This window comes from Stappia sp. TSB10GB4 (genome assembly GCF_900185745.1).
Lineage (GTDB): Bacteria > Pseudomonadota > Alphaproteobacteria > Rhizobiales > Stappiaceae > Stappia.
Genome location: NZ_FYAV01000054.1, coordinates 53,916 through 262,060, shown reverse-complemented (window position 1 = coordinate 262,060; position 208,145 = coordinate 53,916). Strand labels below are relative to the sequence as shown.

212 protein-coding genes and 6 tRNA genes (1 of these 218 only partly in view) are annotated in these 208,145 nt (G+C 66.9%); 88 read left to right on the top strand and 130 right to left on the bottom strand.

The features are described 5' to 3' along the window. Positions 1-550: 550 nt before the first annotated feature. The gene (locus TSB10GB4_RS14960; protein WP_186396346.1) at positions 551-1,885 is read right to left on the bottom strand and encodes an SDR family oxidoreductase; all 1,335 of its coding nucleotides are present in this window, start codon (positions 1,883-1,885) and stop codon (positions 551-553) included. A gap of 3 nt (positions 1,886-1,888) precedes the next feature. Then, positions 1,889-2,356: a DUF2269 domain-containing protein gene (locus TSB10GB4_RS14955; RefSeq protein WP_186396345.1), complete on the bottom strand. Its 468-nt coding sequence runs from the start codon at positions 2,354-2,356 to the stop codon at positions 1,889-1,891. Between the two features lie 222 nt (positions 2,357-2,578). On the opposite strand from TSB10GB4_RS14955, the gene TSB10GB4_RS14950 reads away from it, so the two are divergent. From TSB10GB4_RS14950 to TSB10GB4_RS14940, 3 genes are all read left to right on the top strand, one after another. After that, entirely contained in the window at positions 2,579-2,839 is a 261-nt protein-coding gene (locus TSB10GB4_RS14950) for a type II toxin-antitoxin system ParD family antitoxin (protein ID WP_186390140.1), read from the top strand. Then, complete coding sequence (locus TSB10GB4_RS14945) at positions 2,832-3,119, top strand: type II toxin-antitoxin system RelE/ParE family toxin (protein ID WP_186396344.1); 288 nt, start codon at positions 2,832-2,834, stop codon at positions 3,117-3,119. Before TSB10GB4_RS14950 ends, TSB10GB4_RS14945 begins: the two co-directional genes overlap by 8 nt. A 125-nt stretch (positions 3,120-3,244) precedes the next feature. Then, positions 3,245-4,459: an MFS transporter gene (locus TSB10GB4_RS14940; RefSeq protein ID WP_186396343.1), complete on the top strand. Its 1,215-nt coding sequence runs from the start codon at positions 3,245-3,247 to the stop codon at positions 4,457-4,459. Between the two features lie 5 nt (positions 4,460-4,464). Here the strand turns inward: TSB10GB4_RS14940 and queF are convergent, their stop codons facing one another. The 8 genes from queF to TSB10GB4_RS14900 all read right to left on the bottom strand — a co-directional run bounded on the left by queF (position 4,465) and on the right by TSB10GB4_RS14900 (position 10,381). Further along, complete coding sequence (gene queF, locus TSB10GB4_RS14935) at positions 4,465-4,932, bottom strand: preQ(1) synthase (protein WP_186390143.1); 468 nt, start codon at positions 4,930-4,932, stop codon at positions 4,465-4,467. Between the two features lie 80 nt (positions 4,933-5,012). Further along, a complete protein-coding gene (locus TSB10GB4_RS14930) occupies positions 5,013-5,429 on the bottom strand; it encodes a type II toxin-antitoxin system death-on-curing family toxin (protein WP_186396342.1) in 417 nt (138 codons plus the stop codon). Between the two features lies 1 nt (position 5,430). Beyond that, positions 5,431-5,622, bottom strand: coding sequence for a hypothetical protein (locus tag TSB10GB4_RS14925; RefSeq protein WP_186396341.1), 192 nt, complete (start codon positions 5,620-5,622; stop codon positions 5,431-5,433). A gap of 105 nt (positions 5,623-5,727) precedes the next feature. Beyond that, positions 5,728-6,642, bottom strand: a complete 915-nt coding sequence (locus TSB10GB4_RS14920) for a LysR family transcriptional regulator (RefSeq protein ID WP_186396340.1) — start codon at positions 6,640-6,642, stop codon at positions 5,728-5,730. 181 nt (positions 6,643-6,823) lie between these two features. Continuing rightward, complete coding sequence (locus TSB10GB4_RS14915) at positions 6,824-7,636, bottom strand: class II aldolase/adducin family protein (RefSeq protein WP_186396339.1); 813 nt, start codon at positions 7,634-7,636, stop codon at positions 6,824-6,826. 138 nt (positions 7,637-7,774) lie between these two features. Then, a complete protein-coding gene (locus tag TSB10GB4_RS14910) occupies positions 7,775-8,176 on the bottom strand; it encodes a hypothetical protein (protein ID WP_208984817.1) in 402 nt (133 codons plus the stop codon). Between the two features lie 68 nt (positions 8,177-8,244). Next, a complete protein-coding gene (locus TSB10GB4_RS14905) occupies positions 8,245-10,104 on the bottom strand; it encodes a sodium:solute symporter family protein (RefSeq protein ID WP_186396338.1) in 1,860 nt (619 codons plus the stop codon). Between the two features lie 10 nt (positions 10,105-10,114). Then, complete coding sequence (locus TSB10GB4_RS14900) at positions 10,115-10,381, bottom strand: DUF4212 domain-containing protein (protein WP_244570919.1); 267 nt, start codon at positions 10,379-10,381, stop codon at positions 10,115-10,117. A gap of 250 nt (positions 10,382-10,631) precedes the next feature. Here TSB10GB4_RS14900 and TSB10GB4_RS14895 point away from each other — a divergent pair, with 250 nt between their 5' ends. Then, positions 10,632-11,258: an esterase gene (locus TSB10GB4_RS14895; protein ID WP_186396336.1), complete on the top strand. Its 627-nt coding sequence runs from the start codon at positions 10,632-10,634 to the stop codon at positions 11,256-11,258. Continuing rightward, on the top strand, positions 11,255-13,429 hold the full coding sequence (locus tag TSB10GB4_RS14890) for a DUF294 nucleotidyltransferase-like domain-containing protein (protein WP_186396335.1): 2,175 nt from the start codon (positions 11,255-11,257) through the stop codon (positions 13,427-13,429). Before TSB10GB4_RS14895 ends, TSB10GB4_RS14890 begins: the two co-directional genes overlap by 4 nt. 5 nt (positions 13,430-13,434) lie before the next feature. Here the strand turns inward: TSB10GB4_RS14890 and TSB10GB4_RS14885 are convergent, their stop codons facing one another. The 4 genes from TSB10GB4_RS14885 to uvrA form a co-directional block, all read right to left on the bottom strand. Continuing rightward, positions 13,435-14,535, bottom strand: coding sequence for an FAD-binding oxidoreductase (locus TSB10GB4_RS14885; protein WP_186396334.1), 1,101 nt, complete (start codon positions 14,533-14,535; stop codon positions 13,435-13,437). Positions 14,536-14,620: 85 nt separating this feature from the next. Beyond that, positions 14,621-15,514, bottom strand: a complete 894-nt coding sequence (locus TSB10GB4_RS14880; RefSeq protein ID WP_186396333.1) for a LysR family transcriptional regulator — start codon at positions 15,512-15,514, stop codon at positions 14,621-14,623. Positions 15,515-15,530: 16 nt separating this feature from the next. Continuing rightward, positions 15,531-16,490, bottom strand: a complete 960-nt coding sequence (locus tag TSB10GB4_RS14875; protein WP_208984815.1) for a YeiH family protein — start codon at positions 16,488-16,490, stop codon at positions 15,531-15,533. A 2,199-nt stretch (positions 16,491-18,689) separates the two neighbouring features. Then, complete coding sequence (uvrA, locus tag TSB10GB4_RS14870; RefSeq protein WP_186396357.1) at positions 18,690-21,626, bottom strand: excinuclease ABC subunit UvrA; 2,937 nt, start codon at positions 21,624-21,626, stop codon at positions 18,690-18,692. Positions 21,627-22,475: 849 nt separating this feature from the next. Between uvrA and TSB10GB4_RS14865 the strand changes: the two genes are divergently transcribed. Further along, the gene (locus TSB10GB4_RS14865) at positions 22,476-23,051 is read left to right on the top strand and encodes a single-stranded DNA-binding protein (protein ID WP_186396331.1); all 576 of its coding nucleotides are present in this window, start codon (positions 22,476-22,478) and stop codon (positions 23,049-23,051) included. A 1,635-nt stretch (positions 23,052-24,686) separates the two neighbouring features. Here TSB10GB4_RS14865 and TSB10GB4_RS14860 read toward each other — a convergent pair. After that, entirely contained in the window at positions 24,687-24,842 is a 156-nt protein-coding gene (locus TSB10GB4_RS14860; RefSeq protein ID WP_186386509.1) for a hypothetical protein, read from the bottom strand. 315 nt (positions 24,843-25,157) lie between these two features. Here TSB10GB4_RS14860 and TSB10GB4_RS14855 point away from each other — a divergent pair, with 315 nt between their 5' ends. After that, entirely contained in the window at positions 25,158-26,144 is a 987-nt protein-coding gene (locus TSB10GB4_RS14855; protein ID WP_186396330.1) for an ornithine cyclodeaminase family protein, read from the top strand. A 109-nt stretch (positions 26,145-26,253) separates the two neighbouring features. Here the strand turns inward: TSB10GB4_RS14855 and TSB10GB4_RS14850 are convergent, their stop codons facing one another. From TSB10GB4_RS14850 to TSB10GB4_RS14840, 3 genes are all read right to left on the bottom strand, one after another. Beyond that, positions 26,254-27,084 (bottom strand): ATP-binding cassette domain-containing protein, encoded by an 831-nt coding sequence (locus tag TSB10GB4_RS14850; protein ID WP_186396329.1) that lies wholly within the window; start codon positions 27,082-27,084, stop codon positions 26,254-26,256. 2 nt (positions 27,085-27,086) lie between these two features. Continuing rightward, positions 27,087-28,208, bottom strand: a complete 1,122-nt coding sequence (locus TSB10GB4_RS14845; protein WP_186396328.1) for an ABC transporter permease — start codon at positions 28,206-28,208, stop codon at positions 27,087-27,089. Positions 28,209-28,333: 125 nt separating this feature from the next. After that, positions 28,334-29,284, bottom strand: coding sequence for a sugar ABC transporter substrate-binding protein (locus TSB10GB4_RS14840; RefSeq protein ID WP_186396327.1), 951 nt, complete (start codon positions 29,282-29,284; stop codon positions 28,334-28,336). 306 nt (positions 29,285-29,590) lie between these two features. On the opposite strand from TSB10GB4_RS14840, the gene TSB10GB4_RS14835 reads away from it, so the two are divergent. Then, positions 29,591-30,457, top strand: coding sequence for a MurR/RpiR family transcriptional regulator (locus TSB10GB4_RS14835; RefSeq protein ID WP_186396326.1), 867 nt, complete (start codon positions 29,591-29,593; stop codon positions 30,455-30,457). 24 nt (positions 30,458-30,481) lie between these two features. Here the strand turns inward: TSB10GB4_RS14835 and TSB10GB4_RS14830 are convergent, their stop codons facing one another. The 6 genes from TSB10GB4_RS14830 to TSB10GB4_RS14805 form a co-directional block, all read right to left on the bottom strand. Continuing rightward, a complete protein-coding gene (locus tag TSB10GB4_RS14830) occupies positions 30,482-30,946 on the bottom strand; it encodes an Lrp/AsnC family transcriptional regulator (RefSeq protein WP_186396325.1) in 465 nt (154 codons plus the stop codon). A gap of 687 nt (positions 30,947-31,633) precedes the next feature. After that, on the bottom strand, positions 31,634-32,809 hold the full coding sequence (locus TSB10GB4_RS14825) for an isovaleryl-CoA dehydrogenase (RefSeq protein WP_186396324.1): 1,176 nt from the start codon (positions 32,807-32,809) through the stop codon (positions 31,634-31,636). Positions 32,810-32,848: 39 nt separating this feature from the next. Next, positions 32,849-33,322, bottom strand: coding sequence for a GNAT family N-acetyltransferase (locus tag TSB10GB4_RS14820; protein WP_186386501.1), 474 nt, complete (start codon positions 33,320-33,322; stop codon positions 32,849-32,851). After that, on the bottom strand, positions 33,315-33,785 hold the full coding sequence (locus TSB10GB4_RS14815; RefSeq protein WP_208984813.1) for a PaaI family thioesterase: 471 nt from the start codon (positions 33,783-33,785) through the stop codon (positions 33,315-33,317). The genes TSB10GB4_RS14820 and TSB10GB4_RS14815 overlap by 8 nt, the downstream gene beginning before the upstream one ends. A 61-nt stretch (positions 33,786-33,846) precedes the next feature. After that, entirely contained in the window at positions 33,847-34,275 is a 429-nt protein-coding gene (locus TSB10GB4_RS14810; RefSeq protein ID WP_186386500.1) for a MerR family DNA-binding transcriptional regulator, read from the bottom strand. Between the two features lie 136 nt (positions 34,276-34,411). Further along, the gene (locus TSB10GB4_RS14805; RefSeq protein ID WP_186396323.1) at positions 34,412-35,860 is read right to left on the bottom strand and encodes a short-chain fatty acyl-CoA regulator family protein; all 1,449 of its coding nucleotides are present in this window, start codon (positions 35,858-35,860) and stop codon (positions 34,412-34,414) included. A 251-nt stretch (positions 35,861-36,111) separates the two neighbouring features. Between TSB10GB4_RS14805 and TSB10GB4_RS14800 the strand changes: the two genes are divergently transcribed. The 6 genes from TSB10GB4_RS14800 to scpA all read left to right on the top strand — a co-directional run bounded on the left by TSB10GB4_RS14800 (position 36,112) and on the right by scpA (position 43,093). Then, the gene (locus tag TSB10GB4_RS14800; protein WP_186396322.1) at positions 36,112-36,675 is read left to right on the top strand and encodes a biotin transporter BioY; all 564 of its coding nucleotides are present in this window, start codon (positions 36,112-36,114) and stop codon (positions 36,673-36,675) included. A gap of 42 nt (positions 36,676-36,717) precedes the next feature. After that, on the top strand, positions 36,718-38,250 hold the full coding sequence (locus tag TSB10GB4_RS14795) for an acyl-CoA carboxylase subunit beta (protein WP_186386497.1): 1,533 nt from the start codon (positions 36,718-36,720) through the stop codon (positions 38,248-38,250). 51 nt (positions 38,251-38,301) lie between these two features. Further along, positions 38,302-38,538 carry a DUF4160 domain-containing protein gene (locus TSB10GB4_RS14790; protein WP_186386496.1) on the top strand — a complete coding sequence of 79 codons (237 nt, stop codon included), beginning with the start codon at positions 38,302-38,304 and terminating at the stop codon, positions 38,536-38,538. Beyond that, positions 38,519-38,803 carry a DUF2442 domain-containing protein gene (locus tag TSB10GB4_RS14785; RefSeq protein WP_186386495.1) on the top strand — a complete coding sequence of 95 codons (285 nt, stop codon included), beginning with the start codon at positions 38,519-38,521 and terminating at the stop codon, positions 38,801-38,803. The genes TSB10GB4_RS14790 and TSB10GB4_RS14785 overlap by 20 nt, the downstream gene beginning before the upstream one ends. 102 nt (positions 38,804-38,905) lie before the next feature. Continuing rightward, a complete protein-coding gene (locus TSB10GB4_RS14780) occupies positions 38,906-40,936 on the top strand; it encodes an acetyl/propionyl/methylcrotonyl-CoA carboxylase subunit alpha (RefSeq protein WP_186396321.1) in 2,031 nt (676 codons plus the stop codon). Positions 40,937-40,945: 9 nt separating this feature from the next. Continuing rightward, positions 40,946-43,093, top strand: coding sequence for a methylmalonyl-CoA mutase (scpA, locus tag TSB10GB4_RS14775; protein WP_186396320.1), 2,148 nt, complete (start codon positions 40,946-40,948; stop codon positions 43,091-43,093). 580 nt (positions 43,094-43,673) lie between these two features. On the opposite strand, the gene TSB10GB4_RS14770 is transcribed toward scpA, so the two are convergent. Then, entirely contained in the window at positions 43,674-44,384 is a 711-nt protein-coding gene (locus TSB10GB4_RS14770) for a DNA helicase (protein ID WP_186396319.1), read from the bottom strand. A 316-nt stretch (positions 44,385-44,700) separates the two neighbouring features. On the opposite strand from TSB10GB4_RS14770, the gene TSB10GB4_RS14765 reads away from it, so the two are divergent. The 3 genes from TSB10GB4_RS14765 (at position 44,701) to TSB10GB4_RS14755 (ending at position 46,777) form a co-directional block, all read left to right on the top strand. Next, entirely contained in the window at positions 44,701-45,318 is a 618-nt protein-coding gene (locus tag TSB10GB4_RS14765) for an ATP-dependent Clp protease proteolytic subunit (protein WP_186396318.1), read from the top strand. A 171-nt stretch (positions 45,319-45,489) separates the two neighbouring features. After that, positions 45,490-46,317, top strand: coding sequence for an aldo/keto reductase (locus TSB10GB4_RS14760; RefSeq protein ID WP_186396317.1), 828 nt, complete (start codon positions 45,490-45,492; stop codon positions 46,315-46,317). 121 nt (positions 46,318-46,438) lie between these two features. Beyond that, complete coding sequence (locus TSB10GB4_RS14755) at positions 46,439-46,777, top strand: hypothetical protein (protein WP_244570918.1); 339 nt, start codon at positions 46,439-46,441, stop codon at positions 46,775-46,777. Here the strand turns inward: TSB10GB4_RS14755 and TSB10GB4_RS14750 are convergent, their stop codons facing one another. Next, complete coding sequence (locus tag TSB10GB4_RS14750) at positions 46,778-47,455, bottom strand: YafY family protein (RefSeq protein WP_186396315.1); 678 nt, start codon at positions 47,453-47,455, stop codon at positions 46,778-46,780. A gap of 89 nt (positions 47,456-47,544) precedes the next feature. On the opposite strand from TSB10GB4_RS14750, the gene TSB10GB4_RS14745 reads away from it, so the two are divergent. The 5 genes from TSB10GB4_RS14745 to TSB10GB4_RS14725 all read left to right on the top strand — a co-directional run bounded on the left by TSB10GB4_RS14745 (position 47,545) and on the right by TSB10GB4_RS14725 (position 52,562). After that, a complete protein-coding gene (locus TSB10GB4_RS14745) occupies positions 47,545-48,141 on the top strand; it encodes a hypothetical protein (protein ID WP_186396314.1) in 597 nt (198 codons plus the stop codon). A 296-nt stretch (positions 48,142-48,437) separates the two neighbouring features. After that, entirely contained in the window at positions 48,438-49,859 is a 1,422-nt protein-coding gene (locus tag TSB10GB4_RS14740) for a circularly permuted type 2 ATP-grasp protein (protein ID WP_186396313.1), read from the top strand. 6 nt (positions 49,860-49,865) lie between these two features. Then, positions 49,866-50,813 carry an alpha-E domain-containing protein gene (locus TSB10GB4_RS14735; protein ID WP_186396312.1) on the top strand — a complete coding sequence of 316 codons (948 nt, stop codon included), beginning with the start codon at positions 49,866-49,868 and terminating at the stop codon, positions 50,811-50,813. Positions 50,814-50,888: 75 nt separating this feature from the next. After that, the gene (locus TSB10GB4_RS14730) at positions 50,889-51,710 is read left to right on the top strand and encodes a transglutaminase family protein (RefSeq protein ID WP_186396311.1); all 822 of its coding nucleotides are present in this window, start codon (positions 50,889-50,891) and stop codon (positions 51,708-51,710) included. Between the two features lie 120 nt (positions 51,711-51,830). Next, positions 51,831-52,562 carry a proteasome-type protease gene (locus TSB10GB4_RS14725; protein WP_186396310.1) on the top strand — a complete coding sequence of 244 codons (732 nt, stop codon included), beginning with the start codon at positions 51,831-51,833 and terminating at the stop codon, positions 52,560-52,562. 11 nt (positions 52,563-52,573) lie between these two features. On the opposite strand, the gene TSB10GB4_RS14720 is transcribed toward TSB10GB4_RS14725, so the two are convergent. From TSB10GB4_RS14720 to TSB10GB4_RS14710, 3 genes are read right to left on the bottom strand one after another with little or no spacing between them, the layout of a single operon-like run. After that, positions 52,574-53,272, bottom strand: a complete 699-nt coding sequence (locus TSB10GB4_RS14720; protein WP_186396309.1) for an ATP-binding cassette domain-containing protein — start codon at positions 53,270-53,272, stop codon at positions 52,574-52,576. A 2-nt stretch (positions 53,273-53,274) separates the two neighbouring features. Then, complete coding sequence (devC, locus tag TSB10GB4_RS14715) at positions 53,275-54,462, bottom strand: ABC transporter permease DevC (RefSeq protein WP_208984811.1); 1,188 nt, start codon at positions 54,460-54,462, stop codon at positions 53,275-53,277. Continuing rightward, positions 54,459-55,706: an HlyD family efflux transporter periplasmic adaptor subunit gene (locus TSB10GB4_RS14710; RefSeq protein WP_186396308.1), complete on the bottom strand. Its 1,248-nt coding sequence runs from the start codon at positions 55,704-55,706 to the stop codon at positions 54,459-54,461. Before TSB10GB4_RS14710 ends, devC begins: the two co-directional genes overlap by 4 nt. Positions 55,707-55,767: 61 nt before the next feature. Here TSB10GB4_RS14710 and TSB10GB4_RS14705 point away from each other — a divergent pair, with 61 nt between their 5' ends. Next, complete coding sequence (locus TSB10GB4_RS14705) at positions 55,768-56,424, top strand: TetR/AcrR family transcriptional regulator (protein ID WP_186386480.1); 657 nt, start codon at positions 55,768-55,770, stop codon at positions 56,422-56,424. A gap of 12 nt (positions 56,425-56,436) precedes the next feature. Here TSB10GB4_RS14705 and TSB10GB4_RS14700 read toward each other — a convergent pair whose 3' ends face one another. After that, positions 56,437-57,354 (bottom strand): endonuclease/exonuclease/phosphatase family protein, encoded by a 918-nt coding sequence (locus tag TSB10GB4_RS14700; protein WP_186396307.1) that lies wholly within the window; start codon positions 57,352-57,354, stop codon positions 56,437-56,439. Between the two features lie 252 nt (positions 57,355-57,606). Between TSB10GB4_RS14700 and TSB10GB4_RS14695 the strand changes: the two genes are divergently transcribed. Both TSB10GB4_RS14695 and TSB10GB4_RS14690 read left to right on the top strand, forming a co-directional pair. Next, positions 57,607-58,431: a hypothetical protein gene (locus TSB10GB4_RS14695; RefSeq protein WP_186386478.1), complete on the top strand. Its 825-nt coding sequence runs from the start codon at positions 57,607-57,609 to the stop codon at positions 58,429-58,431. Positions 58,432-58,504: 73 nt separating this feature from the next. Next, entirely contained in the window at positions 58,505-58,900 is a 396-nt protein-coding gene (locus TSB10GB4_RS14690) for a hypothetical protein (protein WP_186386477.1), read from the top strand. A gap of 90 nt (positions 58,901-58,990) precedes the next feature. On the opposite strand, the gene TSB10GB4_RS14685 is transcribed toward TSB10GB4_RS14690, so the two are convergent. From TSB10GB4_RS14685 to TSB10GB4_RS14670, 4 genes are all read right to left on the bottom strand, one after another. Further along, positions 58,991-59,785 (bottom strand): ATP12 family chaperone protein, encoded by a 795-nt coding sequence (locus tag TSB10GB4_RS14685; RefSeq protein ID WP_186396306.1) that lies wholly within the window; start codon positions 59,783-59,785, stop codon positions 58,991-58,993. Beyond that, positions 59,785-60,480, bottom strand: a complete 696-nt coding sequence (locus TSB10GB4_RS14680; RefSeq protein WP_186396355.1) for an HAD-IA family hydrolase — start codon at positions 60,478-60,480, stop codon at positions 59,785-59,787. The genes TSB10GB4_RS14685 and TSB10GB4_RS14680 overlap by 1 nt, the downstream gene beginning before the upstream one ends. Positions 60,481-60,483: 3 nt before the next feature. After that, on the bottom strand, positions 60,484-61,494 hold the full coding sequence (locus tag TSB10GB4_RS14675) for an RluA family pseudouridine synthase (protein WP_186396305.1): 1,011 nt from the start codon (positions 61,492-61,494) through the stop codon (positions 60,484-60,486). A gap of 123 nt (positions 61,495-61,617) precedes the next feature. Then, a complete protein-coding gene (locus TSB10GB4_RS14670; protein ID WP_186396304.1) occupies positions 61,618-62,220 on the bottom strand; it encodes a TetR/AcrR family transcriptional regulator in 603 nt (200 codons plus the stop codon). Positions 62,221-62,368: 148 nt separating this feature from the next. On the opposite strand from TSB10GB4_RS14670, the gene TSB10GB4_RS14665 reads away from it, so the two are divergent. Next, the gene (locus TSB10GB4_RS14665) at positions 62,369-62,770 is read left to right on the top strand and encodes a RidA family protein (RefSeq protein WP_186396303.1); all 402 of its coding nucleotides are present in this window, start codon (positions 62,369-62,371) and stop codon (positions 62,768-62,770) included. Between the two features lie 64 nt (positions 62,771-62,834). On the opposite strand, the gene crcB is transcribed toward TSB10GB4_RS14665, so the two are convergent. The 5 genes from crcB to TSB10GB4_RS14640 all read right to left on the bottom strand — a co-directional run bounded on the left by crcB (position 62,835) and on the right by TSB10GB4_RS14640 (position 65,826). Beyond that, on the bottom strand, positions 62,835-63,221 hold the full coding sequence (gene crcB, locus TSB10GB4_RS14660) for a fluoride efflux transporter CrcB (RefSeq protein ID WP_186396302.1): 387 nt from the start codon (positions 63,219-63,221) through the stop codon (positions 62,835-62,837). A 2-nt stretch (positions 63,222-63,223) separates the two neighbouring features. After that, positions 63,224-63,652 carry a VOC family protein gene (locus TSB10GB4_RS14655; protein WP_186396301.1) on the bottom strand — a complete coding sequence of 143 codons (429 nt, stop codon included), beginning with the start codon at positions 63,650-63,652 and terminating at the stop codon, positions 63,224-63,226. A 38-nt stretch (positions 63,653-63,690) separates the two neighbouring features. After that, positions 63,691-65,103: a magnesium transporter gene (mgtE, locus tag TSB10GB4_RS14650; RefSeq protein WP_186396300.1), complete on the bottom strand. Its 1,413-nt coding sequence runs from the start codon at positions 65,101-65,103 to the stop codon at positions 63,691-63,693. Positions 65,104-65,347: 244 nt separating this feature from the next. Continuing rightward, positions 65,348-65,434 (bottom strand) — tRNA-Leu (locus tag TSB10GB4_RS14645). A gap of 125 nt (positions 65,435-65,559) precedes the next feature. Further along, entirely contained in the window at positions 65,560-65,826 is a 267-nt protein-coding gene (locus tag TSB10GB4_RS14640; RefSeq protein ID WP_186386471.1) for a FliM/FliN family flagellar motor switch protein, read from the bottom strand. Positions 65,827-65,950: 124 nt separating this feature from the next. On the opposite strand from TSB10GB4_RS14640, the gene lipB reads away from it, so the two are divergent. After that, complete coding sequence (lipB, locus tag TSB10GB4_RS14635; RefSeq protein ID WP_186396299.1) at positions 65,951-66,661, top strand: lipoyl(octanoyl) transferase LipB; 711 nt, start codon at positions 65,951-65,953, stop codon at positions 66,659-66,661. 154 nt (positions 66,662-66,815) lie between these two features. Further along, a complete protein-coding gene (gene folB / locus TSB10GB4_RS14630) occupies positions 66,816-67,184 on the top strand; it encodes a dihydroneopterin aldolase (RefSeq protein WP_186396298.1) in 369 nt (122 codons plus the stop codon). On the opposite strand, the gene TSB10GB4_RS14625 is transcribed toward folB, so the two are convergent. The 46 genes from TSB10GB4_RS14625 to TSB10GB4_RS14400 form a co-directional block, all read right to left on the bottom strand. Continuing rightward, complete coding sequence (locus tag TSB10GB4_RS14625) at positions 67,159-69,636, bottom strand: patatin-like protein (protein WP_186396297.1); 2,478 nt, start codon at positions 69,634-69,636, stop codon at positions 67,159-67,161. The two genes, folB and TSB10GB4_RS14625, sit on opposite strands and share 26 nt — an antisense overlap. 65 nt (positions 69,637-69,701) lie before the next feature. Further along, positions 69,702-71,015 carry a replication-associated recombination protein A gene (locus tag TSB10GB4_RS14620; RefSeq protein ID WP_186396296.1) on the bottom strand — a complete coding sequence of 438 codons (1,314 nt, stop codon included), beginning with the start codon at positions 71,013-71,015 and terminating at the stop codon, positions 69,702-69,704. 43 nt (positions 71,016-71,058) lie between these two features. Beyond that, positions 71,059-72,495, bottom strand: a complete 1,437-nt coding sequence (locus tag TSB10GB4_RS14615) for a DegQ family serine endoprotease (RefSeq protein ID WP_186396295.1) — start codon at positions 72,493-72,495, stop codon at positions 71,059-71,061. 148 nt (positions 72,496-72,643) lie between these two features. After that, positions 72,644-73,069 carry a 50S ribosomal protein L17 gene (gene rplQ, locus TSB10GB4_RS14610; protein ID WP_067216462.1) on the bottom strand — a complete coding sequence of 142 codons (426 nt, stop codon included), beginning with the start codon at positions 73,067-73,069 and terminating at the stop codon, positions 72,644-72,646. A 78-nt stretch (positions 73,070-73,147) separates the two neighbouring features. Next, the gene (locus tag TSB10GB4_RS14605) at positions 73,148-74,170 is read right to left on the bottom strand and encodes a DNA-directed RNA polymerase subunit alpha (RefSeq protein WP_186386464.1); all 1,023 of its coding nucleotides are present in this window, start codon (positions 74,168-74,170) and stop codon (positions 73,148-73,150) included. A 79-nt stretch (positions 74,171-74,249) separates the two neighbouring features. Next, a complete protein-coding gene (gene rpsK, locus TSB10GB4_RS14600; protein WP_067216467.1) occupies positions 74,250-74,639 on the bottom strand; it encodes a 30S ribosomal protein S11 in 390 nt (129 codons plus the stop codon). A gap of 71 nt (positions 74,640-74,710) precedes the next feature. Next, positions 74,711-75,079 (bottom strand): 30S ribosomal protein S13, encoded by a 369-nt coding sequence (rpsM, locus tag TSB10GB4_RS14595; RefSeq protein ID WP_186386463.1) that lies wholly within the window; start codon positions 75,077-75,079, stop codon positions 74,711-74,713. Between the two features lie 158 nt (positions 75,080-75,237). After that, a complete protein-coding gene (locus TSB10GB4_RS14590) occupies positions 75,238-75,834 on the bottom strand; it encodes an adenylate kinase (RefSeq protein WP_186396294.1) in 597 nt (198 codons plus the stop codon). Next, a complete protein-coding gene (gene secY / locus TSB10GB4_RS14585) occupies positions 75,831-77,165 on the bottom strand; it encodes a preprotein translocase subunit SecY (RefSeq protein ID WP_186386461.1) in 1,335 nt (444 codons plus the stop codon). Before secY ends, TSB10GB4_RS14590 begins: the two co-directional genes overlap by 4 nt. 49 nt (positions 77,166-77,214) lie before the next feature. Further along, positions 77,215-77,685, bottom strand: coding sequence for a 50S ribosomal protein L15 (gene rplO / locus TSB10GB4_RS14580; RefSeq protein WP_186396293.1), 471 nt, complete (start codon positions 77,683-77,685; stop codon positions 77,215-77,217). A gap of 20 nt (positions 77,686-77,705) precedes the next feature. Next, positions 77,706-77,897, bottom strand: coding sequence for a 50S ribosomal protein L30 (rpmD, locus tag TSB10GB4_RS14575; RefSeq protein WP_067216479.1), 192 nt, complete (start codon positions 77,895-77,897; stop codon positions 77,706-77,708). Positions 77,898-77,939: 42 nt separating this feature from the next. Continuing rightward, on the bottom strand, positions 77,940-78,512 hold the full coding sequence (rpsE, locus tag TSB10GB4_RS14570; RefSeq protein ID WP_067216481.1) for a 30S ribosomal protein S5: 573 nt from the start codon (positions 78,510-78,512) through the stop codon (positions 77,940-77,942). 40 nt (positions 78,513-78,552) lie between these two features. Next, on the bottom strand, positions 78,553-78,915 hold the full coding sequence (rplR, locus tag TSB10GB4_RS14565) for a 50S ribosomal protein L18 (RefSeq protein WP_186386459.1): 363 nt from the start codon (positions 78,913-78,915) through the stop codon (positions 78,553-78,555). Positions 78,916-78,926: 11 nt separating this feature from the next. After that, on the bottom strand, positions 78,927-79,460 hold the full coding sequence (gene rplF, locus TSB10GB4_RS14560; protein WP_186386458.1) for a 50S ribosomal protein L6: 534 nt from the start codon (positions 79,458-79,460) through the stop codon (positions 78,927-78,929). Positions 79,461-79,504: 44 nt separating this feature from the next. Beyond that, positions 79,505-79,903, bottom strand: a complete 399-nt coding sequence (gene rpsH, locus TSB10GB4_RS14555) for a 30S ribosomal protein S8 (RefSeq protein ID WP_186386457.1) — start codon at positions 79,901-79,903, stop codon at positions 79,505-79,507. Between the two features lie 12 nt (positions 79,904-79,915). After that, positions 79,916-80,221 (bottom strand): 30S ribosomal protein S14, encoded by a 306-nt coding sequence (gene rpsN / locus TSB10GB4_RS14550; RefSeq protein WP_186386456.1) that lies wholly within the window; start codon positions 80,219-80,221, stop codon positions 79,916-79,918. Positions 80,222-80,244: 23 nt separating this feature from the next. Beyond that, a complete protein-coding gene (gene rplE, locus TSB10GB4_RS14545) occupies positions 80,245-80,802 on the bottom strand; it encodes a 50S ribosomal protein L5 (protein WP_186386455.1) in 558 nt (185 codons plus the stop codon). Next, complete coding sequence (gene rplX, locus TSB10GB4_RS14540; RefSeq protein WP_067216494.1) at positions 80,795-81,112, bottom strand: 50S ribosomal protein L24; 318 nt, start codon at positions 81,110-81,112, stop codon at positions 80,795-80,797. Before rplX ends, rplE begins: the two co-directional genes overlap by 8 nt. Beyond that, positions 81,112-81,480, bottom strand: coding sequence for a 50S ribosomal protein L14 (gene rplN / locus TSB10GB4_RS14535; RefSeq protein WP_067216497.1), 369 nt, complete (start codon positions 81,478-81,480; stop codon positions 81,112-81,114). The genes rplX and rplN overlap by 1 nt, the downstream gene beginning before the upstream one ends. Positions 81,481-81,536: 56 nt before the next feature. Next, positions 81,537-81,779 (bottom strand): 30S ribosomal protein S17, encoded by a 243-nt coding sequence (gene rpsQ / locus TSB10GB4_RS14530; RefSeq protein ID WP_067216498.1) that lies wholly within the window; start codon positions 81,777-81,779, stop codon positions 81,537-81,539. Between the two features lie 10 nt (positions 81,780-81,789). Next, positions 81,790-81,990, bottom strand: a complete 201-nt coding sequence (rpmC, locus tag TSB10GB4_RS14525) for a 50S ribosomal protein L29 (RefSeq protein WP_067216501.1) — start codon at positions 81,988-81,990, stop codon at positions 81,790-81,792. A 23-nt stretch (positions 81,991-82,013) separates the two neighbouring features. After that, positions 82,014-82,427: a 50S ribosomal protein L16 gene (gene rplP / locus TSB10GB4_RS14520; protein ID WP_067216503.1), complete on the bottom strand. Its 414-nt coding sequence runs from the start codon at positions 82,425-82,427 to the stop codon at positions 82,014-82,016. Between the two features lie 45 nt (positions 82,428-82,472). Then, positions 82,473-83,195, bottom strand: a complete 723-nt coding sequence (gene rpsC / locus TSB10GB4_RS14515; RefSeq protein ID WP_186386454.1) for a 30S ribosomal protein S3 — start codon at positions 83,193-83,195, stop codon at positions 82,473-82,475. After that, complete coding sequence (rplV, locus tag TSB10GB4_RS14510) at positions 83,195-83,575, bottom strand: 50S ribosomal protein L22 (RefSeq protein WP_186386453.1); 381 nt, start codon at positions 83,573-83,575, stop codon at positions 83,195-83,197. The genes rpsC and rplV overlap by 1 nt, the downstream gene beginning before the upstream one ends. A 2-nt stretch (positions 83,576-83,577) precedes the next feature. After that, on the bottom strand, positions 83,578-83,856 hold the full coding sequence (gene rpsS, locus TSB10GB4_RS14505; protein WP_067216510.1) for a 30S ribosomal protein S19: 279 nt from the start codon (positions 83,854-83,856) through the stop codon (positions 83,578-83,580). Between the two features lie 12 nt (positions 83,857-83,868). Further along, positions 83,869-84,702, bottom strand: a complete 834-nt coding sequence (rplB, locus tag TSB10GB4_RS14500; protein WP_186386452.1) for a 50S ribosomal protein L2 — start codon at positions 84,700-84,702, stop codon at positions 83,869-83,871. Between the two features lie 16 nt (positions 84,703-84,718). Next, a complete protein-coding gene (locus TSB10GB4_RS14495; RefSeq protein ID WP_186386451.1) occupies positions 84,719-85,012 on the bottom strand; it encodes a 50S ribosomal protein L23 in 294 nt (97 codons plus the stop codon). Further along, complete coding sequence (gene rplD / locus TSB10GB4_RS14490; protein WP_186386450.1) at positions 85,009-85,629, bottom strand: 50S ribosomal protein L4; 621 nt, start codon at positions 85,627-85,629, stop codon at positions 85,009-85,011. Before rplD ends, TSB10GB4_RS14495 begins: the two co-directional genes overlap by 4 nt. Beyond that, a complete protein-coding gene (gene rplC, locus TSB10GB4_RS14485; RefSeq protein WP_186396292.1) occupies positions 85,629-86,342 on the bottom strand; it encodes a 50S ribosomal protein L3 in 714 nt (237 codons plus the stop codon). The genes rplD and rplC overlap by 1 nt, the downstream gene beginning before the upstream one ends. Positions 86,343-86,365: 23 nt before the next feature. Next, positions 86,366-86,674 (bottom strand): 30S ribosomal protein S10, encoded by a 309-nt coding sequence (gene rpsJ, locus TSB10GB4_RS14480; RefSeq protein WP_067216522.1) that lies wholly within the window; start codon positions 86,672-86,674, stop codon positions 86,366-86,368. A 53-nt stretch (positions 86,675-86,727) separates the two neighbouring features. Continuing rightward, positions 86,728-87,903 (bottom strand): elongation factor Tu, encoded by a 1,176-nt coding sequence (gene tuf, locus TSB10GB4_RS14475; RefSeq protein WP_186386438.1) that lies wholly within the window; start codon positions 87,901-87,903, stop codon positions 86,728-86,730. A gap of 49 nt (positions 87,904-87,952) precedes the next feature. After that, positions 87,953-90,028, bottom strand: a complete 2,076-nt coding sequence (gene fusA, locus TSB10GB4_RS14470; RefSeq protein WP_186396291.1) for an elongation factor G — start codon at positions 90,026-90,028, stop codon at positions 87,953-87,955. A 23-nt stretch (positions 90,029-90,051) separates the two neighbouring features. Then, the gene (gene rpsG, locus TSB10GB4_RS14465; protein WP_186386447.1) at positions 90,052-90,522 is read right to left on the bottom strand and encodes a 30S ribosomal protein S7; all 471 of its coding nucleotides are present in this window, start codon (positions 90,520-90,522) and stop codon (positions 90,052-90,054) included. Between the two features lie 741 nt (positions 90,523-91,263). Next, positions 91,264-91,563, bottom strand: a complete 300-nt coding sequence (locus TSB10GB4_RS14460; protein WP_186386446.1) for a regulator — start codon at positions 91,561-91,563, stop codon at positions 91,264-91,266. Between the two features lie 119 nt (positions 91,564-91,682). Continuing rightward, a complete protein-coding gene (rpoC, locus tag TSB10GB4_RS14455; RefSeq protein ID WP_186396290.1) occupies positions 91,683-95,882 on the bottom strand; it encodes a DNA-directed RNA polymerase subunit beta' in 4,200 nt (1,399 codons plus the stop codon). A 104-nt stretch (positions 95,883-95,986) separates the two neighbouring features. Then, the gene (gene rpoB, locus TSB10GB4_RS14450; RefSeq protein WP_186396289.1) at positions 95,987-100,129 is read right to left on the bottom strand and encodes a DNA-directed RNA polymerase subunit beta; all 4,143 of its coding nucleotides are present in this window, start codon (positions 100,127-100,129) and stop codon (positions 95,987-95,989) included. 203 nt (positions 100,130-100,332) lie between these two features. Beyond that, positions 100,333-100,710: a 50S ribosomal protein L7/L12 gene (rplL, locus tag TSB10GB4_RS14445; protein WP_186386443.1), complete on the bottom strand. Its 378-nt coding sequence runs from the start codon at positions 100,708-100,710 to the stop codon at positions 100,333-100,335. Between the two features lie 60 nt (positions 100,711-100,770). Next, positions 100,771-101,289 carry a 50S ribosomal protein L10 gene (rplJ, locus tag TSB10GB4_RS14440; RefSeq protein ID WP_186386442.1) on the bottom strand — a complete coding sequence of 173 codons (519 nt, stop codon included), beginning with the start codon at positions 101,287-101,289 and terminating at the stop codon, positions 100,771-100,773. A gap of 338 nt (positions 101,290-101,627) precedes the next feature. Continuing rightward, positions 101,628-102,323: a 50S ribosomal protein L1 gene (gene rplA, locus TSB10GB4_RS14435; protein ID WP_186386441.1), complete on the bottom strand. Its 696-nt coding sequence runs from the start codon at positions 102,321-102,323 to the stop codon at positions 101,628-101,630. 4 nt (positions 102,324-102,327) lie between these two features. Then, positions 102,328-102,759, bottom strand: coding sequence for a 50S ribosomal protein L11 (gene rplK / locus TSB10GB4_RS14430; RefSeq protein WP_186386440.1), 432 nt, complete (start codon positions 102,757-102,759; stop codon positions 102,328-102,330). 237 nt (positions 102,760-102,996) lie between these two features. After that, positions 102,997-103,527, bottom strand: coding sequence for a transcription termination/antitermination protein NusG (nusG, locus tag TSB10GB4_RS14425; RefSeq protein WP_186386439.1), 531 nt, complete (start codon positions 103,525-103,527; stop codon positions 102,997-102,999). A 32-nt stretch (positions 103,528-103,559) separates the two neighbouring features. Beyond that, on the bottom strand, positions 103,560-103,757 hold the full coding sequence (gene secE / locus TSB10GB4_RS14420; protein ID WP_067216551.1) for a preprotein translocase subunit SecE: 198 nt from the start codon (positions 103,755-103,757) through the stop codon (positions 103,560-103,562). Positions 103,758-103,861: 104 nt separating this feature from the next. Then, positions 103,862-103,937: transfer RNA gene (locus TSB10GB4_RS14415), tRNA-Trp, on the bottom strand. Between the two features lie 199 nt (positions 103,938-104,136). Next, entirely contained in the window at positions 104,137-105,312 is a 1,176-nt protein-coding gene (gene tuf, locus TSB10GB4_RS14410; RefSeq protein WP_186386438.1) for an elongation factor Tu, read from the bottom strand. A 137-nt stretch (positions 105,313-105,449) separates the two neighbouring features. Beyond that, positions 105,450-105,523 (bottom strand) — tRNA-Gly (locus tag TSB10GB4_RS14405). 18 nt (positions 105,524-105,541) lie between these two features. Continuing rightward, positions 105,542-105,626 (bottom strand) — tRNA-Tyr (locus TSB10GB4_RS14400). Positions 105,627-105,834: 208 nt separating this feature from the next. Here TSB10GB4_RS14400 and TSB10GB4_RS14395 point away from each other — a divergent pair. The 3 genes from TSB10GB4_RS14395 (at position 105,835) to TSB10GB4_RS14385 (ending at position 107,858) form a co-directional block, all read left to right on the top strand. Further along, on the top strand, positions 105,835-106,863 hold the full coding sequence (locus tag TSB10GB4_RS14395; protein ID WP_186396288.1) for an RNA methyltransferase: 1,029 nt from the start codon (positions 105,835-105,837) through the stop codon (positions 106,861-106,863). A gap of 91 nt (positions 106,864-106,954) precedes the next feature. Then, a tRNA-Thr gene (locus TSB10GB4_RS14390) sits at positions 106,955-107,030 on the top strand. 102 nt (positions 107,031-107,132) lie between these two features. Next, the gene (locus TSB10GB4_RS14385) at positions 107,133-107,858 is read left to right on the top strand and encodes an orotate phosphoribosyltransferase (RefSeq protein WP_371328910.1); all 726 of its coding nucleotides are present in this window, start codon (positions 107,133-107,135) and stop codon (positions 107,856-107,858) included. A 29-nt stretch (positions 107,859-107,887) separates the two neighbouring features. Here the strand turns inward: TSB10GB4_RS14385 and TSB10GB4_RS14380 are convergent, their stop codons facing one another. Further along, complete coding sequence (locus tag TSB10GB4_RS14380) at positions 107,888-108,955, bottom strand: fatty acid desaturase (protein WP_186396287.1); 1,068 nt, start codon at positions 108,953-108,955, stop codon at positions 107,888-107,890. A 154-nt stretch (positions 108,956-109,109) separates the two neighbouring features. On the opposite strand from TSB10GB4_RS14380, the gene TSB10GB4_RS14375 reads away from it, so the two are divergent. The 3 genes from TSB10GB4_RS14375 (at position 109,110) to TSB10GB4_RS14365 (ending at position 111,551) form a co-directional block, all read left to right on the top strand. Continuing rightward, positions 109,110-109,958, top strand: coding sequence for a transcriptional regulator (locus TSB10GB4_RS14375; RefSeq protein WP_186386435.1), 849 nt, complete (start codon positions 109,110-109,112; stop codon positions 109,956-109,958). 127 nt (positions 109,959-110,085) lie between these two features. Next, positions 110,086-110,529, top strand: a complete 444-nt coding sequence (locus tag TSB10GB4_RS14370; protein WP_186386434.1) for a cytochrome c — start codon at positions 110,086-110,088, stop codon at positions 110,527-110,529. A gap of 107 nt (positions 110,530-110,636) precedes the next feature. Continuing rightward, on the top strand, positions 110,637-111,551 hold the full coding sequence (locus TSB10GB4_RS14365) for a cytochrome c (RefSeq protein ID WP_186386433.1): 915 nt from the start codon (positions 110,637-110,639) through the stop codon (positions 111,549-111,551). A gap of 18 nt (positions 111,552-111,569) precedes the next feature. Here the strand turns inward: TSB10GB4_RS14365 and cutA are convergent, their stop codons facing one another. After that, positions 111,570-111,893: a divalent-cation tolerance protein CutA gene (gene cutA, locus TSB10GB4_RS14360; RefSeq protein ID WP_244292942.1), complete on the bottom strand. Its 324-nt coding sequence runs from the start codon at positions 111,891-111,893 to the stop codon at positions 111,570-111,572. Between the two features lie 70 nt (positions 111,894-111,963). Between cutA and TSB10GB4_RS14355 the strand changes: the two genes are divergently transcribed. The 3 genes from TSB10GB4_RS14355 (at position 111,964) to TSB10GB4_RS14345 (ending at position 114,033) form a co-directional block, all read left to right on the top strand. Then, the gene (locus tag TSB10GB4_RS14355; protein WP_186386431.1) at positions 111,964-112,746 is read left to right on the top strand and encodes an NAD kinase; all 783 of its coding nucleotides are present in this window, start codon (positions 111,964-111,966) and stop codon (positions 112,744-112,746) included. A 96-nt stretch (positions 112,747-112,842) separates the two neighbouring features. After that, positions 112,843-113,421 carry a response regulator gene (locus TSB10GB4_RS14350; protein ID WP_244292940.1) on the top strand — a complete coding sequence of 193 codons (579 nt, stop codon included), beginning with the start codon at positions 112,843-112,845 and terminating at the stop codon, positions 113,419-113,421. 84 nt (positions 113,422-113,505) lie between these two features. Further along, on the top strand, positions 113,506-114,033 hold the full coding sequence (locus tag TSB10GB4_RS14345) for an Hpt domain-containing protein (RefSeq protein WP_186386430.1): 528 nt from the start codon (positions 113,506-113,508) through the stop codon (positions 114,031-114,033). 38 nt (positions 114,034-114,071) lie between these two features. Here TSB10GB4_RS14345 and TSB10GB4_RS14340 read toward each other — a convergent pair whose 3' ends face one another. After that, positions 114,072-115,127 carry a DUF2336 domain-containing protein gene (locus TSB10GB4_RS14340; RefSeq protein WP_186396286.1) on the bottom strand — a complete coding sequence of 352 codons (1,056 nt, stop codon included), beginning with the start codon at positions 115,125-115,127 and terminating at the stop codon, positions 114,072-114,074. A gap of 283 nt (positions 115,128-115,410) precedes the next feature. Then, positions 115,411-116,496: a lytic transglycosylase domain-containing protein gene (locus TSB10GB4_RS14335; protein ID WP_186396285.1), complete on the bottom strand. Its 1,086-nt coding sequence runs from the start codon at positions 116,494-116,496 to the stop codon at positions 115,411-115,413. A 187-nt stretch (positions 116,497-116,683) separates the two neighbouring features. Between TSB10GB4_RS14335 and TSB10GB4_RS14330 the strand changes: the two genes are divergently transcribed. Together TSB10GB4_RS14330 and TSB10GB4_RS14325 are read left to right on the top strand one after the other, a co-directional pair. Continuing rightward, positions 116,684-117,136, top strand: a complete 453-nt coding sequence (locus TSB10GB4_RS14330) for a MaoC family dehydratase (protein ID WP_186386427.1) — start codon at positions 116,684-116,686, stop codon at positions 117,134-117,136. A gap of 4 nt (positions 117,137-117,140) precedes the next feature. Next, complete coding sequence (locus tag TSB10GB4_RS14325; RefSeq protein WP_186396284.1) at positions 117,141-118,022, top strand: CoA ester lyase; 882 nt, start codon at positions 117,141-117,143, stop codon at positions 118,020-118,022. A 65-nt stretch (positions 118,023-118,087) separates the two neighbouring features. On the opposite strand, the gene TSB10GB4_RS14320 is transcribed toward TSB10GB4_RS14325, so the two are convergent. Both TSB10GB4_RS14320 and TSB10GB4_RS14315 read right to left on the bottom strand, forming a co-directional pair. Beyond that, a complete protein-coding gene (locus TSB10GB4_RS14320; RefSeq protein WP_186386521.1) occupies positions 118,088-118,690 on the bottom strand; it encodes a flavin reductase family protein in 603 nt (200 codons plus the stop codon). Between the two features lie 2 nt (positions 118,691-118,692). Continuing rightward, the gene (locus tag TSB10GB4_RS14315) at positions 118,693-119,277 is read right to left on the bottom strand and encodes a nitroreductase (RefSeq protein ID WP_186396283.1); all 585 of its coding nucleotides are present in this window, start codon (positions 119,275-119,277) and stop codon (positions 118,693-118,695) included. 222 nt (positions 119,278-119,499) lie between these two features. Between TSB10GB4_RS14315 and TSB10GB4_RS14310 the strand changes: the two genes are divergently transcribed. Then, complete coding sequence (locus TSB10GB4_RS14310) at positions 119,500-120,519, top strand: hypothetical protein (protein WP_208984807.1); 1,020 nt, start codon at positions 119,500-119,502, stop codon at positions 120,517-120,519. Here the strand turns inward: TSB10GB4_RS14310 and TSB10GB4_RS14305 are convergent. The 6 genes from TSB10GB4_RS14305 to TSB10GB4_RS14280 all read right to left on the bottom strand — a co-directional run bounded on the left by TSB10GB4_RS14305 (position 120,509) and on the right by TSB10GB4_RS14280 (position 127,294). Beyond that, positions 120,509-121,378, bottom strand: a complete 870-nt coding sequence (locus TSB10GB4_RS14305) for a lysophospholipid acyltransferase family protein (RefSeq protein ID WP_186386423.1) — start codon at positions 121,376-121,378, stop codon at positions 120,509-120,511. The two genes, TSB10GB4_RS14310 and TSB10GB4_RS14305, sit on opposite strands and share 11 nt — an antisense overlap. 151 nt (positions 121,379-121,529) lie before the next feature. Beyond that, positions 121,530-123,485, bottom strand: a complete 1,956-nt coding sequence (thrS, locus tag TSB10GB4_RS14300; RefSeq protein ID WP_186396281.1) for a threonine--tRNA ligase — start codon at positions 123,483-123,485, stop codon at positions 121,530-121,532. A 139-nt stretch (positions 123,486-123,624) separates the two neighbouring features. Next, entirely contained in the window at positions 123,625-125,079 is a 1,455-nt protein-coding gene (locus tag TSB10GB4_RS14295) for a RimK family protein (RefSeq protein WP_186396280.1), read from the bottom strand. A 5-nt stretch (positions 125,080-125,084) separates the two neighbouring features. After that, on the bottom strand, positions 125,085-126,236 hold the full coding sequence (locus TSB10GB4_RS14290; RefSeq protein WP_244570917.1) for a GNAT family N-acetyltransferase/peptidase C39 family protein: 1,152 nt from the start codon (positions 126,234-126,236) through the stop codon (positions 125,085-125,087). A gap of 204 nt (positions 126,237-126,440) precedes the next feature. After that, positions 126,441-126,752, bottom strand: a complete 312-nt coding sequence (yidD, locus tag TSB10GB4_RS14285) for a membrane protein insertion efficiency factor YidD (protein WP_244292938.1) — start codon at positions 126,750-126,752, stop codon at positions 126,441-126,443. Between the two features lie 104 nt (positions 126,753-126,856). Then, positions 126,857-127,294 carry an iron-sulfur cluster assembly scaffold protein gene (locus tag TSB10GB4_RS14280; RefSeq protein WP_186386418.1) on the bottom strand — a complete coding sequence of 146 codons (438 nt, stop codon included), beginning with the start codon at positions 127,292-127,294 and terminating at the stop codon, positions 126,857-126,859. A gap of 271 nt (positions 127,295-127,565) precedes the next feature. Here TSB10GB4_RS14280 and folE point away from each other — a divergent pair, with 271 nt between their 5' ends. Further along, positions 127,566-128,201: a GTP cyclohydrolase I FolE gene (gene folE, locus TSB10GB4_RS14275; RefSeq protein WP_186386417.1), complete on the top strand. Its 636-nt coding sequence runs from the start codon at positions 127,566-127,568 to the stop codon at positions 128,199-128,201. Between the two features lie 37 nt (positions 128,202-128,238). Then, positions 128,239-128,691 carry a phosphoribosyl-AMP cyclohydrolase gene (gene hisI / locus TSB10GB4_RS14270; RefSeq protein ID WP_186386416.1) on the top strand — a complete coding sequence of 151 codons (453 nt, stop codon included), beginning with the start codon at positions 128,239-128,241 and terminating at the stop codon, positions 128,689-128,691. Positions 128,692-128,728: 37 nt separating this feature from the next. Here the strand turns inward: hisI and TSB10GB4_RS14265 are convergent, their stop codons facing one another. The 4 genes from TSB10GB4_RS14265 to TSB10GB4_RS14250 form a co-directional block, all read right to left on the bottom strand. Continuing rightward, entirely contained in the window at positions 128,729-129,130 is a 402-nt protein-coding gene (locus TSB10GB4_RS14265; protein WP_186396277.1) for a DUF2000 domain-containing protein, read from the bottom strand. 70 nt (positions 129,131-129,200) lie between these two features. After that, on the bottom strand, positions 129,201-129,959 hold the full coding sequence (locus TSB10GB4_RS14260) for an AraC family transcriptional regulator (RefSeq protein ID WP_244570922.1): 759 nt from the start codon (positions 129,957-129,959) through the stop codon (positions 129,201-129,203). Between the two features lie 129 nt (positions 129,960-130,088). After that, positions 130,089-130,520, bottom strand: a complete 432-nt coding sequence (locus tag TSB10GB4_RS14255; RefSeq protein ID WP_186386413.1) for a CBS domain-containing protein — start codon at positions 130,518-130,520, stop codon at positions 130,089-130,091. A 120-nt stretch (positions 130,521-130,640) separates the two neighbouring features. After that, on the bottom strand, positions 130,641-131,543 hold the full coding sequence (locus TSB10GB4_RS14250) for a rhomboid family intramembrane serine protease (RefSeq protein WP_244570916.1): 903 nt from the start codon (positions 131,541-131,543) through the stop codon (positions 130,641-130,643). A 387-nt stretch (positions 131,544-131,930) separates the two neighbouring features. On the opposite strand from TSB10GB4_RS14250, the gene TSB10GB4_RS14245 reads away from it, so the two are divergent. The 3 genes from TSB10GB4_RS14245 (at position 131,931) to TSB10GB4_RS14235 (ending at position 134,278) form a co-directional block, all read left to right on the top strand. Beyond that, entirely contained in the window at positions 131,931-132,584 is a 654-nt protein-coding gene (locus TSB10GB4_RS14245) for a PAS domain-containing protein (protein WP_186396276.1), read from the top strand. Between the two features lie 153 nt (positions 132,585-132,737). Continuing rightward, positions 132,738-133,358, top strand: a complete 621-nt coding sequence (locus tag TSB10GB4_RS14240) for a PilZ domain-containing protein (RefSeq protein WP_186386410.1) — start codon at positions 132,738-132,740, stop codon at positions 133,356-133,358. Positions 133,359-133,660: 302 nt separating this feature from the next. Beyond that, positions 133,661-134,278, top strand: a complete 618-nt coding sequence (locus TSB10GB4_RS14235; RefSeq protein WP_208984803.1) for a transglutaminase-like cysteine peptidase — start codon at positions 133,661-133,663, stop codon at positions 134,276-134,278. 157 nt (positions 134,279-134,435) lie between these two features. On the opposite strand, the gene TSB10GB4_RS14230 is transcribed toward TSB10GB4_RS14235, so the two are convergent. Continuing rightward, positions 134,436-134,972 (bottom strand): gamma carbonic anhydrase family protein, encoded by a 537-nt coding sequence (locus TSB10GB4_RS14230; RefSeq protein WP_186396275.1) that lies wholly within the window; start codon positions 134,970-134,972, stop codon positions 134,436-134,438. Between the two features lie 76 nt (positions 134,973-135,048). After that, complete coding sequence (locus tag TSB10GB4_RS14225; protein ID WP_186386408.1) at positions 135,049-135,366, bottom strand: hypothetical protein; 318 nt, start codon at positions 135,364-135,366, stop codon at positions 135,049-135,051. A gap of 240 nt (positions 135,367-135,606) precedes the next feature. On the opposite strand from TSB10GB4_RS14225, the gene TSB10GB4_RS14220 reads away from it, so the two are divergent. Then, entirely contained in the window at positions 135,607-136,332 is a 726-nt protein-coding gene (locus tag TSB10GB4_RS14220) for a hypothetical protein (RefSeq protein ID WP_186396274.1), read from the top strand. A gap of 114 nt (positions 136,333-136,446) precedes the next feature. On the opposite strand, the gene TSB10GB4_RS14215 is transcribed toward TSB10GB4_RS14220, so the two are convergent. Together TSB10GB4_RS14215 and cysE are read right to left on the bottom strand one after the other, a co-directional pair. After that, a complete protein-coding gene (locus TSB10GB4_RS14215; RefSeq protein WP_186386406.1) occupies positions 136,447-136,662 on the bottom strand; it encodes a DUF3126 family protein in 216 nt (71 codons plus the stop codon). A gap of 172 nt (positions 136,663-136,834) precedes the next feature. Beyond that, positions 136,835-137,668 (bottom strand): serine O-acetyltransferase, encoded by an 834-nt coding sequence (cysE, locus tag TSB10GB4_RS14210; RefSeq protein WP_186386405.1) that lies wholly within the window; start codon positions 137,666-137,668, stop codon positions 136,835-136,837. A 247-nt stretch (positions 137,669-137,915) separates the two neighbouring features. On the opposite strand from cysE, the gene TSB10GB4_RS14205 reads away from it, so the two are divergent. After that, a complete protein-coding gene (locus tag TSB10GB4_RS14205; RefSeq protein WP_186396273.1) occupies positions 137,916-138,725 on the top strand; it encodes an enoyl-CoA hydratase in 810 nt (269 codons plus the stop codon). 584 nt (positions 138,726-139,309) lie between these two features. Here the strand turns inward: TSB10GB4_RS14205 and TSB10GB4_RS14200 are convergent. After that, the gene (locus TSB10GB4_RS14200; RefSeq protein WP_186396272.1) at positions 139,310-140,194 is read right to left on the bottom strand and encodes an alpha/beta fold hydrolase; all 885 of its coding nucleotides are present in this window, start codon (positions 140,192-140,194) and stop codon (positions 139,310-139,312) included. Next, entirely contained in the window at positions 140,191-140,958 is a 768-nt protein-coding gene (locus tag TSB10GB4_RS14195) for an alpha/beta fold hydrolase (RefSeq protein ID WP_186396271.1), read from the bottom strand. Before TSB10GB4_RS14195 ends, TSB10GB4_RS14200 begins: the two co-directional genes overlap by 4 nt. 230 nt (positions 140,959-141,188) lie before the next feature. Between TSB10GB4_RS14195 and TSB10GB4_RS14190 the strand changes: the two genes are divergently transcribed. From TSB10GB4_RS14190 to TSB10GB4_RS14170, 5 genes are all read left to right on the top strand, one after another. Continuing rightward, positions 141,189-141,434: a zinc-finger domain-containing protein gene (locus TSB10GB4_RS14190; protein ID WP_186386401.1), complete on the top strand. Its 246-nt coding sequence runs from the start codon at positions 141,189-141,191 to the stop codon at positions 141,432-141,434. Positions 141,435-141,458: 24 nt separating this feature from the next. After that, positions 141,459-142,682 carry an FAD-dependent monooxygenase gene (locus TSB10GB4_RS14185; protein ID WP_186396270.1) on the top strand — a complete coding sequence of 408 codons (1,224 nt, stop codon included), beginning with the start codon at positions 141,459-141,461 and terminating at the stop codon, positions 142,680-142,682. 60 nt (positions 142,683-142,742) lie between these two features. After that, positions 142,743-143,480: a molybdopterin-binding protein gene (locus tag TSB10GB4_RS14180; RefSeq protein WP_186386399.1), complete on the top strand. Its 738-nt coding sequence runs from the start codon at positions 142,743-142,745 to the stop codon at positions 143,478-143,480. Between the two features lie 40 nt (positions 143,481-143,520). Further along, positions 143,521-144,030 carry a xanthine phosphoribosyltransferase gene (gene gpt / locus TSB10GB4_RS14175; RefSeq protein WP_186386398.1) on the top strand — a complete coding sequence of 170 codons (510 nt, stop codon included), beginning with the start codon at positions 143,521-143,523 and terminating at the stop codon, positions 144,028-144,030. Between the two features lie 175 nt (positions 144,031-144,205). Next, positions 144,206-144,886, top strand: coding sequence for a L,D-transpeptidase (locus TSB10GB4_RS14170; protein ID WP_186386519.1), 681 nt, complete (start codon positions 144,206-144,208; stop codon positions 144,884-144,886). A gap of 37 nt (positions 144,887-144,923) precedes the next feature. On the opposite strand, the gene sfsA is transcribed toward TSB10GB4_RS14170, so the two are convergent. The 3 genes from sfsA to TSB10GB4_RS14155 all read right to left on the bottom strand — a co-directional run bounded on the left by sfsA (position 144,924) and on the right by TSB10GB4_RS14155 (position 147,262). After that, a complete protein-coding gene (gene sfsA, locus TSB10GB4_RS14165) occupies positions 144,924-145,625 on the bottom strand; it encodes a DNA/RNA nuclease SfsA (RefSeq protein ID WP_186386397.1) in 702 nt (233 codons plus the stop codon). Positions 145,626-145,652: 27 nt separating this feature from the next. Then, a complete protein-coding gene (locus TSB10GB4_RS14160; protein WP_244292936.1) occupies positions 145,653-147,098 on the bottom strand; it encodes a TrkH family potassium uptake protein in 1,446 nt (481 codons plus the stop codon). 79 nt (positions 147,099-147,177) lie between these two features. Then, positions 147,178-147,262: transfer RNA gene (locus tag TSB10GB4_RS14155), tRNA-Leu, on the bottom strand. Between the two features lie 268 nt (positions 147,263-147,530). Here TSB10GB4_RS14155 and map point away from each other — a divergent pair. The 8 genes from map (at position 147,531) to TSB10GB4_RS14115 (ending at position 154,738) form a co-directional block, all read left to right on the top strand. After that, positions 147,531-148,364, top strand: a complete 834-nt coding sequence (gene map, locus TSB10GB4_RS14150) for a type I methionyl aminopeptidase (RefSeq protein WP_186386396.1) — start codon at positions 147,531-147,533, stop codon at positions 148,362-148,364. A 24-nt stretch (positions 148,365-148,388) separates the two neighbouring features. Continuing rightward, positions 148,389-149,099 carry a DNA repair protein RadC gene (gene radC, locus TSB10GB4_RS14145; RefSeq protein ID WP_186386395.1) on the top strand — a complete coding sequence of 237 codons (711 nt, stop codon included), beginning with the start codon at positions 148,389-148,391 and terminating at the stop codon, positions 149,097-149,099. Between the two features lie 187 nt (positions 149,100-149,286). Further along, positions 149,287-150,198: a LysR family transcriptional regulator gene (locus tag TSB10GB4_RS14140; RefSeq protein WP_186386394.1), complete on the top strand. Its 912-nt coding sequence runs from the start codon at positions 149,287-149,289 to the stop codon at positions 150,196-150,198. A 187-nt stretch (positions 150,199-150,385) separates the two neighbouring features. Next, on the top strand, positions 150,386-151,186 hold the full coding sequence (locus TSB10GB4_RS14135) for a carbon-nitrogen hydrolase family protein (protein ID WP_186396269.1): 801 nt from the start codon (positions 150,386-150,388) through the stop codon (positions 151,184-151,186). A 13-nt stretch (positions 151,187-151,199) separates the two neighbouring features. Then, on the top strand, positions 151,200-151,865 hold the full coding sequence (locus TSB10GB4_RS14130) for an RraA family protein (RefSeq protein ID WP_186386392.1): 666 nt from the start codon (positions 151,200-151,202) through the stop codon (positions 151,863-151,865). 61 nt (positions 151,866-151,926) lie between these two features. Beyond that, positions 151,927-152,937, top strand: coding sequence for a TRAP transporter substrate-binding protein (locus TSB10GB4_RS14125; protein WP_186386391.1), 1,011 nt, complete (start codon positions 151,927-151,929; stop codon positions 152,935-152,937). Beyond that, positions 152,937-153,455, top strand: a complete 519-nt coding sequence (locus TSB10GB4_RS14120; protein ID WP_186386390.1) for a TRAP transporter small permease — start codon at positions 152,937-152,939, stop codon at positions 153,453-153,455. The genes TSB10GB4_RS14125 and TSB10GB4_RS14120 overlap by 1 nt, the downstream gene beginning before the upstream one ends. Beyond that, on the top strand, positions 153,452-154,738 hold the full coding sequence (locus tag TSB10GB4_RS14115) for a TRAP transporter large permease (protein WP_186396268.1): 1,287 nt from the start codon (positions 153,452-153,454) through the stop codon (positions 154,736-154,738). The genes TSB10GB4_RS14120 and TSB10GB4_RS14115 overlap by 4 nt, the downstream gene beginning before the upstream one ends. 29 nt (positions 154,739-154,767) lie before the next feature. Here the strand turns inward: TSB10GB4_RS14115 and TSB10GB4_RS14110 are convergent, their stop codons facing one another. From TSB10GB4_RS14110 to TSB10GB4_RS14100, 3 genes are read right to left on the bottom strand one after another with little or no spacing between them, the layout of a single operon-like run. After that, positions 154,768-155,799: a DMT family transporter gene (locus TSB10GB4_RS14110; RefSeq protein ID WP_244570915.1), complete on the bottom strand. Its 1,032-nt coding sequence runs from the start codon at positions 155,797-155,799 to the stop codon at positions 154,768-154,770. Further along, positions 155,742-157,163: an amidase gene (locus TSB10GB4_RS14105; protein WP_186396267.1), complete on the bottom strand. Its 1,422-nt coding sequence runs from the start codon at positions 157,161-157,163 to the stop codon at positions 155,742-155,744. The genes TSB10GB4_RS14110 and TSB10GB4_RS14105 overlap by 58 nt, the downstream gene beginning before the upstream one ends. A gap of 44 nt (positions 157,164-157,207) precedes the next feature. Then, entirely contained in the window at positions 157,208-157,408 is a 201-nt protein-coding gene (locus tag TSB10GB4_RS14100) for a hypothetical protein (RefSeq protein WP_186386386.1), read from the bottom strand. Between the two features lie 606 nt (positions 157,409-158,014). Here TSB10GB4_RS14100 and TSB10GB4_RS14095 point away from each other — a divergent pair. The 13 genes from TSB10GB4_RS14095 to TSB10GB4_RS14035 all read left to right on the top strand — a co-directional run bounded on the left by TSB10GB4_RS14095 (position 158,015) and on the right by TSB10GB4_RS14035 (position 172,054). Beyond that, positions 158,015-159,523 (top strand): ABC transporter substrate-binding protein, encoded by a 1,509-nt coding sequence (locus tag TSB10GB4_RS14095; protein WP_244570914.1) that lies wholly within the window; start codon positions 158,015-158,017, stop codon positions 159,521-159,523. 153 nt (positions 159,524-159,676) lie between these two features. Further along, on the top strand, positions 159,677-160,630 hold the full coding sequence (locus TSB10GB4_RS14090; protein ID WP_186386385.1) for an ABC transporter permease: 954 nt from the start codon (positions 159,677-159,679) through the stop codon (positions 160,628-160,630). Positions 160,631-160,655: 25 nt separating this feature from the next. After that, the gene (locus TSB10GB4_RS14085; protein ID WP_186396266.1) at positions 160,656-161,564 is read left to right on the top strand and encodes an ABC transporter permease; all 909 of its coding nucleotides are present in this window, start codon (positions 160,656-160,658) and stop codon (positions 161,562-161,564) included. 9 nt (positions 161,565-161,573) lie between these two features. Continuing rightward, on the top strand, positions 161,574-162,644 hold the full coding sequence (locus TSB10GB4_RS14080) for an ABC transporter ATP-binding protein (protein WP_186396265.1): 1,071 nt from the start codon (positions 161,574-161,576) through the stop codon (positions 162,642-162,644). Between the two features lie 34 nt (positions 162,645-162,678). After that, a complete protein-coding gene (locus TSB10GB4_RS14075) occupies positions 162,679-163,809 on the top strand; it encodes an ABC transporter ATP-binding protein (RefSeq protein ID WP_186396264.1) in 1,131 nt (376 codons plus the stop codon). After that, positions 163,784-164,974 (top strand): AbrB family transcriptional regulator, encoded by a 1,191-nt coding sequence (locus TSB10GB4_RS14070; RefSeq protein ID WP_186396263.1) that lies wholly within the window; start codon positions 163,784-163,786, stop codon positions 164,972-164,974. Before TSB10GB4_RS14075 ends, TSB10GB4_RS14070 begins: the two co-directional genes overlap by 26 nt. Then, entirely contained in the window at positions 164,971-166,380 is a 1,410-nt protein-coding gene (locus tag TSB10GB4_RS14065) for an amidase (protein WP_186396262.1), read from the top strand. The genes TSB10GB4_RS14070 and TSB10GB4_RS14065 overlap by 4 nt, the downstream gene beginning before the upstream one ends. Beyond that, on the top strand, positions 166,377-167,807 hold the full coding sequence (locus TSB10GB4_RS14060; RefSeq protein WP_186396261.1) for an amidase: 1,431 nt from the start codon (positions 166,377-166,379) through the stop codon (positions 167,805-167,807). Before TSB10GB4_RS14065 ends, TSB10GB4_RS14060 begins: the two co-directional genes overlap by 4 nt. Before the next feature lie 25 nt (positions 167,808-167,832). Next, positions 167,833-168,030 (top strand): hypothetical protein, encoded by a 198-nt coding sequence (locus TSB10GB4_RS14055; RefSeq protein ID WP_186386378.1) that lies wholly within the window; start codon positions 167,833-167,835, stop codon positions 168,028-168,030. Positions 168,031-168,072: 42 nt separating this feature from the next. Next, positions 168,073-169,383: an amidase gene (locus TSB10GB4_RS14050; RefSeq protein ID WP_186396260.1), complete on the top strand. Its 1,311-nt coding sequence runs from the start codon at positions 168,073-168,075 to the stop codon at positions 169,381-169,383. A 110-nt stretch (positions 169,384-169,493) separates the two neighbouring features. Continuing rightward, complete coding sequence (locus tag TSB10GB4_RS14045) at positions 169,494-170,210, top strand: GntR family transcriptional regulator (protein WP_186396259.1); 717 nt, start codon at positions 169,494-169,496, stop codon at positions 170,208-170,210. Between the two features lie 310 nt (positions 170,211-170,520). Next, complete coding sequence (locus TSB10GB4_RS14040) at positions 170,521-171,408, top strand: DMT family transporter (RefSeq protein ID WP_208984799.1); 888 nt, start codon at positions 170,521-170,523, stop codon at positions 171,406-171,408. 247 nt (positions 171,409-171,655) lie between these two features. Beyond that, the gene (locus TSB10GB4_RS14035; RefSeq protein WP_186386374.1) at positions 171,656-172,054 is read left to right on the top strand and encodes a hypothetical protein; all 399 of its coding nucleotides are present in this window, start codon (positions 171,656-171,658) and stop codon (positions 172,052-172,054) included. An 18-nt stretch (positions 172,055-172,072) separates the two neighbouring features. On the opposite strand, the gene TSB10GB4_RS14030 is transcribed toward TSB10GB4_RS14035, so the two are convergent. After that, on the bottom strand, positions 172,073-173,263 hold the full coding sequence (locus tag TSB10GB4_RS14030; RefSeq protein ID WP_186396257.1) for an acetate/propionate family kinase: 1,191 nt from the start codon (positions 173,261-173,263) through the stop codon (positions 172,073-172,075). Then, a complete protein-coding gene (locus TSB10GB4_RS14025; RefSeq protein ID WP_244570913.1) occupies positions 173,260-174,672 on the bottom strand; it encodes a bifunctional enoyl-CoA hydratase/phosphate acetyltransferase in 1,413 nt (470 codons plus the stop codon). Before TSB10GB4_RS14025 ends, TSB10GB4_RS14030 begins: the two co-directional genes overlap by 4 nt. Positions 174,673-174,980: 308 nt before the next feature. On the opposite strand from TSB10GB4_RS14025, the gene TSB10GB4_RS14020 reads away from it, so the two are divergent. Then, positions 174,981-177,230, top strand: a complete 2,250-nt coding sequence (locus tag TSB10GB4_RS14020) for a bifunctional diguanylate cyclase/phosphodiesterase (RefSeq protein WP_186396256.1) — start codon at positions 174,981-174,983, stop codon at positions 177,228-177,230. On the opposite strand, the gene TSB10GB4_RS14015 is transcribed toward TSB10GB4_RS14020, so the two are convergent. Then, entirely contained in the window at positions 177,220-178,164 is a 945-nt protein-coding gene (locus TSB10GB4_RS14015) for an ArgK/MeaB family GTPase (protein WP_186396255.1), read from the bottom strand. The two genes, TSB10GB4_RS14020 and TSB10GB4_RS14015, sit on opposite strands and share 11 nt — an antisense overlap. Before the next feature lie 4 nt (positions 178,165-178,168). Continuing rightward, entirely contained in the window at positions 178,169-180,841 is a 2,673-nt protein-coding gene (gene ppdK, locus TSB10GB4_RS14010; RefSeq protein WP_186396254.1) for a pyruvate, phosphate dikinase, read from the bottom strand. 439 nt (positions 180,842-181,280) lie between these two features. Here ppdK and TSB10GB4_RS14005 point away from each other — a divergent pair, with 439 nt between their 5' ends. From TSB10GB4_RS14005 to purU, 3 genes are all read left to right on the top strand, one after another. Beyond that, positions 181,281-183,065, top strand: a complete 1,785-nt coding sequence (locus TSB10GB4_RS14005) for a tetratricopeptide repeat protein (protein ID WP_186396253.1) — start codon at positions 181,281-181,283, stop codon at positions 183,063-183,065. Positions 183,066-183,072: 7 nt separating this feature from the next. Further along, the gene (locus tag TSB10GB4_RS14000) at positions 183,073-184,059 is read left to right on the top strand and encodes a 4-(cytidine 5'-diphospho)-2-C-methyl-D-erythritol kinase (protein ID WP_186396252.1); all 987 of its coding nucleotides are present in this window, start codon (positions 183,073-183,075) and stop codon (positions 184,057-184,059) included. Between the two features lie 153 nt (positions 184,060-184,212). Beyond that, positions 184,213-185,097, top strand: coding sequence for a formyltetrahydrofolate deformylase (gene purU, locus TSB10GB4_RS13995; protein ID WP_186396251.1), 885 nt, complete (start codon positions 184,213-184,215; stop codon positions 185,095-185,097). A gap of 130 nt (positions 185,098-185,227) precedes the next feature. On the opposite strand, the gene TSB10GB4_RS13990 is transcribed toward purU, so the two are convergent. Next, entirely contained in the window at positions 185,228-186,244 is a 1,017-nt protein-coding gene (locus TSB10GB4_RS13990; RefSeq protein WP_186396250.1) for a polyprenyl synthetase family protein, read from the bottom strand. 196 nt (positions 186,245-186,440) lie between these two features. Here TSB10GB4_RS13990 and TSB10GB4_RS13985 point away from each other — a divergent pair, with 196 nt between their 5' ends. Continuing rightward, positions 186,441-186,707 carry a DUF2007 domain-containing protein gene (locus TSB10GB4_RS13985; protein ID WP_186386365.1) on the top strand — a complete coding sequence of 89 codons (267 nt, stop codon included), beginning with the start codon at positions 186,441-186,443 and terminating at the stop codon, positions 186,705-186,707. After that, positions 186,704-187,576, top strand: a complete 873-nt coding sequence (locus TSB10GB4_RS13980; RefSeq protein WP_208984797.1) for a methyltransferase — start codon at positions 186,704-186,706, stop codon at positions 187,574-187,576. The genes TSB10GB4_RS13985 and TSB10GB4_RS13980 overlap by 4 nt, the downstream gene beginning before the upstream one ends. 28 nt (positions 187,577-187,604) lie before the next feature. Here the strand turns inward: TSB10GB4_RS13980 and TSB10GB4_RS13975 are convergent, their stop codons facing one another. Continuing rightward, positions 187,605-187,874 carry an usg protein gene (locus TSB10GB4_RS13975; RefSeq protein ID WP_186386364.1) on the bottom strand — a complete coding sequence of 90 codons (270 nt, stop codon included), beginning with the start codon at positions 187,872-187,874 and terminating at the stop codon, positions 187,605-187,607. Positions 187,875-188,070: 196 nt separating this feature from the next. On the opposite strand from TSB10GB4_RS13975, the gene TSB10GB4_RS13970 reads away from it, so the two are divergent. Both TSB10GB4_RS13970 and TSB10GB4_RS13965 read left to right on the top strand, forming a co-directional pair. Continuing rightward, on the top strand, positions 188,071-189,006 hold the full coding sequence (locus tag TSB10GB4_RS13970) for a MoxR family ATPase (RefSeq protein ID WP_186396249.1): 936 nt from the start codon (positions 188,071-188,073) through the stop codon (positions 189,004-189,006). Between the two features lie 4 nt (positions 189,007-189,010). After that, entirely contained in the window at positions 189,011-190,288 is a 1,278-nt protein-coding gene (locus tag TSB10GB4_RS13965; protein ID WP_186396248.1) for a VWA domain-containing protein, read from the top strand. A gap of 34 nt (positions 190,289-190,322) precedes the next feature. Here the strand turns inward: TSB10GB4_RS13965 and TSB10GB4_RS13960 are convergent, their stop codons facing one another. Both TSB10GB4_RS13960 and TSB10GB4_RS13955 read right to left on the bottom strand, forming a co-directional pair. Next, positions 190,323-191,045 (bottom strand): LrgB family protein, encoded by a 723-nt coding sequence (locus TSB10GB4_RS13960; RefSeq protein ID WP_067216807.1) that lies wholly within the window; start codon positions 191,043-191,045, stop codon positions 190,323-190,325. Continuing rightward, positions 191,042-191,416 (bottom strand): CidA/LrgA family protein, encoded by a 375-nt coding sequence (locus TSB10GB4_RS13955; RefSeq protein WP_186386360.1) that lies wholly within the window; start codon positions 191,414-191,416, stop codon positions 191,042-191,044. Before TSB10GB4_RS13955 ends, TSB10GB4_RS13960 begins: the two co-directional genes overlap by 4 nt. A 274-nt stretch (positions 191,417-191,690) precedes the next feature. On the opposite strand from TSB10GB4_RS13955, the gene TSB10GB4_RS13950 reads away from it, so the two are divergent. Further along, positions 191,691-191,879 carry a hypothetical protein gene (locus tag TSB10GB4_RS13950; RefSeq protein WP_186396247.1) on the top strand — a complete coding sequence of 63 codons (189 nt, stop codon included), beginning with the start codon at positions 191,691-191,693 and terminating at the stop codon, positions 191,877-191,879. Positions 191,880-191,901: 22 nt separating this feature from the next. Here TSB10GB4_RS13950 and TSB10GB4_RS13945 read toward each other — a convergent pair whose 3' ends face one another. The 7 genes from TSB10GB4_RS13945 to TSB10GB4_RS13915 form a co-directional block, all read right to left on the bottom strand. Continuing rightward, positions 191,902-192,384, bottom strand: coding sequence for a L,D-transpeptidase (locus TSB10GB4_RS13945; RefSeq protein ID WP_244570920.1), 483 nt, complete (start codon positions 192,382-192,384; stop codon positions 191,902-191,904). Between the two features lie 234 nt (positions 192,385-192,618). Beyond that, entirely contained in the window at positions 192,619-193,722 is a 1,104-nt protein-coding gene (locus TSB10GB4_RS13940; RefSeq protein ID WP_186396245.1) for a branched-chain amino acid ABC transporter substrate-binding protein, read from the bottom strand. Between the two features lie 214 nt (positions 193,723-193,936). Next, positions 193,937-194,299: a DUF6867 family protein gene (locus TSB10GB4_RS13935; protein ID WP_186396244.1), complete on the bottom strand. Its 363-nt coding sequence runs from the start codon at positions 194,297-194,299 to the stop codon at positions 193,937-193,939. A 105-nt stretch (positions 194,300-194,404) separates the two neighbouring features. Next, on the bottom strand, positions 194,405-195,136 hold the full coding sequence (locus TSB10GB4_RS13930; RefSeq protein WP_186396243.1) for an ABC transporter ATP-binding protein: 732 nt from the start codon (positions 195,134-195,136) through the stop codon (positions 194,405-194,407). Beyond that, the gene (locus TSB10GB4_RS13925; protein WP_186396242.1) at positions 195,133-195,978 is read right to left on the bottom strand and encodes an ABC transporter ATP-binding protein; all 846 of its coding nucleotides are present in this window, start codon (positions 195,976-195,978) and stop codon (positions 195,133-195,135) included. The genes TSB10GB4_RS13930 and TSB10GB4_RS13925 overlap by 4 nt, the downstream gene beginning before the upstream one ends. Next, positions 195,975-197,300: a high-affinity branched-chain amino acid ABC transporter permease LivM gene (livM, locus tag TSB10GB4_RS13920; protein WP_186386353.1), complete on the bottom strand. Its 1,326-nt coding sequence runs from the start codon at positions 197,298-197,300 to the stop codon at positions 195,975-195,977. Before livM ends, TSB10GB4_RS13925 begins: the two co-directional genes overlap by 4 nt. A gap of 4 nt (positions 197,301-197,304) precedes the next feature. Next, on the bottom strand, positions 197,305-198,240 hold the full coding sequence (locus TSB10GB4_RS13915; protein WP_186386352.1) for a branched-chain amino acid ABC transporter permease LivH: 936 nt from the start codon (positions 198,238-198,240) through the stop codon (positions 197,305-197,307). Between the two features lie 404 nt (positions 198,241-198,644). On the opposite strand from TSB10GB4_RS13915, the gene TSB10GB4_RS13910 reads away from it, so the two are divergent. The 3 genes from TSB10GB4_RS13910 (at position 198,645) to TSB10GB4_RS13900 (ending at position 201,258) form a co-directional block, all read left to right on the top strand. After that, on the top strand, positions 198,645-199,580 hold the full coding sequence (locus TSB10GB4_RS13910; protein ID WP_186396241.1) for a LysR substrate-binding domain-containing protein: 936 nt from the start codon (positions 198,645-198,647) through the stop codon (positions 199,578-199,580). Positions 199,581-199,697: 117 nt separating this feature from the next. Further along, a complete protein-coding gene (locus TSB10GB4_RS13905; RefSeq protein ID WP_208984795.1) occupies positions 199,698-200,231 on the top strand; it encodes a flavin reductase in 534 nt (177 codons plus the stop codon). Between the two features lie 25 nt (positions 200,232-200,256). Further along, on the top strand, positions 200,257-201,258 hold the full coding sequence (locus TSB10GB4_RS13900; RefSeq protein WP_186396240.1) for a P1 family peptidase: 1,002 nt from the start codon (positions 200,257-200,259) through the stop codon (positions 201,256-201,258). A 4-nt stretch (positions 201,259-201,262) separates the two neighbouring features. Here the strand turns inward: TSB10GB4_RS13900 and TSB10GB4_RS13895 are convergent, their stop codons facing one another. Then, positions 201,263-204,757, bottom strand: a complete 3,495-nt coding sequence (locus TSB10GB4_RS13895; protein ID WP_186396239.1) for an indolepyruvate ferredoxin oxidoreductase family protein — start codon at positions 204,755-204,757, stop codon at positions 201,263-201,265. A 165-nt stretch (positions 204,758-204,922) separates the two neighbouring features. Here TSB10GB4_RS13895 and TSB10GB4_RS13890 point away from each other — a divergent pair, with 165 nt between their 5' ends. Continuing rightward, positions 204,923-205,402, top strand: coding sequence for an Lrp/AsnC family transcriptional regulator (locus TSB10GB4_RS13890; protein WP_186396238.1), 480 nt, complete (start codon positions 204,923-204,925; stop codon positions 205,400-205,402). 710 nt (positions 205,403-206,112) lie between these two features. Further along, positions 206,113-206,568 (top strand): GFA family protein, encoded by a 456-nt coding sequence (locus tag TSB10GB4_RS13885; RefSeq protein ID WP_186396348.1) that lies wholly within the window; start codon positions 206,113-206,115, stop codon positions 206,566-206,568. 20 nt (positions 206,569-206,588) lie between these two features. On the opposite strand, the gene TSB10GB4_RS13880 is transcribed toward TSB10GB4_RS13885, so the two are convergent. Then, positions 206,589-207,854, bottom strand: coding sequence for an FAD-binding oxidoreductase (locus tag TSB10GB4_RS13880; RefSeq protein WP_186396237.1), 1,266 nt, complete (start codon positions 207,852-207,854; stop codon positions 206,589-206,591). Between the two features lie 130 nt (positions 207,855-207,984). Here TSB10GB4_RS13880 and TSB10GB4_RS13875 point away from each other — a divergent pair, with 130 nt between their 5' ends. After that, positions 207,985-208,145 carry the 5' portion of a sodium:proton symporter gene (locus TSB10GB4_RS13875; RefSeq protein WP_186396236.1) on the top strand. 838 nt of this gene lie beyond the right edge of the window, so 161 of the gene's 999 nt are visible here — the first part of the coding sequence; it begins with the start codon at positions 207,985-207,987; its stop codon lies beyond the right edge, outside the window.

Here is a 208,145-nt window from a genome sequence, read left to right as displayed (position 1 = left end):
CCCGTCTTCCACAGGCTGATCGCAAACGGAAAGAAGCCAATCGTCGCCCTCACAGCCCTCATGCGAAAGATCGTCGTCATCCTCAACGCCAGAACGAGAGACCACCTCAACGATATGAGTTGATGACCTCCGAGGAGGGGGCACGGCCTCGCGCTCATCGGCCGTCACCCCGGCCAAGCGCAGCGCGCGCCGGGGCCCATTCGTTCCCAGAGCGGCGACGAGGACACCGGAACCAAGCCACCACCGCCGTGGCTCGCCGGTTCCGGATCTTCGGCCTTCGGCCTCGTCCGGAATGACGAAAGGAGAGGCTGGCGCGAAGACCCGCACGCCGGCGGATGCTGGATACCTGCCTTCGCAGGTATGACAAGTGAGAGGGGGGTGAACGCCTTCCGCCACATGCCCGCTAAGGGCGCCAATGGGTCCCGGCTCTTCGGCCTTCGGCCTCGTCCGGGACGACACCTGAGAGGGGGAACGGCCTTGCGCTGCTCCGCTGCTCTGGGCGGGTGCTTGGGACGGGTGCGCGCTGCGCGCCCGCCCCGCGCCTGCCGCGCTAGCGGTCTTCGAAGATCGCCAGCGCCACGAGCATCAACACGATGGCCGGGCCGGTCTTGACCAGCGCGCCGAGCGGCTCGACCCACATCTCCGGCGTGAGCACGGCCGCGCCCGCCATGTAGAAGAGCGACAGGACGATGCCGGCGAGAAGCCCGGCGCGGCACCAGCGCCGAACCGCGATGGCGGCGCCGATGGCCATGTCGGCAAGGCTGGTGACCACGGTGACCGCTTTCGCCAGCAGCGGCGGGAAGGCATGCGCCGTCAGGATCGCCACCGCCGCGTCGAAGGCCACCGTGAGCGCGATCAGCCCCGAGACGACCCAGAAGACGACGAGAATGCCGAGGATCGCCGGCTTGAGCATGTAGAGGCGGGCGGACCAGAGCTCCTGCACGCCGGCGGGATAACGGGCGAGCGCCGCCTCCAGCGAGCGCGGCTCAAGACGTGTCGCCGCTACCCAAGAGCCGGGATCGCCGGCAACGCCGCGCCGCATCTCGGCGAGCGCCGTGCTGCGCACGGGCGGTGCCCAGCCGAGACGGGCAGCAAGATCCCCCGCCCGCGCCCCCAGCGACAGGAGCGCACGCGGCAGCCGCCAGCGCGGCGCCGGCCCGCCGATGCGGGCGCGGAACGCCTCGACCACCTCGCCGACGGTGTGCGGGCGGCGCTCCATCACCTCCCAGGTCTCGCGCCAGTCGCGCCGCCCCTGCCCCCACCCATCGGCGAGGAAAGCGACTGTGCGGGAAATGTCCGCGACATCGGTCGCGGCGAAGGGGCGCGAGGCTTCCTCCTGCGGCAGGCGCAGGGGCAGCGCGGCAAGGGCGCGGATCAGCGCGCTGCCGCCATAGGCAACGGGTGCGACGACGAAGCCGGGACGCAGGATGGCGAAGGAAACGGTGCTGCCGGAAATCAGCCGCTCGGCCTCGCGCTTGGTGGCGGAAAAGGCGGTGCGGTCGCTCTCGGGCGCACCGGGGATCGACAGATGCACCAGGAGCTGCGGCCGCGCGCCCTGCTGCCCCATCGCGGACAAAAGCCGCGAGACGAAGCCGCCATGCGCGTCGCTTGCCGTGCCCTTGCCCGGCATGTCCTGCAGCACGCCGATGCAGTTGACGAGGATATCGACCTTGCGCCCGGCCAACAGGCTGGCGAGGCTGCGCGCATCGAGATCGACCAGCGGCGCCTCGACGGCAGCAGCGCCGAGCGCGGCCTTCTGTGCGCCGGTGAAGCGGCGGGCGAGCGCGACCACGGGAAAACCCCGGCGCAGGAGATCCAGCGCCACGGCCTGGCCGATCAGGCCGGAGGCGCCGAGAACGGCGATGGTGGGAGCGTCGGCGGCCATCGGTCAGAGCTCCGGTCTTGCGATCATCAGCCAGAGGATCGCCGCGACCGAGCCGAAGCCGGGAAAGCCGAAGACGAACCAGATGCGAAACAGGCGGTGATAGGCGGCGGGAAGCGGCGCGCCCTCAGTGGCGGCACCGCGCGCGAGATCGCGCATGCGCGCCTGGATCCACACCACCGGCAGCCAGAACGCGCCAGCGACGAGGTAGAGCCCCAGCGACAGGGCGATCCAGCCGTCGGTGAAGGCGTATCCGCTCTCGCGCATCAAGAGGGTGCCGGTGACCGGCTGCACCGCGACGGCAGTGGCGGTGAACAGCTTGTCGGCCAGCACGACGACCGCCGAGGTCTGCGCGATGAAGGCGGCGCTGCCGGAGCGATGCGCCATCAGCATGAAGAAGGCGATGCCGCTGCCCGTGCCGAGAATGACGATGGCGCCAAGGACGTGGAGATACTTGAGCAGCAGATAGGTCACGGCAGGCGGCCCCACGGGAACAGGCTTTTGTCTTCGCATCCGCAGCAGGCGGGATCAAGCGGTTGCGGGAGACCGCCCGCTCGCAAATCGCTGGCCGCATCGATCCCATGACCTCGGCCTCGGCATTCCCGAAGCGGCGGAGCCGGCGGGCTGCAGCCATCACTAATAATTCTTGTTAGGAATTGTGAGGAATGCCATACTACCGGCATGAAAACGGCACCGATGAAAACACTCACCGTCTCCCTGTCTGCGCAGCAGGTGGCGCAGCTAAAGAGCGCGGTGGAATCCGGCTCCTATGCCTCGAACAGCGAGGTGGTTCGCGATGCGCTGCGCCTGTGGGAGCAGCGCCAGGAACTACGCAAGCTGGAGATGGCACGTTTGAAACACGCCTATAATGAAGGCATGGCCAGCGGCGAAGGCCGGTCGGTCGACGCCGACACCTTGTTGGCAGAGCTGAAGGCGGAAGCCGGGTCGCGTGGCTGACTACGTTCTAAGCCCTCGCGCCGAGCGGGATATTCGCGGCATATGGCACGATATTGCGCCGGACAACGAAGCGGCGGCGGATGCCTTGCTGCGGCGATTGCTGGACAAGGCCGAGCTGGCGGCAGGTCAGCCTGAGATGGGCGCTCCCCGCCCGGAGCTAAGTCCTACCGCTCGCATCCTCGTCGAGGGCAGCTACATCATCATCTATGAGCCGATGCCGTACGGGATTTTCGTGGTTGCCGTGGTGTATGGCGGCCGGAATCCTGAAAACTGGCTTTGAATAGAAAGAGAGCTTCCAGCAGGCCGGATCAAGCGGTTGCGGGAGACCGCCCGCTCGCAAATCGGGTCGAGGCGGCCGGCCGGCCCTCGTTAAGCTCGCGCGCGTCACCGCCAGCGGAGCCTCAAATGCGCGCCCTCGACAGACTTGTCGCCTCGTCCTACGGACTGAACATCGCCGACCAGATCGCGCTGGTCGCCGTCCCCATCGTCGCCGCCACCGTCTTCGGGGCGAGCGCCAGCACCATCGGCCTGCTGGTCGCCTGCCAGTCGATGGCGCATCTGGTCGGCAGCCTGCCCTTCGGCGTGCTGGTCGACCGCACAGAGCCGCGCAGCGCGATCCTTGCCTCGGCGCTGCTGTCGCTCGGTGGCTTTGCGGCGGCGGCGCTCGCCATCGGAGCCGGGGCGATCCTGCCCTTTGCCGGGGCGATCGCGCTCGCCGGCCTCGGCATCGTGCTTTACGGGCTGGCGAGCCTGTCGATGCTGCCGCGGATCGTGGCGCAGGCCGATCTTGCCCGTGCCAATGCGGCGATCTCCCTGCCCCGCTCGGTCGCCTCGCTGGCCGTGCCGCTCGCCCTCGGGTTGATGCTGGACGTAACGGGGGCCGCCGCCGTGTTCTGGGCGGCGGCGGCCTGCGCGCTCGCCGCGCTCATGCTGACCGCGCCGCTGCCGAAATCGGTGTCACGCCCGCAGCAGCGCGAGGCGCTGATCCGGCGGCTGGCGAAGGGGGCCGGCTTCGTGCTGCGCCACCCGATGCTGCTGCCGATCACCTTTTGCGCGGTGTTCTGGAACTTCGCCTTCGCGATGCTGGTGGTGCTGGCCGTGCCGGTGATCACGCAGGACCATGGCGGCGAGGCGACGCTCTTTGCCGGCGCGATGGCCGCCTTCGGCCTCGCCTCGGTCGCCGGCACCTATGTGGCGGGACGGATCGCAGGCCGCATTGCCCCGCGCCTGGTGCTGATGTTCGGCCCCGGAAGCTCGGTCGTTGCCGCCGCAATGCTCCTGGCGCTGCCGCAAGGCAATCCCGGCCCCTTGCTGATGGCGGCGTTCTTCGTGCTCGGCTTCGGCCCGTCGATGTGGCTGGTGACGCAGAACACCGTGCGCCAGTTGGTGACGCCGGCGCAGATGCTGGGGCGGGTCAACGCGGTGATCCAGACGGCGATCTACGGCACGCGGCCGCTCGGCGCGCTGGCGGGCGGCGCCATCGCCACCGCCGTCACCCCGCAGGCCGGGCTCGCCGTGGTGGCGGCCCTCTTCGCCCTCTCCTTCGCCGTGGTGCTGGCGAGCCGGCTGACGACGGTCGCCGATTATGGCGCGCTGGCGATCGCGCAGGAGAGTGTGTGAGACGCTCAGCCCCGGCCGCGATAGGGCGGCACGCCCTGGTCGGGGATCCAGACGTCCGTGGGCGCCGGGCCGGTCTGGTAGAAGACGTCGATGGGCATGCCGCCGCGCGGATACCAGTAGCCGCCGATGCGCAGCCACTCCGGCGCCAGCAGGCCGACGAGCCGGCGGCCGATGCTGACCGTGCAGTCCTCGTGGAAGGCGCCGTGGTTGCGGAACGAGGTGAGGTAGAGCTTCAGCGACTTGCTCTCCACCAGCCAGCCGGCCGGCAGGTAGTCGATGACCAGATGCGCGAAATCGGGCTGGCCGGTCATCGGGCAGAGCGAGGTGAATTCCGGCGCGGTGAAGCGCACCGCATAGCGCACGTCCGGCTGCGGATTGGGCACCCGCTCCAGCACCGCCGCTTCCGGGCTCGCCGGAATCTGCGTCGCGCTGCCGAGCTGGGTCAGGCCGGAATAGATGTCCTTGTCGCTCATCGCGCACCGTCCGTTGCTAGAATGCCGCAAGGCGCCCCCTGTAGCACCGCACGGAGGATGCGGCAAACGGGGCGGTGAGGTCAGTGTTCGTCGTCGTCGATCCACGCCACATTGTCGGCGAAAAGCGCTGCGAGCTGGGCGGTCTCGATCTCGTTCGCCATCAGGTCCTTGATCGGCTGGGCGAAGAAACCCGCCTCCGGCTCGGTCAGGCGAAGCTGGTTGAGCTCCAGAAACACCCGGGCGGCAAGAAAGCAGATCCGTTTGTTGCCGTCCGCGAAGGCATGCGCCTTGCCGATGCCATAGGCATACTCGGCGGCCAGCGCCGTCAGATCGCGCTGCTCGTTATAGTCGTATCTGTTCCTGGCGCGATAAGTGGCCGCCTCGAGGTCGTTGCGCTTGTGAGGATAGCACTCGACGAAATGGCCGGGGAACGCGTCACTGACCATGCGGGCCAGCTCGTCAATGTCCTCGACCGTGAGCCAGATCGGCTCCACCATGCTATTCGCCAAGCCTCTTCAGCGTCTCCGCATGCTGGACGATGGCGCCTTCGGCAATCTCCCGTACGGATCGAGGCTGCCGGCCGGCCTGCCGGCGGCGCGCCGCTTCCTCCGTGCTGAACTTCGGCGCGGGGCGGCCCTCGCCGTCGCGGGTCTCGCCCGGACGTTCCTCGACCTTGGGATCGTGAGCCATCGTCGCACCTCGCTGCCCGGCGGACGCCGTGCCCGCTCGGCCATCTTACGCCCGCCCTTGAGCCAACCGCAAGAACGCGGCCGTCTCACGACATATGGGACGGGATCAGGGCACCGACCAGGGCGGAACGCGGAAGGTCTCGACCAGATAGTCGATGAAGAGGCGCGCGCGCGGCAGAAGCTGGCGCTCGGGCAGATAGACCGCGTGAAAGGCGGTGTCGTCGCGCACCTGATAGTCGGCGAGCAGCGGCACCAACTCGCCGCGCGCGATGGCCGGATTGGCGAGATGCTCGGCCATGCGCATGATGCCGTGGCCGGCAAGGCAGAGCTGCACCAGCGACAGACCGTTGGCGCTGCGGAAATCCCCGGTCGCCGTCACGGTCTCGACCGCACCGCCGACGAGAAACGGCCAGCGGTTGAGATGGCCGCGCCGCCCCTCCCACAGCAGGCAATTGGCGCGGGCAAGGTCGCGCGGATGGGCGATAGGCCCGTGCGCGGCGAGATAGGCGGGCGCGGCGACGACGATCCGCTGCAGGTCGCAGAGCTTGCGGCTCATCAGCGAGGATCCCTCCAGCCGTCCCATGCGCACGGCGACGTCGATATTCTCCTCGATCAGGTTGGCGAAGCGGTCGGTCAGCGACAGGGCGAGGGTCAGCCCCGGATGCCGCTTCAGGAAGTCGGGAATGCGCGGCACGATCTGGTCGGTGCCGAAGGCGATGGGCGCGCTGACGCGCAGCTCGCCGGCGGCCGCCCGCGTGGCGGCGGAGACCTCCCCTTCCGCCGCCTCCACCATGTCGACGGCGCGCACGCAGGCCTCGAAATAGGCCCGGCCCTCGTCGGTCAGCCGATGCCCCCTCGTCGAGCGGTGCAGCAGCTTGACGCCCAGCCGCTTTTCCAGCCCCGAAACGCTCTGGCTGACAAAGGGCTGGCTGACGCGCAGCCGGTCGGCGGCATGGCGGAAGCCCCCCGCCTCGACGACCGCGCGGAACACCCGCATTTCCAGCAAGCGATTGTCCTTCATGCCCCGTCCATGCCCCGTCCATCTCCCCCTCGCCGCCTCCCTCGGGCAGCGGGACAGACTAGCAAGGCGGGCGGACGGCGTCAGCCGGGGGAGGAAAGGAGACGACCGGCGCGGGGACCGCACCGGCCGCCGGAGGCAGGCCAGACAATCGTCAGTCGAACATGCCTCAGTCGAACATGTATCAGTCGAACATGTCGGGGCAGTCCTCGCGGAGCTGCTCCCAGATCGGCTGGAAATGCAGCCAGCCGATATATTCGCTGCCGACATGCTCGCGGCTGTAGCGGGCCCGGTCCTCGCGGATATAGACCGGCGGGATGCCGGCGGCGGCGATGGCGAGCTGCTGCTGGCAGCAGCGCTCCAGCGCGATGAACCAGAAGGCCGCCGCCTCGATGCTGTGGCGGCTCGCCGTCAGCAGGCCGTGGTTCTGGTGGATCGCCGCCTTGACGCCCTTGAAGGCCGCCGCGACGTTGGAGCCGGCATGGTTCTCGACCGCGACCGCACCGGCCTCGTCGCCGATGATGACATGGTCCTCGAAGAAGGCGCAGGCATCCTGGGTGATCGGCTCGATCGGCCGGCAAAGCGCGGCATAGGCGGTGCCGTAGACCGTGTGCGCATGGCACATGGCGATGATGTCGGGATGCGCCTCGTGCACATTGGCATGCAGCACGAAGCCGGCGCGGTTCACCGCGTAATCGCCCTCGATCACCGTGCCGGCATGGTCGACCAGGATCAGGTTCGACATCTTCACCTTGTCGAAATGCACCGCCATCGGGTTGGTCCAGTAAAGCTCCGGCCGCTCCGGATCGCGCACGGTGAGATGGCCGGCGAAACCGTAGTCGAAGCCCTGTCGGGCGAAGGCGCGGCAGGCGGCGACAAGGCGCTCCTTGCGGTGGCGGCGCTCCTCCTCGACGCTCTGGAAGGACGGCTCATACGGGAAGATCAGGCCTTCCTGCTCCGGCTGGTAGATCGACACCCGTCCCTTGAGATCCAGCATTGCAACTCCCTCCTGAAGATCGGCCCCCTCGCCTCTCTTCTGGGTCGCATGCGCACCGGAACGGGTCAATTCCGCGCCCGCTATAACTGTTATCGCCCCGCGCCGGGGCGATAACAGTTATAGCGGGCGCGCCGGCCGTCAGAACGCCGAGGCCACCACCAGATAGAGCAGGATGAACAGCGGCGGCACGCCGAGGAAGGCATCGCCGAACAGGAACAGCTTCAGCAGGAAGAACAGGAAAGCACCGTAGAGCGACACTGCGAAGGGCAGCAGGAACGCCGGAGTCAGCGGCGCAACCAGCGCCAGCAGCGGGTCGGTCAGCTTTCGCAGCACCACGAAGAAGGTGATGTTGCGGTCGGAGCCGACGACGAGTTCGAGGACCCCTCGGGAAAACAGGAAGGCGGCGAGCGCGGTCAGCGCGTAGGTGCCACCGAGATAGACGGCGACCTCGGTCGGCGCGCCGCCAAGGACAAAGGTCCCGAAGGCGAGCAGATAGGTCGCGACGAGGAGAAGGATGCCACTGAGGGCGGAAGCCTGCATGATTTCGTCCATCCTGACATGAAAACGCAGGGCCCATGGGCCCTGCGTTCAGTCTTGTAGCCGGTTCGTCAGTGCGTTTGAACCATCATGTTGCCGCCCTTCGGCAATCGCAGACGGTCGACGAAGTCCTGCATTTCCTCGCTCGGCGCCGGGGTCACCAGCGACACGACATAGGTCACGACGAACGCCACCGGGACACCGAAGATGCCGGCGGAGATCGACGCCACGCCGAACCACGAGATCTCGTCGCCCGTGCCTTTGACGAGGTCAAAGCCGTAGACGTTGCCGATCAGGTAGTACATCGTCGTGCCGAAGCCCGCGGCCATGCCGAGGATCGCGCCGATGTTCGTCGTCCGCTTCCACCACACGCCCATGACGAGCGGGGCGAAGAGGCCGGCAGCCGCGATCGAGAACGCCCACGCCACCATCGACAGAATGTCGGACGGCTTGGTGCGCGCCAGGAAGGCGGCGGCGAGCGCGACGACCACCAGCAGGACCTTCGCCACCATCAGACGACGCTTGGAGTCGGCCTTGGGGTCGATCATCTTGTAGTAGACGTCGTGCGACAGGGCATTGGCGATGGCCAGCAGCAGGCCGTCGGCGGTCGAGAGCGCCGCGGCGAAGCCGCCCGCACCGACGAGACCCACGACCCAGATCGGCATGCCGGCGATCGACGGGGTCGACAGCACGATCATGTCGTTGTTGAGCCGCAGTTCGGTGTAGGGGAAGCCTTCCGCGAAGCCCTTGGCCTCGCAAGCCGCCTGGATCGCCGCGACGGTCTCGGCCTTGACGCCGCAGATCGTCACAAGCTGGTGGCCGGCGATCGACCCCCACTGGATCATCCACTGCGGAATCGCGTTGAAGGCGAGCTGATAGCTCGATTCAGCGCCCGCCGCCACGAAGAGACCCATCAGGTTGAACTTCGAGAAGGCGGCATAGGCCGGAGCCGTGAAGTACAGCAGGAAGATGAAGAACAGCGACCAGCCGACCGACTTACGCGCCTCACGAACCGTCGGGGTCGTGAAGAAGCGCATCAGGATGTGCGGCAGCGACGCGGTGCCGACCATCAGGCAGAAGATCAGGAAGAAGTAGTCGCGCGGGCTGTAGCTCTGGAACGGAGCCACATGGGTCCGCGTGACCTCCAGGATCCGCTCGTACTCGGCGATCTGCGTCAGGGCGCCGCCATAGGTCAACTGCGGGATCGGAATGCCGAACTGCACGGTCGACATCCACACCGCCGGAAGCAGATAGGCGACGATCAGCACGATGTACTGCGCCACCTGCGTCCAGGTCACCGCCTTCATGCCGCCCAGCATCGAGCAGACGAGAATGCCGGCAAGACCGGCGAACACCGCCCATTCGAAGTCGATGTTGAGGAACTGCGAGGCGATGATGCCCGAGGCATAGACCTGCGCGGTGATATAGGTGAACGAGCACGAGAACAGCACGACGATGCCGACGAGGCGCGCGGTGTTGCCGCCGTAGCGGGTGCCGAGGAAGTCGGGCACGGTGTAGGCGCCGAACTTGCGCAGATACGGCGCGAGCAGCACCGCGACCAGCACATAGCCGCCGGTCCAGCCGAGCACGAAGGCAAGGCCGTCATAGCCCAGCACGAACAGCGTGCCGGCCATACCGACGAAGGACGCGCCGGACATCCAGTCCGCGCCCGTTGCCATGCCGTTGTAGACGGCGGGCACCGAGCGGCCGGCGACATAGTATTCCGAGACCTGCGCCGTTCGCGACATGATGCCGATGAACGCATAGATGCCGATCGTCATCGCCATGTAGGACCACAGGATGAAACGGTCCGGCACGCCAAGCGTGGCCGCGATCGCCATCAGGACGACGAAGGCGGCGAAGCCGCCGACATAGATCCCGTAGATCTTGCCCAGGTTGTCGGTGAAATCACCCTTCATGGAAAGTGCCATTGGATCCCCCTCAGTCTTCGGCGACGCCGAATTCCTCGTCGATGGCGTTCTGCCGGTTCGCGAACCAGAAGATCAACACGACGAAGACGATCAGCGATCCCTGCGCGGCCATGTAGAAGCCGAGCGGAAAGCCAAGGAAGACGATGTTGTTCATCGCCGTTACGAAGAAGTGGATGAAGAAGCTGAAGATCGCCCAGACCGCCAGCGTCACCCACATCAGGTTCCGCGTCTTGGTCCAGTGCGCCTCCGCCACTTCCGGTGGCAGTTTCTCGGTCAAAACAAATCCTCCCACTGAATGCACCCGGTCGGCTGATCGACCTCCGTCAGCCCCACCGTCCCCGCTGCAATAATCACAAAGTCGAATATCGGTCCTCCCCGACTTCTTCGCACCAGCAGCATGCGATATATTGCAATGCAGGGACACTTGCGCCGTCAGGTTATTCTCTTCAATGTAGAAAAGGAAAGTTATCCGAAAGACTAATCACGGCGCCGGAGCCAACCGGCCGGCCACCAGGGAGACGCACCAAGTGCTTGATTTGATTGGGTCCATTCTGCCCCAACGGCAAAAAACCGACTGGTCGTCGTCGGTCGAGGCGATCCGCGGAGGCGCCGCTTTTCTCGCGCAAGGGGCGAGCTATTCCTACCTGCGCGCCCGCACGCTCTTGGCCGGGCCCCGCCTGTTCCAGGACGAGGGATTCGGTTTCGCCCTGACCATCTGCAAGTGGGAGACCTTCGCGGTCGCGGCGCAGGACCTGATCCTGATGATCGAGGCCGAGGTGCGCCCGCATCTCCCCGAAGATCCGAAGCTGCGCGCCCGCGGCCTTGCCGAGCTCTATCGCGCCGTGCTCGACGCCGAGGAGATGCCCGCGCACCGCGCCGAGCAGGGCTGGGCCGACCTCATCGAGGAATTCGACCGCCGGCTGCAGGTCTACATGGACAAGCCGCCCTTGAAGCCGGACGCGATCTCCATCGCCACCGCGCTGCGCCTGCTCGACCACGCGCCGATCGAGGATTCGGTGCGCGAGGCCGACAAGATGATGGTGGTCAACAACGTCGCCTTCCGCTTCATCGACTACCAGGCGACCCTGCGCAAACGCATCGACCTTGTCGCCTTCGCCGGCCAGCTCAGCGACCGGATGGTGGCCGTTCCGTGAGTCCGGCGGCACGCGACGGCAACGGGCAGCGAGCCGGCGCGACGCCGCTGATCGCGCTCGACGTGGTCGTGCTCGACACCGAGACGACCGGGCTCGACATCCGCAAGGACCGCATCGTGCAGATCGGCGCGGTGCGCATGGAAGGGGTGGAGCTGCACCCGGAACAGAGCTTCCGCAAGCTGGTCGACCCGGGCATGGCGATCCCGGAAGTCGCCCGCCGCATCCACGGCCTCGGCGACAGGGACGTCGAGGGCCAGGCGACATTCGCCGAGGCCGGGCCGGAATTGCTCGCCTTCATCGGCGATTCGGTCGTCGTCGGCCATTCGATCCATTTCGACCTCGCCGTGCTGCGGCACGAGGCCGACCGCCACGGCATCGCCTGGCGCGAGCCGCGCTCGCTCGACATCGCGCTGCTGGCCGCCGGCCTCGACCGGGCGATGATCGACACCTCGCTCGACAGCCTGGCGCTCGGCCTCGGCGTTCCGGTGGAGGGCCGGCACACCGCCTATGGCGACGCGCTGACGACGGCGCGGGTCTATGCCGCCCTGATCCCGGCGCTGCTGGCCAAGGAGGTGCGCACGCTGGCCGAGGCGGAGAACCTGTCGCGCAAGCCGGCCGGCCTGATCGCCCGCCAGGAGGAGGCCGGCTGGTTCGACCGCCCCTCCGACCGTCCGGACTTCTCCCGCGCGGTGCTGCGCGGCGGCAGCCAGCGCGCCATCGACAGCTTTCTCTACCGCCACCGGCTCGGCGACGTGATGAGCAGCCCGCCGATCTCCATCGCCCAGGGCGCGAGCCTGCACGAGGCCGCGCAACTGATGGCCGAACGCCGGATCGGCTGCCTGATCGTCGATCCGGCCGGCGAGGAGGACGAGCCCGGCATCCTGACCGAGCGCGACGTGCTGCATGCGCTCGCCCGCGAGGGCGCCGGCGCCAGCGACGAACCGGTCGCCCGGCTGATGTCCTCGCCGGTGATCAGCGCGCCGGAGGACACGTTCCTCTACCGTGCGCTCGGCCTGATGGCCCGGCGCAACCTGCGCTATATCGGCGTCACCGACGCCGGCGGCCGGCTCGCCGGCGTCTTCACCCTGCGCACCTTGCTGCGCAAGCGGGCGCTGGCGACGCTCACCGTCGGCGACGAGATCGCCGCCGCCGGAAGGCCGCGCGACCTTGCCCGCGTCCAGGCCGCCCTGCCCTCGCTCGCCGCCGGGCTGCTGGCCGACGGCCAGGACGCACGGCAGGTGGCCGCGATCATCGCCGCCGAGGCCCGCGCGATGACCTCGCGCGCGGCGGAACTCGCCGAAGCGGAGCTGGTCGCCGCCGGCCACGGCCCGGCGCCGGCCGACTATGCGCTGCTGGTGCTCGGCTCGGGCGGGCGCGGCGAGAGCCTGCTCGCCCCCGACCAGGACAATGCGCTGGTGATCGCCGACGACTATGCCGGCAATCTCGACGATGCCGAGGACTGGTTCACCCGCTTCGCCGCCCGCATCAACGAGATCCTCGACCGCGCCGGCATCCCCTATTGCAAGGGCGGGGTGATGGCGAAGAACCGCCCGTGGCGGCGGCGCCTCGGCGAATGGCTGGCGCAGGCGCGCGACTGGGCCGGGCATCCCTCGCCGCAGGCGCTGCTCAGCGTCGACATCTTCTACGATTTCACGCCCGCGCATGTATCGGGCAGCGGCGGCAGCCGGCTCGCCGACCGGCTGCGGCGGGAGACGAGCGAGATCGCCCGCGGCTCGCTCTCCATGCTGCGGGCGCTCGGCGACACCGCCGGCAGCCATGCCGCGCCGCTCGGCCTGTTCGGCCGCATCAAGAAGGACGACACCGGTCGGGTCGACCTCAAGACCGGCGGCCTGCTGCCGATCGTCGCCGGCGCCCGCGCCATCGCCCTGCGCCATGGCGTCGTCTCGCTGTCGACGCCGCAGCGCCTGCGCCAGGCGGCGGAGAAGGCCGGCCGCTCGCAACCCGACGCGGAGCTGCTCGCCGATATTCACGGCTTCCTGATGCGGCTGATCCTAACCCAGCAGATCGCCGATCTGGAGGCGGGCGTGCCGCCGACCAACCGGGTGCGGCTCGACGCGCTGAGCCACCGCGACCAGGACGAGCTGCGCGAGGCGCTCGGCCGCATCGACCTGATCACCCACATGCTGCGCGACCTGCTGCAGGGGCTTTAGGCCGCTCAGCCGCCGAGCCGGCCGGGCGCCAGCGCGGCGACGACGGCGGGGGCCAGCACTGGCACCCGCTCGAGGATCAGGTCGGCGGCGAGCCGCGACAGCGCCGGCGAGGTCTGGATGCCGTAGCCGCCCTGCCCGGCGAGCCAGACGAAGCCCTCCGCCGCGCCCGAAAACCCGGCGACCGGCGTGCGGTCGGGCGCGAAGGACCTGAGGCCCGCCCAGCTCCGCTCGACCCGCGTCACCGCGACCGTCGTCGCCTTCTCGAACCGGTCGAGCCCCTCGGCCAGCACCATGTCGTCCGGCCAGGCATCCTGCGGCGGCAGCGGATCCTCGTCGGCCGGCGAGACCAGCAGCTTGCCGGCCTCGGGCTTGGCGTACCAGGCCTCCGAGGCGCTGACCACCGCCGGCCAGGCCGAGACATCCAGGCCCGCCGGAGCCGGCAGGATCGCCGCCGAGCGCCGATAGGGCTGGATGCCGAGCGGCGGCAGGCCGGCAAGGCCGGCGACCGTATCCGCCCAGGCGCCGGCAGCATTGACCACGACCTGCGCCTCATAGGTCTCGCCGCCCGCCTCGACCCGCCAGACATCGCCCTTGCGGGAAATCGCGGAGACGCGCGCCGAGGTCACCAGCCGGCTGCCGGCATGGCGGGCGGCGCGCAGATAGGCCTGCAGCAGCCGGTCGACGTCGATATCCGCGGCACCTGCCTCATAGGCCGCCGCCACATGATCGCCGGAGAGAATCGGGAAGCGCTGCATCGCCTCGGCGACGGAGATCTGCTCCAGCCCCTCGGCGCCCTGCAGATAGGCGGCGAAGCGCTCCATCTCCTCCGGCCGGGCGACGACCAGCTCGCCGCGCGGGGCGAGGAAGCCGGTCTCCGCGAAAGCGCCGCCGCCACCGAGCACCTCGACCGACGCGTCGTTCAGCGCCCGCAAGGTGGCATTGCCGTAGTTGCGGATGAAGATCGCCGCCGAGCGGCCGGTGGCATGGCGGCCGGGCGCGTCTTCCATCTCCAGCACCACGGTTGAGCGCTCGGCGCCCAGATGTGCGGCAAGGCCGATGCCGGCAATGCCGCCGCCGATGATCAGGCAGTCGCAGGTGATGGACATGGCGTGGCGGGTCCCTTGGGCGATTCGGCCATCATCCTGACACGCATGGACAATTCCAGGAAAGGCCGTTGGACCGCCCCGCCCCTCACGCCGCGTCGGCGGCCACGCCGAGGGCACCGAGAAAGGCGCGGGCGGCGGGCGCAAGATGCCGGGCGCGGTGGCGCAGCACGAAGAAGGGACGCGGCGGCAGGCCGAGCTCCAGCGCCGCGAGCTGGCCCGAGCGCACCGCCCCGTCCGCCACCAGCGCGGAGAGCACGGCCGCCCCCGCCCCGGCCTCGACCGCGCTGCGCAGCGCCTCGTTCGAGGGCAGTTCCATCGAGATGTCGAGATCGGCAAGCGACAGGCCGAAGCTTGCCGCCAGCCGCTCCAGCATCACGCCGGTGCCCGATCCCGCCTCGCGGGCAACGAAGGTCAGCGCCTGCAGCGCGGCGGCATCGAGGGGGCCGCCACGGGCGAGCGGATGGCCGGGCGGCAGCACCAGCACCATGCGGTCCTGCCCGACCTCGACCGGCGCCAGGTCGACGTCGGCCACCGGCCCCTCGACCATGCCCAGATCCGCCTCGCCGCCGCCGATCCAGGCGGCGACCTGCTCGCTGTTGCCGATGGCGAGGGTGACGGCAAGGCGCGGATGGGCGGCGCGAAACGCCGTCAGCCGCGCCGGCAGCCAATAGGCGCCGACCGTCTGGCTGGCGGCGATCCGCAGGGTTCCCCGGCGCAGGCCGGCAAGCTCGGCCAGCACCTCGCCGGCGGCCTCGGCGCGGGCGAGCACGGCGCGCGCCTCGACCAGGAACACCCGGCCGGCCTCGGTCAGGCGGACGCCCCGGCCGACCCGGTCGAACAGGCGCACATCGTGGCGCGCCTCCAGCGCGGCGATCGCCGCGCTGATCGTCGACTGGGTGAGATGGAGCGCCTGCGCCGCGCGCGTGACATGCTCGCGCTCGGCCACCGCCACGAAGATCCGCAACTGTTCCAGCGTCATCGCGCCCCGCCCGCCGTCACATCAGGACCTTCACCATTAGCAGGGCAAGCGCGGCGATGAACAGGGCAGCGAGAGCGGCCAGCAGCAGCGGACGGGGGCCGCGGGCAGCGATCTCGCGCAGATCGGTGCCGAGGCCGAGCCCGGCCAGCGCCATCGTCATCAGGAAGGTCGTCGCCATGCCGGCCCCGGCGCGCATGGCCTCGGGCAGTTCGGTGCTGCTTGCGACCAGCACCATGGCGAGAAAACCGAACACGAACCACGGCAGCGGCAGGCGGGCGGCCCCGTCCCGCGCGACCTTGCTGGCGCCACCGCGCCGCAGCCAGGCGGCAAGCCCCAGCACCATCGGCGCCAGCAGCAGCACCCGCGACAGCTTGGCGACCATCGCCGCCTCGCCCGCCTGCGCCGAATGGCGGAAGCCGGCGCCGGCCACCTGCGCCACCTCATGCACCGAGGCGCCGACAAGGAGGCCGTAGCCGGCCGCATCCAGCCCGGCGAGCGGCGGCAGCAGCGGCATCAGGACCATGGCGAGCGTGCCGAACAGGGTGACGCAGGCGACCGCATAGGCAGCATCGCCCGCGCTCGCCCCGGTCACCGTGCGGGCGGCGGCCACCGCCGAGGCGCCGCAGATCGAGGTGCCGGCGGCGATCAGCCGGGCGAGCTCCGGCGCGACGCCGAGCCGGCGGCCGAGCCACAAGGTCAGCGCGAAGGTGGCGAGAAGCGCGGTGACGGTGACGGCAAGCCCGGCCAGGCCCAGCGACAGCAGGTCGGCGATCGTCAATTGCAGGCCGAGCAGCACGACGGCGGCGCGCAGCAGCGGCCCGGCGGCAAGGCGCACCCCCGGCACGACCAGCGCCGGCAGCGGCAGCACCGCGCGCAGCCCCAGCCCCAGCGCCATCGCCAGCGCCATCGGCCCGAACAGGTCAAGGCCGGGAAGCCGCCGCAGCCCCTCGCCGGCAAGGGCGAGAAGGACGCACAAGGCAAGACCGGGCAAAGCATGACCCCAATTCGCGACGCGTGCCGCGAATTTTGTCTCATATTTTCCGCTTCCGGCGAAATTCATGCCTTGCCTCCTGCGATGCCGGTGCAGGATGGCAGGACGCTTTCATTCGCACAAACTGATTGTTTTTGTAATTATCATCGTAAAAATCGATTTATCTTTCGGAGCGGGAAGACCGAGGCGGTTTCAGCCCCCCTGCTCGCCGCCGACCTCATGGACTTATCCTTGGGGGAGTTCGCCGCGGCCTCTCCCGCATCTTCCCGGACGAGGCCTCTCTTTAGCGTTTTCCCGGCCGCGCCCCCTCCTTGGCGTCTTCCCGGACGAGGCCCCTCCTTGGCGTCTTCCCGGACGAGGCCGAAGGCCGAAGATCCGGGACCGGGGAGCCACGGCGGTTGTGGTGTCGGTCGGGAGCCTGCCCGATAGGCTCTCGGCTCGCCGGTCCCGGCTCGGCGCTGCGCGCCGTCCGGGAAGACGAGAGGAGGGGTTTCGGCATCATCGCTGCCGCTCTGGGAATGAATAGCCCCCGGCCGCGCCCCATTGGCAACCTCGGCAGATGTGGGGCGGGAGGTGCGAGGACGAGGCTCATGCGCTCGGACCTCTCCTTTCGTCTTCCCGGACGAGGCCGAAGGCCGAAGATCCGGGACCGGGGAGGCACGGCGGTTGTGGTGTCGGTCGGGAGCCTGCCCGATAGGCTCTCGGCTCTCCGATCCCGCATCTTCGCTGCGCTTCGTGCGGGATGACGCCGGGAGAGGTTTCAGCGTCATCGCTGCCGCTCTGGGAATGAATAGCCCCCGGCCGCGCCCCATTGGCAACCTCGGCAGGTGTGGGGTGGGAGGTGCGAGGACGAGGCTCATGCGCTTGGACCTCTCCTTTCGTCTTCCCGGACGAGGCCGAAGGCCGAAGATCCGGGACCGGGGAGGCACGGCGGTTGTGATGTCGGTCGGGAGCCTGCCCGATAGGCTCTCGGCTCTCCGATCCCGGCTCGGCGCTGAGCGCCGTCCGGGAGGACGAAACGCGAGGGCGGTGTGCCGTTTCGGCTGCTCTGGCAACCAATAGCCCCCGGCTCTGCGCTGGCGCGCGGCCGGGGTGACCTCTGAGGGGATGTGAGGCGGTGCCCCTCTCACTCAGGACGTCGTTCCGGCCGCGTCGGCGCCGTGACCCGGAGAAACCTGCTTGACCAGATCGAAGCCAATGGTGCTAATATCCACGGCGGACGGCTCCTCTTGTTGGTGGCGTTGTTTCAACGACCCCGTTTTGGCACTTCGATGCCGTTGAGAAGGGCCGTCCACCCCATCATTCATTCCGGCATTCATTCCGGCATTCATTCCGGCCAGGCGCGGCGCGCCCCGAGAGGCAGGAAGCTCGAGGGGCGACCCAAGCGCATGTGATAGGCTTCTGGCTCTCCGGTCCCGGCTCGGCGCTAGCGCGCCGTCCGGGAGGACGACGGAGAGGATTGCGTCCGGGAGGACGCGGGGAGAGGGACGAGCACGGGCAGCAGATTCCGGCCGTCCGGCGGTTGCGCCGAGGCGTCAGTCGCGATCGATCGTGGTTACTGGGTCCCGGCCTTCGGCTTCACCGAGACCGGGACGACAGCCGAGAGCTAGGGCTCGTGCGGGCGTGTCCTCGCCGCCACTCTGGTAGCCAATGGGCACCGGGGCGCGGCTGCGCCTTGCCCGGTGTGACGGCAGAGGGGATGTGAGGCAGCGCCTCTCACTCGGATGCCGTCCCGGCCGGACCAGAGACCCACATCGCTGCCTCCCCCTCAGACCGTCATCCCGGCCGCAGGCGAAGCCGGAGAGCCGGGAACCATTGGCACCCTCGGCGGATATTTGTCGCACATGCCTCTCCCCGCGTCTTCCCGGACGAGGCCGAAGGCCGAAGATCCGGGACCGGGGAGGCACGGCGGTTGCGGGTTCGTTCGGGAGTGCCTTCGTGAGGCTCTCGGCTCTCCGATCCCGCATCTTCGCTGCGCTTCGTGCGGGATGACGCGGGGCGGGGTGGGCGCGTCCTCTCGACCACTCTGGCAGCCAATAGGCCCCGGCTCTGCGCTGCGCGCGGCCGGGGTGACGGCTGAGAGGATGCGAGGTCGGGTCACTTTCTCGGGATGACGCGGGAGGGTAGGAGCGAAGCTAGCCGACACCGGCGTTCCGGCGGCACCGCCGGTCGCTCTTCCCGCAGCTACTCCGCCGCGGTCATGCCGCGGGCCGGGCGGCGTTCCAGCACCTCGCGCAGGAAGTGGCCGGTATGGCTCGCCGGCACCTCGGCGATCTCCTCCGGCGTGCCGGCCGCGACGATGGTGCCGCCGCCATCGCCCCCTTCCGGCCCGAGATCGATCACCCAGTCGGCGGTCTTGATCACCTCCAGATTGTGCTCGATGACCAGCACCGTGTTGCCCTGGTCGACCAGTTCGTGCAGCACTTCCAGCAGCTTGGCGACATCGTGGAAATGCAGGCCGGTGGTCGGCTCGTCGAGGATGTAGAGCGTGCGGCCGGTCGCCCGCTTCGACAGTTCCTTGGCCAGCTTGACGCGCTGCGCTTCGCCGCCGGACAGGGTCGTCGCCTGCTGGCCGACCTTGATATAGCCGAGACCGACGCGGGCCAGCGTCTCCAGCTTGTCGCGCACCGCCGGCACGGCGGCGAAGAAGCGCGCGCCCTCCTCCACCGTCATGTCGAGCACGTCGGCGATCGACTTGCCCTTGAACTCCACCTCCAGCGTCTCGCGGTTATAGCGCTTGCCCTTGCAGACGTCGCAGGTGACATAGACATCGGGCAGGAAGTGCATCTCGATCTTGATGACGCCGTCGCCCTGGCAGGCCTCGCAGCGCCCGCCCTTGACATTGAAGGAGAAGCGCCCCGGCTGGTAGCCGCGCGTCTTCGCCTCGGGGAGGCCGGCGAACCATTCGCGGATCGGCGTAAAAGCGCCGGTATAGGTCGCCGGGTTCGAGCGCGGCGTGCGCCCGATCGGCGACTGGTCGATGTCGATCACCTTGTCGAGCTGCTCCAGCCCGTCGATATGGTCGTGCGGGGCCGGGGTCTCGCGCGCGCCGTTCAGCCGCCGCGCCGCCGCCTTGTACAGCGTGTCGATGAGGAAGGTCGACTTGCCGCCGCCGGAGACGCCGGTGATGCAGGTGAAGGTGCCGAGCGGAATGTCCGCCGAGACGTTCTTCAGATTGTTGCCGCGTGCGCCGGCCACATGGATGCGGCGATGCTTTTTCGGCTTGCGCCGCTCGGCCGGCATCGGGATCGCCATGGCGCCGGACAGGTACTGGCCGGTCAGCGACTTCGGATTGGCAAGGATCTCCGCCGGCGTGCCTTCCGCCACCACCTCGCCGCCATGGATGCCGGCGCCGGGACCGATATCGACCACATGGTCGGCGGTCAGCACCGCATCCTCGTCGTGCTCGACCACGATCACCGTGTTGCCGAGGTCGCGCAGGTGCTTGAGCGTGTCGAGCAGGCGGGCATTGTCGCGCTGGTGCAGGCCGATGGACGGCTCGTCGAGCACATAGAGCACGCCCGTCAGCCCCGAGCCGATCTGCGAGGCAAGGCGGATGCGCTGGCTCTCGCCGCCCGACAGGGTACCGGAGTTGCGCGACAGCGCCAGATAGTCGAGGCCGACATCGTTGAGAAACCGCAGCCGCTCGCGGATCTCCTTGAGGATGCGCAGGGCGATCTCCGACTGCTTGTCGGTGAGCTTTTCCGGCAACTCGGCGAACCAGGCGGCGGCATCGCGGATGGAAAGCTGCGAGATCTCGCCGATATGACGGGTGGCGATCTTCACCGACAGCGCCTCGGGCTTCAGCCGGTAGCCGTTGCAGGCCGGGCACGGACGGTCGGACTGGTAGCGCGACAGCTCCTCGCGCACCCACTCGCTGTCGGTCTCGCGCCAGCGCCGCTCGATATTGCCGATGACGCCCTCGAAGGTCTTGGCGGTGCGGTAGCTGCGCACGCCGTCGTCATAGACGAACTCGATCTTCTCCCTGCCCGACCCGTTGAGGATCGTCTCACGCACCGGCTCCGGCAGGTCGGCCCAGGGGGTCGCCATCGAGGCGCCGAAATGGCGGCAGATCGCCTCCAGCGTCTGGGCGTAATAGGGCGAGGTCGAGCCGGTCTTGGCCCAGGGCAGCACCGCGCCCTCGCGCAAGGTGAGCGTGTGGTCGGGCACCACCAGCTCCGGCTCGAAGGCGAGCGTGGTGCCGAGCCCGTCGCAGGTCGGGCAGGCGCCGAACGGGTTGTTGAAGGAGAACAGCCGCGGCTCGATCTCGGAAATCGTGAAGCCGGAGACCGGACAGGCGAATTTTTCCGAGAACACCAGGCGCTCGTGGGTCTCGTTGCGGTTCTGCAGCACGGCGCCGTCGGCCGGCGCGGGCAGCGCCCTGTCGGCGAATTCGGCGATGGCGATGCCGTCGGCCAGCGACAGCGCGGTCTCCAGCGAATCCGCCAGCCGGCCGGCGATGTCCGGCCGCACGACGATGCGGTCGACGACCACGTCGATGTCGTGCTTCAGCTTCTTGTCGAGGGCGGGCGCCTCGGCGATCTCATGGAAGGTGCCGTCGATCTTGACGCGCTGGAAGCCCTTCTTCATCAGCTCGGCGAGTTCCTTGCGGTACTCGCCCTTGCGCCCGCGCACGATCGGGGCGAGCAGGTAGAGCCGGGTGCCCTCCTCCAGCGCCAGCACCCGGTCGACCATCTGGCTGACCGTCTGGCTCTCGATCGGCAGGCCGGTGGCCGGCGAATAGGGCACGCCGATGCGCGCGAACAAGAGGCGCAGGTAGTCGTAGATCTCCGTCACCGTGCCGACGGTCGAACGCGGATTGCGCGAGGTCGTCTTCTGCTCGATGGAGATCGCCGGCGACAGGCCGTCGATCTGGTCGACATCCGGCTTCTGCATCATCTCCAGGAACTGGCGGGCATAGGCCGACAGGCTCTCGACATAGCGGCGCTGGCCCTCGGCATAGATCGTGTCGAAGGCGAGTGACGACTTGCCGGAGCCGGACAGGCCGGTCATCACGATCAGCGCGTCGCGCGGCAGGTCGAGATCGATGTTCTTGAGATTGTGCTCGCGCGCGCCGCGCACGCTGATCACCCGCCGGTCGGCGAGGGAGGCGGGCGGCATGGTGGTCGAACGCGGCTTGGACATGCGTGCGGTCCCTGGATGGACGGCCCTGCGGCCTTTTGCGGGCTTCCGGGCCGCGCGGGAGGGCGCGGCGCGAAGGCAGATTGAACGTTACCCGGCGCCGCCGGGATGGAACGGCAGCCTGGGGCAGCCGGAGCAGAACAGGGCCGGGCACGGCATGGTCGGCACGACAGGGCGGGCACGACAGGCCGGGCACGACATGGTCGGCACGGCAGGGCCGCTCCGCCCGATGGCGGCAACGCCCTTCTACGATATACGCCGGGTGCCGTCGATTCCCGTTGCCGGTCCGCCCCGCCCGATCCGGTCAGGTCCGATCCGGCCCGGCCGGCGCCGCAACCAGCCGGAAGCCGGCAAGCCGCAACTCCCGGCTCAAGCAACTCCCGGCTCAACTGGGGCAGACCTTTCTACGCGCGCCGTTGCGAATCCGATTGCGTGAACATATCAGGAACATATACTGTCGCGCAAGACTGCCGGCATGTGGTGCGGCCGGGCGCTGCGGGCAAGGGGCAGCCCGATGCTTCCTTCGCCGTCCCGGCCCCATTGTGGATAAGCCGCGACAGGGCGGCCAAAACGCGGCTTGGCGGCCGGCGGGCCTTTCGCCGGCGTCCCGGCCGGGGCTAAGGTCCACGGGATGATCGCAAGGCTTCCCGGGCGCGTCCGCGCGCCCTCGGCGAGCCGCAGGACTTCAGCAGGTCCGCACGGGCGGACCACATCGAAGCAGCAAGCCCGGCCGCCACGCGCGGGCGGGCGACAGTAAAGCAGCAAGCCCGGCCGCGACGCGCCGGCTTGAGGACAGGCCGGCAACGTCCGGCAGGCAAGGAGACGACAATGTCGGGAAGCGTCAACAAGGTGATCCTGGTGGGCAATCTGGGAGCCGATCCTGAGGTCCGCCGGATGCAGGACGGGCGCCCGGTGGTCAACTTGCGCATCGCCACCTCGGAGACCTGGCGCGACCGCAGCTCGGGCGAGCGCAAGGAGCGCACCGAGTGGCACCGCGTGGTGATCTTCAACGAGGGCCTGGCCAAGGTCGCGGAGAACTATCTGCGCAAGGGCGCCAAGGTCTATATCGAGGGCCAGTTGCAGACCCGCAAGTGGCAGGACCAGTCGGGCCAGGATCGCTATTCCACGGAAGTCGTGCTGCAGGGCTTCAACTCGACGCTGACCATGCTCGACGGCCGCGGCGAAGGCGGCGGCGGCGGTGGCGGCCGCTTTGTCGAAGGCGGCGGCGGGGGCTATGAGGGCGGCTCCGGCGGTGGCTACGGTGGAGGGTCTGGCGGCGGCTCAGGCGGCGGTTACGGCGGCGGCTCCGGTGGCGGTTACGGCGGCGGCTCGGGTGGTGGGTCGGGCGGGTCGGGCGGCGGCTTCGGCGGCGGCCCGGACATGGACGACGAAATCCCGTTCTAGGCCGCAGGGCGATTCGAGCGCGTTCGGGAGGACGCGCGGCGATGGCGCGTGGGGCGACACGGGAGAGGCGCGCGGCCACACTACGGCATGAGGCGGGAGGGCATCGTCACCTCCCCGGCTGTCATACCTGCGAAGGCCGATGAGCGCTAGGCGACGCCCCTCCCACCGAGGTCATCCCGGCCGCAGGCGAAGCCGGAGAGCCGGGAGCCATTGGCACCCTCAGCGGGTGTGAGGCGAAAGGCGCTCGCCCCCCTCTCGGCTGTCACGCCCGCGAAGGCGGGCGTCCAGTATCCGCCGGAGCGCGTGGGCGTAGAAAAGCAGCAGCAGCCGGGCGGGTGGGTGTGCGAAAGCAGCAGTTCCGGCCGCTGCGAGCCTCGTTCGCGGCAACGTCACGGCTCGACCCGCACGACCTGGGGTTACTTGATCCCGGTCTTCGGCTGTGCCGAAACCGGGATGACACTCTGTGTGTGGGTTCGCGTGGGCGTATCATCGCCGCCGCTCTGGCAGCCAATGGGCACCGGGTCGCGCTGCGCTTGCCCGGTGTGACGACCTGTGGATGGGGCAAGGCCGCGCCCCTCTCACTCAGGATGTCTTCCCGGACGAGGCCGCAGGCCGAAGATCCGGGAACCATTGGCACCCTCGGCAGGCGTGAGACGGAAGGCGTTCACCTCCCTCTCGGCTGTCACGTCCGCGAAGGCGGGCGTCCAGTATCCGCCGGGGCGGATGGTGGCGCGAAGGCAGCAGCTTTCCGCCTTTCTCTCCTTTCGTCATTCCGGACGAGGCCGAAGGTCGAAGATCCGGGACCGGGGAGCCTCGTTCGCGGCAACGTCACGGCTCGACCCGCACGACCTGGGGTTACTTGATCCCGGTCTTCGGCTGTGCCGAAACCGGGATGACACTCTGTGTGTGGGTTCGCGTGGGCGTATCATCGCCGCCGCTCTGGCAGCCAATGGGCACCGGGTCGCGCTGCGCTTGCCCGGTGTGACGACCGAGGGGGAGGAAAGCGCGCACCCTCCCCAAGCGCCCACGCGGAGCAGCGGAGGAGCGCTAGGCCGCGCCTCTCACTCAGGATGTCGTCCCGGACGAGGCCGAAGGCCGAAGATCCGGGAACCATTGGCACCCTCAGCGGGCGTGAGACGGAAGGCGCTCACCTCCCTCTCGGCTGTCACGCCCGCGCAGGCGGGCGTCCAGTATCCGCCGGAGCGCGTGGGCGTAGAAAAGCAGCCGCAGCCGGGGCGGGTGGGTGTGCGAAAGCAGCAGCTTTCCGCCTTCCTCTCCTTTCGTCTTCCCGGACGAGGCCGAAGATCCGGGACCGGCGAGCCGAGGGCGATTGCCGAAGCGTTCCGGCAAGGGGCCGCAAGCGCTGTGCCTCTCCGGTCCCGCATCTCCGCTGCGCTGCGTGCGGGATGACGCAGGGAGGGGCCTGCGCGTGGGGGACGCGCCGTCCGGGAGGGCGAAGGAGGGGCTGCGCGCGAATGGTGCTTCGTCCGGGAGGACGCAGCGCGAGGGCGGAGCGCGGGAGGATGCCGGGAGAGGCCGAGCCGGGCGTGAGGCGAAAGGGTGCCGATCCTACGCAGCCGCCTTCTGCCTCACGATCGCCTCGGCGCTCGCATGGCGGCAGCCCGCCGATGCCGATCAGGCCCGTGTGGCGACATAGTGCCAGGCCCCGGCCGCCACCGCGCCCGCCGCGATGCCGAGCGCGACCCCCGTGCCGGTGTTTCCGCCCAGATAGCCGATGGCCAGGCCTGCGACGAGACCGCCGAGAATTCCCCATACCAACCGGTTTGCCATCTCACATCCCTCCATGCCAGGATCTGCCCCGCGCCGATGCCCGCAAGCGAAACCGCCGGCCTGCCAGCATGTTCCCGGCCAGCATGTTCCCGTCCAGCATGTTCCCGGCCAGCATGTTCCCGGCCGGCACGGCAGCTTCCGCAAGGCAGGACGGGCAACCCTGTGGCGGCAGCGCAGCTTGTCGGGGAGTTTTTCGGCAGGACGCCCTTTCGCGTCTTGCTGTCGCCGTTTGCGGCGGGCATCGTCCTTCCCGCCGGTCGCCGGTCGCCGGCCGGTTCGTACCGCTCCCCTTATCCGGTCCCTATGGAGGCTCCCATGCTGCAACTCGACCAGGATGCCACCCGCGCGGCGCTCGACTGGCGGCCGCTGATCGAGGCGCTGCGGGCGATGTTCCGCGATGGCTGCGAAAGCCCGGTGCGCCATCACCACGACTTCGCGGTGCCGGGCGAGACGGACGGCACGCTGCTGTTGATGCCGGCCTGGGTGCCGGGGCGCTATCTCGGCACCAAACTGGCGACCGTGGTGCCGGGCAACGGCGCGCGCGGCCTGCCGGCGGTGATGGCGAGCTACCTGCTGAACGACGCGCGCACCGGCGAGATGGTGGCGCTGATCGACGGCGGCGAGTTGACCGCCCGGCGCACGGCGGCGGCCTCCGCCCTGGCGGCCGACTACCTGGCGCGCGCCGACGCCCGCCATCTGGTGGTGGTCGGCACCGGCCGCCTGTCGCGCAACCTCGCCGCCGCCCATGCCTCGGTGCGGCCGATCTCGCGCATCTCCGTCTGGGGACGCGACATCGAAAAGGCACAGGCGGTCGCCGAGGACATTTCCGGCGAACTCGACATCCTGACGCAGGCCGCCGGCGATCTCGAAGCGGCGGTGCGCGCGGCCGACATCGTCAGTTGCGCCACCCTGTCGGAGGCGCCGCTGGTGCGCGGCGCCTGGCTGAAGCCGGGCAGCCATGTCGATCTGGTCGGCGCCTTCAAGCCGACCATGCGCGAAAGCGACGACGAGGCGATGGCGCGGGCCCGCGTCTTCGTCGACACCCGCGAGGGCGCAACAACGGAAGCCGGCGACATCGTCCAGGCGCTCGCCTCCGGCGCGCTGGCCGAGGACGGCATCGAGGCCGATCTCTTCGACCTCGTCCGCGGCACCCACCCGGTGCTGCGCGAGGCCGAGGACATCACCCTGTTCAAGTCGGTGGGCGCGGCGCTGGAAGACCTTGCCGGCGCGATCCTCGCCTTCGAGACCGCCTCGGCAACGCCCGAGCCGGCAGTCTCGCCGCGCGTCCTGCCGGTGATGTGAGCGAGAGGCCACAAAGCGCTGGAGGACGGAAAGGCGCGGCGGCGATCCCCCTCGCCCCCTCCCTCCCCTTCCGGCCCCTTTTCCCAACGCGGTCGAGGCCGGCCAATGGTCAGACCGTGCCGCCGAGCTCCGCGCCGAGGTCCTGCAACTCCTTGCCGCCGGCCATCAGGTTCTGCAATTCGTCGATGGTGATGCCGCCCTTGCTGTGGGTGCCGAGCGTCCGCCCCCGGTTGAGCACGGTGAAGCGGTCGCCGACCGCATAGGCATGGCGGACATTGTGGGTGATGAAGATCACCCCAAGCCCCTTGGCCCGCACCTGGCCGATGTATTTCAGCACCATCGAGGTCTGGGCGACGCCAAGCGCCGAGGTCGGCTCGTCGAGGATCAGCACCCTGGCGCCGAAATAGACCGCCCGGGCGATCGCCACGCATTGCCGCTCGCCGCCCGACAGGGTGCCGACCGCCTGCTGCGGATCGCGCACGTCGATGCCGATGCGCCGCATCTCCTCGCGCGTCACCGCGTCGGCATGGACCATGTCCATGTGGCGGAGCGGCCAGACACCCTTGAGCGGCTCGCGGCCCATGAAGAAATTGCGGGTGATCGACATCAGCGGGATCATCGCCAGGTCCTGGTAGACGGTGGCGATGCCGGCATCGAGCGCGTCGCGCGGGCTGGCAAAAGTGACCTCCTCGCCGCCGACGAGGAAGGACCCCGCCGTCGGCCGGTGCACGCCCGACAGGGTCTTGATCAGGGTCGACTTGCCGGCGCCGTTGTCGCCGAGCAGGCATAGCACCTCGCCGGCATGCACCTTCATCGAGACACCGCCAAGCGCGATGACCGAGCCGAAATGCTTGACGAGGTCGCGCACCTCGATCAGCGGAACGGACGGCGCAGGGTCGGTGCGGGCGGGATCCGAATGTGCCAGAGCTGTCGCGGCCATGGTCAGCGCTCCCCCGTCGCCCGCTTGCGGATGAAATTGTTGAACAGCACGGCGATCAGCAGCATGCCGCCGAGGAAGACCAGGTACCAGTCCTGGTCGATGGTGGTGTAGGTCAGCCCGATCAGCACCATGCCGAAGATGATGGCGCCGAAGAAGGCGCCGATGGCCGAGCCGTAGCCGCCAGTCAGCAGGCAGCCGCCGATCACCGCCGCGATGATCGCCTCGAACTCCTTCTGGAAGCCGCGCCGCGCGTCGGTGGAGCCGGCATCGAGCACGGTGAGGATGGCGACCAGCGCCGCGCACATGGCGGTGACCATGAACAGGATGGTCTTGACCCGGGTCACCGGCACGCCGGAATTGCGCGCCGCGTTGGCATCGCCCCCGGCGGCGAAGATCCAGTTGCCGAAGCGGGTGCGCAGCAGCACCCAGGTGGCGATGAGGGCGATGGCGACGAACCACAGGATCTCCACCGGCACGCCGGTGACCTTGGGCGCGCCGTTGCGGAAGGTCTCAATATGGCCGTTGGCGGCCAGCCAGGCGAACAGCCCCTCGAAGGCATCGCCCGAGAACAGTTCGAGGATCCAGCCCTCGCCCGCCGCCTCCTTGACGCCGCGCAACTGGGTCGAGCCGCCGGTCGCCCATTTCAGCCCGACCAGGGTGAGGCCCCGCAGGATGAACAGGAAGGCCAGGGTGACGATGAAGGATGGCAGGCCGGTGCGCAGCACGATCTGGCCGTTGACCGCGCCGATGCCGGCGGCGAAGGCGAGCGTCGCGGCGATGGCGACGATCAGCGGCATGTCCCACACCACCAGCACGGTGCCGAAGGCGAGCCCGGCGAAGGCGACCATCGAGCCGACCGACAGGTCGAACTCGCCGCCGACCATCAGCAGCGCCGCGCCGATGGCGAGAATGCCGAGCTGGGCGGCGGGCGCCATGAAATTCATGATGCCGGCGAGCGAGAACATCGCCGGATTGGCCACCGTGACGAAGAACAGCGTGACCAGCACCAGCCCGGCCAGCGCGCCGAGCTCCGGCCGGCGCAGCAGTTTCGTCGCAAGACCCGTCTTCCTCAGCCGCTCGTCCACGCCCTCGGGCGGAGAGGCGGCCGCCTGTCCTTCACTCATCGACCCTGTCCTTCAGATGCCGGAGACCGGCCGCCGCGACTGGCAATCAGGCGCGGCAGCCTGAAACGGCAGGCTGGAACGGCCCGGCAGGGCGCGGCCATGCGGCCCCGCCCCGCCGGCGCGCGTCAGCGGATGCCCTTGGCCGACAGGTCCACCACCTGCCCAGCCTTGTCCTTGGTGATCAGGTTCGGGCCCGAGGGCACGTTGCCGCCCGGCATCAGGCCGTAGCGGGCATGGTTGGCGAGGAACACCACCGGCAGGTAGCCCTGCAGGAACTGCTGCTGGTCGATGGCGAAGGCGGCCTCGCCATCTGCGATCGCCTGCAGGAAGTTCGCCGACATGTCGAAGGTCGCGACCTTGACCTGCTCCAGCATGCCGCTGTCCTTCACCGCCCGCAGGCTCGGCTCGCCGGCGAGCGCCGCGCCCAGCGCCATGACCGTGTCGATGTCGCCGTCGGAGGCGAGCGCCGCCTTCACCTTGGCGAGGATCTCGGCCGGGTCGTTGGTGGTCGGCAGCACGGAGACCGAGCCGCCGAAGCCGTCGGCGAAGCCCTGGCAGCGCTGGTCGAGCGAGACGTTGCCGACCTCGTGATTGACGCAGAGCCCCTTCTTGCCGCCCATTTCGGCGAGCGCTTCGCCGGCCTTCCTGCCCGCGTCATATTCTTCCTGGCCGACATGGAGCGCGGCACCCAGCGAGGCGGAGACGTCCGAGCCGGAGTTCATCGAGATCACCGGAATGCCGGCGGCGACCGCCTTGCGGATCGAATCGCCGAGCGCGTCGGCATCGGGGATCGAAACGATCAACCCGTGCGGCTCCTGGTTGACGGCGGCGTCGATGAGCTGGCCCATCGCCACCATGTCGAAGGTCTCGGGCGCGCGGTAATCCACGGAAACGCCGAGATCCTCGCCGGCCTTGGCGACGCCGTTCTTCACCACCGACCAGAACGGATCGGACGCCTGGCCGTGGCTAACCACGATAATGTTGATATCCTCGGCCTTTGCCGGCGAGGTGCCGGCGCCGGCGACCAGACCGACAACGGCGGCAGCCGTCAGCAGACGAGCGACGAAACGTTTCATGTGCCTTCCTCCCATAGTCCCCTGCGCGGGGATCCTGTCGTCCGTTGCCCCGGTCCGCCGGCCCTTGGCCGGTGCCGCCCGAGGCGTTTCCCGGTGGTCGGCGCCTCCCGCGCGGGCCTCCGGAAAAATCGGAATGATGCATTCCAAAACACATCATATGGAATTTTTATTCCATTTTTGGTTCGGCGGTGTCAAGCTGAAAACCGCCGCGCCGCCCTGTGCGCCACCCTTTGCGTCGGCGCGCGCGCCGATCCGGCCGCCTTGGAGCGGGAAACACGGTGTCCGGTCAACGAGGAGAGACGGCCGATGAGCGACAGGCAGACCGGCACGGCGGAGGATGCCCCGCCGCGCGACTATGACGGCTTGCGGACGCTGCTGATCGAGAGAAAACCGGCGATGCCCAAGCGCCTTGCCCAGGTCGCCGCCTTTGCGGTCGACCGGCCGGACGATGTGACGTTCGGCACGGTGGCGGTGATCGCCGAGCAGGCCGGCGTGCAGCCTTCGACCCTGGTGCGCTTTGCCCAGTCGCTCGGCTATCAGGGCTTTTCCGAGTTGCAGGACGTGTTCCGCGCAAGGCTGCGCGAGCGCTGGCCGGACTATGACGAGCGGCTGGAAGTGCTGCGGCGGCGCAGCGGCGACAGCCACGGCGCCCATGCGCTGTTCGGCGATTTCGTCGACACCGCCGTCGCCTCCTTGCTGCGCATGCGCAACTCGCTCGCGCCCGAGACGATGGAGGAGGCGGCCCGCGCCATGGCGGGCGCCCGGGTGATCTATCTCGTTGCCCAGCGCCGTGCCTTCCCGGTCTCCGCCTATATGGCCTATGCGCTGTCGAAGCTCGGCATGGCGGCGGTGCTGGTCGACAATCTCGCCTCGCTCGGCCCCGAACAGGCCTCCGCCGCCGGCCCGCAGGACCTGCTGGTGGCGGTGAGCTTCACCCCTTACGCCTCGCTGACGGTGGATGTCGCCAATGCGGCGGCCGCGCGCGGCGTGCCGGTGCTGGCGCTGACGGATTCGCCGTTCTCGCCGCTGATCCAGTCGGCCAAGGTGGTGGTGGAGGTGGCGGAAGCCGATCTCGGCGCCTTCCGCTCGCTGTCCGGCACGCTGTGCCTTGCCATGGCGCTCTGCGTCGCTGCCGCCGAAATGCGCCGCGACGGGCTGGGCGAGGCGCGCTGAGGCGGTGATCACCCCGGCGGGGGACTATGTCGTTGCCGGCATGATCGCCGGGCTGCGGTCGAATTTCGAGGCGAGCACGATGGAGGATTGCGAACGGCGCACGCCGGGGACGACGGCGATCTCGTCCAGCGCCTCGTCGAGATCCTCCAGTTGCGGCGCCTCGACCACCAGGAAGATGTCGAACTCGCCGGCGATGGTCTGGCAGGCGCGGATCTCCGGGAAGGTGGCGAGCCGGCGGATCGTCTCGCGCATCTGCTGCTGCTCCACCGCCAGCATGACGAGGGCGCGCACCACATTGCCGGTCTCGGGGCGGGTCAGCACCGCCGTATAGCCGGCGATCGCCCCGGTGCGCTCCAGCCGGGCGATGCGCTCATGCACGGTGGAGCGGGCGACGCCGAGCCGGCGGGCGATATCGGCCGTCGGCATGCGGGCATTCATCTGCAGCAAGGCGATCAGCTTGCGGTCCAGCGCATCGCGGCCCGTGGTCATGACGATCCGTCCGTTTTCCGTCGATCCGCCGGTTATAGCGGCCCTGCGTCGGCCCGTCAGGCGGAATCGTCGGGGCGGGGTGGGGTGGGGTAGCGGGGCGGAGGCAACCGTGAGGCGGAACGGCGTTCGTTCCACTCCACTGCTGTCATACCCGCGAAGGCGGGTATCCAGTATCCGCCGGGGCTGGCGGTGGGGCGACGGCGGAACTCCAGCATGGTAGCGCCAAAGCCCGAGCCGGGCGACCTGTGGTTACTGGTTCCCGGTCTTCGGCTTCGCCGAAACCGGGACGACAGCCGGAGAGTGGGGCTCGGCCAGCGCGTCCTCGCCGCTGCTCTGGCAGCCAATGGGCACCGGGTCGCGCTAGCGCGCGCCCGGTGTGACGACCTGTGGATGGTGTGACGACCGAGGGTATGAGAGGCCGTGCCTCCCGCACGAATGTCGTCCCGGCCAAGCGCAGCGCAGAGCCGCGAACCATTGGCACCCTGAGTAGGGGGTTGTCGCCCCGCCCTCCCCTCGCGTCTTCCCGGACGAGGCCGCAAGGCCGACGATCCGGGATCGGAGAGGCACGAGCTTTCGTGGGGACGTCCGGGAGCGAGCCCCAAAGGCCTCGGCTCGCCGGTCCCGGATCGGCGCTGCGCGCCGTCCGGGAGGACGCAAAAGGGAGCGTGGGGCGGGTGCGCGCCCCGCTCACGTGGTCTTGTTGAAGATCTCCCGGCCGATCAGCATGCGGCGGATTTCCGAGGTGCCGGCGCCGATCTCGTAGAGCTTGGCATCGCGCAGCAGCCGGCCCGTGGGATATTCGTTGATATAGCCGTTGCCGCCGAGCAACTGGATCGCGTCGAGGGCCATTTTCGTGGCGTTCTCGGCAGCATAAAGGATCGCGCCGGCCGCATCCTCGCGCGTGGTCTCGCCGCGGTCGCAGGACTGCGCCACCGCATAGACATAGGCGCGGCTGGCGTTCATCGAGACATACATGTCGGCGATCTTGCCCTGGACGAGCTGGAAGGTGCCGATCGGCTGGTCGAACTGCCGGCGCTCGTGGATATAGGGAATGACCACGTCCATCGCCGCCTGCATGATGCCGATGCAGCCGGCCGCCAGCACCGCGCGCTCGTAGTCGAGGCCGGACATCAGCACGTTGACGCCCTTGCCGACCTCGCCGAGCACGTTCTCCTCCGGCACCTCGCAGTCCTCGAACACCAGCTCGCCGGTGAGCGAGCCGCGCATACCGAGCTTGTCGAGCTTCTGGGCGACGGAGAAGCCCTTGAACTCCTTCTCGATGAGGAAGGCGGTGATGCCCTTCGGCCCGGCGGAGGGATCGGTCTTGGCATAGACGATCAGCGTGTCGGCATCCGGACCGTTGGTGATCCACATCTTGGTGCCGTTGAGGATGTAGCGGTCGCCGCGCTTGTCGGCGCGCAGTTTCATCGACACGACGTCGGAGCCGGCGCCCGGCTCGGACATCGCCAGCGCGCCGAGATGCTCGCCGCTGACCAGCTTGGCGAGATAACGCGTCTTCTGCTCCCTGGTGCCCCAGCGGCGGAGCTGGTTGACGCAGAGATTGGAATGGGCGCCGTAGGACAGGCCGATGGAGGCGGAGGCGCGGCTGACCTCCTCCATGGCGATGCAGTGCTCGAGATAGCCGAGGCCCGAGCCGCCCCACTCCTCCTCCACCGTGATGCCGTGCAGGCCGAGCTCGCCCATCGCCGGCCACAGCTCCTCGCGCGGGAACCAGTCCTCGCGGTCGATGCGGTCGGCGAGCGGGGCGATGGTGTCCTGCGAGAAGGAGCGGACACTGTCGCGCAGCATGTCGGCGGTGTCGCCGAGGTTGAAGTTGAAGGAGGGGAAGTCGTTGCGGATCATCGGTTCGTCTCCGGAATTGGGCAGGCGGCGCGCGGCGCCTCAGTCCTGCGAAAACACGTGGTCGTAGCGCACGAAGGGGCTGAGCACCGCGACCTGGTCGTAGAGCCGGCGGGCGCGGGCATTGTCGTCATGGGTCTGCCAGTAGACCGAGCGGCAGCCGAGCCGGCGGGCGGCCACATAGACGCCCTCGATCAGCGCCCGGCCGACGCCGCCACCGCGCACCGTCTCGTCGACATAGAGGTCTTCCAGGTAGCAGGTCGGGGCGATCGACCAGGTCGTCTCCTGCACCACATGGTGCACGAAGCCGATCATCCGCCCGCCGCGCTCGGCAACCAGCCCGTCATGGGCGCCATCGCCGGAAATCCGCGCGAAGACCGCATCGGTGATGTCCGCGGGAAGCTCCTGCTTGTAGAAGGTGAGATAGGCCTGCCAGAGCGGCTCCCAGGCGGCGCGGTCGGCAGGCATCAGGCGGCGGATGACCAGGGCCTCCGCCGGCACTTGCGCGTCAGTCATCCAGTCCCTCCAGCGCGATCATCGTGAAAAGCCCCGTGGCGACGTGAATGTCCGCCTCGCCCGGCGTCTGACCATAGACGTCGGAGGCGGTGACGGTGAGCGTGCGCCCCGGCTTGATCACCCGCCCGCGCGCCACGAGACGCCGGCCCCGGCCCGGATTGAGCAGGTTCACCTTGAACTCGGTCGTCAGCACGCCGAAGCCCTTCGGATAGAGCGAGAGGGCGGCGTAGCCGGCGGCGGTGTCGGCGAGCGTGGTGGTGACACCGGCATGGAAATAGCCATGCTGCTGCACCAGGCCATCGGCGAAGGCGACGGCAAGGTCGACCTCGCCCGGCTCCAGCCGGTCGATGCTGGCGCCGAGCGTCGCCGTCATGAAGGCCTGGCGGACAAAACTCGCCTCGACCCGGCGCCGCCAGTCGGGATCGCGCGGCTCGAACCGCCGCACCGTCTCTGCTGCCTGCATTCTCACTCCCTCCCGAATAAACCCGCCTGTGGCGCGGAACGGCCGCCTGCGCGGCGTCTTGTCATTTTTCGGCGCGCCGGCCGGCGGCGGCGGCGGAAAACAGATCGCTCATCGGCCCGAGTTCGCCGAGCCGGGTACGGGCTCCCTGCTCCACCTCGTCGAGCTCGGCCAGCGTCAGGTCGATGTCGTGGCGCTTGGCCATCAGCTCGGCCCGCCGCGCCTCGATGCGCTGCAGCAGAAGCTGCAACTGCCCCGCCTCGCCGGGCGACTTGTCGTACATGGTGATGATGTCGCGGATCTCCGCGAGGGTGAAACCGAGCCGCTTGCCGCGCAGGATCAGCTTCAGCCGCGTCCGGTCGCCGGGCTTGTAGAGCCGCTGGCGCCCGCGCCGCGTCGGCTTGAGGAAGCCCTCGGCCTCGTAGAAGCGCAAGGTGCGTGTGGTCACGCCGAATTCCTGCGTCAACTGGGTGATGGTGTAATAGGGCTGCATGGCCTCCTCCGCAGAAAACCCTGCATGACGTTTACGTTCCAGTCAACAGGATATATTTCCATCATTCAATACAATGATTTATGCTGAGATAATTTCAGCATGAAACGAATTCCGCGCACCTCGCCGGGGCACAGCGTCAGCGGATCGCGTAAGGCACCAGCCGGCGGTCGTCGCTGTCGATGGAGATCGCCCGATTGAGCGGCGGCACCGAGCGCTGCGGGCAGGTCAGCCGCTCGCAGATGCGGCAGGAGACGCCGATGGGCTCGAACGCCGCCTCGCGGGTGAGGTCGAGATCGTCGCAATAGACGATGTCGCGGGCATGGGCGATCTCCGCGCCCAGCGCGATGGCATAGTGCAGCACCGGGCCGCTGTAGCCGCCGGACTTCTTCACCACATGGGCGGCGAGCGAGATGTAGCGCGAGCCGTCCGGCGTCTCGGCGAGCTGGCGGATGATCGCCCCGTGGCTTTCGAAGGCGCGGTGCACGTTCCACAAGGGACAGGCGGCGCCGAAGCGGGCGAATTGCAGCTTGGTTGCCGAGTGGCGCTTGGTGATGTTGCCGGCCCGGTCGACCCGGGCGAAGAAGAAGGGAATGCCCTTCAACCGCGGCCGCTGCATCGTGGAGAGGCGATGCGCCACCTGCTCCAGACTGGCGCCGAACCGGTCGGCGATGAGATCGAGGTCGTGGCGGGTCTCCTGTGCCGCCGCCAGGAAGGCGCGATAGGGCAACACCAGCCCGCCGGCATAGGCATTGGCAAGGCCGATGCGCGCGACCTGCACCGCGTCCGGGGTCTGGAGCCGGGCGCGGGCCAGCACCGCCTCGACGATGTCGCCGGCCTCCAGCAGCGCGATCTGGTGGGCGAGCTGGAAGACGATGGTGGCCTCGGGCAGCGCCTCGTTGAGATAGAGCCGGCGCTGCTCCCGGTCGAAGCGGCGGATGGTGCCCTCCCCCGAACTGCCCCCCGAGCCGCCCCCCGTGCCTCCTCCCGTGCCCGCACGGCGGCGCTCGACGGCGATGCCGTGCCGCTCCTCCAGATATTGCGCGAGATCGCGGGCGAAGATCCGGCCCGACGGCGACAGCCGCGTCGCCAGGTCCTCCGCCGCAAGGTCGAGCTCGTGGATATAGTTGTTCTCGAAATGGAAGAAGTCGCGCACTTCCTCGTAAGGGGTCGGGCGGGCCAGCCCCTCGTCGCGGGCGAGCCGGTCGTCGAACTGCGCAAGCTGCTCGCCCATCTGGCGATAGGCCTGATGCAGGCGCACGAGCGCATGGGCGAAGTCCGGCGCGTTCTGGCTGACCATCTTGACCTCCTGCAGGCCGGGCGCGGCGCCCGCCAGCACCGGATCGGCGAAGACCTCCTGCAGGGCGGCGATCAGCCGGTCGTCGTCATCGACCGAGAGCGAGGCGAGATCGAGCCCGAAGCGCTCGGACAGGGTGAGCAGGACGGGCGCGGAGACGGGGCGCTGGTTGTTCTCGAGCTGGTTGACATAGCTGGTCGACAGGCCGAGGCGCTCGGCAAAATCCCGTTGCGTCAACTGGGCCTTCTCGCGCAGGCTGCGGATCTGGCGGCCGAGGAACAGCTTCTTCATGGCAGGCTCTTGTCGACGGGCTCTTCAGGATGAGATCCCTGCGCGCCGGGTGAAGTTTGCAAATTCGCAAAATCATATTTGCAAACAGATTAAGTTTGCTTTGCGGCTTTTTCAACACTCCCGCAAGCCGGCGAAAAGGAGTAGCGATCAGGCCACGCGCCGCGCATCCTGCAGGATATGCGGCCACAATCGCAGAACTTGCGGCATCCGGGTCCGCCGCGACCCGCTCGCCGCCGTCAGGAGGGAACGCCATGTCCGGCTACTTCGCCGCCACCACCACGACCCGCAGCCTCGTCCGCTCGCTCGCCATCGCGCTGGCCGGCTCGCTGCTGCTCACCGCCTCGGCCAAGGTCAGCGTGCCGTTCTATCCGGTGCCGATGACGCTGCAGACGCTGGCGCTCTTGGTGCTGGGCTTCACGCTCGGCCCGCGCCTCGCCCTGTTGAGCGTCGCCGCCTACCTGATGCAGGGCGCGGCCGGCCTGCCGGTCTTCGCCGACACGCCCGCCAAGGGCATCGGCCTTGCCTATATGATGGGCCCGACCGGCGGCTTCCTGCTCGGCTTCCTCGCCTCGGCCTGGCTTGCCGGCGTCTTCGCCGAGCGCGGCTGGACCCGCAGCCTGTGGCAGGCGGTCCCGGCCTCTATCGTTGCGCAGGCCGTCGTTTTCGTTCCCGGCCTGCTGTGGCTCGGCGCCGTTATCGGCTTCGACAAGCCGATCCTGGCGCTGGGGCTTTATCCCTTCGTCATCGGCGGTATCGTCAAGTCGGTGCTCGCCGCCGCCATCGCCGTCGCGCTGGTGCGCGCCCGCGCCCGCTGACGCCACCAGAACGCACCGCCACAAGAGCCCGAAAGGCCGGTCATGCAGCAGATCTTGCAGGAACTGGAAAACCGCCGCGCCGCCGCCCGACTTGCCGGCGGCACGGCCCGCATCGCGGCACAGCATGCCAAGGGCAAGCTGACGGCGCGCGAGCGCATCGAGGTCTTCCTCGATGAAGGCTCGTTCGAGGAATACGACATGTTCGTCACCCACCGCTGCGTGGATTTCGGCATGCAGGAGACCTCGATGCCGGGCGACGGCGTCATCACCGGCTGGGGCACGGTGAACGGCCGCATGGTCTATGTGTTCTCGCAGGACTTCACCGTGTTCGGCGGCTCGCTGTCCGAAACCCATGCCCAGAAGATCTGCAAGATCATGGACATGGCGATGAAGAACGGCGCCCCGGTGATCGGCCTCAACGACAGCGGCGGCGCCCGCATCCAGGAAGGCGTCGCCTCGCTCGCCGGCTATGCCGACGTCTTCCAGCGCAACATCATGGCCTCGGGCGTGGTGCCGCAGATCTCGATGATCATGGGCCCCTGCGCGGGCGGGGCGGTCTATTCGCCGGCGATGACCGACTTCATCTTCATGGTCCGCGACACGTCCTACATGTTCGTCACCGGGCCGGATGTGGTGAAGACGGTGACCAACGAGGTGGTGACGGCCGAGGAACTGGGCGGCGCCAAGACCCATACCAGCAAGTCCTCGGTCGCGGACGGCGCCTTCGACAACGACGTGGAGGCGCTGATCGCCCTGCGCCGCTTCATCGACTTCCTGCCCGCCAGCAACCGCGAGAAGCCGCCGGTGCGTCCGTTCTTCGACGACCCGGCGCGCATCGACAACTCGCTCGACACCTTGATCCCGGACAATCCCAACAAGCCCTACGACATGAAGGAGCTGATCGTGAAGATCGCCGACGAGGGCGACTTCTTCGAGCTCCAGGAGAACTATGCCGGCAACATCGTCACCGGCTTCATCCGCATCGAGGGGCAGACGGTCGGCGTCGTCGCCAACCAGCCGATGGTGCTGGCCGGCGTCCTCGACATCAACTCCTCGCGCAAGGCCGCGCGCTTCGTGCGCTTCTGCGACTGCTTCAACATCCCGATCCTGACGCTGGTCGACGTGCCCGGCTTCCTGCCCGGCACCAGCCAGGAATATGGCGGCGTCATCAAGCACGGCGCCAAGCTGCTCTTCGCCTATGGCGAGGCGACCGTCCCGAAGGTCACCGTCATCACCCGCAAGGCCTATGGCGGCGCCTATGACGTGATGTCGTCCAAGCATATCCGCGGCGACATCAACTACGCCTGGCCGACGGCCGAGATCGCGGTGATGGGCGCCAAGGGCGCGACCGAGATCCTCTACCGCTCCGAACTGGGCGACCCGGAGAAGATCGCCGCGCGCACCAAGGAATACGAGGACCGCTTCGCCAACCCGTTCGTGGCGGCGGAGAAGGGCTTCATCGACGACGTGATCATGCCGCACTCGACCCGCCGGCGGGTCGCACGGGCGCTGGCGACGCTGCGCAACAAGCAACTCTCCAACCCCTGGAAGAAGCACGACAACATTCCGCTGTAACGGCGACGCCGACGCAACGGGGAAACGGGGAGAACCCGGGGGGAAGCGGGCGTGCCGACGGTGCTGAGATGGAGGGGATACCAGTTCCTGTTCTATTCCAAGGAGATCGGGGAACCGCCCCATATCCACGTCCTGAAGGACGGGAAACAGATCAAGATCTGGCTCTCAAGCTGTTCCGTCGCCCGCAACGTCGGTTTCGCCGCGCATGAGGTGAATGATATCTTGAAGGCAACGGAGCGACACCGGTCGGCATTTCTGGAGGCCTGGAATGACCACTTTGGACATTGACGAAAAGCAGCTTCAGGTGGCCGGCGTAGACGTCACCGAGGCGACGATCGTCTTCAAGATGGCCGACGGCCGCCGCATCGAGGCGCCGCTGTGGTGGTATCCGCGCCTCCATGCCGCAACGCCCGAGCAGCGCGGACGCTGGACCATCCTGCCCTTCGGCGATGCCGTCGGCTGGGACGAGATCGACGAATACATCAGCGCCAAGGCCTTGATCATCGGCGGGGCCGCCCCCGGCGCCAAGCCTCCGGCGGAGGCGGCGGAGTGACAGCGTCCCTGCATTTTCCAGAGCCCTTTGCGCGAAACCGCAACGACCTTCCGGCCGCAAGCGCCGCATAGCCAGACGCCACGAACGGGACCGAACAGAACAATGATCAAGAAAATCCTGATCGCCAATCGCGGCGAGATCGCCTGCCGGGTCATCAAGACCGCGCGCAAGATGGGCATAAAGACCGTTGCCGTCTATTCCGACGCCGACCGCGACGCGCTGCATGTGAAGATGGCCGACGAGGCGATCCATATCGGCCCGCCGCCGGCGAACCAGTCCTACATCGTCATCGACAAGATCATGGACGCGATCCGCGCCAGCGGCGCCGATGCGGTGCATCCGGGCTACGGCTTCCTGTCGGAGCGCGCCGAGTTCGCCGAGCGGCTGGCCAAGGAGGGCGTCGCCTTCATCGGCCCGCCGGCCTCGGCCATCGAGGCGATGGGCGACAAGATCACCTCCAAGAAGCTGGCCGCGGAAGCCGGCGTTTCCACCGTGCCGGGCTATATGGGCCTGATCGCCGATGCGGACGAGGCGGTGAAGATCTCCGGCGAGATCGGCTATCCGGTGATGATCAAGGCCTCCGCCGGCGGCGGCGGCAAGGGCATGCGCATCGCCTGGAACGATGCGGAGGCGCGCGAGGGCTTCCAGTCGTCGAAGAACGAGGCGGCCAATTCCTTCGGCGACGACCGCATCTTCATCGAGAAATTCGTCACCCAGCCGCGCCATATCGAGATCCAGGTGCTGGCCGACAGCCACGGCAACACGATCTATCTGGGCGAGCGCGAATGCTCGATCCAGCGCCGCAACCAGAAGGTCATCGAGGAGGCGCCCTCGCCCTTCCTCGACGCGGCGACCCGCAAGGCCATGGGCGAGCAGGCGGTGGCGCTGGCCAGGGCCGTGAACTACGCCTCGGCCGGCACGGTCGAGTTCATCGTCGACGGCAACCGCAACTTCTACTTCCTGGAGATGAACACCCGCCTGCAGGTGGAGCATCCGGTGACCGAGCTGATCACCGGCATCGATCTGGTGGAACAGATGATCCGCGTCGCCGCCGGCGAGAAGCTGTCGATCACGCAGGCCGACGTCAAGCTGAACGGCTGGGCGATGGAAAGCCGGCTCTATGCCGAGGACCCCTATCGCAACTTCCTGCCCTCGATCGGCCGGCTGACCCGCTACCGCCCGCCGCAGGAAGGCACGCGCGAGGACGGCACCATCGTGCGCAACGATACCGGCGTCTTCGAAGGCGGCGAGATCTCGATGTTCTACGACCCGATGATCGCCAAGCTGTGCACCTGGGCGCCCGAGCGCATCGACGCCATCGACGCCATGGCCGACGCGCTCGACCGGTTCGAGGTGGAGGGCATCGGCCACAACCTGCCCTTCCTCTCCGCCGTGATGGATCATCCGCGCTTCCGCACCGGCGCCATCACCACCGCCTTCATCGCCGAGGAATATCCCGAAGGCTTTGCCGGCGTGACGCCGGCGGCCGATGCGCTTGAGGACCTTGTCGCGGTCGCCGCGGCCTGCAACCATGTGTGCGAGACGCGGGCAACGCAGATCAGCGGCGCCATGGACAATCACCGCCGGGTGATCGGGCCGAACTGGACCATCGTGGTGGAGCGCGAGGAGTTTCCGGTCGCGATCACCGAAAACGGCGACGGCAGCTACACGGTCGCCGCGCGCGAGGACGCGGACGGCACCAAGCTGTCGGCCCCGCGCAAGGTGGCGCTCAGTGACTGGAAGCCCGGCACGCCGCTCGTCGAGGCGCGCATCGACGGCCGGCCGCTGGCGGTGAAGGTCGACCCGACGCTGCAAGGCTTCCGCCTGCGCCGGCGCGGCGCCGAGGTGGTGCTGTCCTGCCTCACCCCGCGCCAGGCGATGGCCGCGCGGCTGATGCCGGAGAAGGTCCCGGCCGACACCTCGAAGATGCTGCTGTGCCCGATGCCGGGCCTGGTGGTCTCCATCGTGGTGGAGGAAGGGCAGACCATCGAGGCCGGCCAGACGCTCGCCACCGTCGAGGCGATGAAGATGGAGAACGTGCTGAAGGCCGAGCGCAAGGGCGTGGTCAAGACGATCAAGGCGAAGCCGGGCGACAGCCTCGCCGTCGACGAGATCATCATGGAATTCGAATAGGAGCGGGTCATGACCGAGAAGAAGACCGTTCGCGACTGGATGGACCTGGCCTCGAAGGAGCTCAAGGACAGCGATCCGCAGGACCTCGTCTGGCAGACGCCGGAAGGCATCCCGGTCAAGCCGCTCTACACCGAAGAGGACCTGGACGGGATCGGGCACCTGGGCACCCTGCCCGGCTTCGAGCCCTTCCTGCGCGGGCCCCGCGCGACCATGTATGCCGGCCGTCCCTGGACGATCCGGCAATATGCGGGCTTCTCCACCGCCGAGGAATCCAACGCCTTCTACCGCAAGGCACTGGCCGCCGGGCAGCAGGGCGTCTCGGTCGCCTTCGACCTTGCCACCCATCGCGGCTATGACAGCGACCATCCGCGCGTCGTCGGCGATGTCGGCAAGGCGGGCGTCGCCATCGACAGCGTCGAGGACATGAAGATCCTGTTCGACGGCATCCCGCTGGAGCAGATCTCCGTCTCCATGACCATGAACGGCGCGGTGATCCCGATCCTCGCCAATTTCATCGTCGCGGGCGAGGAACAGGGCGTGCCGCGGGCGAAGCTCTCCGGCACGATCCAGAACGACATCCTCAAGGAGTTCATGGTCCGCAACACCTATATCTACCCGCCCGAGCCCTCGATGCGGATCATCGCCGACATCATCGAGTACACGGCGAAGGAGATGCCGAAGTTCAACTCCATCTCCATTTCCGGCTATCACATGCAGGAAGCCGGGGCGACCCTGGTGCAGGAGCTGGCCTTCACCCTGGCGGACGGGCGCGAATATGTCCGCGCCGCGCTGAAGAAGGGGCTCGATGTCGACGCCTTCGCCGGGCGCCTGTCGTTCTTCTTCGCCATCGGCATGAACTTCTTCATGGAAGCGGCGAAGCTGCGCGCCGCGCGCCTGCTGTGGACCCGCATCATGAAGGAGTTCCAGCCGAAGAAGGCCTCCTCCCTGATGCTGCGCACCCATTGCCAGACCTCCGGCGTGTCGCTGGCCGAGCAGGACCCCTACAACAACATCGTGCGCACCGCCTTCGAGGCGATGTCGGCGGCGCTGGGCGGCACCCAGTCGCTGCACACCAACTCCTTCGACGAGGCCATCGCCCTGCCGACGGAGTTTTCCGCGCGCATCGCCCGCAACACCCAGCTCATCCTGCAGCACGAGACGGGCGTCACCAAGGTCGTCGACCCGCTCGCCGGCTCCTATTACGTGGAGAGCCTGACCCATGAGCTCGCCACCCGCGCCTGGGAGATCATCGAACGCATCGAGGCCGAGGGCGGCATGACGGCGGCCGTCGACAAGGGCCTGCCGAAGCGGATGATCGAGGAGGCCGCGACCCGTCGCCAGGCCGCCGTCGACCGCGGCGACGAGGTGATCGTCGGCGTCAACAAGTTCCGCCTGGAGAACGAAGACGAGATCGAGATCCTCGACATCGACAACAAGGCGGTGCGGGAATCGCAGATCGCCCGCATCGAGCGCACCCGGCGCCAGCGCGATCCCCAGCGCGCGCAGGAGACCCTCGACGCGCTACGCGAGGTCGCCCGCACCGGCGAGGGCAACATCCTGGAAGCGGCGGTGGAAGCGGCCCGCGCCCGTGCGACGCTCGGCGAGATTTCCGATGCGCTGCGCGAGGCCTTCGGCGACCACGCGGCGGAGCCCAAGGTGGTGCGCCAGGTCTACGGCCCGGCCTATGAGGGCGAGCCGGAATACGAAACATTGGTGCAGCGGCTCTCGGACTTTGCCGCCTCGCTGGGCGAGACGCCGCGCGTGCTCGTCGCCAAGCTCGGCCAGGACGGCCACGACCGCGGCGCCAAGGTGATCGCCTCGGCCTTCGGCGACATCGGCTTCGACGTGATCGCCGGCCCGCTGTTCCAGACGCCGGAAGAGGCGGCCGATCTGGCGGTGAGGAACAAGGTGCATGTGGTCGGCATGTCCTCGCTCGCCGCCGGCCACAAGACGCTGGCCCCGCAGCTTGTCGAGGCGCTGAAGGCGCGCGGCGCCTCCGACATCATCGTCGTCGTCGGCGGGGTGATCCCGCGCCAGGACTACCAGTTCCTGAAGGATGCGGGCGTCTCGGCGATCTTCGGCCCCGGCTCCAACGTGCTCGACGCCGCCCGCTCGGTGCTCGACCTGATCGCCGGCCGCCGCCGCAACGTGGCGTGACGGGGGGCAGCGTCTTTCGGGCGCACGCCCCATAGGCCATCGGCTCCCCGATCCCGGGTCGCGGCCGCGCCTTGCCCGGGAGGACGCAGGGAGAGGGCCGCATCCGGGACGACGCGGGGAGAGGCCTGCATCCAGAAGGCGAAACGCCAAGGCGGAGCGCCCATTCCGCCGCTCTGGCAACCAATAGCCCCCGGCTCTCCGGCTTCGCCTGCGGCCGGGGTGACCTTCCGAGGGGGACGCCAGGCCGCGCCACTTTCTCAAGGCGTCGTCCCGGACGAGGCCGAAGGCCGAAGATCCGGGAACCATTGGCGCCTTCAGCCCGCGTGGGGTGGAAGGGCGCCGGCCCCATTCTCTGCTGTGCTCTTCACCCCAACCTCTCTCCTCGTCATTCCGGCCAAGGCGAAGCCGCGAGCCGGAACCGGGGAGGCACGACGGTTGTGTGGCTCCGGGGCGTTGCGGAGAGGCTTTGGGCTCTCCGATCCCGGCTCGGCGCTGGCGCGCCGTCCGGGACGCTAGGGAAGGTCAGAACAAGGAACGGCGCCTGCAACGACGCGCTTGCCGGCGGGAGGAAAGCCCGCCCCTAGCCGAGATCCGCGACGCGCAATTCGCCCGAATGCAGGAACACGGCCTTGCCGAACAGGGAGAGGTCGACCGGGTTGGGCAGCCGCAGGTCGGCAAGGTCCGGCAAGGGTTTCACGGCCGGGTCGTAGCTGCGGTCGACCTGCGAGACGAAGACCAGCACCGCGCCGGAGTTCCGGGCGAAGGCGGCAAGCTGCGCGACCTGCGTTCCGAGGTTCGGCGTGTCGCGCCGCTGGTCGAGGATCTGCAGATAGTCGATAACCGCGAGCGTGCCGGGGGCGCAGCCCTGCAGCCGCTCCATGATGCGGGCCGCGCAGATCCCGTCGGAGCAGTCGAGCGCCAGGAGATCCTTGAGCGGCCCCCGCGCGCCGAGCCGCTCGAGCCGTGCCTCCACCTCGCGCTCGACATATTCCAGCGTGAAGACGGCGGCGCGGTTGCCGGCCTTCATCGCCTCGAGGCTGAGTTCAAGCGCCAGCAGCGTCTTGCCCTGACCGGGGCGGGCGGCAACGAGGATCATCTCGCCGGGGCGAAGGCGGGGATAGATCAGCGCGGCGGGCGAGCGCTCGGCGGCGCGCCGCGCCAACAGGCTCCAGCGGGCATGGCCCTCGCGGGCGGCGATGCGGTCGAGCGCGGCGGCAAGGGGAATGCCCGCCTCGCGGGAGAGCAGACGCGCCTCGCGCTTGAGGCGGTAAAGGGGTGCGGAAAGCTGCATGCCGGATGTCTCCGTCTGCGGGCGATGAGCGCAATCCCTCCTCATGCGGCGCCCGAACGGGTGGGTCCGGTGATGCGAAAAGCCCGGCATGGCACATGCTTTCCCGAAGCGGAGGGGGGAGGCGCGGGCGGCACCCGACTCGCATTTTAGCCGATGTCCCGCCGCCGGGAAATCGCCGTGGCTGTCGCCTGCGGCAGTCGCGGCAACCTTCTTGCGAGAACCCCTTTGCCGCGCGGACATCCATCGCCTAAGTATGGGGAACGAAACCGGGCCCGGCGGGCCTGATTCCGTCTTCATGAAGGAGCTGATCTTGCACATGACCATCAAGCCGAACGATGTGCCGAGCCGCCTCGACGACGAGGACGGCGACGAGAAGACCAAGACGCCACCGTCCATCCAGGTCGACAAGCATCTGTTCGACGCGCGCACGGTGCTGATCACCGGCCCGATCAACCAGGAACTGGCGCGCGACGTCTGCGCCCGGCTGCTGGCGATGGCGCAGGTCTCCAACGATCCGATCACCGTGATCGTGTCGTCGCCCGGCGGCCACGTCGAGTCGGGCGACATGATCCACGACACGATCAAGTTCATCGGCCCGGAAGTCCGCATCCTCGGCATGGGCTGGGTCGCGAGCGCCGGCGCGCTGATCTACATCTCGGTGCCCAAGGAGCGCCGCTACTGCACCCCGAACACCCGCTTCCTGCTGCACCAACCGTCCGGCGGCGCCGGCGGCCAGGCCTCCGATATCGAGATCCAGGCGCGCGAGATCCTCAAGATGCGCGACCGCCTGAACAAGCTCTTCGCCGCCGCCACCGGCCAGCCGATGGAGCGGATCGAGAAGGACACCGACCGCGACTACTGGATGGGCCCGGAAGAGGCGATCGGCTACGGCCTGGTCGGCAAGGTCGCGGCCTCGGTCAACGACCTCGACTGACGACCCGCCGGCGCCCCCTTGAGAAGAGAGGTGGCGCCGGCCCAAACTCCGGCCCGGCCGGCGCCCGCCCCTCTCGCAAGGGGTGCCGGCCGCCTGCCGGGCCGTTTCGTTTGCCGGTTCGCGCAACAGCCCCCCCCCCGCCGTTCGCGACCTCCGGACAGGAGCAGTGCCATGAAGCAACTCACCGTCGGCGGCATCGACATTCCCGCGCTCGGGCTCGGGACCTGGCCGCTGAAGGACGAACCCTGCCGCGACATCGTCCGCGCCGCGCTGGAAAGCGGCTGGGACCATGTCGACACGGCGGCGATGTATGCCAACGAGAAGGCGGTGGGCGCGGGCCTGCGCGCCTCCGGTCGCGCCCGCGACGGCTACCATGTGACCACCAAGGTCTGGCATGACAGCCTCGACCCGGAGAAGATCCTGCGCTCCTGCGAGGACAGTCTCGACCGGCTGGGGCTGGAGCATGTCGACCTGTTCCTGATCCACTGGCCGAACCCGCGCGTGCCGCTGAACGAGCAGATCGAGGCGCTGCTGGAGCTGCGCCAGCGCGGCTGGACGCGGGCCATCGGCGTCTCCAACTTCACCGCCGCGATGCTGCGCGAGGCGCAGGACCTCGCCAAGGGACAGCTCGTCGCCAACCAGGTGGAGTATCATCCCTTCCTGACGCAGACCCGCCTGCGCGCGGAGCTGGAGGCCGCCGGCATGGCGCTGATCGCCTACTCGCCGATCGCCAAGGGCCGGGTGATCGGCAACGAGACGATCCGCGACATCGGCAAGCGGTACGGCAAGAGCGAGGTGCAGGTGACGCTGCGCTGGCTGCTGCAGCAGGGCGATGTCATCGCCATACCGAAGACCGGCACGCCGGCACGGCTCGCCGAAAACGCCGCCGTCTTCGACTTCGAGCTCGACGCGGCTGAGATGGCGGCGATCTCAGCGCTCGGCAGCCCGGAGGGGCGCGGCATCGACCCGGACTGGGCACCCGACTGGGACGAGGCCTGAAGCCGGTGTATGATTACGCCCGCCATCGCCTTGCCGCGATGGCGGACGACAGTGCGGGCCTGACACGCTCCGCGACGGGCGGGGCATCGGACCAGGGAGACCGGCCATGGAGTGCGATCGCTTGAAGACCACCGGAACCGGCAGGACGGCACGACGCCTCACCGCGGCAGCCCTTTCCGCCCTCCTGCTGTTGACGCTCGCCGCGCCGCCCGCCTTCGCCCAGCGCCCGGACCTGCGGCAGATGACCTGCGCCCAGGCGCAGAACCTGGTCGCCCGGCGCGGCGCGGTGGTGATGACCACCGGCCCCCACACCTATGACCGCTTCGTCGCCGGCCCGCGCTGGTGCGACCATTGGGAGACGGTGCGTCCGGCCCAGGTGCGCACCCGCGACAGCAATAGCTGCATCGTCGGCTATCTCTGCGAGACGCCGCTGTTCTCGCCCTGGGGGAGCTGGCGCTGATCACAGCGTGGCGAGATAGTCCTCGAAACGCCGGCCGCGCTCGTTCGGCGCGCGCTCGCCGGTGTCCTCGATGGTGGCGATGCGGTCGACACGAAAGTTGCGGAAGTCCTCCCGCACCTCGCACCAGCCGGTCAGCAGCCATACCTCGTCGAACACGGTGAGGCCGAGCGGGCGGACACGCCTGCGGGTCTGCCGCCGGCTGAGGTCGACATAGCCGAGCGTCACGATCCGCCGGTCGCGGATCACCCGGCGCAGCTCCGGCAGCCAGCGATCGACGACACCGGCCTGCGGGTGCTCCCGCGTTACCGCGCGCAGCGGCAAGCGGTCGGTGACCTTGCCGGCCCCCTCCCCCGATGCCGCGCCGATCTTGCCGGAAACCCGCGCCGCCGCGGCGCGCAAAGGCGCATCGCCCCGCGCCCTCACCAGCCGCAGGCCGAGCGCAATCGCCTCCATCTCCTCCGCGTCGAAGCGCAGGGGCGGCAGAAAATAGCCGCGCTCCATCTGGTAGCCGAGCCCGGCCTCGCCGCGCACCGGCGCACCCATCGCCTGAAGCGTGGCCATGTCGCGATAGATCGTGCGCGGCGAGACCTCGAGCGCATGGGCGAGCGCCTCGGCGGAGACCGGCGCACTCGCCTCCCGCAGGCGGTCGAGCAGGGCAAACAGACGAAAGACCTTCATGGCGCCATCCGTAGCGCAGGCCCCTGACAGAAGGTGTCAGGAGCGACGGCGTATCTCCCGCACTGCATCACGCAGCACAGGAGCATTCCATGCAGGGATATTGTCTCGAAGTCGTCGCCTACGAGATTGAAGATCCGGCCCGCGCCGACCATGAACGCAGGCTCGCACTCGACAAGGCGAGAGCGCTGCCAGGCTTCCTCGCCTGGACGCAGCTCACGGGAACCGGCGATGCGGCCCGGCGTGTCGACCTCGTCGCCTGGAAAAGCGAGGACGCAGCGCTCTCGGCCGCGCGCGAGGTCGGCGAAGCGGCTGAGTTTGCCGGCTTCCGCGCCACGATCAGCGGCGTTGCCAGCATGGGCCACTATGCGGCGAACCAGCCAGCCCCGGTCGGCCTCCTCGCCGGGGACGGACTGGAGATCGGCCGCTTCCGCCTGAAGCCGGGCGTGACGGAAGCGCAGATGCGCGCCGCCCATGCCCAGATGGTGGAGCGCCATCTCTCCCGCCAGCCCGGCTGGCGCGGCCAGCGGCTCCTGCGGCTCGACCATGGCGTCTTCCTGGATCTTGCCGCCGCCGACAGCCGGACACGGGCCATCGCCATCTGCGAGAGCTGGACGGGCACTGCCGATTGCGAGGCCTTCCTGGCCCTGATCGAGGCCGAGAGCATGGAGTTCGGCGAAGTGGTGTGATCCGAAAGGCCTCGGAGCCCGGCAGGACGACGCATTCCACAGCCGGGATGCGCCGTTTTGCGTCGCCGCCGTCTCCCGGTTTGACGTCCCCCGCCAGCAGGTTAAGCTTGTTGCCGCAGGGTCCTATCCCGCCGGCCTGCCTGCGGGAAATGCAGAACGGGTATTTGGTTGGCGCAATTTCGGACTTGGAAGGCGCCTCCCCGGTTTGCGAACATGGGTTCTGCCGGCGGATCGCCGAAGCGGCCCGCGCGGCAAAACAACAAGACGGGGCCGAGTGCGAGGGGGTAGAGACACGCATGGGGGAGAGCACCATTTTCAACGAGATGCTGACCGCCGACGGCAAGCCCCGCGCGCCCTACAGGCGGCTCGCCGAATGGTTCGACACCCTGTCCCCGGCGGAGATGCGCAAGAAATCGCGCGAAGCGGAGACGATTTTCCGCCGCCTTGGCATCACCTTCGCCGTCTACGGCACCTCCGAGGCCACCGAACGGCTGATCCCCTTCGACATCGTCCCGCGCGTGCTGTCGGCGTCCGAGTGGCGGCGCCTGTCGGCCGGCATCGACCAGCGGGTGCGCGCGCTCAACGCCTTCCTGCATGACATCTACCACCGCCAGGAGATCGTCCGGGCCGGCCGCGTGCCGGCGGAGCTGATCCTGCAGAACGAGGCGTTCCTGCCGGAGATGATCGGCTTCGCCCCGGCGCGCCGGGTCTATGCCCATATTATAGGCACCGACCTCGTGCGCGTCGGCGAGGACGATTTCTACGTGCTGGAGGACAACACCCGCACCCCGTCCGGCGTCTCCTACATGCTGGAGAACCGCGAGACGATGATGCGGATGTTCCCCGAGCTGTTCCAGCAGAACCGGGTGGCGCCGATCGAGCACTATCCGGACATGCTGCGCGAGACGCTTGAGAGCGTCGCGCCGGAGAACTGCGACGGCGATCCGACCGTCTGCATCCTGACGCCGGGCATCTACAACTCCGCCTATTTCGAGCATGCCTTCCTCGCCGACACGATGGGCGTGGAGCTGTGCGAGGCGCGCGACCTCTATGTCGAGGACGGCAAGGTGTGGATGCGCACGACGCAGTCGCCGCAGCGGGTCGACGTGATCTACCGGCGCATCGACGACGCCTTCCTCGATCCGCTGACCTTCCGCCCCGACAGCATGCTCGGCGTGCCGGGCCTGTTCGACGCCTACCGGGCCGGCAACGTGACGATCTGCAATGCGCCGGGCACCGGCATTGCCGACGACAAGGCGATCTATGCCTATGTGCCGGACATCATCGAGTTCTATACCGGCCAGAAGCCGATCCTGAAGAACGTGCCGACCTGGAACTGCGCCAAGCCGGACGACCTTGCCTATGTGCTCGACCGCCTGCCGGAACTGGTGGTGAAGGAGGTGCACGGCTCGGGCGGCTACGGCATGCTGATCGGCCCGACCGCCTCCAAGCGCGAGATCGCCGAGTTCGCCAAGCGGCTGAAGGCCAATCCCGCCAACTACATCGCCCAGCCGACCCTGGCGCTGTCGGCTTGCCCGACCCATGTGCAGTCGGGGCTGGCGCCCCGCCATGTCGACCTCCGGCCCTATGTTCTGGTCGGAGACAAGGTGCGCATCACCCCCGGCGGCCTGACCCGCGTGGCGCTGAAGAAAGGCTCGCTGGTGGTGAATTCCAGCCAGGGCGGCGGCACCAAGGACACCTGGGTTCTGGAGGACTGACGAACCATGCTCGGCCGTACCGCCGCATCTCTGTTCTGGACCTCGCGCTACAACGAGCGGGCGGAGAACATGGCCCGCCTGCTGGAGGTGGGATACCGCATCGCCATGACGCCGCGCCTCGGCCAGGACGCCGCCGACGACTGGCGCTCGACCCTGGTCAGCGCCGGCTGCGACCAGGGCTTCTTCAAGAAGCATGAGGAGCCGACCAAGCGCACCGTGGTCTCGCACATGCTGTTCGACGCGGACAATCCCTCCTCCGTGCGCTCCTGCATCGAGGCGGCGCGCAACAACGCCCGCTCGGTGCGCACCGCCATCACCGGCGAGATGTGGGAGAGCCTGAACACGACCTATATCGAGTTCATGGAAGTGCGCCCGCAGCACATGACCGACGACAAGCTGCCGGGCTTCCTGACCTGGATCAAGCAGCGCTCGATGCTGTTTCGCGGCGCCATGCTCGGCACCTTGATGCGCGACGAGGGCTACCACTTCTCGCAATTCGGCTGCTTCATCGAGCGGGCCGACAACACCTCGCGCATTCTCGACGTGAAATACTGGATCCTGCTGCCGGACAACGAGGTGGTCGGCGGCGACCTCGACCGCTATCAATGGTCGACGATCCTGCGCTCGGTCTCGGCCCATCGCAGCTACCGCCACGCCTATCGCGACGCGCAGATCCGCCCCTTCAACATCGCCGAGTTCCTGATCCTGCGGAAGGAGATGCCGCGCTCGCTGGCCTATTGCTACGACTGGATCGCCGAGAGCATGAACGAACTCACCACCCGCTATGGCGAGCGGCCGATGAGCTACGACATGGCGCAGCGCACCCACCAGATCCTCGACCAGGGGACGATGCGGCAGATCTTCCAAGGGGGCCTGCACGAGTTTCTGGGAGACATGATTGCCAGAAACAACGGGCTGGGCGCGCAGCTCGCCGCGGACTATCACTTTGCCTGAAGCCCGAGCGGCCCGAACGACAAGACGCCGGCGGCCGAGCGCGAAGCCGGACGCAGACGAGGAAGCCGGAGAGCCATGCGCCTCACCGTCAAACATGTAACCCGCTACCGGTACGACCGACCGCTGGCCCATACCGTGCAACAACTGCGCCTGACCCCGCCGACGCTGGCGGGGCAGAAGGTGCTGTCCTGGAGGATCGACGTGCCGGGCTACGAGGGCGCGGCCCGCTATATCGACGCCTTCGGCAATCCGGTCGACGTCATCAGCCACCGCGAGGCCATGACGGAACTGACCATCGCGGTCGAGGGGGTCGTCGAGACGGAGGACCGGGCCGGCGTGATCGGCCACCCGAGGAGCCCGACGCCGGACAGCGTCTTCCTCCGCTTCACGCCGCTGACCCGCGCCAATCCGGCGATCCGCCGGCTGGCGGCGGTCGCCGAGCGCGACGGGGCGCAATCCGTTGCCGGCTTCCACGACCTGATGCAGGCGATCCGCGACAAGGTCGCCTATCGCACCGGCGTCACCGAGGTGCATACCTCGGCCGTCGACGCGCTTAACGCCGGCGAAGGCGTGTGCCAGGACCATGCGCATATCTTCATCGCCGCCGCCCGCGCCATCGGCGTGCCGGCCCGCTATGTTTCCGGCTACATGCTGATGGACGGCGGGCAGGAGTCCGAGGCGCACCATGCCTGGGCCGAGGTGCTGCTGCCGACGCTCGGCTGGGTCGGCTTCGACGTGTCGAACGGCATGTGCCCGACGGACCGCTACATCCGCCTCACCTGCGGCCTCGACTCGCGCTCCGCCGCGCCGATCCGCGGCATTCGCATCGGCGGGTCCGACGAGAACATGGATGTGGAAGTGGCGGTTTCACAGGAATCGCAGCAATCTCAGCAATAGCGCCGTTGCCCGGACGGCCGCGAACCTGTCAAATCAGCCGGGTCCGGTGCCCCGTGCGAATCGTCGCCGGATCCTTCCGGCCGGGCGCAAGCCCTCCCCGTTTTCGGAGACTGTCTGGTCATGACCTATTGTGTCGGTCTGAAGCTCGATCGCGGCCTGGTGATGGCCGCCGATACGCGCACCAATGCCGGGCTCGACAATGTCGCAACCTTCAAGAAGCTGCATGTGTGGGAAAAGCCCGACGACCGGGTGATCTGCATGCTGGCCGCCGGCAACCTCGCCGTCACCCAGTCGGTGGTGAGCCTCTTGAGCGAGCGGCTGAAGAGCGAGGAGCCCGGCCGGCCGACCCTGCATTCGGTCGACACCATGTTCCAGGCGGCGCGGCTGGTCGGCAGCGCGGTGCGCGACGTGCGCGCCATCGACGGCGAGGCGCTGGCCGCCAATTCCGAGAGCTTCAGCGTCACCTTCCTGCTCGGCGGCCAGATCAAGGGCGAGGCGCCGCGCCTCTTCCAGATCTATTCCGCCGGCAATTTCATCGAGGCCTCCGCCGACACGCCGTTCCTGCAGATCGGCGAGCACAAATACGGCAAGCCGATCCTCGACCGGGTGACCCGGGCGGACATGCGCCTCGGCCAGGCGGCGAAGCTGGTGCTGCTGTCGTTCAACTCGACCCTGCGTTCCAACCTGTCGGTCGGCATGCCGATCGACATGCTGCTCTACAACACCGACAGTTTCTCCGCCCATCGCCAGACCCGCATCCGCGAAAACGACCCCTATTTCGCGGACCTCTCCCGCATGTGGTCGGAAAAGCTGCGCGACGCAGTCGCCGAAATTCCCGACTTCGAGATCTGAGGCGGCGCGTCTCAGCCCTCGACGATGCGGCCGTCCTCCATCCGCACGATGCGGTCGGCCAGCTCGAGGATGCGGTTGTCATGGGTGACCATCAGCGTCGTCGTGCCGCGTTCGCGGCCAAGCCGGCGCAGCATCTCCACCACCGCCATCCCGCTTTCCCTGTCGAGCGCGGCGGTCGGCTCGTCGGCCAGCACCACCGGCGGATTGCCGACCAGCGCCCGGGCGACGGCAACGCGCTGCTTCTGTCCGCCCGACAAGTTGCCCGGCAGATAGTCCACCCGCTCCGACAGGCCGACGAGATCGAGCACGTGGCGCGCGGCCGCTCGCCCGTCGCCGACGACACGATCCCCGTGCACGGCAAGCCCCATATGGACGTTCTGCAGCGCGGTGAGGCTTTCGTGCAGATTGTGCGCCTGGAAGATGAAGCCGAGCTGCCGCCGGCACGCGACGAGCTCCGCCTCGCTGGCGCCCTTGAGCTCGCGGCCGAGCAAGTCCACCGAGCCCGCCTCGACCTGCCGCAGGCAACCGATCAGGGTGAGCAGCGTCGTCTTGCCGGAACCGGACGCGCCCATCAGCACCACCAGTTCGCCGCGCCGAACCTCGAGATCGACGTCGAACAGCACCTGCTTGCGCGCCTCGCCGCTGCCGAACCAGTGACTGAGCCCGCGCACGACGATGGCCGCGGATGCGGAGATGAGATCGCCGGCCATGGTCAGAACAGCTCCGCCGGATTGGCCCGCGCCAGCCGCCGCGTTGCGATGGCCCCCGACAGCGCGCACATGGCGAGCGTGCCGAGGAAGACGAGGAGCGGCCGCTCCGCCGGCATGAAGATCGGCAGGCCGGTGCCGGCGGCCACCGCCGCATAAAGGCCGAGCGCCACGAGAACGCCGGGCACGAAGCCGAACAGGGCGAGGATGAAAGCCTCCTCGAAGACGATGCCGAGGAAAAAGCGCTGCGGATAACCCATCGCCTTGAAGGTGGCGTATTCGCGGATGTGGTCGGCAACGTCGGTGGACAGCACCTGATAGACGATGATGACGCCGACAAGCACCCCGATGACGACGCCGAAGCCGAAGACGACGCCGACGGGCTTTTGCGTCGTCTGAAAGCGCTGGTCGCGGGCCGCCGCCTCGCCCAGCGTCCACACCGCGCTGTCGGAGGCCGGCAGCGCGGCGCGCAGGCGCGCCAGCACGGCCGCCGGCTCGGCGCCCGGCGCAAAGCGCACCAGCACATAGTTCGGCGCGCCCGGCAGGCGGGCGGGGAACAGGCGCAGGAAGGTCTGGTCGGAGACGACGAGATAACCGTCTGCCGAAAAGCCGCCGCCGATCTCGAACGTGCCCGTCACCGTGATCTCCCGCCCGCGCGTCTCGAAGCGATAGGGCTCGCCCGCCTCCACGGCCGCGAACAGGCCAGCCGGCACATTGCGGGTCAGGCTGTCGATCAGCGCGGTGTCGGGCAGCGTCAGGCTCTCGACCTGGCGGGCAAGGGCCGGCTCGCGGAAGGGTGCGCCGGTCGGATCGACGCCGAACAGGTCCATGGCGCGGATGGTGCCGTCCGGCTGCTTCCAGTCGATGCGGCCGTAGTAGAAGCCGGTGGCGGAGGCGACACCCTCCACGGCAAGCGCCTGATAGAGCCGGCTGCGCGGCAGCGGGCTGCCATCGAACAGGGTATTGGCATCGGAGGCGGAGACGAGAATGTCACCGTTCAGCGCCGTGTAGGGCAGGCGGATGCTCTCCACCAGCGCGCCGAGAAAGCCGAGTTGCATGAAGATCAGCACATTGGCGAAGGCAACGCCCGAGACCGCAGCGGCCAGCCTCCCCTTGTTGTGCACGAGCTGCAGCCAGCCGATGGGCAACCGGCCGAGAAGCGCGGTGAGCATGGGGGTGAGCGGGCCCGTCACATCCCCTCTCCCGTCTTGATCCGGGCGGTGACCTGCAGGTTGGTGAAGCGGCGCACGCGGGCAATGTCGGCCGGATCGATGGCGACATAGACCTTGATCACGCGCGCATCGGTGCGCGCGGCCGGATCCGCGCCGGTCGCGGTCTGCCGGCCGACATCCCAGCCGATCCGCTCGACCTTGCCCCAGATGGCCCCCTCGAACGCCTCGCCAGTGATCTCAACGGGAGCGCCGGTCTCGATGGCACCGATGCGCGACTGATAGACCTCGATCTCCGCCATCATCTTGTCGATGTCGCCCATGTCGAGAATGCCGCGCTCGCCCGGCCGCTCGCCGGGACGCACATGGATATCAAGCACGACGCCGCCGGCCGGCGCCGGCACCAGGGAGCGCGCAAGATCGGCCTGCGCCAGGGCAAGGGAAGCCTGCGCGGCATCGAGATTGCGCAAGGCGACCGCGATATCGGCCTGGGCGTCCGGCGTGTCGGCGAGGTAGCGGCCGAGCGTCGCCCGCGCGCTTTCCACCTCGTGGTCCGCCGCCTGCGAGCGGGCAAGCGCATCGTCATGGGTGGCGCGGGTGACATGGCCGCGGGCGAGCAGTTCGCGGGAGCGCTCCAGCTCGCGCCGGGCCGTGGCGGCGGCAACCTCCGCCCGCTCCAGCGCGGCGCGCGATTCCGTCCGGCTGGCAGCGACAAAGACCCGCTGCCGGGCAAGCTCGGCCTCGCGCAGGCGGACCGTCGCCTCCGCCGAGGCCAGCGCCGCCAGAAGCTGCGGCCGGTTGTCGAGCTCGGCCAGCGGCTGGCCCGCCTCGACGCGCTCTCCTTCCGCGACCAGCAGCCGCGCGAGGCGGGCATCGGCGGCTCCAAAGGGCGGCGCGACGGTGACGACGAACCCGTCCGGCAGCAGCCGGCCAAGGCCGAAGACGGCGGCGGTTTCCTCGTCGCTTGCGGCAGGCAGAGGCGCCGCCGGAGCGCCCGTTTCGGCGGCCTGCCAGGGCAGAACCCCGCGCGCCTGCAGGACAATGCCAGCGGCAAGGCCGCCGCCGACCAGCACGAGACCGAGCGCAAGGCTACGCAGCCGGGAGAGGATCGGCCATAGTCGCGAGCGGCCCGAACCGGGATGCGACGACTCGCGCCGCACGACCGCAAGCGGCAGCGGGGCCGCCTCGCCGCGAGATAGAGCGGGGTGCGAAGGCTCGGCTCTGGCGCCCGCTTTGGCGTCCGCGGCAGGGTTCGGGATTGAGGACATGACACGATCCTGTTAATGACCATAAAGTCATTAACAGCGCGCGACAGGAAGTGCAAGGACGATGACACAGAGCGATTCCGCAGCGGAAACACCGAAGCCCCGGCGCCGGCGCAAGGAGGCGCGCCCTGGCGAGATCATCGATGCGGGGCTGCAGGAGTTTGCCGAAAACGGCTTCGCGGCGACGCGGCTGGAGGACGTCGCAAGGCGCGCGGGCGTCGTGAAAGGCACGATCTACCGCTATTTCGCCAGCAAGGAGGAGCTGTTCGAGGCGGCGCTCTCCTCGCGCATCACGCCGTTCTTCGACGACGTGGCGGGGCTGGTTGCGGCCTATCCCGGCTCGTCGGAGGACCTGGTGCGCACCGCCCTGCCCCGCATCTACAAGGCGCTGTTCGAGGACGGGCTGCACGTCTTGATGCGCATCATCATCACGGAAGGCGGACGCTTTCCGACGATTGCCGAGCAGTACCACCGCCGCGTCATTAGCCGCGGCCAGGAGGTGCTCGCCGCCCTCGTGCGCCGGGGCGTGGAGCGCGGCGAGTTCCGCCGCAGCGCGCTCACCGACCTGCCGATCGTGATCGTCGCACCGGCGGTGATGACCATCGTCTGGAAGATGACCTTCGACCGGTTCGAGCCCATCGAGGCCCGGCGGTTTCTCGCCGCCCATATCGACATGGTGCTGGAGGGATTGCTGGCGAAGGACGACAAGACGAAGTCCTAGCCGGAGGCAGCCTCAGGCCGGGACGGGCGCGCGGCGGGGGACTCGGACGGCGGATTGGGGCGCGGATGGGCTTGCCACGTCGATGATGATCGGCAGCTCCTCCGCTGTCGAGGCGAGATGATACATGATCGGCGCGTGATCGATGTACTCCCACAGATTATAGCCGGGGTGGGGGTTCTCCGCGATGCACTGGGCAAGACCGCCATTCCGCCAGGCATAGTCGAGCACGGCCTCGCGCTTGCCCTCGAAATAGCCGAACTCGTCGAAGCCGCGAGTCACATGGGTCGGCGCGACCCTGGGCGGAACCTGCCCCCAGCCGGCCTGGGTCATATAGGCTTTCGCATCCCAGGGGACGCTGTCGAACGGAACGTTCATGTCGCCGATCAGCAGCGCCGGGCGTTTGCTTCGGTTGATGTGCAGCGCCGCTTCGTAGATCTCCTTCATCGCCTGCTCGCGAATGACCGCCTTGGCGTGGATGGCGCCGATCGTTGCAAGACCGGTCGGCAGGATCAAGGTCGGCCGGACGTGGTCGGGCTCCCAATACCAGTCCACCCTCTCGCCCAATCCCTGCAGAACCGGCAGCCGCTCGTTCCAGAGGAAGCCGAAATTGCAGACGCTCTTCGTGCCCGCCCTCGTCGGCGACCAGCGGAAATCGCCCTGAAAGGCCGGCTTGGGATGGCCAATGACATTCAGGCGCGAGGCGAGATAGTTGACGAAGGTGTTTCCCATGCCGCTGCCGTCCGTGACCTCCGCCAGGACGATCAGGTCGACATGATACGTCTGGTACCACTGCACCACCGTGTCCACGACGAACTGCACGGCGGTGCTCATCTCGTAGCGATAGGGGACGTTGTCGTTCGGGTGGATCTGGTTCTTCTTCTCGATGTTCCAGAACCCGACGGTAAGAAAATCTACGCCGCGTTTCGGCATCCCGCGCTCACTCCACAATACGAAATGAAAATAGCTGGGCGAACCGTAGGGAAACCCCGGTCGCAAGACGGCCTATCGTAGGCAGACACCCCCAAAGATGGCAATGACAAAATTTACAATTTTTAGTATTGAAAGGCATATTGACCCTTGATAGGGTTGCCGCGTCTTTCCGACAGAAGGTATATTCCGATGAAAGAACTTTACGCTAAAGCATTGAATGGTCAGATTTATGCGACCGAGACCGACACTGCCGTGGCCATCCAGGTCTACAACAACCTGCCCGTGAAAATCGCGATCTACAACTCAACCAACACCGGGATGCGCCAGCTTCTGGGCCATATCGAGCCGGCCTCCAATGCGGCTGTGACGGGAACGGACGGCGACTATCTGGTGATCGCCTCGGCGATGAGCGGCAGCTTCATCAGCGCCTATGCCCTGACCACGAGCGAGACGAGCTACACAGTCGACAATTCGGTGCTGACCGCGCCGAACGACATCGGCTCGATCCCCGAACCGACCTCCAATATCCTGGTCCCGGTCAACTCGCCGCTGGTGATGGTCGCGATCTCCACCATCTCGCCCGACGGATCGACCACCAACTACATCACCCGCGAGCAGTTCTGGAACCTGCAGGGCGACAGCTATAGCCTGGCGGTCGGCGAGAGCCGGACCGTCAGCTACACCATTGTCGCGGGGCGCCAGACCACCTCCTCGACGCAGGACACGGTCGGCGCCAGCATCGGCGTCGATGCCCATGCGGGCTGGGGACCGATCTCGGCTGGCATTTCAGCAAGCCTGAATGCGGAATCCACCACCTTCCAGCAGGTCACGGTCAACGAGCAGACCACGTCCTACATGTCCGACACGGTGACCAATTCCGGCGACGACGACCTTGTCGTCCTGCGCTGGCAGATGACGGACGTGATCACGATCTTCTCGCCCAGCTATCAGCCGCTGGCCTCGATCGTCAGCGGACTGAACCCGATCATCGTCAAGAGCTACAATATCTCCGACCTCATCACCCCTGTGGTTCCCTCGGAGGTCATGATCCGCAAGATCCCGGTCAGAATGGGGTGAGCGACTGCCAGCGGACCGCAGCTTTGCGGAGCTTGCAGGCCCTCTCCCGTCTTCTCAAGCAAGGATTGCAAACATGAGCTGCTGCGATTCCAGCCTCGTCAAGATCGTGAACAACTCCGGCACCGACTTCACCGTCACCGCCTCGGACGGCGTGGTCGGCAACCTGCACGACCTCGACAACGGCACAAGCATCGCCAACCAGAGCAGCGCCAGCGGCACCGCCTATTCGAGCGGCGGAACGAACGGCAACTGCTCGGGCTACGTGACCATCACCACTGCCAACGGCAGCTACTCGCTGACGCTGAACTACGCCTTCACGGCCTCGAACAAGTTCGGCGCCTGCCCCTGCACGGCCGCCTCGCAAGACACTGTAACAGCCGCGAACTATGTCGCCACCGCGGTGGCAACGACCGGCTCCAGCGACGGCGCGGCCAGCACCGTGTGGACCATCACCACCCAGCTCACCTGAGCGGCTGTCGCCCGACACGGCGCCCAAATGCAAGACGGCCCGCCGGATCGCTCCGGCGGGCCTTTCGATTTTCTGCATTCGCGCGGCCGGTCAGCCGGCGGCGCGCCCGGCGCAGACGTCGAGAACCACCGCCGCTGCGTTGAAATCGCGGCGGCGCGAGGCCCGGAGCGCGGCGGCTTCCTGGTCCTCGCCCCATTGCTCGATGTTCCAGTCCTCATCGATGAAGGCGGCGCCCCAGGCTGCATCGGCCGTCATCTCGCCCTCCATCAGCGCCAGCGCGAGCAGCGCCGAGCCGCTCAGGGTCGTCGCCACATGCAGCGCCGCCAGCGGCAGGGGCGCAAGCGGCGACAGCGCCTGCCGGATGCGGGCGAGCAGCGCCGCGTCCTGGCGCACCGGCATGACGCCCTCGGCGAGCACGAAACGGCCGCCGAACCGCGCTTCCGCCCAGCCGATCACCGGCCCCCAGGCGGCGTTCTGCCGCTCGATCAGCGTTTGCGGGCTGTCCGCCCGGTAGAACAGCAGGTCGTTGCCGGCATAGGCCGTCACATCGTCGGCGACCTCGCCGGCGCGGGCCGGCACCGCATCGATCGCGGCATTGGCAATGCGGGTCAGCGGCATGGTGGCCGGGTCGATCTCCTTGCCCTGCGCGGCCCATTCGGCGGCGATGCGGCGGGCGATCTCTTCCTCGGCAAGCGCAAGGAGATTGCGCCCCGTCGTCTTGACCGTTCGGCCGTCGAGCTGAACCGCATGCAGGCCGTCCTCCTGCCGGACGATGCCGACCTCCTTGTAGAAGCGCTTCGGCAATTCGCGCCGCGACAGGGTCCTGGCGCGCTCGACCGGATCGGTGGTGCCGCCGGCCTCGATATCGCTCAGCAGGTCGCGCATCAGGCAAGCTCCCTTTGTTCCGCGGTGCCGGCCCAGCCGAGCATCTCGCCCAGCGCCGGCACGAGCTCGTCGAAGCGGTCGAGAATACGCGCCGCACCCGCCGCCGCCAGCCGGGCGCGCGGATGATAGCCCCACCCGACGCCGAGCCCGGCAACGCCGGCAGCGCGCGCCATCTCCATGTCGAAGCCGGTATCGCCGATCATCACCGTGCGCGCAGGCTCCGCCCCGGTCTCCGCCATCGCCTGCAGGATCATGCCCGGATGCGGCTTGGAGGGTGCCGTATCGGCCGTCTGGATGGTGACGAAGCGCCCCTCCAGCCCGTGGCTCTGCTGCATGTGGCGGACGCCGCGCAGGGCCTTGCCGGTGGCGATGCCGAGCAGCACGTCGTCGCGGGCCGAAAGCGTGTCGAGCGCCTCGCGCGCGCCGGGATAGAGCGGGTCGTGGTCGAGCCCGGCGAGCCGGCGCGCCACCTTGGACTGGCGATAGGCCTCCGCCATCGCCGGCACCAGGTGATGGTGTCCCGGCTCGGCGAGCTGGCGGAACGCCACCTCCAGCGACAGGCCGACGATGGACAGGCCCGCTTCGCGCGAGGGCGGCGCGAGGCCGACGGCCTCGAAGCCGACGGCAAGGCCATGCAGGATGGTCTCCTGGCTGTCGACCAGCGTGCCGTCGCAATCGAAGATCACCAGATACAGGGCCTATTCCTCCGGATCGTTGGTCTCGGGGTCGTATTGCGCCGCATCGAAGCCGAGCAGGTTCCAGCTCTGCTGCATATGCGGGGGCAGCGGCGCCGAGACGTCGATGGTGCCGCGCCCGGACGGGTGCGGAATGACGATGCGGCGGGCATGCAGATGCAGCTTGTTCTGGATGCCGCCGGGAAACTCCCAGTTCTCGATGTTGAAGTATTTCGGATCACCAAGGATCGGGTGATGGATATGGGCGGTGTGGGCGCGGAGCTGATGCGTGCGCCCGGTGATCGGCCGCAGCGACACCCAGGAGACCTTCGGCCCGGCATTTTCCACCACCGAATAGAGCGAGACGGAATGCTGCGCCTCGTCCTCGCCGTGGCGGGCAACGCGCATGCGCTCCTCGCCCTCGTCACGCGCCAGATAGGTGGAGACGCGGCCCTGGCGCGGCTTCGGCACGCCGGCGACCAGCGCCCAGTAGATCTTGCGGGTCTGGCGGGCGCGGAAGGACTTGGCCATCTCCGAGGCCGCCTTGCGGGTCTTGGCGAGCAGGAGGATGCCAGAGGTCTCGCGGTCGAGCCGGTGGACGAGACGGGGCTTTTCGCCCTTTGCGTCGCGGAACGCCTCGAGCATGCCGTCGAGATGACGGGTCAGGCCGGAACCGCCCTGCACGGCGAGGCCGGCCGGCTTGTTCAGCACCATCACCTCGCGGTCCTCGTAGAGGATCATTGCCTCCACCGCTTCGCGGTCGCCGGCCACCAGCTTGCGCGGCTTCGGCTTGGCGTTGGCGCTGTCCTTCGCCGCCACATGGGCATCGACGGTGAGCGGCGGGATGCGTACCACCTGGCCGGTGCCGACGCGGGTGGAGGTTTCCGCCCGCTTGCCGTCGACCCGCACCTGGCCGGTGCGCAGCAGCTTCTGCAGATGGCCGTGGCCGAGGCCCGGATAGTGGGTCTTGAACCAGCGGTCGAGCCGCATGCCGGCCTCGTCCGAGGTGACGGTCTTCTGTTCGATGCCGGACATGTCGTTTCCCGTTGCGGGACGGGCCGCGCAGCGTTCGCAGCCGCTCGCCCCGCCCCTTTTCAAGCGCCCTACCTAATCCCGACGCCGTCCGAGGGCAAGCGAAGCATGGAGGTCGCGCCGCTCTCAACGCCCGTCCCTGCCCCGCAGCAGCCCCTCGGCCATCGCCTGAAACGCCTCGACCGCCCGCGACAGGGCCGCACGCGGGTCCTCGCTCGCCGCAACCCAGAGCGCGGCAGTGAGCGCCGCGCCGCTCAGCAGGCGTGCGGCGGCATCCACATCGACCGGTTTCATGATGCCGGCCTCGATGAGCCGGGCAACCGCCTGGCGTGTGGCCTGCAGGCAGGCATTCTGGCTCGGCCATTGCGAGGGATCGCCGAGAAAGGCCGGCCCGTCGAGGAGCACGATGCGCTGCACCTCCGGCTCCAGCGCCATCTCGATATAGGCGGCCCCTTCCGCGAGCAGACCCTGCCACGCGTCGCCGCGCCCTGCCCCGACCGCCTTGGCCCGGGCGGCCATCTCGCCATCTACCTGGGCGACGACGGCCGCGAGAAGCCCCCTCTTGTCGCCGAAATTGTGATAGAGCGCGCCGCGCGTCAGGCCCGCCTCCGCCGTCAGCTCATCCATCGAGGCCGCCGCGAACCCCTTTTCGGCAAAGGCCTTTCGCGCCGCCGCGATCAGCCTGGCGCGGTTTTCCTCCATCGTGTCCGCACGCCGTCTTGCCGCCATCACCCACACCCCATCCAGATACGCGGCGTATGTGAATTGACATACGTATCGTATGTGAGATTATACATACGAAGCGTATATCAAATTTCCCCCCATCGGTAAGCCCCGCAAGGGCGACCCCTCACGCGCCAGCACAAAGGCTGCCACCATGACCAGACCCGAAACCGTCTTCCCCGAAAACCGCCATGCCCTTTACGAAGAGCACGGCTATTCCGCCGCGATCCGCTCTGGTGACCTGCTCTTCGTCTCCGGACAAGTGGGAAGCCGCGAGGACGGCTCGCCCGAGTCTGACTTCGCCGCGCAGGTACGCCGGGCCTTCGCCAATCTCGAGGCGACGCTTGCCGCCGCCGGCTGCAGCTTCGCCGACCTGGTGGACGTGACCACGTTCCACACGGACCCGGAGACCCAGTTCGGAACGATCATGGAGGTGAAGAGCGAGATCTTCCCGAAGGCGCCCTATCCCAACTGGACGGCGGTCGGCGTCACCTGGCTTGCCGGCTTCGACTTCGAGATCAAGGTGATCGCCCGCATTCCTGAGAAAAACGGATAGCGGGCGCGGGAAGCTGCAGGATGTTGCCGCGACCCTCATCTCCACAGCGAGGAGCGCGGCAGGGTCAGCCGGCCATCAGCGTCCTCATCGCGAAGAGGCCGGCGACGAGGCCGGCGATCGACAGCGCCACGGAGAGCCCGCCATACAGCAGCGCCGTCGCCGCCTCGCCGCGCTCCCACAGGCTGACGGCGTCGAGCGAAAAGGCGGAGAAGGTGGTGAACCCGCCGAGAACGCCGGTCGCCAGGAAGAGACGAAGCGCATTGCTGCTCCCTTCCGGCCGGGCTGCCAGCCACCCCACCAGCAGCCCCATCGCCAGCGAGCCGAGAACATTGACCGCCAGCGTGCCGGCGGGAAAGCCGGGGCCGAAGGTCCTGAGTGCCGCGAGATTGACGAGGTGACGGCCGGCGGCTCCCAGCCCGCCGCCCAGCGCCACCAGAAAGAGGTGAAACATTCTTACCCCATGAAATTCGCCCAGAGCGGCGGGGCGGCGAACTCCACCACATTGCCGTCCGGGTCGTCGACATAAAGGCTGGTGCCGCCCGCCGGCCAGACCACCTCGCTGCGAAGGGCAACGCCGCAGGCGGCAAGATGCGACCGCCACGGACCAAGCTGGTCGGCGGCGATGCGGAAGGCGAAGTGGCCCGGCCCCTCGCTGTGATGGCCGGGGATGACGCCGCCGTCCGTCTTCGTATCCTCCGCGGTCTGCCCGCGCGCGAAGACCAGCAACGTCTCTCCGGGACCGGTGTCATAGGCATAGAGCCGGTCGGTCTCCAGCATGCGCTCCAGACCGACGACGCCGGCATAGAAGGCATGCGCCTTTTCGAGATCGTCGACATAGACGGCGGTTTCCAGAATGCCCTGAAGCGGCGGCGGTGTCGGCATGACGATTCCCTTTCAGTCTTATGCCGCCGCACCTTGCCTCAAAGCGGCAAGCCGAACCAGAGCGCGGCGATGCCGAGAAAGGCGAAGAAGCCGACCACGTCGGTCACGGTGGTGACGAACACGCTGGAGGCGATGGCCGGATCGACCCCGAGCTTCTCCAGCACCACGGGAATCAGCAACCCGGCCAGGCCGGCGAAAAACATGTTGATGATGATCGCCATGGCGATGACGAGGCCGAGGCCGCTGTTGCCCGACCAGAACGCCGCGCCGGAGCCCAGCAAAACGGCGAGCGTCATGCCGTTGAGCAGTGCGACGAGCACCTCGCGGCGCAGCACCCGCAGCATGTTGCGTTCCGTCAACTCGCGGGTGGCGATGGCGCGCACCGCCACGGTCATCGCCTGGGTGCCGGCATTGCCGCCCATCGAGGCGACGATCGGCATCAGCACGGCGAGCGCCACCATCGCCTCGATCGGTCCCTCGAAGAGCGAGATCACCGAGGCCGCGAGGGCGGCCGTGCACAGGTTGACGAGCAGCCAGGTCAGGCGCGAGCGCGACGTCACGATGACGGTGTCCGAGATCTCCTCGTCGCCGAGACCGGCGAGGCCGCGCAGATCCTCCTCGGCCTCTTCCTGGATGACGTCGACGATGTCGTCGATCATCAGCATGCCGACCAGCCGCCCGGCATCGTCGACAGCCGGCGCCGAGACGAGGTTGTAGCGCTCAAAGGCACGCGCCACCTCCTCCCGGTCGTCGGTGGCGCGGAACGTCTGCGGCTCCTCCGTCATGATGTCGGAGATCTTCGTCTCGCGCTTGGTGCGCAGGATCTTGTCGAGCGGTACCGAGCCGATCAGGCGGAACCCGGGGTCGACCACGAAGATCTCGTAGAACGTGTCCGGCAGATCCTCCGTCTCGCGCATGTGATCGATGGTCTGGCCGACGCTCCAGAACGCCGGCACCGCAATGAAATCCGTCTGCATCAGACGGCCGGCAGACTCCTCGGGATAATCGAGCGAGCGCTGCAACTGAATGCGGTCGGAATAGGGAAGCTGATCGAGGATCGCCGCCTGGTCCTCGGCGTCGAGGTCTTCCAGGATGTAGACCGCATCGTCCGAATCGAGCTCGCCGATGCCTTCCGCCAGCGTGTCGTTGGGCAGTTCCTCGAGGATGCCGAGGCGGACGGCCTCGTCCAGCTCGGTCAAGGTGGCATAGTCGAACTCGTCGCCAAGCAGGCGCACCAATGGCACCCGCTGGTCGGCCGGCAGCGATTCGATGAGGTCGGCGACATCCGCCTCGTGCAGGTCGCCGGCAAGGCCGATCAGCGCCGGGGCGTCCTGGGCGGCGATACCGGCTTCGATCAGCGCCAGGAAATCGGCATTGATGCGCCCGTCCTCGTCACGCACGGGAGGGATCTCGACGGTCTCGGGATTGTCGACATGGTCGCTCTCGGTCATGTCAATGCCCCCCTTCTCGCCCTGCCGCGTGCTGCGCCCTGGCCGCCGGCAGAATGAAACTCCTCACCTTTCCCGAAGGAACGGCATGCCAGACAGTCCTAACATGGGAAACGCCGCGCCGCTGCGCCGCAACAGCAGAATTCGCAGCCACAGACGGCAAAAATCAGGCAGGGCTTGTCTGTCCGTATGCGTTTCCGGACAAAAATAGACACAAAAAAACCCGGCAGATTGCCGGGTTCTTTTTTGGTGCGGTCGAGAAGACTCGAACTTCCACGGGTTTTACCCCACAGCGACCTCAACGCTGCGCGTCTACCAATTCCGCCACGACCGCTTGTCGTTCCCGCCACGCTCCATCGGCCCGGCGGAGCCCTCGTCTAGCAAATAGGTTTTTCCCGCGCAAGCGCTTTGCGAAGGGATATTCACAAAGGAAAGACACGTCGGCGCCGGCGAGAGAAATCAGAGCGCTCCGGTCATCCTGGCAGGGCGCGCCTCGGGCGGGCGCATCAGGACCTCGGTAATGGAAACGCCCACCCGCTCGCCCTGCAGCACGACCTGTCCGCGGGCGATGGGAATGTTGTTGGCGAGGATCTGGACATCGTCCTCCTCGCGCGACATCAGCTCGATCACCGCGCCGCGGCCCATGCGCAGCAACTGGTGGATCGGCATCTCGGCCTTGCCGAGAACCACGGAGATCTCGATGGAAATATTATCGAACGTACCCATATGACCACCGGACCGATGACGCTTGGCAATCCCGTCAGCTTCATTCTATACGGGCCCGAACCGAGCCACCCCAAGGCAGACCTTGGCCGGCGTCTGGTTAACAAACCCCTAACGGACTTGCAAAATGACAGAGCGCGCGGACCTCGCCGGTTCCTTCCTGTCCCCTGCCGGCTCGCCGCCCGTCGAATGGGCGGTCAGCGATGCTCCGATCGCCTATGAGGCTGCCCTGGAGGAGATGGAACGACGGGTCGCCGGCATCGCCGAGGGCACGCTGGCCGAGCGGGTCTGGCTGCTGGAACACCCCGCCCTCTACACCGCCGGCACCAGCGCCAAGGCACAGGACCTGATCGCCCCCGACCGCTTCCCCGTCCACAAGACCGGACGCGGCGGCCAGTTCACCTATCACGGTCCGGGCCAGCGGGTCGCCTATGTTATGCTCGACCTCAAGCGCCGCCGGCCGGACGTGCGCGCCTTCGTCGCCGCCATGGAGGACTGGGTGATCGGCACCTTGTGGGAGCATCATGTGCGCGGCGAACGGCGCGAGGACCGGGTTGGCGTATGGGTGCGGCGCCCCGACAAGGGCGCCACCCGCGAGGACAAGATCGCCGCCATCGGCATCCGCATGCGCAAGTGGGTGAGCTTTCACGGCCTGTCGCTCAATGTCGAGCCGGACCTGGAGCATTTCTCCGGCATCGTGCCTTGCGGCGTGACCGAACACGGCGTGACGAGCCTCGTCGATCTTGGCCTGCCTGTGACGCTCGAAGATGTCGACATCGTCCTGCGGCGCTGTTTCGAGGAGCGGTTCGGTCCGACAGTGACGGTTCCCGCCCCCTGATCGAACCGCCCGTGCCGCGCGGCCGCGTCAGGCACGACGCAACGGTACCGCGCCGCGCCGTTTCGGCGATTGCGCTTGCCGGCCGGCTGGCCTACCGATGCCGGCGACACTCCCCGGTGGCCCGCTCGGGCCGCCTCAGACCAGCGAGCCCGCCATGGACGCCATCCACCTCCAGGACCTTGCCTTCTATGCCTTTCACGGGCTGCACGAGGAGGAGGCGCGGCTCGGCCAGCGTTTCGTCGTCGACCTGACCTGCCGGCTCGATCTCACCGCGCCCTCGCTCAGCGACCGCTACGAGGAGACGGTCTGCTACGCGACGCTGACCCGCACCATCGAGAAGGTGGTGACCGGGTCCCGCTTCAAGCTGATAGAGCGGCTGGCCGGCGCCATTGCCGAGGCCGTGCTTGCGGCGGACGAGCGGATCCGGGAGGTCAGCGTGCGGGTGCACAAACCCGGCGCGCCGCTGCCGATCGCCGCCGGCCACGTCAGCGTCGAGATCACACGGACGCGGACAGCGGGCTGACATTCTCCGCTGCGATGGTCTCTCCCTCCTTCAGCGCCTTCTCCACCTCCGCCAGCAGGTCCGGCACCAGCTTGGGATCGGCCAGCAGCCGACCATCCTCCTCGCGCAGGATCGCCAGGAACACCTCGCGCCGGACGGCGGCAAGCGCCTGCGGGTCGACGCTGGTGATCGGCGCGGCGGCGCGGGTCGCCATGGTCATCAGCCGGTCGGCCGCGGACAGCCGGCCCCACAGATAGTCGTGCTCGCGCCAGCGCCGATTGAAGAAGGCGCCGAAGGCATTGAGGTTGTTGCCCTTGAGCTTCACCCCCTCAGGGCGCAGCGAATGCGGGTCCGACGGGCTGATCCGGTCGATCAGGATCTCGTTGTATTCCGTGCTGGCGAGCCGGCGCAGCACCGGCAGCGTCACCAGATCGTAGAAGGCGAAACCGATATAGGCGGCGACAAGCGGCAGGCGCAGCGGCGGCGGCAGGTAGCTGTAAGCCATCACCGAGAAGGCGTCGTCGCAAAGCCGGTCGAGATCGGCAAGACCCATGCGGCCCGCAAGATCCTCCAGCACCTGGCCGACCGTCTCGATGTCGCCCGGATCGGACGCGGCGAGCCGGGCGGCCGCCTCCGCCGTCTCGGCGCCATAGAAGCTGACAAGGCAGCGCTGGCCGAGATGATCGAGCTGCTCATAGAGCGTGCTCTTGAGCTCGTCCATCTCTGCCGGACGCAGCTCCATTTCCGCCCCGGCGGCGCGATAGAGCCGGTTGAGCCGGCGGATCACGAAGCGCAGGCGGCGGACGCGGTAATCCACATCGAGGCCGCGCAGGAAGCGGATGATCGGCTGCGGCGTCGGACCTTCCACCCCCTCGTGCCCCAGCCCCGCCTCGGCATGCTGGCTGGCAAGCCAGGCCTCGATCCGGGTCTCGCAGTCGCGCGGGCTGACCACTGTGCCGCCGACGGTGCCGGCCCGCGCCGTCGCCAGTTGCGCCAGAAGGTCGGAGATCCGCGCGACGACGCCCGCAAGCTTCAGCCGCTGATAGCCGTGATAGGCATAGCCGGCCGAGGCATGGGCGCGCTGGTTCGCCAGCATCCGGCAGCGGGTGAGTTCGGGGACCGTCATCGGTCGATCGAGATCGGTCCGCAGGATCGAGCCGACCTCCCGCTCGACGACCGGCTCGGCGGCCGCGATCACTTCGCTCACCTGGCGGACGTCGCGATTGTAGTCCTGCACCTGCTCCAGCGCGTCGCCGATCGGCTCGTTGCGGGGAATATGGGCAAGCGAGGCGAGGATGACCCGGAAGAAGCCGGGGAGCGAGCCCTCCTCGGCCGCCACCTCGCCACCCTGGCCGCTCGCCGCCGCATCGACCTCCTCGCGCCGGCCAAGCACATTGGCCAGCGGGTCGACATAGACGATGCGCCGCACCACCTCGCGCGCCGCCGGCCGCCCGGCGATCGCCTCGATCACCGGCTGGAACGGCTTGTTCATCACGACGCTGCCATCGACCAGAATGCGGCTCTCGGGAGCCCCCTGCCCCTTGCCGAAGGCCCGGTGCAGGAAGATGCCGCGCAGCGGCCAGGTCTCGCCGCGCGCCTTCAGGACGCGGTCCATCTCGCCGACCGTCATCGGCGGAAAGGCTCCGGGAAAGGCGGAGGTCGCCCGGGCCGAGAACACGAGATCGGGAATGCGCGCGTCGGTGAAGTCGGAAACGAGATTGCCGTTTCCCCGGCTGCTGGCGGAATAGCGCAGGATCAGCCGGTGCTCCGTCTCCTCCACCTCCACCGGATCGTCGATGGCGAAACGGCGGCGGGCACCATGGAAATCCGTGACGGTGACGAACAGGTCGAGCGACTGCCCCTGCGGGATCAAGGTCGGCGCGGCACCGGCTGTCGTGTCCCCGCGCATCCCTTTCGCCGCATCCAGCATCCAGCCGACATAGCGCTCGCCGGAAAAGGGCGGCGTGAACCAGCGTGCCTGCATGAACTGGCGCAGCTTGGTGCGCGTCTCCGGATCGCCAAGCTCGGATTTCAGCGCCATGCCGACCAGCCGGTCGAGCACGGGGGCGATGGAGCCCTTAAGATAGCGGCTGAGGCCGACCGGCTCGTTCGACAGCCGCATCACATCGGCATTTTCCAGCCACAGGTCGCGGTGGCTGTCGAGCGACAGGTTGTGGGCGAGCGCCCGCGCCAGCATCACACCGTTGACGCCGCCGGCCGACGCACCGGCGATGACATCGACGACGATGCGCAGGTCAAGCGCCGGCGCGAACAGCGCCAGAAATCGCTCATAGGCCTGCGCGCTGCCGCCCTCGCCGTCCACCGAGCGCGGCGCGGGCACGCCGCCCCGCGCCTCCAGGCGGCGCGAGGCCCGCACCAGGTTCAAGAATTCCCGCGTAATGCCATGCATGTAGACGGCGAGGGAAACCCCGCCATAGAGCACCAGCGCCAGACGCAACTCGATCTGTTTCATGGACCGTCCCGGACAGACCCCGCTTCCATGCTCCGCCCGTTCGCCGCAAAGCGCAATGGGCAACCTCAGGAGCGCCCGCCGCGCTCCCGCCTCAGCTTGTCCCAATAGTCGAGGCGCTTGCGGATCTCGCGCTCGAATCCCCGCTCCGGCGGATCGTAGAAGCGCTGGCGTCCCATCGCCTCGGGAAAATAGTCCTGTCCCGAGAAAGCGTCCTGCTGGTCGTGGTCATAGGCATAGCCCTCGCCATAACCTTCCGACTTCATCAGCTTGGTCGGCGCGTTGAGGATGTGCTTGGGTGGCGGCAGCGAGCCACGCTGCTTGGCCGCGCGCATCGCCGCCTTGTAGGCGACATAGGCGCCGTTCGACTTCGGCGCCGTCGCCAGATAGACAACCGCCTGCGCCAGCGCCAGTTCGCCCTCCGGCGAGCCCAGCATGTGATAGGCATCGCGCGCCGCATTGGCCTGGATCAGCGCATGGGGGTCGGCAAGGCCGATGTCCTCCACCGCCATGCGGATCAGCCGCCGGGCCAGGAACATCGGATCCTCGCCGCCGTCCAGCATGCGGCAGAACCAGTAGAGCGCGGCATCGGGATCGGAGCCGCGCACGGATTTATGCAGCGCCGAGATCAGATTGTAGTGGCCGTCGCGCGACTTGTCGTAGACCGGCGCGCGACGCTGCACGAGTTCCTGCAGCCGCGCGGCATCGAAAATCTCCCCGCCGCGCGCGGCGCGCCAGACATCCTCGGCCAGCGTCAGCGCCGCTCGCCCGTCGCCATCGGCCATGCGCAGCAGCGCGGCGCGTGCGCCCTCGTCGAGCGGCAGCGGGCGCCCCTCCTCCGCCTCGGCACGGGCGAGCAGCTTCTCCAGCGCCTCGGCATCCAGCGTGCGGAAGGTCAGCACATGGGCCCGCGACAGCAACGCGGCGTTGAGCTCGAAGCTCGGATTTTCGGTGGTGGCGCCGACCAGCGTCACCGTTCCGTCCTCCATGACGGGCAGGAAACTGTCCTGCTGGGCGCGGTTGAAACGGTGGATCTCGTCGACGAAGAGCAGCGTCGCCTTGCCGGTGAGGCGCGCAGCGCGCGCCGCCTCGAACACTTTCTTCAACTCGGCAACGCCGCTGAAGATCGCCGAGATCTGCTCGAAGCGCAGGTCCGTCGCCGCCGCCAGCAGCCGCGCCACCGTGGTCTTGCCGGTACCGGGCGGTCCCCAGAAGATCAGCGAGCCGAGCGTGCCGGTCTCCAGCATGCGGGTCAGCACGCCGTCCGGGCCGAGCAGGTGATCCTGCCCGACCACGTCGGAAAGCTGCGCCGGCCGCAGCCGATCGGCAAGCGGCCGCCGGGTCTGCGCGCCAAGTCCCGCGGACTGGAAAAGATCGCTCATGCGGGATGCCCTGCCCCTCGTTGCTGGTCCCTGCCCTGTCGCCTCAGCCCCTGAGCGCTATCCTGAGCACCCGGCCGCCGCGCCGGATCTCCAGGCGCCACACGCCCGGATCGGTACCGGCGATACGCTGCAGCGTGCGGCTGGACTCGATCTCCCGGCCGTTGATCGTCTGGATCACGTCGCCCACCTGCAGCCCGACACGTGCCGCCGGCGACCCCGGCGCGACCTTCGAGATGACGACGCCTGTGTCGAAGCCGTCGAGCCGCAGCTCCTCCGCCACCGCCGGCGACAGGTTCATCACCGTCGCGCCGGCGAAGGGCGAGTAATCCGAAATCTCGCGTTCATCGCGCGGGACGGTCTCGGGCGCCGCCTCCAACATCACCTCCAGCGTCACCCTGCCGCGCGGCCGCAGCACCGTGAACGTGGTCTTCGTCCCGAGCGCCCGGGTGGCGAAGCGGTAGCCGAAACTGTCCGGGTCCGTCACCTCGGCCTCGCCCACATGGGTGATCAGGTCGCCGACCCTGAGGCCGGCGCGCTCGGCCGGGCTCCCCGCGCCGACGACAGTGACCAGCACGCCGCTCGGCCGGTCGAGGCCGAGCGCCTCGGCGATCTCCGCGCTGACGCTCTGCAGGCTCGCCCCGAGCCAGGGACGCCGCACCTGACCGTCGCTTTCCGCCGCCTGAACGACGAACCGCACCATGTTGGAGGGAATGGCGAAGCCGATGCCGTTGGACCCGCCGGAGCGGGAAAAGATCGCCGTATTGATGCCGACGAGCCGCCCCTGCATGTCGACCAGCGCGCCGCCGGAATTGCCCGGATTGATCGCCGCATCCGTCTGGATGAAGAACTGGTAGTCGGTGATGCCCACCCGCGTGCGGGCGAGCGCCGAGACGATCCCCTGGGTAACGGTCTGGCCGACACCGAAGGGATTGCCGATGGCCAGCACCACGTCGCCGACTTCCAGCGTGTCGGAATCGGCGAACTCGATATGCGGGAAGCTCTGCGAGGCATCCCTCACCCGCAGGATCGCAAGGTCGGTGCGCTCGTCCTTCAGCACGATCTCGGCATCGAACTCGCGCCGGTCGGACAGCGCCACCCGCACCGCGTCCGCTTCGGCGATCACGTGGTTGTTGGTGACGATGATGCCGTCGGCGGAGACGATGACGCCGGAGCCGAGCGAGGACTGCACCCGCTCGCGCGGGCGCCCCATGTCCTGCCCCGGCTCGCCGAAGAAGCGGCGGAAGAACGGATCGTCGAAGAACGGAGAGACCGGGCGGCTCTGCACCGTGCGGCTGGCATAGACGTTGACGACCGCGGGCGCGGCCTCGCGCACCACCGGCGCGAAGGACAGCCGCAGTTCGGCCGCATCGCGCGGGGCAACGCGCTCCTGCGCGAGCGGCGCCGACAGGCCGGCGGCGGCGACGAAGACAACGGTGGCAAGCGCGGCGGACACACGGCCTGCGAGGGTGGAGACGGACATCCCAGGTATCCTCACCGATTGGGCGGCGCCGGGCATGGCCAAAGCGACTCACGCCCCGCCGGAGACTGTCGAGCCAAACCTAACAAAAAAGGCGACCCGAAGGCCGCCTTTCCGTCTCGTGTGCGAACGCGAAGGTTCGCTCGCGAAATCAAGCCGCGGCTTCGGCGCCCTCGGCGGCCTCGTTGCGCGCCCGGTCGACCGCGCCCTTGGCATCCACGTCGCGATCGACGAACTCGATCACCGCCATCGGCGCGTTGTCGCCATAGCGGAAACCGGCCTTCAGCACGCGGGTGTAGCCGCCGTTGCGGCCCTTGTAGCGCTCGGCAAGCGTGTCGAACAGCTTGCGAACGAGGGCGACGTCGCGGATCTGCGCGATCGCCTGACGGCGGGCATGCAGGTCGCCGCGCTTGCCCAGGGTGACGAGCTTTTCCACGATCGGCCGCAGTTCCTTGGCCTTCGGGAGGGTCGTCACGATCTGCTCATGCTCAATCAGCGATGCGGACATGTTGGCAAACATCGCCTTGCGATGGCTGGATGTCCGGTTGAGCTTGCGGCCGCGATTGCCGTGGCGCATGGCTCTCTCCTTTTTCTCTGGCGGTCACGTCTCTTGCGTGCCGCCGCCGGTCCCTTGGAAGACCGCGCTTGCGCGCGATCAGTACTGATGATCCTCGTAGCGCTTGGCGAGCTCGTCGATGTTCTCCGGCGGCCAGTTGGCCACGTCCATGCCGAGATGGAGACCCATCTGGGCGAGAACTTCCTTGATCTCGTTGAGCGACTTGCGGCCGAAGTTCGGCGTGCGCAGCATCTCCGCCTCGGTCTTCTGAATGAGATCGCCAATATACACGATATTGTCGTTCTTCAGGCAGTTGGCCGAACGCACCGACAGCTCCAGTTCGTCCACCTTCTTCAGAAGCGCCGGGTTGAACGCGAGTTCGGGGACGATGTCCTCCTTCACCTCGCGACGCGGCTCCTCGAAATTGACGAAGATCGAGAGCTGGTCCTGCAGGATGCGCGCTGCGAATGCGACGGAATCCTCCGGAGACACCGAGCCGTCGGTCTCCACGGTCAAGGTCAGCTTGTCATAGTCGAGAACCTGGCCCTCGCGGGTGTTCTCGACCTTGTAGGAGACCTTCTTGACCGGGGAATAGAGGCTGTCGACCGGGATGAGCCCGATCGGCGCGTCTTCCGGACGGTTGCGCTCCGCCGGCACGTAGCCCTTGCCGGTGTTGACCGTGAACTCCATGCGGATCTCCGCGCCCTCGTCGAGGGTGCAAAGGACGAGATCGGGGTTGAGAACCTCGATGTCGCCGACCGTCTGGATGTCGCCAGCCGTCACCACGCCCGGACCCTGCTTGCGCACGACCATGCGCTTGGGGCCCTCGCCCTGCATGCGCAGCGCGATTTCCTTGATGTTGAGGACGATGTCGGTGACATCCTCCCGCACGCCCGGAATGGACGAGAACTCGTGCAGAACGCCGTCGATCTGCACCGCCGTCACCGCCGCGCCCTGGAGCGAGGACAGCAGCACGCGGCGCAGGGCATTGCCCAGCGTCAGACCGAAGCCACGCTCAAGCGGCTCGGCGACGACCGTGCCGACGACACGCGGGTCGTGGCCAGGCTTCACCTCGAGCTTGTTCGGCTTGATCAGTTCCTGCCAGTTTTTGTGAATGCTCAAGTCTTTTCCTCCGGCTGTCCCGCCGGCCTTGAGGGCCGGCCATGCTGTGCCATGGGAATGAACGATGTGCGGCTGAGCGTCAGACGCGGCGGCGCTTGCGCGGACGGCACCCGTTGTGCGGGATCGGCGTCACGTCGCGGATCGACGTCACCATGAAGCCGGCGGCCTGCAGGGCACGCAGCGCGGACTCGCGCCCCGAACCGGGACCGCGAACCTCGACCTCAAGGGTGCGCATGCCGTGTTCGGCCGCCTTGCGGGCAGCGTCCTCGGCCGCGACCTGGGCCGCGTACGGGGTCGACTTGCGCGAGCCCTTGAAGCCCATCGCACCGGCGGACGACCAGGAGATCGCATTGCCCTGTGCGTCGGTGATGGTGATCATCGTGTTGTTGAACGTGGAGTTCACATGCGCCACGCCGGAGGAAATGTTCTTTCGCTCGCGGCGGCGGACGCGCGTGGTGTCTTTAGCCATGTCTTTGTCCTTTGGTCGATCTCGTCACCGCCGTAGTTCGGCGGCTCCACCGGGCCTGATTGCCAGTGAGATTACTTCTTCTTGCCGGCAATCGGCTTCGCCGGACCCTTGCGGGTACGGGCGTTCGTATGGGTACGCTGGCCGCGCACCGGAAGACCGCGACGATGGCGCAGGCCGCGATAGCAGCCGAGGTCCATCAGACGCTTGATGTTCATGGCCGTCTCGCGGCGCAGGTCGCCCTCGACGATGTAGTCGCGGTCGATCGTCTCGCGGATCGCGAGCACGTCGGCGTCGGACAGCTCGTTGACGCGACGCTCGGGCGCGATGTTCACCTTCTCGATGATCTCCTGCGCGAACTTCGAGCCGATGCCGTGAATGTACTGAAGCGCGATGACGACGCGCTTGTTGGTCGGGATGTTTACACCTGCGATACGGGCCACTGCCGTCTCCATGTTAATGGCGCGTCCCATCCCTGGAACGGCGCCGGGTTGTCCCCGCGTCCGGTGGAGCCCGGCCCTTGCGGGGGAAATGCACAAACGCATCCGTGCCGCGTGGGTCACGCGGCGCGGATGCAAGCGTTTGGCTGGAGCCGCGAGCCTTAGCCCGCCGCCGCCACGGCGTCAAGCGCGGAATCGATCTGCGCCGAGACGTCGTCGATCGGCTTCATGCCGTCGATGGCCACAAGTTGCCCGCGGCCGCGATAGTAGGGAGCCACCACCGCGGTGTCGCGGTTGTAGGCCTCGAGCCGCTGCTTGAAGACGTCCGGGTCGTCGTCCTTGCGCACCGGCTGTCCGGCGGCTCTCGCATCGTCCGCGCGCTTCATGATGCGGTCGACGAGGATCGACTGGTCGACCTCGAGCTCCAGCACCATGTCTAGCTTCAGCCCCTTGCCGGCCAGCATCTGGTCCAGCGCCTCGGCCTGGGCGACCGTGCGCGGAAACCCGTCGAGGATGAACCCCTTCTGCGCGTCGGCTTCCTCGATCCGGTCGGCGACGATGCCGATGACGATCTCGTCGGAAACCAGACCGCCGGCATCCATCACCGCCTTGGCCTGCAGCCCGACCGGCGTGCCGGCGGCAACCGCCGCCCTCAGCATGTCGCCGGTGGAGAGCTGCGGGATTCCGTACTTCTCGACCAGCCGTGCGGCCTGCGTTCCCTTGCCGGCGCCCGGCGGCCCGAGAAAAATCAACCTCATCTGCGCTTCCCCCTGAGTTTCGCCTTCTTGACAAGGCCTTCGTACTGATGCGCGAGCAGATGGCCCTGGATCTGGGAAACCGTATCCATGGTCACGCTGACGATGATCAGCAGCGAGGTGCCTCCGAAGTAGAACGGAACGCCGGTCGCGGAAATGAGGAATTCGGGTAATAGACAGACCAGGACAATGTAGATGGCGCCGACCACGGTGATGCGGGTGAGCACATAGTCGATGTACTGGGCCGTCCGCTCGCCCGGACGGAAGCCCGGAATGAAGCCGCCATGCTTCTTCAGATTGTCGGCCGTGTCGGACGGGTTGAACACGATCGCGGTGTAGAAGAAGCAGAAGAACACGATCAGCGCCGCATAGAGCAGCATGTAGAGCGGCTGGCCATGGCCGAGCAGCGCGGTAATCCAGGTCAGCCAGCTCTCCGCGTCGCCAGTGGTGCCAAGGCCCGACAGGGTCGCGGGAACCAGCAGCAGCGACGAGGCGAAGATCGGCGGAATGACGCCGGCGGTGTTCAGCTTCAGCGGCAGGAACGAGGTGTTGCCCTCGAACATCCGGTTGCCGACATTGCGTTTCGGGTACTGGATCAAGAGCCGGCGCTGCGCCCGCTCCATGAACACGATCAGCGCGATCACGACGATCGACAGCAGGATGATGCCGATGATGATCGGGGTTGCAAGCGCGCCCTGGCGGCCGAGTTCGAGCGTCGAGGCGACCGCCGAGGGAAGACCCGCGACAATGCCCGCGAAGATGATCAGCGAAATGCCGTTGCCGATGCCGCGCGCAGTGATCTGCTCGCCGAGCCACATCAGGAACATGGTGCCGCCGACCAGGGTGATGACCGCCGAGGCACGGAAGAACCAGCCCGGATCCACCACCACATTGGTGGCGCTCTCAAGGCCGATGGCGATGCCATAGGCCTGGAACGTCGCCAGCAGCACCGTGCCGTAACGGGTGTACTGGTTGATGACCTTGCGTCCCTGCTCGCCTTCCTTCTTCAACTGCTCCAGCGTCGGCACGACGGAGGTCAGAAGCTGAATGATGATCGAGGCGGAAATGTAGGGCATGATGCCGAGCGCGAGGATCGCCATGCGCTCCACGGCACCACCGGAAAACATGTTGAACAGTCCGACGATGCCCTGCTGCGCCTGGCCGAAGGCCTGCGCGAACGCCTCCGGGTTGATTCCCGGAAGCGGCACGTAAGTGCCGAACCGATACACAAGAAGCGCACCCAGTGTGAACCAGATACGCTTCTTCAATTCCTCGGCTTTGGCGAAAGCTGAAAAATTCAGATTAGCCGCTAGCTGTTCGGCAGCAGATGCCATTCCGGGCTCCGGTCAATTCTCGAGCAATCTGACGTGGGAAAACCCAGGCTTATTCAGCCTGGGCTCCGATAATCGTGACCTTGCCGCCGGCCTTCTCGACCGCGGCAAGCGCGTTCTTGGAGGCACCGGCGACCTCGAAGGTCACTCCCGCCTTCAGCTCGCCATCGGCGAGCAGGCGGACGCCGTCCTTGACGCGGCGGATGACGCCGGCGGCCTTGAGGGCCTCGGCCGTCACGGTCTGGGAAGCATCGAGCTTGCCGGCATCGATCGCGGTCTGGACGCGGGCAAGCGAGACCGCGTTGAACGACTTGGCGAAGATGTTGGTGAAGCCGCGCTTCGGCAGGCGACGATGCAGCGGCATCTGGCCGCCCTCGAAGCCCTTGATGGCAACGCCCGAGCGAGACTTCTGACCCTTGACGCCACGGCCACCGGTCTTGCCCTTGCCCGAACCGATACCACGACCGACGCGCATGCGCTCCTTCGTGGCACCCGGATTGTCCCGGAGTTCATTCAGTTTCATCGTATGTCTCCCCGCATCCCTTACGCGTCTTCGACGACGCGCACGAGGTGCTGAACCTTCCGGATCATGCCGCGCACTTCCGGGGTATCCTTCAGCGTCGAGCGGCGGTGCATCTTGTTCAGACCAAGACCGACGAGCGTCGCCCGCTGGTCCTTCGGGCGCCGGATCGGGCTACCCACCTGCTCGACCGTGACGGTCTTTTCGTTCGCCATGGAACCAAGCCTTTCTCAAGCTGGGGTCGGCAATCGCCGGGTTCAAGCCTCGGCGGCCGGAACGCTGTCGTCGATGTCGCGGCGACGCGACTGGATCTGCGAAACCTTGAGGCCGCGGCGGGCAGCGACCGAGCGCGGGCTGTCCTCCTGCTTCAGGGCCTCGAAGGTGGCGCGCACCATGTTGTAGGGGTTTGCCGAGCCGAGCGACTTCGCCACCACGTCCTGGACGCCGAGCGTCTCGAACACGGCGCGCATCGGACCGCCGGCGATGATGCCGGTACCGGCCGGAGCCGCGCGCAGCACGACCTTGCCGGCACCATGACGGCCATTGACGTCATGATGCAGGGTCCGGCCCTCGCGCAGAGCCACGCGGATCATCGAGCGCTTGGCGGCCTCGGTCGCCTTGCGGATCGCCTCCGGCACCTCACGCGCCTTGCCGTGACCGAAGCCGACGCGGCCCTTCTGGTCGCCGACCACGACGAGTGCGGCAAATCCGAAGCGGCGTCCGCCCTTCACGACCTTGGCGACGCGGTTGATGTGCACGAGCTTGTCGACAAACTCGCTGTCGCGCTCGGCGCGATCGCCACCGCGCTCCCGTGTATCCTGTCTCGCCATAATATTCGCTTCCGTTTGTCTGTGAGCGTCTTGACGACGATCAGAATTCCAGTCCGCCCTCGCGCGCGGCCTCGGCCAGAGCCTTGACCCGCCCGTGGTACATGTAGCCGCCACGGTCGAACACGACCTGGGTGACGCCAGCAGCCTTGGCCCGCTCCGCGATGAGCTTGCCAACCTCGGCCGCAGCCGAGATGTTGCCGCCGGTCTTCAGCGTGCCACGAAGATCCTTCTCGACCGTCGAGGCGGACGCCAGGGTGTGCCCCTGCACGTCGTCGATGATCTGAGCATAGATCTGCTTGGACGAACGGTGCACCGACAGACGCGGACGGCCGTTCATAACCTTCTTGATCGAACGACGGACGCGGTCGCGGCGACGTTCGAAGCCATTGTTTGTCTTCGCCATGATCCGGTCCGTTACTTCTTCTTGCCTTCCTTACGGACGATATACTCGCCCGCAAAGCGAATGCCCTTGCCCTTGTAGGGCTCCGGCGGCCTGTACTTGCGGATTTCCGCCGCAACCTGACCAACGCGCTGCTTGTCGATGCCGGTGATGACGATCTCCGTCGGCTTCGGGCAAACGGCCTCGATGCCCTCGGGCATCGCGTAGACCACGTCATGGGAGAACCCGAGCGCGAGCTGCAGGTTCTTGCCCTGCACCTGGGCACGGTAACCGACGCCGGTGATCTCGAGCTTCCGCTCGAACCCCTTGCTGACGCCCGTCACCAGGTTCTCGATCATCGTGCGGGACATGCCCCACATGGCGCGCGCGGGCTTGCTGTCCTCGCGCATCTTCACCGAGATGCCGTCGTCACTCATTTCGGCCAGAACGAGGCTGTTGAGCACGAAGGAAAGCTCTCCCTTCGGGCCCTTGACCTCAACCGTCTGACCGTTGATCGTTGCCGTTACCCCGCTAGGCACGGGGACTGGCTTCTTGCCAATTCGAGACATATGACCAACCTGTCCAGTTCACTTGCCGGGCAGAGACTGCCGCATCAGAAGATGCGGCAGAGAACCTCGCCACCCACATTCTGTTCACGGGCATCGTGATCCGCCATCACGCCACGCGGCGTGGAGAGGATCGAGACACCCAGACCGTTCGCGACGCGCGGGATATTCTTCACCGAGGAATACACCCGCCGGCCCGGCTTGGAGACACGCTCGATGGAGCGGATCACGGGCTCGCCGTCGAAATACTTCAGCTCGATCTCGAGCTCGGACTTGCCGCCCTCGAACTCGACCGTCGAATAGCCGCGGATATACCCTTCCGCGACCAAAACGTCGAGCACATGTTCGCGCAGCTTCGAAGCGGGCGTCGAGACCTTGCTCTTGCGCCGCATCTGAGCGTTGCGGATCCGGGTGAGCATATCGCCCAAGGGATCGGAAATCGCCATCGGACCGTCTCCTTACCAGCTCGACTTCACGAGGCCCGGGACCAAACCCTTGGAGCCCAGCTCGCGAAGCGCAACGCGCGACATCTTCAGCTTGCGGTAATAGCCGCGCGGGCGGCCGGTGACTTCACACCGGTTGCGCAGGCGGATTTCCGCGGAGTTGCGCGGGAGCTTCGACAGCTTGAGGCGCGCCGTATAACGCTCCTCAAGCGACAGGCTCTCGTCCTTCGCCACGGCCTTCAGGGCCGCGCGCTTCTCGGCATACTTTTTAACGAGCCGCTCGCGCCGCTTGTTCTTCTCGATCGCGCTCTTCTTCGCCATCGTCTGTCCTCGTTCTTTCCCGTTTACTTACGGAACGGGAAGTTGAACGCGCGCAGAAGCTCGCGCGCCTCGTCATCATTATCCGCGGACGTGCACACGATCACGTCAAGGCCCCAGATCTGGTCGACCTTGTCGTAATTGATCTCCGGGAACACGATGTGCTCCTTGATGCCCATGGCATAGTTGCCACGCCCGTCGAAGCTCTTCGCGTTCAGGCCGCGGAAGTCACGAACGCGCGGCAGCGCGATGGTGATCAGGCGGTCCAGGAACTCGTACATGCGCTCGCCGCGCAGCGTGACCTTGGCGCCGAGCGGCATGCCCTCGCGCACCTTGAAGGTGGCGATGGACTTGCGAGCGCGGGTGATCACCGGCTTCTGACCGGCAATCATCGCCAGGTCCTCGGCGGCGATCTTCGCCTTCTTGCTGTCCGCGACGGCTTCGCCCACGCCCATATTGAGAACGATCTTCTCAAGCGTCGGGATCTGCATCGGGTTCTTGTAGTTGAACTTCTCCTGCAGGGCCGGGCGGATCTTTTCCAGATATTCCGTCTTCAGCCGCGGAGCGGTCTTGGTCTCAGCCATCGATCAGATCCCCCGAACGCTTGGCCACGCGCACCTTGGTGCCGTCTTCCTTGATCTGGAACCCGACGCGCGTCGGCTTGCCATCCTTGGGGTCGGCAAGCGCCAGGTTCGACACGTGAACCGGCAGCTCCTTCGAAACGATGCCACCTTCCGACTGGGCGGTCTGGCGCTGGTGGCGACGAACCACATTCACGCCACGCACCACAGCCTTGTTCTCATCCGGCAGCATGCGGACAATTTCACCGGTCTTGCCCTTGTCACGGCCGGTGAGCACGACGACAGTGTCGCCCTTCTTGATCTTGGCGGCCATTACAAAACCTCCGGCGCGAGCGAGATCACCTTCATGTGGTTCTTCGCACGCAGTTCACGCGGAACCGGGCCAAAGATACGGGTCCCGATCGGTTCCTTGTTGTTGTTGACCAGCACGGCCGCATTGCGGTCGAACCGGATCACGGAGCCGTCGGGCCGGCGGATATCCTTCGCCGTGCGCACAACGACCGCTTTCATCACGTCGCCCTTCTTGACGCGGCCGCGCGGATTGGCCTCCTTGACGCTGACGACGATGATGTCGCCGACGCTGGCATATTTCCGCTTCGAGCCGCCGAGCACCTTGATGCACATGACACGACGGGCGCCGGAATTGTCCGCCACGTCGAGGTTTGTTTGCATCTGAATCATGACTGGCCGCCTTATTCTTCTTTCACCGCGCCCGACACCGGACGCCGGAAGTCACGTCAGTCCGCGGTCGACCCTTCGACAACGGTCCAGGTTTTGGTCTTCGAGATCGGCGCGCATTCCTGGATGAGGACGGTGTCCCCGACCTTGTGCGCGTTGGTCTCGTCATGCGCCCGATACTTCTTCGAGCGACGAACGGTCTTCTTGTAGAGCGGATGCGTGAAGCGGCGCTCCACACGAACCGTCACCGTCTTTTCGTTGGCGTCGCTGACCACGACGCCCTGCAGAACGCGTTTCGGCATTTCGATCTCCTTACGCGCTTGTCGCCACGCGCTTCTCGCGCATGATAGTCTGGATGCGGGCGATGTCGCGGCGCACCTGGCGAACCCGCGCCGTGTTCTCAAGCTGGCCGGTGGCCCGCTGAAAGCGCAGGTTGAACTGCTCCTTCTTCAGGCTCTCGAGCTCCGTTCCCAGCTCGTCCATGGTCTTTGCCCGAACGTCTGTCGCCTTCATGGCACTAGTCTCCTGGTCGCGCCTCAGTCGGCGATACGCTGGACGAAGCGGCACTTGATCGGCAGCTTCGCTGCCGCAAGGCGCATCGCCTCGCGCGCCGTATCTTCCGGCACGCCGTCGATTTCGAACATGATCCGACCGGGCTTGACCTTGCAGGCCCAATAGTCCGGCGAACCCTTACCCTTACCCATGCGGACTTCGGTCGGCTTCGACGAAACCGGCACGTCCGGGAAGATCCTGATCCAAACACGGCCCGCACGCTTCATGTGACGGGTCATGGCACGACGGGCCGCCTCGATCTGGCGCGCGGTCACCCGCTCCGGCTCGACGGCCTTGAGGCCGAAGGCGCCGAAGTTGAGATCCGTACCGCCCTTGGCGGTGCCGTGGATCCGGCCCTTGTGCTGCTTGCGGAACTTCGTTCGCTTCGGTTGCAGCATCTCTTCTCTCGCTCTTTGCTTCTGTCCAAGACCCGACCGGCGCCGTTAGGCGGCGCGGCCGCGCTCGCGCTCGCGGCGTCCGCCGCCCTGATTGGTCCCGTCGCCCTCGACCGCGCGGCGCTCGGAGGCCATCGGATCGTGCTCAAGGATCTCGCCCTTGAAGATCCAGACCTTGACGCCGCAGGTGCCGTAGGCGGTATGCGCCGTCGAAACACCATAGTCGATGTCGGCGCGCAGCGTGTGCAGCGGCACCCGGCCCTCGCGATACCACTCGGTCCGCGCGATCTCCGCGCCACCCAGACGGCCGCCGCAGTTGATGCGGATGCCCTGGGCGCCCATGCGCATCGCCGACTGAACGGCGCGCTTCATGGCGCGGCGGAACGCGACGCGGCGCTCGAGCTGCTGCGAGATCGAGTCGGCGACCAACTGGGCGTCGATCTCGGGCTTGCGCACCTCAACGATGTTGATGTGCACGTCCGACGAGGTCATCTCGGACAGCGCCTTGCGCAGCTTCTCGATGTCGGCGCCCTTCTTGCCGATGATCACGCCAGGGCGGCCCGAATGGACCGTGACGCGGCACTTGCGGTGCGGGCGCTCGACGACGACCTTGGAGACCGCCGCCTGCTTCAGGGCCTTGAGGATATACTCGCGAATGCGGAAATCCTCGTGCAGCAGCTTGCCGTACTCGCCCTTGTCCGCGTACCAGCGCGAATCCCAGGTGCGGTTGATGCCGAGCCGCAGGCCGATCGGATTAACTTTCTGTCCCATCAGACAGTCTCCTCGATTTCGCGGACGACGATGGTCAGGTTCGAAAACGGCTTCTCGATCCGACCGACGCGGCCGCGAGCACGCGCCTGGAACCGCTTGATCACGAAAGCCTTGCCCACATGGGCCTCGGCGACGACAAGGCTGTCGACGTCGAGATCGTGATTGTTCTCGGCATTGGCGATCGCCGACATCAGCGTCTTCTTGACGTCGTCGGAGATCCGCTTGCGGGAGAAGGTGAGGTCGGCGAGCGCCTTCTCAACCTTCTTGCCGCGGATCGAGGCCGCGACGAGGTTGAGCTTGCGCGGCGAGACCCGCAGCATCCGGGCGACCGCCTTCGCCTCGTTATCGGCGAGCGCGCGCCCGCCCTTCGGCTTGCCCATCGTTACTTCCTCTTCGCCTTCTTGTCAGCGCCGTGGCCGTAATAGGTCCGGGTCGGCGAGAACTCGCCGAACTTGTGACCGATCATGTCCTCGGACACCAGAACCGGAACGTGCTTCTGACCATTGTAGACGCCGAAGGTCAGACCGACGAACTGCGGCAGGATGGTCGAGCGCCGGCTCCACATCTTGATGACTTCGTTGCGACCCGAGGCGCGGACCTTCTCTGCCTTCTTCAGCAGAAAGCCGTCGACGAACGGGCCTTTCCAAACAGAACGTGCCATTCCAGGCCCCTCTTACTTCTTGCGCGCGTGGCGGCTGCGGACGATGAACTTGTCCGTGGCCTTGTTGCGACGCGTGCGCTTGCCCTTGGTCGGCTTGCCCCACGGGGTGACCGGATGACGGCCACCCGAGGTGCGGCCCTCGCCACCACCATGCGGGTGATCGACCGGGTTCATGGCGACACCGCGCACATGCGGACGACGACCCATCCAGCGCGACCGACCGGCCTTGCCGAGGTTGATGTTGCCGTGATCCGGGTTGGACACGGCACCGATCGAGGCCATGCAGGTGCCGAGGATGCGGCGCTGCTCGCCCGACTGCAGGCGGACCGTGGTGTACCCCTGGTCGCGGCCGACGATCTGAGCGTAGGCGCCGGCGGAGCGGGCGATCTGACCGCCCTTGCCCGGCTTCATCTCGACATTGTGCACGATCGTGCCGACCGGGATCGACGCCAGCGGCATCGCGTTGCCCGGCTTCACGTCGACCAGCTTGCCCGAGACGACCTTGTCGCCAACGGCCAGGCGCTGCGGCGCCAGGATGTAGGCCAGCTCGCCGTCCTCATACTTGATGAGGGCGATGAACGCGGTCCGGTTCGGATCGTACTCGATGCGCTCGACGGTCGCGAACATGTCCGCCTTCGTGCGCTTGAAGTCGATCAGACGGTAGCGGCGCTTGTGTCCACCACCCCGGTTCGGAGAGGTCGTGCGGCCCATGTTGTTGCGGCCGCCCGTCTTCGACAGGCCTTCCGTGAGCGTCTTGACCGGCTTGCCCTTGTAGAGGGTCGAGCGGTCGACCATCACCAACTGGCGGCGGCCGGGCGACGTCGGATTAAAGGTCTTGAGTGCCATCTTTCCTTCTCCGCCCTCAGAGTCCGGTGGTGACGTCGATGGACTGGCCATCGGCAAGCGTCACGACCGCCTTCTTGACGTCGGACTGCTGGCCGATACGACCGCGGAAGCGCTTCACCTTGCCCTTGCGGACGAGGGTGTTCACTGCCGTGACCTTGACGCCGAACAGCGCCTCGACGGCTGCCTTGATCTCGGGCTTGGTCGCCGTCGAAGAGACGTTGAACACGACCTTGTTCTGCTCCGAAGCGAAGGTCGCCTTCTCGGTGATCACCGGGGAAACGACCGTGTCATAGTGCTTCAGGTTGGTCATTTGAACCGCTCCTCGAGAGCCGTCACCGCCGACTTGGTCAGCACCAGCGTCTCACGACGCAGGATGTCGTAGACATTGATGCCCTCGACCGGCAGCACGTCGATCGCGGGAATGTTGCGCGACGCCAGGCCGAAATTCCGATCCAGCTCGCTGCCGTCGATGAACAGCGCGTTGGTCAGGCCCAGCTTGGCGAAGCGAGCGACAAGCGCCTTCGTCTTCGCCTCGTCGATCGCCGCCGCCTCCACGATGATCAGGCCTTCGGCCTTCACCTTTGCGGACAGGGCATGGCGCAGGCCGAGCGCGCGGATCTTCTTCGGCAGGTCGTGGGCGTGGCTGCGCACGACCGGGCCGTGCGCCTTGCCGCCACCGCGGAACTGCGGAGCCTTCTTGTTGCCGTGGCGGGCGCCGCCGGAGCCCTTCTGGCGGACGAACTTCTTCGTCGAGCCAGTGACTTCCGAGCGCTGCTTCGCCTTGTGGGTACCGGCCTGGCGCTTGGCAAGCTGCCAGCGCACGACGCGGTGGATCAGGTCGGTGCGCGGGTCGAGACCGAAGATCTCGTCCGACACCGTGATCGAACCGGCGGCGGCCCCGTCGAGGGTCTTCACCTCAAGTTCCATCACTCGCTCTCCTTCTCGACCGCAGCAGCGGCAGCGGCGGACGCACGGAACGCACCCGGCGTCGGCACGCCATCCGGCAGGGCCTTCTTGACGGCGTCGCGAACGACGATCCAGCCGCCCTTCGAACCCGGGACAGCGCCCTGGATCATGATCAGGCCACGCTCCGGATCGGTGCGGACGATCTTCAGGTTCTGCGTCGTCACCTGCTCGGCGCCCATGTGACCGGCCATCTTCTTACCCTTGAAGACTTTGCCCGGATCCTGGCACTGACCAATCGAACCATGCGAACGGTGCGAGATCGAAACGCCGTGCGAGGCGCGCAGACCACCGAAGTTGTGACGCTTCATGGCACCGGCGAAGCCCTTGCCGATCGAGGTGCCCGTGACGTCCACGAACTGGCCCTCGACGAAATGGTCGGCCGTGATCTCCGCACCCACCTCGATCACGTTCTCCTGGGAGACGCGGAACTCGGCGAGCTTGCGCTTCGGCTCGACGCTGGCAACGGCGAAATGACCGCGCATGGCCTTCGACGTATTCTTCACCTTGGCCAGACCGGCGCCGACCTGCAGCGCGACATAGCCATTCTTCTCTTCCGTCCGGTGGGCAACGACCTGACAGTTTTCGAGCTTCAGCACCGTCACCGGCACATGCTCACCCGCATCGTTATAGATGCGCGTCATACCCACCTTCTGTGCGATCACTCCAGAACGCATCGGCGTGTCCCCTTGTGAGCGCCTTACAGCTTGATCTCGACGTCGACACCGGCCGCGAGGTCGAGCTTCATCAGCGCGTCCACGGTCTGCGGCGTCGGATCAACGATGTCGAGGAGGCGCTTGTGAGTGCGCATCTCGAACTGATCACGGCTTTTCTTGTCGATATGCGGACCACGAAGCACGGTGTACTTCTCGATCCGCGTGGGCAGCGGCACCGGGCCGCGCACTTGTGCACCGGTCCGCTTCGCCGTGTTGACGATCTCGCGGGTCGACGCATCGAGAACTCGATGGTCGAACGCCTTGAGACGGATCCGAATGTTCTGACCGTTCATCTCTCAATCCCCGAGCGGGACGGCGGAACGGGGTATCCGTTCCGCCTTGTTGGTTACTTGATGATGGAGGCGACGACGCCGGCGCCGACGGTACGGCCGCCTTCGCGGATCGCGAAGCGCAGGCCCTCTTCCATCGCGATCGGCACGATCAGCTCGACCTCGACCGACACGTTGTCGCCCGGCATCACCATCTCCGTGCCTTCCGGCAGCGACACCACACCCGTCACGTCCGTCGTGCGGAAGTAGAACTGCGGACGGTAGTTGGTGAAGAACGGCGTGTGACGGCCACCCTCTTCCTTCGTCAGGATGTAGGCCTCGGCCTTGAACTTCGTGTGCGGCGTCACCGAACCCGGCTTGCACAGAACCTGACCACGCTCCACGTCCTCACGGCCAACGCCGCGGATCAGCGCGCCGATGTTGTCGCCGGCCTGGCCCTGGTCCAGAAGCTTGCGGAACATCTCGACGCCCGTCACCGTCGTCTTCCGGGTGTCGCGGATGCCGACGATCTCGACTTCCTCGCCAACCTTCACGATGCCGCGCTCCACGCGACCCGTCACAACAGTGCCGCGGCCCGAGATCGAGAACACGTCCTCGATCGGCATCAGGAACGGCATGTCCACCGGACGCTCCGGCGTCGGGATGTAGTCGTCGACCGCAGCCATCAGCTCGCGGATCTTCGTCTCGCCGATCGCCTCGTCGCGGCCCTCGAGAGCCGCAAGCGCCGAACCGGCAACGATCGGAATGTCGTCGCCCGGGAACTCGTAGGACGAAAGCAGCTCGCGCACTTCCATCTCCACCAGCTCGAGCAGCTCCGCATCGTCCACCTGGTCGACCTTGTTCAGGAACACCACCAGAGCCGGAACGCCGACCTGGCGGGCCAGCAGGATGTGCTCGCGGGTCTGCGGCATCGGGCCGTCGGCCGCCGAGCAGACCAGGATCGCGCCGTCCATCTGCGCCGCACCCGTGATCATGTTCTTCACGTAGTCGGCGTGACCCGGGCAGTCCACGTGAGCGTAGTGACGCGCTTCCGTCTCGTACTCGACATGCGCCGTCGAGATCGTGATGCCGCGGGCCCGCTCTTCCGGCGCCGCGTCGATCTGGTCATACGCCTTGAACTCGCCGAAAAACTTCGTGATCGCCGCCGTCAGCGTCGTCTTGCCATGGTCGACGTGGCCGATCGTGCCAATGTTCACGTGCGGCTTCGTCCGCTCAAACTTTGCTTTCGCCATCGGATTTCTCCGTACCTTGTTTATTCAGTTGATGTGGCGGTGACGGCAATCAGGCGTACTTGGCCTGAACTTCCTGCGCGACAGCCTGCGGAACCTGCTCGTAGTGGTCGAACACCATCGAGTACTGGGCACGTCCCTGCGACATCGAGCGCAGGTTGTTGACGTAGCCGAACATGTTGGCCAGCGGCACCATGGCGTTCACCGCGGTGACGACACCGCGATTCTCGGTGCCGGTGATCTGGCCACGACGGGAGTTCAGATCGCCGATGACATCGCCCATATAGTCTTCAGGCGTCACCACCTCGACCTTCATGATCGGCTCGAGCAGCTTCGGAGCGGCCTTCTGAATGGCCTCACGGAAACCGGCACGCGCCGCGATCTCGAACGCCAGGACCGAGGAGTCGACGTCATGGTAGGCACCGTCGATGAGGGTGGCCTTGATGTCGACCATCGGGAAGCCGGCCAGCGGGCCCGAGGACATGACGCTCTCGATACCCTTGGTGACGCCCGGGATGTACTCCTTCGGGACCGAACCACCCACGATCGTGCTCTGGAACGCGTAGCCGGCACCCGGGTCGTTCGGCTCGATCACCAGCTTGATGCGGGCGAACTGGCCCGTACCACCGGTCTGCTTCTTGTGGGTGTAGTCGATCTCCGCCTGGCGGGTGATCGTCTCGCGATAGGCCACCTGCGGCGCGCCGATATTGGCCTCGACCTTGAACTCGCGCTTCATGCGATCGACGATGATGTCGAGGTGAAGCTCGCCCATGCCGGCGATGATCGTCTGGCCGGATTCCTCGTCGGTCTTGACGCGGAAGGACGGATCCTCGGCGGCCAGACGGTTGAGCGCCAGACCCATCTTCTCCTGGTCGCCCTTGGTCTTCGGCTCGACGGCGATCTCGATGACCGGATCCGGGAACTCCATGCGCTCCAGGATGACCGGCTTCAGCGGGTCGCACAGCGTGTCGCCCGTGGTCGTGTCCTTCAGGCCGGCGATCGCGACGATGTCGCCCGCATAGGCGATCTCGATGTCCTCACGCGAATTCGCGTGCATCTGCATCATGCGGCCGACGCGCTCCTTCTTCTCCTTCACGGTGTTCTGGAGAGACACGCCCTTGGTCAGGACGCCGGAGTAGATGCGGCAGAAGGTCAGCGAGCCGACGAACGGATCGTTGGCGATCTTGAAAGCCAGCATGGAGAGCGGCTCTTCGTCGCTCGACTTGCGATTGGTCTCGGTCTCGGTCTTCGGGTCGATACCCTTGATCGCCGGAACGTCGACCGGGCTCGGCAGGTAGTCGACGACACCGTCGAGCAGCGGCTGCACGCCCTTGTTCTTGAAGGCCGAACCGCAGAACACCGGAACGAACTCGCTGTTCACCGTGCCCTTGCGGATGAGCGCCTTCAGACCCTCGACCGTCGGCTCCTCGCCCTCGAGATAGGCCTCCATCGCGGCCTCGTCGGCCTCGACGGCGGTCTCGATCATCAGATCGCGATACTCCTGCGCCTTGTCGGCGAGGTCCGCGGGGATGTCGATCTCGTCCCAGGCGGCGCCGAGCGACTCGTCGCGCCAGATCAGCGCCTTCATCTTGATCAGGTCGACAACACCGGCAAACTCGCTCTCGGCACCCACCGGGAGCTGCATGACGAGCGGCTTGGCACCAAGGCGCGTCTTGATCATCTCGACGCAGCGGTAGAAGTCCGCGCCAAGCTTGTCCATCTTGTTGACGAAGATCATGCGCGGGACGTGATACTTGTCCGCCTGGCGCCACACGGTCTCGGTCTGCGGCTCGACACCGGCATTGGCATCAAGCAGCGCCACCGCACCGTCGAGCACACGCAGGGAGCGCTCGACCTCGATGGTGAAGTCGACGTGACCCGGCGTATCGATGATGTTCAGCCGCTTGTTGTTCCAGAAGGCCGTCGTCGCAGCGGACGTGATCGTGATGCCACGCTCCTGCTCCTGCTCCATCCAGTCCATCGTGGCGGCGCCGTCATGGACTTCGCCGATCTTGTGGCTCTTGCCGGTGTAGAAGAGAATCCGCTCGGTCGTCGTGGTCTTGCCCGCATCGATGTGGGCCATGATGCCGAAATTGCGGTAGTCTTCGATCTTGTGAGTGCGCGACATGATGTCAGCCTCTCCGGTCCGGATTACCAGCGATAGTGCGAGAACGCGCGGTTGGCCTCAGCCATGCGGTGCGTGTCTTCGCGCTTCTTGACGGCGGAACCGCGGTTGTTCGCGGCATCCAGCAACTCGCCGGACAGACGATCGACCATCGTCGTCTCGTTGCGGTTGCGGGCTGCAGAGATCAGCCAGCGAATGGCAAGCGCCTGGCGACGGTCCGCACGGACCTCGACCGGCACCTGATAGGTGGCGCCACCGACGCGGCGGGAGCGAACCTCGACCTGCGGCATGACATTGTCGAGAGCCGCATGGAACACCTCGACCGGGTTCTGACGAACCTTGCCCTCGATAACCTCGAAAGCGCCGTAGACGATCCGTTCGGCGGCCGACTTCTTGCCGTGGTACATGATCGAATTCATGAACTTGGTGACGACGGTGTCCCCGAACTTCGGATCGGGATTGATTTCGCGCTTTTCAGCCTTGTGACGGCGTGACATGGCAGATCCTCAGACCTTGACTTTCAAAGAACCAGCCCGGGGCTGGCCTTTCTTGCGCTTACGGGAACCGTTTCCGGCCCCAACTCCGTTACGTTCCGCCTTCGGCGCAACGCGAATTTCTCACCCGTCCGCCTGAGCGAACGGAAAGGCGGGGCGACCGCTCCGGCCGGCCCCGAGGGTCCAACCGTTCGAAGATCCCGTAGCACATACGGAATCGCGCCTGTTCCCGTTGCAGAACGGGAAAGGCGCCGCCAATCGAGAGGACCACCCGCAGGCGGTCATGCTTACGATATTTTTTCGCCTCGTAATCCCAGCAGCGTTTAAGCCGGCCTGTGTCCAACGCGTGTCGCATCGAACGAAAAGCCGCTTACCGCCTGCTTTCGGGATGCGCGGAACCTACAGTCAGGCCCGCCCTGCGTCAAGTCCGCTGAGGAAGAATTTGCCAGCCCCGGACAATCCCGGCCCGCCGCGCATTTCCTGTCTCCAACACCCAAGATCGAGACACATAAGAAACCGATTTCGCCGCGTAGCGAAATAAAATGACCGAAACGCCGCCCTGGGCTCATGCACAGCGGTCCAGGGTCGGGCGAGCGACAGGTCCGCTGGCAGACCGACGCCGCCATGGCGACCCTGTCTTTACCCTTTTTCAACCCTCCAGGTCGCCAAGGGTTCGGATTCGCGCCCGGAACCGGGGGGCGAGACAGCGGAGCCGTGGCGATTCTCCCGCGCCGCCGGCGGACCTCAACCGCGATAGGCGATGACGGCAACCTCGCCCGCGAGCGCATCCTCATAGGCCTGCTCGAAGGTCGGGTCATCCGGCTCATCAAGGATGACGCCGATCTGGTCGAGGGTGGCCTCCACGAACCCCTCCCCCTTCAGCGCCTCCAGGGCGATGCGCACGGCGCTGTCCTCGTCCGCCGCCCGCAACAGGATGTTGACGGGAACTGCCGCTTCCGGCGTGCCCATGTCGGCCGCTCGCGCGTGCCCGAGGATGATGTAGACGGCCGGGGCATCCGCCTGATCGCGATAGTGTGGCGCCATCTCGCCTCTCCTTGAACCTGTCCGCAGGCCTGTTGCCGGCACGTGTCTCTGTCAGTCGCCAAAGGAAAAGGGCCGCACGATGGCGGCCCTTCCCTTCAGTCGATCCCTGAGGAGGGAGCTTACTCGCCCGCCCCCGTCAGGTCCTCCAGCATGGCGTCCGCCTGATCCGCGGTGGACGACGCCTTGCGCGCCTCCAGGATCAGATCGTCGCGGTGCTGCGCGATCTGGCGGATACGGGTCATCATGCCGCCGGTGCCGGCCGGGATCAGACGGCCGACGATGACGTTCTCCTTCAGGCCCTCCAGCTCGTCCTGCTTGCCGTTGACCGCCGCCTCGGTGAGGACGCGGGTGGTCTCCTGGAAGGACGCGGCGGAGATGAACGAGCGGGTCTGCAGGCTCGCCTTGGTGATGCCGAGCAGAACCGGCACGCCGGAGGCGGGCTTGCGCGCATCGTCGATCGCCCGCTCGTTGATATCGTCGAGATCGAGACGGTCGACATGCTCGCCGGCCAGCAGTTCCGTGTCGCCCGGATCGTTGATCTCGATCTTCTGCAGCATCTGGCGAACGATCACCTCGATGTGCTTGTCGTTGATCACCACGCCCTGCAACCGGTAGACCTCCTGGATCTCGTTGACGAGGTAGGCGGCCAGCGCCTCCACGCCGCGAATGGCCAGGATGTCGTGCGGTGCCGGGTTGCCGTCGAGAATGTACTCACCCTTCTCGATGGTGTCGCCTTCCTGCAGATGGAAGTGCTTGCCCTTCGGGATGAGGTACTCGACCGGCTCCAGGCTCTCGTCATGCGGCTCGATGATGATGCGCCGCTTGTTCTTGTAGTCGCGACCGAAGCGGATGGTGCCGTCCAGTTCCGCGATGATCGCGTGATCCTTCGGACGACGCGCCTCGAACAGTTCGGCCACACGCGGCAGACCGCCGGTGATGTCCTTGGTTCGGGCGCTCTCCATCGGGATACGCGCCAGCACGTCACCAGCCTGAACCTCGGCGCCGATCTGCACCGACAGGATCGCATCGACGGACAGCAGCGACCGGGCGTCGCCACCACGCGGCAGCTTCTTGATCGAGCCGGTGGAGTCCTTGATGACGATCGCCGGCTTCAGGTCGTTGCCGCGCTGCGACGTGCGCCAGTCCATGACGACGCGCTTGGTGATGCCGGTCGCCTCGTCGGTGGTTTCCTGCACCGACACGCCCTCGACCAGGTCCTCGGCGTCGACGACGCCATCGACCTCGGAAAGGATCGGACGGGTGTAGGGATCCCACTCGGCGATGCGCTGGCCGCGCTTGACCGCGTCGCCCTCGTCGACATGCAGCTTCGAGCCGTAGGTGATGCGATGCACCGCACGCTCGTTGCCATCGGCGTCGATGATCACCACCGCCATGTTGCGCGCCATCGCGACGAGGTTTCCGTCGGAATCGCGCACCGCGCTGCGGTTGCGGATCTTCACCGTGCCGTCGAAGTTGGACTCGATGAAGGACTGGTCCACCACCTGCGCCGTACCACCGATGTGGAAGGTACGCATGGTCAACTGGGTGCCCGGCTCGCCGATCGACTGCGCCGCGATGACGCCGACAGCCTCGCCCATGTTCACCGGCGTGCCACGCGCCAGGTCGCGGCCGTAGCAGGTCGCGCAGACGCCGCGCTTGGTCTCGCAGGTCAGCACCGAGCGGATCTTGATCATCTGGACGTTGGCGGCCTCGATGGCCTCGACGTCCTTCTCCTCGATCAAGGTGCCGCGCGGGACGATGAGCTCGCCGGTCGCATGGTTCAGCACGTCCTCGGCCGCGGTACGGCCGAGCACGCGATGACCGAGCGAAGCGATGACCTGGCCGGCATCGACGATCGCCTGGATGGTGATGCCGTTCTCCGAACCGCAATCCGTCTCCAGGATGATCGAGTCCTGCGCCACGTCGACGAGACGACGGGTCAGGTAACCCGAGTTCGCCGTCTTCAGCGCGGTGTCGGCCAGACCCTTACGGGCACCGTGCGTGGAGTTGAAGTACTCCAGCACCGACAGGCCTTCCTTGAAGTTCGAGATGATCGGCGTCTCGATGATCTCGCCCGACGGCTTGGCCATCAGGCCGCGCATGCCGGCAAGCTGCTTCATCTGCGCGGGGCTGCCACGGGCGCCGGAGTGGGACATCATGTAGATCGAATTGATCTGCTTCTGACGCCCGGTCTCCTCGTCGCGCTGGACCGCCTGAATGCGCTTCATCATCTCGTCGGCGACGCGGTCGGTGCACTTGGCCCAGGCGTCGACGACCTTGTTGTACTTCTCGCCCTGGGTGATCAGGCCGTCATTGTACTGCTGCTCGTATTCCTTCACGAGCGCCGCGGTCTCGTCCACCAGGCCGGCCTTCGTCTCCGGAATGACCATGTCGTCCTTGCCGAACGAGATGCCGGCGCGGCAGGCATGGCTGAAGCCGAGACCCATGATGCGGTCGCAGAAGATCACCGTCTCCTTCTGGCCGCAGGCACGGTACACGGCGTCGATCATGCGGCTGATGTCCTTCTTGGTCATCAGCTTGTTGCAGACGTCGTAGGGCACCTCGTGATGCAGCGGCAGGAGCTCGCCGATCAGCATGCGGCCGGGCGTGGTCTCCACGATCCGGTTGGTCAGGTTGCCTTCGGCGTCGACGGCGCGGACGCGGCCGCGGATCTTCGCGTGCAGCGTCACGGCCTTCGTCTCGAGCGCATGATGCAGCTCGCCGATATTGCCGAACACCATGCCCTCGCCCGGCTCCCCGTCGGCAATCAGCGACAGGTAGTAGAGGCCGAGAACGATGTCCTGCGACGGCACGATGATCGGCGATCCGTTGGCCGGGTGCAGGATGTTGTTGGTCGACATCATCAGCGTGCGCGCTTCGAGCTGGGCTTCCAGCGAAAGCGGCACGTGCACGGCCATCTGGTCGCCGTCGAAGTCGGCGTTGAACGCCGCGCAGACGAGCGGATGCAACTGGATGGCCTTGCCCTCGATCAGCGTCGGCTCGAAGGCCTGGATGCCGAGACGGTGCAGGGTCGGCGCGCGGTTGAGCAGCACCGGATGCTCGCGGATCACCTCGTCGAGGATATCCCAGACTTCCGGACGCTCCTTCTCCACCAGCTTCTTCGCCTGCTTCACCGTGGAGGAGAAGCCCTTGGCGTCGAGGCGCGAGTAGATGAAGGGCTTGAACAGCTCGAGCGCCATCTTCTTCGGCAGGCCGCACTGGTGGAGCTTCAGCTCCGGACCGACGGTGATCACCGAACGGCCGGAATAGTCGACGCGCTTGCCGAGCAGGTTCTGGCGGAAGCGGCCCTGCTTGCCCTTCAGCATGTCGGACAGCGACTTCAGCGGGCGCTTGTTGGCACCGGTGATGACGCGGCCGCGACGGCCGTTGTCGAACAGCGCATCGACCGACTCCTGAAGCATGCGCTTCTCGTTGCGGATGATGATGTCCGGCGCGCGCAACTCCATCAGACGCCGCAGACGATTGTTGCGGTTGATGACGCGGCGGTACAGGTCGTTGAGGTCGGAGGTCGCGAAGCGGCCGCCATCCAGCGGCACCAAGGGACGCAGGTCCGGCGGAATGACCGGGATCACGGTGAGGATCATCCACTCCGGACGGTTGCCGGAATCAATGAAGGCCTCCACGACCTTGAGACGCTTGGCGAGCTTCTTCGGCTTCAGCTCGGTGGTCGCCTCGGCGATCTCCTTGCGGATCTGGTCGCGCTCCTTCTCCAGGTCGAGCGACATCAGCATCTCGCGGATCGCTTCCGCGCCGATCATCGCAGTGAAGGCGTCCTCGCCATACTCGTCCTGGGCGCGCAGGAAGTCCTCTTCCGACAGAAGCTGGTTCTGCTTCAGCGGCGTCAGGCCCGGCTCCAGAACCACGTAGTACTCGAAGTACAGGACGCGCTCGAGATCCTTCAGCGTCATGTCGAGCAGCAGGCCGATGCGCGACGGCAGCGACTTCAGGAACCAGATATGAGCGACCGGAGCGGCCAGCTCGATATGGCCCATGCGCTCGCGGCGCACGCGGGACAGGGTGACCTCGACGTTGCACTTCTCGCAGATGACGCCCTTGTACTTCATCCGCTTGTACTTGCCGCACAGGCACTCATAGTCCTTGATCGGACCGAACACCCGGGCGCAGAACAGGCCATCCCGCTCCGGCTTGAACGTGCGGTAGTTGATCGTCTCCGGCTTTTTGATTTCGCCGTAGGACCACGACATGATCTTCTCGGGGCTAGCGATCGAGATCTTGATGTGGTCGAAGGTCTGGGCGGGAGCCTGCTGGTTGAACAGGTTCATGACCTCATGATTCATGGGCTCTCTCCTCGAATGCACGGAAGGGAAGCAGGGCCTGTGCCCTGCTCCCCGCTCCGGCAATGCGGCATCGTGTGTCTGCGGTGGTCGTCATACGCGGGAGATCACTCCGCCGCATCGACCGCCGGAACGCCCGGATCGGCGGGCAACTGTACCTTGTCTTCCCTGAGCTCGACGTTCAGTCCGAGCGAGCGCATTTCCTTCACGAGAACGTTGAAGCTCTCCGGAATGCCTGCCTCGAACGTGTCGTCGCCGCGCACGATCGCCTCGTAGACCTTGGTACGGCCCGCGACGTCGTCCGACTTGACCGTCAGCATCTCCTGCAGGGTGTAGGCGGCGCCGTAAGCTTCCAGCGCCCAGACCTCCATCTCGCCGAAGCGCTGGCCACCGAACTGCGCCTTGCCACCCAGCGGCTGCTGGGTCACGAGCGAGTACGGGCCGATCGAACGGGCATGGATCTTGTCGTCGACCAGGTGGTGGAGCTTCAGCATGTAGATGTAGCCCACGGTGACCTGGCGGTCGAACTCCTCGCCGGTACGACCGTCATAGAGGGTTGACTGGCCCGATCCCTGGTAGCCGGCCTGCTCCAGCATGCGGACGATGTCCGGCTCACGCGCACCGTCGAACACCGGGGTCGCGATCGGCACGCCGGTCTTGAGCTGCTCGGCCAGGCGGATGACGGACTCGTCATCGTAGTCCTTGACCGGTTCGCCCTTCAGGTTGTCGCCAAACACTTCGACGATCTCGCCCTTGAGCGCCTCGATCTTACCCGACCGCTTGTACTCCTCGTACAGGTCACCGATCTTCTTGCCCATGCCGGCGCAGGCCCAGCCGAGATGCGTCTCGAGGATCTGACCGACATTCATGCGGCTCGGCACGCCGAGCGGGTTCAACACGATGTCGACATGGTCGCCGTTCGCCAGAAACGGCATGTCCTCGATCGGGTTGATCTTCGACACCACGCCCTTGTTGCCGTGACGGCCGGCCATCTTGTCGCCCGGCTGGATCTTGCGCTTCACAGCGACGAAGACCTTCACCATCTTCATGACGCCCGGCGGCAGTTCGTCGCCGCGCTGCAGCTTCTCCACCTTGTCGATGAAGCGCTGCTCGAGCCGCTTGCGGCTCTCGTCGTACTGACCGCGAAGTGCCTCGACCTCGCTCATCAGCTTCTCGTCCTCGACGGCGATCTGCCACCACTGCGAGCGCGGGAACTCGTTGAGGACGTCGCCGGTAACCTCGACGTTCTTCTTGAAGTGCTTCGGGCCGGCAACGGCAACCTTGCCCAGCAGCATCTCGGCCAGGCGGCCATAGACGTTGCGGTCGAGGATCGCCTGCTCGTCGTCGCGGTCCTTGGCCAAACGCTCGATCTCCTCGCGCTCGATCGCCATCGCGCGCTCGTCCTTCTCCACGCCATGGCGGTTGAAGACGCGCACCTCGACGACGGTCCCGGTGACCCCCGGCGGCAGACGCAGCGACGTGTCGCGCACGTCGGAGGCCTTCTCGCCGAAGATGGCGCGCAGAAGCTTCTCTTCCGGCGTCATCGGGCTCTCGCCCTTCGGCGTGATCTTGCCGACCAGGATGTCGCCCGGCTTCAGCTCGGCACCGATATAGACGATACCGGCCTCGTCGAGATTCTTCAGCGCCTCTTCCGAGACGTTGGGAATGTCGCGGGTGATCTCCTCCGGCCCGAGCTTCGTGTCACGCGCCATCACCTCGAATTCCTCGATGTGGATGGAGGTGAACACGTCGTCGCGCACGATCCGCTCCGAAAGCAGGATCGAGTCCTCGAAGTTGTAGCCGTTCCACGGCATGAACGCGACGCGCACGTTGCGGCCGAGCGCCAGGTCGCCCAGGTCGGTCGACGGACCATCGGCGATGATGTCGCCCTTGGTGATCACGTCGCCCACCCGCACCAGCGGACGCTGGTTGATGCAGGTGTTCTGGTTGGACCGCTGGAACTTCATGAGCTGGTAGATGTCGACGCCCGACTTGGACGGATCGAGATCCTCCGTCGCCCGGATGACGATACGGGTCGCATCCACCTGGTCGACGACGCCCGACCGGCGCGCGGCGATCGCCGCACCCGAGTCGCGGGCGACGACCGGCTCCATGCCGGTGCCGACGAACGGCGCCTCGGCGCGCACCAGCGGCACGGCCTGACGCATCATGTTCGAGCCCATCAGCGCGCGGTTGGCGTCGTCATTCTCCAGGAAGGGAATGAGCGAGGCGGCAACCGACACCAACTGCTTCGGCGACACGTCCATGAACTCGACGCGCTCGGGCGGCAGCAGCATGTTCTCGCCGGCATGGCGGCAGGTGATCAGGTCGGAGACGAAACGCCCGTCCTCGTCGATCTCGGCATTGGCCTGGGCGATGTGATACTTCGCCTCTTCCATGGCCGACAGATAGACGGTTTCGGCCGTGACCTGGCCGTCCTTCACCTTGCGATACGGGCTCTCGATGAAGCCGTACTTGTTGATGCGGGCGAAGGTCGCGAGCGAGTTGATCAGACCGATATTCGGGCCTTCCGGCGTTTCGATCGGGCAGATACGGCCGTAATGGGTCGGGTGCACGTCGCGCACCTCGAACCCGGCGCGCTCGCGCGTCAGGCCGCCCGGGCCAAGCGCCGAGAGGCGACGCTTGTGCGTGACCTCGGACAGCGGGTTGGTCTGGTCCATGAACTGCGACAACTGCGAGGAACCGAAGAACTCGCGCACGGCGGCAGCCGCCGGCTTGGCGTTGATCAGGTCCTGCGGCATGACGGTGTCGATCTCGACCGACGACATGCGCTCCTTGATGGCCCGCTCCATACGCAGCAGGCCGACGCGATACTGGTTCTCCATCAGCTCGCCGACCGAACGCACGCGGCGATTGCCGAGATTGTCGATGTCGTCGATCTCGCCGCGGCCGTCGCGCAGCTCCAGCAGCTCGCGGATCACCGCAAGGATATCCTCCTTGCGCAGCGTGCGGACGGTGTCCTCGCACTGCAGGTCGAGACGCATGTTCATCTTCACGCGGCCGACGGCCGAGAGGTCATAGCGCTCCGCATCGAAGAACAACGACGCGAACATCGCCTCCGCAGTCTCGACGGTGGGCGGCTCGCCGGGACGCATCACGCGGTAGATGTCGAACAGCGCGTCCTCGCGCGTCTCGTTCTTGTCGACGGCGAGCGTGTTGCGGATATAGGCACCGGTCGTCACGTGATCGATGTCGAGCACGGCAATCTCGTGATAGCCGCGGTCGACCAACTCGCCGAGGATCTTCTCGTTGAGTTCGTCGCCGGCTTCGGCGTAGATCTCGCCGGTGGACGGGTCGACCATGTCCTCGGCCAGATACTGGCCGTGCAGGTCCTCGTCCATCACCTTCAGGGCGGTCACGCCCTTGTCGGCCAACTGGCGCACGGTCCGGGCGGTGATCTTGCGGCCGGCCTCGACCACGATCTCGCCGCTGTCGGCGTCGATCAGGTTGAAGAACGCCTTGGTGCCCTTCAGGCGATCGCCGTCAAACGCAACGCGCCAGGAGCCCGGCTCGTCGCGGGTGTACTCGATCCGCTTGTAGAAGGTGTTGAGGATCTCCTCGCCGTCGAGGCCGAGGGCCTTCAGCAGCGACGTGACCGGAATCTTGCGGCGGCGATCGATGCGCGCATGCACGATGTCCTTGGCATCGAACTCGATGTCGAGCCAGGACCCGCGATACGGGATGATGCGCGCGGCGAACAGCAGCTTGCCCGAGGAGTGGGTCTTGCCCTTGTCATGGTCGAAGAACACGCCGGGGCTGCGGTGCATCTGCGAGACGATGACGCGCTCGGTGCCGTTGACGACAAAGGTGCCGTTGTCCGTCATGAAGGGCATGTCGCCCATGTAGACGTCCTGCTCCTTGATGTCCTTGACGGACTTCGCGCCGGTGTCCTCGTCGACATCGAACACGATCAGGCGCAGGGTGACCTTCAGCGGAGCGGCAAAGGTCATGCCGCGCTGACGACACTCCTCCACGTCATACTTCGGCGCCTCGAATTCGTAGGACACGAATTCGAGCAGCGCCGTGCCCGCGAAATCCGAGATCGGAAAGACGGAGCGGAACACCGCCTCCAGTCCCTCGTCGCCTCGCCCGGCCTCGGGCTTGTCGACTTGCAGGAACTGGTCGTAGGACGCCTTCTGGACCTCGATGAGATTGGGCATCGCGGCGACTTCGCGGATCGATCCGTAGACCTTGCGGACCCGCTTGCGACCGTTGAACGTGTGCGCCATTGTCGCTCCTCGTTTCGATCTGGTACGGCTCTCCGAAAAGCCGGTTCCGGCTCAACCGTCAGCATGGCAGCCACGCTTTCGGCCCTTCGGACAGCCGCCCCTTTTTAGGGACTGATACCCCGGTCAGGATGTCCCGCCGGGGTTCGACAGACTTACACTCCCGGCGCGCGAACCGCGCCGGGAGTGTCCAGGCATAAGCCCGATTACTTCAGCTCGACCTTGGCGCCAGCCTCTTCGAGCTTCTTCTTCAGCTCTTCGGCCTCGGCCTTGGAGACGGCCTCCTTGACGGTCTTCGGAGCGCCCTCGACCAGGTCCTTGGCCTCCTTCAGGCCGAGACCGGTGATCGCGCGCACTTCCTTGATGACGTTGATCTTCTTGTCGCCGGCGTCGGCCAGGACAACGTCGAACTCCGTCTTCTCTTCCTCGGCCGGAGCGGCAGCAGCGCCACCGGCGACAGCCGCGACGGCGACCGGAGCAGCGGCGGACACGCCCCACTTCTCCTCAAGCATCTTCGAAAGCTCCGCGGCCTCCATGACGGTGAGCGCGGACAGTTCCTCAACGATCTTCTCGAGATCAGCCATTTTCGTAAGTCCCTATGGTTCGAACCGTGATCGGTTTCGACAGTGTGATTGTGGTCCGCCTTATGCGGCTTCGTCCTTCTTGGCATACGCGCCGAAGACGCGGGCGAGCTGCCCGGCCGGAGCGTTGACAACCTGGGCGATACGGGAAGCGGGGGTCTGGATCATGCCCACCAGCTTCGCGCGCAGCTCGTCGAGCGACGGCATCTCGGCAAGCGCCTTGACCCCGTCCGCATTCAGGTTGGTCGTGCCGAGCGCGCCACCCAGAACAACCAGGTTGTTCGAGGTCTTGGCGAAAGCCACCGTGGCCTTGGCGGCGGCGACCGGATCGTCCGAATAGGCGATGACGGTCGGGCCGGCAAACAGGCCGGAGATGTGCTCGAGCTCGGTGCCTTGAAGGGCAAGCTTCACAAGACGGTTCTTGGCGACCTTGACCGAACCTCCGGCGGCACGGACCTGCGACCGGAAGGCCGTCATTTCCGCAACCGAAAGGCCGGCGTAGTGCGCAACGACGACAACGCCGGTGTTCTTCAACACCTCGTTGAACGACGCGACGAACTCTCGCTTCTCCGCTCTTTCCACTTGCCTACTCCATTTGGCGGCTTGCGCCGCCGGTTTGTCTCTGCCGCCCCTCGGCGGTGCCTTGCGGAACCACCGGTGGACAACACCGAGGATCCTGCCCCCTCGCGAGCCATGACGGCGCGGCAAGGACAAACGGTTCGAACCGGCGGCTAGGCCGTGATTTCGGTTCGCACCCGTCTATGCAGGCCCGTTGGGCTTAAACGATCAGGGCAAAAGCCAGGATCGCACCTGCAGTCTCGGACAGGACACCTGCCGTCTCCGGCAGGCGATCCGCCCGACGGTCACGCCGGACGGAATTCTTGTGATACGGCGCGTCACGCGCGCCGCGGACCCGTGGGTCAGGCGGTCACCGTCGAGACATCGACCTTCAGGCCCGGACCCATGGTCGAGCTGATGGCGACGCGCTTCAGATAGGTGCCCTTGGCACCCGACGGCTTGGCCTTGACCACCGCATCGACGATCGCCTTGATATTCTCGCTCAGCTTGTCGGCCTCGAACGAGGTCTTGCCGACGCCGGCGTGAATGATACCGGCCTTCTCGACGCGGAACTGCACGGCGCCGCCCTTGGCGTCACGCACGGCCGAAGCGACGTCCGGGGTCACGGTGCCGACCTTCGGGTTCGGCATCAGACCGCGCGGGCCGAGCACCTTGCCGAGACGACCGACCAGCGGCATCATGTCCGGCGTGGCGATGCAGCGATCGAAATCGATCTTGCCGCCCTGAACCTCGTTGACCAGTTCCTCGGCGCCGACGATGTCCGCGCCCGCCGCCTTGGCCTCATCGGCCTTGTCGCCACGCGCGAAGACCGCGACGCGAACCGTCTTGCCCGTGCCGTTCGGCAGCACGCAGACGCCGCGAACCATCTGGTCGGCGTGACGCGGGTCAACGCCGAGGTTGATGGCGATCTCGACGGACTCGTCGAACTTGGCGGTAGCCCGTTCCTTGACCAGCGCCAGCGCCTCGTCGAGGGCATAGAGCTTGTTGCGGTCGACGCCCTCGCGGGCAGACTTGATGCGCTTTCCAACCTTCGCCATCGTCTTACTCCGTGACCTCGAGACCCATCGACCGCGCCGAACCTTCGACCATCAGCATCGCTGCATCGATGTCGTTCGCGTTCAGGTCCTTCATCTTCGCTTCCGCGATCTCGCGGACCTGGTCACGGGTGACCTTGCCGACGAACCCGCCCTTGCCCGGCGTCTTCGATCCGGACTTCAGGCCGGAGGCCTTCTTCAGGAAGAAGCTGACCGGAGCCGTCTTCACCACGAAGGTGAAGGAGCGGTCGGAGTAATAGGTGATGACCACCGGGCAGGGAGCGCCCTTCTCGATATCCTGGGTCTGCGCGTTGAACGCCTTGCAGAACTCCATGATATTGAGGCCACGCTGACCGAGCGCCGGACCGATCGGCGGCGACGGGGTCGCGGAGCCGGCCGGCACCTGCAGCTTGATGTAACCTTCGATTTTCTTCGCCATTCGTCTCTCCAACTGGCGCTGCCGGATGTCCGGCGTCTTCAGATCAGGTGGTGCGGCCGTCATGCGTCCGGCGAAGGGATCGCATCAGGTCTCCCACCAGGGAGCGGGGATCTGCCCCGTCTGTCCGCCCAGGACGGACACCGGCGACGGATCGCCGGGCTTGCCGAACCGCCGGACAGGCCGGCGGACGCGACAAACGGCCCGGAATGCCGAACGGCAAACCCCGGACCGAAAAACTCAGAGCTTCTCGACCTGTCCGTATTCCAGCTCGACCGGAGTCGCGCGGCCGAAGATCGACACCGCGACCTTGAGCCGGGCGCGCTCGTCGTCCACTTCCTCGACGAGGCCGGAGAACGAGGCAAAGGGGCCGTCCGACACCCTGACCTGCTCGCCGATCTCGAAGCTGACGGACGGCTTCGGCCGGTCGACGCCCTCCTGCACTTGGTGCAGGATCCGCATCGCCTCGGAATCCGAGATCGGAACCGGCTTCTGATCGGCGCCGAGGAATCCCGTGACCTTCGGCGTGTTCTTGATCAGGTGGAACGCCTCGTTGGTCATCTCCATCTTGACCAGGACGTAGCCGGGAAAGAACTTGCGCTCCGCATCGACCTTGCGGCCACGCCGCACCTCGACGACCTTCTCAGTCGGAACGAGAATCTCCTCGAAGAGATCCTCAAGCCCCTGCTGCTGCGCCTTTTCCCGAATCGCATCCGCCACCTTCTTCTCGAAATTCGAGTAGGCGTGGACGATATACCAACGCTTGGCCATAATCCCTCAAGCCGATTGTGTACCAGGTCCGCTCAGTTGCCGAGACCCAGGAGCAAGCCGATGCCCTGACCCATCAGCCAGTCGGCGAGCAAAAAGAAGATGGCGGCGAGGAAGACCATGATGAACACCATGACGGTGGTCACTGCGGTTTCCCTGCGCGTAGGCCACGTCACCTTCGACGTTTCCTTGCGAACTTCGTCGATAAACGTGAAAGGATTCGATTTCGCCATTCAACTGCCGGTCTTTTCACGACGCACAGGCGCGCGGAATCATCCACGCGCCTTGGTCGAAAGCCCTAATTAAGGCCTAACGGCCCGTCGATCAAGAGCAAAGGTGGCAGGGGCGGAGGGACTCGAACCCCCGGCCCTCGGTTTTGGAGACCGATGCTCTACCAACTGAGCTACACCCCTAGACCTTTCGCGACCTGACTTAGATAACTTTCCCCGCCGCTTCAAGCGTGAAATGCACCTTGCGGCAAATAATTCACATCCTTGCGGTTTTTCCGGGCGCCCGCCGGCCTGGAACCCCGAAAACGGCAAAGGGCGCCGCCCGGAGGCGACGCCCTTGAACCGTCTGGCAGGGAACGGGGTATCCGTTCCGCCTTGTTGGTTACTTGATGATGGAGGCGACGACGCCGGCGCCGACGGTACGGCCGCCTTCGCGGATCGCGAAGCGCAGGCCCTCTTCCATCGCGATCGGCACGATCAGCTCGACCTCGACCGACACGTTGTCGCCCGGCATCACCATCTCCGTGCCTTCCGGCAGCGACACCACACCCGTAACGTCCGTCGTGCGGAAGTAGAACTGCGGACGGTAGTTGGTGAAGAACGGCGTGTGACGGCCACCCTCTTCCTTCGTCAGGATGTAGGCCTCGGCCTTGAACTTCGTGTGCGGCGTCACCGAACCCGGCTTGCACAGAACCTGACCACGCTCCACGTCCTCACGGCCAACGCCGCGGATCAGCGCGCCGATGTTGTCGCCGGCCTGGCCCTGGTCCAGAAGCTTGCGGAACATCTCGACGCCCGTCACCGTCGTCTTCCGGGTGTCGCGGATGCCGACGATCTCGACTTCCTCGCCAACCTTCACGATGCCGCGCTCCACGCGACCCGTCACAACAGTGCCGCGGCCCGAGATCGAGAACACGTCCTCGATCGGCATCAGGAACGGCATGTCCACCGGACGCTCCGGCGTCGGGATGTAGTCGTCGACCGCAGCCATCAGCTCGCGGATCTTCGTCTCGCCGATCGCCTCGTCGCGGCCCTCGAGAGCCGCAAGCGCCGAACCGGCAACGATCGGAATGTCGTCGCCCGGGAACTCGTAGGACGAAAGCAGCTCGCGCACTTCCATCTCGACCAGCTCGAGCAGCTCGGCATCGTCCACCTGGTCGACCTTGTTCAGGAACACCACCAGAGCCGGAACGCCGACCTGGCGGGCCAGCAGGATGTGCTCGCGGGTCTGCGGCATCGGGCCGTCGGCCGCCGAGCACACCAGGATCGCGCCGTCCATCTGCGCCGCACCCGTGATCATGTTCTTCACGTAGTCGGCGTGACCCGGGCAGTCCACGTGAGCGTAGTGACGCGCTTCCGTCTCGTACTCAACGTGAGCCGTCGAGATCGTGATGCCGCGGGCCCGCTCTTCCGGCGCCGCGTCGATCTGGTCATACGCCTTGAACTCGCCGAAAAACTTCGTGATCGCCGCCGTCAGCGTCGTCTTGCCATGGTCGACGTGGCCGATCGTGCCAATGTTCACGTGCGGCTTCGTCCGCTCAAACTTTGCTTTCGCCATCGGCGTCGCTCTCTGTTAACTTGCGGTTAAGTCCATCATTTCGATCAAGACCCGACCGCCCCAGGGCGGTGGATGCTAAGCAGGGCATGCGCGTTTGTCGTAAAGCCTGGTCAGGAGCAGCAGCGTCACTCGAAAAGTGGAGCGGGTGAAGGGAATCGAACCCTCGTCATCAGCTTGGAAGGCTGCTGCTCTACCATTGAGCTACACCCGCCGCCTGCCGCAGGGGGGATGGTGGAGGAGGTTGGATTCGAACCAACGTAGGCCAAGCCAACGGATTTACAGTCCGTCCCCTTTAACCACTCGGGCACTCCTCCGTTTCACCGCCCTGTCGCCGAAGCGCCCTGGATGGCTTCACGAAAACGCCCCGCGAAACAATCGCGAGGCCGCTCCCGTGGCGCGTGTTATGTAGAACCGGCATGGGGGTGTCAACACCCATTTATACCCTTTGGACACAAAAACGACGACCCTTCCGGCAGCGCTTTCTCCTTGCCGGAGGATCGCCCTGCGGATAATCGCAAGGATATGACCAGACCCGATACACCGGCCGGCCCAGCCGGCGCACAAGCCAGTCCCGAAGACAGCGGCGCCGAGCGCCCGGCACGCGCGCGCAGCAAGCCGCGGGGCGGCCCCGCAGGCGCGCAAAGGAACGAGCAGAAGGGCGGGGGAAAGGCCGACAGCGGCCGGTGGTCCAAGGGCGAGGCCAGGAAAGGCGGCCCCAGGCAGACGCCGCAGGGCGCTGCCCATGACGGCGCCGGTCGCCGGCCCTTTGCCAAGCCGCGCGCCCGCCACCCGCAGGGCGGCGAGGCCGCCGAGGGCCCCGTCCTGCTCTATGGTCTTCATACCATCGAGGCCGCCTTCCGCAATCCCGACCGCAGGCGCCACCGGCTGCTCGCGACCGAAAACGCCCAGCGCCGCCTGGCCGAGCGCGGTATCGCGTTCGACGTTCCCGTGGAAACCGTCAATCCGCGCCAGCTCGATCATCTGGTCGGGCGCGACGCGGTGCATCAGGGCGCCGTACTGGAAGCCGATCCCCTGCCCGCCTTCGGCGCGCGTGACCTCGCTAAGGCGCGGCTGGTGCTGGCGCTCGATCAAGTCACCGACCCGCACAATGTCGGCGCGATCCTGCGCTCCGCCGTGGCGCTTGCCGCCGATGCGGTGGTCACGACCGAACGGCACGCGCCCGAGGAAGGCCCCGTCCTGGCGAAGTCCGCCTCAGGCGCGCTCGACATGGTCCGCCATGTGCGCGTGAAGAACATGGCGCGCTTCGTCACCGAGATGCGCGAGGCAGGCTTCAAGACCATCGCCCTCGACAGCGAGGGCCCGGCACGTTTGGAAGAGACGGAACTGGGCGGCAAAGTGCTGCTGGTGCTCGGCTCCGAAGGCAAGGGCGTGCGCCAGGGCGTAAGGGAGGCCTGCGACGCGCTCGCCCGCCTCGACATGCCGGGCGCCATCGCCTCGCTCAACGTCTCCAACGCAGCGGTGCTGTCACTCTACATCGTCCGGCAGGCGCTGGAGCGCGCAGGCGCGATCCCCGCCGCCGGCGGCAAATAGAGACAGGGCCGACTGCATCGGGGATTTCGGCTGGAAACCGGCGCAAAAGCGGATGCGCGGCGCACGGAACCGTGCTACAGGGGCCGCGTTTGCCGGTATAGCTCAGTTGGTAGAGCACCTGATTTGTAATCAGGGGGTCGCGGGTTCGAATCCTGCTGCCGGCACCACCCACTCTCCCCGATGTTTTCCAGTCCGAACACGGCACGGTCCGCATCGCGGGTCGAACGGTTTTGCCCGGCCGCACCGCAGCCGGGCCGGCGGAGCGCCGCATGGCGCATACAGCAGCGAGAGGACAGCACATGAACCCGATCGGTTTCCCGGATCCCGCCTTCGTGTCACGCCAGACGGCCAGGATGCTGCTCGAGGTCAAGGCGGTCCACTTCCGTGCCGACGAGCCCTACAAGCTGACCTCCGGCCTTGCCAGCCCGGTCTATATCGACTGCCGCAAGCTGATTTCCTTCCCGCGCCTGCGCGCGACGCTGATGGATTTCGCCACCGCCACCATCCTGCGCAATGTCGGCTTCGAATCGCTCGACGCGGTCGCCGGCGGCGAGACGGCCGGCATTCCCTTCTCCGCCTGGATCGCCGAGCGCCTCGGCCTGCCGATGCAGTATGTGCGCAAGAAGCCCAAGGGCTTCGGTCGCGATGCGCAGATCGAAGGCGTGCTGAAGGAGGGTGACCGGGTGCTGTTGGTCGAGGACCTGACCACCGACGGCGGCAGCAAGGTCCGTTTCGCCGAGGCGCTGCGCAAGGCCGGCGCCCAGGTCGATCACGCCATCGTTCTGTTCTTCTACGACATCTTTCCGCAGACCTACGAAGCGATGGCCCGCAACGGCCTGACGCTGCACTATCTCGCCACCTGGCGCGACGTGCTCGCGGTTGCTCGCGACGAGAACCATTTCGACGAGAAGACCCTGGCCTCCGTCGAATCCTTCCTCAACGAGCCGCTGAAGTGGTCCGCCGCCCATGGCGGCATTTCCGAATTCTCGGTCTGAGGCGGCACCCGCCCCCTTTTCGCGCTTGTCTACCCCCCGCTCTCCAGCCGCCGCGCCAGGACCGGATGCTCCACCGGCTCCTTGGCACGGAAGGCATGGCGCCGGGCGATCTCCAGATAGGAGCGATAGACATAGCCGCCATTGCCAGCGCGAAACGCCGCGCGGTGACGGCGATAGAGGCCCGGCAGCCTGTACCAGGGCGCCGCCGGGAAGCGGTGATGCACCGCATGCAGCGAATTGAAGAGGAACAGGAAGGCGAGCGGCCCCCGGTCCTCGATGATCACCGTCCGGTGTCCGACCGCCTCCTCCGCCTGGTGTTCCAGGAACGTGCGCACGCATAGCAGCGACCAAGCGCCATAACAGGCGGCAATATAGACCGGCAGCGAAAAGCCGGGCAGCAGTCGCAGCAGCGCCAGCAATATGCCCACAAGCACCAGATGCTCGCCCCAGGCTCGCATTACGTCGCCGCGCCCCTTGCGCACCAGACGCCACTCTGCAATCGCAAAGCCGGTCATGCCGATGGCCGGCCCAATCAGCATCCGTCCCAGCAGCGTGTTGTTGAAGGCCAACACGGCGCGCCGCAGACGTCCGGCGGCATGCCAGTCGCGCGGGTGCAGATACCAGCTCTCGGGATCCTCGTAAGGGTCGGTCAGGCGCGGATCGTCGTGATGGGCGATATGCAGCGCCCGAAACCGCCAATAGGGAACGAAGAGCCCGAGCGGCAATCCGGCGAGCAGGGCGTTCAGACGCGGAGTGCGGAAGGGATGCCCATGCAGCAATTCGTGCTGCAGCGACGAGTGCAGCGTGATCACCGGCACCAGGCAAAGCCAGAAGAGCAGTTCCCAGCCGCTCCCTGTTGAAGCCGAAGCCGCTACGACAAGCCCTGCGAAGGCGGCATGAACACCGCCGACAAGCGCCAGCGTCGGCCACTCCAGAACGGCCCGCGACACAAGTTCGAGGTCCGCCGAGACGAGCGCGTCATGGTCCGCAAACCCCTCCGCAGCGGCGGTGCCACAACAGACGCCCTCTCCCGGCGGATCGCTCGTCGGCGCCACCAAGGGGAACTGTGTGGTCGGCAAGGCATCGAGATTGTTCATTTGGCCGAGGGTGCCAGACCCTCGGCCTGGAACAATGTGTCGTTATCCAACGATAAATGTGATTTCATCACGAAATGGAGAATGAGGTGTACATTCACACATGTGGCGCGAAGACACATAACTCTCCGCATTTTTCCGGGAGGAAGATCCACCGATGAAGGGCACCGACAAGCGCGAACTCGCAGCCGTCTTCCGCGAAAGGCTCGGCCTGCTCATGGCCCGGCGCGGCGAGCCTCCCAGCCGCTTCGCCGGCAGGGTCGGCCTCGACCGGTCGGCGCTCAGCCATTTCCTCGATGCCGCGTCCACCCGAATGCCGCGCGCCGAAGCCTTGTGCGACATCGCCCGTTCGGAGGGCGTCACCACCGACTGGCTGCTGGGGCTGACCCAGAGCGCCTCCGACGCCGCCGCCATCGCCCCAGCGCTCGAGATCGAACAGACGGACAACGGCCGAGGCGAGACTTTGCTGGCGACCTGGCACCAGCAGGCGGTCGGCTACAAGATCCGCTACGTTCCCGGCACCATTCCCGACCTACTGCGGACAGAAGCAGTGCTGGCATACGAATTCGGCTCGCCCGAAACCGCCAAAGCCGCGGCAAAGGCCGATCAGGGCCGCCGCCTCCTCGCCTATACGCGCCGACCGGAAACCGACATGGAGGTCTGCATGCCGCTGCAGACACTTGAGCAGCTCGCCCGGGGCAGCGGCATCTGGAGCGGCTTGGCGGACTCCGACCGTCGCGACCAGTTGCGCCACATGGCCCGGCTCACCGAAGAACTCTACCCGACCTTCCGCCTGTTCCTCTATGACGCGCGCAGCCGCTTCTCGCCGCCCTATACCGTGTTCGGTCCGCAGCGCGCCGCCCTCTATCTCGGCTCCCTGTATCTGGTGGTGAACTCCGTCGAGCACATCCGTGCCCTCACCCGCCATTTCGACATGCTGATCCGAGCAGCGACCATCGGTCCCGATCGTGCCGCCGGCCACCTGAGCAGCCTGTCCGCAAGCTGACGGGAGCTAGAGTCAGGACCGCGAATGTCACGTCTTCGTGAAATCAGACATCTTGAGATGCCAGCGGGAAAGCGCCGACACTTCCGGCGGGCGGCACGTTGCGCCGTACCCTGAGGGAGATCACGACATGTTCAAGTCCTGCCTTCGCATGGCAGCCATCCTCGTGCCGCTGTTGGCAACCACGTCGCTTGCCGCGGCCGATCCCATCGAGATCCGCCAGACCATGATGAAGTCTGTCGGTGCCGCCACCGGCGTGCTCGGCAAGATGGTCAAGGGCGAGATGCCCTATGACCCGGAACTCGCAAGCCTAGCGATGCGGGTCCTTTTCGTCACACCGGCCGGCTTCATCACCCAGTTTCCGGAAGGCGCCGATTCGCCGACCAGCGAGGCCGGGCCGAAGATCTGGGAAGACCGTGCCGGCTTCGAGAAGATCGCTCTCGACATGCAGACAGCCGCGATGGCCGCGATCCCGGCGGCCGGCGAGAGCCTCGATGCGCTGAAGCCCGCGTTCGGAGCGGTCGCCCAGAACTGCCGCGCCTGCCACGAGCCCTACCGCGTGAAGAAGAACTGATCTAACAAGGGCCTTGAACATGCTGGTTCGCGCCGGAGTCCCTGTTCCGCGCGCGGACCGGTTCTGCCGTCCGGCAGCCATTTGCACAACATGTTCCGGAGCAGCACATGACCCGCCGCACCTTCCGCCGCCTCCTCGGCGTGTTCCTGCTGCTGATCGCCGGTGGCCTGTATCTCACCCGGCCCGAGCGGGTCGATTCCGCCGCCGTTCCCGCGCACCAGCCGGATCTCGTCAATGGCGAGCGGATGTTCTGGGCCGGCGGCTGCGCGTCCTGCCACGCCGCGCCCGGCGCGAGCGGTGACGACAAGCTGGTGCTGGCCGGAGGCGTAGAGTTGAACACGCCCTTCGGCCTGTTCCGCGTGCCCAACATCTCGCCCTCGGAAGCCGGCATCGGCGGCTGGTCCGTCACCGACTTCCTGAACGCGATGATCCACGGCACCTCGCCGCAGGGCCTGCACTACTACCCGGCCTTTCCTTATGGCTCCTACCGCAACATGAAGGCGGAGGACCTCATCGACATGAAGGCCTATCTCGACACGCTGCCGGCCTCGGACAACCAGGTAGCGGACCACGATCTGGCCTTCCCCTTCTCCTGGCGCAGTGCGCTCGGAATGTGGAAACTGCTGTTCCTCGACACGAAAGCCCCGGCGCTCGCAGCCGATGCCGGAGCGGAGGCGGAACGCGGTGCTTACCTCGTGACCGGCGCCGGCCATTGTGCCGAATGTCACACGCCCCGCAATGTCCTCGGCGGGCTCGACACGGCCCGCTGGATGGCCGGTGGCCCCAACCCGGACGGCGAAGGAAGCATCCCCAACATCACCCCCTCGCAGCAGGGGATCGGGTCGTGGTCGGCAGCCGATATCGCCTATTATCTGGAAAGCGGCTTCACCCCGGACTTCGACAGCGTCGGCGGCAGCATGGCCTCGGTTCAGTCGAACTGGGCAAGGCTCCCGGCGGAGGACCGTGCGGCCGTTGGCGCCTATCTGAAAGCGATCGCGCCGATACCCGCCGGAGGCTCCTGACGCAAGGCGGTCGCCCAGTCAGGTGCCGTCAAACTCCTCGCTGCCCGTCTCCCTGCGGATCCATTCAAGGAAAGACGCGCTGCCTCCTTCCACGGGCAACAGCATCACCGCCGGCTCGTCATAGGGATGTGCCTGAACGACCGCCTCGATGGCCTCGCGTGCCCGCGACCGTGTCGTCTTGGCCAGGAACACCACCTCCTGGCCTTCCTCCAGCGTCCCCTGCCAGCGATAGACGGAGGTCATGCCCGGCCACATGTTGACGCAGGCCGCCAGCCCCTCGCCGACCAGCTTCCGGGCCGCCGCGCGGGCCGTGTCGGTGTCGGGAAAAGTCGCGTAGATCAACCGGATATCCATTTCGCCCTGCATCAAAAGACGGGTCCCCAAAATCGCCGGCCCGTGCTACGTGAGGAGCATGGATCGCCTGCCACAGACTATCGAAAAACTTGCCTTCGTCTCAAGTGAGACCGATGAGGCGGAGCGTGCCCGCGATCAGCTTCAGCGTCGCTATGGCGCACATGACCCCAAGCAGGCCGACGTCATCGTCGCGCTTGGCGGTGACGGCTTGATGTTGCAGACTCTTCACCGCTTCATGAACACCGGCAAGCCGATCTACGGACTCAATCGCGGCTCTGTCGGCTTCCTGATGAACGAATATGGCGACGACGACCTGCCGGAGCGGATCGCCCGCGCGGTGGTCAGCCGGATCCATCCGCTGGTGATGGAAGCCACCGACGCCTTTGGCCACATTCATTCCGCTCTGGCGATCAACGAGGTCTCCCTGCTCCGCCAGACCCATCAGGCCGCCAAGCTCCGCATTTCGGTCGATGACCGCGTGCGCATGGAAGAGCTCGTATGCGACGGCGTTCTGGTCGCAACGCCAGCCGGAAGCACTGCCTACAACCTGTCGGCGCATGGCCCGATCCTGCCCATCGACGCGCAGTTGCTGGCCCTGACGCCCATCAGCGCTTTCCGCCCCCGGCGCTGGCGCGGGGCACTCCTCCCGAATTATGTAAATGTCCGGATCAGCGTGCTGGAAGCGGCCAAGCGCCCCGTCAGCGCCGCGGCCGACTACACCGAGATCCGCAACGTCATCGAGGTCCGCGTGCGCGAGGAGAAGTCCTCGTCCAGTCTCGCCCTGTTCGATGCCGACCATAATTGGGACGAGCGTATCCTGTCGGAAATGTTCCGCTACTGACGCGGTCGCAAGCACACCTTGTTTCGCGAATAATTAAGTTCTGCGTGCAATCTTTCGAACGTTCCGAGATGGACTTCACGCTGGACCGAAACGGCAATGCAACTGCCTCATCTCGACCTCGGCCGGATCCGGGTCCTGATCGTCGACGACAACACCAACATGCGCAGGATCCTGCGGGCGATGGTGGCCGGCTTCGGCGTGAAGGCGATCTACGAGGCCGAAGACGGTGCGGCCGCGCTGGAGGAGATTTCCCGCAACGACCCCGACGTCGTCATTCTCGACTGGCTCATGCCGCTGGTCGACGGAAACGAGCTCACACGCCGCATCCGTGCCTCGCAAGCGCCCGGCTGTTTCGTCCCCATCATCGCGATCACCGCCCATACGCAGAAGCGTCGTGTCATCCAGGCCCGCGACAGCGGCGTGACCGAGGTGATGTGCAAGCCGGTGTCGGCACGCGGCCTCTATCTGCGGATCGCGAACTGCATTCTTAATCAGCGGGACTTCGTCCGGACGAAGGGCTTCTTCGGACCGGACCGGCGGCGTTTCCAGAACCCGAGTTTCCAGGGAGGCGAACGCCGCGGACGTCCGGCGGAAGACGGATACACTCTGGACGACCCTGCGGAACTCCCGCAAAGTCAGCCTTCGCGGGCGACCAAGGAATCGAAAACCGGATAAAGCCGCAAGTCCGCGGCAGCCTGTGCGGCAAGACCCTGTCGACGAGGACGCGGGCCAGGGCCTGCAGCGGGAGCGAAAGAAGATATGAGCAGCGACCCGAGCAAGCAGAATGATGGCTACGAACTCGTCAAGCCGCCGCGCGACTTGCGCGCCAAGGTTCGCGTCCTGAGCGAGCGCGAAGCCGCGCGCTTCGATCCGATCAAGTCGGCCGAGGCCGCTCTTGAGCGCCTGTCTCAGGATTTCGACACCTGGATGGCCGATGAAGTGGAGACGCTGGCGGAGGCCTGGGCCGACATCCAGAAGAACGGGATCAACGATCCGGAACGCCGCGACACCCTGTTTCGCGCCTCCCACGACATCAAGGGCCAGGCGAGCACCTTTGGCTATCCCCTTGTCGGAGCGGTCGCCGGAAACCTGTGCCACCTGATGGAACATCTCGAGGCGGAGAAGATCCCGCTCACGCTCGTCGCGCAGCATGTGGACGCGATCCGCGCCATGATCGCCGAGATCGGCCAGCAAGAGGACAATGCAACGGCCCGAGCGCTGGTCGAGCGGCTCGCCGACGTGACCTCCGACTATCTCGCCCGGCACGGCGACGGCGAGGAAGACTGACGCTTGCCGCGATTGCAGGCCCGCCTGCGGCCGCTCTCTCAGGCCGCAGCCAGCGTGCGGTCGACGAAGGCGCGGGCGGCCTCGCGGGCGATCTCCGAGGAAAAGCGGCGCAGCATCACCACGAGGTCGTCGGCCTCCACCCCATCCTGCGACTGGTAGCGCTCCAGAACCTCGGCAATCATCAGCCGTGCAACGGCCGGATTCGACGGGATGACCAGATCCGGGGAGATTTCGCGGGCAAGATCCCGCCACACGCCGACAGCAACCTGGATCAGCGGATGAGTGCGTGCAGGCAGGCCCGCCCGCGCAAGCAGAGCCCGAACCGCCAGCCCGCGGCCGGTCTCCAGCACCGTTTGCACGCGTTCCGCGCCCATGCCGGACAGGCGCGCCAGCGCCGCATTGAAAAGACGTAGGTTGCCCGTGCAGAGCGCTCGCAAGAGCAGCCCGGCGGTCAACTGTCCCGTTTCCAGCAAATGTCCGACCAGGGCCTCGGTGTCCTGCGGACCGGCCTGGCTCGCCAGCGTCACGGTCGCGCGTTCCCGCGCCTCCGCGACCACGGTCCGGGCACGCTCCTCCTTCAACCCCCTGCGAACCAGAGGGTGATCGCTCAAGAGGTCGCCCACCTGTTTCAGCAGCATCTGGCGGATCTCGATGGGAATGCCGGGACGGGCCATCAGCGCCTCGCGCAGAACCGCATCCTTGCCGTGCCGCTCCGCCAGCCGCACCAGGCTGAAGCGAGGGATCTCGGCCGTTTCGTTCTCGGCCAGCGCCTGACACGCCTGCAGCGAGCCGACCTCGGCAATCGCGGCGGCCACCTGCGCCGACAGATGGAAACGGCGCGCGACTGCCGCCGGCAGAGGGTCGGAAAACCCGCCGATGGCGTCGACCAGTTCCGCGTCGAGCAGCACCGGCGACCGCTCCAGAATGGGCAGGGCGACCTCCGGCAGATCACTCGCCAGCGCCAGCACCACTTCGCGGGGAGCCTGCTCGCTGCGCGACAGCGCCTCGGCCAATGCCCGCCGCACCTGCACCGCCGGATCGTCGAGCAGGATGATCATCGCCGCCTCGGCCGCGTCGCGGTCTTCCGAGGTCATCTGTGAGTGAAGATAGGCCCGCGCCAGTGCGCTTGTCGCCTCTGCCCGCCGAGCCACCGGCGCATCTGCCATCCAACGCAGAAACTGATGCACGATCATGATGCGTAGTCCCCTGGGTCGCGCCGCGTATCGCAGCGCAGGTCACCAGTCTGGGGCCAAAACGCTTAAAGCTTCGTTCACCATAAAACCTTCGTTCACCATGATCGGCAGCAGACGGAAACGCATAAGGGCGCGCGACCGATCAGGACCGCACGCCGCGCATGGCTTCACCGCTGCCGGCAGTTCACACCGGTGGCAGAAGCTCCTTCTGCGAGAAGGCTGGCCTGTAGTTGAGGAAGCCGGTCAGATCCATCGGCTGACCACGGACGAGGCTTGCCGTCCGCTGTCCCCCTGCCTCGGTCAAAATCCGGGACCGGCGCTCGGCATAGGCGTCGCTGGCGGAGGCCATTTCCAGACGGGCCGCGGCCCGCTCCAACGCTTCGGCCTGCCCCGCTTCCTGGGCAGCAAAGGCGGAGGTAAAGCGCGAGTCGAACGACACCCGGCGGGCCTCCATGCCATTGCGGAACAGCGCATGGAACGGCGAGGAAATGTCGTCGGTCGCCGACCATGCCGTCAGCACCCGACTGGTCGGATTGCCGTCCGCGCCGGACCTGTCCGTTCCTTGCGCGGGAGCATAGGCAAGCTCCGTCGCCCCTGCGGGCTTGGCTTCCGGCAGGCTGGCGACCATGGTGCCGCGCGCGCCCGGCAGGGCCGGCATCGGCCCGCCGTGCTTGGAGACCAGGTTGGCATAGACCTCGGACACGCTGCGCGCGCCGCTTCGGTCGTAGAAGATCGGCTTGTTGGCCTTCGCCTGGCGCGCGAACACCCGGTCGGCGGCGAGATCCGGTTGGCTCTGGGCCAGCGAGATCAGCTTGTGTGCACCGCCCGCGCCCAGGAAATGCGCGATGTAGAGTTCGCCCTCGCTCGGCGCCCGGCCGAGCTTCTCGCTCAGATAGGCAGCGTTCTTCTGGGTCAGTTCGCCCGCCATCATCGAGGAGATATGCGCGTCGTTGCGCAGGTTGAGAATCTTCTCGCGCATCGCCGGATCGGCCACCCGGTACTTGCCGCTGGCCGTCCGCTCGATCTGGTCGGCATATTGGCCAAGGCCATGGCGCCCGCCCGCCTCCTTGACCGTTTCCAGCCAGGTGCTTTCGATGAACTGGAAGAGGCCGGTCGCGCTGGATGTGCGCGCCCGCGCCGTCTCGACGAAGTTGGATTCCCGCTTCGCCGTCTTCACCAGATACTCGAAGGAGGTGCCGGTCGTCGTGCTGGCCGACTGGAACGCCTGCTCGATCCTCGACGCGATCGAGATCGGTTCGCCGACTTTCATGCTCCGCTCTCCTGCGTCACGCATGTCTTAGGATTTGATTAAGAGTCGCGACCATTTGGTTAACGGATGGTTAACATCCGCTAACGCCCGTTGCGAATTGCACTTTGTGTCTTTAATCCGGGAGCTTGATTCGTCGGAATAGCGGATCTGCCGGCGGTTACGCCGGCCGGCCTAAAGGGAGGAAACCATGCCGGGGCTGTATTACGAGGACTTCACCGTCGGTCACATCTTCACGCATTCGCTGACCCGCACGGTGACCGAGATGGACAACATGCTGTTCTCCAACATGACACTCAACCCCCAGCCGCTGCATATCGACAGGCATTTCTGCGAGACGCAGACAGAGTGGGGCCAGCCGCTCATGAACAGCCTCTTCACGCTCGGACTGATGATCGGCATCTCCGTCAATGATACGACGGTCGGCACGACCATCGGCAATCTCGGCATGACCGATGTCCGCTTCCCCCATCCCCTGTTCCAGGGCGACAGCATCCACTGCACCACGGAAGTCGTCGCCAAGCGCGAATCGAAGTCGCGTCCGGACGCCGGCATCGTCGAATTCGAACATAAGGCCTTCAACCAGAACGACGTGCTCGTTGCCAGTTGCCGGCGGCAGGCCTTCATGAAGAAGAAGGGGTGAGGACATGCGGTCCCTCCTCTTCGTTCCCGGCGACAGCGAGCGCAAGCTGGAGAAGTCGCTGACATGCGGCGCCGACGTGCTCCTGGTCGACCTGGAGGATTCCGTCGCCCTTGATGCCAAGCCGAGGGCGCGCGAAACCGCGGCTGCCTTCCTTGGCGCGGCGGGCCAGCACGCCGGGCGCCCTCGCCTCTATGTCCGCGTCAACGCGCTTGACACCGGCGAGACCGACGCGGATCTCGACGCGGTGATGCGCGCGGCACCCGATGGAATCATGCTGCCCAAGTCGATCTCCGGCATGGATGTGCAGCACCTTTGCGCCAAGCTTGCCGTCCATGAAGCGGAGCACGGGCTTGCCGACGGCGCCACCCGCATCATCGTGGTTGCCACGGAGACCGCCGCCTCCGTCTTCAATCTTGGCACCTATGCGGGAGCGAGTCCGCGCCTTGCCGGCCTGACCTGGGGCGCTGAAGATCTTTCGGCCGATCTCGGTTCGCTCGGCAACAGGACGGCGGACGGGCGCTATTCCGGCCCCTTCTGGCTCGCCCGCAACCTCTGCCTGTTCGGCGCCGTGGCGGCGGATGTCGCTCCGGTGGATACCGTCTTCACCAATTTCCGCGACATGGACGGCCTGCGCGCCGAGGCGCTGGAAGCCCTGAACGACGGCTTCACCGGCAAGATGGCGATCCATCCCGCCCAGGTGCCGGTGATCAACGAGGTCTTCACCCCCTCGCCTGACGAGATCGCCAAGGCCAGACGGATCTTCGAGGCTTTCGCCGCCGCCGGCAATCCCGGCGTCGTCGGCCTCGACGGCGAAATGCTCGACCGCCCGCACCTGCGGCGCGCTGAAAAGATCCTGGCCCGCGCGGGCAGCACGGCAGGGGACTGAAGACGAAAAAGGCCGGAGGGCGCATCCCCTCCGGCCGACTGTCCGATCGCTGTGGCGGCGGAGGCTCAGGCCTTGGGCCGACGCATCTGGAACACGCTGTCGACCACCGCATAGTCCATGTAGCCGAGGCGCGAGAGCGGCCGCGCCCTGGTCACGTCGAACAGGCCGTCGACCAGCATCGCCTCGTCGATATGCACCGCGACGACCTCGCCGAGCACCATCCAGTTGTTTGTCGGCGTGCCGTCATGAGCGGTCAGGCGGATCGTCTGCAAGTGCTTGCATTCGAGCGCCACTTTCGCCTCGGCGACGCGCGGAGCATCGACAAGCAGCGAGTCCTGCGGCGTCAGTCCAGCCTTGCCGAACTCCGACACGCCCCTGTCGAACGGTGCCGATGACGTGTTCATCGCGTCCTTCAGGTCTTCGGTGGCAAGATTGAACACAAACTCGCCGGTCTCGTCGATGTTGGCCACCGAATCCTTGTAGCCGGAGGACGAGAACATCACGATCGGCGGCGTATCGCAGACCGCGTTGAAAAAGCTGTAGGGCGCAAGGTTCAGCGATCCGTCCGCCGCCCGGCTGGAAATCCAGCCGATCGGCCGCGGTGCCACCAGCGCCTTGAACGGGTTGTGCGGCAGGCCATGCCCCTTGGCCACCTCATAGCTGTACATGCTCATGCCGCACTCCATTCACTGATCAGGTCGTCGAGATCCGGTCGCGGCCGTTCGCTCGGCGGCTGCGAGGGGGTGCCAAGGTGGATGAAGCCGGCGACCCGCTCCGTCTCGGCAAGGCCGAGCATGGCGGAGACGTCATCATCGAAAGCCATCCACTCGGTCAGCCACTGCGCGGCAAAGCCGCTGGCATGCGCCGCCAGCACCAGGTTCATGCACACGGCGCCGACGCACAATTGCTGCTCCCAGACCGGGATCTTGGGATGAACGGCAGCGCGGCTGATCACCGCGACCACCAGCGGCGCCCGGGTGAAGCGGGTCAGCTCCTGGTCGCGCCGTTCTGCCGAAAGCTCGCCCTCGCGCGCTTCCGCAAGCGGCAGCAGCCGCCGGCCGAGCTCGGCACGCGCGTCTCCCCGGATCAGGATGAAGCGCCAGGGCACCAGCTTGCCATGATCCGGCACGCGAGAGGCCGCCTGCAGGATCGACCGCAAGACGTCACCGTCCGGCGCAGGCTCGACCAGGGTCATGGCGGGGTGCGAGCGCCGTGTCAGCAGCAGGCGCAGGGTGTCGGATTGCTCCGTCGTCATCGTCAGCCTTTGGGTCAGCGCCGTCCGCAAAGGACGGCAGGGGATGGAAGGTGCACGCAAGGCGCTCTCGCTTCCATGACCTAGTCGGGTTTTCGCGCCTGTCAATCAGGCCAGAGCCTCCCGCGACAGATGACTTGAAATTGCCCCAGTTTTGGAGTGGAACCCGCAGAGGGAAATTTTTCCGATCGGTTTAGGTTCATGACAGGGGCAGGCATCCGGCAGATGCAGGTGATCAGGGTTTTCGCAATCGCGCTTTGCCTCATCGGAGTGACGCTCTCCCCGCTTCGGGCAGAGGAGGTCCTGGCACCGCCGGTCAAACCCGACAACCTCAATGCCCCTCAGGCAGATGCGGCCCCTCCCGTACTTGGCGACCTGCTCGGCGGCAACGCCGTCCCCGGATCCTCCACCCCCGTCGTCCCCTATGCCCCGGCGATCACTCCCGATACCGGTATGCCCGACCAGGGCACCGAATCGCCCGTCTACATGGTCGCCCGCCTGTCCGACGACGGACCGGCCCTGACCCAGGGCGTGACGTGGCGGGTCTATCGGCCGGCATTGAACCAGAACGGCCGGCTGGAACTCGTCGCAACCGCCAGGGGCGGCGATGCCGATTTCCGCCTGCCACCCGGCGAGTATTTCGTCCACACCGCTTATGGCTATGCCGGCCGCACCAGCCGCATCTCCGTGCGCAACGGCCTCACCAGCCAGACGGTGGTGCTGAATGCCGGCGGCATCAAGCTCGACGCCCAGTTCTCCGGCAACCAGCCGATCCGCACCGGCCGACTGGTGTTCGACATCTATGAGCGGGAATACAACAGCCGCGGCGAGCGCAAGGTTGTCGCCAGCAACATCAAGCCTGGAGACATCGTGCGGCTGAATGCCGACACCTATCACATCGTCAGCCGCTACGGCGCGGTCAACGCCACCGTGCGCGCCGACATCCGCGTCGAGCCCGGCAAGCTGACCGAGGCGACCGTCTTCCACAATGCGGCGCGTGTCACCCTGAAGCTGGTCAACCAGCCGGGCGGCGAGGCCATCGCCAACACCAACTGGTCTGTGCTGACGCCGGGTGGCGACACGGTGGTGGAAGGAACCGGCGCCTTCCCGGCCTTCGTCCTAGCCTCGGGCGAGTATCAGGTGATCGCCCGCAACGAGGACAAGCTGTACTCGCGCGAGTTCGAGGTGAAGACCGCCGCCCATGGCGAGGTCGAAGTCCTGACGAGTTCTCTGCTCAAGCAGTGATCCGACGCAGCCGGCGACGATCCGGCCTGACGCGCGGGCGCGGGACACTCGGCGCCATGGCGACGACGCGGGCCAGCAGATGCTCGGTCATCGCCTTCTGATCGCCGAAGGCCTCCAGTTCCTCATATGCGATCGGTGCGCCGACGCGCACCGGCAGGTCGCAGCCCATGATCCGTCGGAACTCCCGAATGTACATCGACAGCCGCAGTGTCAGAGAGACGCGCGAGACAAGGTGGAAGAGCGGCGAATTCTGGCCGTCGAAATAAAGCGGGATGACCGTCGCGCGGGCCGCGCGGATCATCTTGGCCGTGAAGGTCTTCCACGGCAGCTCCCGCGCACGCCCGAAGGGGCGCTGCGCCGTCGCGACCCCGCCTCCGGGAAACACCACGATCGTGACGCCTTCGGCAAGCAGGCGCAGCGCCTCCTTGCGGGTGCGCATGTTGGTCCTGAGCGCCTCCGCGGTTTCCTCGAAGTCGACCGGCAGCGCATAGGGCCGGATCTCCGGCGCCTTCAGGAGTTCGTTATTGATGAGAATGCGATAGGGACGCCCCAGCCGCTCGGCCAGGGACAGGATCGCGAGCCCGTCGCCGAGGCCATAGGGGTGATTGGCGATCATCACCAGCGGTCCCTCCGGCAGGTTTTCCGGCGGCCAGCTTCCCTCCTCCACCACCACATCGACGCCGATCAGCGCCAGCAGGTCGCTCCATTTGGTGGCCGACGTGGCGGCGATGGCATCGCGCCAGTAGCGATAGTAGCCAAGCAGATAATTGCGTCCCGAGAGCGTCTCGATCCCGCGGATCAGCGTGCGCTTGCCCCAGGAATGCGCCTCGTTGGCGTAGCTGAGTTCCGTTTCCCTCACCCCCGGCCCCTGAATTCATGCCTGCGCGGATCAAACCGTCATCTAGCCCGCCTTGCGTGACAGGATCGCGACGGCTCCGACCGCTTCTCGAAGAAAAAGAGCCGGCCAGGAGATCCCGGCCGGCTCATTCTGAATACGGCAGATGCCGTTTTCAGCTCCGCCGCAGATCCGGTGCCACCGCTTCCTCGACAAGCGCGGCGATCGCCGCGTCGAGGCCGGTGACTGACTGCTGCTGGGAGCCGAGCCGGCGAATGTTGACGGTGCGCTCTTCCGCCTCGCGCTTGCCGCACACGACGATGACCGGCACCTTGGCCAGCGAATGCTCGCGGACCTTGTAGTTGATCTTCTCGTTGCGCAGGTCGAGTTCAGCCCGCAGACCGGCCTTCCTCATCGCCGCCTGCACCTCGCTTGCATAGTCGTCGGCCTCAGAGGTGATGGTGGTGACGACCACCTGCTGCGGCGCCAGCCACAGCGGGAAGTGGCCTGCGAAGTTCTCGATCAGGATGCCGAGGAAGCGCTCCATCGAACCGCAGATGGCGCGATGGATCATCACCGGGGTCTTCTTCTCGCCGTCCCGATCGACATAGAAGGCGCCGAAGCGCTCCGGCAGGTTGAAGTCCACCTGGGTGGTGCCGCACTGCCAATCCCGGCCGATGGCGTCCTTGAGCGTGTATTCGAACTTCGGGCCGTAGAACGCGCCTTCGCCCGGCAGAATGCCGGTCTTGATGCGCCCGCCGGACTGCTCCTCGATCTGCTTGAGCACCCGGGTCATCACCTCTTCGGCATGGTCCCAAAGCTCGTCCGAGCCGACGCGCTTTTCCGGCCGGGTCGACAGCTTCACGACGATTTCGTTGAAGCCGAAATCCTCGTAGACCGAGAGGATCAGGTCGTTGATCTTCAGGCACTCGGCCGCCATCTGCTCCTCGGTGCAGAAGATATGGGCGTCGTCCTGGGTGAAGCCGCGCACACGCATCAACCCGTGCATGGCGCCCGAGGGCTCATAGCGATGCACCGCACCGAACTCGGCCAGCCGCAGCGGCAGGTCGCGATAGCTCTTCAGCCCGTGCTTGAAGATCTGCACGTGGCCCGGGCAGTTCATCGGCTTCAGCGCGAAGAGGCGCGTGTCCTCCGCCTCCGGGTCGGCGCACTGCACGGAGAACATGTTCTCCTTGTACCAGCCCCAGTGACCGGAGGTCTCCCACAGCGAGGTATCGAGGATCTGCGGAGCGTTGACCTCGTCGTAATCCTCGTCGAGGCGCCGGCGCATATAGGCGACGAGACTCTGGAACAGGCTCCAGCCCTTGGCATGCCAGAACACGACGCCCGGCCCCTCTTCCTGGAAGTGGAACAGATCCATCTCCCGGCCGAGCTTGCGGTGGTCGCGCTTCTCCGCCTCCTCCAGCATGTGGAGATAGGCCTTGAGCTCGGCCTCGTTCGCCCAGGCAGTGCCGTAGATGCGGGTCAGCATCTCGTTGTTGCTGTCGCCGCGCCAATAGGCGCCGGCCACCTTCATCAGCTTGAAGGCATCGCCCACCTGACGGGTCGAGGCCATGTGCGGCCCCCGGCACAGGTCGAGCCAGTCGCCCTGGCGATAGATCTTCACGTCCTGGTCGGCCGGAATCGCATCCACCAGTTCGACCTTGTAGGTCTCGCCCTTCGCCAGAAAATGGCGCTTCGCCTCGTCGCGCGACCACACCTCGCGGGTGAACGCATCGCCCCGCTGGATGATCTCGCGCATCTTCTTCTCGATGACCGGCAGGTCGTCGGGGGTGAAGGGCTCGTCGCGCTTGAAGTCGTAGTAGAAGCCGTTCTCGATCACCGGACCGATGGTCACCTGCGTCCCCGGCCACAGTTCCTGCACCGCCTCGGCCATCACATGGGCGGCGTCGTGGCGGATCAGTTCCAGCGCACGCGGGTCCTCGCGGGTGACGATCTCCAGCCGGGCGTCGCGCTCGATCGGCAGCGACAGGTCGGCAAGTTCGCCGTCCAGCGTCACCGCGACGGCCTTCTTGGCGAGCGACTTGGAAATGCCGGCAGCGATCTCCGCGCCGGTCACGCCGGGCGAAAAGTCGCGAACCGAATTGTCGGGGAAGGTCAGATGGATCATGTCTGTCTCCGGCTCACTCCTGCAAACAGGGCAGGTAAGCGTTGATGGTCGGGCGCGCGAGGCAGGCGCGAACCGCGCTCCATTTAGGTGATTTGGGCGAAAGGGGCAACCTGCGGAACAATCAGGCCGCGCAAGGCTGCTACCGCGCCTCGATCCGGCGAACGAACCAGCGCACCAGCCGCTCCCAGACCGCGTCCTTTTCCATCGAGTCCTCAACCCCGTGATCGAGGTTGGGATTGTCGTTGACCTCGATGACGACGACCCGGTCGCCGAACGACTTCAGGTCGACGCCGTAGAGCCCGTCGCCGATCAGGCGGGCCGCACGCACCGCCGTCTCCACCACCGCCGGCGGCGTCTCGGCGAGCGAGATGGAGCGGAAGCTGCCCTCCTTCGCCTGCTTGCCGTCCTCATGCTTGACGATCTGCCAGTGCTTCTTGGCCATCAGGTACTGCACGGCGAAGAGCGGCTCGCCGTCGAGCACGCCGATGCGCCAGTCGAAGTCGGTCGGACAGTATTCCTGCGCGATGATGATGTCGCTGTCGTCCAGCAGTTCCTTGAGCTTTTCGGTGATCGCCGCCTCGCCGGCCACGCGGAACACGCCGCGGCTGAACGACCCGTCCGGGATTTTCAGCACCACCGGAGACCCGAGGCGCGTTTCCAGCCCGATGGCTTCCTTGGCGCTGGACAGAACCGCCGTCTTCGGGATCGGGATGCCGTGCGTTTCCATGAGCTCGGCAAGATAGACCTTGTTGGTGCAACGGATCATCGACACCGGGTCATCGATCACCGGCATGCGCTCCTGCGCCGCCCGGCGGGCGAAGCGGTAGGTGTGGTTGTCGATATTCGTCGTCTCGCGGATGAACAGCGCGTCGTATTGCGCCAGCCGGTCCAGGTCTCCCTTGCCGATCGGCACGATCTCCACACCCTGGCGCGCCGCGACCTTGGCCAGATGGCGCAGCGACTCCTGGCTGGAAGGCGGCAGATCCTCCTTCGGATTGGCGAGCACGGCGAGCGAATACTTCATCGGCAGGCGTTGCTTGGGGGCCCGCCAGGCGCGATGCGTGTAGCGCTCCAGGCTGGCGTTCAGGAAGCTGCGCGCCGACGCGTCGAGGTCCGAGATAGGCACCACCCGGATGCGGGTGATCGCCCGCCAATTCTCCTTGCCGAGACTCACCTCCAGGATCGGCGCCCGGTACCAGTCGAAGAGCAGACGCGCGAAAGGCTCCAGCGCCGCGATCTCGGTCTGCCCGAGGCAGACAAGCAGCTTGTCGCCGGCGCCTTCCGCCTTGGCGAGGCAGCGATTGAGGCTATCCTCCAGCTCGGGCAGCGCGTGGCGATAGAGCCCCTTGCGCGATAGCTCGATCATCGTCTCGACATTCGGCAGCACCCGGTGCTGCCGTGCCTCGGCCAGCAGCGAGGCATAGTAGCCCGCGCCCTGATAGGCGAAGGACCGCGACAGATTGATGATGTTCGGGTTGGTTCCGGTAAAGAGCTTCGGGCGCAGCATGTAGTCGCGCACGCTCATCACCTTGTGGGGTGTGTCGGCGTTGGAGAAGTCCTTCGGATTGTCGACGAGAACGACCCATGTGGCCATCGGTCTCAGCCCTTTCTCAAGATGATCTGCGCGCGCACCGGCGGCTTGCCCCAACGGGCCATGCGGTCGAATTCGGCATCCGGCACCGGCAGGTTCGAGGCGTCCTGCGGCGTCTCGTAGCCCTCGTAGCCGAGCCATGGATCGTGGATGAAGAGATGGCGGGCATCCTCGCCCTGCACCAGCACCCAATGAGGACCGCGCCGGCCGAGCATGCGGTATTCGGAGATGAGCACGATGGCGAGCGCGCCGGCGCGCAGCTCCTCCGCCAGCGAACGGGCCGGCAACTGCTCCTCCATCACCGGAATGCCGAGCCTCCGCGCCTCGGCACGGTAGTCGTCCTGCACGATCTGCATCACCCGCTGCTTGTCGGGATCGCGCACGGATGAGATGAACAGATGCCCCGGCGGCGACAGGCGCACCTCGGCGGAAAGCCCGCGGTTTGCAGCCGCGACCGCAAGACCGAACGGCCCGCAGCCGCCATGGCCGGAGGCAAGATAGATGGTCGTCGATTCCCGCCAGAGCCGCAGTTCGAGCCTTTCGCTCAGGTCAGCCGCCGGGTCGAAATGCTTGAGCGCCATCATCAGGCAGGCGGGCCCGCAGGTGAACTCGGTCGTCTGCGCATAGTAGGCCACGGCCGAAGGCGGGGCGGCCTCGTCATGCAGCAGCTTCTCCATCCGCAGCGCGGCGGTGCCATCCTCGTAATAGTCGGCAACCCGTCCGTGCACGCGGTATCCGGCTTTTGCGTAAAGTCCGCGGGCGGTGGCGTTGTCCTCGCGCACTTCCAGCCGCAACACGATGCGGTCACGTGCGAAGGCATCGGCCTCGGCCGCCGCCAGCAGCGCACGCCCCCATCCCCGGCCACGCACCTCCCTGCGCAGGGCAAAGGAATAGAGCCGCGCCAGCGCCGTCCCGGATCGGAACAGCAGCAAGGCGTAGCCGATGATCCGCCCCTTGCTCTCCGCAATCACGAAGGAGGCGCCCGTACTCTCCAGGAACCGGCGGAAGGAACGCCGCGAGATCCGATCCTGCGTGAAGCAAGCCTCCTCGGTCTCGACCAGGCCCGCAAGGTCAAGGGCGGTGGCGGCGCGCAGCACTGTCCCGGCGCCGCCGGGCCAAGGTTCCGGGTCGGTTTCGGGCGCGGCTTCGCGGCCCGTCACGGGCATGGCTGCGGAATCAGCTTCAGGAGTGTTCAAATCCGGGTCTCCCGGGAAGTCTTCAGGATCGCTCACCGGTCGCCGCCTGTTTGTCGATGGCGCTGTACCAATGATGCCCCGAAAGCCCTCTATCTCCAAATTCGTCCTGCGTCTTCAACGGCTTTCGCATGGCTCGCGCGGATTTCGCATGGCGATGGAGCGCGGCACTCAGTCCAGCCGGGTCGCCGGATCGATGTGATGGGATGTCCAGCGTCCGTAACGCCATGGCAGGTACCAGCGCGCATGCTCCGGCAGCGTCTCGGGAATGGGATCGAACCCGCTGCCTCCGCCAGGCCGGCATCGCTGGATACGGGCGATCCCGATCCAGATCCCGGCCCACAGCCCGTGATAGGCAATGGCATCGGCCGTGTAGCCCGAACAGCTCGGCGCGTAGCGGCAGGAGCGCCCGAGAAAGGCCGACAGCGTCAGTTGGTAGATGCGGATCAGCAGCAGCGCTATCCGTGCGGCAATCCCCGGCACGGGAGGAGGACGCCCGACCACCCCGGCGTGGGAGCGCTCGCCGGGTGAGGGATCCCGAGAAGGAGGGTCGTGGGGAGGATGACCGGAGCACATGGCCGAACGGCTCAGGCCGCCCGCCGCGCCTCGATCTGCTCGGCCGCCTCCAGCGCCGCCTCGAAGGCCAGCATGGTGGACGCATGACGCGCTTTGAAATCGCGCACCGGCAGCAGAACCTCGGCTTCGGCGAAACGGCCGGTCGGCGGCGGGCCGTTCTCCTTGAGCATGGCCAGCATCGCGTCGCGCGCCTCGCGCAGCTCCGCCAGCGTCGCCCCCGTGATGTGCCGCGCCACGATCGACGCGGAGGCTTGCCCGAGCGCGCAGGCTTTGACGTCCTGCGCGAAATCGGTCACAACTCCTTCTTGCATTTTGAGGTCGACAACCACCGTCGAGCCGCACAGTTTGGAGTGTGCCTTCGCGGAGGCATCGGGTGCGTCGAGACGGCCGAGGCAGGGGATATTGCCGGCAAGTTCGAGGATCTTCGAGTTGTAGATGTCGTCGAGCATGAGCGCCTCATCAAGACGGCGTGACGCCGGATCAACCGGCTTCACAGCCGTTTGGCATTTCTTATATAGGGTGGAACGCGGGAAAGAAATGGACACACACGTCTCATGTGGCGGCCAAACGGGGCGGACCGCAGGCCGCCGTCGCAATTCAAACACGATACCGTGCGACCCCTCCGCCACCCGAGACAGAGCCCTTGGAAGGCTCCAGTGGTCCGAAATCACGGGGGCGACGTAAGGGATGCGGAATACAATACAATCGGGAGATCCCGCAATGGATGCCATCTTGAAGCCGGTCACGACCCGGAACGATGCCGCAGCGGCGACGCGCGCCCGACCGTCCCGCGAGGAGGTCGAGGCCGCCGTCCGCACGCTTCTCGCCTGGACCGGAGACGACCCCGAGCGCGAGGGCCTGCTGGATACTCCCAAGCGCGTCACCAAGGCGTATGAGGAAATCTTCTCCGGCTACTTCCAGGACCCGGCGGAGCACCTCCAGCGTACCTTCGAGGATGTCGGTGGCTATGACGACATCGTTCTGGTGCGCGGCATCCCGTTCTTCTCCCATTGCGAGCATCACATGCTTCCCTTTGTCGGCGAGGCGCATGTCGCCTACTATCCGGCAGAGGGTGTCGTCGGCCTGTCGAAGATCGCCCGAGTGGTCGACATCTTCGCCAAACGCCTGCAGACGCAGGAGAACCTGACGGCGCAGATCGTCGATTCCATCGACACCCATCTCGCTCCGCGCGGCATCGCCGTGATGATCGAAGCCGAGCATCAATGCATGACCATGCGCGGCGTGCAGAAGCAGGGCGTGACGACCATCACCACCCAGTTCACCGGCGTGTTCCGCGACGACCCGAGCGAGCAGGTCCGCTTCATGAGCCTTGTTCGCGACCCACGTCGCGGCTGACATCAAAAAGACGCCGTCCGGCGTCGACGGAAGACCCATGACAGAGCTTCGTTTCGCCGGACGCGGCGACAAGAACGAACTGGAAAACGGTGCGGTTTTCCAGCCGAAGTTTGACGGCGACGGGCTGATCGCCTGCGTCATCACCGATGCCGACGACGGGACCGTGCTGATGGTCGGCTACATGAACGCCGAGGCGCTTGCCCGCACCATCGAGACCGGCGAGGTCTGGTACTGGAGCCGCTCACGCCAGGAATTCTGGAAGAAGGGCGGGACTTCGGGCCAGGTCCAGCAGGTTGTCGAGATCCTCACCGACTGCGACCAGGACGCCCTGGTCGTGAAGGTGCGGGTGGGCGGCAACGGCGCCACCTGCCACGTCGGGTACCGCTCCTGCTTCTATCGCCGGGTCGTTGCCGGCGAAGACGGCACTGTACGCCTCGAGCATTCCGGCGGGGAGCGGGTCTACGATCCCAAGGACGTCTACGGCCACTGAAGCGCCCACCGGCGAGCCACTGACGCGCCTGTCGCCCTCAGCGCAGAAGCGGAAGGCTGCCGCAGATCCGGTCCACCGCCTTGCGCGGTCCTGCTAGCAGGATCGCCTGGGGCCTGTGGCCGGCCAGCGGCGCCGAGGCGATCCGCGCCCGGTAGTCGTCGTAGTTCCGCGCCTCGAAGGCCGCCCGCATATAGGCGAGACGCACCGGCAATGCCTCCGCCGCCGCAAAGAGCTGTGGCAAGTCGTCCTCCGGCGCGCCGAGCACCGGCAGCGCCACCCTGGTGATACCCGACAGCGCGACACCGTCACCCGTCGGCGTGTCGGCTCCCACAAGGTCGGGGTGGAGTTGGCCGAGGCTCATTCCCAACACGGCCGAAAAATTCGCCTTGAGCCCAACAGGCAGGCTCTCGCACAGGATGATGACAGGCTTGATCGACATGGCGTCCCCTTTCGTCAGGGGCAGCCCTTGCCATGGCGCGCGGCTCTGCGGATTGGACGAAATTGACCTGTCAGTGCCGGAGCAGCGCACCCGGGGTAGCGCCGTAGTGCCGCCGGAACTGGCGGATCATGTGACCCTGGTCGCAGAAGCCGGCGGCAACCGCCGCCTCCGCCGCCGCAACCCCATCCAGCAGCAGCCGCCGTGCAAGATCCACCCGCTGGCGCAGCACATGGGCATGCGGGGTGAGACCGGTCGCCCTGGCGACGCTGCGCACCAGATAGGACGGGCTCAGGCTCATCTCCGCGGCAAGATCCGCCAGTGACAGGCTCTCCCCCACCTCCACACCGAAGGCAATGCGTTCCTTGAGCCGCCTGACGGCGGCAGGCTCCCGCCCGGCGGCCCGAAGCTCGGCGCCCCCGTAGTGAGTAAAGGCTCGAGCCAGAACCTCGTGAACCGCCTCTTCCACCGCCAGCCGCCGGTCCGGCATCGGACCGCCATTCAGCCGCGCGGCAAGTGCCCCGAGCGCCTGTGTCAGTTCCAACTGGCGGTCGCGCGGAGCGATGGCGGTGAAGCCGCGCAGAACTCGCAGTCCCAGCACCTCACGCACCGCCGTCTCCGAGACATAGAGCATGGTGTAGCGGACGCGCTCCGCCGCCGCATGACCGGTATGCGGTTCCTCCGGATTCATCAGCGACAAGGTTCCGGCTGGCAGGACCATGCTCTCGCCGCGACAGACATAGCCGCCTGCCCCTTCGGCAATCGCTCCGATAGCGAAGCCTTCATGGGCATGACGGCTGAAGGTCTGCGTGCTGAAGGCAGCCTCGAACAGTTCGATTCCGTGATGCCAGGCGAGATGATGATAGCGGTTCGCCTACATGGCTTGCCGTTTAACCTTTCTGCGGTCCGGACAAGACCGGACTGCCATGGGCGGAGCGGGGCTGAGCGCCGCGTCTCGCCTTCAGGTCATGGCAATATAGTTGCGCATGTCCTCAGCCTCGCGCTCGATCTGCGCGATGCGATGCTTGACCACGTCGCCGATGGAAATCAAGCCGGCGAGCTTGCCGTCCTTCACCACCGGCACATGGCGGAATCTGCCGCCGGTCATCCGCGCCATCACCGAGTTCACCGTCTCGCTCGCGTCGCAGGTGACGACTTTCGCCGTCATATAGGCCGAGGCCGGCTTGTCGAGCGCGTCGGGACCGTCCTGCGAGATCGCCCGGACCACATCGCGCTCGGAAACGATCCCACGGATCCCGCCCTTCTGGTCGGTGATGACGATGGCGCCGATACGCTTGGCCCCGAGGATGGCGCAGATCTCGCGCATCGTCGTCTCGGCACGCTCCGTAACGACGTCCCGCCCCTTCTCGTTGAGAATTGATGCGACCGTCATGTCCGACCTCCCCGGTGGCTTGTCCTGGCTGCGGGCCGGGGACCCTCCCGTCCCCGATTCCGCCCCCATCATGACAAATCCTTGTTTCGGCGCAATCGGCAACACTGCGAGGCCCTGGCCCTAACCGCCATTCCTGCGTCGGGGGACCGGATCGAAGAGAGAAAACAAGGCAAAGCCTGCAACAAACCCGCCGATATGTGCTTCCCAGGCGATGCTGCCTCCCTCGCCGACAATGGGCACCGAGACAACGCCAAAGAGCAAGTTGAGGCCGAACCAGACCAGCATGAACATCGCGACCCTGGGATTGGACAGGGTTGTCAACATGTTCGAGGCCGGCCGCTGATAGGCTAGGTCATCCGTGCGCCGCATGGCACCGAGCGGCCCGCCCATGTCGAAGACGAACCGTGTCGCCGCTGCCATCTGGCCGGAGATCGCGGCCGAAGCTCCGATCATCGGCACGAGTTCACCGAAATGGAAAGCCAGGTGCAACGCCGCGCCGGCGACGGCGCAGACGGCCGACAGCAGCAGGAAGCGCGCGGCTCCGAAGCGCCGGGCAACCGCCGAGCCAAACACCACCATCCACATCACATTGACGAAGAGATGCGCCCAACTGCCATGCAGGAAGGCGTAGGTGAGAAAGCTCCAGACCTTCGCGCCCTCGCCGCCCGGCAACTGATAGAGCACCACCGCATCCGGCAGATAGCGCGCCGGCAGAAAGCCATAGGCAAGCAGGACCTCAATCCGCGAACTCATAGGCATCAGGAACCGATCCGCCGCATAGATGCCGATAAGCAGCAGCGCCAAACTCCTCACTATCCTCGGCAGGTTGAAAACCGGCTCCGGCGGTGGCGGCTGGCCCTGGTCGTCGATCTCTTCGGGTCTTGGTTCGTGCATCGTCTCTCGCCTGGCGGGATTTGTACCGACTCCAGATCGGCCGGCCGGCCGGCCTCCGTCAAGCCGCGACATGCCGCCTCGGCCAAAGAAAAACCGCCCGCCACGCTTTCGCGCGGCCCGGGCGGTCAAGGAACGGCAGGAAACCGGTGCTTTTACCCGGTTCCTGCGAACGAAGTCAGGCGACGTGCAGTGCAGGTAGGCTCGCTTTCACCAACTGGTAGATTCTGCACATCAAACCAACGCTACGGCAACTGCCACCGTTCGTTAACCTTAACAGAAAGTAAATCGAACCGGTCAACTCGTTGGCATGCGGCCTGCTTTGTCTCTCCCCAGGTGCGGCGCAAGGCGGACAACCGTCCCGAAGACGGACAGTTTTCCTTCCTCGCCCCTCCAGAAGCAGCAGGCCAACCGCATTCCGGCACACGCGCCGGGTTCTGCGGTCAGGCCTTGCGCGAAAACAGGACAGCAGCCTCGCCCAGGCAATGGGCGGGACACCTTTCCGGGGCGAGGTTTGACATGAAACATCCGGTGACGCAGCGGCTCTACGAGTACTGGGACAGCCTTCGAGGCGAACGCCCGGCACCCGACCGCGGCGAGATCGAGCCCGGCCGGATCCGCGCCGTCCTTGGCGACACGTTCATCCTGGAACTTGTCGACCGCGACACCTATCGCTTCCGCCTTGCCGGGACGCGCCTGTGTGCGCTGCATTGCCGGGAGTTGAAGAACCGCAACATCCTGCGCGGCTGGTCGAGCGAAGATCGCGAGGCGCTTGCCACCCTGCTTGCGGCAGTGACCGAGGACGCGGCAGCCGCGGTGATCGGCGTGGCCGGCTTCACCGAGCGCAAACAGTCTGTCGACATGGAGATGCTGCTGTTGCCGCTGCATATTCCCGGCGAAGGCTGCAGCCGGGTGCTCGGTGCCTGCGTTGCCCTTGAGCAGCCCTATTGGGCAGGCATGCATCCGATCCTGTCGCAGACGATCAAGAGCGTGAGATTGATCTGGCCGGACGAGCGCCCCACCTTCCTCAGGCCGCAGGCGCGAACCGCCACCAGCCCGGTCCCGCAATTCGGTCGCGAGCCGGCGGTGATCCGCAGTTCCGCCCCGCTGCCGTTGCTCGCGGAAGCCCGGCGGGTTCAACACCTGATGGTGATCGAGGGCGGGAAGAACTGACGCCTGCGCCACTGTCGCAGGCGTCGAACCGGGCGGCACGACCGCCTTACGCAAGGGCAGCACTTACGCTCTGTTAACTGCCATGTCATAACGTCGATCAGCAGTGTTCGCGCGGCCGCCGGAGCCGTGCGCTCCAGGGAAGGTCGACGACGCATGGCGCATGCCACGGCACTCACTTACACGACAGCCGACGCCGCCAAGCAAGTCGACCGACGGCGCCATTCCCGCGTGCCTGTCCACATCCTCGGCCGCTTCATGCTCGAGGATCGTCGCGAATATCCCTGCCAGATCATCGACATGTCGCCTGGCGGCGCCGCCCTGATCGCGCCGGTTCCAGCACGTGTCGGCGAACGGGTCGTTGCCTATGTCGACCATATCGGCCGCATCGAGGGCGAGGTGGTGCGGGAGATCGAGGGTGGCTTCGCCATCCGCATCAATGCGACGCAGCGCAAGCGCGACAAACTCGCCAACGTTCTGACATGGCTTGCCAATCGCGATGTGCTCAACCTGCCGGAAGACCGTCGCCACGAGCGCTTCACCCCGAAAAACCCGGTCACCCAGATCGTCCTTGCGGACGGGCGCAGCTACAAGTCGCTCATCATCGACGTGTCCCTGTCGGGCGCCTCGCTCAAGACCGAGGTGAAGCCGGAGATCGGCACCGCGATCGGCATCGGCAAGATGCGTGCGCGCGTCGTGCGCCACACCGAGGACGGTATTGCCGTCGAGTTCGCGCACATCCAGAACCGCGACCTGCTCGAACAGCACATTTCCTGATCCTGCCGCAGTAAATGCGCAGATCGAACCGGCCGGAGCCGCCTCCGGTCGGTTCGATGCATTTGCGCGCATCTCCCCCCACTTGACGCCCCGCCCCTCCGCATCACCGATGCGGCGGCGAGGGTCGATTTGCGCGTTCTGCGCTCGCCCGCCTCATGCTCGGGATCATTACAATTTTATTCTATTTAAGTATAAATTTTCGTATAAACTGAATTTATTTCAAATAAACTTCCGTACCGGACCTTAGACGCAAATAAAAACGCGTGTGTCATTGTCTAGTCAGCCTTGGGGAGGGCGAAGACATGACGATGAACGCAAAGATACTGAAGTATACGCTGGTCGCTCTGGCGCTGCTGGCAACAAGCACAGCGCAGGCCGACCCTGGGACGGGACGCTTTATGGAAACCGGCGCGGCCGCGAAGGCTCCCATCGGCCATATCGGCTTCTGTCAGGAGAACCCGGTCGAATGCCAGCCCGATGGCAAGGACGCGGTGGTCGTCAAGCTTGACCGGGCCCGGTGGAACGAATTGCTGGCCGTCAATGCCGAGGTGAACGCCCGCATTCGGCCGGTGACCGACCTCGAACTCTTCGGTGTCGAGGAATACTGGACCTACCCTGTCGATGGGGCCGGCGACTGCGAGGAATACGTGCTGGAGAAGAAGCGCGTGCTCGTGAGCCGCGGCTGGCCGGCCAGCGCATTGCTGATCACCGTCGTCAAGGACACGAACAACGCGGGCCATGCCGTTCTCACGGTCCGCACGGATCAGGGGGACATCATCCTCGACAATCAGATCGAGGCCGTCCTGCCCTGGTATTCGGCGCCCTATCGTTTCGTGAAGCGGCAGTCAGTGTCGCATCCGGCACAATGGGCGGCGATCTCCGACCGCCGGACCAGCACGCTGGCCAGCATCGGAAACTGACCTGAGTGGCGGGACAAGGTCCCGCGACAAGGCAGTTTGGCACGACACGGAAATTGCGCCGTTACTGATGGCAACCAGGCCCATCCCCCTCCCCCATACCCCGGGGTCGGGTTGCCCGGCCGGTCTCCGCTCCGCGGAGGCCGGCCTTTTTTTGCGATCAGCCTCCGGCCACCGGCGAGAGCCCGTTGGCGTAGCGGCGCCACTGGGCGACATAGCCGTCGGCGGAGCCAGCGATTCCGGCCTCCGCGGCCGCGTCGAGCTGGCGCACCACCCGTCCGGGCATTCCCACCACCAGCGAGTCGTCCGGGATCTCCTTGCCTTCGGCAATCAGCGCATTGGCACCGATGATGCAGTTGCGCCCGATGCGGGCGCCGTTCAGCACCGTCGCCCCCATTCCCACCAGCGTATTGTCGCCAATGGTGCAGCCGTGCAGGATCGCCTTGTGGCCGATGGTGCAGCCGCGCCCGATCTCCAGCGGAAAGCCCATATCCGTGTGCAGAACGCAGCCATCCTGCACGTTGGAGCGCTCTCCGACGGTAATCGTTTCATTGTCGCCGCGCAGCACCGCAGAGAACCAGACGCTGGCGTCCCGCTTCAGGACGACCCGGCCGATCAGTGCCGCATTCGGAGCCACCCAGAAGGCTCCCTGCTCGGGTGTGATGGGACTGTGATCGTCGAGGCAGTAAAGCGGCATGGAACACTCCGGAATAGCTGGCCTCAATCAGGCCTTGCGGCATCAGGAGACGGACGCGCGCCCGCGCCCGTCAACCTTACAGGACCACGGTCAGAGCGACATGCACCACCATGATGCCGGAGCAAAGGCTCCACATCCCGGCGATCGTCGAGGAGGCAACAAGCCAGCCGAGCGGCCTTTGTTCGACCCGCCGGCCGCGAATCGCGTTGCGCATGATGATGAAGGGGCCTGCGAAAACACATAGCAGACAGGACAGGACGCCCTTGATCCAGGTTTCGACCGATATGGCGAAACGAAGGGGCTCTCCGGTCACAAGCTGATAGAAACTGCCGATGATTCCGGAGATGACAAAGCCCGCGCAGCCCAGATAGACCGCCAGCGCCAGTTCACTCATGGTGCCGTTAACCCCTCGTTAACCAATTCTCTGGGAACCTTAATAGGAAACTCACGTCTCGCACCAGCAATTAGCATGCCGTTTCCACGGGTCCATTAACGAACTGGTAACCATAAAGATGGCGAACGGAGTGCCCCGCGTCCCGGAGCAGATCGGGACACCCGTCCCGGATCGGGACAATCTGCTGGGTCAACTGCCGTGGCCGGGGTTGCCGTCGCGGCCTGCAACAGGAGCGCTCGGATGATGCCGTTGACGCTTCCCGGCGGAACGGGGGTTGAGGCCCGCCATTTCACATCGATGGTCGTTGCGCTGGCGCTTGCCGGCACCGCTCTGCTCGCCCACACGGTCGGAAGCTGGCTGAACTACACGCGCGGCCCCACCGGCTGGAGCGACAGCCGCGAGCGTGTCGCCATAAGTCTCGGCGATGTGCAGCTCAAGGTGCCGGCCAACATGATGCGGCGGGTCGAGGAGCGCATTGCCGGCGGCTCCGTCGACCGGCTGAGCCTTGCAGTCCTGTGGCCCTCCATGGAAGGCTACAGCGAGTTCAACGCCCGCGCCTTTGCCGATCCCAGCGATACGTCCGCCGTCATGCTCGTCTCGCTGGAGCCGCTTGCCACCGCCGACATCATGGACACGAGCGAGCGGCTCACCCATGTCTGGCTTTCGCTAGCCTCGGGCGATCCTCTGCCGGGCCCTGCGGGCCTCGCCCTGCTGCCCTTGCCCGGTGATGCGGCAAGCGGCACGGACTTCGTAGCACATCGCTCCCAGGACGGCCGGCTGTTCGCAACCCGCTGCTTCACGCCGCGCGACAAGACGCTTGCCGCGAGCTGCGAACGCAGCATCCGCCTCGGCCATGGCCTGTTCGCCACCTATCGCTTCCGCCAATGGCAGTTGGAGCACTGGCAGAGCCTCGATGACGGCGTCGCCGCACTGGTTGCCCGTTTCGCGCCGCAACCGGCCTCCTGACCGCACTTCGCGGTCGCACTCGGTGACGGGAACCGCGAAACGAAAAACGGGCGCCCGCCCCCCGGTGCGCCCGTCTTGGTTCCGTCCGTCCGGTCCCCCTGAAGCGCTGGCGGCTCAGGCCTCGTCGAGGTCGTAGGACAGGATCGCCATCTGGAAGTTCCAGCTCAAGTCGTCGTCGTCATCGTCGCGATAGATCACGCCGATGAACTCCTCACCGATATAGACTTCGGCGGAATCGTCCTTCTTCGGCCGCGCCCGGACAACAAGCTTCGGAAGCTCGAACTTCTTCTGCAAATAGGCTTCGAGCTTGCGGATCTCGTCTGGCTTCACGAAAGGCTCCTTTCAAAGGCCACGGCTCTTTCCCTGGCGGCCCCATGAGTTGCCGGCAATGCCGGATTGGCCCCGAACCTACACATTCGGCTGCGTGAACCAAGAAAAAAGCGCGCCTTTCCCCCAGACGGGGAACTGCGCGCCTCATATTGATACCAGGTCGTCAGCCCGATCAGCCCCTGTCGCTGTCCGCCGAAAGCAACTGATCCATCGTCCGCGACGGCTCGGCACAGCCCGCCGCGCCGACCACCCGGGCCGGCACGCCGGCAACGGTGGAGTTCGGCGGCACATCGGTCAGCACGACCGACCCAGAGGCGACCTTTGAGCAGTGGCCGATCTCGATATTGCCGAGCACCTTGGCGCCAGCGCCCAGCAGCACGCCGTTGCGGATCTTCGGGTGGCGATCGCCCTCTTCCTTGCCCGTGCCGCCCAGCGTCACGTTCTGCAGGATCGAGACATTGTCGCCGATCTGCGCCGTGGCACCGACGACGATGCCGGTGGCATGGTCGACGAACACGCCGACGCCGACCGGCACCGCCGGATGGATGTCCACCTGGAAGGCTTCCGAGCACCGGCTCTGCAGATACAGCGCAAAGTCCTTGCGCCCGCGCTTCCACAGCCAATTCGCCAGCCGATGCGTCTGCAGCGCGTGGAAACCCTTGAAATAGAGCAGCGGCTCCAGCAGCCGGGTGCAGGCCGGATCGCGGTCATACACGGCGACGAGGTCGACCCGAAAGGCTTCCGCAAGCGCACGCGAATCCTGCAGCGCCTCCAGATAGGTCTGTCGGATCAGCGAGGGGGAAACCACCACATGGCCCAGCCGGTCGGCCAGCCGGTGCACGACAGCCTCCTCAAGTCGGTCGTGGTTGAGCACGGTCTCGTAGGCGAAGGACGCGAGCGCCGGCTCGCAACGCACCATCGCCTCGGCCTCCTCGCGTAACTGGCTCCAGACGGGGTCATGGCGCGACAGGGTCGGCGCCTCGGCAAGGGGATTGATCTGCGGCATGCTCGCCTCCTTACGGAGCCTCCGCCACGCGGGCAGGGCGGCCCCCATTCAAGCATAGGTCGTGGGTGCCATCTTACCGCGATGTATGCAGGCAAGGCCATAGGTCAAGGCCGCCGTCGCGGCCATTTCGCGTCGCCCCCTGCCCCGAACAGGCCCAACCGATCGATTTTCCGCCCGGTGCGAATGGACTGGGTCGCTGGAGATTGCAATATGCCCGCAGCCCTGCCGCGCCCTGCCGGAGTCCGATATGACCGACATCTCGACCGACACACGCCCCGCCCGTATCACCACCCGGATCGAGGATCGCATCGGCTGGCTGGAGGTCGACAACCTCGCCCGGCGCAATGCCCTCACGCTCACCATGTGGCAGGCGATTCCCCAGGCGGTGGCGGAGCTTTCGAGCGCCCCCCGCGTGCGCGTCATCGTCCTGCGCGGAGCTGGCAACGAGACCTTTATCGCCGGCGCCGACATTTCCGAGTTCGCCACGTTGCGCAAGGACGCCGCCTCCGCACGCGCCTATGAGGTCTCCAACGCTGAGGCGTTCGACGCGTTGCGCAACGCGGCCTTGCCGACCCTCGCGATGATCCGCGGCTTCTGCCTCGGTGGCGGCTTCGGACTTGCGGCAGCCTGTGACCTGCGCATCGCCGCGGATGGCTCCAGTTTCGGCATCCCGGCCGCCCGTCTGGGCGTCGGATATCCTCCGACCGCGATCGCCGACGTCGTGCGCCTCATCGGACCGGCGCGCGCCAAACTGCTTTTCTTCACGGCCCGGCGCATCGGCACGGCCGAGGCCGAACGCTTCGGCTTCCTCGATCTTGTCGCCGCGCCGGAAACGCTGGAGACGGAGACCAGGCGTCTTGCCGGCGAGATCGCCAGCGGCGCACCTCTCACCCTGCGCGCCGCCAAGGCCGGCATCGATGCCCTCACCGCCCGCCTGTCGGCAGAAGATCGCGACGCCTGCCAGACCCTTGCCGACGCCTGTTTCGACAGCCGCGATTTCGCCGAGGGCCGCACAGCCTTCATGGAAAAACGCGCTCCCGACTTCACCGGCAGTTAACCTCGCTCGACGATACCTGTCGCTGCTCGCGGCAAGCCGGCCCCGCCCCTATCGGTGATGGCAGGCCGATCGCGGCAGGCGGCTGACGTGGAGTCATTTTGTTAACCGACTCCTTGCAGCGTCGAATGCATGGCATCGGTCAGGACAACGCCGATGCGGACATGCCGAGGCGTGCTCTTGACGCCGGGAATCGGGAATGATTCCCTGACGCCCACACCGTGTTGATTCTGTCTGTGAGGATCCTGAATCAGATCCTGAGCACAGGCTGATGCACCACTTTAAGTTCCAGAAAAATACCCCGCATAAACAGAGGCTTGAAGCAAGGTGTTCACGTAATGCCTTACTGCGCGCGCAGTTCCACATTAACTATCAGTTAACCATATAAGAAATTGATTTATCTATCTAAAAAATGAACACAATCATGCTGCCGCGAACGCGCAGCTCTCGCCGAAAAGTGGTGTGAAAACGGGTCCGGCCACCCGGGAGCAGGGTCCATGCGCGCTGCGAGCCAAGGCGGAAGGCCTTGCTGGCACCACATGATCAGCGGTTCTGAAAACACGCCGCAAGCCGGCAAGACGTGCCGTTCAGGCGGCCTTGAGCCGCTCGAGAAACGTCACCACCGCGCCGGCAAAGGCGTCGTTGCGGTCGCCGGCGACCATGTGGCCGGCATCCGCCACATCCGCATACTCGGCATGCGGCACCAGGGTCAGGAACTCGTCGACATGGCTCTGGGTCACCAGTTCGGAGCGCGCGCCGCGCACCAGCAGCACCGGCACTTTGAGCGATTGCGCGGCCCGCACCAACTCGCCCTCGACCCTCTCCTCGATGCCGTCGCTGGGATCGAGCGGCCGGCCGCGCCGGTGCCCGAGGAAGCGCGGGTCCCAATGCCAGCGGTAGCGGCCGTCGTCATGCAAGCGCAGGTTCTTGGCGAGCCCGTCGAGCCGCTCGGGACGCTTGCGATGGGGCAGGTAGCGGGCGATCGCGTCGGCCGCCTCCTCCACAGTGGCAAACCCGGCCTCGGCCCTGTCGGCCATGAAGGAGATGACCTTGTTCACCCCGGCGGGATCCATGCGCGGCGTCACGTCGACAAGCACCAGCGCCGACAGCGTACCGGGCCGCAACTGCCCTTCGGCCAAAAGACTGGCAATGCCGCCAAGCGAGGCGCCAATGCCAACGGGCCGCACGCCCGAGCGTCCGGCGATCTGGTCTGACACCGCCACCACGTCGCGCGCGAAATCCCGAAACTCGTAAGCACCGCTCGCGATCCAGTCGCTGCCGCCATGGCCGCGTTGGTCGAGACACCATGCCGACAGCCCGCGCGCCGCGAGCCGTGCGCCTGTTGCCTCCCAGGCATGGCGTGTCTGGCCGCCGCCATGCAGCAGCAGCACGGAGCGGCTGCCCGCGCCGTGGACGTCGGCAACGAGATCGTTGCCGTCAGCTCCTGTCAGAGTGAGGGTCTTGGCGTTCACGCGATCCCCTCCCGCGCCAGGCTCTCCAGGAAACCGGTGACGCCGGCCTTGTAGACCTTGTCGCCTACGGCGACCATGTGGTCGCGGCCGGGGATCTCCAGCACCTTCGCGCGCGGCAACAGTCGGGCAAGCCTCTCCGGCGAGCCGGCGATCTCATCCTTCGTGCCGACCGCAACCAGCACCGGCTGGGTGATCCGCGAGACCTGCTCCTCGCTGATCTTCTGCCGCGAGGACCGCATGCAGGCGGCAAGCGCCAACCGATCGGAATTGGTCTGCTCGGCAAAGGCGCGGAAGGCGCGGGCCGCCCGGTCGGTGACGTCGGAGAGCTTTGCCGCTTCCAGCCCGGCGGCAATCGGTTCGGGATCGCCAACACCGGTGATCATGCCATAGCCAAGCCCTCCGAAGACGGCGCTGCGCACCCGTTGCGGATGGTCGAGCGTCAAGAAAGCGGAGATCCGCGCGCCCATCGAATAGCCCATCACGTCGGTCCGCTCGATGCCCAGGTGGTCGAGCAGACGCCTTGCATCCTCCGCCATTGTCGGGGCGCCATAATCTTCCGGATCATGGCTGCCGTCGCTCTCGCCATGGCCGCGATTGTCGATGGCGATCACCCGGCGACCGGCTTCCGTCAACAGCTTCACCCAACCGGGATAGACCCAGTTCACGTGCTTGTTGGACGCAAAGCCGTGGATGAGCAGGATCGGCTCCCCCCGTCCCTCGTCCAGATAGGCGATGCGCAGGCCGGCGGAATCGAAATGGGGCATTGAGGGCCTTTACCTTGACGTAAACGTAAAAAGATGACCCTTACGATAATGCGCGACTGTGCGGATGAAAAGCCCGCAGCCCGCATGGCGGCTCGCATGAGCGCCGCCACCCCGCCTGCCACCTGTTGCCGCAGATGTGGCCAAACCGCCACTTCCCCCTGTTCAAACAGCTCCTTCCTGCGTATGGTCCGCCAAATTCTGCAGACCCTGCTGAACGACGGATGGATGCCATGGCGCATGCTGTAATCCCCCATTTCCAGAATGATCGCGGCCTGGAGTCGATCGAGATCGGCGCGAAGGAGTTCCAGTGCGTGGGCGCCCGCCCGCCCTTCGACCACCCGCACGTCTTCCTGGACATGGGCGACGACAACGAGATCATCTGCCCCTATTGCTCGACGCTCTACCGCTACAATCCGGCGCTTGACGTCCATCAGGCGGACCCGGCCGACTGCATCTGGACGCCTGAAGCCGCCTGACCGGCGCTCACGCAAGGCCCGCGCATGGCGCAATCCCGATCCGACGCAAACCGCATCTTCATCGCCGGTGCAGGGATCGGCGGGCTCACTGCCGCGCTCTGTCTGTCGCGCCGGTCGCGTCCAGTCACAGTGATCGAACAGGCGAGCGAGCTTCGTCCGGTCGGCTCCGGTCTGCAACTCCCCCCCAACACCATGCAGGTGATGCGCGAACTGGGTCTTGAGGACGCGCTGCTGCCGCATGTGGTCGCGCCGCGCGCCATCCAGGTGATGACCGCGCACAGCGAGGATCCGGTCGCCGAGATTCCCCTCGGCGCCACGGCCGAGAAGCGCTATGGCGCCCCCTATCTCGTCATTCACAGGGCGGACTTGCAGGCGGTGCTGCTGCAGGCGGCACGCGCCTCCGCCGGTATCACCCTGCGTCTCGGCACGCGCTTGCGCGACGCCGCACAGAATGCCGACCGTATCAAGCTGGAATTCGAGCGGGCCGGAGACGATGCCGATCCGCAGGCCCCGCTCGACCATGACACCGGCGCGGCCCTGATCGGCGCCGATGGTGTCTGGTCGACGGTGCGCCGCCGGATCATGGGCCTGCGGGGCGCCGCCTTTTCGGGGCGCACCGCCTATCGCGCAGTCATACCCGTGAGCGAGGTGCCGCAACGCTGGCGCAATGTCACCGGCCTGTGGCTCGGTCCCCGCGCCCATATCGTCCACTATCCGCTCGCCGGCGGCGAACAATTCAACCTCGTGGCGTTGGTCGAAGAGGACTGGCAGGAAGAGGTCTGGTCCGCCCAGGCCGACCGCGACGCGCTGCTTTCGCGCTTTCGTGACTGGCCGCGCGGCTGCCGGGAGTTGCTGTCCCTCCCCTCCTCCTGGCTGAAATGGGCGCTCTGTTCGATGGACCCCGGCACCAGTTGGGTCGACGGCCGCTTCGCCCTGCTCGGCGATGCCGCCCATGCCATGCTGCCCTTCGCCGCGCAGGGGGCGGCCATGGCCATCGAGGACGCCGACGCGCTTGCCCGCCATCTGTCCGAAGGCATGGACGACGTACCCCGCGCCCTGCGTGCCTACGAGGCGGAGCGGCAGGACCGGGCCGAGCGCGTCATGCGCCTGTCGCGCGCCAACGACCGCATCTATCACATGCGTCGCCCGCTTTCCCTCGCCCGCGATGCGGTGATGCGCGCCTTGCCCTCGGAACGTCTTCTCGCGCGGCTCGATTGGCTATATGGATGGCGACCTCCCGGCGCCTGATGGCGTCTGCGAGCGCCTCCCGCGGCGGCTGAGGGCGGGGAACAACGGGAATGAACGGGCATGACGGCTGACCAGGATATCGTGACCGCGGGCTTCCTCGTCATCGGCGACGAGATTCTGTCGGGCCGCACCAAGGACAAGAACATCGGTTACCTGGCCGAATACCTCACCGCGATCGGCATTGACCTGGCCGAGGTGCGCGTGGTGCCGGATGTGGAAGATCGCATCGTCGAGGCGGTCCGCGAGCTCAGCGCCCGCTACACCTATGTCTTCACCTCCGGCGGCATCGGCCCGACTCATGACGACATCACCGCCGATTCGATGGCAAAGGCCTTCGGCGTGCCGATCGGCCACGATCCCCGCGCCGTGGAGATCCTGCGCAACTTCTATCCCGAGGGCCAACTCACCGAGGCGCGTCTGCGCATGGCGCGGATCCCGGAAGGCGCGGAACTGATCGAGAATTCGGTTTCGAAGGCTCCGGGTTTTCGCATCGGCAATGTCCATGTCATGGCCGGTGTTCCGGCGATCATGCAGGCCATGCTGGACGCCGTCGCCCCGACGCTGAAGACCGGCCTGCGCATGCTCTCGGAGGCCGTCGATGCCGACCTTCCGGAAAGTCGCATCGCCGCCGCCCTGCGCGAGATCCAGGACGCTCATCCGGGCGTCATGATCGGCTCCTATCCGCGCTCGGTCGACGGACGCTTCTCCACCCAGATCGTCGTCCGCTCGCGCGATGCCGGGTTGATGCGGCAGGCCTGCGACGCAGTGCGCACTGCCGTCGCGGCTGCGGCCCGCTGAGCAGAATCATCCCTTGCCAGAACGACAGGACTTGACCCGCATGGAAAACCCGCAAGCCCCCAAAGCCTTTCCCGTCTCCTGGGATCAGTTCCACCGCGACTGCCGCGCGCTCGCATGGCGCCTGTCGGGACAGGGCAAATGGGAAGCAATCGTCTGCATCACCCGCGGCGGCCTGGTTCCCGCGGCCATCGTCGCCCGCGAGCTCGGCATTCGCCTTATCGAGACGGTCTGCGTCGCGTCCTATCACGACTATGAGAACCAGGGCGAGTTGCAGGTCCTGAAGACCATCGACAAGCGGGTGATCGATCTCAACGGCGGCAAGGGCTCCGGCGTCCTGGTCATCGACGACCTTGTCGACACCGGAAAGACCGCACGCGTCGTTCGCGACATGTTGCCCGATGCCCATTTCGCAACCGTCTATGCCAAACCGATGGGGCGTCCGCTGGTCGACACCTTCGTGACGGAGGTGTCGCAGGACACCTGGATCTACTTCCCCTGGGACATGGGCTGGCAGTTCCAGCCGCCGATCGCCACCCACAGCCAAGGCTGAGCGCGGTCGCGTTTCGCCGGCCTTGAGCCTCCCGACAGGCGCAGGGCAGCCTTGCGCTCGCGGGAAAGTTATTGCCGTGCCCATATTTCGGCGCAATTTCTGAGCCTATAACCGCGTCATGACACACGAGATTCTCCCGCGCTCCGGAAGCGGCTCCGCCTCCGGCAACACCCTCATGACGCGCCGCGCCGCCCTCGTTGGCCTCGGCGCGATGGCGCTCGCCGGCTGCCAGACCACCGGCAGCAACCCTCGCCTGCAGGCGGCCTCGTCGGCGCCCCCGGCGCCGGTGATCGATCCCTATTACCTGCAGATGTATGCGGCGATGCCACAGGAGAGGTTCCCGTTGCCGGCCGTCGACCTGCGGCGTGTGGATCCGATGTATTTCCGCCAGGTGGTGTCCTACCCGACGCGGGAGCGTCCCGGCACACTGGTCGTCGACACGCCGAACCGCTTTCTCTATCTGGTGATGGAGAACGGGCAGGCGCTGCGCTATGGCGTGGGTATCGGCCGCGCCGGCTTCGACTGGGGCGGACGCGCGCGCATCGCCTACAAGCGCGCATGGCCGCGCTGGACCCCGCCGGCCGAGATGATCGCCCGCCAGCCGGAACTCGAGCCCTATCGCAACGGCATGGAGCCGGGGCTGGACAATCCGCTGGGCGCCCGCGCGCTCTACATCTTCGAAGGCAATCGCGACACGATCTACCGGATCCACGGCACGATGGAGTACTGGACCATCGGCAAGGCGGTCTCTTCCGGTTGCGTGCGCCTGATCAACCAGGACGTCATCGATCTGGCCGCGCGAGTGCCCAACAACACGCCGATCGTGGTCCTGCAAGGCAACGAGGGCATTGCCTGAGCTACGCGAGCCTGACCGCTTCCTGAAATCCGGCGGCTCAAGCGGTCAGTGTCACAGGCCGCTCTGCCACGATTTCCTCGGGCGTGACGCGGCAGCCGATCGCATAGGCCTCAACTCCGCGTGCCTTCGCCGCCACAAAGGCCGCCGCATAGGCGGGATCGATGTCGGCAGCGAAGGACAGGCGGTCGCAGTCCGGCCGTTGCACCAGATAGACCATCGCGGCGCGCGCTCCTTCCGCCACCATGTCCCCCATCTCGACAAGGTGCTTGGCGCCTCGCGCTGTCACCGAGTCCGGGAACTCGGCAAGGCCCGCCTGCCGCATCAGATGGACGTTCTTCACCTCGACATAGACAGGGCGCCCGTCTGAGCCCTCAAGCAGGATGTCGATGCGCGAGTTGCGACCGTATTTCACCTCGCGCCGCAAGCCGGAAAAACCGGCCAGTTCGGGAATCAGCCGCGCCGTCAACGCCTCCTCGACCAGGCCGTTGGGATGAGCGGTGTTGATGCCGACCAGCGCGCCGTCCGCCTCGACGATCTCCCAGGAGTATTTCAGCTTGCGCGCCGGATTGTCGGACAGCGACAGGAAGACCCGCGCACCCGGTTCGCGCAGCCCCAGCATCGAGCCGGGATTGGCGCAATGCGCGGTCACCGCCTCGCCGCTGTCGAGGATCACATCGGCGAGAAAGCGCTTGTAGCGCTTGACCAGACGGCCGGACACAAGGGGGGAGGAAAAACGCAAGGGACCAACTCCAGCCGTTGAATGGGCTCAGCGCGACCAGAAATCCGGATCGAGCAGCACCAGCACCGTGAAAAGCTCCAGCCGGCCCATCAGCATGGCAAAAGACAGGATCCATTTTGCGCCGTCGGGCAGCGGCGCGAAATTGCCGGCCGGACCGATGACCGGCCCAAGCCCCGGACCCACATTCGACACCGCCGTCGCGGCCGCCGACAGCGCTGTCACCAGATCGAGCCCGAAACCGGACAGTGCCAGCGTGATCGTGCCGACCGAACCCATATAGACGACGAGGAAGGCCAGCACCGAGAAGGACAGCTCCGGCGTCAGTCGGGTGTTGGCATATTGCTCGGACATCACGCGGTTCGGCCGGATCATTCGCCGCAGATGGGCCCGTACGGTGCCGAAGAACACCAGAAAACGGAACATCTTGATGCCACCCGAGGTCGAGCCGGTGCAGCCGCCGACGAAGGTGAGCAACAGCGCAAGGCCGATCACAGGAGGCCCCCACGCGCTGTAGTCGCCCATGGCAAAGCCCGTCGTGGTGATGATCGAGACGATGTTGAAGGTCGAGGCCAGCAAGGCTTCGGAGAAGTTCATCTCCAACACCGCCCCAAGATACACGGTCACTGTCAGCGAGGCCAGCACCACGAGCCCGAGCAGAGCGCGCACCTGCGGATCGTTCCACAGCAGCAACGGCCGGCCGCGCAGCGCCTGGATGACCAGGACGAAGGGCATGGCCCCGATCAGCATGAAGACCACCGCAACCCATCCGGCGGCCGGGTTGGTGAAAAAGCCGAAGGACGCGTCGTGCGTGGAGTAGCCGCCGGTGGCGATCGTCGTCATCCCGTGATTGATCGCATCGAAAACGGTCATGCCGGTGACCAGAAAGGCAAGGATGCAGACGAAAGTCAGGAACAGATAGGTGATGCCGAGCAGGCGGATCAGTTCCACCGAGCGGGAGACGATCTTCTCGCTGCGGTCGGAACTCTCGCTCTGGAACAGTTGCATGCCGCCGATGCGCAGGAACGGCAGCAGCACGATGGCCATGACGACGATGCCGATCCCGCCCATCCATTGCATCAGCGAACGCCAGACCAGCAGGCCCGGCGGCAACCCGTCGAGACCGGACAGCACCGTCGATCCGGTCGTGGTGAAGCCGGACACCGCCTCGAACACCGCATCCGCATAACCGACCCCCAGCCAGAGGAACGGCAGCGCCCCGAAAGCCGGCAGCGTCAGCCAGGACAGGGTCGTCAGGATGAAGGTCTGGCGGATGTCGAGCCCCTCGCTCAACGCCCCGCCGACGGCCACCGACAGCAGCAGTCCGATCAGTCCGGTGATCAGCGCCGACATGACGAAGGCCTGCCAATCGGCATTGCGGGCGGCAACGTCGACCATCGCCGGGATCAGCATGGCCGTCGCCAGGCCCACATAGAGGAAGCCGAGGACGTTAAGCACGGGGCGCAGCGAAATCACGGATCGGCGTCTTTCGTCGTCTGGCGTCGTCTGGGACCCGCGATGGTCGTCCCGCTTTGCGGTGCGTGGCGGCAATCGTTGGTACGGACGGCGGGACTCGAACCCGCATGGCCGAGGCCGAGGGATTTTAAGTCCCTTGTGTCTACCGGTTCCACCACGTCCGCGCCCGCTTTGGGTACAAGCACCTTGGAAGCGGCGCAAGAGGGAAGACCGGCGGCCCGCTCCGCGCATCGCGCAGCTCCCCGGCCAAACCTTGCGGCGAAAGCGGATTGCGCCCCGCGCCCCCGCGTTTTAAGGCTAGTTGGAAATCCTGTCGGCGCACATCCCGCCCCCGGCGCCTCGGCCCGCGTGCCTTCCGCACCAGCGTGGCAGCCGCCGTTCCGGCGGCGGGCGGGCGATCCGCCGCACGAACAATCCGGACGAGCATCCCGCATGGTCACCTATATCGACGCCGCTACCGCCCCTTTGAAGAATACCGGCCAGATTCGCCTCTACGGGCCGGACGACTTTGCCGCCATGCACAAGGCCGGACAGCTTACCGCCCGCTGCCTCGACGCGCTGGTCGAAAAGATCGTGCCCGGCATCACCACCCAGGAGATCGACGACTTCGTCTACAGCTTCGGCATCGACAATGGCGCCCTGCCGGCGACGCTGAACTATCGCGGCTACACGAAGTCGACCTGCACCTCCATCAATCATGTCGTCTGCCACGGCATCCCCAACGACAAGCCGCTGAAGGAAGGCGACATCGTCAACATCGACGTAACCTATATCGTCGACGGCTGGCACGGCGATTCCAGCCGCATGTATGCGGTCGGCAAGCTGAAGCGGGCGGCCGAACGACTGGTCGAGGTCACCTACGAGGCGCTGTTGCGGGGCATCGAGGCGGCGCGCCCCGGCCGGACCACCGGCGATATCGGCCATGCCATCCAGAGCTTCGTCGAGGCGGAGCGCTGCTCGGTCGTGCGCGACTTCTGCGGCCATGGGGTCGGCCGGCTGTTCCACGACATGCCGAACATCCTGCACTATGGCCGACCGGGCGAAGGCATCGAACTGAAGCCGGGCATGATCTTCACCATCGAGCCGATGGTCAATCTCGGCCGGCCGCATGTGAAGGTGCTGAGCGATGGCTGGACCGCCGTCACCCGCGACCGCTCGCTGTCTGCCCAATTCGAGCACTCGGTCGGCATCACCGCGACGGGCTGCGAGATCTTCACCCTGTCGCCAGCCGGCCTCGACAATCCACTGGCTTTCGATCGCTCCTGACGCGGCATCATGGGAGGAGGCGGCATGAGCGGCACGGACGACGGCTTCTCCGACGCTGGCATCTCTCCGCATTTTCACGGCCACCGCGACCGGCTGCGCCAGCGCTTCCGCGAAGGCGGCCACGCCGCGCTTCAGGACTATGAGTTGCTGGAACTGTTGCTCTTCTCGCCGATCCGCCGGGCCGATACCAAGCCGGTCGCCAAGGCGTTGATCGACCGTTTCGGCTCGTTCGCCGAGGTGCTCGCGGCTCCGCCCGCCCTCCTCAAGGAAGTGCGCGGCGTCGGCGACCGGGTGGTCGACGAGTTGAAGCTCGCCCATGCGGTGGCCGAGCGCTTCCTGCGCGGCCGGGTTCGCGAGCGCACCCTGCTCTCCTCCTGGTCGCAGGTGATCGACTATGTCCGCACCGCCATGGCCTTCTCCGACCGCGAGGAATTCCGCATCCTCTTCCTCGACAAGAAGAACGCACTGATCGCCGACGAGGTGCAGCAGCGCGGCACCGTCGATCATACGCCCGTCTATCCACGCGAGGTGATGAAGCGGGCGCTGGAGCTTTCCGCCAGCGCCATCATTCTCGTCCATAATCACCCGTCCGGCGATCCGACGCCTTCGCGCGCCGACATCCAGATGACCAAGCAGATCTCCGAGATCGCCGGTACGCTGGGCATCGTCCTGCATGACCACATCATCGTCGGACGCGACGGTCATGCAAGCTTCAAGGGCCTGCAACTCCTCTAAGCCTAACCCCGGCTGGACCGAAAACACCCGCTGTTTCAAGGGCGTGCGCCTGCCATTGAGGCAGCGTGGCCGAAGTTGAAGCTTGATCGCTCGCAGGTGGCGGCGTAGCGTTCCCTTGGTCGAGATGTGAGGCAGGGCTCACCCGACACAGGAGGCCCGGCCACGTCTGTGCGCCCGGGAGGAGGGCTTGATCAACCTTACCTTTCTGGAGACGTTCGTCTGGGTGGCGCGGCTGAAGAGTTTCACGCTGGCCGCCGAACGGCTGAATGCCACGCAAGCGGCGGTCTCCTCACGCATCGCCGCGCTGGAAGCGGAACTCGGCGTAAAACTCTTCGTCCGGGAACACCGGCGCCTGTCGCTGACGCCGCAGGGAGTCGAAGCCCTGGCCCGCGCCGAACCGCTGCTGAGAAACGCCCGCGTCTTCGTCGACGAGGTCAGTGGCACTCAGGGCATCCGGGGAACCTTGCGGATCGGCGTGATCGACACGATCACCTACACTTGGCTGATCGACCTGATCCGCGCCGCCAAGGACACCTATCCCGACCTTACCCTGGAGTTTTCCGCGGAAACGAGCCTCAAGCTGGTGGAACTGCTGCGCGCCGGAGAGATCGATCTGGCACTCATCATGGGACCGTTGCTCGAGCCCAGCTACGCCAATATCGAGCTCTGCACCTATTCCTGCCATTGGGTCGCCTCTCCCAACCTCCGTTTCCCGCCAGGGCCCGTCAGCCTGGAACGCCTCGCGGACTATCCAGTGATTTGCTTCCCCAAGAACAGCCAGCCGCACGCGCATATCACCCGCTTCTTCCAACAGAACGGGCTCGAGACCGCGCGTTTTTTCGCCGCCAACTCGCTCGCGACGATCATCCGCATGACCATCGACGGGATCGGTGTCGCCACCATCCCGCCGATCGTCGCCCCACGTGAACTTGCTCGCAAGGAACTGGTGCTGATCGAGGCCGAGCAACCCATCCCACCCATGCGCTTCCACGCCACCTGGTTCGACGGACCGGCGCGGCTCGTCCCGGCCACCATCGCGGAGCTCGCGCGGGACATCGCCCAGGATTTCGTGCAACGCGCCGACCCTGCTCTCGCCTGAGCGCGGTTCCGCCACCTACGCCCCGGCTCGGACGACCCGGACAGGGCATCACAGCCTTTTCCAGGCGAGGCCCCACCATTAGCCTGCAAAAGAAATTCTTATGAAGATCCCAAAAATTTCCCGTTGGACACCGGATCGGGGAGGCTGAACCATGCTTGTCGGAAACAGTTCATGAAAGAGGCTGAACGTGAAAGTCGCCCTGATACAGATGAATTCCCAGTCCGACAAGCAGGCGAACATCGCCCAGGCTGAAGCGCTCGTCGCCGAGGCAGCGAAGGACGGGCCAGACCTTATCGTCCTTCCCGAATATTGGGCGATGCTGGGCGAAGGCCCCGAAGAATTCCACGCCAGCGCCGAGGAATTCCCGGACGGCGACGCCTATCGCGCGATGCAGGAGATGGCGCGCCGCCACGGCATCACGCTGCATGGCGGATCGATTGTCGAGAAGGCCGGAAACGCCCATCACAACACCACGCTGGTCTTCGCCCCCGATGGCAGCGAACTCGCGCGCTATCGCAAGATCCACCTGTTCGACGTCGACGTTCCCGGCGGCATGAGCTATCGCGAAAGTGCCACGATCGCGGCCGGCGACCAGGTCGTCACCTATGAGGTGAACGGCACCACCGTCGGCTGCGCGATCTGCTACGACATCCGCTTCCCCGAGCTGTTCCGCGCCCTGCGCGACAAGGGAGCGGAGGTAATCGTCCTGCCGGCCGCCTTCACCCTGATGACCGGCAAGGACCACTGGGAGGTTCTCGCCCGCGCCCGCGCCATCGAGACCGGAACCCATTTCCTCGCCGTCGGCCAGTTCGGCACGCATGCCGGCGGCAAGAAGGCCTGCTACGGCCATTCGATGCTGATCGATCCCTGGGGCCATGTGGTGGCACAGGTGGGCGACCATACCGGACATGTCACCGGCAGGATCGACGATGCCTACGCAGCGAAGGTGCGCGCGTCGATCCCCGTCCACAATCATCACGTCCTTTGAAGGAGCCGCGGCCATGTTCGACCTGCGCCCGATGCCCGACCAGATTGATCCCGCGCTGATCGCAAAACTCGAGAAGGTGGAAACCGCCACTGTCGGCCATGTGCTGCACAGCCAGTTCGCCGATATCGGCCTGCGTGCCGTCCTGCCCGAGAAGCGGGTGGCCGGAACGGCGGTGACCCTTCGTATTCCCGGCGCGGATTCCACTCTGCTGCATCATCTGATGTCGCTGGTCCGGCCGGGCGACTTCCTGGTGATCGACCGCTGCGGCGATTCCCATCACGCCTGCTGGGGCGGCGTCATCACCAACGCCGCAAAGCTCGGCGGTGTGGTCGGAGCCGTGATCGACGGTCCGGCGACAGACTTCAACGAGGTGCGCCGGGTCGGCATGCCGCTCTGGTGCCGGGGACCGTCTCCGATCACGACCAAGCTTCTCGGTCTTGAAGGTCTGCTCAACGGGCCCGTCTCGGTCGGCGGCGTCTCGGTCGAGCCGGGCGATGCGGTTCTCGCCGACGAAAGCGGCGTTCTGTTCCTGAAGCCCTGGCAGATCGAGGAGGTCGCCGACCGGGCGCTTGGCATGCAGGAGCGGGAGATCGAACTGCTCGCGCGGTTGGAGAAGGGAGAGCAACTGCCCGAGATTTCCGGGGCGAGCAAGCTGGTGATGAACAAGCTCAGAGCCTGAGACGGAGGCTGCACCGGTACTGGACTAGCGCAAACCAAAGACAAAACGGAGGGGTTTGATCATGTTGAGCTTCAGGATTTCTCTCGCCACTGCCGCGCTGGCGGCATTCGCTTTCGCCGGAAGCAGCACCGCGGCGGTCAGTGCCGAAGTCTGGCGCATGGCGCACAAGATGCCGGCCGAGTCGATCGAGGGCCAGATCTTCCAGGCGGTTGCCGATCGCATCGCCGCCAAGACCGACGGCAAGCTCACGGTCCAGGTCTATCCGGCCGAGCAGCTCGGCAAGGACGAGGCCATCCTTGAGCAGCTCCAACTCGGCACGGTTCACATCTATCCCGAAGGCTCGACCTATCTGCAGAAATGGGTTCCGGAGATCGCCTTCACCGGCTCTCCCTTCCTGTTCGAAAGCCGCGAGCACTGGTCCGCCTTCCAGGGCTCCGATCTCGTCAAGGGCTGGATGACCAAGGTCGAGGCCGAGGCGGGCGTCACCGTCATCGGCGACCCCACCAAGATGGTCCGCGGCCCCTATCGCGTCATGGTCACCAGCAAGCCCGTCACCACGCTCGACGACATCGCCGGCCTGAAGCTGCGCATGCATCCCGACGAGCTCGCAGCGGCCGCCTGGCGGCATCTCGGCGCCGAGGTCCGCACCCTCGCCTGGACGGAGACCTACGAGTCGATCGGACGCGGCATCGTCGAGGCGGTCAACAGTCCCATCGCTCTTGTCGAGTCGATGCGCTTCTACGAAGTCGCCCCGCACATCGTGCGCCATGACGAGTATCCGCAAGGGCTGGCCTTCATGACCAATGCGCGTGCCTGGAACGGGCTCGACGAGACCACGCGCGCGCAGATTCTGGAGGCCTACGACGAGGTTGCGGCCGAGTTCGCCGCCAAGACCGATGCCACCGCGAACGAGTCCCTCGCACGCATGGCGGAAAAAGGCGTGACCTTCACCGTCATGGATACGGGGCCGGTCGTCGCCAAGATGGCCGAGTTCTACACCGGCATGAATGTCGCCGGCACCTTGCCGGAAGGCCTTCTGGACGCGATCAACGCCACCCGGCCCTCGAACTGATGGTCTGGCGCGCCCTTGACGCCGGCCTTGGCTGGGCCGAGCGGCTCTTTCTGGCCGGCGCCAACGGCCTCCTGCTGACGATGTTGGCGATCAACCTCGCCAACATCCTGTCCCGGCTGATCTGGGACAAGGGAATCATCTGGGTCTTCCCGTGGACGGGCGTCCTCTTCGTCTGGGCGATCTTCCTGGCGTTCTTCGTGATCTTCCGCCGCGGACAGGACATCACCATCGATGTGGTGACCAGACGGCTGCCGGCCCGCCCCGCGGCGCTTGTCGCGATCCTTGTCGCGCTCCTCGTCATCGGGCTGATGCTGCTCGTCCTGCGGCAGGCACCGATACTGATCCCGCGCCAGGTCGGGCGGATCGACCTGGTCGGGTTCCAGCGCTACTGGCTGGCCGCCCCGCTTTGGGCGTCCTGCGCCCTCATCGTCCTGCAATATGTCCTGAACCTGCGCCTTGCGGTGATCGGCTTCATCGAGGGCCGCGATCCCCATGCGCTCGCGGAGGCACGCGAATGACGGCCGTCGTCCTTTTCGCCTTGTTCCTGGGGCTCGTCGCCCTGCGCACGCCGATCACCATGGCGATCGGCCTGGCTGTCGTCGCGGCGCTGGTGATGAGCGGCTTTTCGGACATCCTGTGGATCGTGCCGATGAAGGTGCTGGAGAGCGCGTCGAACACCTCGCTTCTCGCCATCCCCTTCTTCGTCCTCGCCGGCAACCTGATGAATGCCATCGGGATCACCGAGAAGATCTTCAATCTCGCCAACGCGCTGGTAGGGCATTTCCGCGCCGGACTGGCACAGGTCAACGTGCTGGCCTCCGTCATGCTGGCCGGCGGCACGGGGGCAGCCGTTGCCGACATCGCCGGCCTTGGGGCGGTGGAGATCAAGGCGATGCGGGAGCGCGGCTATACCGCCTCCTTCTCTTCGGCGATCACCGTCGTCTCGGCGATCGTCGCCCCCTTCATTCCTCCCTCCGTGCCGCTCGTGGTCTATGCCTTCCTGTCCAACACCTCCGTCGCCCGCATGTTTCTGGCCGGCGTGGTCCCGGGGCTGCTGATCGCGGCCAGCCTGATGGCGTTCAATCGGGTTCTGGCGACACGGGTGGACTTCCCCCGGCAGCCGCGCGCCAGCGCCAGGGAGATCTGGAAACACACCATCGGCGGCACCTTTGCCCTGGTCGCACCGGCGATCATCATGGGCGGCATTCTCACCGGCACCACCACCGCGTCGGAGGCCGGGGTTCTCGCCTCCGCCTATGTCATTCTTCTCGGGGTGTTTTTCCGCACGCTGACCTTCGCCGCCCTGTGGCGGGCGCTCACCGAAACCATCCTGATCACCTCGATGATCATGATCATCATCGGCTTTGCCGGCAGCATGGGCTGGCTTCTGGCGATCGAGCAGATCCCTCAGGATCTCGCCCGGTCCCTGCCCCACCTGATCGATTCCCGGCTGGTGTTCCTGCTGTCGATCATGGCCCTTGTCCTGATGCTCGGCTGCTTCATCGACGGGGTAACGATCAAGCTTCTGCTGGTGCCGATCCTGCTTCCCCTGGTCGACGCCTATGGGATCGACCGGGTGCATTTCGGCATCATCCTGCAGATGTCGCTGATCCTCGGCATCGCCACCCCGCCGCTCGGGATCGGCCTGTTCGTGGTGGCGCGCATCTCGGGGGCGCCGCTCGAAGACATCGTGCGCGCCACGCTGCCCTATTTCATTCCGCTGGTCAGCGCGTTGGCGATGCTGCTGCTGTTTCCGCAGATCTCCCTGTGGCTGCCGAACCTGGTGATGGGGGCCAACTGAGCGACCAGCCGGCCCCCGTCCGGACGCAGTCACGCCAGCAGGATCATCAGCACGCCGGCCGTGATCACCACCATGCCGGCGATCTCGCGCGGCGTGTCCTTCTGCCGAAGCAGGCGCAAGGAGACGATCTGGGCAAACACGATCTCGATCAGCGCCAACGCCCGCACAAGCGAGGCGCTTTGCAGGGAAAACGCCAGAAACCAGAACTGGGAAGCCAGCGCGCCGAAGAAACCTGCTGCGAGCGATGAGCGCCAGGCGGCAACGAGCTGGTGCAGGACCGCCCGGTCGAAGACGTACAGATAGAGGCTCACGACGCCTGTCTGCAGGGCGAGCGCGGTCACCAGCGTCGTCGACGCATTGATCAGGAAGTGGCCGTCGCCCAGCGCCAGGATGCCGCCCCGGTAGCAGACCGCCGAAACCGCGAACAGCGCGCCGGAACCGAGACCAAAAGCCGTCGTCTGCAGCCAGCCATTGGTCCAGTGACCGCGTCCGGGCCAGGACAGCAGCACAACGCCGGCCGTCGCCACGAACACACCGGCCATGGCCACCGGCGTCGGCACTTCGCCCAGCAGCAGCACCGCGAAGCCAAGCACCAGCACCGGCTCGATCTTGGTATAGGTGATCGCCACGACGAAGGAGCGGGTTCTCATCGCCGCCAGCATCATCCCGGTGGCAAAGACCTGCGCCAGCGCCCCGGCCGCCGTCCAGGGCACCTGCGCCAACTCCGAGAACGGCGGCGCTTCACCGGTGGCGAAGACGGCCATGGCAAGGAAGCCCGCCGCGAACGGCAGTCCGTAAAAAAACCGGACCTGGGTCGCGCCGACGGTACCGAGGGTGCCCGTCAGTTCCTTCTGCATGGAGTTGCGGACCGTCTGCGCGGCCGAGGCGATGAGGGTGAAGACAATCCAGAGCCAATCGGAGAACACGCCGTGATCTTCTTGCCGGAGGAGAGTGAGCGAGGGGCGAAACAGCTCCGCCCCCCGATTGAGACCTTTGAATGCGCTCAGGCAGCGCTGCTGGCAGGTTCCGCGCCCGCAAGAACCGGACGTTTTGCCCGCCATGGCGTGATCTGCTCGTAGGCGCTGCCGACGGACAAGACAAGACGGTCGTCGAACGGTTTGCCGACAAGTTGCAGCGACAAGGGCATGCCGGCCTTGGAAAAGCCGTTGCATACGCTCAAGGCCGGGTTGCCGGTGGTGTTGAACGGGGTCGTCAGGGACTTGTGCTTGAACAGCCAGGAATGCGGCGTGGCCTCCAGCCGCCCGGCCGGTTCCGCTGTCGGCATGGCGAGAATGTCGACCGTGTCGAAGACCGCCTGCGTCACGCGCGACAACTGGGTGCGCCAGCGCATCGCCTGCACATAGTCCTCCGCCCGGATCAGCGCGCCGCACTGGATGCGGTAGCGGAGGCTCTCGCCGAGCAGATGCGGCGTTTCCTTCAGCGTCTTGTGATGGATGGAATAGAGTTCGGCCATGGCGATCGTCTTCTTCGCATCCGCATAGCTCTCGAGGCTCGGCAGCTCGACCGGAACCATCCGCGCTCCGGCATCGACCATGGCCGCAAGGGCAGCGTCGAACGCCTCTCGCACCTCGGTCGACGACGGCGCCTCCTCCTCGAACCAGCGATAGGGCACGCCGATGGTCAATCCGCTCAGCACCCGCTCGTCGAGTTGGGCAAGATCGCCCGCCACCGGCACCTCGCCGCTTCCCGGATCGAGCGGGTCGTGGCCCGCGATCACCGCGAGCATCATTGCCACGTCCTGCGAGGTCCAGGCCATCGGTCCGGCATGGTCATGGGTGAAACTGTTCGGCAGGACACCGGTCCGGCTCACCCGCCCGTAGGTCGGCTTCAGCCCGGCAATGCCGCAGACGGCAGCGGGCAGGCGGATCGAACCGCCCGTATCCGTCCCGATGCCCGTCGCCGCCATGCCGGCGGCAATCGCCGCGCCCGTGCCGGAACTCGACCCGGCCGGATGGTTATCCCGGTTCCAGGGGTTGCGCGCCGGCGGCGCCACCACGTCCCAGGACGGCCCGCCATGGGCAAACTCCCAGGTTGTCGTCTTGCCGAGAAGCACCGCGCCACCGGCGCGCAGACGCGCCTCCAGGGTCGCGTCCTTCGTCGGTATGTGCTGGGCCAGACTGCGCGACTGGCCGGTGGTCAGGATTCCCTCGGTCTCGACGATGTCCTTGAGGCAATAGGGAATGCCGTGCATCGGTCCCCGGTCGAGTCCCGCAGCGAATTCGCGTTCGGCGCGCCCGGCATCGGCCATGGCGCGCTCTATCGTCACGGTGATGTAGCTGTCGATGAGGTGATCGAGCGCCTCGATGCGATCAAGATAGGCGCGGGTCAGTTCCACCGGGGAGAGCTTGCCGCTGCGAAACAGCGCGGCCGCCTCGGATGCGGTCATGAAATGCAGGTCGGACATGGATGAATCCCCCTCGTCATGCGCTCGGAGCAAGGTCCGTTGTGTCAGAACTTGAGCGGTGAGTAGACATGGGCAGGCTCGTCAGCGAACCCGAAGTCGCGGTTGAGCCGGTCGAGCATCGCCTTGACGTGCTGATAGGCGTCAAACATCTCCTCGAACTGCTGGTCGCTCGGATCGAGGCCGGCATTGCGCACGAGAACCCGAAGATCCTCACGGCTTACGATTGCGGTGTCGGCATCTGTCATCGTCTGAATCTCCTTTGGTGCCTCGGCGCCATCCCCGGCGGAGATGATCACGCGTTTTGTACACAATACAGACAACCTGTCGCATCTTGCCGGAGCAGCCACAGCCGAGGGGAGAATGCCACCCCATGCTGCAATGCAAGATAGAAGGTGGGAAGAGTTGCGACATAAAAGCGTCAACTCACCGAAAAAACATAGATTAGCTCTGCGCTTAGAGCATGCCTGATTTTCTCGCAGGCGCACAATTGCTGCGGCGCAAATTCCCGCCACTCGCAACGCTCAATTTCTAAGCCCTTGAGATTCTGCGATCTTTCGTCGATTTAATGTGCACAATATTTCCTCAAACATAATTATTGTATTCAATTATCGCCGTTTCTAGGCTTGAGGCATGGGGTCACGCCGTCAGGCAGGCCGTTGCCCCCACCCATCAGAGCAGGGGAGTCCACTGTGCCAATCAATCCGAACAGAGCAGAACAGGTTGGGCCGCTCGCAAGCGCGACTACGCTCCTCCGTCGCCTCGCCAGGACCAGCGCTCTTGCCGTCTTTCTGGCCACTGGAGCCATCCAGATCCTGCCGGCAGGCGCCGAAGAGAGCGTGTTGCGGGTTGCGATGACCGTCGCAGACGTCCCGCTGACCACAGGCCAGGCCAATCAGGGCGGCGAGGGAACCCGTTTCATCGGCCTCGCCCTCTATGACCCGCTCATCGCCTGGGACCTGTCCAAGGCCGACATGCCCTCGGTCCTGCGGCCAGGTCTCGCCACCGACTGGTCGGTCGACGAGGAGACGAAGACGATCTGGACCTTCAAGCTGCGCGAAGGCGTCACGTTCCACGACGGCTCGCCGTTTACCGCCGAGGCGGTGGTCTGGAACCTCGACAAGCTCATCAACAAGGACTCGCCGCAATACGACACCGCGCAGGCGGCACAGGCCTCGCAGTGGTTCGGTGCCATTGCCTCCTATGAGGTGATCGACGATCTGACGGTCGCCATTCGCACCAAGGAGCCGGACGCGACCTTCCCTTACCAGATTTCCGGCATCGTCTACTCCAGCCCCGCGCAGTGGGAGGCGCTCGGCGGCGACTGGGGCAAGTTTGCCGAACAACCCTCCGGCACCGGCCCCTGGAAGCTGGAAAAGCTCGTCCCGCGCGAACGCGCCGAACTGGTCCGCAATGCAGACTACTGGGATCCCGAGCGGATAACCGCGTCCGACCGCATGATCCTCCTGTGCATGCCCGACACGTCCACCCGTGTCGCGGCTCTGCTGTCCGGTCAGGTCGACTTCATCGAGGCGCCCCCGCCCGATGCCGTGCCGCGGCTGCAGTCCTCCGGCATGCAGATCGTCACCAATGTCTACCCGCATATCTGGCCCTATCAGCTCAGCTATGAGGAAGGCTCTCCCTTCCGCGATCTGCGGGTCCGCAAGGCCGCCAACCTTGCCATCGATCGCGAGGGCCTCGCCCAGTTCCTCGGCGGGCTGGCGGTCCCGGCAAAGGGTCAGGTCAACGAGGGGCATCCCTGGTTCGGCAAGCCGACCTTCGAGATCGGCTACGATCCGCAGACCGCCAAGACCCTGCTTCAGGAGATCGGCCACGGCCCCGACAACCCGCTCCCGGTCAAGTTCCTGATCTCCACGGCCGGCTCCGGCCAGATGCAACCGCTGCCGATGAACGAGTTCATCGAGGAGAACCTCAACGCCGTCGGCTTCAAGGTCGAGTTCGAGGTCTTCGAATGGGAAGCCCTCAGGGCACGTCGGCGGGCCGGGGCCATGGCGCCGGAAAACGCCGGCGCCCATGGGCTCAACAATTCCTGGGCCTTCTGGGACCCCAACATCGCCCTGATCAAGACCTCCGGCAGCGATGAGACGCCTCCGGGCGGCTTCAACTGGGGCGGCTATTCCAACCCTGCCGCCGACGCGGTCATCGCCAAGGCCAAGGTCGCCTTCGACCCGAAGGAACAGGACGCGCTCCTGGCCGAGCTGCACCAGATCATCGTCGACGACGCGATGTGGATCTGGGTGGTGCACGACCTCAACCCGCGCGCGCTCGCTCCCAACGTCAAGGGGTTCGTCCAGGCCCAGAACTGGTTCCAGGACATGACGCCGGTCTACGTCGAGAAGTAGCGCCCTCCCCGGCCGGACCGCCGGTCGGGGAGCCAAGTCCTCCGGCCGGCCCCCCCCCGGCCGGGCGGCCACGGCAACGACGTCCGTGTCCCTGTTCGCCGCCACGTCCGCCGCGCACCCCGCGTCCCGCAGCCCGATCGAAGGACATTCGCGATGCTCTTCTATGTCATCCGCCGCCTGCTCTACGCCGTCCCGATCACGATCGGCGTGACGATCGTCTGCTTCTCGCTGATCCATCTGGCTCCGGGCGATCCCCTCAGCACCGTGTTGCCCGACAATGCCTCGCCCGAGGTCGCGGCCCAGATCCGGGCGGCTTACGGCTTCGACAAACCGCTGCCGATCCAGTACCTCGTCTGGCTCGGCAACGTCGCCCAGGGCGATTTCGGCGTGTCGGTGCAGTCCCGTCGCCCGGTCCTCGGCGACGTTCTGCCGGCGGTCCGCAACACGATGATCCTCGCCTTCGCGGCCGTGCTGCTCGGATTCAGCTTCGGCATTCTTGCCGGTGCCGTCGCCGGCCATGTCGAGGGCAGCCTTCTCGACAAGGCTGTGACCGCCTTCGCCATCACCGGCGTCAGCGTTCCGCACTACTGGCTCGGCCTCGTCCTCGTCGTCGTCTTTGCCGTCAATCTCGGCATGCTGCCGGCGATGGGCATGGGACCGGGAGGTCAAAGCGGCTTCACCATCGACTGGGCGCATCTGAAGCACCTCATCCTGCCGGCGATCACCCTGGCCGTGATCCCGGCCGGTATCATTGCCCGCTCCGTGCGGGCCACCGTGGCCGAGGTCCGCAAGCGCGAATTCGTCTCCGCCCTGCGCGCCAAGGGCATGCCGAGGCCCCGCATCTTCCTGCATGTCGCCAAGAACGCCGCGCCCGTGGTCCTTGCCGTCTCGGGCCTCCAGTTCGCCCAGCTTCTCGGAGGCTCGATCCTCGTGGAGATGGTCTTCTCCTGGCCCGGCACCGGGTTCCTGATGAACAGCGCCATCTTCACGCGCGACCTGCCCGTCCTCCAGGGCACGATCCTCGTGCTCTCCCTCTTCTTCGTCCTGATCAACCTGATCGTCGACGTCCTGCAGGTCGTCTTCGACCCGCGCATCAAGCGCGCGTGACGGGCAGCCACACGGAGACCAAGCCATGGCCCATGCCACGACAGATACCGCTCTTGCCGGCTCGTACGGAGCCGCGGCGGCCGCCACCGCCAAGACGCCCGGCTATTGGGGCGGCGTCTGGCGCAAGCTCCGGCGCGACCCGGTCACCGTCGTCTGCATGGCCGTCGTACTCCTGATCGTGCTGGCCGCGATCTTCGCTCCCTTCGTCGCACCCAACGACCCTTACGCGACCAGCATGACGCGCCGGCTGAAGCCGATCGGCACCGACGGCCACCTTCTCGGCACCGACGAACTCGGCCGCGACATGCTCTCCCGGCTGATCTATGGCGGTCGCATCTCGCTGTTCACCGGTCTGACGCCGGTCTTCCTGGCGACACTGATCGGCGGCGGGCTGGGACTTCTTGCCGGCTATTTCGGCGGCCTGGTCAACACCGCCGTGATGCGTACCATGGACGTCTTCTATGCCTTTCCCTCCGTGCTGCTCGCCGTCGCCATCTCCGGCGCCCTCGGCGCCGGCCTGCTCAACGTTCTGATCGCCTTGACGGTGGTCTTCATCCCGCCGATCTGCCGCATCGCCGAAAGCGTCACCACCCAGATCCGCACGGAAGACTATGTCGACGCGGCGCGCGCGACCGGCGCCTCCACCCCGCGCATCATCGGCACGCATATCCTACCCAACGTGCTCGGCCCGGTGTTCATCTACGCCTCCAGTCTGATCAGCGTCTCCATCGTCGTCGCCTCGGGCCTGGCGTTTCTCGGTCTCGGCGTCAGCCCGCCGCAGGCCGATTGGGGTCTGATGCTGAACACGCTGCGCCAGGCGATCTACATCGCCCCGGTCAACGCGGTCGTTCCCGGCGTGATGATCTTCATCACCTCCATGTGCTTCAACATGATGAGCGACGGTTTGCGCTCCTCCATGGACGTCAAAGACTAGGAGCCAGCCATGCACGACACCTCGCAAGCCGCCACGCTGCCCATCGCGGACGACACCCGCGACCGCGGCGGCCCCATGCAGCCCCTGCTCATCGTCGAGAATCTCAAGAAGCACTTTCCCATCGGTGGCGGCTTCCTGCGCAAGGCTCCCTCGGTCGTGCGCGCCGTCGACGGCGTCAGCTTCCATGTCGACAAGGGCAGAACGCTGGGCATCGTCGGGGAGTCCGGTTGCGGCAAGTCCACGACCGCCCGCCTGCTCACCCATCTGATCCCGCCCGATGCCGGCTCCATCGTCTTTGACGGCGATCCGGTCGGCCCCTATGGCGGCATCACCGTCGCGGACCTGCGCAAGCAAATGCAGATGGTGTTCCAGGACTCCTACTCCTCCCTCAACCCGCGCCTGCCCATCGTCGATTCCATAGCCTTCGGCCCCAAGGCCCACGGGACGCCGACGCGCAAGGCCCGGGCCGATGCCGAGGAACTTCTCGGCCTGGTCGGCCTCAATCCGCGCCAGTTCGCGCGCCGCTATCCGCACCAGCTTTCCGGTGGTCAGCGCCAGCGCGTCAACATCGCCCGCGCCCTCGCCATGAAGCCGCGTCTCGTCGTTCTCGATGAAGCCGTCTCGGCGCTCGACAAATCGGTGGAGGCCCAGGTTCTCAACCTGCTCGCCCGGCTCAAGGAGCAATTCAGCCTCACCTATATCTTCATCTCCCACGACCTCAACGTGGTCCAGTACATCTCAGACCGAGTGCTTGTGATGTATCTCGGCGAGGTGGTGGAGATCGGCGACGTGGACGATCTCTACAGCGCACCGAGCCACCCCTATACCCAGGCGCTGCTTTCCTCTCGCCCCTCGATGGACCCGGCGCGCAGGCGGATCGCCCCGCCGCTGACGGGCGATCCCCCGAACCCGGTCAACCCGCCGAGCGGCTGCCGCTTCCGCACCCGCTGCCCCCTCGCGGAGCCGATCTGCGCCGCCAGAGCGCCCGAACTCGCCGCCCTGCCGGATCGGCCGGGCCAGAGCGTTGCCTGCCACGCGCGCGGCGTCGGCACCAGCCACAGCCTGTCCCCCGCAGCCTGAACGCACCCGCAGCCTGAACGCAAAGGAGACGTCCATGCCCGCAAGCCCCGCTCTGTCCAGGCAGCCCTGGCTTCCCAAGCGCTGGCGGTCCACCGGCAGCCGGCTGGAGGCGCTTGTCGCGCCGACGCCCGCTCCCGCGCCGGTACCGTCCGAACGCATTCTCCATGTGGAGGATCTGGGTGTCCGTTTCGTCTCCCGCGACGGCGACGTGTCGATCCTCAACGGCGTCACCTTCTCCCTCGACCGTGGCGAGGTTCTGTGCCTTCTGGGCGAATCCGGTTCCGGCAAGAGCGTCACCCTGCGCACCCTGCTCGGCATTCTGCCGCCGACCGCCCGCGTCAGCGGTAGGATGGACGTCGACGGGCAGAACCTCGTCGGCGCCAGCGAAAGCGAATTGCGCCGCGTCCGCGGCTCGAAGATCGCGATGATCTTCCAGGAACCGGCCACCGCGCTCGATCCGGTCTTCACCATCGGCCACCAGATCGGCGAGACGCTGGTCGAGCACAAGGGCCTGTCCTGGGCCGACGCCCGTGCCCGGGCGCTGCAATTGCTGGAGCTTGTCCAGATTCCCTCCGCGCGCCAGCGGCTCGATGCCTATCCGCACGAATTGTCGGGCGGCCTCAAGCAGCGGGCGATGATCGCGCTCGCCCTGTCCTGCGACCCCAAGCTCCTGCTTGCCGACGAACCGACGACGGCCCTCGACGCGACGGTGCAGATCCAGGTGCTGCTCCTGCTGCGCGAGCTGCAGCGCGAGTTGGGCATGGCAACGGTTTTCGTCACCCATGACCTTGGTGTCGCCTGCGAAATCGCCGACCGGGTCGGGGTGATGTATGCCGGCCGCCTCGTCGAGGGGGCCGACGTTGCCGCCATCATCAAGGACCCGCTGCACCCCTACACCCAGGCCCTGATGCGGTCCACGGTGCAGGCCGGCATGCGCGGCAAGGTGCTCGACGCGATCCCCGGATCGCCCCCCGATCTCGCCATGCTGCCGCCCGGCTGCAGCTTCGCGCCGCGCTGCCGCCATGCCCGCGCCCATTGTCTCGCGGTCGCGCCGGACCTGATCCGGCTCCCCGGCGCGGGGGCGGGGCATTCGCCGCGCGACATGCGCTGTCACATTCACGGCGATGAGGAAGACTATCGTGTCTCTGCTCCCGTCACGGCCTGAGCGGCAACCCGCCCTCCGGCTGAATCCCCGCGACCTTGCCTTCGTCGCCCTCGGACAGGTTGCCGGCGGCGTCGGCGGTGCCATCGCCTGGTGGATCGGCGTTCCGCTACCCTGGCTGATCGGGGCGCTGGCCATGGTCGCGACCCTGTCGATGCTCGGCCTGCCGCTCGGCACGCGGCGGAGCCTGCGCGATGCCGGGGTGCTTGTTTTGCTGACCGGCATCGGTCTGACCTTCACGCCCCAGGCGGCGGAAACCAGCCTGCGGCTGCTGCCGCTAATCCTGCTTGCCGCCCTCGCGACGCTGCTGATCGGCTGCATTGCCTCGCTGCTGCTGGCGCGCCTCAGCAACATCGACCGCACGACGGCCTTCTTCTGCTCTGTGCCGGGCGGTCCGGCGGAAATGAGCGTTCTCGGCGCGCGGCAGGGCGCGAACATGCCCCCCATCGCCATCTGCCAGCTCATGCGCATCGTCACGCTGGTGGTGGTGATCCCGCCGACAATGGTCCTGCTCGACCTGCATGGCGAACATGTCTGGACATTCTCGGCCGACCCTTTCCACCTGACGGGCTTCCTGGTGACCATGGGGCTGTCGCTCGCCCTGGCGCTGATGCTGCGGTGGATGAACGTGACGGCCGCCTTCATCGTCGGGCCGCTCGCCGTCGGCATCGCGCTCGGCGCCAGCGACGCGCATCTGTCGTCGGTTCCGGCGGAACTGATGATGGCCTGCCAGGTGCTGATGGGCGCCTATCTCGGTGCGCAGTTCCGCCGGGATGTCCTGCGCAGCATGAAGCGTTTCCTGCCGGCGGCGCTGATGAACGTGCTGCTCGTCACGCTCGCCTGCGCCACGCTCGGCTTCCTGCTCCATCTCGTCGACGACGAGAGCATCGCCACCATGGTGCTGGCCACCGCCCCGGGCAGCGTCACCGAAATGTCGATCACCGCCCAGGCGCTCGGCTTCAACGTCCCCGTGGTCACCGCCTTCCATGTCATCCGAATCCTGATCCTGGTCATGCTGATCTCGCCGGCCTTCACGGCGATGCGCGCCATCGGTCTGATCCCGGCCTGCCATGCCGGCCGTCCCGCATCCCCCATCCCGCCGCAGCCCGCCCCCCAGTCGGCGCTGCAACCCCTGCCCCAGTCGCTGTCGAAGGACGCCGAGAAATGAGCCAAACGACCGCAGCAGCCGCGCCGTCGCCCGTTGTGCCCGACCATCCGCCGACGGCTGCCGCCGCCGCCCGGGAGATCGCTGCAGGCCGCCTGTCGCCGGTGGATCTGGTCGAGGCGTGCCTCAGGCGTATCGAGGCCGTCGACGGGGCGATCCACAGCTTCGTCTATGTCGATGCCGAGCGCGCGCTCGCGGCGGCGCGCCACGCCGAGGCCGAGATCGCGGCCGGACGCTCGCGCGGGCCGCTGCACGGCATCCCCTTCGCCGCCAAGGACAATTACGACGCGGCCGGTCTGCCTACCTGCGGCGGCTCCCGGCTCATGGCCGGGACGGTGGCCGAACGCGACGCGACCCTCGTGGCGGCGATGAAGAACGCCGGTGCGATCCTGCTCGGCAAGCTGTCGACCTGGGAATACAGCACCGGCAACGGCGGGGAGTATTTCGACCTGCCGATCCCGACGACGCGCAACCCATGGGACACCCAGCGTTTCGCCGGCGGCTCGTCGACAGGCGCCGGCGCCGCGGTTGCCGCCGGCACGACCGTCATCGCGCTCGGCTCCGACACGACAGGCTCGGTGCGCCTGCCGGCCTCAGCCTGCGGCGTGGTGGGTCTTCGGCCAACCCACGGCCTGCTCGACAAGGCCGGCATGATCGCCAACTGCTATTCGATGGACGTGCCGGGTCCGCTCGCATGGACGGTGGAGGACGCGGCTCTCGTGCTGCGTGCGCTCGCCGGCCCGTCGGCCACGGTCGCTCCCGCCCCGACCCGCCCCGCCTCGCTTTCGGGGCTTCGCATCGGCGTCATCCTCGACCCCGGTCCGGGCATGGCCGGTCCTGACGCCGCCCTCGTCACCGCCTTCACCGAGGGACTTACGGTGCTCGAGGAGCTCGGCGCCGAGCTTTTCGAGATTTCCCTTCCCGTGCCTGCGGCCGAATGCTTCCTCGCCGCCTCGGTCATCGGCTCCAGCGAGTCCGCCGCAATCCACGAGGCCGAGCTTCGCGAACGCCCGCAGGACATGGGTTTCGCCCTGCGCGACAAGCTCATGCGCGGGGCGATGACCCGGGCAAGCGATTATCTCGCCGCGCAGCGCGTGCGCCGGATGGTCGCCGATGCCCTCGACCGGACCATCCGGACCTATGACGCGGTGGTGACCTTCGGCGCCTTTCATGTCGCCCCGCGCCTTGGCGTCGAGCCCGAGATGACGGCCTTCACCGCCGACACAATGCTCACACCCTTTTCGCTCTCCGGGCATCCGTCCCTGGTGCAATGCAACGGCTTCACGGGCTCGGGTCTGCCGCTTCACTGGCAGATCGTCGGCCGTCGCTTCGCGGAAGCCGACATCCTGAAGATCGCGGCCGCCTACGAAGCGGCGACCACCTGGAGACTGAGGAGACCGACGCTATGAAAGCCATGCCCAAGCTTGCGCCCGCCGCGCCCGAACTCGTGCATCTGACGATCACGGAGGCGTCACGCCTGATCGCCGCGCGTCGCCTGTCGCCGGTCGAACTGGTGGAGGCGTTTCTCGCGCGCATCGCCGCGACGGAGGACCGTCTCCACGCCTATATCACCGTGCTTGGCGACAAGGCGCTGGCGGCCGCGCGCCAGGCGGAGGCCGACATCGCCGCCGGCCGCTACAAGGGGCCGCTTCACGGTATTCCCTTCGCCGTAAAGGACAACTACCACGTCGTCGGCGTGCGCACGACCGGCGCCTCGCGCCTGATGCTGGACTATGTTGCCGACGAGACCGCAACGGCCATCGAGCGCCTGACCGCCGCCGGCGCGATCCTGCTCGGCAAGCTCAACACCTGGGAATACGGCACAGGCACCGGCGAGATCCATGACGATCTGCCCTTCCCGCTCGCCCGCAACCCCTGGAACACCGACCGCTTCACCGGCGGCTCCTCGACCGGGGCGGGCGTTGCGGTCGCGGCCGGCAGTGCCATGTTCGCGCTTGGCTCGGACACCGGCGGCTCGGTGCGTCTGCCGGCCGCGGCCGCCGGCGTTCAGGGCATGAAGGCAACCTACGGCGTGGTCAGCCGGGCCGGCATCCTGCCGAACTGCTGGTCGCTGGACGTCGCCGGCCCGCTCACCTGGACCTGCGAGGACAACGCCCTCGTTCTGCGCACCATCGCCGGCCATGACCCGCGCGATCCCGGATCGGCAGACAGGCTCGTCCCCGACTACCTGCAAGGGATCGGCGCCGGCATTGCCGGCATGGTGATCGGCGTGATCCGCGACCTCGGCCCGGATGCCCCCTCGATGCAGCCGGACACCAGGGCGAACCTGGAGGCCATGGAGGCGGTGCTGGAGGACCTCGGCGCAAGGCTTGTCGAGATCTCGCTGCCGGCCCCCCTGTCGGGCTATCGCCAGATCGTCGGCGCGATCAACTGGGGCGAATCCTATTCGATCCATGAGCGCGATTTTCTTGAGCGCGCCGACCTGATGGGCAAGGCCCTGCGCGACAAGATGACCGCCGGCTTCACCATGCGCGCCGTCGACTATATCGCCGCCCAGCGCCGCCGGCGCGAACTCGCCCAGTCGACCGACGCCGTCATCAGCGCCTGCGATGCCGTGCTCGCCCCTTGCACGTTCCTGACCGCGCCGACCTTCGACGACCAGGAGACGCTGACGAAATTCACCTTCGGGGCGGCCACCTCGATCTTCAACGCCACCGGGCACCCGGCTCTCTCGATCTGCAACGGCTTCGATGCGGACGGCATGCCCACCAGCGCGCAGATCGTCGGCCGCTGGTTCGACGAGGCGACCGTCTACCGGGTCGCCCGCGCCTATGAAGCGGCGACGCCCTGGCGCGCCGAACGTCCGGTTCTCTAGTCCTGTCCTGCAAGGAGCCTATCCCATGACCGACACCACCCCCTGGACCATCGACGAAATCGCCGCCTATGCCGCGCGCTATGGCCTCACCAGGCTTGAACCTGCGCATCTGGAGCGCATGCGCGAGATCGCCGACAAGGTCGCCCTGGCCAGCGCCGCCATCCCTCGCATGCCGCGCAAGAGCGATGAGCCGGCCCCGGTCTTCCGTGTTCCGCTGACCTGACGCCCTGCCCGCCAAACCTCTCCCTGTTGCACGAGGACTGCCATGGAAGCCTGTCGACTGACTGCAAGCGAGGCGGCCCGCCTCATCGAAAAGGGCGAACTGAGCGTCGAGGACCTGACCCGGTCCTGTCTCACCCGCATCAGCGAGCGGGACCCGGCGGTCAAGGCGTGGACCTATGTCGATCCGGACGCTGCGATCCGGCGCGCCCGCGAACTCGACAAGATCCGCGTCGCGCGCGGCTCGCTCGGGCCCCTTCATGGCCTGCCCTTCGGCATCAAGGACATGATCGACACGGCGGACATGCCGACCACCAACAACTCGCCGGCCTATTTCGACAACCGGCCGAGCCATGACGCGGATTGCGTCAGGGTCATCCGGGCCACCGGCGGCCTCGTCCTCGGCAAGACCGACACGGTGGAGTTCGCCGCCGGAGGTCGCAAGGCCCTGACCCATCACCCGATGAAGCCGGGCACCACGCCGGGCGGCTCGTCCTCGGGATCGGGCGCGGCGGTCGGCGACTTTCAGGTGCCGCTCGCCCTTGGCACCCAGACCGGCGGTTCGCTGATCCGGCCCGCCTCGTTCAACGGCGTCTATGCCTTGAAGCCCACCCTCGGGGTCGTCTCGTGGTCCGGCGCGCGGCAATATTCGCCCTCGCTCGACACGCTCGGCTGGTATGGGCGCTCGCCGAAGGATCTCACCCTGGTGGCGAAGGCCTTCCGCCTTCCCGGCATCGACGATGCGGAGCCGGAGAGCATCGGCGCGCTGAAGATCGGCGTCGTCCGCAGCCACAACTGGAACCATGCGGCAGCGGAAGGCGTCGAGGCGCTGGAGCTCGCCGGCCGGCGCCTGGGCGGGGCCGGCGCGACGGTCTTCGATCTCGACCTGCCCGAGGAGTTCTCCGCCCTCAACGACGCCCAGTGGGCGATCATGACGATGGAGGGACGAGCACAGTTCCTCGCCGAATATCTCTCGGGCCATGCCCTCCTGCACCAGGACTTCCGGGACAAGGTGGAGAACCGCGAGGGCATCACACCGGAAACCTATCTCGGCTTCGTCAATCTTGCCGCCCGCTGCCGAGCGCTTTTCGACGGATTGTTCGGCGGTCAGCTCGACGCCATCGTGACGCTCGCCGCGCCCGGCGAGGCGCCTCCCGGTCTGGACACCACCGGCAACTGGGTGATGAATGCAATGTGGACCCTGCTGCATGCGCCCTGCGTTGCCATTCCCTGCCACAGTGGACCGAACGGGCTGCCCGTCGGCGTGCAGATCGTCGGACCCCGGCTGTCGGATGCCCGCATGCTCGCCATCGCCGAGGCCATCGCCCCGGCCCTCGACGACAAACTGGTCGCCTGACCGGAATACAACAGGGCAACACTTGGTCGGATTGCGTACGTTGCCAGCCCTGGCTCCAGCTTGTATAAGGCAGCCCACTCGCAACAAGACGATGGGTCAGGGAGAACCAGGTGGCAACGCGCGGTCAGGAAGTGAAGACGAAACTGCGGGAGCGCCTGATCAACGGGCACTACGAACCCGGCTCGCGGCTCAACGAGGTCGATCTCGCGGCGGAACTCGGCACCTCGCGCACCCCCGTGCGCGCGGCGCTGAACCATCTGGCGAGCGACGGTCTCGTCGTCTATCGGCCCAATGCCGGCTTCGTGGTCCGCGCCTTCAACGCGGACTACATCGCCGGCGTGTATGACGTGCGCAGCTCACTGGAAGGGCTGGCGGCCCGCCTTGCCGCCGAGGCCGGCGTCAGCGACGAGGCCCGCGGCACCCTGCATCGCCTCGTCGCGGAAACGGACGAGGTGATCGCCCGCGGACCCGACGGACCCGACGCGATCCGCAAGCTGAGCGACCTCAACAACGCCTTCCACCAGGCGATCATTTGCGCCGCGCGCAACGAGCACCTGGCGGAGATGCTCGACCGCACCCGCAATCTGCCGCGCATCGAGACGATCAAACGCGACGTCTTCGACTTCGCCTTCATCGCCCGCGCCCACGAGGATCACGAGTACATCCTCAAGGCGATCCTGCAGGGCCAGGGCGCCCGTGCCGAAGCCCTGTCGCAGGAGCATGTCCGCCGCGGCTCCCAGCGCATGCTGGAGTATTTCCGCGAGCAGGAAATGTCCGAAGCCGAGCGGCGGCGCCCGCGCAGCAAGGGCCGGATGGTCGCGGTCTAGGGCCCTGCCCCAGGGCCCGGCCCCAGGAACGAGGGCCCTTCCGCACCTCCATCCTCCCGACGCGTCCCAGGCGCCTGCCCGGCCGCGCGGCAATACCCGCGCGATCGACCATCCGCCGCACCGAAGCCCTTGTCCGGCCGCCGGCGAGAGACGTCGCGCAACCGCCGAAGTTGCACACATTTATCTTGCCTTTTCAGATATTGTATTCAATCTGAACGGGACGTCCGCCTGTCGGCCCGAGTGGCCGGCGTGCCGTCGATGTTCCCGCCTGCCCTGTCGGCAGCCCGCTCCAACTGGTCCGTTTACGCCCATGAACAGCCTCCTTCCGGCGCACGCCACGGTGCGTCATGGCATCTGCTGGATGATCCTGAGCACGGCCTGCATCTCCTGCGGCAACGCAGTGATCCCGAAGGTGGCCTCCGACCTGCATCCTTTCCAGATCGGCTTCCTGACCAACGCCGCCATCTTCCTGCTGGTCTGGCCCGCGCTGCGGCTTCCGGCCCCGCCGCAGCACCGCACGCGGCGCATAAGGCTTTACGTGATCGCAGCCGCCTTCGGCGGGTTTTCCAACCTGTCGTGGTTCTACGCCCTCGCCCATGTGCCGCTTGCCGAGGCGACCGCCATCAGCTTCGCGGCGCCGATCATCGTCACCGCCTGTGCGGGTCTGCTCTTCGGCGAACAGGTGCATCCGCTCGGTTGGGCCGCGATCTTCGCCGGGTTTCTCGGCGTGCTGCTGATCGTCAAGCCGGGCTTTGCCGTCGTCGATGGCGGCACGATCGCGGTGCTCCTGGCGACGGTCGGCATGTCCGGCCTCTACATCCTGTCGAAACAGATCATGGGCGTGGACAGCACCCGCCGCGCCGCCGCCATGATGACGTTGAGCCCGATGCTGGTCGGCTTCCTGCCGGCCGTCTGGGTGTGGGGGCTGCCCTCGGTCGCCACGCTGGTCTGGATCGCCCTGATCGCCGGCCTGATGTACACCGGGCGCGTGACCATGCTTCTCGCCTTCCGGGCCGCACCGGCCAGCACGGTGATGCAGTTCGACTTCGCACGCCTGCCCTTCAGCGCCGCAATCGCCTATTTCGCCTTTGGCGAAATCCCGGACGCTGTCGCCATGGCCGGGGCCGGATTGATCATCGCCTCCTGTCTCGTCGTGGGATACCGCGGCGGCGCGCGGCCTGCCGCCCTCGACCCTTGATCCAGGACAAGACCCCGCCGGCTTCTGCCACCGTGATGCGGCACGCGCCGCGGCCGAGATGCCATCGGCGGACCGCCCGACCGCCGGCGGACCCTGCGAGTCTTACGTAGCGACACCCTGTCGCACATCGTCGTTGACCTGCATCAACGTTCTGCCACATGCGAGGTCTATGCTGGTTGAGCGGTCGTGGACGACCGCACTTTGCCGGACGCCGAACGGCACCGGCCAACAGGGAGGGAACAGAAGAGTGGCCAAGACCCGCAAGACCGTTTCCGAGGACGCCGTCAACGTGTCCCTCACGCCTTTCGAGACCGTCTACTGCAACCCGATGCTGCTCGTCGGGCGGATGCAGTCCGAGGCATTGCGCGCGACGCTGGAGCGCCAGGTCGAGATGGTCGACTTCCTTCGCCTGCGGATCGAGAAGGACATGCGTCTCGCCGAACGGCTGTTGCAGGCGCGTGAGCCGGGCGAGGTTGTCTCGGCCTGCACCGAATTCTGCAGCGAGGCCGTCGAGGACTACGCGCGGGAAGCCTTCCGCAACGCCAATCTCGTTCCCGAGGTTACCTCCGAAGCCGTGGAGCAGGTTGCCCGCGAGGCGGAAGAGATCTCCGACGAACTCAAGGCGGCCGCTCTCGTCGTCGCCTGACGGGACACGGTCCCTATCTCACGCTGCCGGCAGATCGCGGACATGTTCCGCGATCATCGCCTCCTCGTCCGAGGCGATCACCCGAACCTCAACCGCGCTGTCCGGCGCGGAGATGATCTCCGCACCGTCCGCGTTCGCCGTCTCGTCGAGACGCAAGCCCAGCCAGCCGAGCCGCTCGCAGACGCGCGCGCGGATTTCCGGCGCGTTTTCGCCGATGCCGGCGGTGAAGACCAGCCCGTCGAGCCCACCGAGAATGCTTGCCAGGGCACCCGCCTCCCGCACGATGCGGTGAATGAAGACGTCGACCGCCTCCGCCGCCGCCGGCTCACCGCTCTCCAGCAGCACCCGCATGTCGTTGGAAATGCCCGACAGGCCCAGCAGGCCGGAGCGCGTGTAGAGCAGGCGCTCGGCCTCGTCGACGGACAGCCCCTCCCAGCGCATCAGGTGGAGCAGCGCGCCGGGATCCAGCGCGCCGCAGCGCGTCCCCATGACGAGCCCGTCGAGAGCCGTGAAGCCCATCGTCGTGTCGATGCTCTCTCCGCCCTTCAACGCGCACAGGCTGGCGCCATTGCCCAGATGCGCGGCGATCACCCGCCCGGCATAGAGACGCGGCGACAGCACCGCCAGTCGCCGGGCGACATATTCGTAGGAAAGCCCGTGGAAGCCATAGCGGCGAATGCCCCGGCTCTCGAACTCGCGCGGCAGCGCGAAGCGTGTTGCCACTGCGGGGATCGTCCGATGGAAGGCTGTGTCGAAACACACGACCTGACGCATATCCGGCCGTGCAAGGGCGATTTCGCGGATCGGCGCCAGGTTGTGCGGCACATGCAACGGCGCCAGTTCCGCCAGTTCGCCGAGAAGGGCGAGCAATTCCGGCGTCACCTCCTCCGGCATCCGGTGTCCGGCTCCGCCATGCACCACCCGGTGGCCGATGCCGATGAGCCTGCGCCCCGCCAGTTCTCCATCGATCCGCGCCAGCAGATGCCCGAGCGAAGCATCGAACCGCGCCTGGCTCCAGACTTCGTTCACGATCATCACGCCATCGGCATCCCTCAGCCGGAACCGCTGCGCCGCCCCGTCCTGGCGTAGCTCGCCGCGTCGCCAGGGCAGCAACGCCCCGGTCGCCACAAGATCGAAGATCGCCAGCTTGAGGCTCGATGACCCCGCATTCAGGGTCAGGATCGCGCCAACCGTCGGGCCACCGCTCACGCTGAGCCCTCGCCGCCGGCCGCTGCCGCGATCCGCACCCGGGCGAGCTTTGCCGCCACGGCGCAGGAGGCAAGCCGCGTGCGTTCGGCATCGGCCCGGCTGGTCAGGATGATCGGCACCCGGGCACCGAGCACCACGCCGGCCGCGTCGGCGCCGGCAAGGAAGGTCAATTGCTTGGCCAGGATGTTTCCGGCCTCAAGGTCCGGCACGACCAGGATGTCGGCCTCTCCCGCCACCGGCGAGACGATGCCCTTTTCCCGTGCCGCCTGCAGGTTCACCGCATTGTCGAACGCCAGCGGCCCGTCGACCAGCCCGCCGGTGATCTGGCCGCGTTCGGCCATCTTGCACAGGGCAGCGGCATCCAGCGTCGAGGCGAGCTTCGGGTTGATCGTCTCCACCGCCGAGAGGATCGCCACCTTCGGCAGTGCAATCCCCATCGCGTGGGCGAGATCGATGGCGTTCTGGATGATGTCGCGCTTGATGGCGAGATCCGGCGCGATGTTCACCGCCGCATCGGTCACCAGCAGCGGCCTGGGGTGCCCCGGCACGTCCATCAGATAGACATGCGACAGCCGCCGCTCGGTTCGCAGCCCCTTCGCCCGGTCGAGGACCGCGCGCAGCAACTCGTCGGTATGCAGCGAGCCCTTCATCAGCAGCGAGGCCTCGCCGCATCTGACCAGCGCCACCGCCTCCTCGGCCGCCGCATGGCTGTGCGGCGCCTCCACCAGGCGGAACCGGTCGAGGGCAACGCCCGCCTCCGCGGCCGCCTGCTCGATCTTCTTGCGCGCCCCCACAAGCACCGGTTCGATAATTCCCGCGTCCGCCGCCTCAGCCACCGCGGCAATCGCCGAGGCGCTGCAGGGATGCGCGACAGCGGTGACTGGCGGCACGGTCGAAGCCGCCTCCGCCATCAGTGCACGGAAGCGCTCATGCCGGCTCATCCGGATATCGGGCAGTTCCGCGCGCGGACGGCGGATCTTTTCTTTGGGCGCCTGCACCCGCACCCGGCCCGACGCGATCACCCGCCCCGTATCCGTCCGGCAGGTGCAGGCGAGCGCGAGTTCGCGCGTTGACGGCTCCCGCTCCAGCACCTCGAGCGACAGCAGCAGCGTGTCGCCGGCCGCGACCCCGCTGTGAAAGGAGAGTTCCTGTGCCGTCATCACCGTCCCTGGGCCGGGCAGTTCCGTCGCCAGCAGCAGCGACAGCAGGCCAGTGACCAGCGGTCCCGGCGCAGCACCTCCGCCGACAAGGGAGCCGCCCGGCATAGCCCCGCCGGAAATCACCGCCAGCAGGTCGATATCCTGCTGGACCAGGGTGCGGCGCATCATCGTGCTGTCGCCGGCCGCGATCTCGTCGAAAGTCCGGTTCTCCACCATGTCCCGGTTGGTGGCGCCTGTTCGTATGTCCATCGGAAGATCGGTTCCGGCTCGCTGGTGTTGGAGGTCGGTCTGGCGACCTATCATGGGCTGGCCGGGCCATGCACCCGGAAGATCGTCGTGCCCAAGCATGTATGCCCCCTCCCCGGACGCGCAATCCGTCAATCTCCGGACCCCGGCGACGGCGGCGACCTCGGACGCTGCCAGGCCTCGGCGCAATCCATCTAACCCATTGTCAAATAAAGATCTTTCGATAAAGCCCTTTACACGGATTAACCAATTGTTGGTGGTCATTTGTTAACAGGAGCCGTGCAACCTTCGGTCGATCTTAAGAGGCCTGCATGGTAGCGACACGAACGGACACTGGCACACGACTCGCCAACGCCATCCTGTTCCCCGTTGTGGGGCTGGTTCTGCTCGCCATCGCCTTCTCGGTGGCGCTGATCGTCTACACCTCGCGCTCCGCCGACATCGCCGCCCTCAACAGTGAACGGTCGCTCCTGAAGGGCAGTACCAATCTGCAGCTCGAGCTTCTGGCCAAGGAACAGGAGGGCGCTGCGGTCTGGGACCAGTCCTTCTTCTACTCGCGTCCCGAGACGCTGAGCACCGACTGGCTCGACAGCAATGTCGGCCTCTGGCTTTTCTCCAACTACGGACACGACCAGGCCGTCATTCTCGATATCCACGGACGCCCGATCTACAACTCCGTGCGCGGGAAACGGCACCCGGTCGAGGAGACCTCGGGTCTGCTGGAAGACATCGAGCCGCTCATTGCCGGCGTCCGCGCCCGCTTCATCGCCAGCTTCAACCGCCTGCCGTCCGGCCTCTACTACATTGAGCGGCCGCCGAGCGGCTTCACGCGGTCCCTGCACGAAACCGGCATGACGGTCTTCGAAGGCGTGCCGGCGCTGGTTTCGGTGACGGCGATCGGCCCCGAACTCAAGCAGTTCCTGTCCGCCCGCCGCGCGCCTGCGGTGCTGATCAGCCTGAAGAAGCTCGATCCCGCGCGGCTCCAGGGGCTGGCCGAGCGCTCCGGCGTGCGCGGCCTGCGGTCGGTTACCGACCCCGATGGCGCGTTCGCCAGCATGGAACTGCGCGACCCCCGCAACGCGCCCATCGGCTATCTCGTCTGGCAGGCGCAGAACCCCGGCTCCTCGATCCTCTACGGCGTCGGGCCGGTTCTGTTCTTCCTGGCCGCCACCATCGCCGGTCTCACTGGCCTGGTGCTCTACTACACCCGCCAGAACACCCGACGCCTTGCCGAGAGCGAGGCGCGCGCCCAGCATGCCGCCCTGCACGACAGCCTGACCGGCCTTGCCAATCGCGACTATTTCGCCACCAGTTTCCGCGAGGAACTGGCAAGCTGGCAGGTCGGCAAGGGGTTGCTCGGCGTCATCTACATCGACCTCGACCACTTCAAGGACATCAACGACACGCTGGGACACGCTGCCGGCGACGAGGTGATCCGCGAGGCGGCGCGCCGGCTGCGGGTATTGGTGCCGGAGGGCGCGACGCTCGCGCGCATCAGCGGCGACGAGTTCGCCCTGCTGCTGCCCGGCTGCGAGTCCCGCGAGCGCATCGAGCAGATGCTGAAGCGCATACAGGACCGGTTTGCCGTGCCGATGTATATCGGCGGCAACCATCTGCATATCAGCCTCAGCGTCGGCGCGGCCATCGCCCCGCACGACAGCCTGTCGATGGGCGAGTTGCTCCGCAAGGCCGACATCGCCCTGTATTCGGCAAAGGCGGGCGGTCGCGGCCGCTGGGCGTTTTTCGATGCATGCATGGAAGAACACGTGCGCACCCGCGAGAACCTCGCCCATGCGCTGCGCGAGGCCATCACCAACAACAGGCTCGGCGTCGTCTATCAGCCGCAGACCACCATCGACGGCACCAAGGTCCTGTCCGTCGAGGCCCTGCTGCGCTGGACCGACGCGGAGATGGGCGTCATCAGCCCGTCCACCTTCGTGCCGATCGCCGAGGAAACCGGCCTCATCAATGATCTCGGCCTCTATGTGCTGCGCCGCGCCTGCGAGGACGCCGCCGCCTGGCCGCATCTGGGCCTTGCGGTCAATGTCTCGCCGACCCAGTTCCGCCATCCGCGCTTCATCGAGGATCTGCGCGACACGCTTGAGGCCTGCGGTTTCGAGCCGTCGCGGCTGGAGATCGAGGTGACGGAGTCGGTTTTCGCCGACAACGACATCGACATTCTCAAGATCCTCACCCAGGTGCAGGACATGGGTGTTCGGGTTGCCCTCGACGATTTCGGCGTCGGCTATTCGAGCCTCAGCTATCTGCGCCGCTTCCCCTTCGACACGCTGAAGATCGACCGTTCCTTCATCGCCGACCTGGAAGTCGCCCCGCATGCCCATGCAATCCTGTCGACAATCATCGATCTCGGCGAGGCGCTCGGCATGAAGGTGGTCGCGGAAGGCATCGAGACCCGCCAGCAGGCAATGATCCTGCAGCGGACCAATTGCGACCGCCTGCAGGGCTTCTACCTGTCGCGGCCCGTGCCGTCGGCGCGGATCGCCGAGGCGGAGGCGCGCCTGTCCGGCGAGAGCCAGGTGGCGGTGTCGCTCAGGGCGTAAGCCGTCCGCGCAATTCCGCGTCCAGCCGGGCGATCGCGGTGAACGGACCGCCCGCCCCGGCAAGCGCCGCATCGATATCGCAGGTCGCTCGTCCGACCGTGCCGAAGCGCCGCATCACCGCATCCTCCACCCAGTGCCGCTGTTGCCGCCGCCGACGGTGGTCGAGCTCTCCCGACGTCTCGAGCCGCGCCGCGTGGGCATCGCAGGCCTCGACAGCTTCGGCGATGCCCTGTTCCGCCGTCGCCGAGACCGTCAGCACTTCGGGCAGCGCCGCTCCCGCCGGGCGGGCCAGCGACAGCGCCCCCTGCACGTCGGCGGCCGCGCGCCGCGCCAGCGCGCCCATGTCCGCCTTGGTGACCAGCACCAGGTCGGGCAGTTCCATCACCCCGGCTTTCATGAATTGCAGACTGTCGCCCGAGCCCGGCTGGATGCACAGGGCGAGCGTGTCGGCGACATGGGCGACATCGGCCTCGGACTGGCCGATGCCGACCGATTCGACGATCACCCGGTCCATCACAGCCCGCATCAGGACGACGGCGGCGATGGCGTGGTCGGAGAGCCCGCCAAGCCGGTCCCGCGCCGCCATCGAGCGCACAAAGACGCCCATGTCCTCCGGATCGGTGGACAGCCGCGTGCGGTCGCCGAGCAGCGCCCCGCCGGTGATCTGCGAGGACGGATCGACGGCGATCACGCCGACGCTCTCGCCCCGCCCCCGATAGGCACGGATCAAGGCGTTGGTCAGCGTCGACTTGCCGACCCCCGGCGGGCCGGTGAGGCCGAGGACGCGGCCGCGCCCGGCCTGCACGGCCGTGTCGAGCAGATGCAGGAACGCGGGCTCGTCGCCATCGGTCTCGATGGCCGAGAGCGTGCGGGCGAGCGCCGCCTTGCCGCCGGCGGCAAGCTCTCCGATCGTCGCCGGCCGCCGGACCGCCATGGCCTCAGGCCGCTTTCTTCGCCTTCACCGCCGCCTGCGCCGCCGCCAGCCGGGCGATCGGCACGCGGAACGGCGAGCAGGAGACGTAGTCGAGCCCGACACTCTCGCAGAAGGTGATCGAGGCCGGGTCGCCGCCATGCTCGCCGCAGATGCCGAGCTTGAGACCCGGCCGCGCCGCCCGGCCGCGGTCGGCGCCGATGCGGATCAGCTCGCCGACGCCCTCCTGGTCGAGCGACACGAAGGGATCGCGCTCGACGATGCCCATCCGCTGATAGATGCCGAGGAAAGACGCCGCATCGTCCCGCGAGATGCCGAAGGCGGTCTGCGTCAGATCGTTGGTGCCGAAGGAGAAGAACTCGGCCGTCTCCGCGATCTCGCCGGCCCGCAGACAGGCGCGCGGCAGCTCGATCATCGTGCCGACCTGATAGTCGACGGTGACACCCGTCTCCTGCGCCACCGCCTTGGCCATCGCGTCGATGCGCGCGCGCACCAGGTCCAGTTCGGCCTTGACGCCGACCAGCGGCACCATGATCTCCGGCGTCACCGGCGCTCCGGTCGTCTTGCCGGCCGCTACCGCGCCCTCGAAGATAGCGCGCGCCTGCATCTCGGCGATTTCCGGATAGGTGACGAGCAGCCGGCAGCCGCGATGGCCGAGCATCGGGTTGAATTCATTGAGATCCTGCGCCCGCTGCCGCAGCACCTCGCTGTCGACACCCATCACCGCCGCCACCTCGGCGATCTCCTCCTCGCTATGCGGCAGGAACTCGTGCAGCGGCGGGTCGAGCAGGCGGATCGTCACGGGCAGGCCCTGCATGATCTCGAACAGCTCGGTGAAATCGCCGCGCTGCATCGGCAGCAGCTTGTCCAGCGCCGCGCGCCGGCCCTGCTCGGTCTCCGACAGGATCATCTCGCGCACCGCGACGATGCGCTCTCCTTCGAAGAACATGTGTTCGGTGCGGCACAGGCCGATGCCTTCCGCGCCGAAGCCGCGCGCCGCGCGGGCATCCGCCGGCGTCTCGGCATTGGTGCGCACCGCCATCCGGCGATGGGTGTCGGCCCATTCCATCAGCCGGGCGAACTCGCCGGACATTTCCGGCTGCAGCATCGCCACCTCGCCGACCAGGACCTGGCCGGTGGTGCCGTCGATGGTGATCACGTCGCCCTTGGCGAGCTTGCGGCCCGAGACCGTCAGCGTCGCCGTGCGATAGTCGATCCGCAGCGCGCCGGCGCCGGAAACGCAGGGCTTGCCCATGCCGCGCGCCACCACCGCCGCGTGGCTGGTCATGCCGCCGCGCGTCGTCAGGATGCCTTCGGCCGCGTGCATGCCGTGAATGTCTTCCGGGCTCGTCTCGACGCGCACCAGGATCACCTTGCGGCCTGCAGCCTTCGCCTCTTCCGCCTCGTCAGAGGAGAAGACGATGGCGCCGGACGCTGCGCCCGGCGAGGCCGGCAGGCCGGTGGCGATCACGTCGCGCTCCGCCGCCGGGTCGATCATCGGGTGCAGAAGCTGGTCGAGAGCGGCCGGATCGACGCGCATCACCGCTTCCTCGGTGGTGATCAGGCCCTCGTCGGCCATCTCCACGGCGATCTTCAGCGCAGCGCGCGCGGTGCGCTTGCCCGAGCGGGTCTGCAGCATCCACAGGCGTCCGCGCTCGATGGTGAACTCGAGATCCTGCATGTCGCGATAATGGCCTTCCAGCCGGTCGCAGATCTCGGTGAACTCGGCGAAGGCCTCCGGCATCGCCTTTTCCAGCGACAGCGCCTCGGAGCCGGCGGCGATGCGCGCCGCCTCGGTGAGATCCTGCGGCGTGCGGATGCCGGCGACCACGTCCTCGCCCTGGGCGTTGATCAGGAACTCGCCATAAAGCGCCTTCTCGCCGGTCGACGGATTGCGGGTGAAGGCGACGCCGGTGGCCGACTCCTCACCCATGTTGCCGAAGACCATCGCCTGTACGTTGACCGCCGTGCCCCAGTCGTTGGGAATGTCGTGCAGCCGGCGATAGGTGATCGCCCGCGCGCTTTCCCAGGACAGGAACACCGCGCCGATGGCGCCCCAGAGCTGTTCGTGCGGATCCTGCGGGAAGGGCGTGCCGAGTTCGTCCTCGACCAGGGTCTTGTAGCTGGCGATGACCTGCTGCCAGTCTTCGGCCGTCAGGTCGGTGTCGAGGTCGCGGCCGTGCTCGTTCTTGAACTCCTCGAGGATCTCCTCGAAGGCGTGGTGGTCGAGGCCCATCACCACGTCGGAATACATCTGGATGAAGCGGCGGTAGCTGTCATAGGCGAAGCGCGGGTCGCCGGCGGCGGCGGCCAGCGCCGGCACCGTCTCGTCGTTGAGGCCGAGATTGAGCACCGTGTCCATCATGCCCGGCATGGAGACGCGGGCGCCCGAACGGACAGAAACCAGCAGCGGGTTGGACGTGTCGCCAAAGCGGCGCCCGGTGATCCGGCCGACCTCCTCCAGCGCCGCGTCGACCTGTTCACGCAGCCCGTCGGGATAGGTCTTGTCGTGGGTGTCGAACCAGGTGCAGACCTCGGTGGTGATGGTAAAGCCTGGCGGCACCGGCAGCCCCAGATTGCTCATCTCGGCCAGGTTGGCTCCCTTGCCGCCGAGCAGGTTCCTCATTCCGGCAGAGCCCTCGGCCTTGCCGTCACCGAAACCGAACACCCATTTGGTCATGCCGCCTGCATCCTCTCGCTTCGGGGCTTGCACCCCGGAGGCGCCGGGCCCCGCGCTTGAGGTCGCGCGCGCCTCCCTTCCCGGATGCCCCTCCCCTTAAATGATGCAGTGCACGAAACAAAGGTTTTTTGCGCGCCCGGCCCCTTTCGTTATTGCCGCAGCCTATGGAGCCTCGCTTCCGCCGGCCCGCGGATCCCATTGCCGCAGCGGCCCGCGCACCCCATATCGCGGGAGCGCCGCAAAGCCTGAGCCGGCTTCGCGGGCGCGCCGGGCGGTCGCGCTTGCAGGCGGGACATATTGCGGCCATCCTCGCACGCAAGATCATGCGGATGACTCGCCACATTCGCGCCAAGGCAGACACCCAGATCCAGACGCCGAGCTCAGGCGCCGGGTCAGGCACCCGGATCGGTGCAAAAGCAGGGGCATTGAGACACTCCGGATGACCACACGCCGCCTCACCCGTTCCGCCCGCCGCGGCAAGCTCGCCTGCAGCGTCGCGCTGCTGGCCCTCGTCGCCCTCGCCGCTCCCCAGGCCGTCGCCGAGACCCAGGCCCAGGCAATCGGCACTGTCACGGGAACGCCGGAAGGACTGCCGATCACCCTGAGCGGCAGCTATCTCGCCGGCCGGCTGGCGGGCCAGAGCAACGACATCGGCAATGCCGCCGCCTTCTTCGGCGAGGCGCTGCTGGTCGATCCGGGCAACCCTTTCCTGCTCGACCGCACCTTCGTGCTGAAGCTCGCCAATGGCGATCTCGCCGAGGCGCTGGAACTGGCGGAACGGCTGAAGGGCGAACAGGCGGACCACTTCCTTGCCGGGCTGATGCTGGCGGTGGAGGAGATGCGCGCCGGCAACTACGCCAAGGCCGGCGAATACCTGTCCGACGGCGGGCGCGGCCCGCTGGCGGAACTGGCCTCCGGGCTGATCTCCGCCTGGCTGCTTGCCGCCCGCGGCGAGACCGACGAGGCGCTGGCGCGGATCTCGCGGCTTTCCGGGCCGAGCTGGTACACCGTCTTCGTCACCTACCATTCCGGCCTGATCCAGGATCACGCCAGCCGCGCTGCGGAAGCGGAAGACAACTTCCGCGCGGCCTATGAGGCTGACCGCGGCGCCTTGCGGGTCGTCAATGCCTACGCGCTGTCGCTCTATCGCAATGGCGACAAGGACGCGGCGCTGAAGGTGCTGGACGACTTCAACGCCATGCTGCCCAACCATCCGGGACTGCTCGCCACGCGCAGAAAAGTCGAGGCCGGCGAGACACTTGGCACCATTGTCCGGAGCCCCGAGGTCGGCGCGGCCGAGGTTCTCTACGGGCTCGGCGCGGCGATCGGCCGTGACGGCGGCGAGGAACTCGCCGCCACCTTCCTGCAGCTTTCGCTGCATCTCGACGAGGAGGCCGATGTCGCCGCCATCGCGCTGGCCGGCCTGTTCGACCGGATGGGCCGTTTCGAACGCTCCATCGAGGTGCTTTCGGGCGTGCCGGACACTTCGCCGCTGAAGCGCGACGCCGAGATTCAGGTCGGCATAAATTACAATGCACTGGAGAATCTCGAAGAGTCCCGCGCCCATCTGGCGGCGCTGGTCGAGAGCGATCCGAGCGACCTCGACGCGGTCACCGCACTCGGCAACGTACTGCGCTCGCACAAGCTCTTCGAGGAGGCCGAGGAGGCCTACAGCAAGGGCATCGCCACCATTTCCGAACCGCAACCGCAGCATTGGACGATCTACTATTATCGCGGTATCTGCCGGGAAAGACTGAAGAAATGGGATCAGGCCGAGGCCGATTTCCGCCTCTCCCTGGAGCTGTCGCCCGATCAGCCGCTGGTGCTGAACTACCTCGGATATTCGCTTGTCGATCAGGGTCTCAAGCTGCCCGAGGCGCTCGACATGATCCGCAAGGCGGTGGAGCTGCGCCCGCGCGACGGCTACATCGTCGACAGTCTCGGCTGGGCCTACTACAAGCTGCACCGCTATGAGGACGCCGTCGTCGAGCTGGAGAAGGCCGTGGAACTGCGGCCGCAGGATTCGGTGATCAACGACCATCTCGGCGATGCCTATTGGAAGGTCGGGCGCCGCCTCGAGGCGCGGTTCCAGTGGAACCACGCCCGCGACCTCGATCCGGAGCCCGAAGAGCTGCCGAAGATCCTGGAGAAGATCGAAAACGGCCTGCCGGAGCCCGGCGAGCCGCCCGCCGCCAAGGCCGAGCCGAAGCAGAACGGCGGCTGACGCCGCCATGTGTCCCCCCGCATCGACGGGCGGTTCCCCCAGCCAGTCCGGCGCCGGGTCGCAGGCGGACAGACCGGCGCCCACAGAGCCGGCCGCCGCACGGCTTGCCCGCGCCAAGCTGAACTACGCCCTGCACGTCACCGGCCGACGCGCCGATGGCTACCATATGCTGCAAAGCCTTGTCGCCTTTGCCGAATTCGGCGACACGCTGTCGGTCGTCACCGGGGATACCGGCCTCTCGCTGGCGCTCGAAGGCCCCTTCGCGAGCGCCCTGTCCCCGCAGACACCGGACGCCTCGACCGGAGATAACCTGGTGCTGCGGGCCGTGCGCGCGCTCGCCGAAAACCTCGGCGGAGGCCCTCCCTCCCTCGCCTTTACCCTCGTCAAACGCCTGCCGGTCGCCTCCGGGATCGGCGGCGGATCGGCCGACGCCGCCGCCGCGCTGCATCTCGCGTTTGCGGCGATGACCGGCCGTCCGGCGGGCGCGAGCGACATGGCGCGGCTGGCGAAAATTGCGGAAAGGCTCGGCGCCGACGTGCCGATGTGCCTGGCCTCGCGGCCGGCGCTGGTCAGCGGCACCGGCACCGAAGTCGCATCTCTTCCCCGCTTTCCGGGCCATGCGGTGCTGCTGGCAAATCCGGGCTTACCCGTTGCAACGCCTGAGGTTTTCGCCCGTCTGGCCTGCCGCGAGAACCCGCCGCTCTCCCCGCTTGGCGAGAGCGATCTCGCCTCCTTCGACGCGCTGATTGCCTGGCTCGAGGGCACCCGCAACGACCTCGAAGCGCCGGCGCTGACCGTGGCGCCGCAGATCGCCGAGGTGCTGGCCGCGCTGGGCTCGGCGCGGGGCGCGCGGCTTGCCCGCATGTCCGGATCCGGCGCGACATGCTTTGCCCTGTTTGCGGGGATAGAGGAGGCCGAGCGGGAGGCCCGACGCCTCGCCCAATGTCATCCCGGCTGGTGGGTGCAGACCGCACCCGTCGCTGCGGTTGCCTGAGGGCCGGGCCGAGATACCCTCCCCGTCGCAAATCTTCTCCCGCGCGCCGTTTTTCGGAATGTCCCCGGCGCGCGATCGCGACAACACTTGGACAACCCGCGACACTCCGCTATCGCGTGGACCTGTTTTCCTCGCAGCCGGGAATCACCGCCGATGAGCGCCTTTGCCCTGACCGTCACCTGCCGCTCGACCCGTGGCATCGTCGCCGCCATCTCCACCTATCTGGCGGAGAACGGCTGCAACATCACCGACAGCGCCCAGTTCGACGACCGCGAGACCGGGAATTTCTTCATGCGCGTCAGCTTCAACAGCGAGACCGGCGCAACGCTGGAGGCGCTTTCAAGCGGCTTCGCGAGCCGTGCCGAGGCCTTCGGAATGGACTTCGCGTTCCATGACGAAACGGCGCAAATGAAGGTTTTAATTATGGTTTCTCGGTTCGGGCACTGCCTGAACGACATCCTTTACCGCTGGCGGATCGGGGCGCTGCCGATCGATATCGTCGGCGTGATCTCCAACCATCTGGACTACCAGAAGCTGGTGGTGAACCACGATATCCCCTTCCACTACATCAAGGTGACGCGGGATAACAAGGCGGAGGCCGAGGCCCGCCAGATGGCGATCGTCGAGGAAACCGGCGCGGAACTGGTGGTTCTCGCCCGCTACATGCAGGTGCTGTCGACGCGCATGTGCGAGGAAATGGCCGGGCGGGTGATCAACATCCACCATTCTTTCCTCCCCAGCTTCAAGGGCGCCAACCCGTACAAGCAGGCCTTCGCGCGCGGCGTCAAGCTGATCGGCGCGACCTCCCACTATGTCACCAGCGATCTCGACGAGGGACCGATCATCGAGCAGGACACGGTGCGCGTCACCCATGCCCAGTCGCCCGAGGATTACGTCTCGCTCGGCCGCGACGTGGAGAGCCAGGTGCTCGCCCGCGCCATCCACGCGCATATCCACCGGCGTGTTTTCCTCAATGGAAACAAGACAGTGGTCTTCCCGGCCAGCCCCGGCAGCTATGCCTCGGAGCGCATGGGCTAGGGGACAAGACCACGGACAGGCGGCCCGAACGCCCCGGCCGGGGTGTTCGCAGGTTGCGCGAAAATTGAGACGGATTTTGCAAAAAACCGTCTCGAAATCGCTCAATTTCGAGAATCGCGTCTCAAAAACCTCAGTTGACGCGGGCGATGCAGAAATCGACCGCCTCGGCCAGCGCCTCGCGCTGCCCGCTCGCCGGTAATCCCCGCAGCGCCTCCAGCGCCTCAGCCCCGAAAGCACGGGCCCGCTCGACCGTCTCGGAGAGCGCCCCGGTCTCGCGCATGATCGCGATGGCCCGGTCGAGATCGCCCTCGCGCACGTCGCGCTCTTCGAGGCAACGCGACCAGAATTCGCGGTCCTCCGGCTTGCCCCGGCGGATGGCGAGGATAACCGGCAGGGTGATCTTGCCTTCGCGCAAATCGTCGCCGGTGTCCTTGCCGAGATCGGCGGCCGAGCCGCCATAGTCGAGCGCGTCGTCGACGAGCTGGAAGGCAAGGCCGAGCGCCATGCCATAGGCGCGGGCGTGGGCGCGGTCGGTCTCGGAGGCCCCGGCGATCACCGGGCCGACCTCGGCGGCAGCGGCAAACAGGGCCGCCGTCTTCGCCTCGATGACCTGCATGTAGCGCTCTTCGGTGGTCTCCAGGTCCTGCGCCGCGCCGAGCTGCATCACCTCGCCCTCGGCGATGACGGCCGAGGCGCTGGCCAGGATCCGCAGCGCCTCCAGCGAGCCGACATCGACCATCATCTTGAAGGCCTGGCCGAGCAGATAGTCGCCGACCAGGACGCTTGCCTGATTGCCCCACAGTTTGCGCGCCGCCAGCTTGCCGCGCCGCATGTCGCTCTCGTCGACGACATCGTCGTGCAGCAGCGTCGCGGTGTGCATGAACTCGACGCTGGCGGCGAGCCCGACATGCCCCTCGCCCGCATAGCCGAACATGTCGGCCATGGCGAGGGTCAGCATCGGCCGCAGCCGCTTGCCGCCCGACGAGATCAGGTGGCGGGCGATCTCCGGGATCAGCTCGACATTCGACCCCGCCTTGGACAGGATGAGCTGGTTGACGGCCTCCATGCCGCCGGCGGTGAGGTCGACCAGGGTCTGGATGCTGGCCGGTTCTGACCGGGTTTCGCGCAAGGGAACCACCACGCCCACGTTGAACAACCTCGTATAAGGTAAGAGACGGGCGGGACAATAGGTCCGCCCCATGCCCACGGCAAGCCGTCTTTCGCAAGAAGCACCGTTGACCAAACCGGCCGGATGCCGCACAGGCGGGCGCCGGCAAGGGTCGCTTCGCGCGGTCCGGTCCTGTAAGCTGCGGCCCCTGACCGCCCCAACGACCAAGGACGACATGGTTCCTCTGCTCAAGACCAACGATATGGTCCTGATTTCCTATGTCGAGGCGCTTCTGGACGAGGCCGGCATCGGCCATCTCGTGCTCGACGGCAACATGAGCATCCTGGAAGGCTCGATCGGCATCATCGCCCGCCGGGTGATGGTCACCGAGGACGACCTCGATGCGGCCGTTCGCCTCATGCGCGAGGCCGACCTCGCCCACGAACTGGACGCCGACACGCTGGCCCGCCACGCAAGGGCCGGCGGGAGTGAGGCCCCGTGAGCGGCGACAGTCAGGACGCGGCCGAGGTCGAAGCCCCGCCCGAGCCGGGGTCCATTACGCCGGGACCTGTCGAGCAGGCCTTGCAGGAGAGCGCGGAGATCACCCGGGACGCCTTTCTCGGCGGGCTGGTGCAGGTGCTGCAGCCGGCGCGCGGCGCCCACCGCGCCGGGCTCGACGCGGTCTATCTGGCCGCCGCCGTGCCCGCCGGCACGCGCGGGCGCATCGTCGATCTCGGCTCGGGCGTCGGCACCGCCGGCTTTTGCCTCGCCGCGCGCCTGCCGGAGGTGGAGGTGGTGCTGGTCGACCGCGACCGGGCGGCGCTCGATCTGGCGCAGCGCGCGCTGGCCCTTCCCGACAATGCCGGTTTCGCGCCGAGGGTGACCATCCTGGAGGCGGACATTGCCGCGCGCGGACGCGAGCGCCACGCCGCCGGCCTGACGCCGGGCCTTGCCGACCACATCATCGTCAACCCGCCCTATTACACGGACGGGCGCTTTCGCGCCTCGCCCGCCGCCCCGCGCGCTGGCGCGCATGTGCTGGACACGCGCGGGCTGGAGCCCTGGGTGCGGGTCGCAACCGACATCGTGCGCGAGGGCGGCACGCTGACCATGATCTTCCGCGCCGACGGGCTGGGCGAGATCCTGCAGCTCCTGCCCGGCCGCTTCGGCGCCATCGACGTCATTCCGCTGCGCCCGCGCCCCGAGGCCGCGGCAACCCGCATCCTGGTGCGCGCCGTGCGGGCGAGCCGGGCGCCGCTGCGCCTCTTGCCGGGCTTCGTGCTGCACCAGGGCGCCGGCTCCGACTTCACCCCCGAGGCGCGCGCGATCATGCGCGACGGCGCCGGCCTGCCGCCGCCCCCGCCCCGCTGAGACGCGGCGCAGGCGGGGTGCCGATCCGTCAGTGGATCGGGAACTCCGCGTCGAGAATCCGCCAGTCGCTCGGCCCGATCAGGTCGCGATGGGAAATGCGCACCGAATGCAGCCTGCCCTCGATGTCACGCTCCCAGAACCGCAGAAAGCGGCTGAGCTCGGGGAAGGTCGGCGCCTTGTCCAGCGTCTGCCAGAGGAAGGTCTGCAGCAGCCGCGGATGGTCGGGCATGTGGTAGAGGATCTGGGCCGTGAGCAGGCCGTAGCCCTCGAGCTGGCGGGAAAAATCCGATGAGATCATGACCGGAACCTTTCGTAGCCTCTCCCTGCGTCAAGTGTCCGCGCGTCACGGTTAATGGGGGGTTAACCCAAGCGTTCCGCCGCCAACCCTCCGCCTTGTCCCTAAGGACACCTGACAAGCCCGGCCTACCCGCACTATGGTGCGGGAAACAGCCCGGCGCGGACGATGCGCGGGCACGCAAGGACCAGGAGCCCAGATGACCGCGCAGCCCCTCCCGGACACAATCGACGCGACGCGCGCCCTGCTCGACGGCCAGGGCTATGTCGCCGACCGCTCGCTGGCGACCGTTCTGCTGCTGGCGCTGAAGCTGAAACGGCCGCTGTTCCTGGAGGGCGAGGCCGGCGTCGGCAAGACCGAGATCGCCAAGGTGCTGTCGCAGGCGCTGGGGCGCGAGCTGATCCGCCTGCAATGCTACGAGGGGCTGGACGTCTCCACCGCCGTCTATGAATGGAACTACGCCGCGCAGATGGTCGAGATCCGCGTGTCGGAAGCCGCCGGCGACACCGATCACGATGAATTGTCCAGATCGGTCTTTGCCGAACGCTTCCTGATCAAGCGGCCGGTGCTGAAGGCGCTGGAGCCCTCGCTCGCCGGCCCGCCGGTGTTCCTGATCGACGAGCTCGACCGGGCCGACGAGGCCTTCGAGGCCTTCCTGCTGGAAGTACTGTCGGACAACCAGGTGACGATCCCGGAACTGGGCACGATCCGCGCCGAGGAGCCGCCCATCGTCATCATCACCACCAACCGCACCCGCGAGATCCACGACGCGCTGAAGCGGCGCTGCCTCTATCACTGGGTCGACTATCCGGACGCGGAGCGCGAGCTGGAGATCGTCCGCCGCAAGGTGCCGGGCGCCGGCGAGCGGCTGGCGAGCGAACTCGTCGCCTTCGTGCAGGCGCTGCGCACCGACGAGGACCTGTTCAAGCAGCCGGGCGTCGCCGAGACGCTGGACTGGGCGACCGCGCTGACCGAGCTGGACCAGATCGCGCTGGACCCGGACATGGTCTCCGACACGCTGGGCGTGCTGCTGAAATACCAGGACGACATCGAGCGCGTGCGCGGCTCGCGCGCCCGCAAGATGATCGAGGACATTCAGCGCGCCTATGACCGCAGGGCAAGCGGGCAGGACTGAGCCGATGACCGACGACCTGGCGACGCTGCAAGAGCAGGCCGGCGGACGCATCGCCGACAATATCGTGCAATTCGCCCGGACCCTGCGCCGCGCCGGCCTGCCGGTCGGCCCGGCCAGCGTCGTCGATGCGGTGCGCGCGGTGGAGGTCGCCGGCCTGCGCAGCCGCGAGGATCTCTATTGGACGCTGCATGCGGTCTTCGTGCGCAAGCGCGAGCAGCGCGCCGTCTTCGACGAGGCCTTCCGCATCTACTGGCGCTCGCGCGGGCTGATCGAGAAGCTGCTGTCGATCCTCTCGCCGGTGGCGCCGGCACGCGCCGCGCCCGACAAGCCCAAGGCCGGCCAGACCCGCGTCGCCCAGGCGTTTCAGGCAACGCGCGAGCGCCAGCCGCAGCACGAGCGCGAGGAAGTGGTGGTCGACGCCCGCTTCACCGTGTCGGGCCGCGAACTGCTGCAGCGCAAGGACTTCGCCCAGATGAACGCGGCCGAGATCCGCGCCGCCAAGGACGCCCTGCGGCGCATGGTGCTGCCGATGGAGAAGGTGCGGCTGCGCCGGCTGGTCAGCGCCCCGCGCGGGCGCATCGACCCGCGCCGCACCTTGCGCGCCTCGCTGCGCACCGGCGGCGACATGATCGAGCTGCGCCACCGGCGCCACGACCTGAAGCGCCCGCCGATCGTCGCGCTTTGCGACATTTCCGGCTCGATGAGCCAGTACACCCGCATCCTGCTGCATTTCATGCATGCGCTGACCGAGGAGCGGCGCAACGTCCACACCTTCCTGTTCGGCACCAGGCTGACCAATGTCACGCGGCAATTGCGGATGAAGGACCCGGACGAGGCGCTCGCCGCCTGCACCCAAGGGGTGGAGGACTGGTCGGGCGGCACCCGCATCGCCACCGCGCTCGCCGCCTTCAACCGGCACTGGTCGCGCCGGGTGCTGTCCGGCGGGCCGATCGTGCTGCTCGTCACCGACGGGCTGGAACGCGACAGCGACGAGGACCTGGAGCGCGAGATCGACCGGCTGCACCGCTCCTGCCGGCGGCTGATCTGGCTGAACCCGTTGCTGCGCTTCGACGGCTTCGAGGCGCGGGCGAGAGGCGTGCGGGCGATGCTGCCGCATGTCGACGAGTTCCGCGCCGTGCATTCGCTGGAGGCGGTGGCGGACCTGTGCACCGCGCTCAGTGGCGGGCGCGCGCGCGGCGGCCAGATGACCGATCCGCGCGCCTGGCTGCGCCGGGCAGACGCGCATGCGGCGCAGGACGCGGCGCGGCTGGCGGCGCCCTGACCCGCTACCCGAAGACCCGTTACCCGAAGACCCGCTACCCGAAGATCAGGCGCCAGACCAGCGGCACCAGCAGCGCCGTCGCGATGGCATTGAGCCCCATGGCAAGGCCGGAAAAGGCGCCGGCGGTCTCGTTGACCAGCAACGCGCGCGAGGTGCCGATGCCATGGGCGGCCGTGCCGATGGCAAAGCCGCGCGCCCGCCAGTCGCGAATGCGCGCCAGATCCAGCACCAGCGGCCCGAGCGCCGCGCCCAGGATGCCGGTGAGGATGACCAGGACGGCGGTGAGCGAGGGCAGCCCGCCGAGCGGCTCGGCAATGCCCATGGCGACCGGCGCGGTGGCGGATTTCGGCGCCAGCGAGGCCAGCGTCTGGCGCGAGGCGCCGAGCAGCGAGGCGACCGCCAGCGCCGAGAGCGCGGCGGTGAGCGAGCCGGCCAGCAGGCTGACGCCGATGGCCAGCGCCGAGCGGCGCACCCGCGCGAACTGGCGATAGAGCGGAATGGCGAGCGCCACCGTCGCCGGCCCCAGCAAAAAGTGCACGAACTTGGCGCCGTCGAAATAGACCGGATAGGCGGTGCCGCTGACAAGCAGCACGGCGCCGATCAGCAGCACCGCGACCAGCACCGGATTGACCAGGGGGTGAAAGCCGGCCCGGCGGTAGAGGAAAAAGCCGAGCTGATAGGCGGCAAGGGTGAGCGTCAGCGCGGCAAGCGGGCTCGCCGAGAGATAGACCCAGATCTGCGACAGCGGCTCGCTCATGGCGCGCCTGCCTCGGGACCGGAGGGGCCGTCCGCCTCCCGCCGCGCCAGCCGGCTCATGACAAGGCCGGTGACCAGCACCGTCAGCAAGGTGGAGACGACGAGCGCGGCGGTGATCGCCAGCCCCTCGCGCCCGATCAGGCCGAGATGCACGACGACGCCGACGCCGGCCGGCACGAAGAGCAGCGCCAGGTTCTTGAGCAGCGCATCGCCGACCCGGCCGAGATCCTCCCCCACCCCGCCGCGGACGGCGAGCAGCAGGAACAGAAGGATCATGCCGAGCACCGGCCCCGGCACCGGCAGCCCGCTCGCCGTGACCGCAAGTTCGCCGGCAAGCTGGCAGCACAATATCAGCGTCAGGGCCCCGATCATTCGCCCGATCCCCCAATCTTCGATCCGCACACAGTGCCCCCCCACAGTGCCCCCACAGTGCCCCCACAGTGCAGGCCCGCCGTCCCGCCGGCAAGGCCCGCGCGCGCGGCGCGCTTCTGTCGCAGGGGAATCGGAAGGTTCTCGGGAAAATTACGTAAATGTGAACAGTCGAGAGAAGGCAGAGCCGGGAGAAGGACTTGATCTCACCAAGACCGTCGCCATGTCTTTGTCAGAGAAAGCGGAGAAAGCGCAGACAGATCGCTGGACGGACGAGATGCGACTGACCGAGCCCCATGACCCCGCCCGCCCCCGGCGCGCGCGGCTGCTGCTGCCGGCGCTGATCGTCTTCGTGCTCGGCGCCGCGACCTTGATGGTGCTCGGCGCCGGCCTCGTCGACATGACGCGCAAGGACGCGACGCTGGCCCGGCCGATGGAGACGGCGCCCCCGGCGCGGCTCGGCTGACGGAAGCGTCAGTTGACCGCGATCAGTTGACGGCAATCACCGGCGTGTTGACGCCGACCCGGCGGAACAGGTCGGCGATGTCGCGATTGTGCATGCGGATGCAGCCATAGGACACCGGACGGCCGATCGAGTCCGGCCGGTTGGTGCCGTGGATGGCGTATTCGCCCCCGGCGAGCGTCATCGCCGCAACGCCCATCGGATTGTTCGGCGCTCCGCCCGCGATCACCCTAGGCAGATGCGGCAGGTCGCGCTTGACGTCGGCGGGCGGCGCCCAGGCCGGACGCACATGCATGCCGGTGATATAGGTGCGCCCCGCCCAGGCCTTGCCGCGCTTGCCCACGGCCACCGAATAGCGCAGGGCGGTGCCGCCCGGCTGCACCAGATAGAGCCGCTTCTCGCTGTTGCGGATGACGATGGTGCCCGGCGCGACACGGGCGTCGGCAAAGGCGACGAGCTCCGGCGCGGCCCATGCCGAATGGCTCCACAGCGCCACCCCGATCGCCATGTAGATGGCGACCATCCCCCAGACCACCTTGCCCATCGCCCACTCCGGTATTGGTTTACCGAATATTTACGCATTGGCGCTGGCGGTTAAAGGGTTTGCGGGAATCGCCGCCGCGAATCGATTCGCATGGTTACCGGTTAAGGTTTACGCGCCGGCCGATCTTGAGGTCCGAAACACGAAAAACCCCGCCCGGACGAACCGGGCGGGGCGAAAATCAGCAGTCAGCCGAAAGGCTTACTGCATGTAGTCGTAGTTGCCGTCCTTCCACTCGTAGAAGACGTAGCCCGGCAGGGTCACGTCGCCCACGTCGTTGAAGGAGAGGTTGCCGAGAACGGTGGCGAACTCCATCTCGTTCAGCTTGCCGACCACCGCGTCGAAGTCGGTGGAACCGGCGGCCTTGGCGGCCTCGGCCCAGGCCTGGATCGCGGCATAGGTGTAGAGCGAGTAGCCCTCGGCGGTGCGGCCGGCGGCCTCGAGCGCGGCGACGACCGGCTGCGCGATCTCGCTCTTGCGCGGATCCGGCGAGAAGGTCATCAGCGTGCCGGCACCGACGTCGCCGGTGATCGACCAGTACTCGTCGGTGACCAGCGCGTCACCCGAGACGAGGATGGTGCTCATGCCCTGCTCGGCCATCTGGCGCTTGATGAGGCCGGCTTCCGTGTGGTAGCCGCCGACATAGAGCACGTCGATGTTCTCGGACTTCAGCTTGGAGACGAGCGCGGTGTAGTCCTTCTCGCCGGCCGTATAGGCCTCGTAGAGGGCTTCCTGCTTGCCGGCCTCGTTCATGTACTTCTTGGTCTCGTCGGCAAGGCCTTTGCCGTAGGCGGTCTTGTCGTGGATGATGGCGATGTTCTTGTCGCCGAACTTCTCGGCGAGGAAGGCACCGGCCACCTGGCCCTGCTGGTCGTCACGGCCGCAGGTGCGGAACACGCCCGGGCCCGGACGCTCGTCGGTGAACTTCGGGTTGGTCGAGGCCGGAGAGATCTGGACGATACCCTCCTCGGCATAGACCTGGCTGGCCGGGATCGACGAACCCGAGCAGAAGTGGCCGGCGACGAAGACGACGCCCGAACCGACGAACTGGTTGGCAACCGCCACGGCCTGCTTCGGATCGCAGGCATCGTCACCGACCTGCAGCACCAGCTTCTCGCCGTTGATGCCGCCCGCCGCGTTGATGTCCTCGATCGCCTGCTCGGCACCGGCCTTCATCTGCGCGCCGAACGAGGCGTACTGACCGGTCATCGGACCGGCGGTCGCGATGACGATGTCGGCCATTGCCGCGCTCGACAGGCCGAGGCCCGCGACGGTGGCAACGCTCGCCAAAAGAAGCTTCTTCATAAGGTAGTCTCCCCTTGCTCCAGATGCATTCCCGGTCCACCCCGGACCGGTGCTGAACCACTCTGGTCTTGCGGGCTTTGCGCCCGCTGCCGCCCCTTCCGGAGCGGCCATGTACCGAAACACTATCGCCTTTTTTTGCAAAGTCGAGCGTTTCGGATTCCGCGGCGGAAAGGCGCACCCTCCCGCGAAACGTGCCTCGTCAGACGATGCTGTGTCAGGCGATGCTGTCGTCCTTACCCGGACGCAGCCGCCAGCCGAACGGGCTGGTCTTCTCGTAGAGCCAGCGATACTGGCTGGTCATCTGATTGGTGCGCGTCACCCGCCAGCCGGCGAGCGCCAGCGCCACCAGATAGACGAAGGCGATCAGCCAGTGCTGCACCGACAGCAGCGTGCCGCCATAAAGCGCGAAGCTGAGGAAGCGCACCGCCAGCGACAGCAGGAAGATGAACCAGACCAGGACGAAGAGCGGACGCCAGGTGAGCGCGCAGGCCCGGCCCGTGGACCAGGCGGCGGCGCCGCCGAGCGTCAGCGTCAGGATGATGAACCCCGCCAGGGTCGTGTCATAGAGGAATCCCATCAGGACCTCCCGTTGGCCGCCGGCCCGGCCCCATGGGGCGCAGGTGCCGGCGAGAATGAGAACACGGGTTCGGGCCGCCGGGCCGAGGCGCCGGCGGCCGCCGGATCAGTGCCGGCCGCCTTCGAGATAGGCCGCCTTGACCTCTTCCCTCGACAGCAGCTCCTTGCCGGTGCCCGACATGGTGATGACGCCGTTGACCATCACATAGCCGCGATGCGCCAGCTTGAGGGCGTGATAGGCGTTCTGCTCGACCAGGAAGACGGTGAGGCCCTCCTTGCGGTTGAGCTCGGCGATGGCGTCGAAGATCTGCTTGACGATCAGCGGCGCCAGGCCGAGGGACGGCTCGTCGAGCAGCAGCAGCCGCGGCCGGCCCATCAGGGCGCGGGCGATCGCCAGCATCTGCTGCTCGCCGCCCGACAGCGTGCCGCCGCGCTGCTCCCGCCGCTCCTTGAGACGGGGGAACAGGGCGAAGACCTTTTCCAGATCACCGGAAAAGTGCTTCGGGTCGACCACCGCCGCGCCCATCTGCAGGTTCTCCATCACCGACATGCGCGGGAAGATGCGGCGACCTTCCGGCGACTGGGCGATGTCCATCCGCATGATCTCGTGCGTCGGCATGCGGGTGATGTCGATGCCGTTGTAGTGGATCGTGCCGTTGCGCGCCTGCGGCGTGCCGCAGATCGTCATCATCAGGGTCGACTTGCCGGCGCCGTTGGCGCCGATCAGGGTGACGATCTCGCCCTCGTTGACATCCATGTCGACGCCGCGCAGGGCAACGATCTTGCCGTAGTAGGTCTCGACACCGCGAATCTGGAGGAGGGGTTGGTTCTCGCTCACAGGCCCACCTCTTCTTCCACCTGTTCGACCTCGTCATCGGCAACGCCGAGATAGGCGGCAATGACCTTCGGGTCGTTCTTCACCTCGTCCGGCGTGCCGTCGGAGATCTTCTCGCCATAGTCGAGCACCACCACATGGTCGGAGATTTCCATGACCACCGACATGTCGTGCTCGATCAGCAGCACTGAGGTCTTGTGCTCGTCGCGGATGTAGTGGAGCAGCGTGTTCAGCTCCGCGCTCTCGCGCGGATTGAGGCCCGCCGCCGGCTCGTCGAGGCACAGCAGCTCCGGCATGGTGCACATGGCGCGGGCGATCTCCAGCCGCCGCTGGTCGCCATAGGGCAGGTCCGCCGCCGGCGCGTCGGCCCGGTCGATCAGATTGGTGCGCTCGAGCCAATACTTGGCCCGCTCCACCGCGCCGGCCTCCGCCTTGCGGAAACCGCCGATGCCGAGCAGGCCGCCGACGGTGTAGCCGGAGGCCACCATCAGCGGGTTGTGCTGCGCCACCATCAGGTTTTCCAGCAAGGTCATGCCGCCGAACAGGCGGATGTTCTGGAAGGTGCGCGCGACCCCGGCCTCGGCCGAGATCTTGAAGTCGGGCATCCGCTCCAGCAGGTAGTGCTCACCGGTGTGGCGCTTCATGGTGATGCGCCCCTCGGTCGGCTTGTAGAAGCCGGTGGCGCAGTTGAAGACCGTGGTCTTGCCGGCGCCGTTGGGTCCGATCAGGGCGGTGATGTCGCCGCGCCCGACATTGAACGAGAGGTCGTGCACCGCGGTCAGGCCGCCGAAGCGCATGGTCACGTGTTCGATGCGAAGGACGGGATCGTTGTTCCAGCGGGTCATCCGTGGCCCTCCTGAACCAGATCGGCGGAAATGCCCTTGGCCTTCTTGCGGTCAAGCGCGATGGAGGGAGCGCGGGTCGAGATCAGGCCGCGCGGCTTCCACACCATGATGACGACCATCAACAGGCCGAACACCAGCATCCGGTACTCCTCGAACTGACGGAAGAACTCGAAGCCGCCGATCATCACCACCGCGGCGATGACGACGCCGATCTGCGAGCCGAGGCCGCCGAGCACGACGATCGCCAGGATCACCGCCGATTCGATGAAGGTGAAGCTCTCCGGCGACACGAAGCCCTGACGGGTGGCGAAGAAGGAGCCCGCGAAGCCGCCGAACATGGCGCCGATCGCAAAGGCGGTCAGCTTGGTGTTGGTGGTGTTGATGCCGAGCGAACGGCAGGCGATCTCGTCCTCGCGCAAGGCCTCCCAGGCCCGCCCGACCGGCAGCTTGCGCAGCCGCATGGTGACGAAATTGGTCACCAGCGCCATCACCAGGATCAGGTAGTAGAGGAAGACGATGCGGTGGATGGAGTTGAACTCCAGCCCGAAGAAGTGGGCAAAGCCGCCCTCGCCGCGCTCGAACTCCAGGCCGAAGAAGCTGGGACGGGGAATACCGGAGAGCCCGTTCGGCCCGCCGGTGAACTCGTACCAGTTGAGCAGCACCACGCGGATGATCTCGCCGAAGGCCAGCGTCACGATGGCGAGATAGTCGCCCCGCAAACGCAGCACCGGGAAGCCGAGGATGATGCCCCAGAAGGCGGCGAGGATGCCCGCGAGCGGCAGGCAGATCCAGAACGAAAAGCCGAAATACTGGGCCAGCAGCGCGTAGGAATAGGCGCCGACCGCGTAGAAGGCGACATAGCCGAGGTCGAGCAGGCCGGCGAGGCCGACCACGATGTTGAGGCCCCAGCCGAGCATCACATAGGTGGTGACGAGGATCGCCAGGTCCAGATACTGCCGCGAGCCGCGCGTGCCGAGGAAATACATCAGCAGGAACGGCAGGGTCACGGCGAGCAGGAACAGCAGCGGCGTGATCAGGTGGGAGAAGCGGGAGGCGGACGCCTGGCTGGGCACCAGCCCGCTCAGGAAGCCGGTGACCGGCCTCTCACTCTTCCAGACGAAGAGATTGAGCGCCAGACGGCCGAAGAAGACGATGCCGACGGCAATGGCGACGGCGCTCCAGCGGTACTGGATCGACAGTCCGCCGATCCCGACCTCGGTCTTCATGCCGATGAGCATGGCGAACAGGCCGAAAGCGACCAGCGCGCCCAGGGCGGCGTCCTTCACGGAGCCGGCGAGCAAATCCTGTTTCTGTGCGGCCATGGTCTCAGACCTTCTCGACTTCGGGTTTGCCCAGGAGCCCCTCGGGCATGAAGATCAACACGATGGCGAGGATCGAGAACGCGGCGACATCCTTGTATTCAAGGGAGAAGTAGCCGGACCAGAAGGTCTCGATGAGGCCGATCAGCAGACCGCCGAGCATGGCGCCGGGCAGAGAGCCGATGCCGCCGAGCACGGCCGCGGTGAAGGCCTTAACGCCGGCCAGGAAGCCGATATAGAAGTCGATGACGCCATAATAGAGCAGGAACATCAGGCCGGCGACGGCGGCCAGCGACGCACCCATGACGAAGGTCAGCGAGATCGTCCGGTCGACATTGACGCCGAGCAGCGCCGCCATCTTGCGGTCCTGTTCGCAGGCCCGCTGGGCGCGGCCGAGCGGCGTCCTGGTGATCAGGAAGGTGAAGCCGGCCATCAGCAGCACCGTCGCGACGATGATCAGGATCTGCATATAGCTGATCTGGACGACGAAATTGCCGCCGGGGCCGACCGTCTCCCACAGCTTGATGTTGCCGCCCAGCAGCGGCTGCAGCGGCTTGGTGCGCGCGCCCTGCGAGATCTGCACGAAGTTCTGCAGCGCGATCGAGGCGCCGATGGCGGTGATCAGCGGCGCCAGGCGGAAGGAGCCGCGCAGCGGCCGGTAGGCGATCCGCTCCACCGTCCAGCCCCAGACGGCGGTCAGCGCCATGGCGATGACCAGCACCAGGCCGAGCGCCAGGATCAGCAGCAGCAAGGGCGTAGCCGCGGTGATGCCGAGCGCGATGATGACGATGAGCGCGATGAAGGATCCGACCATGAAGATATCTCCATGGGCGAAGTTGATCATGCCGATGATCCCGTAGACCATCGTGTAGCCAATGGCGATCAGGCCGTAGATCGACCCGAGCGTTACGCCATTGATCAATTGCTGGATAAAGTAGTCCATAGGCCCTGTGGTCCCCCTGAAGGACTGGCGGCTTCGCCGTTCTCAGTCCGCAGCACCGCCGACAGCGCGGCTGTGCATGATGTCATTTCCTTACCAAGCCCCTGTGGGCGGCACAATTCCCCTCGAAATCCGACACTTAGAAAAGAACATCTTTCCTCTTGCCCGGCAAACGGAATGCGATTGTTCCTCCACTGCGCCGCAAGCCTTCCCCGCGCGGAAAATACCGTCCGGCGACGCGCCGCGGCGCGCGAGGCGCGCCCGGCAGGAAGCGGACAGATCCATGGCGGGATATCGAAGCGGCTGCGTGGCTCCTCCCTGCGCACCGTTAACGTTGGGGAAAAAAGTCACAAGGAAACGACAGTTTCAATTGAAACTTACCGACATGATCGTTAGAAAAACTAACGATGAGCAATGCCCCCCTCCCTCCCCTCAATGCGCTCAGGGCCTTGGCGGCCCTCGCCCAGACCGGCCGGGTCGGCCTGGCCGCCGACGAACTCGGCGTCACCCATGCCGCCGTCAGCCATCATCTGCGCAATCTGGAGGACTGGTTCGGCGTCGCCTTGGTCCGGCGCGTCGGACGCCGCGTCGAGCTGACGGCGGAGGCCGAGCGCATCGCCGACGCGACCCAGGGCGCGCTGCAACGCATCGGCGAGGTCTGCCACGACGTGCTGGAAACGGTGCGCCGGCCGGAACTGTCCATCGCCTGCGTGCCCTCCTTCGGCACGCGATATCTGATCCCCCGTCTCGTCGACTTCGCGGAAGTGGCGCCGAACCTGCGGCTCAGCCTGCTCTACGCCCAGCACGGGCTGGCGCAGGACGCCGACATTTCCATCGACTGGTTCGACACGCCGCCGGTGGCCGACCGCTACGCGGTGCGGCTGCGGCTCCTGTCCGGCCACACAAGGCCGGTCTGCAGCCCGGCGCATCTCGCCGCGCACGGCCCCTTCGACACGCCGGAAAAGCTCGCCGGCGCCCGCCTGCTGCATGACGAGACCCGCAAGGACTGGCGCGACTGGCTGGCGGAAAACGGCCTGCCGCAGGACCTCGCCGGCCAAGGGCCCGTGTTCAACGACTTCAACCTGCTGGTCAGCGCCGTGGTCGCTGGCCACGGGGTGGCGCTGTGCGTCGAAACGATGATCGAGGCGGAGCTGCAGCGCGGCGACCTGATCCCGCTCACCGACACGCTGGGCAGCCGCGACCGCGGCTACTGGCTGACCGCCACCCAGCCGCCGGGGCCGGCCGCCCAGCGCTTCATCGAATGGATCGCCGAGCGGATGCCGGGCGGCGTCGCCGGCACGCCAGCCCCCGGACGCGCCGAAAATCCGCACGCCGCCCCGTGAAACCACTTTGAAACCGCCCTAGGTTAGCATCACGCTTGAAAGGCGCCGGCCTTGGCGCAGCAACAGGGACGGGCACGGTCGGGCCATAAGCATGGCCGTAGGACCGGAGGGGACGACATGACGAACAGCTCGGCCTTCAGGACGGGAGGCATCGGCGGCGACGGCGCGCAGCCGGTCGACCGCTTCGCCTTTCGCGAGGCGATGAGCCGGCTCGGCGCCGCCGTCCACATCGCCACCACCGATGGGCCGGCCGGACGCGGCGGCACCACCGTCTCGGCCGTCACCTCGGTCTCCGACGCCCCGCCGACGGTGCTGGTCTGCGTCAACCGCCAGGCCCGCATCAACGCGGCGATCAAGGCGAATGGCCTCTTCGCCATCAACACGCTGCCGGCCGAGGCGCAGGACCTGTCCGACGCCTTCGCCGGCAAGGGCGACCTTGCCTTCGACGACCGATTCGCGCTGGCCGACTGGCACAGGCTGGTGACCGGCTCGCCGATCCTGCGCGGGGCGCGCGTCGCGCTCGACTGCCGGGTGACGGAAGTCAGCGAGATCGGCACCCATTCGGTGATCTTCGGCGAGATCGTCGGTATCGAGCTCGGCGCGCGCGGGCCGGCGCTGATCTATCTCGACCGCGCCTATCACCGCATCTGACGCGCCCCAACCGGACGAGGCTTCCTTGCGCAACCTGATCACCGACGTGCCGGGCCTTGCGGTCGGCAATGCCGCCTGCGAGCGCCTGAAATCCGGCGTTACGGTACTCACCGCCGACGCGCCGCTGCGCGCTTCCGTGGCGATCCATGGCGGGGCGCCGGGTACCCGTGAGGCGGCGCTGCTCGATCCGCGCTTCACGGTGGAAAGCGTCGACGCGCTGGTGCTGTCGGGCGGCTCGGCCTTCGGGCTCGATGCGGCCTCCGGTGTGCAGATGGCGCTGGCCGCGCAAGGGCGCGGCTTTGCGGTGGGCACGGCGCGCGTGCCGATCGTGCCGGGGGCGATCCTCTTCGACCTGCTCAATGGCGGCGACAAGGACTGGGGCGACACCAACCCCTATGGCGCGCTCGGCCGCAAGGCGCTGGCCGAGGCCTCCCCGGATTTCGAGATCGGCAGCCATGGCGCCGGCGCCGGCGCGACGACGGCAACGCTGAAAGGTGGCCTCGGCTCGGCCTCGGCGACGCTGTCCTCAGGGGCGACGATCGGCGCGCTGGTCGCGGTCAATGCGCTCGGCAGCGCGGTGCTGGGGGACGGCCCGCATTTCTGGGCCGCGCCCTTCGAGAAGGGGAGCGAATTCGGCGGCCTCGGCTGGCCGGCGGCACTGCCCGCCCTGCCCGACCGGCCGCGCACCAAGCTCGACGGCCTCAGCGAGGGGGCCAACACCACCATCGCCATCATTGCGACGGACCTGGCGCTCTCCAAGGCCGAGCTGCAGCGGCTGGCGGTCGCGACCCATGACGGCTTCGCCCGCGCGCTGTGGCCGGCGCATACGCCGCTCGACGGCGACCTGATCTTCGCGGCCTCAACGGCGGCGCGCGAGATGCGCGATCCCCTCGCCGAGACGGTGGAGATCGGCGCGGTGGCCGCCGCGGTGATGAGCCGGGCGATCGCCCGCGCGGTCCATGCGGCCAGCCCCGCCCCCGGCGACCTGCTCCCGACCTGGGCTGAGCGCTTCGGCGCAAAGTCCTGACAGGCTACTCCGCCGCCTCCAGGATCGGCGCGCCCTCGCCCTGCGGCGCAAGCTGGGCGAGCAGCGCCGCGCGCCGGGCCATCGCCTTGGCGTGGTTCGCCTCCTTCACCGGCCCGAAGCCGCGCACCGTATCGGCAATGCGGGCAAGCTCCACCAGCAGGCCGTAGTTCGCCGTGCCGACGAGACCGGCGATGCGCCCGGCATCGGCAAGGCAGAGGCTGGCGAACTCCCGCTCCATCCGCCGCTCTTCGGTGCGGCCGAACGGATCGAAGGCAGTGCCGCGCAGGCGCTTCGCCCTTGCCAGCAGGCGGAAGGCGGTGAAGATCCACGGGCCGAAGGCGATCTTGCGCGGGCGCCCGGTGCGCGCATCGAGCGTGCGCGAGATCAGCGGCGGCGCCAAGAGCACCTTGAGCTTGCGCGGACTGTCGAACTGCGCCTCCAGCCGGGCGCGGAAGTCGGGCTGCGAATAAAGCCGCGCGACCTCGTACTCGTCCTTGTAGGCCATCGCCCGGTAAAGCCCCTCGGCGAGCGTGCGCGTCAGCCGCATAGTGCCGTTGCCGGCGCGCTCGTCGGCGGCGCGCACCTTCGCCACCGCCTCGCGGAAGCGCTGCGCATAAGGCCCGTCCTGATAGGCGGCAAGCTCATTGCCGAGGAAGGCGATCCGCGTGTCGAGATCCATCTCCTTCGCCGGATCGACGGCATTCGCCGCCGGCAGCGCCGACAGGATCTTGTCCGGTGCCGCGAACAGCACCCGGCCGGCATGGAAGGCGGAGAGATTCTTGTCGACCGCCGCGCCGTTGAGGCGGATGGCGGTGTCGAGCGCGCTGGTCGAAAGCGGTAGGCGGCCGGCCTGATGCGCCATGCCGACCAGCATCATGTTGGCATAGATCGCATCGCCAAACAGCGCCTCGGCGATGCGGGCACTGTCGTGACCGGCGAACAGCGGGCAGGCCTCCTCCAGCGTCTTCAGCATCCGCGCCTCGTCGAAGGAGAGCGTCTGCTTCATCACGAATTCGGCCGTCGGCGCAACGCGCGAATTGGCGAAGCCCGCCGTGCGCTGCCGGTCGATCAGCGCAAGCTGCTCGGCATTGGTCGCCACCACCATGTCGGAGGCGAGCAGCACGTCGAGGCTGGCGGTCGGGATGCGCGGCCCCTCGATGGCCCGGTCCGCAGTGGAAAAGCGCAGATGCGAAGTCACCGGACCGCCCTTCTGGGCAAGGCCGGTCATGTCCAGCGTCGAGGCCTGCTTGCCGTCGACATGGGCGGCCATGGCCAGCACCGCCGCCGTGGTGGTGACGCCGCCCCCGCCGATGCCGGCGATCAGCAGGTTGAGCGTCGTCTCAAGCCCGGCGACCTCCGCCTCGGGCAGGTCGGCGATGAGCGCTGCAAGATCGAGCCCCGCCGCCGCGGCCCGGCGCAGCGAAGCGCCCTCCACCTCGACGAAGGACGGGCAGAAGCCCTTGGCGCAGGAAAAATCCTTGTTGCAGGAGGACTGGTTGATCCGCCGCTTCTCGCCGAAGGGCGTCGCCAGCGGCTCGACGGAGATGCAGTTCGACTGCACCGAACAGTCGCCGCAGCCCTCGCAGACCCGCTCGTTGATGAACAGGCGCATGTCGGGATCGGCGAGGCTGCCGCGCTTGCGGCGGCGGCGCTTTTCGGCCGCGCAGGTCTGGTCGTAGATCAGCACGGTGACGCCGGCGACCTGTTGCAGCTCCTCCTGCACGCGCATCAGCTCGTCGCGGTGGAACACCTCGCTGCCCGGCGCAAGGTCGTGGCGACCGAGATAGGCGTCCGGCTCTTCGCTGACGACGACGACGCGCTCGACGCCTTCGGCCTCCAACTGCCGGGTGAGCTGCGGCACGGTCAAGGTGCCGTCGACCGGCTGGCCGCCGGTCATCGCCACCGCGTCGTTGTAGAGGATCTTGTAGGTGATCGGCACCTTGGAGGCGACGGCCTGGCGGATCGCCAGGATACCGGAGTGGAAATAGGTGCCGTCGCCGACATTGGCGAAGACATGCCTGTCGCGGGCGAAATCGGCCTGGCCGACCCACAACACGCCCTCGCCGCCCATGGCGATCTGGCCGTCGGTGGTGCGGCCGGGGATCTCGGTCATCGCATGGCAGCCGATGCCCGGCATGGCGCGCGCGCCCTCCGGCACCACGGTGGAGGAGGAATGCGGGCAGCCGGAGCAGAAATACGGCACCCGCGCGGCGCGCTCGGCATGGCCCTGCGACCACATCACCTGCCGGTTCATCCGCTCGGCGACGGCGCGCATCTCGGCGGTGACGAAGTCGTGCGGCAGGAAGGCGAGCAGCGCCGGGATGATCTCGGCGACGGCAAGTTCCAGAAGGTCGGAGAGGAAGGGGCTGCCATGCGGCGTCATCTTGCCCCAGATCGCCGGACGGGCATGGTCCGGCCAGCCATAGGCGATCTCCTTGATCTGCGGCTCCAGGAAGGCGCGCTTGTGCTCGACGACGAGCAGCCGCTCCAGCCCGCGAGCGAAATTCGACAGGCCGATCGGCTCCAGCGGCCAGGGCATCGCCACCTTGTAGATGGCAAGGCCGATGTCGCGGGCCCGCTCCTCGGTGAGGCCGATCAGTTCGAACGCCTGCCGCAGGTCGCGATAGGCCTTGCCGGTGGCAACGATGCCGATGCGCGCCCGGCTGGCGCCGAAGGCGACGCGGTCGAGCCCGTTGGCCCGCACATAGGCGCGCGCCGCGGGAATGCGCACGTCGCGCAGCAGCCGCTCGGTCTCGAGGCGATTGCCGAGCAGCATCACCCGGTTGAGATCGTCGTGCCGGCGCGGGTCGCGGTCCTCGGGAACGACGAAATCGAGCCGCGTCGGATCGACCGAGATCGTCGCCGAGGCATCCATCGTGTCGGCAAGGCAGATCAGCCCGCTCCACAGCCCGCTGAAGCGCGACAGCGCCAGGCCGTGCAGCCCGTAATCGAGCACGTCCTGGATGTCGGACGGGTTGAGCACCGGCATCTCGACATGCTGGAAGAAGAATTCCGACTGCGCCGGCAGGATCGAGGACTTGGCGAGGTGGTCGTCGCCTGCGAGCGCGAGCACGCCGCCATGGGCGGCCGTGCCGCTGGCATTGGCCTGGCGCAGCACGTCGCCGGCCCGGTCGACGCCCGGCGCCTTGCCGTACCAGATGCCGAAGACGCCGTCATAGTCGCTGCCCTTGCCGTGATGGGCGACCTTCTGGCTGCCCCATACGGCGGTGGCGCCAAGCTCCTCGTTGACGCCGGGCTTGAAGACGATGTCGGCGGGGGCAAGGTGACGCTTCGCGCGGGTAAGCTCGGTGTCGAAGCCGGCGAGCGGCGAGCCGCGATAGCCGGAGACGAAACCGCCGGTCTTCAGCCCGCGCGCCCGGTCGCGCCGGGACTGGTCGAGCGCGAGGCGCACGAGGGCCTGGATTCCGGTCAGGTAGACACGGCCGCGATCGGCCACATATTTGTCGTCGAGGGAGACAGAGCGCGTGATGGCGTTCATGGGACGGCCTCCTCTTCCGTCGGGGTGGGTCCACGCAAGGGGGCCGAAAGGCCCGCGCCCGGCGCGGTGTTCTACCCTCCAATATGCTCCTTCTTTTGGCGAAATTCTGTGCTATCCTGCCGCAAACAACCCATATAACGGCACGGAATTTCCCCTCGACACCACATGAGCGAAAAAAACCTTCTGGATCCTTCCGACATTCGCGTGCTGCAGATCCTGCAACGCGATGCCTCCCTCTCCATCGCCGAAGTCGCCCGCGAGGCGGGCATGAGCCAGACCCCCTGCTGGCGGCGCATCAAGAAGCTCAAGGAGACCGGCGTGATCCGCCAGGTCGTCGCGGTGGTCGACCGGGAAGCGGTCGGCCTCGGCTTCGTCGCCTATGCCTTCGTCAAGCTGGCGGTGCCCAGCCGCGAGAACATGGAGACCTTCGACAAGCTGCTGCAGCGCTGGCCGGAGGTGGTGATCTGCGAGCGCATCACCGGCGCGGTCGACTACCTGATCAAGGTCGTCGCCAGCGACATCAAGGCCTATGACGACTTCCTGCGGCTGAAGCTGCTCGACAACACGCTGGTTTCCGACGTGCAGTCGCGCATTGTCGTCAGCACGGTGAAGCACACGGTGGCGCTGCCGATTCGCGAGACGTGAGGGACGGGGGCGGGGATGACGCGGGGAGAGGTGGGAGCGAAGCTAGCAGCCACCGGCCTTCCGGCGCCCGCCTCGGCTGGAGCCGCGCGACCTGGGGCACCTGGGCCCGGTCTTCGGCTGTGCCGAAACCGGGACGACAGGCTGAGCGTGGGGTTCGCGCGGACGTGTCCTCGCCGCCGCTCTGGGAACGAATGGCCCCCGGCTCTCCGGCTTCGCCTGCGGCCGGGGTGACGGCCGAGGGGATGCGAGGTCGTGCCAGCCACTTTCTCGGGGTGACGGCCGTGGGGATGCAAGGCACCGCCTCCCTCTCGGAGGTCATCCCGGCCGCAGGCGAAGCCGGAGAGCCGGGAGCCAATGGCATCCCCAGCAGGCATGAGGCGGGAGCGCATCGCCGCCTCCACGGCTGTCACGCCTGCGCAGGCAGGCGTCCAGTATCCGCTGGGTCTCATGGTTGTGCGAAAGCAGCAGCCTGAGGCCTTCCGGCGCCCGCCTCGGCCGGAGCCGCGCGACCTGGGGTTACTGGGCCCGGTCTTCGGCTGTGCCGAAACCGGGACGACAGGCTGAGCGTGGGGTTCGCGCAGGCATGCCTGCGCCCCCTCCAGCCGTCGCAACCGCTTGACCCTGCACACCGACAGGGCACAGTGGCGGCGCGCGGGCGTTGCCTGCGATGCCGCGATCGGGTGCGGCGATGTCGACAAGAGGACAGGATGATGGACCAGACTGCCAAGCCGCTGACGGGAACCTGCCGCTGCGGCGCGACGGCGATTGAGATCGCGGCGGAGCCGATCATGACGGCGGCCTGCCACTGCCACGGCTGCCAGAAGATGAGCTCCAGCGCCTTCTCGCTGTCGGCGATGATACCGGCCGAAGCCTTCCGCGTGGTGGCCGGCGAGCCGGTCAAGGGCGGCCTGCGGGGCCCGCAGCTCGACCATTATTTCTGCCCGCATTGCATGACCTGGATGTTCACCCGCGTGAGCGGCTTCGACGCTTTCGTCAACGTGCGCCCGACCATGTTCGACGTGCCGCGCTGGAGCCGACCCTTCATCGAGACGATGACGGCGGAAAAGCTCGACTGGGTCGAGCTTCCCGTCGCCCGCAGCTACGCGGGCTTTCCGCCGCCGGAGGACTATCAGGGCCTGATGGAGGCGTTCGCCGCGCGCGGCTGAGAGACCGTGAGGAGGCGGCCCTAGCCGACGAGAAAGCGCGAGGGCGAATAGGGCTGCGGGTCGGCAAGCGGCATCATGTCGGTGACGAGATCGGCGAGGAGCCGCGCCATCGCCGGGGCGAGGGAAAAGCCGTCGCGCATGTGCCCGACCGACAGCCACAGGCCGGGCATGCCCGGCATCTCGCCGACAATGGGCAACTGGTCCGGCACGAAGACGCGCACGCCCGCCGCCGGCCGCTCCTCCACCACGGACCCGAGCGGCAGCAGCGCCTTTGCCGCCGCGCCCGCCCGCTGCAGGGCGTTGGCGCGCAGCGGTGCCGCGCCCAGCGCCCGCGCCGGCGACATCAGCTCCGTGCCGCCGACCAGCCGCAGCCCGCGCTCCATCGGCGTCAGCGTGAAGCCACCCTCCTGGTCGGTGACCGGACGGGCCAGCGACACGCCGGAGACGGCGCGGAAATGCCGGTGATAGCTGCGGCAGGCGGCAAGCGGTAGGCCGAGGCCGAAACGCGCCAGCACCGGCGACACGCCCGCTCCCAAGGCCAGCACGACGATCGGCGCGCCGACCTCGCCGCGCACGGTGCGCAGGGCAAAGCCCTGCCGCGTGTCGAGGAGCGAGCCGGCATCGCCGATCTCCACATCGCCGCCGCGCTCGCGGAACAGCCGGCCATAGGCCCTGGTGACGCCGCCGGGCGAGGACACCGACTGGCTTTCCGGCCAGTAGATCGCCGCTTCCTCCAGCGAGCGCAGATGCGGCTCCAGCCGGACGATCTCCACCGCGTCGAGATCGACATAAGGCACGCCGAGGATGCGGGCGAAGTGCCGGTCCACCTCGGCAAGCTCGCACGCCCGCCGCGAGCGCAGCAGCTTGATCCAGCCGGTGCGGCGGAAGAAGCGCAGGGCGCTGGCCGCCCGCGCCAGCGCCAGATGCTCGGCCGCCGCCACCGCCTGCAAGGGGGCCAGCGCCCGCGCGGCGCGCGCCGCGCTCGACGGCCGGGCGGCAAGGCGCGCCTCGGCGAAGAAGCGGGCAAGATCGGGCAGCGAGCGCGAATCGATGCCGAGGCCGTGGCGCCGGGTCAGCGCGCCGGCCAGGATCCCCGGCAGGCCGAGCGGCACGGCCAGCGCCGAATAGCCGTCGCGGCCGATCAGCCCGTCATTGCCGCGCGTCGCGTCCTCGCCCGGCGCATCGCGGTCGATCAGCGCCACGCGCAGCCCCCGCCCCTGCAGGTGCAGGGCGGCACTCGTGCCGGTGATGCCGGCGCCAAGAACGATTGCGTCGAAGCTGCGCATACGCTTTTCGACACTGTTCACAATCGCCTTGCAAGTGGAAGACGCTCTCCGCGATACTCAAGGCCCTGAAATCTCTCCCGCCCGGCGCCGTTCCAGGTGCCCGCAGGCTCTCCGGAAAGTGCCTTCCGACATGCCGGCGCTCGCCCTGCCGCTCTCCCTTCTCGCCTGGCTCGGACGCCAGGGCACCCGGGCCGTCGCGATCAGCGCCCTGCTCGGACTGATGCTGCCGCCGCTCTCCGCGCTGTTCCGGCCGCTGGTCGAGGAAGCGATCTTCGTGCTGCTGGTGCTGGC

What these genes read in the sequence shown, in the direction of transcription:
- TSB10GB4_RS14960 (WP_186396346.1), bottom strand. Translation starts at nt 1,885, where the DNA reads ATGGCCGCCGACGCTCCCACCATCGCCGTTCTCGGCGCCTCCGGCCTG.
- TSB10GB4_RS14950 (WP_186390140.1), top strand. Translation starts at nt 2,579, where the DNA reads ATGAAAACACTCACCGTCTCCCTGTCTGCGCAGCAGGTGGCGCAGCTA.
- TSB10GB4_RS14940 (WP_186396343.1), top strand. Translation starts at nt 3,245, where the DNA reads ATGCGCGCCCTCGACAGACTTGTCGCCTCGTCCTACGGACTGAACATC.
- queF (WP_186390143.1), bottom strand. Translation starts at nt 4,932, where the DNA reads ATGAGCGACAAGGACATCTATTCCGGCCTGACCCAGCTCGGCAGCGCG.
- TSB10GB4_RS14930 (WP_186396342.1), bottom strand. Translation starts at nt 5,429, where the DNA reads ATGGTGGAGCCGATCTGGCTCACGGTCGAGGACATTGACGAGCTGGCC.
- TSB10GB4_RS14925 (WP_186396341.1), bottom strand. Translation starts at nt 5,622, where the DNA reads ATGGCTCACGATCCCAAGGTCGAGGAACGTCCGGGCGAGACCCGCGAC.
- TSB10GB4_RS14920 (WP_186396340.1), bottom strand. Translation starts at nt 6,642, where the DNA reads ATGAAGGACAATCGCTTGCTGGAAATGCGGGTGTTCCGCGCGGTCGTC.
- TSB10GB4_RS14915 (WP_186396339.1), bottom strand. Translation starts at nt 7,636, where the DNA reads ATGCTGGATCTCAAGGGACGGGTGTCGATCTACCAGCCGGAGCAGGAA.
- TSB10GB4_RS14910 (WP_208984817.1), bottom strand. Translation starts at nt 8,176, where the DNA reads ATGCAGGCTTCCGCCCTCAGTGGCATCCTTCTCCTCGTCGCGACCTAT.
- TSB10GB4_RS14905 (WP_186396338.1), bottom strand. Translation starts at nt 10,104, where the DNA reads ATGGCACTTTCCATGAAGGGTGATTTCACCGACAACCTGGGCAAGATC.
- TSB10GB4_RS14885 (WP_186396334.1), bottom strand. Translation starts at nt 14,535, where the DNA reads ATGTCCATCACCTGCGACTGCCTGATCATCGGCGGCGGCATTGCCGGC.
- TSB10GB4_RS14880 (WP_186396333.1), bottom strand. Translation starts at nt 15,514, where the DNA reads ATGACGCTGGAACAGTTGCGGATCTTCGTGGCGGTGGCCGAGCGCGAG.
- uvrA (WP_186396357.1), bottom strand. Translation starts at nt 21,626, where the DNA reads ATGCCGCCCGCCTCCCTCGCCGACCGGCGGGTGATCAGCGTGCGCGGC.
- TSB10GB4_RS14865 (WP_186396331.1), top strand. Translation starts at nt 22,476, where the DNA reads ATGTCGGGAAGCGTCAACAAGGTGATCCTGGTGGGCAATCTGGGAGCC.
- TSB10GB4_RS14860 (WP_186386509.1), bottom strand. Translation starts at nt 24,842, where the DNA reads ATGGCAAACCGGTTGGTATGGGGAATTCTCGGCGGTCTCGTCGCAGGC.
- TSB10GB4_RS14855 (WP_186396330.1), top strand. Translation starts at nt 25,158, where the DNA reads ATGCTGCAACTCGACCAGGATGCCACCCGCGCGGCGCTCGACTGGCGG.
- TSB10GB4_RS14850 (WP_186396329.1), bottom strand. Translation starts at nt 27,084, where the DNA reads ATGGCCGCGACAGCTCTGGCACATTCGGATCCCGCCCGCACCGACCCT.
- TSB10GB4_RS14845 (WP_186396328.1), bottom strand. Translation starts at nt 28,208, where the DNA reads ATGAGTGAAGGACAGGCGGCCGCCTCTCCGCCCGAGGGCGTGGACGAG.
- TSB10GB4_RS14840 (WP_186396327.1), bottom strand. Translation starts at nt 29,284, where the DNA reads ATGAAACGTTTCGTCGCTCGTCTGCTGACGGCTGCCGCCGTTGTCGGT.
- TSB10GB4_RS14835 (WP_186396326.1), top strand. Translation starts at nt 29,591, where the DNA reads ATGAGCGACAGGCAGACCGGCACGGCGGAGGATGCCCCGCCGCGCGAC.
- TSB10GB4_RS14830 (WP_186396325.1), bottom strand. Translation starts at nt 30,946, where the DNA reads ATGACCACGGGCCGCGATGCGCTGGACCGCAAGCTGATCGCCTTGCTG.
- TSB10GB4_RS14825 (WP_186396324.1), bottom strand. Translation starts at nt 32,809, where the DNA reads ATGATCCGCAACGACTTCCCCTCCTTCAACTTCAACCTCGGCGACACC.
- TSB10GB4_RS14820 (WP_186386501.1), bottom strand. Translation starts at nt 33,322, where the DNA reads ATGACTGACGCGCAAGTGCCGGCGGAGGCCCTGGTCATCCGCCGCCTG.
- TSB10GB4_RS14815 (WP_208984813.1), bottom strand. Translation starts at nt 33,785, where the DNA reads ATGCAGGCAGCAGAGACGGTGCGGCGGTTCGAGCCGCGCGATCCCGAC.
- TSB10GB4_RS14810 (WP_186386500.1), bottom strand. Translation starts at nt 34,275, where the DNA reads ATGCAGCCCTATTACACCATCACCCAGTTGACGCAGGAATTCGGCGTG.
- TSB10GB4_RS14805 (WP_186396323.1), bottom strand. Translation starts at nt 35,860, where the DNA reads ATGAAGAAGCTGTTCCTCGGCCGCCAGATCCGCAGCCTGCGCGAGAAG.
- TSB10GB4_RS14800 (WP_186396322.1), top strand. Translation starts at nt 36,112, where the DNA reads ATGTCCGGCTACTTCGCCGCCACCACCACGACCCGCAGCCTCGTCCGC.
- TSB10GB4_RS14795 (WP_186386497.1), top strand. Translation starts at nt 36,718, where the DNA reads ATGCAGCAGATCTTGCAGGAACTGGAAAACCGCCGCGCCGCCGCCCGA.
- TSB10GB4_RS14785 (WP_186386495.1), top strand. Translation starts at nt 38,519, where the DNA reads ATGACCACTTTGGACATTGACGAAAAGCAGCTTCAGGTGGCCGGCGTA.
- TSB10GB4_RS14780 (WP_186396321.1), top strand. Translation starts at nt 38,906, where the DNA reads ATGATCAAGAAAATCCTGATCGCCAATCGCGGCGAGATCGCCTGCCGG.
- scpA (WP_186396320.1), top strand. Translation starts at nt 40,946, where the DNA reads ATGACCGAGAAGAAGACCGTTCGCGACTGGATGGACCTGGCCTCGAAG.
- TSB10GB4_RS14770 (WP_186396319.1), bottom strand. Translation starts at nt 44,384, where the DNA reads ATGCAGCTTTCCGCACCCCTTTACCGCCTCAAGCGCGAGGCGCGTCTG.
- TSB10GB4_RS14765 (WP_186396318.1), top strand. Translation starts at nt 44,701, where the DNA reads ATGACCATCAAGCCGAACGATGTGCCGAGCCGCCTCGACGACGAGGAC.
- TSB10GB4_RS14760 (WP_186396317.1), top strand. Translation starts at nt 45,490, where the DNA reads ATGAAGCAACTCACCGTCGGCGGCATCGACATTCCCGCGCTCGGGCTC.
- TSB10GB4_RS14750 (WP_186396315.1), bottom strand. Translation starts at nt 47,455, where the DNA reads ATGAAGGTCTTTCGTCTGTTTGCCCTGCTCGACCGCCTGCGGGAGGCG.
- TSB10GB4_RS14745 (WP_186396314.1), top strand. Translation starts at nt 47,545, where the DNA reads ATGCAGGGATATTGTCTCGAAGTCGTCGCCTACGAGATTGAAGATCCG.
- TSB10GB4_RS14740 (WP_186396313.1), top strand. Translation starts at nt 48,438, where the DNA reads ATGGGGGAGAGCACCATTTTCAACGAGATGCTGACCGCCGACGGCAAG.
- TSB10GB4_RS14735 (WP_186396312.1), top strand. Translation starts at nt 49,866, where the DNA reads ATGCTCGGCCGTACCGCCGCATCTCTGTTCTGGACCTCGCGCTACAAC.
- TSB10GB4_RS14730 (WP_186396311.1), top strand. Translation starts at nt 50,889, where the DNA reads ATGCGCCTCACCGTCAAACATGTAACCCGCTACCGGTACGACCGACCG.
- TSB10GB4_RS14725 (WP_186396310.1), top strand. Translation starts at nt 51,831, where the DNA reads ATGACCTATTGTGTCGGTCTGAAGCTCGATCGCGGCCTGGTGATGGCC.
- TSB10GB4_RS14720 (WP_186396309.1), bottom strand. Translation starts at nt 53,272, where the DNA reads ATGGCCGGCGATCTCATCTCCGCATCCGCGGCCATCGTCGTGCGCGGG.
- TSB10GB4_RS14710 (WP_186396308.1), bottom strand. Translation starts at nt 55,706, where the DNA reads ATGTCCTCAATCCCGAACCCTGCCGCGGACGCCAAAGCGGGCGCCAGA.
- TSB10GB4_RS14705 (WP_186386480.1), top strand. Translation starts at nt 55,768, where the DNA reads ATGACACAGAGCGATTCCGCAGCGGAAACACCGAAGCCCCGGCGCCGG.
- TSB10GB4_RS14700 (WP_186396307.1), bottom strand. Translation starts at nt 57,354, where the DNA reads ATGCCGAAACGCGGCGTAGATTTTCTTACCGTCGGGTTCTGGAACATC.
- TSB10GB4_RS14690 (WP_186386477.1), top strand. Translation starts at nt 58,505, where the DNA reads ATGAGCTGCTGCGATTCCAGCCTCGTCAAGATCGTGAACAACTCCGGC.
- TSB10GB4_RS14685 (WP_186396306.1), bottom strand. Translation starts at nt 59,785, where the DNA reads ATGCGCGACCTGCTGAGCGATATCGAGGCCGGCGGCACCACCGATCCG.
- TSB10GB4_RS14675 (WP_186396305.1), bottom strand. Translation starts at nt 61,494, where the DNA reads ATGTCCGGCATCGAACAGAAGACCGTCACCTCGGACGAGGCCGGCATG.
- TSB10GB4_RS14670 (WP_186396304.1), bottom strand. Translation starts at nt 62,220, where the DNA reads ATGGCGGCAAGACGGCGTGCGGACACGATGGAGGAAAACCGCGCCAGG.
- TSB10GB4_RS14665 (WP_186396303.1), top strand. Translation starts at nt 62,369, where the DNA reads ATGACCAGACCCGAAACCGTCTTCCCCGAAAACCGCCATGCCCTTTAC.
- crcB (WP_186396302.1), bottom strand. Translation starts at nt 63,221, where the DNA reads ATGTTTCACCTCTTTCTGGTGGCGCTGGGCGGCGGGCTGGGAGCCGCC.
- TSB10GB4_RS14655 (WP_186396301.1), bottom strand. Translation starts at nt 63,652, where the DNA reads ATGCCGACACCGCCGCCGCTTCAGGGCATTCTGGAAACCGCCGTCTAT.
- mgtE (WP_186396300.1), bottom strand. Translation starts at nt 65,103, where the DNA reads ATGACCGAGAGCGACCATGTCGACAATCCCGAGACCGTCGAGATCCCT.
- TSB10GB4_RS14640 (WP_186386471.1), bottom strand. Translation starts at nt 65,826, where the DNA reads ATGGGTACGTTCGATAATATTTCCATCGAGATCTCCGTGGTTCTCGGC.
- lipB (WP_186396299.1), top strand. Translation starts at nt 65,951, where the DNA reads ATGACAGAGCGCGCGGACCTCGCCGGTTCCTTCCTGTCCCCTGCCGGC.
- folB (WP_186396298.1), top strand. Translation starts at nt 66,816, where the DNA reads ATGGACGCCATCCACCTCCAGGACCTTGCCTTCTATGCCTTTCACGGG.
- TSB10GB4_RS14625 (WP_186396297.1), bottom strand. Translation starts at nt 69,636, where the DNA reads ATGAAACAGATCGAGTTGCGTCTGGCGCTGGTGCTCTATGGCGGGGTT.
- TSB10GB4_RS14620 (WP_186396296.1), bottom strand. Translation starts at nt 71,015, where the DNA reads ATGAGCGATCTTTTCCAGTCCGCGGGACTTGGCGCGCAGACCCGGCGG.
- TSB10GB4_RS14615 (WP_186396295.1), bottom strand. Translation starts at nt 72,495, where the DNA reads ATGTCCGTCTCCACCCTCGCAGGCCGTGTGTCCGCCGCGCTTGCCACC.
- rplQ (WP_067216462.1), bottom strand. Translation starts at nt 73,069, where the DNA reads ATGCGCCACGGCAATCGCGGCCGCAAGCTCAACCGGACATCCAGCCAT.
- rpsK (WP_067216467.1), bottom strand. Translation starts at nt 74,639, where the DNA reads ATGGCTAAAGACACCACGCGCGTCCGCCGCCGCGAGCGAAAGAACATT.
- TSB10GB4_RS14590 (WP_186396294.1), bottom strand. Translation starts at nt 75,834, where the DNA reads ATGAGGTTGATTTTTCTCGGGCCGCCGGGCGCCGGCAAGGGAACGCAG.
- secY (WP_186386461.1), bottom strand. Translation starts at nt 77,165, where the DNA reads ATGGCATCTGCTGCCGAACAGCTAGCGGCTAATCTGAATTTTTCAGCT.
- rplO (WP_186396293.1), bottom strand. Translation starts at nt 77,685, where the DNA reads ATGAAACTGAATGAACTCCGGGACAATCCGGGTGCCACGAAGGAGCGC.
- rpmD (WP_067216479.1), bottom strand. Translation starts at nt 77,897, where the DNA reads ATGGCGAACGAAAAGACCGTCACGGTCGAGCAGGTGGGTAGCCCGATC.
- rpsE (WP_067216481.1), bottom strand. Translation starts at nt 78,512, where the DNA reads ATGGCGAGACAGGATACACGGGAGCGCGGTGGCGATCGCGCCGAGCGC.
- rplR (WP_186386459.1), bottom strand. Translation starts at nt 78,915, where the DNA reads ATGGCGAAGACAAACAATGGCTTCGAACGTCGCCGCGACCGCGTCCGT.
- rplF (WP_186386458.1), bottom strand. Translation starts at nt 79,460, where the DNA reads ATGTCTCGAATTGGCAAGAAGCCAGTCCCCGTGCCTAGCGGGGTAACG.
- rpsH (WP_186386457.1), bottom strand. Translation starts at nt 79,903, where the DNA reads ATGGCGATTTCCGATCCCTTGGGCGATATGCTCACCCGGATCCGCAAC.
- rpsN (WP_186386456.1), bottom strand. Translation starts at nt 80,221, where the DNA reads ATGGCGAAGAAGAGCGCGATCGAGAAGAACAAGCGGCGCGAGCGGCTC.
- rplE (WP_186386455.1), bottom strand. Translation starts at nt 80,802, where the DNA reads ATGGCTGAGACCAAGACCGCTCCGCGGCTGAAGACGGAATATCTGGAA.
- rplX (WP_067216494.1), bottom strand. Translation starts at nt 81,112, where the DNA reads ATGGCCGCCAAGATCAAGAAGGGCGACACTGTCGTCGTGCTCACCGGC.
- rplN (WP_067216497.1), bottom strand. Translation starts at nt 81,480, where the DNA reads ATGATTCAGATGCAAACAAACCTCGACGTGGCGGACAATTCCGGCGCC.
- rpsQ (WP_067216498.1), bottom strand. Translation starts at nt 81,779, where the DNA reads ATGCCGAAACGCGTTCTGCAGGGCGTCGTGGTCAGCGACGCCAACGAA.
- rpmC (WP_067216501.1), bottom strand. Translation starts at nt 81,990, where the DNA reads ATGAAGGCGACAGACGTTCGGGCAAAGACCATGGACGAGCTGGGAACG.
- rplP (WP_067216503.1), bottom strand. Translation starts at nt 82,427, where the DNA reads ATGCTGCAACCGAAGCGAACGAAGTTCCGCAAGCAGCACAAGGGCCGG.
- rpsC (WP_186386454.1), bottom strand. Translation starts at nt 83,195, where the DNA reads ATGGGACAGAAAGTTAATCCGATCGGCCTGCGGCTCGGCATCAACCGC.
- rplV (WP_186386453.1), bottom strand. Translation starts at nt 83,575, where the DNA reads ATGGGCAAGCCGAAGGGCGGGCGCGCGCTCGCCGATAACGAGGCGAAG.
- rpsS (WP_067216510.1), bottom strand. Translation starts at nt 83,856, where the DNA reads ATGGCACGTTCTGTTTGGAAAGGCCCGTTCGTCGACGGCTTTCTGCTG.
- rplB (WP_186386452.1), bottom strand. Translation starts at nt 84,702, where the DNA reads ATGGCACTCAAGACCTTTAATCCGACGTCGCCCGGCCGCCGCCAGTTG.
- TSB10GB4_RS14495 (WP_186386451.1), bottom strand. Translation starts at nt 85,012, where the DNA reads ATGACCAACCTGAAGCACTATGACACGGTCGTTTCCCCGGTGATCACC.
- rplD (WP_186386450.1), bottom strand. Translation starts at nt 85,629, where the DNA reads ATGGAACTTGAGGTGAAGACCCTCGACGGGGCCGCCGCCGGTTCGATC.
- rplC (WP_186396292.1), bottom strand. Translation starts at nt 86,342, where the DNA reads ATGCGTTCTGGAGTGATCGCACAGAAGGTGGGTATGACGCGCATCTAT.
- rpsJ (WP_067216522.1), bottom strand. Translation starts at nt 86,674, where the DNA reads ATGAACGGTCAGAACATTCGGATCCGTCTCAAGGCGTTCGACCATCGA.
- tuf (WP_186386438.1), bottom strand. Translation starts at nt 87,903, where the DNA reads ATGGCGAAAGCAAAGTTTGAGCGGACGAAGCCGCACGTGAACATTGGC.
- fusA (WP_186396291.1), bottom strand. Translation starts at nt 90,028, where the DNA reads ATGTCGCGCACTCACAAGATCGAAGACTACCGCAATTTCGGCATCATG.
- rpsG (WP_186386447.1), bottom strand. Translation starts at nt 90,522, where the DNA reads ATGTCACGCCGTCACAAGGCTGAAAAGCGCGAAATCAATCCCGATCCG.
- TSB10GB4_RS14460 (WP_186386446.1), bottom strand. Translation starts at nt 91,563, where the DNA reads ATGGCGCCACACTATCGCGATCAGGCGGATGCCCCGGCCGTCTACATC.
- rpoC (WP_186396290.1), bottom strand. Translation starts at nt 95,882, where the DNA reads ATGAATCATGAGGTCATGAACCTGTTCAACCAGCAGGCTCCCGCCCAG.
- rpoB (WP_186396289.1), bottom strand. Translation starts at nt 100,129, where the DNA reads ATGGCGCACACGTTCAACGGTCGCAAGCGGGTCCGCAAGGTCTACGGA.
- rplL (WP_186386443.1), bottom strand. Translation starts at nt 100,710, where the DNA reads ATGGCTGATCTCGAGAAGATCGTTGAGGAACTGTCCGCGCTCACCGTC.
- rplA (WP_186386441.1), bottom strand. Translation starts at nt 102,323, where the DNA reads ATGGCGAAGGTTGGAAAGCGCATCAAGTCTGCCCGCGAGGGCGTCGAC.
- rplK (WP_186386440.1), bottom strand. Translation starts at nt 102,759, where the DNA reads ATGGCGAAGAAAATCGAAGGTTACATCAAGCTGCAGGTGCCGGCCGGC.
- nusG (WP_186386439.1), bottom strand. Translation starts at nt 103,527, where the DNA reads ATGGCCAAGCGTTGGTATATCGTCCACGCCTACTCGAATTTCGAGAAG.
- secE (WP_067216551.1), bottom strand. Translation starts at nt 103,757, where the DNA reads ATGGCGAAATCGAATCCTTTCACGTTTATCGACGAAGTTCGCAAGGAA.
- tuf (WP_186386438.1), bottom strand. Translation starts at nt 105,312, where the DNA reads ATGGCGAAAGCAAAGTTTGAGCGGACGAAGCCGCACGTGAACATTGGC.
- TSB10GB4_RS14395 (WP_186396288.1), top strand. Translation starts at nt 105,835, where the DNA reads ATGACCAGACCCGATACACCGGCCGGCCCAGCCGGCGCACAAGCCAGT.
- TSB10GB4_RS14385 (WP_371328910.1), top strand. Translation starts at nt 107,133, where the DNA reads ATGGCGCATACAGCAGCGAGAGGACAGCACATGAACCCGATCGGTTTC.
- TSB10GB4_RS14380 (WP_186396287.1), bottom strand. Translation starts at nt 108,955, where the DNA reads ATGAACAATCTCGATGCCTTGCCGACCACACAGTTCCCCTTGGTGGCG.
- TSB10GB4_RS14375 (WP_186386435.1), top strand. Translation starts at nt 109,110, where the DNA reads ATGAAGGGCACCGACAAGCGCGAACTCGCAGCCGTCTTCCGCGAAAGG.
- TSB10GB4_RS14370 (WP_186386434.1), top strand. Translation starts at nt 110,086, where the DNA reads ATGTTCAAGTCCTGCCTTCGCATGGCAGCCATCCTCGTGCCGCTGTTG.
- TSB10GB4_RS14365 (WP_186386433.1), top strand. Translation starts at nt 110,637, where the DNA reads ATGACCCGCCGCACCTTCCGCCGCCTCCTCGGCGTGTTCCTGCTGCTG.
- TSB10GB4_RS14355 (WP_186386431.1), top strand. Translation starts at nt 111,964, where the DNA reads ATGGATCGCCTGCCACAGACTATCGAAAAACTTGCCTTCGTCTCAAGT.
- TSB10GB4_RS14350 (WP_244292940.1), top strand. Translation starts at nt 112,843, where the DNA reads ATGCAACTGCCTCATCTCGACCTCGGCCGGATCCGGGTCCTGATCGTC.
- TSB10GB4_RS14345 (WP_186386430.1), top strand. Translation starts at nt 113,506, where the DNA reads ATGAGCAGCGACCCGAGCAAGCAGAATGATGGCTACGAACTCGTCAAG.
- TSB10GB4_RS14340 (WP_186396286.1), bottom strand. Translation starts at nt 115,127, where the DNA reads ATGACCTCGGAAGACCGCGACGCGGCCGAGGCGGCGATGATCATCCTG.
- TSB10GB4_RS14335 (WP_186396285.1), bottom strand. Translation starts at nt 116,496, where the DNA reads ATGAAAGTCGGCGAACCGATCTCGATCGCGTCGAGGATCGAGCAGGCG.
- TSB10GB4_RS14330 (WP_186386427.1), top strand. Translation starts at nt 116,684, where the DNA reads ATGCCGGGGCTGTATTACGAGGACTTCACCGTCGGTCACATCTTCACG.
- TSB10GB4_RS14325 (WP_186396284.1), top strand. Translation starts at nt 117,141, where the DNA reads ATGCGGTCCCTCCTCTTCGTTCCCGGCGACAGCGAGCGCAAGCTGGAG.
- TSB10GB4_RS14320 (WP_186386521.1), bottom strand. Translation starts at nt 118,690, where the DNA reads ATGTACAGCTATGAGGTGGCCAAGGGGCATGGCCTGCCGCACAACCCG.
- TSB10GB4_RS14315 (WP_186396283.1), bottom strand. Translation starts at nt 119,277, where the DNA reads ATGACGACGGAGCAATCCGACACCCTGCGCCTGCTGCTGACACGGCGC.
- TSB10GB4_RS14310 (WP_208984807.1), top strand. Translation starts at nt 119,500, where the DNA reads ATGCAGGTGATCAGGGTTTTCGCAATCGCGCTTTGCCTCATCGGAGTG.
- thrS (WP_186396281.1), bottom strand. Translation starts at nt 123,485, where the DNA reads ATGATCCATCTGACCTTCCCCGACAATTCGGTTCGCGACTTTTCGCCC.
- TSB10GB4_RS14295 (WP_186396280.1), bottom strand. Translation starts at nt 125,079, where the DNA reads ATGGCCACATGGGTCGTTCTCGTCGACAATCCGAAGGACTTCTCCAAC.
- TSB10GB4_RS14280 (WP_186386418.1), bottom strand. Translation starts at nt 127,294, where the DNA reads ATGCTCGACGACATCTACAACTCGAAGATCCTCGAACTTGCCGGCAAT.
- folE (WP_186386417.1), top strand. Translation starts at nt 127,566, where the DNA reads ATGGATGCCATCTTGAAGCCGGTCACGACCCGGAACGATGCCGCAGCG.
- hisI (WP_186386416.1), top strand. Translation starts at nt 128,239, where the DNA reads ATGACAGAGCTTCGTTTCGCCGGACGCGGCGACAAGAACGAACTGGAA.
- TSB10GB4_RS14265 (WP_186396277.1), bottom strand. Translation starts at nt 129,130, where the DNA reads ATGTCGATCAAGCCTGTCATCATCCTGTGCGAGAGCCTGCCTGTTGGG.
- TSB10GB4_RS14255 (WP_186386413.1), bottom strand. Translation starts at nt 130,520, where the DNA reads ATGACGGTCGCATCAATTCTCAACGAGAAGGGGCGGGACGTCGTTACG.
- TSB10GB4_RS14245 (WP_186396276.1), top strand. Translation starts at nt 131,931, where the DNA reads ATGAAACATCCGGTGACGCAGCGGCTCTACGAGTACTGGGACAGCCTT.
- TSB10GB4_RS14240 (WP_186386410.1), top strand. Translation starts at nt 132,738, where the DNA reads ATGGCGCATGCCACGGCACTCACTTACACGACAGCCGACGCCGCCAAG.
- TSB10GB4_RS14235 (WP_208984803.1), top strand. Translation starts at nt 133,661, where the DNA reads ATGACGATGAACGCAAAGATACTGAAGTATACGCTGGTCGCTCTGGCG.
- TSB10GB4_RS14230 (WP_186396275.1), bottom strand. Translation starts at nt 134,972, where the DNA reads ATGCCGCTTTACTGCCTCGACGATCACAGTCCCATCACACCCGAGCAG.
- TSB10GB4_RS14225 (WP_186386408.1), bottom strand. Translation starts at nt 135,366, where the DNA reads ATGAGTGAACTGGCGCTGGCGGTCTATCTGGGCTGCGCGGGCTTTGTC.
- TSB10GB4_RS14220 (WP_186396274.1), top strand. Translation starts at nt 135,607, where the DNA reads ATGATGCCGTTGACGCTTCCCGGCGGAACGGGGGTTGAGGCCCGCCAT.
- cysE (WP_186386405.1), bottom strand. Translation starts at nt 137,668, where the DNA reads ATGCCGCAGATCAATCCCCTTGCCGAGGCGCCGACCCTGTCGCGCCAT.
- TSB10GB4_RS14205 (WP_186396273.1), top strand. Translation starts at nt 137,916, where the DNA reads ATGACCGACATCTCGACCGACACACGCCCCGCCCGTATCACCACCCGG.
- TSB10GB4_RS14195 (WP_186396271.1), bottom strand. Translation starts at nt 140,958, where the DNA reads ATGCCCCATTTCGATTCCGCCGGCCTGCGCATCGCCTATCTGGACGAG.
- TSB10GB4_RS14190 (WP_186386401.1), top strand. Translation starts at nt 141,189, where the DNA reads ATGGCGCATGCTGTAATCCCCCATTTCCAGAATGATCGCGGCCTGGAG.
- TSB10GB4_RS14185 (WP_186396270.1), top strand. Translation starts at nt 141,459, where the DNA reads ATGGCGCAATCCCGATCCGACGCAAACCGCATCTTCATCGCCGGTGCA.
- TSB10GB4_RS14180 (WP_186386399.1), top strand. Translation starts at nt 142,743, where the DNA reads ATGACGGCTGACCAGGATATCGTGACCGCGGGCTTCCTCGTCATCGGC.
- gpt (WP_186386398.1), top strand. Translation starts at nt 143,521, where the DNA reads ATGGAAAACCCGCAAGCCCCCAAAGCCTTTCCCGTCTCCTGGGATCAG.
- TSB10GB4_RS14170 (WP_186386519.1), top strand. Translation starts at nt 144,206, where the DNA reads ATGACGCGCCGCGCCGCCCTCGTTGGCCTCGGCGCGATGGCGCTCGCC.
- map (WP_186386396.1), top strand. Translation starts at nt 147,531, where the DNA reads ATGGTCACCTATATCGACGCCGCTACCGCCCCTTTGAAGAATACCGGC.
- radC (WP_186386395.1), top strand. Translation starts at nt 148,389, where the DNA reads ATGAGCGGCACGGACGACGGCTTCTCCGACGCTGGCATCTCTCCGCAT.
- TSB10GB4_RS14130 (WP_186386392.1), top strand. Translation starts at nt 151,200, where the DNA reads ATGTTCGACCTGCGCCCGATGCCCGACCAGATTGATCCCGCGCTGATC.
- TSB10GB4_RS14125 (WP_186386391.1), top strand. Translation starts at nt 151,927, where the DNA reads ATGTTGAGCTTCAGGATTTCTCTCGCCACTGCCGCGCTGGCGGCATTC.
- TSB10GB4_RS14120 (WP_186386390.1), top strand. Translation starts at nt 152,937, where the DNA reads ATGGTCTGGCGCGCCCTTGACGCCGGCCTTGGCTGGGCCGAGCGGCTC.
- TSB10GB4_RS14115 (WP_186396268.1), top strand. Translation starts at nt 153,452, where the DNA reads ATGACGGCCGTCGTCCTTTTCGCCTTGTTCCTGGGGCTCGTCGCCCTG.
- TSB10GB4_RS14110 (WP_244570915.1), bottom strand. Translation starts at nt 155,799, where the DNA reads ATGGCGGGCAAAACGTCCGGTTCTTGCGGGCGCGGAACCTGCCAGCAG.
- TSB10GB4_RS14105 (WP_186396267.1), bottom strand. Translation starts at nt 157,163, where the DNA reads ATGTCCGACCTGCATTTCATGACCGCATCCGAGGCGGCCGCGCTGTTT.
- TSB10GB4_RS14100 (WP_186386386.1), bottom strand. Translation starts at nt 157,408, where the DNA reads ATGACAGATGCCGACACCGCAATCGTAAGCCGTGAGGATCTTCGGGTT.
- TSB10GB4_RS14095 (WP_244570914.1), top strand. Translation starts at nt 158,015, where the DNA reads ATGACCGTCGCAGACGTCCCGCTGACCACAGGCCAGGCCAATCAGGGC.
- TSB10GB4_RS14090 (WP_186386385.1), top strand. Translation starts at nt 159,677, where the DNA reads ATGCTCTTCTATGTCATCCGCCGCCTGCTCTACGCCGTCCCGATCACG.
- TSB10GB4_RS14085 (WP_186396266.1), top strand. Translation starts at nt 160,656, where the DNA reads ATGGCCCATGCCACGACAGATACCGCTCTTGCCGGCTCGTACGGAGCC.
- TSB10GB4_RS14080 (WP_186396265.1), top strand. Translation starts at nt 161,574, where the DNA reads ATGCACGACACCTCGCAAGCCGCCACGCTGCCCATCGCGGACGACACC.
- TSB10GB4_RS14075 (WP_186396264.1), top strand. Translation starts at nt 162,679, where the DNA reads ATGCCCGCAAGCCCCGCTCTGTCCAGGCAGCCCTGGCTTCCCAAGCGC.
- TSB10GB4_RS14065 (WP_186396262.1), top strand. Translation starts at nt 164,971, where the DNA reads ATGAGCCAAACGACCGCAGCAGCCGCGCCGTCGCCCGTTGTGCCCGAC.
- TSB10GB4_RS14060 (WP_186396261.1), top strand. Translation starts at nt 166,377, where the DNA reads ATGAAAGCCATGCCCAAGCTTGCGCCCGCCGCGCCCGAACTCGTGCAT.
- TSB10GB4_RS14055 (WP_186386378.1), top strand. Translation starts at nt 167,833, where the DNA reads ATGACCGACACCACCCCCTGGACCATCGACGAAATCGCCGCCTATGCC.
- TSB10GB4_RS14050 (WP_186396260.1), top strand. Translation starts at nt 168,073, where the DNA reads ATGGAAGCCTGTCGACTGACTGCAAGCGAGGCGGCCCGCCTCATCGAA.
- TSB10GB4_RS14040 (WP_208984799.1), top strand. Translation starts at nt 170,521, where the DNA reads ATGAACAGCCTCCTTCCGGCGCACGCCACGGTGCGTCATGGCATCTGC.
- TSB10GB4_RS14025 (WP_244570913.1), bottom strand. Translation starts at nt 174,672, where the DNA reads ATGGACATACGAACAGGCGCCACCAACCGGGACATGGTGGAGAACCGG.
- TSB10GB4_RS14020 (WP_186396256.1), top strand. Translation starts at nt 174,981, where the DNA reads ATGGTAGCGACACGAACGGACACTGGCACACGACTCGCCAACGCCATC.
- TSB10GB4_RS14015 (WP_186396255.1), bottom strand. Translation starts at nt 178,164, where the DNA reads ATGGCGGTCCGGCGGCCGGCGACGATCGGAGAGCTTGCCGCCGGCGGC.
- ppdK (WP_186396254.1), bottom strand. Translation starts at nt 180,841, where the DNA reads ATGACCAAATGGGTGTTCGGTTTCGGTGACGGCAAGGCCGAGGGCTCT.
- TSB10GB4_RS14005 (WP_186396253.1), top strand. Translation starts at nt 181,281, where the DNA reads ATGACCACACGCCGCCTCACCCGTTCCGCCCGCCGCGGCAAGCTCGCC.
- TSB10GB4_RS14000 (WP_186396252.1), top strand. Translation starts at nt 183,073, where the DNA reads ATGTGTCCCCCCGCATCGACGGGCGGTTCCCCCAGCCAGTCCGGCGCC.
- purU (WP_186396251.1), top strand. Translation starts at nt 184,213, where the DNA reads ATGAGCGCCTTTGCCCTGACCGTCACCTGCCGCTCGACCCGTGGCATC.
- TSB10GB4_RS13985 (WP_186386365.1), top strand. Translation starts at nt 186,441, where the DNA reads ATGGTTCCTCTGCTCAAGACCAACGATATGGTCCTGATTTCCTATGTC.
- TSB10GB4_RS13975 (WP_186386364.1), bottom strand. Translation starts at nt 187,874, where the DNA reads ATGATCTCATCGGATTTTTCCCGCCAGCTCGAGGGCTACGGCCTGCTC.
- TSB10GB4_RS13970 (WP_186396249.1), top strand. Translation starts at nt 188,071, where the DNA reads ATGACCGCGCAGCCCCTCCCGGACACAATCGACGCGACGCGCGCCCTG.
- TSB10GB4_RS13965 (WP_186396248.1), top strand. Translation starts at nt 189,011, where the DNA reads ATGACCGACGACCTGGCGACGCTGCAAGAGCAGGCCGGCGGACGCATC.
- TSB10GB4_RS13960 (WP_067216807.1), bottom strand. Translation starts at nt 191,045, where the DNA reads ATGAGCGAGCCGCTGTCGCAGATCTGGGTCTATCTCTCGGCGAGCCCG.
- TSB10GB4_RS13955 (WP_186386360.1), bottom strand. Translation starts at nt 191,416, where the DNA reads ATGATCGGGGCCCTGACGCTGATATTGTGCTGCCAGCTTGCCGGCGAA.
- TSB10GB4_RS13950 (WP_186396247.1), top strand. Translation starts at nt 191,691, where the DNA reads ATGCGACTGACCGAGCCCCATGACCCCGCCCGCCCCCGGCGCGCGCGG.
- TSB10GB4_RS13945 (WP_244570920.1), bottom strand. Translation starts at nt 192,384, where the DNA reads ATGGCGATCGGGGTGGCGCTGTGGAGCCATTCGGCATGGGCCGCGCCG.
- TSB10GB4_RS13940 (WP_186396245.1), bottom strand. Translation starts at nt 193,722, where the DNA reads ATGAAGAAGCTTCTTTTGGCGAGCGTTGCCACCGTCGCGGGCCTCGGC.
- TSB10GB4_RS13935 (WP_186396244.1), bottom strand. Translation starts at nt 194,299, where the DNA reads ATGGGATTCCTCTATGACACGACCCTGGCGGGGTTCATCATCCTGACG.
- TSB10GB4_RS13925 (WP_186396242.1), bottom strand. Translation starts at nt 195,978, where the DNA reads ATGACCCGCTGGAACAACGATCCCGTCCTTCGCATCGAACACGTGACC.
- livM (WP_186386353.1), bottom strand. Translation starts at nt 197,300, where the DNA reads ATGGCCGCACAGAAACAGGATTTGCTCGCCGGCTCCGTGAAGGACGCC.
- TSB10GB4_RS13915 (WP_186386352.1), bottom strand. Translation starts at nt 198,240, where the DNA reads ATGGACTACTTTATCCAGCAATTGATCAATGGCGTAACGCTCGGGTCG.
- TSB10GB4_RS13910 (WP_186396241.1), top strand. Translation starts at nt 198,645, where the DNA reads ATGAGCAATGCCCCCCTCCCTCCCCTCAATGCGCTCAGGGCCTTGGCG.
- TSB10GB4_RS13905 (WP_208984795.1), top strand. Translation starts at nt 199,698, where the DNA reads ATGACGAACAGCTCGGCCTTCAGGACGGGAGGCATCGGCGGCGACGGC.
- TSB10GB4_RS13895 (WP_186396239.1), bottom strand. Translation starts at nt 204,757, where the DNA reads ATGAACGCCATCACGCGCTCTGTCTCCCTCGACGACAAATATGTGGCC.
- TSB10GB4_RS13890 (WP_186396238.1), top strand. Translation starts at nt 204,923, where the DNA reads ATGAGCGAAAAAAACCTTCTGGATCCTTCCGACATTCGCGTGCTGCAG.
- TSB10GB4_RS13885 (WP_186396348.1), top strand. Translation starts at nt 206,113, where the DNA reads ATGGACCAGACTGCCAAGCCGCTGACGGGAACCTGCCGCTGCGGCGCG.
- TSB10GB4_RS13880 (WP_186396237.1), bottom strand. Translation starts at nt 207,854, where the DNA reads ATGCGCAGCTTCGACGCAATCGTTCTTGGCGCCGGCATCACCGGCACG.